General features: G+C 69.9%; 190 protein-coding genes, 1 tRNA gene, 1 other RNA gene, 1 pseudogene and 1 riboswitch (1 of these 194 cut by a window edge). Of the genes and pseudogenes, 95 read left to right on the forward strand and 98 right to left on the reverse strand.

Annotation, left to right across the window (positions count from 1 at the left end; translation table 11 throughout):
• From fliG to METY_RS07400, 5 genes are all read left to right on the forward strand, one after another.
• Window positions 1-659: the 3' portion of a flagellar motor switch protein FliG gene (gene fliG, locus METY_RS07380; RefSeq protein WP_103120745.1), read on the forward strand. Its footprint begins 382 nt before the window's first position; only the last 659 of its 1,041 coding nucleotides appear in the window; its start codon lies off the left edge, out of view; it ends in the stop codon at window positions 657-659.
• A complete protein-coding gene (locus tag METY_RS07385) occupies window positions 649-1,350 on the forward strand; it encodes a FliH/SctL family protein (RefSeq protein WP_103120746.1) in 702 nt (233 codons plus the stop codon). The genes fliG and METY_RS07385 overlap by 11 nt, the downstream gene beginning before the upstream one ends.
• Window positions 1,347-1,694: a flagellar motor switch protein FliN gene (gene fliN / locus METY_RS07390; RefSeq protein ID WP_103120747.1), complete on the forward strand. Its 348-nt coding sequence runs from the start codon at window positions 1,347-1,349 to the stop codon at window positions 1,692-1,694. The genes METY_RS07385 and fliN overlap by 4 nt, the downstream gene beginning before the upstream one ends.
• A gap of 14 nt (window positions 1,695-1,708) precedes the next feature.
• A complete protein-coding gene (gene flbD / locus METY_RS07395) occupies window positions 1,709-3,070 on the forward strand; it encodes a sigma-54-dependent transcriptional regulator FlbD (RefSeq protein ID WP_103120748.1) in 1,362 nt (453 codons plus the stop codon).
• 123 nt (window positions 3,071-3,193) lie between these two features.
• The gene (locus METY_RS07400) at window positions 3,194-3,814 is read left to right on the forward strand and encodes a DUF1345 domain-containing protein (RefSeq protein WP_103120749.1); all 621 of its coding nucleotides are present in this window, start codon (window positions 3,194-3,196) and stop codon (window positions 3,812-3,814) included.
• A 3-nt stretch (window positions 3,815-3,817) separates the two neighbouring features.
• Here the strand turns inward: METY_RS07400 and METY_RS07405 are convergent, their stop codons facing one another.
• Window positions 3,818-5,164: a globin-coupled sensor protein gene (locus METY_RS07405; RefSeq protein WP_103120750.1), complete on the reverse strand. Its 1,347-nt coding sequence runs from the start codon at window positions 5,162-5,164 to the stop codon at window positions 3,818-3,820.
• A gap of 162 nt (window positions 5,165-5,326) precedes the next feature.
• On the opposite strand from METY_RS07405, the gene flhA reads away from it, so the two are divergent.
• On the forward strand, window positions 5,327-7,495 hold the full coding sequence (gene flhA, locus METY_RS07410) for a flagellar biosynthesis protein FlhA (RefSeq protein WP_103120751.1): 2,169 nt from the start codon (window positions 5,327-5,329) through the stop codon (window positions 7,493-7,495).
• 82 nt (window positions 7,496-7,577) lie between these two features.
• Here the strand turns inward: flhA and METY_RS07415 are convergent, their stop codons facing one another.
• The 3 genes from METY_RS07415 to METY_RS07425 all read right to left on the reverse strand — a co-directional run bounded on the left by METY_RS07415 (window position 7,578) and on the right by METY_RS07425 (window position 9,783).
• On the reverse strand, window positions 7,578-7,880 hold the full coding sequence (locus tag METY_RS07415; protein WP_103120752.1) for a hypothetical protein: 303 nt from the start codon (window positions 7,878-7,880) through the stop codon (window positions 7,578-7,580).
• Between the two features lie 154 nt (window positions 7,881-8,034).
• Complete coding sequence (locus METY_RS07420) at window positions 8,035-8,733, reverse strand: YoaK family protein (RefSeq protein WP_103120753.1); 699 nt, start codon at window positions 8,731-8,733, stop codon at window positions 8,035-8,037.
• Window positions 8,734-8,781: 48 nt separating this feature from the next.
• The gene (locus METY_RS07425) at window positions 8,782-9,783 is read right to left on the reverse strand and encodes an MBL fold metallo-hydrolase (protein ID WP_103120754.1); all 1,002 of its coding nucleotides are present in this window, start codon (window positions 9,781-9,783) and stop codon (window positions 8,782-8,784) included.
• A 67-nt stretch (window positions 9,784-9,850) separates the two neighbouring features.
• On the opposite strand from METY_RS07425, the gene METY_RS07430 reads away from it, so the two are divergent.
• From METY_RS07430 to METY_RS21760, 4 genes are all read left to right on the forward strand, one after another.
• Window positions 9,851-10,630 (forward strand): helix-turn-helix transcriptional regulator, encoded by a 780-nt coding sequence (locus METY_RS07430; RefSeq protein ID WP_103120755.1) that lies wholly within the window; start codon window positions 9,851-9,853, stop codon window positions 10,628-10,630.
• A gap of 32 nt (window positions 10,631-10,662) precedes the next feature.
• Window positions 10,663-11,262, forward strand: a complete 600-nt coding sequence (locus METY_RS07435; protein ID WP_103120756.1) for a GNAT family N-acetyltransferase — start codon at window positions 10,663-10,665, stop codon at window positions 11,260-11,262.
• A 230-nt stretch (window positions 11,263-11,492) separates the two neighbouring features.
• Window positions 11,493-12,464 carry a LysR family transcriptional regulator gene (locus METY_RS07440; RefSeq protein ID WP_103120757.1) on the forward strand — a complete coding sequence of 324 codons (972 nt, stop codon included), beginning with the start codon at window positions 11,493-11,495 and terminating at the stop codon, window positions 12,462-12,464.
• A gap of 96 nt (window positions 12,465-12,560) precedes the next feature.
• Complete coding sequence (locus METY_RS21760; protein ID WP_444849075.1) at window positions 12,561-13,556, forward strand: transglycosylase SLT domain-containing protein; 996 nt, start codon at window positions 12,561-12,563, stop codon at window positions 13,554-13,556.
• Between the two features lie 13 nt (window positions 13,557-13,569).
• Here the strand turns inward: METY_RS21760 and METY_RS07450 are convergent, their stop codons facing one another.
• A complete protein-coding gene (locus METY_RS07450) occupies window positions 13,570-13,998 on the reverse strand; it encodes an organic hydroperoxide resistance protein (protein ID WP_103120758.1) in 429 nt (142 codons plus the stop codon).
• Between the two features lie 161 nt (window positions 13,999-14,159).
• Here METY_RS07450 and METY_RS07455 point away from each other — a divergent pair, with 161 nt between their 5' ends.
• Entirely contained in the window at window positions 14,160-14,597 is a 438-nt protein-coding gene (locus tag METY_RS07455; protein ID WP_103120759.1) for a MarR family winged helix-turn-helix transcriptional regulator, read from the forward strand.
• 11 nt (window positions 14,598-14,608) lie between these two features.
• On the opposite strand, the gene fliJ is transcribed toward METY_RS07455, so the two are convergent.
• Complete coding sequence (gene fliJ / locus METY_RS07460; protein WP_103120913.1) at window positions 14,609-15,025, reverse strand: flagellar export protein FliJ; 417 nt, start codon at window positions 15,023-15,025, stop codon at window positions 14,609-14,611.
• Between the two features lie 30 nt (window positions 15,026-15,055).
• Window positions 15,056-16,375, reverse strand: coding sequence for a flagellar protein export ATPase FliI (gene fliI / locus METY_RS07465; RefSeq protein ID WP_103120760.1), 1,320 nt, complete (start codon window positions 16,373-16,375; stop codon window positions 15,056-15,058).
• A 377-nt stretch (window positions 16,376-16,752) separates the two neighbouring features.
• Between fliI and ctrA the strand changes: the two genes are divergently transcribed.
• On the forward strand, window positions 16,753-17,454 hold the full coding sequence (ctrA, locus tag METY_RS07470; RefSeq protein WP_020184289.1) for a response regulator transcription factor CtrA: 702 nt from the start codon (window positions 16,753-16,755) through the stop codon (window positions 17,452-17,454).
• A gap of 201 nt (window positions 17,455-17,655) precedes the next feature.
• Here the strand turns inward: ctrA and METY_RS07475 are convergent, their stop codons facing one another.
• From METY_RS07475 to METY_RS07500, 6 genes are all read right to left on the reverse strand, one after another.
• Window positions 17,656-18,579 (reverse strand): CheR family methyltransferase, encoded by a 924-nt coding sequence (locus METY_RS07475; RefSeq protein WP_103120761.1) that lies wholly within the window; start codon window positions 18,577-18,579, stop codon window positions 17,656-17,658.
• Complete coding sequence (locus tag METY_RS07480; RefSeq protein WP_103120762.1) at window positions 18,576-19,739, reverse strand: protein-glutamate methylesterase/protein-glutamine glutaminase; 1,164 nt, start codon at window positions 19,737-19,739, stop codon at window positions 18,576-18,578. Before METY_RS07480 ends, METY_RS07475 begins: the two co-directional genes overlap by 4 nt.
• 27 nt (window positions 19,740-19,766) lie before the next feature.
• Window positions 19,767-20,132, reverse strand: a complete 366-nt coding sequence (locus tag METY_RS07485) for a response regulator (RefSeq protein WP_020184286.1) — start codon at window positions 20,130-20,132, stop codon at window positions 19,767-19,769.
• A 22-nt stretch (window positions 20,133-20,154) separates the two neighbouring features.
• Window positions 20,155-20,613, reverse strand: a complete 459-nt coding sequence (locus tag METY_RS07490; protein WP_103120763.1) for a chemotaxis protein CheW — start codon at window positions 20,611-20,613, stop codon at window positions 20,155-20,157.
• On the reverse strand, window positions 20,610-23,255 hold the full coding sequence (locus METY_RS07495; protein WP_103120764.1) for a hybrid sensor histidine kinase/response regulator: 2,646 nt from the start codon (window positions 23,253-23,255) through the stop codon (window positions 20,610-20,612). The genes METY_RS07490 and METY_RS07495 overlap by 4 nt, the downstream gene beginning before the upstream one ends.
• A 114-nt stretch (window positions 23,256-23,369) precedes the next feature.
• On the reverse strand, window positions 23,370-24,302 hold the full coding sequence (locus tag METY_RS07500; protein WP_103120765.1) for a DMT family transporter: 933 nt from the start codon (window positions 24,300-24,302) through the stop codon (window positions 23,370-23,372).
• Between the two features lie 167 nt (window positions 24,303-24,469).
• Here METY_RS07500 and dmeF point away from each other — a divergent pair, with 167 nt between their 5' ends.
• The gene (gene dmeF, locus METY_RS07505; RefSeq protein WP_103120766.1) at window positions 24,470-25,489 is read left to right on the forward strand and encodes a CDF family Co(II)/Ni(II) efflux transporter DmeF; all 1,020 of its coding nucleotides are present in this window, start codon (window positions 24,470-24,472) and stop codon (window positions 25,487-25,489) included.
• A 4-nt stretch (window positions 25,490-25,493) separates the two neighbouring features.
• Here dmeF and METY_RS07510 read toward each other — a convergent pair whose 3' ends face one another.
• From METY_RS07510 to METY_RS07525, 4 genes are all read right to left on the reverse strand, one after another.
• Window positions 25,494-26,864, reverse strand: coding sequence for a glutamate--cysteine ligase (locus tag METY_RS07510; protein ID WP_103120767.1), 1,371 nt, complete (start codon window positions 26,862-26,864; stop codon window positions 25,494-25,496).
• Between the two features lie 67 nt (window positions 26,865-26,931).
• Entirely contained in the window at window positions 26,932-27,636 is a 705-nt protein-coding gene (locus METY_RS07515) for a L,D-transpeptidase (protein ID WP_103120768.1), read from the reverse strand.
• A gap of 113 nt (window positions 27,637-27,749) precedes the next feature.
• Window positions 27,750-28,496 (reverse strand): L,D-transpeptidase, encoded by a 747-nt coding sequence (locus METY_RS07520; RefSeq protein WP_244593561.1) that lies wholly within the window; start codon window positions 28,494-28,496, stop codon window positions 27,750-27,752.
• A gap of 278 nt (window positions 28,497-28,774) precedes the next feature.
• A complete protein-coding gene (locus METY_RS07525; RefSeq protein WP_103120769.1) occupies window positions 28,775-29,518 on the reverse strand; it encodes a 16S rRNA (uracil(1498)-N(3))-methyltransferase in 744 nt (247 codons plus the stop codon).
• Window positions 29,519-29,661: 143 nt separating this feature from the next.
• Between METY_RS07525 and ubiA the strand changes: the two genes are divergently transcribed.
• The 5 genes from ubiA (at window position 29,662) to METY_RS21205 (ending at window position 33,224) form a co-directional block, all read left to right on the forward strand.
• Window positions 29,662-30,600: a 4-hydroxybenzoate octaprenyltransferase gene (gene ubiA, locus METY_RS07530; RefSeq protein ID WP_103120915.1), complete on the forward strand. Its 939-nt coding sequence runs from the start codon at window positions 29,662-29,664 to the stop codon at window positions 30,598-30,600.
• 10 nt (window positions 30,601-30,610) lie between these two features.
• Window positions 30,611-30,745: a hypothetical protein gene (locus METY_RS21585; RefSeq protein ID WP_255400841.1), complete on the forward strand. Its 135-nt coding sequence runs from the start codon at window positions 30,611-30,613 to the stop codon at window positions 30,743-30,745.
• Window positions 30,746-30,796: 51 nt separating this feature from the next.
• Window positions 30,797-31,471 carry a cation transporter gene (locus METY_RS07535; protein WP_103120770.1) on the forward strand — a complete coding sequence of 225 codons (675 nt, stop codon included), beginning with the start codon at window positions 30,797-30,799 and terminating at the stop codon, window positions 31,469-31,471.
• 175 nt (window positions 31,472-31,646) lie between these two features.
• Window positions 31,647-32,981 carry an ammonium transporter gene (locus METY_RS07540; protein ID WP_103120771.1) on the forward strand — a complete coding sequence of 445 codons (1,335 nt, stop codon included), beginning with the start codon at window positions 31,647-31,649 and terminating at the stop codon, window positions 32,979-32,981.
• A 69-nt stretch (window positions 32,982-33,050) separates the two neighbouring features.
• Complete coding sequence (locus tag METY_RS21205; protein WP_200819620.1) at window positions 33,051-33,224, forward strand: hypothetical protein; 174 nt, start codon at window positions 33,051-33,053, stop codon at window positions 33,222-33,224.
• 137 nt (window positions 33,225-33,361) lie between these two features.
• Here the strand turns inward: METY_RS21205 and METY_RS07545 are convergent, their stop codons facing one another.
• Entirely contained in the window at window positions 33,362-33,946 is a 585-nt protein-coding gene (locus METY_RS07545) for a DUF6101 family protein (RefSeq protein ID WP_103120772.1), read from the reverse strand.
• Between the two features lie 290 nt (window positions 33,947-34,236).
• Between METY_RS07545 and METY_RS07550 the strand changes: the two genes are divergently transcribed.
• Genes METY_RS07550 through lpxK form a run of 5 tightly spaced genes read left to right on the forward strand, consistent with a single transcriptional unit; the run spans window position 34,237 to window position 38,458 of the window.
• The gene (locus tag METY_RS07550) at window positions 34,237-35,064 is read left to right on the forward strand and encodes a 3'(2'),5'-bisphosphate nucleotidase CysQ (protein WP_103120773.1); all 828 of its coding nucleotides are present in this window, start codon (window positions 34,237-34,239) and stop codon (window positions 35,062-35,064) included.
• Window positions 35,061-35,300, forward strand: coding sequence for a DUF4170 domain-containing protein (locus METY_RS07555; RefSeq protein WP_103120774.1), 240 nt, complete (start codon window positions 35,061-35,063; stop codon window positions 35,298-35,300). Before METY_RS07550 ends, METY_RS07555 begins: the two co-directional genes overlap by 4 nt.
• A gap of 43 nt (window positions 35,301-35,343) precedes the next feature.
• The gene (locus METY_RS07560) at window positions 35,344-36,093 is read left to right on the forward strand and encodes a lysophospholipid acyltransferase family protein (protein ID WP_103120775.1); all 750 of its coding nucleotides are present in this window, start codon (window positions 35,344-35,346) and stop codon (window positions 36,091-36,093) included.
• 29 nt (window positions 36,094-36,122) lie between these two features.
• Window positions 36,123-37,421: a 3-deoxy-D-manno-octulosonic acid transferase gene (locus METY_RS07565; protein WP_244593563.1), complete on the forward strand. Its 1,299-nt coding sequence runs from the start codon at window positions 36,123-36,125 to the stop codon at window positions 37,419-37,421.
• Entirely contained in the window at window positions 37,421-38,458 is a 1,038-nt protein-coding gene (gene lpxK / locus METY_RS07570) for a tetraacyldisaccharide 4'-kinase (RefSeq protein ID WP_103120777.1), read from the forward strand. Before METY_RS07565 ends, lpxK begins: the two co-directional genes overlap by 1 nt.
• Window positions 38,459-38,582: 124 nt before the next feature.
• Here the strand turns inward: lpxK and METY_RS07575 are convergent, their stop codons facing one another.
• From METY_RS07575 to METY_RS07585, 3 genes are all read right to left on the reverse strand, one after another.
• Window positions 38,583-38,795: a DUF2093 domain-containing protein gene (locus METY_RS07575; RefSeq protein WP_103120778.1), complete on the reverse strand. Its 213-nt coding sequence runs from the start codon at window positions 38,793-38,795 to the stop codon at window positions 38,583-38,585.
• A 72-nt stretch (window positions 38,796-38,867) separates the two neighbouring features.
• Entirely contained in the window at window positions 38,868-39,518 is a 651-nt protein-coding gene (locus tag METY_RS07580; protein ID WP_103120779.1) for a protein phosphatase CheZ, read from the reverse strand.
• A 2-nt stretch (window positions 39,519-39,520) separates the two neighbouring features.
• A complete protein-coding gene (locus tag METY_RS07585) occupies window positions 39,521-39,904 on the reverse strand; it encodes a response regulator (protein ID WP_020184262.1) in 384 nt (127 codons plus the stop codon).
• A gap of 244 nt (window positions 39,905-40,148) precedes the next feature.
• Here METY_RS07585 and METY_RS07590 point away from each other — a divergent pair, with 244 nt between their 5' ends.
• The 3 genes from METY_RS07590 to METY_RS07600 all read left to right on the forward strand — a co-directional run bounded on the left by METY_RS07590 (window position 40,149) and on the right by METY_RS07600 (window position 42,892).
• The gene (locus tag METY_RS07590; protein ID WP_103120780.1) at window positions 40,149-40,634 is read left to right on the forward strand and encodes a MaoC family dehydratase; all 486 of its coding nucleotides are present in this window, start codon (window positions 40,149-40,151) and stop codon (window positions 40,632-40,634) included.
• A 211-nt stretch (window positions 40,635-40,845) separates the two neighbouring features.
• Window positions 40,846-41,868, forward strand: coding sequence for a flagellar motor protein MotA (locus METY_RS07595; protein ID WP_103120916.1), 1,023 nt, complete (start codon window positions 40,846-40,848; stop codon window positions 41,866-41,868).
• A 1-nt stretch (window position 41,869) separates the two neighbouring features.
• Entirely contained in the window at window positions 41,870-42,892 is a 1,023-nt protein-coding gene (locus tag METY_RS07600) for a peptidoglycan -binding protein (protein ID WP_103120781.1), read from the forward strand.
• A 151-nt stretch (window positions 42,893-43,043) separates the two neighbouring features.
• On the opposite strand, the gene METY_RS07605 is transcribed toward METY_RS07600, so the two are convergent.
• The gene (locus tag METY_RS07605; RefSeq protein ID WP_103120782.1) at window positions 43,044-43,466 is read right to left on the reverse strand and encodes a GNAT family N-acetyltransferase; all 423 of its coding nucleotides are present in this window, start codon (window positions 43,464-43,466) and stop codon (window positions 43,044-43,046) included.
• Window positions 43,463-45,301, reverse strand: a complete 1,839-nt coding sequence (locus METY_RS07610; RefSeq protein ID WP_103120783.1) for an ABC transporter transmembrane domain-containing protein — start codon at window positions 45,299-45,301, stop codon at window positions 43,463-43,465. Before METY_RS07610 ends, METY_RS07605 begins: the two co-directional genes overlap by 4 nt.
• Before the next feature lie 212 nt (window positions 45,302-45,513).
• On the opposite strand from METY_RS07610, the gene rpmE reads away from it, so the two are divergent.
• Together rpmE and mbfA are read left to right on the forward strand one after the other, a co-directional pair.
• On the forward strand, window positions 45,514-45,747 hold the full coding sequence (gene rpmE / locus METY_RS07615) for a 50S ribosomal protein L31 (protein WP_020184256.1): 234 nt from the start codon (window positions 45,514-45,516) through the stop codon (window positions 45,745-45,747).
• Between the two features lie 133 nt (window positions 45,748-45,880).
• Window positions 45,881-46,858, forward strand: a complete 978-nt coding sequence (gene mbfA / locus METY_RS07620; protein WP_103120784.1) for an iron exporter MbfA — start codon at window positions 45,881-45,883, stop codon at window positions 46,856-46,858.
• A gap of 26 nt (window positions 46,859-46,884) precedes the next feature.
• Here mbfA and rcdA read toward each other — a convergent pair whose 3' ends face one another.
• Window positions 46,885-47,406 (reverse strand): protease adaptor protein RcdA, encoded by a 522-nt coding sequence (gene rcdA / locus METY_RS07625; protein ID WP_103120785.1) that lies wholly within the window; start codon window positions 47,404-47,406, stop codon window positions 46,885-46,887.
• A 324-nt stretch (window positions 47,407-47,730) separates the two neighbouring features.
• Window positions 47,731-47,928 (reverse strand): DUF1192 domain-containing protein, encoded by a 198-nt coding sequence (locus tag METY_RS07635; RefSeq protein WP_103120787.1) that lies wholly within the window; start codon window positions 47,926-47,928, stop codon window positions 47,731-47,733.
• 169 nt (window positions 47,929-48,097) lie between these two features.
• Between METY_RS07635 and METY_RS07640 the strand changes: the two genes are divergently transcribed.
• The 4 genes from METY_RS07640 (at window position 48,098) to METY_RS21055 (ending at window position 50,990) form a co-directional block, all read left to right on the forward strand.
• On the forward strand, window positions 48,098-48,352 hold the full coding sequence (locus tag METY_RS07640) for a hypothetical protein (RefSeq protein ID WP_103120788.1): 255 nt from the start codon (window positions 48,098-48,100) through the stop codon (window positions 48,350-48,352).
• A 132-nt stretch (window positions 48,353-48,484) separates the two neighbouring features.
• Entirely contained in the window at window positions 48,485-49,180 is a 696-nt protein-coding gene (locus METY_RS07645) for a DUF1013 domain-containing protein (protein ID WP_103120789.1), read from the forward strand.
• Window positions 49,181-49,413: 233 nt separating this feature from the next.
• Window positions 49,414-50,844 carry a hypothetical protein gene (locus METY_RS07650; RefSeq protein ID WP_146035684.1) on the forward strand — a complete coding sequence of 477 codons (1,431 nt, stop codon included), beginning with the start codon at window positions 49,414-49,416 and terminating at the stop codon, window positions 50,842-50,844.
• Window positions 50,835-50,990: a hypothetical protein gene (locus METY_RS21055; protein WP_160147325.1), complete on the forward strand. Its 156-nt coding sequence runs from the start codon at window positions 50,835-50,837 to the stop codon at window positions 50,988-50,990. The genes METY_RS07650 and METY_RS21055 overlap by 10 nt, the downstream gene beginning before the upstream one ends.
• Before the next feature lie 9 nt (window positions 50,991-50,999).
• Here METY_RS21055 and METY_RS07655 read toward each other — a convergent pair whose 3' ends face one another.
• A complete protein-coding gene (locus METY_RS07655; protein WP_103120791.1) occupies window positions 51,000-52,892 on the reverse strand; it encodes a propionyl-CoA synthetase in 1,893 nt (630 codons plus the stop codon).
• Window positions 52,893-53,152: 260 nt separating this feature from the next.
• On the opposite strand from METY_RS07655, the gene METY_RS07660 reads away from it, so the two are divergent.
• Complete coding sequence (locus METY_RS07660) at window positions 53,153-53,947, forward strand: EAL domain-containing protein (RefSeq protein ID WP_444849076.1); 795 nt, start codon at window positions 53,153-53,155, stop codon at window positions 53,945-53,947.
• A 281-nt stretch (window positions 53,948-54,228) separates the two neighbouring features.
• A complete protein-coding gene (locus METY_RS07665) occupies window positions 54,229-55,065 on the forward strand; it encodes a DUF1206 domain-containing protein (RefSeq protein WP_103120792.1) in 837 nt (278 codons plus the stop codon).
• Here the strand turns inward: METY_RS07665 and METY_RS07670 are convergent, their stop codons facing one another.
• On the reverse strand, window positions 55,066-55,977 hold the full coding sequence (locus METY_RS07670; RefSeq protein ID WP_103120793.1) for an MBL fold metallo-hydrolase: 912 nt from the start codon (window positions 55,975-55,977) through the stop codon (window positions 55,066-55,068).
• Window positions 55,978-56,072: 95 nt separating this feature from the next.
• On the opposite strand from METY_RS07670, the gene METY_RS07675 reads away from it, so the two are divergent.
• The 6 genes from METY_RS07675 (at window position 56,073) to METY_RS07700 (ending at window position 61,927) form a co-directional block, all read left to right on the forward strand.
• Window positions 56,073-56,147, forward strand: a tRNA-Gln gene (locus METY_RS07675).
• 171 nt (window positions 56,148-56,318) lie between these two features.
• Window positions 56,319-56,517: riboswitch (cobalamin riboswitch) on the forward strand.
• Window positions 56,518-56,636: 119 nt separating this feature from the next.
• A complete protein-coding gene (locus METY_RS07680) occupies window positions 56,637-58,664 on the forward strand; it encodes a TonB-dependent receptor plug domain-containing protein (RefSeq protein ID WP_103120794.1) in 2,028 nt (675 codons plus the stop codon).
• Between the two features lie 60 nt (window positions 58,665-58,724).
• Window positions 58,725-59,321: a DUF7676 family protein gene (locus tag METY_RS07685; RefSeq protein ID WP_103120795.1), complete on the forward strand. Its 597-nt coding sequence runs from the start codon at window positions 58,725-58,727 to the stop codon at window positions 59,319-59,321.
• A complete protein-coding gene (locus tag METY_RS07690; protein ID WP_103120796.1) occupies window positions 59,314-60,150 on the forward strand; it encodes an ABC transporter substrate-binding protein in 837 nt (278 codons plus the stop codon). The genes METY_RS07685 and METY_RS07690 overlap by 8 nt, the downstream gene beginning before the upstream one ends.
• Complete coding sequence (locus tag METY_RS07695; protein ID WP_444849077.1) at window positions 60,147-61,145, forward strand: FecCD family ABC transporter permease; 999 nt, start codon at window positions 60,147-60,149, stop codon at window positions 61,143-61,145. Before METY_RS07690 ends, METY_RS07695 begins: the two co-directional genes overlap by 4 nt.
• Entirely contained in the window at window positions 61,145-61,927 is a 783-nt protein-coding gene (locus METY_RS07700) for an ABC transporter ATP-binding protein (protein WP_103120797.1), read from the forward strand. The genes METY_RS07695 and METY_RS07700 overlap by 1 nt, the downstream gene beginning before the upstream one ends.
• A 68-nt stretch (window positions 61,928-61,995) precedes the next feature.
• Here the strand turns inward: METY_RS07700 and METY_RS07705 are convergent, their stop codons facing one another.
• Entirely contained in the window at window positions 61,996-63,078 is a 1,083-nt protein-coding gene (locus tag METY_RS07705) for an endo-1,4-beta-xylanase (protein WP_103120798.1), read from the reverse strand.
• On the opposite strand from METY_RS07705, the gene METY_RS07710 reads away from it, so the two are divergent.
• Genes METY_RS07710 through METY_RS07720 form a run of 3 tightly spaced genes read left to right on the forward strand, consistent with a single transcriptional unit; the run spans window position 63,072 to window position 65,828 of the window.
• Window positions 63,072-65,051, forward strand: a complete 1,980-nt coding sequence (locus METY_RS07710) for a PP2C family protein-serine/threonine phosphatase (RefSeq protein ID WP_146035685.1) — start codon at window positions 63,072-63,074, stop codon at window positions 65,049-65,051. The genes METY_RS07705 and METY_RS07710 overlap by 7 nt on opposite strands.
• A complete protein-coding gene (locus METY_RS07715) occupies window positions 65,048-65,386 on the forward strand; it encodes an STAS domain-containing protein (protein WP_103120800.1) in 339 nt (112 codons plus the stop codon). The genes METY_RS07710 and METY_RS07715 overlap by 4 nt, the downstream gene beginning before the upstream one ends.
• A gap of 4 nt (window positions 65,387-65,390) precedes the next feature.
• Window positions 65,391-65,828 (forward strand): ATP-binding protein, encoded by a 438-nt coding sequence (locus tag METY_RS07720; protein ID WP_103120801.1) that lies wholly within the window; start codon window positions 65,391-65,393, stop codon window positions 65,826-65,828.
• A gap of 28 nt (window positions 65,829-65,856) precedes the next feature.
• Here the strand turns inward: METY_RS07720 and METY_RS07725 are convergent, their stop codons facing one another.
• On the reverse strand, window positions 65,857-66,321 hold the full coding sequence (locus METY_RS07725) for a hypothetical protein (protein ID WP_103120802.1): 465 nt from the start codon (window positions 66,319-66,321) through the stop codon (window positions 65,857-65,859).
• A complete protein-coding gene (locus tag METY_RS07730; RefSeq protein WP_200819621.1) occupies window positions 66,318-67,982 on the reverse strand; it encodes a glycosyltransferase family 2 protein in 1,665 nt (554 codons plus the stop codon). Before METY_RS07730 ends, METY_RS07725 begins: the two co-directional genes overlap by 4 nt.
• 360 nt (window positions 67,983-68,342) lie before the next feature.
• Here METY_RS07730 and METY_RS07735 point away from each other — a divergent pair, with 360 nt between their 5' ends.
• On the forward strand, window positions 68,343-71,033 hold the full coding sequence (locus METY_RS07735) for a tetratricopeptide repeat protein (protein WP_103120804.1): 2,691 nt from the start codon (window positions 68,343-68,345) through the stop codon (window positions 71,031-71,033).
• Between the two features lie 30 nt (window positions 71,034-71,063).
• Here the strand turns inward: METY_RS07735 and chrA are convergent, their stop codons facing one another.
• The 16 genes from chrA to METY_RS07815 all read right to left on the reverse strand — a co-directional run bounded on the left by chrA (window position 71,064) and on the right by METY_RS07815 (window position 93,109).
• Window positions 71,064-72,470, reverse strand: coding sequence for a chromate efflux transporter (chrA, locus tag METY_RS07740; RefSeq protein ID WP_103120805.1), 1,407 nt, complete (start codon window positions 72,468-72,470; stop codon window positions 71,064-71,066).
• 10 nt (window positions 72,471-72,480) lie between these two features.
• A complete protein-coding gene (locus METY_RS07745; RefSeq protein WP_103120806.1) occupies window positions 72,481-73,299 on the reverse strand; it encodes a chromate resistance protein ChrB domain-containing protein in 819 nt (272 codons plus the stop codon).
• A gap of 192 nt (window positions 73,300-73,491) precedes the next feature.
• The gene (locus tag METY_RS07750) at window positions 73,492-73,689 is read right to left on the reverse strand and encodes a hypothetical protein (protein ID WP_103120807.1); all 198 of its coding nucleotides are present in this window, start codon (window positions 73,687-73,689) and stop codon (window positions 73,492-73,494) included.
• Window positions 73,690-73,780: 91 nt separating this feature from the next.
• Window positions 73,781-74,998 (reverse strand): YbfB/YjiJ family MFS transporter, encoded by a 1,218-nt coding sequence (locus METY_RS07755; protein WP_244593564.1) that lies wholly within the window; start codon window positions 74,996-74,998, stop codon window positions 73,781-73,783.
• Between the two features lie 198 nt (window positions 74,999-75,196).
• On the reverse strand, window positions 75,197-75,883 hold the full coding sequence (locus tag METY_RS07760) for a response regulator (protein ID WP_103120809.1): 687 nt from the start codon (window positions 75,881-75,883) through the stop codon (window positions 75,197-75,199).
• Window positions 75,883-78,570, reverse strand: a complete 2,688-nt coding sequence (locus METY_RS07765; RefSeq protein ID WP_103120810.1) for a sensor histidine kinase — start codon at window positions 78,568-78,570, stop codon at window positions 75,883-75,885. Before METY_RS07765 ends, METY_RS07760 begins: the two co-directional genes overlap by 1 nt.
• Window positions 78,571-78,605: 35 nt before the next feature.
• Window positions 78,606-79,181 carry a potassium-transporting ATPase subunit KdpC gene (kdpC, locus tag METY_RS07770; protein WP_103120811.1) on the reverse strand — a complete coding sequence of 192 codons (576 nt, stop codon included), beginning with the start codon at window positions 79,179-79,181 and terminating at the stop codon, window positions 78,606-78,608.
• Between the two features lie 152 nt (window positions 79,182-79,333).
• The gene (gene kdpB, locus METY_RS07775) at window positions 79,334-81,370 is read right to left on the reverse strand and encodes a potassium-transporting ATPase subunit KdpB (protein ID WP_103120812.1); all 2,037 of its coding nucleotides are present in this window, start codon (window positions 81,368-81,370) and stop codon (window positions 79,334-79,336) included.
• A 436-nt stretch (window positions 81,371-81,806) separates the two neighbouring features.
• The gene (locus METY_RS07780) at window positions 81,807-83,462 is read right to left on the reverse strand and encodes a Na/Pi cotransporter family protein (RefSeq protein ID WP_103120813.1); all 1,656 of its coding nucleotides are present in this window, start codon (window positions 83,460-83,462) and stop codon (window positions 81,807-81,809) included.
• A 148-nt stretch (window positions 83,463-83,610) separates the two neighbouring features.
• Window positions 83,611-84,981, reverse strand: a complete 1,371-nt coding sequence (gene pbfA / locus METY_RS07785; RefSeq protein WP_103120919.1) for a (R)-1-hydroxy-2-aminoethylphosphonate ammonia-lyase — start codon at window positions 84,979-84,981, stop codon at window positions 83,611-83,613.
• 16 nt (window positions 84,982-84,997) lie between these two features.
• Window positions 84,998-86,713, reverse strand: a complete 1,716-nt coding sequence (locus tag METY_RS07790; RefSeq protein ID WP_103120814.1) for a putative 2-aminoethylphosphonate ABC transporter permease subunit — start codon at window positions 86,711-86,713, stop codon at window positions 84,998-85,000.
• Window positions 86,710-87,810: a putative 2-aminoethylphosphonate ABC transporter ATP-binding protein gene (locus METY_RS07795; protein WP_103120815.1), complete on the reverse strand. Its 1,101-nt coding sequence runs from the start codon at window positions 87,808-87,810 to the stop codon at window positions 86,710-86,712. The genes METY_RS07790 and METY_RS07795 overlap by 4 nt, the downstream gene beginning before the upstream one ends.
• A gap of 182 nt (window positions 87,811-87,992) precedes the next feature.
• The gene (locus METY_RS07800) at window positions 87,993-89,012 is read right to left on the reverse strand and encodes a putative 2-aminoethylphosphonate ABC transporter substrate-binding protein (RefSeq protein ID WP_244593565.1); all 1,020 of its coding nucleotides are present in this window, start codon (window positions 89,010-89,012) and stop codon (window positions 87,993-87,995) included.
• A gap of 122 nt (window positions 89,013-89,134) precedes the next feature.
• The gene (gene phnY, locus METY_RS07805; RefSeq protein WP_444849079.1) at window positions 89,135-90,589 is read right to left on the reverse strand and encodes a phosphonoacetaldehyde dehydrogenase; all 1,455 of its coding nucleotides are present in this window, start codon (window positions 90,587-90,589) and stop codon (window positions 89,135-89,137) included.
• The gene (gene phnA, locus METY_RS07810) at window positions 90,589-91,839 is read right to left on the reverse strand and encodes a phosphonoacetate hydrolase (RefSeq protein WP_444849078.1); all 1,251 of its coding nucleotides are present in this window, start codon (window positions 91,837-91,839) and stop codon (window positions 90,589-90,591) included. The genes phnY and phnA overlap by 1 nt, the downstream gene beginning before the upstream one ends.
• A 127-nt stretch (window positions 91,840-91,966) precedes the next feature.
• On the reverse strand, window positions 91,967-93,109 hold the full coding sequence (locus METY_RS07815) for a 2-aminoethylphosphonate--pyruvate transaminase (protein ID WP_103120817.1): 1,143 nt from the start codon (window positions 93,107-93,109) through the stop codon (window positions 91,967-91,969).
• 109 nt (window positions 93,110-93,218) lie between these two features.
• Here METY_RS07815 and METY_RS07820 point away from each other — a divergent pair, with 109 nt between their 5' ends.
• Window positions 93,219-94,094 (forward strand): LysR substrate-binding domain-containing protein, encoded by an 876-nt coding sequence (locus METY_RS07820; RefSeq protein ID WP_160147326.1) that lies wholly within the window; start codon window positions 93,219-93,221, stop codon window positions 94,092-94,094.
• Between the two features lies 1 nt (window position 94,095).
• Here METY_RS07820 and METY_RS07825 read toward each other — a convergent pair whose 3' ends face one another.
• On the reverse strand, window positions 94,096-94,704 hold the full coding sequence (locus METY_RS07825) for a TetR/AcrR family transcriptional regulator (protein ID WP_244593566.1): 609 nt from the start codon (window positions 94,702-94,704) through the stop codon (window positions 94,096-94,098).
• Between the two features lie 94 nt (window positions 94,705-94,798).
• On the opposite strand from METY_RS07825, the gene METY_RS07830 reads away from it, so the two are divergent.
• Window positions 94,799-95,629 (forward strand): oxidoreductase, encoded by an 831-nt coding sequence (locus tag METY_RS07830; RefSeq protein WP_103120820.1) that lies wholly within the window; start codon window positions 94,799-94,801, stop codon window positions 95,627-95,629.
• Between the two features lies 1 nt (window position 95,630).
• On the opposite strand, the gene METY_RS07835 is transcribed toward METY_RS07830, so the two are convergent.
• From METY_RS07835 to METY_RS07850, 4 genes are all read right to left on the reverse strand, one after another.
• The gene (locus METY_RS07835; RefSeq protein ID WP_103120922.1) at window positions 95,631-96,476 is read right to left on the reverse strand and encodes an EamA family transporter; all 846 of its coding nucleotides are present in this window, start codon (window positions 96,474-96,476) and stop codon (window positions 95,631-95,633) included.
• 175 nt (window positions 96,477-96,651) lie between these two features.
• Window positions 96,652-99,126: a GcvT family protein gene (locus METY_RS07840; protein WP_103120821.1), complete on the reverse strand. Its 2,475-nt coding sequence runs from the start codon at window positions 99,124-99,126 to the stop codon at window positions 96,652-96,654.
• 76 nt (window positions 99,127-99,202) lie between these two features.
• Window positions 99,203-99,979: a DeoR/GlpR family DNA-binding transcription regulator gene (locus METY_RS07845; protein WP_103120822.1), complete on the reverse strand. Its 777-nt coding sequence runs from the start codon at window positions 99,977-99,979 to the stop codon at window positions 99,203-99,205.
• 80 nt (window positions 99,980-100,059) lie between these two features.
• Complete coding sequence (locus tag METY_RS07850; RefSeq protein WP_103120823.1) at window positions 100,060-101,010, reverse strand: GlxA family transcriptional regulator; 951 nt, start codon at window positions 101,008-101,010, stop codon at window positions 100,060-100,062.
• Between the two features lie 89 nt (window positions 101,011-101,099).
• Between METY_RS07850 and METY_RS07855 the strand changes: the two genes are divergently transcribed.
• The 5 genes from METY_RS07855 to METY_RS07875 all read left to right on the forward strand — a co-directional run bounded on the left by METY_RS07855 (window position 101,100) and on the right by METY_RS07875 (window position 106,995).
• Window positions 101,100-101,915: an SDR family NAD(P)-dependent oxidoreductase gene (locus tag METY_RS07855; protein ID WP_103120824.1), complete on the forward strand. Its 816-nt coding sequence runs from the start codon at window positions 101,100-101,102 to the stop codon at window positions 101,913-101,915.
• Between the two features lie 10 nt (window positions 101,916-101,925).
• Window positions 101,926-102,372, forward strand: coding sequence for a (2Fe-2S)-binding protein (locus METY_RS07860; protein ID WP_103120825.1), 447 nt, complete (start codon window positions 101,926-101,928; stop codon window positions 102,370-102,372).
• Between the two features lie 13 nt (window positions 102,373-102,385).
• The gene (locus tag METY_RS07865; RefSeq protein ID WP_103120826.1) at window positions 102,386-104,638 is read left to right on the forward strand and encodes a xanthine dehydrogenase family protein molybdopterin-binding subunit; all 2,253 of its coding nucleotides are present in this window, start codon (window positions 102,386-102,388) and stop codon (window positions 104,636-104,638) included.
• Window positions 104,635-106,059, forward strand: a complete 1,425-nt coding sequence (locus METY_RS07870; RefSeq protein WP_103120827.1) for an MATE family efflux transporter — start codon at window positions 104,635-104,637, stop codon at window positions 106,057-106,059. Before METY_RS07865 ends, METY_RS07870 begins: the two co-directional genes overlap by 4 nt.
• Window positions 106,060-106,176: 117 nt before the next feature.
• The gene (locus tag METY_RS07875; protein ID WP_103120828.1) at window positions 106,177-106,995 is read left to right on the forward strand and encodes a transglutaminase-like domain-containing protein; all 819 of its coding nucleotides are present in this window, start codon (window positions 106,177-106,179) and stop codon (window positions 106,993-106,995) included.
• Between the two features lie 24 nt (window positions 106,996-107,019).
• On the opposite strand, the gene METY_RS07880 is transcribed toward METY_RS07875, so the two are convergent.
• From METY_RS07880 to METY_RS07890, 3 genes are read right to left on the reverse strand one after another with little or no spacing between them, the layout of a single operon-like run.
• A complete protein-coding gene (locus tag METY_RS07880; protein ID WP_103120829.1) occupies window positions 107,020-108,405 on the reverse strand; it encodes a flagellar biosynthesis protein FlgA in 1,386 nt (461 codons plus the stop codon).
• Window positions 108,402-109,355, reverse strand: coding sequence for an amidohydrolase family protein (locus tag METY_RS07885; RefSeq protein WP_103120830.1), 954 nt, complete (start codon window positions 109,353-109,355; stop codon window positions 108,402-108,404). Before METY_RS07885 ends, METY_RS07880 begins: the two co-directional genes overlap by 4 nt.
• On the reverse strand, window positions 109,352-110,650 hold the full coding sequence (locus METY_RS07890; RefSeq protein WP_103120831.1) for an MFS transporter: 1,299 nt from the start codon (window positions 110,648-110,650) through the stop codon (window positions 109,352-109,354). Before METY_RS07890 ends, METY_RS07885 begins: the two co-directional genes overlap by 4 nt.
• Window positions 110,651-110,807: 157 nt before the next feature.
• Between METY_RS07890 and METY_RS07895 the strand changes: the two genes are divergently transcribed.
• Window positions 110,808-111,527, forward strand: coding sequence for a GntR family transcriptional regulator (locus METY_RS07895; RefSeq protein WP_103120832.1), 720 nt, complete (start codon window positions 110,808-110,810; stop codon window positions 111,525-111,527).
• Between the two features lie 48 nt (window positions 111,528-111,575).
• Here the strand turns inward: METY_RS07895 and xth are convergent, their stop codons facing one another.
• On the reverse strand, window positions 111,576-112,409 hold the full coding sequence (xth, locus tag METY_RS07900; RefSeq protein WP_103120833.1) for an exodeoxyribonuclease III: 834 nt from the start codon (window positions 112,407-112,409) through the stop codon (window positions 111,576-111,578).
• A gap of 143 nt (window positions 112,410-112,552) precedes the next feature.
• Entirely contained in the window at window positions 112,553-114,550 is a 1,998-nt protein-coding gene (locus METY_RS07905; RefSeq protein ID WP_103120834.1) for a calcium-binding protein, read from the reverse strand.
• 346 nt (window positions 114,551-114,896) lie between these two features.
• Between METY_RS07905 and METY_RS07910 the strand changes: the two genes are divergently transcribed.
• Window positions 114,897-116,162, forward strand: a complete 1,266-nt coding sequence (locus METY_RS07910; RefSeq protein ID WP_103120923.1) for a sensor histidine kinase — start codon at window positions 114,897-114,899, stop codon at window positions 116,160-116,162.
• On the opposite strand, the gene METY_RS07915 is transcribed toward METY_RS07910, so the two are convergent.
• The 3 genes from METY_RS07915 to METY_RS07925 all read right to left on the reverse strand — a co-directional run bounded on the left by METY_RS07915 (window position 116,159) and on the right by METY_RS07925 (window position 118,794).
• A complete protein-coding gene (locus METY_RS07915; protein ID WP_103120835.1) occupies window positions 116,159-116,569 on the reverse strand; it encodes a response regulator in 411 nt (136 codons plus the stop codon). The two genes, METY_RS07910 and METY_RS07915, sit on opposite strands and share 4 nt — an antisense overlap.
• A gap of 223 nt (window positions 116,570-116,792) precedes the next feature.
• The gene (locus METY_RS07920; RefSeq protein ID WP_103120836.1) at window positions 116,793-117,839 is read right to left on the reverse strand and encodes a ketopantoate reductase family protein; all 1,047 of its coding nucleotides are present in this window, start codon (window positions 117,837-117,839) and stop codon (window positions 116,793-116,795) included.
• Between the two features lie 304 nt (window positions 117,840-118,143).
• Window positions 118,144-118,794 (reverse strand): hypothetical protein, encoded by a 651-nt coding sequence (locus tag METY_RS07925; RefSeq protein WP_103120837.1) that lies wholly within the window; start codon window positions 118,792-118,794, stop codon window positions 118,144-118,146.
• 216 nt (window positions 118,795-119,010) lie between these two features.
• Between METY_RS07925 and METY_RS07930 the strand changes: the two genes are divergently transcribed.
• Genes METY_RS07930 through METY_RS07940 form a run of 3 tightly spaced genes read left to right on the forward strand, consistent with a single transcriptional unit; the run spans window position 119,011 to window position 121,333 of the window.
• A complete protein-coding gene (locus tag METY_RS07930) occupies window positions 119,011-119,742 on the forward strand; it encodes a response regulator (protein ID WP_103120838.1) in 732 nt (243 codons plus the stop codon).
• Window positions 119,739-121,031 (forward strand): ATP-binding protein, encoded by a 1,293-nt coding sequence (locus METY_RS07935; RefSeq protein WP_103120839.1) that lies wholly within the window; start codon window positions 119,739-119,741, stop codon window positions 121,029-121,031. Before METY_RS07930 ends, METY_RS07935 begins: the two co-directional genes overlap by 4 nt.
• Complete coding sequence (locus METY_RS07940) at window positions 121,028-121,333, forward strand: hypothetical protein (protein ID WP_103120840.1); 306 nt, start codon at window positions 121,028-121,030, stop codon at window positions 121,331-121,333. Before METY_RS07935 ends, METY_RS07940 begins: the two co-directional genes overlap by 4 nt.
• A gap of 4 nt (window positions 121,334-121,337) precedes the next feature.
• Here METY_RS07940 and METY_RS07945 read toward each other — a convergent pair whose 3' ends face one another.
• Complete coding sequence (locus tag METY_RS07945) at window positions 121,338-121,838, reverse strand: GNAT family N-acetyltransferase (RefSeq protein WP_103120841.1); 501 nt, start codon at window positions 121,836-121,838, stop codon at window positions 121,338-121,340.
• 249 nt (window positions 121,839-122,087) lie between these two features.
• On the opposite strand from METY_RS07945, the gene METY_RS07950 reads away from it, so the two are divergent.
• Entirely contained in the window at window positions 122,088-123,068 is a 981-nt protein-coding gene (locus METY_RS07950; RefSeq protein WP_103120842.1) for a glutathione S-transferase family protein, read from the forward strand.
• An 11-nt stretch (window positions 123,069-123,079) separates the two neighbouring features.
• Here the strand turns inward: METY_RS07950 and METY_RS07955 are convergent, their stop codons facing one another.
• A complete protein-coding gene (locus METY_RS07955; protein ID WP_103120924.1) occupies window positions 123,080-123,541 on the reverse strand; it encodes an NUDIX domain-containing protein in 462 nt (153 codons plus the stop codon).
• Window positions 123,542-123,715: 174 nt separating this feature from the next.
• On the opposite strand from METY_RS07955, the gene METY_RS21590 reads away from it, so the two are divergent.
• Window positions 123,716-123,841, forward strand: coding sequence for a hypothetical protein (locus METY_RS21590; RefSeq protein ID WP_255400842.1), 126 nt, complete (start codon window positions 123,716-123,718; stop codon window positions 123,839-123,841).
• A gap of 122 nt (window positions 123,842-123,963) precedes the next feature.
• Complete coding sequence (locus tag METY_RS07960) at window positions 123,964-124,845, forward strand: metallophosphoesterase family protein (RefSeq protein WP_103120843.1); 882 nt, start codon at window positions 123,964-123,966, stop codon at window positions 124,843-124,845.
• Window positions 124,846-124,852: 7 nt separating this feature from the next.
• On the opposite strand, the gene METY_RS07965 is transcribed toward METY_RS07960, so the two are convergent.
• The 7 genes from METY_RS07965 to METY_RS07995 all read right to left on the reverse strand — a co-directional run bounded on the left by METY_RS07965 (window position 124,853) and on the right by METY_RS07995 (window position 135,140).
• Entirely contained in the window at window positions 124,853-125,494 is a 642-nt protein-coding gene (locus tag METY_RS07965; RefSeq protein WP_103120844.1) for a hypothetical protein, read from the reverse strand.
• Window positions 125,495-125,563: 69 nt separating this feature from the next.
• On the reverse strand, window positions 125,564-129,037 hold the full coding sequence (gene pyc / locus METY_RS07970; protein ID WP_103120845.1) for a pyruvate carboxylase: 3,474 nt from the start codon (window positions 129,035-129,037) through the stop codon (window positions 125,564-125,566).
• Window positions 129,038-129,200: 163 nt separating this feature from the next.
• A complete protein-coding gene (locus tag METY_RS07975; RefSeq protein WP_103120846.1) occupies window positions 129,201-130,442 on the reverse strand; it encodes an OpgC family protein in 1,242 nt (413 codons plus the stop codon).
• Between the two features lie 173 nt (window positions 130,443-130,615).
• The gene (locus METY_RS07980; RefSeq protein WP_200819623.1) at window positions 130,616-131,803 is read right to left on the reverse strand and encodes a fumarylacetoacetate hydrolase family protein; all 1,188 of its coding nucleotides are present in this window, start codon (window positions 131,801-131,803) and stop codon (window positions 130,616-130,618) included.
• 64 nt (window positions 131,804-131,867) lie between these two features.
• Complete coding sequence (locus METY_RS07985; protein WP_103120926.1) at window positions 131,868-133,259, reverse strand: MFS transporter; 1,392 nt, start codon at window positions 133,257-133,259, stop codon at window positions 131,868-131,870.
• 56 nt (window positions 133,260-133,315) lie between these two features.
• Window positions 133,316-134,311, reverse strand: coding sequence for a UDP-glucose 4-epimerase GalE (galE, locus tag METY_RS07990; protein WP_103120847.1), 996 nt, complete (start codon window positions 134,309-134,311; stop codon window positions 133,316-133,318).
• 100 nt (window positions 134,312-134,411) lie between these two features.
• A complete protein-coding gene (locus METY_RS07995) occupies window positions 134,412-135,140 on the reverse strand; it encodes a Crp/Fnr family transcriptional regulator (protein ID WP_103120848.1) in 729 nt (242 codons plus the stop codon).
• Between the two features lie 274 nt (window positions 135,141-135,414).
• Here METY_RS07995 and METY_RS08000 point away from each other — a divergent pair, with 274 nt between their 5' ends.
• The 8 genes from METY_RS08000 (at window position 135,415) to METY_RS08035 (ending at window position 142,445) form a co-directional block, all read left to right on the forward strand.
• Window positions 135,415-136,209, forward strand: coding sequence for a response regulator (locus tag METY_RS08000; protein ID WP_103120849.1), 795 nt, complete (start codon window positions 135,415-135,417; stop codon window positions 136,207-136,209).
• A 175-nt stretch (window positions 136,210-136,384) separates the two neighbouring features.
• The gene (locus METY_RS08005) at window positions 136,385-136,894 is read left to right on the forward strand and encodes a Dps family protein (RefSeq protein ID WP_103120850.1); all 510 of its coding nucleotides are present in this window, start codon (window positions 136,385-136,387) and stop codon (window positions 136,892-136,894) included.
• Between the two features lie 37 nt (window positions 136,895-136,931).
• Window positions 136,932-137,279 carry a hypothetical protein gene (locus tag METY_RS08010; protein WP_146035687.1) on the forward strand — a complete coding sequence of 116 codons (348 nt, stop codon included), beginning with the start codon at window positions 136,932-136,934 and terminating at the stop codon, window positions 137,277-137,279.
• A 161-nt stretch (window positions 137,280-137,440) separates the two neighbouring features.
• Window positions 137,441-137,644: a NepR family anti-sigma factor gene (locus METY_RS08015; RefSeq protein ID WP_020186372.1), complete on the forward strand. Its 204-nt coding sequence runs from the start codon at window positions 137,441-137,443 to the stop codon at window positions 137,642-137,644.
• Window positions 137,641-138,204, forward strand: coding sequence for a sigma-70 family RNA polymerase sigma factor (locus METY_RS08020; protein WP_103120852.1), 564 nt, complete (start codon window positions 137,641-137,643; stop codon window positions 138,202-138,204). The genes METY_RS08015 and METY_RS08020 overlap by 4 nt, the downstream gene beginning before the upstream one ends.
• Window positions 138,205-138,255: 51 nt before the next feature.
• Complete coding sequence (locus METY_RS08025; protein WP_244593567.1) at window positions 138,256-139,611, forward strand: histidine kinase dimerization/phosphoacceptor domain -containing protein; 1,356 nt, start codon at window positions 138,256-138,258, stop codon at window positions 139,609-139,611.
• Between the two features lie 41 nt (window positions 139,612-139,652).
• Window positions 139,653-141,464 carry an ABC-F family ATP-binding cassette domain-containing protein gene (locus METY_RS08030; RefSeq protein WP_103120854.1) on the forward strand — a complete coding sequence of 604 codons (1,812 nt, stop codon included), beginning with the start codon at window positions 139,653-139,655 and terminating at the stop codon, window positions 141,462-141,464.
• A gap of 129 nt (window positions 141,465-141,593) precedes the next feature.
• Window positions 141,594-142,445, forward strand: a complete 852-nt coding sequence (locus METY_RS08035) for a TrmH family RNA methyltransferase (protein ID WP_103120855.1) — start codon at window positions 141,594-141,596, stop codon at window positions 142,443-142,445.
• A gap of 557 nt (window positions 142,446-143,002) precedes the next feature.
• On the opposite strand, the gene recQ is transcribed toward METY_RS08035, so the two are convergent.
• From recQ to tolQ, 10 genes are all read right to left on the reverse strand, one after another.
• Complete coding sequence (gene recQ, locus METY_RS08040; RefSeq protein WP_103120856.1) at window positions 143,003-144,844, reverse strand: DNA helicase RecQ; 1,842 nt, start codon at window positions 144,842-144,844, stop codon at window positions 143,003-143,005.
• A 128-nt stretch (window positions 144,845-144,972) separates the two neighbouring features.
• Entirely contained in the window at window positions 144,973-145,467 is a 495-nt protein-coding gene (locus METY_RS08045; RefSeq protein WP_103120857.1) for a copper chaperone PCu(A)C, read from the reverse strand.
• Between the two features lie 62 nt (window positions 145,468-145,529).
• Window positions 145,530-145,895: a hypothetical protein gene (locus METY_RS08050; RefSeq protein WP_103120858.1), complete on the reverse strand. Its 366-nt coding sequence runs from the start codon at window positions 145,893-145,895 to the stop codon at window positions 145,530-145,532.
• A 9-nt stretch (window positions 145,896-145,904) separates the two neighbouring features.
• The gene (gene tilS / locus METY_RS08055) at window positions 145,905-146,930 is read right to left on the reverse strand and encodes a tRNA lysidine(34) synthetase TilS (RefSeq protein ID WP_103120859.1); all 1,026 of its coding nucleotides are present in this window, start codon (window positions 146,928-146,930) and stop codon (window positions 145,905-145,907) included.
• Window positions 146,931-147,014: 84 nt separating this feature from the next.
• Window positions 147,015-148,082 (reverse strand): tol-pal system protein YbgF, encoded by a 1,068-nt coding sequence (ybgF, locus tag METY_RS08060; protein ID WP_103120927.1) that lies wholly within the window; start codon window positions 148,080-148,082, stop codon window positions 147,015-147,017.
• A 123-nt stretch (window positions 148,083-148,205) separates the two neighbouring features.
• Window positions 148,206-148,721, reverse strand: a complete 516-nt coding sequence (gene pal / locus METY_RS08065; protein WP_103120860.1) for a peptidoglycan-associated lipoprotein Pal — start codon at window positions 148,719-148,721, stop codon at window positions 148,206-148,208.
• 384 nt (window positions 148,722-149,105) lie between these two features.
• Window positions 149,106-150,425 (reverse strand): Tol-Pal system beta propeller repeat protein TolB, encoded by a 1,320-nt coding sequence (gene tolB, locus METY_RS08070; RefSeq protein ID WP_103120861.1) that lies wholly within the window; start codon window positions 150,423-150,425, stop codon window positions 149,106-149,108.
• A gap of 153 nt (window positions 150,426-150,578) precedes the next feature.
• The gene (tolA, locus tag METY_RS08075; protein WP_103120862.1) at window positions 150,579-151,886 is read right to left on the reverse strand and encodes a cell envelope integrity protein TolA; all 1,308 of its coding nucleotides are present in this window, start codon (window positions 151,884-151,886) and stop codon (window positions 150,579-150,581) included.
• A 9-nt stretch (window positions 151,887-151,895) separates the two neighbouring features.
• Window positions 151,896-152,345 carry a protein TolR gene (gene tolR, locus METY_RS08080; RefSeq protein WP_020186386.1) on the reverse strand — a complete coding sequence of 150 codons (450 nt, stop codon included), beginning with the start codon at window positions 152,343-152,345 and terminating at the stop codon, window positions 151,896-151,898.
• Between the two features lie 27 nt (window positions 152,346-152,372).
• A complete protein-coding gene (gene tolQ / locus METY_RS08085; protein WP_103120863.1) occupies window positions 152,373-153,050 on the reverse strand; it encodes a protein TolQ in 678 nt (225 codons plus the stop codon).
• A gap of 259 nt (window positions 153,051-153,309) precedes the next feature.
• Here tolQ and METY_RS08090 point away from each other — a divergent pair, with 259 nt between their 5' ends.
• Both METY_RS08090 and METY_RS08095 read left to right on the forward strand, forming a co-directional pair.
• Entirely contained in the window at window positions 153,310-154,047 is a 738-nt protein-coding gene (locus METY_RS08090; protein WP_103120864.1) for a trypsin-like serine protease, read from the forward strand.
• A gap of 154 nt (window positions 154,048-154,201) precedes the next feature.
• Window positions 154,202-154,984: a S1 family peptidase gene (locus METY_RS08095; RefSeq protein WP_103120865.1), complete on the forward strand. Its 783-nt coding sequence runs from the start codon at window positions 154,202-154,204 to the stop codon at window positions 154,982-154,984.
• A 13-nt stretch (window positions 154,985-154,997) separates the two neighbouring features.
• Here the strand turns inward: METY_RS08095 and ybgC are convergent, their stop codons facing one another.
• Together ybgC and ruvB are read right to left on the reverse strand one after the other, a co-directional pair.
• Window positions 154,998-155,438, reverse strand: coding sequence for a tol-pal system-associated acyl-CoA thioesterase (gene ybgC / locus METY_RS08100; RefSeq protein ID WP_103120866.1), 441 nt, complete (start codon window positions 155,436-155,438; stop codon window positions 154,998-155,000).
• Window positions 155,435-156,481 (reverse strand): Holliday junction branch migration DNA helicase RuvB, encoded by a 1,047-nt coding sequence (gene ruvB, locus METY_RS08105; RefSeq protein ID WP_103120867.1) that lies wholly within the window; start codon window positions 156,479-156,481, stop codon window positions 155,435-155,437. Before ruvB ends, ybgC begins: the two co-directional genes overlap by 4 nt.
• Window positions 156,482-156,573: 92 nt before the next feature.
• Here ruvB and METY_RS08110 point away from each other — a divergent pair, with 92 nt between their 5' ends.
• On the forward strand, window positions 156,574-157,161 hold the full coding sequence (locus tag METY_RS08110) for a Uma2 family endonuclease (RefSeq protein WP_103120868.1): 588 nt from the start codon (window positions 156,574-156,576) through the stop codon (window positions 157,159-157,161).
• Between the two features lie 4 nt (window positions 157,162-157,165).
• Here METY_RS08110 and ruvA read toward each other — a convergent pair whose 3' ends face one another.
• From ruvA to METY_RS08130, 4 genes are all read right to left on the reverse strand, one after another.
• Complete coding sequence (gene ruvA / locus METY_RS08115; RefSeq protein WP_103120869.1) at window positions 157,166-157,783, reverse strand: Holliday junction branch migration protein RuvA; 618 nt, start codon at window positions 157,781-157,783, stop codon at window positions 157,166-157,168.
• Window positions 157,780-158,301: a crossover junction endodeoxyribonuclease RuvC gene (ruvC, locus tag METY_RS08120; RefSeq protein ID WP_103120870.1), complete on the reverse strand. Its 522-nt coding sequence runs from the start codon at window positions 158,299-158,301 to the stop codon at window positions 157,780-157,782. Before ruvC ends, ruvA begins: the two co-directional genes overlap by 4 nt.
• A 111-nt stretch (window positions 158,302-158,412) precedes the next feature.
• On the reverse strand, window positions 158,413-158,628 hold the full coding sequence (locus METY_RS08125; protein ID WP_103120871.1) for a hypothetical protein: 216 nt from the start codon (window positions 158,626-158,628) through the stop codon (window positions 158,413-158,415).
• Window positions 158,629-158,742: 114 nt separating this feature from the next.
• Complete coding sequence (locus METY_RS08130) at window positions 158,743-160,002, reverse strand: Hsp70 family protein (protein ID WP_103120872.1); 1,260 nt, start codon at window positions 160,000-160,002, stop codon at window positions 158,743-158,745.
• A 199-nt stretch (window positions 160,003-160,201) separates the two neighbouring features.
• Here METY_RS08130 and METY_RS08135 point away from each other — a divergent pair, with 199 nt between their 5' ends.
• The gene (locus METY_RS08135; RefSeq protein ID WP_103120873.1) at window positions 160,202-160,519 is read left to right on the forward strand and encodes a hypothetical protein; all 318 of its coding nucleotides are present in this window, start codon (window positions 160,202-160,204) and stop codon (window positions 160,517-160,519) included.
• A gap of 31 nt (window positions 160,520-160,550) precedes the next feature.
• Here METY_RS08135 and METY_RS08140 read toward each other — a convergent pair whose 3' ends face one another.
• The 7 genes from METY_RS08140 to METY_RS08160 form a co-directional block, all read right to left on the reverse strand.
• Window positions 160,551-161,297, reverse strand: a complete 747-nt coding sequence (locus METY_RS08140; protein ID WP_103120874.1) for a YebC/PmpR family DNA-binding transcriptional regulator — start codon at window positions 161,295-161,297, stop codon at window positions 160,551-160,553.
• Window positions 161,298-161,431: 134 nt separating this feature from the next.
• Complete coding sequence (locus METY_RS08145) at window positions 161,432-162,253, reverse strand: TIGR00282 family metallophosphoesterase (RefSeq protein ID WP_103120875.1); 822 nt, start codon at window positions 162,251-162,253, stop codon at window positions 161,432-161,434.
• Between the two features lie 108 nt (window positions 162,254-162,361).
• On the reverse strand, window positions 162,362-162,487 hold the full coding sequence (locus METY_RS21595; protein ID WP_255400843.1) for a hypothetical protein: 126 nt from the start codon (window positions 162,485-162,487) through the stop codon (window positions 162,362-162,364).
• Window positions 162,488-162,577: 90 nt separating this feature from the next.
• On the reverse strand, window positions 162,578-163,171 hold the full coding sequence (locus METY_RS08150) for a 5-formyltetrahydrofolate cyclo-ligase (protein ID WP_103120876.1): 594 nt from the start codon (window positions 163,169-163,171) through the stop codon (window positions 162,578-162,580).
• Between the two features lie 13 nt (window positions 163,172-163,184).
• Window positions 163,185-163,343, reverse strand: a non-coding RNA gene (gene ssrS / locus METY_RS21765) — 6S RNA.
• A gap of 133 nt (window positions 163,344-163,476) precedes the next feature.
• Window positions 163,477-163,848 (reverse strand): cell division protein ZapA, encoded by a 372-nt coding sequence (locus METY_RS08155; protein ID WP_103120877.1) that lies wholly within the window; start codon window positions 163,846-163,848, stop codon window positions 163,477-163,479.
• A 5-nt stretch (window positions 163,849-163,853) separates the two neighbouring features.
• On the reverse strand, window positions 163,854-164,126 hold the full coding sequence (locus METY_RS08160) for a DUF4164 family protein (protein WP_103120878.1): 273 nt from the start codon (window positions 164,124-164,126) through the stop codon (window positions 163,854-163,856).
• A 344-nt stretch (window positions 164,127-164,470) separates the two neighbouring features.
• Between METY_RS08160 and tkt the strand changes: the two genes are divergently transcribed.
• The 18 genes and pseudogenes from tkt to METY_RS21385 form a co-directional block, all read left to right on the forward strand.
• Window positions 164,471-166,459, forward strand: coding sequence for a transketolase (gene tkt, locus METY_RS08165; protein ID WP_103120879.1), 1,989 nt, complete (start codon window positions 164,471-164,473; stop codon window positions 166,457-166,459).
• 177 nt (window positions 166,460-166,636) lie between these two features.
• Entirely contained in the window at window positions 166,637-167,647 is a 1,011-nt protein-coding gene (gene gap, locus METY_RS08170) for a type I glyceraldehyde-3-phosphate dehydrogenase (protein WP_103120880.1), read from the forward strand.
• Window positions 167,648-167,813: 166 nt separating this feature from the next.
• Window positions 167,814-169,013, forward strand: a complete 1,200-nt coding sequence (locus tag METY_RS08175) for a phosphoglycerate kinase (protein WP_103120881.1) — start codon at window positions 167,814-167,816, stop codon at window positions 169,011-169,013.
• Between the two features lie 52 nt (window positions 169,014-169,065).
• Window positions 169,066-170,031, forward strand: coding sequence for a class I fructose-bisphosphate aldolase (locus METY_RS08180; RefSeq protein WP_103120882.1), 966 nt, complete (start codon window positions 169,066-169,068; stop codon window positions 170,029-170,031).
• Window positions 170,032-170,231: 200 nt separating this feature from the next.
• A complete protein-coding gene (locus METY_RS08185) occupies window positions 170,232-170,873 on the forward strand; it encodes a thiamine phosphate synthase (protein WP_103120883.1) in 642 nt (213 codons plus the stop codon).
• A gap of 116 nt (window positions 170,874-170,989) precedes the next feature.
• Window positions 170,990-171,985 (forward strand): tetratricopeptide repeat protein, encoded by a 996-nt coding sequence (locus tag METY_RS08190; RefSeq protein WP_244593569.1) that lies wholly within the window; start codon window positions 170,990-170,992, stop codon window positions 171,983-171,985.
• Window positions 171,986-172,072: 87 nt separating this feature from the next.
• Window positions 172,073-172,636 carry an elongation factor P gene (gene efp / locus METY_RS08195; RefSeq protein ID WP_103120884.1) on the forward strand — a complete coding sequence of 188 codons (564 nt, stop codon included), beginning with the start codon at window positions 172,073-172,075 and terminating at the stop codon, window positions 172,634-172,636.
• Window positions 172,637-172,796: 160 nt separating this feature from the next.
• Window positions 172,797-173,375 (forward strand): NADPH-dependent FMN reductase, encoded by a 579-nt coding sequence (locus tag METY_RS08200; protein ID WP_103120885.1) that lies wholly within the window; start codon window positions 172,797-172,799, stop codon window positions 173,373-173,375.
• A 54-nt stretch (window positions 173,376-173,429) separates the two neighbouring features.
• Complete coding sequence (locus METY_RS08205) at window positions 173,430-174,215, forward strand: inositol monophosphatase family protein (protein ID WP_103120886.1); 786 nt, start codon at window positions 173,430-173,432, stop codon at window positions 174,213-174,215.
• Window positions 174,216-174,229: 14 nt separating this feature from the next.
• The gene (locus tag METY_RS08210; protein ID WP_103120887.1) at window positions 174,230-175,198 is read left to right on the forward strand and encodes a bifunctional riboflavin kinase/FAD synthetase; all 969 of its coding nucleotides are present in this window, start codon (window positions 174,230-174,232) and stop codon (window positions 175,196-175,198) included.
• Window positions 175,199-175,609: 411 nt separating this feature from the next.
• The gene (ileS, locus tag METY_RS08215) at window positions 175,610-178,537 is read left to right on the forward strand and encodes an isoleucine--tRNA ligase (RefSeq protein WP_103120888.1); all 2,928 of its coding nucleotides are present in this window, start codon (window positions 175,610-175,612) and stop codon (window positions 178,535-178,537) included.
• 132 nt (window positions 178,538-178,669) lie between these two features.
• Window positions 178,670-179,167 carry a signal peptidase II gene (gene lspA / locus METY_RS08220; protein ID WP_103120889.1) on the forward strand — a complete coding sequence of 166 codons (498 nt, stop codon included), beginning with the start codon at window positions 178,670-178,672 and terminating at the stop codon, window positions 179,165-179,167.
• Window positions 179,168-179,222: 55 nt separating this feature from the next.
• Entirely contained in the window at window positions 179,223-179,876 is a 654-nt protein-coding gene (locus METY_RS08225; protein WP_103120890.1) for a hypothetical protein, read from the forward strand.
• Between the two features lie 286 nt (window positions 179,877-180,162).
• The gene (locus tag METY_RS08230) at window positions 180,163-181,554 is read left to right on the forward strand and encodes a M16 family metallopeptidase (protein WP_103120891.1); all 1,392 of its coding nucleotides are present in this window, start codon (window positions 180,163-180,165) and stop codon (window positions 181,552-181,554) included.
• Between the two features lie 59 nt (window positions 181,555-181,613).
• Window positions 181,614-182,957, forward strand: a complete 1,344-nt coding sequence (locus METY_RS08235) for a M16 family metallopeptidase (protein ID WP_103120892.1) — start codon at window positions 181,614-181,616, stop codon at window positions 182,955-182,957.
• Window positions 182,958-183,030: 73 nt separating this feature from the next.
• Entirely contained in the window at window positions 183,031-184,833 is a 1,803-nt protein-coding gene (mutL, locus tag METY_RS08240) for a DNA mismatch repair endonuclease MutL (RefSeq protein ID WP_103120893.1), read from the forward strand.
• A 107-nt stretch (window positions 184,834-184,940) separates the two neighbouring features.
• Window positions 184,941-185,552, forward strand: coding sequence for a hypothetical protein (locus tag METY_RS08245; protein WP_103120894.1), 612 nt, complete (start codon window positions 184,941-184,943; stop codon window positions 185,550-185,552).
• An 878-nt stretch (window positions 185,553-186,430) separates the two neighbouring features.
• Window positions 186,431-186,907 (forward strand): annotated as a pseudogene (locus METY_RS21385) (GGDEF domain-containing protein); the annotation flags it as partial.
• Between the two features lie 44 nt (window positions 186,908-186,951).
• Here the strand turns inward: METY_RS21385 and rsmD are convergent.
• Together rsmD and METY_RS08260 are read right to left on the reverse strand one after the other, a co-directional pair.
• Window positions 186,952-187,512: a 16S rRNA (guanine(966)-N(2))-methyltransferase RsmD gene (gene rsmD / locus METY_RS08255; protein ID WP_103120896.1), complete on the reverse strand. Its 561-nt coding sequence runs from the start codon at window positions 187,510-187,512 to the stop codon at window positions 186,952-186,954.
• On the reverse strand, window positions 187,493-189,601 hold the full coding sequence (locus tag METY_RS08260) for a pseudouridine synthase (RefSeq protein WP_103120897.1): 2,109 nt from the start codon (window positions 189,599-189,601) through the stop codon (window positions 187,493-187,495). The genes rsmD and METY_RS08260 overlap by 20 nt, the downstream gene beginning before the upstream one ends.
• 121 nt (window positions 189,602-189,722) lie before the next feature.
• Here METY_RS08260 and METY_RS08265 point away from each other — a divergent pair, with 121 nt between their 5' ends.
• The 3 genes from METY_RS08265 to METY_RS08275 all read left to right on the forward strand — a co-directional run bounded on the left by METY_RS08265 (window position 189,723) and on the right by METY_RS08275 (window position 190,781).
• On the forward strand, window positions 189,723-190,169 hold the full coding sequence (locus tag METY_RS08265) for a nucleoside deaminase (protein ID WP_103120898.1): 447 nt from the start codon (window positions 189,723-189,725) through the stop codon (window positions 190,167-190,169).
• A gap of 73 nt (window positions 190,170-190,242) precedes the next feature.
• Window positions 190,243-190,401: a YqaE/Pmp3 family membrane protein gene (locus tag METY_RS08270; RefSeq protein ID WP_103120899.1), complete on the forward strand. Its 159-nt coding sequence runs from the start codon at window positions 190,243-190,245 to the stop codon at window positions 190,399-190,401.
• A complete protein-coding gene (locus METY_RS08275) occupies window positions 190,398-190,781 on the forward strand; it encodes a DUF4112 domain-containing protein (RefSeq protein ID WP_103120900.1) in 384 nt (127 codons plus the stop codon). The genes METY_RS08270 and METY_RS08275 overlap by 4 nt, the downstream gene beginning before the upstream one ends.
• A 30-nt stretch (window positions 190,782-190,811) precedes the next feature.
• On the opposite strand, the gene METY_RS08280 is transcribed toward METY_RS08275, so the two are convergent.
• From METY_RS08280 to xseA, 3 genes are all read right to left on the reverse strand, one after another.
• Window positions 190,812-191,648 (reverse strand): patatin-like phospholipase family protein, encoded by an 837-nt coding sequence (locus METY_RS08280; protein WP_103120901.1) that lies wholly within the window; start codon window positions 191,646-191,648, stop codon window positions 190,812-190,814.
• Complete coding sequence (locus METY_RS08285) at window positions 191,645-192,559, reverse strand: alpha/beta fold hydrolase (protein WP_103120902.1); 915 nt, start codon at window positions 192,557-192,559, stop codon at window positions 191,645-191,647. The genes METY_RS08280 and METY_RS08285 overlap by 4 nt, the downstream gene beginning before the upstream one ends.
• Before the next feature lie 65 nt (window positions 192,560-192,624).
• Window positions 192,625-194,088 carry an exodeoxyribonuclease VII large subunit gene (xseA, locus tag METY_RS08290; RefSeq protein WP_103120903.1) on the reverse strand — a complete coding sequence of 488 codons (1,464 nt, stop codon included), beginning with the start codon at window positions 194,086-194,088 and terminating at the stop codon, window positions 192,625-192,627.
• Between the two features lie 244 nt (window positions 194,089-194,332).
• On the opposite strand from xseA, the gene METY_RS08295 reads away from it, so the two are divergent.
• From METY_RS08295 to METY_RS08305, 3 genes are all read left to right on the forward strand, one after another.
• Complete coding sequence (locus tag METY_RS08295) at window positions 194,333-194,695, forward strand: cupredoxin domain-containing protein (RefSeq protein WP_103120904.1); 363 nt, start codon at window positions 194,333-194,335, stop codon at window positions 194,693-194,695.
• Between the two features lie 97 nt (window positions 194,696-194,792).
• Window positions 194,793-196,073, forward strand: coding sequence for a phosphoribosylamine--glycine ligase (gene purD / locus METY_RS08300; RefSeq protein WP_103120905.1), 1,281 nt, complete (start codon window positions 194,793-194,795; stop codon window positions 196,071-196,073).
• A 329-nt stretch (window positions 196,074-196,402) separates the two neighbouring features.
• Window positions 196,403-197,797, forward strand: a complete 1,395-nt coding sequence (locus tag METY_RS08305) for a calcium-binding protein (RefSeq protein ID WP_103120906.1) — start codon at window positions 196,403-196,405, stop codon at window positions 197,795-197,797.
• Window positions 197,798-197,876: 79 nt separating this feature from the next.
• Here METY_RS08305 and METY_RS08310 read toward each other — a convergent pair whose 3' ends face one another.
• Window positions 197,877-198,746: a TIGR01459 family HAD-type hydrolase gene (locus METY_RS08310; RefSeq protein ID WP_103120907.1), complete on the reverse strand. Its 870-nt coding sequence runs from the start codon at window positions 198,744-198,746 to the stop codon at window positions 197,877-197,879.
• A 31-nt stretch (window positions 198,747-198,777) separates the two neighbouring features.
• Window positions 198,778-199,746 (reverse strand): EAL domain-containing protein (locus METY_RS08315; protein ID WP_146035688.1); only part of this gene is annotated, 969 nt, incomplete at its 5' end.

Here is a 199,746-nt window from a genome sequence, read left to right on the forward strand (position 1 = left end):
CGGTGCTCGCGAACTACCTCAAGAACGAGTATCCGCAGACCGTCGCCGTGGTGCTGTCGAAGATCCGCGCCGAACAGGCCGGCCGCGTGCTGTCGATCCTGCCGGAAGACTTTGCGCTCGACGTGGTCAAGCGCATGCTCGCCATGGAGAACGTGCAGAAGGACATCCTCGAGCGCGTCGAGCAGACGCTCCGCGCCGAGCTGATGTCGAACCTGTCCCAGACCTCGCGGCGCGACCCGCACGAGCAGGTCGCCGAGATCTTCAACTCCTTCGACCGGCAGACCGAGACGCGCTTCCTGACGAAGCTCGACGAGGAGGCGAAGGAGAGCGCCGACCGCATCAAGCAGCTGATGTTCACCTTCGACGACCTCGCAAAGCTGAACGCCGCCGGCGTCCAGACCCTGCTGCGCGACGCCCCCCGGGACAAGCTCGCCGTCGCGCTCAAGGGCGCGAGCCAGACCATGCGCGACTTTTTCATGGGGAACATGTCGAGCCGGGCCGCGAAGATGATGTCGGACGACATGGAGGCGCTCGGCCCCGTGCGCCTGAAGGACGTCGACGAGGCCCAGGCGATCCTGGTCGGCGTCGCCAAGGATCTGGCGGCCTCGGGCGAGATCGTGATCTCGAAGAACAAGGAGGAGGACGACTTTGTCTACTGACCTCCCCTCCCCGCGCGAGGACGGGCGCCCGCGACCCGCGCGCTTCCTGTTCGACCAGGACTTCGGCGCGCCGGCGGTCCCGAAAGCGCCGGCCGCCCCCCAAGGACCTGCGATGGTCTCCCTGGAGGACCACGAAGCCGCGCTCAAGAAGGCCGAGACGTCGGCGTTCCGCCGCGGCGAGGCCGAGGGCCGCAAGGCCGCCCGCGACGCCGACTCCGCCCGCCTGACGGCCGCCGTGGAGAGTCTCGGCGCGCGGCTTGCGGAAGCCCTGGCTCAAGCGGACTCGCGCGCCGCCGCCGCCGAGCGCGACGGCGTCGCGCTCGCGCTCGCCCTCGCCCGGAAGATCGCGGGCGCCGCCGTGGCCCGCGCGCCGATGGCCGAGATCGAAGCCGCCGCCGAGGCATGCTTCCTCGAGTTGCGCCAGGCGCCCCACGTCGCCGTGCGCGTCACGCCCGACGTCGTCGAGCCGGTGCGCGAGCAGCTTGCGTCCATGGCCCATGAGCGCGGCTTCGCCGGCCGCTTGATCGTTCTCGGCGACCCCGACGTCGCCAAGGGCGACGTGCGTCTGGAGTGGGCGGACGGCGGCGTCGTGCGCGACTCCGAGGCGGTCGCCCGAGCGATCGACGACGCGATCGCGCAGCACTTCGCCGCCGAAGGCGGCGCCGACGACATCGAAGGAGCGACGCCATGAGCGCCGGCAAGGACATCCCGCTGCCCGAGCTCGACAACGACGTCGACTTCTCGACGCCGGCCAAGCGCAAGGACGACGAGTCGCACGAGACCCGGGGCGCCGCAGATCTCGAGGCGGTGTTCGACGTCCCGGTGTCGGTCTCGGCGGTGCTCGGGCGTGCGCGGATCGACGTCGGCTCGATGCTGCGGCTGAAGCCCGGCGCCGTGCTGGAGCTCGACCGCAAGGTCGGCGAGGCGATCGACATCTTCGTCAACGACCGCCTGGTCGCCCGCGGCGAGGTCGTGCTCGTCGACGAGCGGCTCGGCGTGACCATGACCGAAATCATCAAGCCCGACCGGACCTGAGCGGAGGACACGCCATGCGCCTCACCATCGTCGGCCACCTGAAGGGCCAGCTCACCGCCGCCACGCGGATCGCCATGAACCGCGGCGCCGCCGTCACCCACGCCGAGAGCGTGGACCAGGCGATGCGGACGCTGCGCGCCGGCCGCGGCGCCGACCTGATCATGGTCGACGTCGCGCTCGACGTGCGCGACCTGATGACCCAGCTCGAGGCCGAGCGCTTCCACGTGCCGGTGGTGGCCTGCGGCGTCGACAACGACGCCGGCGCCGCCGTCGCCGCGATCCGGGCAGGCGCGAAGGAGTACATCCCCCTCCCCCCCGATCCGGAACTGATCGCGGCGGTGCTCGCGGCGGTCTCGGACGACAGCCGCGACTTCGTGTTCCGCGACCCTGCGATGATCGCGGTCGTCCAGCTCGCGACCCAGATCGCCGCCTCCTCGGCGAGCGTGCTGATCGCCGGCGAAAGCGGATCGGGCAAGGAGATGCTCGCCCGCCACCTTCACCAGAAGTCGCCCCGCGCCGGCAAGGCCTTCGTCTCGGTCAACTGCGCCGCGATCCCGGAGCAGCTGCTCGAGAGCGAGCTGTTCGGCCACGAGAAGGGGGCCTTCACCGGCGCCACCGCGCGCCGCATCGGCAAGTTCGAGGAGGCTTCGGGCGGGACGCTGCTGCTGGACGAGATCTCCGAGATGGACATCCGGCTCCAGGCCAAGCTCCTTCGCGCGCTGCAGGAGCGGGTGATCGATCGCGTCGGCGGCTCGAAGCCGGTGCCGGTCGACATCCGCGTCATCGCGACCTCGAACCGCAACCTCGCCGACGAGGTGCGCCGGGGAACGTTCCGCGAGGACCTGCTTTACCGCCTGAACGTCGTCACGCTCAAAATTCCGCCGCTGCGGGAGCGTCCGGCGGACGTCGCGGCGCTCGCGACGCACTTCGCCAAGAAATACGCCGCGGCGAACGGCTTGCCGCTGCGGCCGATCTCGACGGACGCGCGGGCGAGCCTGATGCGCTCGCGCTTCCCCGGCAACGTGCGCGAGCTCGAGAACACCATCCACCGCGCGGTGCTGCTCGCGACCGGGCCGGAGATCGGCGCCGAAGCGATCTTGAGCCCCGACGGCGCGCCGGCGCCCGGCCGCGAGACCGGCCTCGCCGCGCGCGCGCTGGAGACGGCGGAGAGCGTGACCCGCGGCTTCGTCGGCCGCACCGTGGCGGACGTGGAGCGCGAGCTCATCATCGACACGCTCGGCCACACCCAGGGCAACCGCACCCACGCCGCCAACATCCTCGGCATCTCGATCCGGACCCTGCGCAACAAGCTGAACCAGTACGACGACGAGGGCTTCGCCATCCCGCCGCCCCAGGGCGGCGTCGCGGCGGCGTAAGAGGCTCGGACAAGGCGCCGGCGACCCGCGCCACATCCCGGCCTGGGGTCCAGCGGCGACTAGCGACATCCGGCCCGCCCGCGCCATCTTGGCCCTTGAGCGACGCGGGCGGAGACGGCGGACATGACAGGCTGGCGCGGACACGGACTGCGGATAGGGACGGCCACCGCGGTCGGGCTCGTCGTCGGCCTGCCCGCGGCGCTGTTCGCGCCGCCGACGATCGCGACCGCGCTTGGCTGGGACGCGGGCGCGCTCGCCTACGCCGTCGGCGCCTGGCTGCGGCTTCGGGCGGTTCCCGCGGAGACCTTCAAGGCCTGGTCCGCCGAGGAGGACGAGGGCCGGGCCACGATCACGCTGATCCTGACCGCGGCGTCAGCCGTCAGCGTACTCTCGATCTTCGCCATGGTGACCGACAAGAGCTCGGCCGCGGTGCTGGCCCTCGCCGCCGTCACCATCCTCTGCTCGTGGGGACTGGTGCACACCGTCTTCGCCGTTCACTACGCCCACGCCTGCTACGCCGCCGGACCCGACGCGCCGGCGATCGACTTCCCCGGCGACGAGCCTCCTGTGTTCGACGACTTCGCCTATTACGCCTTCGTCGTCGGCATGACCTTTCAGGTCTCGGACTGCGCGACCCGCTCGACCGCGATGCGACGGCTGACTCTGGTCCACGGGGTCGTGTCCTTCGTCTTCAACACCGTCATCATCGCGATCAGCGTCGGGGTCGCGTCAGGGATGCTCTGAGCCTCAGGCGGCGCGCACCTGCGCGAAGAACCGCTTCACGGTGCCGTCGATCTCCTCGACCTTCAGCTTCAGGTCGCCAGACAGCCCGTAGACGTCGGTCGAGGCGGCGGCGGTCTCCCCGTTCGCCTGCTTCACCACGGCGATGGCGCCCACCACCTCGTCGGAGTTGCCGGCCGCGCGCTGGGCGCTCATGGCGATCTCCTGGGTCGCCGCTTCCTGCTGCTGCACGGCCGCGGAGATCGAGCCCGCGATCGTCGCGACCTCGGCGATCGTCGCGAGGATCGAGGCGATGTCGTCGACCGAGGTGCGGGTCGAGGCCTGCACGGCCGCGATCTGCGTGGTGATCTCGTCGGTCGCTTCGGCGGTCTGGCGGGCGAGCTCCTTGACCTCCGATGCGACCACCGCGAAGCCGCGCCCCGCCTCGCCCGCGCGCGCCGCCTCGATGGTGGCGTTCAACGCGAGCAGATTGGTCTGGGCTGCGATGCTGGAAATCATCCCGACGACCGAGCCGATGCGCTCCGTGGTGTCGGCCAGGCTCGAGATCGTGCGGTTCGTGCGCTCAACCTCGGTCGACGCCTGCTGCGCGGTGAGGAAGGAGCGCTTGGCCTGCTCGCCGATGTCGCGGATCGAGGTCGCAAGCTCCTCGGTGGCGGCGGCGGAGGCGCGCACCACCTCGGAGGTGCCGGTCGCGGCCGCCGCCATCGCGTCGGCGCGGTCGTCTGTCGCGGCCGCCGCGGCCTCGAGCGTGGAGGCGGTCTCGCTCATCCGGGTCGAGGCCTGCCCCATGCTGTCGAGCGACGCCGCCATGACCGCGTCGAAGCCGTTGATCGCGGTCTCGATGGCGGCGTTCTTCGCCGCGAGATCGCCCATGATTTTGTCCTGGTAGACCGAGATCGCGAGCTCCATGTCGAGCATCACCGCCTTCGAGACGGCGCGCGCGAGCCGCATCGCCTTCGGCCCCGAAAACCGGTGGGTTTCGCCGAGGATCTGGAACAGACGGTCCTGCACGAAGGCGTAGCCGCCGATGTACCAGCGCGGCTCCAGCCCGATGCGGACGTGCGCCATGCCGATCCGGCGGACGCTGTCGAAGTAGCCGGCGTCGAAGGCGCCCGAGAACAGGCGCTCCCAGTGCCCGCCCTGCGCCGACTTCAGCCGGGGCTCGTTGCCCCGGACCCGCGCCGCGAGCTCCGGCTGGCTGGAGAGATGGGCGTAAAACCCGTCCAGGATCGATCCGAGGTGCGGCTGGACCACCGTCCAGGCGGCGCGCAGCCGCTGCTTCGCCTCCTCGTCGATCTGGAGAAATAAAAGATGCGAGGACGCGTCGCCCGACGCGCCGGCGTGATTGGTCATGATCTTCCCCCGAAGTCTGAAGGCGATGCTCCGGGAACTGCGTTAACCACGGGTTACCCCGGGGCATGCTCGCCGGGGCATGCGCACCCCCGCGTTAACCTCTCGTCAACCATACGGCCGGCATTTTCTGCCGAGCGGAATGCGAGAGTTGCGGGGCGAGGCATGTCGGACGTGACGGTGTCGGCGGATCGGGGAACACCCCCGGCCGCCGTCGGAAACGGCTTCGCCCTGCCCCCAAGCCTTTCGAAAGCTTGGGGATTCCTGCGCACTGGAGACATGGGGCTCGCCCTCGGCGTCCTGGTCATCCTGTGCGTGCTGATCGTCCCGCTGCCGCCGCTGATCCTCGACCTGCTCCTCGCGGTCTCGATCATCCTGTCCGTATTGATCCTGATGACAGCGCTGTTCATCGAGAAACCGCTCGAATTCTCGGCGTTTCCAACGATTCTCCTGGTCGCCACCATGCTTCGGCTGGCGCTCAACCTCGCCTCGACGCGGCTGATCCTCGGACACGGCCACGAGGGCACGGACGCCGCCGGCCACGTCATCGAAGCCTTCGGCAACTTCGTGATGGGCGGCAACTTCGTCATCGGGATCATCGTGTTCGCGATCCTGATCATCGTGAATTTCGTCGTCATCACAAAGGGTTCGGGCCGTATCGCCGAGGTCGCCGCGCGCTTCACCCTCGACGCCATGCCCGGCAAGCAGATGGCGATCGACGCGGATCTGTCCGCCGGCCTGATCGACGAGGCGACCGCGAAGGTCCGCCGCAAGGAGCTCGAAGACGAATCGACCTTCTTCGGCGCCATGGACGGCGCATCGAAGTTCGTGCGCGGCGACGCGATCGCGGCCCTGCTGATCACCTTCATCAACGTCATCGGCGGCATCATCATCGGCGTCGGCCAGAACGGCCTTGGGTTCGCGGACGCCGCGCACTCCTACACGCTGCTGTCGGTCGGCGACGGCCTCGTCAGCCAGATCCCCGCGCTCATCGTCTCGACCGCGGCCGGCATGCTCGTCTCCAAGGCCGGCGTCTCGGGCTCCGCCGACCGCGCGCTAGTGAAGCAGCTCTCCGGCTATCCGAAGGCGCTCGGCATCGCCGCAGCGGTCATGGCGGTCATGGCGCTGCTGCCGGGCATTCCGCTGATCCCCTTCATGGCCCTCGCCGGAGGCGCCGGATGGCTGGCCCATCGCGCCTCGAAGAGCAACGCCCTCGAGGAGCTGAAGCGCATCGCGACGATCGCGAACGAGGGCAAGCCGGGCTCGGCGGCGGGCTCCGCGGCCGGCGCCGAGGAGGAGCCGGTCTCGGCCGCGCTCAAGATGGACGAAGTGAAGATCGAGCTCGGCTTCGCCCTGCTGCCGATGGTCGAGTCCAAGGACGGCGCGCCCGACAAGCTTACCGAGCAGATCAAGGCGTTGCGGCGCTCGATCGCCGGTGAGATGGGCTTCCTGATGCCGCAGGTGCGCCTGCTCGACAACATGCAGCTCCAGCCCAACGCCTATTCCGTGAAGGTGAAGGAGGTCGAGGCCGGGACCGGCTCCGTTTATCCCAGCCAGTTCATGGTGATGGACCCGAACGGCCGCCAGGTGAGCCTGCCGGGCGTACATACGGTGGAGCCCACCTTCGGGCTGCCCGCGACCTGGGTGGACGCCTCGCTCCGTGAGGAGGCGACCATCCTCGGCTACACCGTGGTCGACGCCACCACGGTGCTCTCTACCCACCTCAACGAGATCATCAAGGGCAACATGCCGGACCTGCTGTCCTATGGCGAGGTCAGTAAGCTCCTGAAGGATCTTCCAAAGGAGCAGGGCAAGCTGGTCGACGACATCGTGCCGAGCCTGATCTCGACAACGGGCATCCAGCGCGTGCTGCAGTTGCTGCTGAACGAGCGGGTCTCGATCCGAGATCTCGGAACCATTCTCGAGGGCATCGCCGAAGCCGTGTCCTTCACCCGTGCCCCGGCGCAGATCGTGGAGCACGTGCGCATGCGGCTCGGGCGCCAGCTCTGCGCGCAGCACCAATCGTATGGAGGCTACGTGCCCCTCGTCACGCTGTCGCCCGCCTGGGAGCAGGCCTTCGCGGAATCGATCGTCGGCACGGGCGAAGAGAAGACGCTCGCGATGGCGCCCTCGAAGCTGCAAGAGTTCATCGGCCTGGTGCGCGATCGGTTCGAGGAGGCCGCCAAGCTTGGCGAGTCGCCCGTCCTCCTGACCTCGGCCGCGGTGCGGCCGTTCGTGCGCTCGATCGTCGAGCGCTTCCGCAACCAGACCTCGGTGATGTCGCAGAACGAGATCCACCCGCGGGCGCGGCTGAAGACTATCGCCAGCATCTGAGCGTCAGGGGCGGCGGAAAAATAAAACGGCGGCGCGTCCAGAGACGCGCCGCCGCTTTCAGTTCGACCTTAAGCGCTGAGGCTTACGAGCCCGGCTTCGTCGCAAGAGCGTCGACGGTCACGACCGGAACGGCGCGCCAGGAGGCGTTGGCCGCCGTCAGCAGGCCGCGGCTGTCGCGCCGGACGTCCGCGCCGCTGGTGGCGACGCCGTCGGCGGCGAGGTGCATGGCGCCCACGGTGCCGGGGCTCTGGACCGCCGCGGCGTTGGCCGCGCTCGCGCGGACCGGCGCCTTGGGAGCGTCAACCGTCGAGGACAGCTCGCCGGCGAAGGCGGAGGTGGAGATGAGGGTCGCCAGAACAGCGGCGACGGAGGCGATGCGGGTCATGGCTTGCGTCCTGATCACTGTGTCGGCGGGACCAACCCCGCCGTCTCTGGAGCGCAATATGCGGTGCACCGCAGCATGAAACAAACCGTTTGCATTCATATCGATTATCGATGGCAATAATTATCCATTCGACCAAAGGCTAAACGCTGTCGCTCTACGCCTTTGCTGGCGCGGACTGGGCCGCCGTCGCGCTTTCACCCGCAAATCCGATGGTCAGGAGCGCCACGAGGGGCGGCGGCACGAAGCACCAGATGGGCGCCGCGACATAGACCAGCGCGCCGGCCCCGCAGCCGAGCGCGAACGCAAGGAGGCTGAGGCTCATGGGGCCGAGCCGCTTCTTTGCGGCGGCGCGGGCCTCGGGGCGGATCGGACGCATCAGGTCGCCGATGTCGACCATGACCTGCGTCGTGGTGCCGGTCATGATGGTGGACGGCGGCAAGCTCGCGAGCCGCACGCGGTGCACCGCGTTCTGGATCGCCATCGCGGCAACCAGCGCGCCCCCAGTCGCAAGCGCGGGCCAGGCGTCGCCGTCCGGGAAGGGACCAAGCCGCGCGGCGAGCGCCGCCGCGCCGGCAAGCAGAAGCGCCTGCAGCGCGAGCATGACCCGCGTCACCGGCCATCCGCGCCGCTCCAACCCGATCCCGGCGAGCCGGGCGACCAGCACCACCACGCAGAACAAGGGCAGCGCGAGCAGCTTCGCGAGCACCCCGGTCGCGCCCATCGCGACGGCCGCGCCAAGGGTGACGAAGTTGCCGGTCACATGCGTCGTGAACAGGCCGTGCAGCGCGAGGAACCCCGCGGCGTCCACGTAGCCGGCGTTGAAGCTAAGGAGAACCAAGAGGACGTAGCGCATGGCGCGATCAGGCGACGTCCTCGCCGTCCCGTCAACCGCTCGGCGTTATCACTCGGCGAACTGGTAGGTGACGGGAAGCCAGCGGTACGCCGTCCCCGCCCGTTCGACGAAGCCGAGCGACGGGAACGAGGTGTGGTAGCCGAGCACGGGCAGTTTCTCCGTCGCCGCCATGTCGTAGACCCGCGCCCGGGTCGTCTTGCCTTGCTCCTTGTCCATGTCGAACAGGGCGCTCCACTCCGGATGAACAAGCGAAGCGACCTCGTGGTGGGCGCAGTCGCCCCAGACGAGAATGCGTTTGCCGCCGCTTTCGAGATGGTAGGCGAGGTGGCCGGGGGTGTGGCCGTGGGTCGGGATCGCGGTGACCCCGCGGACCACGTCCTCGCCGGGCTTGAGGAAAGTAGTGCGCGCGGCGAGCGGCGGCAGCGTCTTGCGGAACAGCTGCGCCGACTTCCGCTCGTTGCCGCCTTCCGGCGCCTTCAGGCGGTCGTCCTTGGTCCAGAAATCATATTCGAGCGCGCCGACGACATAGCGCGCCTTCGGAAACGTCGCCTCGCCGCCCTCCATGAGCCCGCCGATGTGGTCCACGTGGCAGTGCGTCAGCGCGACCACGTCAATGTCGTCCGGTGCGAAACCGGCCGCCTTCAGATTCTCCACCAGACGCCCTCCGGCGGGACGGGGAATGAAGCCTTCGGAGCCGTTGCCCGCGTCGATCAGGACCAGTTCGCGGCCGGTGTTGACGACGGTCGGGCTGAAGCCCGGCTGGAACCGGCTTGCCGGCAGGAGGTTGGCGCGCATCAGCGCCTCGACTTCCTCCCGCGGGCGATCCTCGCCCACGATCGGCCAGGGGCCGTCCACCATAGCGGCGCCGTCGGAGACGACCGTGATCTCGAACTCGCCAAGTCGGAAGCGACGGAACGAGGGCTCGCTCGATCCGAGACGCGGCGAGGCCGCCTCCGCCGGCGCGGCGCGCAGCAGGGCGGGCATGGCGAGGAGGCCGCCGGTCGCCCTAAGGGCGCGGCGGCGCGTGATGCCTTCGACTGGCTTGAACATGGCGCGGCTCGGTTGGATGGTGATTGCGGACAAGGCCGAGTGATACGGCTGTCGGGAGGACGCGCGCTTGTACGAACCTGCTGCGGGTCCGCCTTCAGGCGGCGGGCTCGGGCCGCTGTGGCGGCTCGACGCCGGGCGGACGCTGTTCGTCGGGCCTCTGGTCTACAACGCTCCCCACCAGCACGGCGCGCCGGTGTTCCTGTCGAGCCTCGGCGGGACTTTCGGCCTGCGCCTGAAGGGCGGCGACTGGCTGGCCTGCGGCTCCGCCATGGTGCCCGCCGGGCTCAGCCACGAACTGCGGCTCGACGGGGAGCCGGTGATGGTGCTCTACGCCGAGCCGGACGCCGGCGGCCCGACCGCCCTCGCCCGCCTCGTGACGAACGCCGAGGAGCGGGACGGCGCCATCGTCGGGCGCTCGACGGCAACGTCGCTCGCGCGCGCGCTTTACGAGCGCCCCGACAGCGCCGCTTGGGCGGCGGAGGCGCTCGACGATCTGCTGGGCTTTGGCCGCAGCCACGCCCGCCGCGAAGTCGATCCGCGCGTCACCGCGGCCGTCGTCGCGCTCGCCGCGGAAGAGCCGCCCACGCTGAGCGCGGTCGCCCGCTCGGCCCGGCTGTCGCCGTCGCGGCTTCAACATCTCTTCAAGGCGGAGATCGGCGTCCCGCTTCGCCGCTATCGGAGCTGGACGCGCATGCGGCGGGCGATCGCCGAGATCGTGACGGGCGCGAACTTCACGACCGCGGCCCATGCGGCCGGCTTCGCCGACCAAGCCCACTTCGCCCACGACTTCCGCGCGACGTTCGGGGCTCCGGCCTCCGTCAGCCTGACGAGGCCGCGTGGCTCTTGACGCCCAGGGCGCCGGCGTCCAAGGCGAGCGTCATGAACGCGCTCACGAACGGCCTCTACGACATCCCTTTCGGTCGGCTTCCCGCGATCGTCACCTACCTCGAACGGACCGCCCCCGTCGCCGAGCCGCCGGCGCCGCTGCCGGCGGGAGTGGCGATCTCGGCGGTCGAACGGCCCCGCGCGGACTGGTATCGCGCCATCTACCGCCGGGTGGGCGACGACTGGCTGTGGTCGGACCGCCTTCGGCTCACGGACGCGGCGCTGCAGGACCTTCTCGACCAGCCGGAGCGCCGGCTGCTGCTTGTCACGCGCGGGGAAGAGGAGATCGGCTTCGCCGAGCTCGAGCCGCCGTCGGAGGCTTCGGTCGAGATCGTCTATTTCGGCCTGGTCAAAGAGGCCGCAGGCGCTGGGCTTGGTCGGGCGTTGATGCGAGCGGCGCTCGTCGCGGCGTTCCGGCCCGGCGTCGACCGCGTCTGGCTCCACACCTGCAACCACGACGACCCGGGCGCCCTCGCCTTCTACGATCGCATGGGGTTTCGCGCCTACGCGCAGAAGATCGAAATCGGCGACGACCCGCGGCTGACGGGCTTGATCCCCCGCCATGCCGCGCCGCACGTGCCGCTTCACGGCTGAGCCTCATCATTCGCCGACTGCCGCGGTGAACCGCTCCCGGCGCCCTTGCGTATGTCTGCGGTCTCGCGTTTTCGCGCGGGGCGGGTCGACGGCCGACAAGGCCGTCTTGACGGCGGGCGTCCCGTCTGCCCCCGGCGGGGCGTCCGTTTCTTCCCATCCGGCGTCATGGCGAACCGGCCGCCGCTGCCCTATGGTCGCGGCGTCGTGACGCCAGCCGATCGGGACCGCCGTTGAGCCTCGACCACGTCAATCTGTCCAAGCTGGACCTGAACCTCCTCGTGGCGTTCGATGCGCTCATGACGGAGCGCAGCGTCACGCGGGCCGCGGCGCGCGTCGGCTTGGGCCAGTCCGCGATGAGCCACGCGCTCGCGCGGCTGCGCGCCATGTTCGGCGACGAGCTCCTGACGCGCGGCCCCGACGGCATGCGGCCGACGCCGCGCGCGACCGCGCTGATCCTGCCGGTCCGAGGCGCCCTCGCGCAGATCGCCGAACTGACGCTGCGGGACGACGCCTTCGATCCCGCGACGTCGGACCGCACCTTCGTCATCGGGATGCCGGACAGCACCGAGGTGTTGCTCGTTCCGGCCCTCATGGCGCATCTGCAGAAGACCGCGCCCGGGGTGAAGCTGCTGTTGCGGTCGATCGACCGGCTTCGCATCCTCCAGGACGTCGACGACGGTCGGATCGAGCTCGGGATCGGGCTGTTCGACGAAGGGCAGACCCACCATAAGCGGCGGCTGCTCCACAAGGAGAGCTATCTCTGCATCTTCAACGCCGCGCTCGTCGGCGTGGAGCCGCCGATCACGATCGAGGATTACGTCCGCCTGCCCCACGTGCTCACCAGTCTCGTCGAGAGCGCCCACGGCGTGGTGGACGACGCTCTTGCGAAGATCGGTCGCGCGCGCACGATCGCGTTGACCTCGCCGCGGTTCACGGCGGTGCCCTTCGTGGTGAAGCAGGCGCCCGTCATCGCGACCATGCATGCCAAGGTCGCGCGCTTCTTCGCCGAGGCGCTCGAGCTCGCCGTCAGCCCTGCGCCGGTGATCCTGCCGGATGTGCAGATATCGATGCTGTGGCACTCGTCGTTCGACCGGGATCCAGGCCATCTGTGGCTTCGGAGCACGGTCCGGAAGCTTATGGACGTCCATCCCCCCAGCCTCAATTTGTGGCTCAACCGCGAGGACGATTTCCTAAGTGTCTGAGCTGCCTTTGAATATGGCGTAAATTTGGACGAGTCACGGTTCGGCCGCATTTCGACGTCACCAAAGACGCTTCTGCGACGGCGTGGGGACAGGAATGTGAAATCGGCTTTTGCGGGACTGGCGCTCGTCGCCCTGTGCGCGCCAAGCGCGATCGCCGCCGAGCGCGCCGCGCCTGTCGCCTTCGATGCGATGATCGCGCGCCACGCCGCGGCGAACGGCGTTCCCGAGGAGCTCGTACGCCGGGTCGTGGTCCGCGAAAGCAGGTACAATCCCGCCGCCTACAACCGCGGCCATTACGGCTTGATGCAGATCAAGCACCAGACGGCCAAGGCGATGGGCTATCACGGCTCGCCCCAAGGGCTGCTGGACGCCGAGACGAACCTGACCTACGGCGTCCGCTATCTCGCCGGCGCGTACAAGGTGGCCCGCGGCGACCACAACCGCGCGGTCCGCTTCTACGCCAGCGGCTACTACTACGACGCCAAGCGCCAGGGACTGCTCGCCCAGATCGGCCTCGGCCGAAACGCGAAGCCGTTCCCGACCGTCGCTTCGGCCGCGCCGAGCGCGCCTGCCGCCCCGACGCGCGTGATCGCGACCAACGCCCAGCCCGTCCTCGCCGCCATGACGCCGGTCTCCGCCCCGCCCGCTGCGACGCAGTCGACCGCGCCCGCTCGGCCGCAGACGGACGGCGCGGCCGTCAACGCCCGCATCGCCGCAGCGGGAGACGCAGTCGGCGGCTTCGGCCGGGTGGCGTCGGCCGCTCCCGTGGCTCCTGTGCGGGACGCTCAGGCCTTCGCCGAAGCCCGCGCCTTGGGCGCTCCCGCCGCGTTGGTGGAGATGCGCGGCCCTTCGCGGCCCATGCCGGCCGCCATACCGCTTCCGCCCGTCGGCCGACCCGGCGCCGCGGCGGCCACGGCCGCCGACGCGCCCGCGAAGGCCGGCGCAGCTCCTGTTCTGCAGACGGCCGCTCTGGCGCAGCCGGGGGTGCCTCTCCCGCCGATGCGGGAGCCCTCGATCGCCACCGGTTCGGTTGACCCCGCCCCAGCGGCCGCAGCGCGGCCGGAGCCGCGCCGCTACCGCGGGCCGAAGTAAGCCGCCGCTCGCCTCAGACCTTCACCGTCAGCTTCACGTCGAGATTGCCGCGGGTCGCCTCAGAATAGGGGCAGACCACGTGCGCCTTCTGGACGAGATCTTCCGCGACGGCGTGATCGAGACCCGGCAGTGCGATCTCCAGCGCGACCTCGATGCCAAACCCCTTGCCATCGTCGCGCGGGCCGAAGCCTACGGTCGACGTCACGGTCGCGTCCGCAGGGACAGCCACTTTCTCACGTCCGCCGACAAAGCGCACCGCGCCGAGGAAGCAAGCGGCGTAGCCGACCGCGAAAAGCTGCTCGGGATTGGTGCCCTCCCCGCCCGCGCCGCCCATCTGCTTGGGCGTGATGAGCGTGACGGCCAGATTGCCGTCGAGCGTCGCGGACTTGCCTTCGCGGCCGCCGCCGGTGGCCTGGGCCTGCGTAGAATAGATCGTCTTCATGTCTCGCTCCTCTGGCTGACGCCGGCTCGCCTCGAATTGCCGACCATTTTTATATCGCACACGATCTAATCGTTGGCGATATGTCTTTCGGTCGTAGCTGGCCTGCAGAATTAGCGCAATTAAATCGTGCGCGATTGATCGACGCGCGCCATGTTGGAGCGATGACCACGGTCCCGCTCGACCTCGACGCTTTCGTCTGTTTCGCGATCTACTCCGCGAACGGCGCGTTCAACCGCGCCTACAAGCCGGCGCTCGACGCTATCGGCCTGACCTATCCGCAGTATGTGACGATGGTCGCGCTGTGGGCGAAGGACGACGTCACCGTCGGCGAGCTTGGCGATCGGCTGTTCCTGGAGTCGAACACGCTGACGCCGCTGTTGAAACGTCTGGAGGGCGCGGGCTTCGTCACGCGCCGACGCGACCCGGCGGACGAGCGGCAGGTGCGCATTCAGCTGACGGAGGCGGGGCGCGCGCTGAAGGAGCGCGCCAAAGAGGTCCCGCAGACCATCGCAGGCGCGTTCGGGGCGACGAACCCGGAGGACGTCGCGCGGCTCCGCGCGGAAATCGCGCGGCTCAGGGACGCGTTGAACGAGCTCTGAAGCGCCTGAGGTCAGCCGGCGCGGAGTTCGCTGCGGCCCAGGCCGATGCGGTCCATCTCGGCCTGATCGCGGGCGGCCTCGGCGAGGCGCTCCCGCACGCCGTCGCGCTCTTCGAGGATCTCGATCTTCTTGAGCTCCTCGAAGGCCTCCGCCAGCGCGGCCTTCGCGTCGGCGAGCTGCCCCCGGAGTTCGTCGGCGGAACGCGCGAGATTGTCGCGGCGCACCTTCGCGGCCTTGGCGTAGGTCGGATAGGCGTAGTGGGCGACGTCGTGGATGCCCGCCTTGTCCTGCTCCGCAAGGATTTCGCGATCGAGATCGGCGGCCATGCGCTCGAATTCGGCGATCATGGTCTCGATCTGAGCCACCTGCCGACGTTTGTCGTCGACCTGGAAGCGCTTGAGTTTCAGCAGGGTGTCTCTGGACTTCATGTCAGCCATGAACGCACACGCGGGTTAGCGTCAGGTTTCCGAAACGCCTAAGATCGAAGCGAGTTGAGCGTAGCCTTCTCCGAGACGCGTTGCTTCTTCCTTACCCTGACCCAAAAAGCGTTCGATCGGCCCGTTTAGAGCGATGGCTTCGTCCACCTCGGGGCTCGAACCGGGACGATAGGCCCCAAGACGGATCAGTTCCTCCATGTCGGCGTAGGTCGCCATCGTCCGGCGCGCTTTCGAGATCAGCGGCCGGCGCTCTTCGGGGGTGGATTTCGGCATGGTCCGCGACACGGACTTCAGGATGTTGATCGCAGGGTACCGTCCCCGTTCCGCGATCGATCGCTCCATCACGATGTGCCCGTCGAGAATGCCGCGCACGGCGTCGGCGACCGGCTCGTTGTGATCGTCGCCGTCGACCAGCACCGTGAAGATGCCGGTGACCGTTCCGGCGCCCACGCCCGGCCCCGCCCGCTCCAGCAGGCGCGGCAGTTCGGCGAACACGGTGGGCGTGTAGCCCTTAGCCGTCGGAGGCTCGCCTGTGGAGAGGCCGATCTCACGCTGCGCCATGGCGAAGCGCGTGACCGAATCCATCATGCAGAGCACCGAGGCGCCCTCGTCCCTGAAGGCCTCGGCCAGCGCGAGCGTGAGGTAGGCGGCCTGCCGGCGCTTGAGAGCGGGCTCGTCGGAGGTCGCGACCACGACCACGGAGCGAGCGAGGCCCGCCTCCCCGAGATCGTCCTGAAGGAACTCCTGCACCTCGCGGCCGCGTTCGCCGACGAGGCCGATCACGGCCACGTCGCAAGCGGTGTTTCGGGCGAGCATGGCGAGCAGCACCGACTTGCCGACGCCCGAGCCGGCGAAGATGCCGATGCGCTGGCCTGCGCAGCAGGTCACGAAGGTGTTGAGCGCGCGGACGCCGAGATCGAGCGGCGCGCCGAGACGCTTTCGGGCGTGGGCCGGCGGCGGCGATCGGCGGAAGGGATAGAGCAGCGGTCCCTCTTTCGGCGGCCCCTTGCCGTCGATCGGGTCGCCCATGGCGTCGACCACCCGGCCAAGCCAGGCGCGGCTCGGCCGCACGCCGGGCTCCGCCGCGCCGACGATCGCCCGGCATCCGCGACGCACCCCCTCAAGCGGCGCGAAGGGCATCAGCAAGGCGCGATCGCCCTGGAAGCCCACGACCTCGCACGGCGTCTCGCGCCCGCCCGCGGTTTCGATCGAAACACGGCCTCCGATCGCCATGGCGCCAAGCGGCCCGGCGACCTCGACCAACAGGCCCCGAACGCCGACGACGCGGCCGTAGACCTCGCGGTCCGGCACCGCCTCGACCGCCTCCACGAGCCCCCGCATTCGCCCGTCTCCAAACATTCCTAGCGAATCATGACCGCCGACGCCCAACCGTAACGCTTCGTTTACCGCCACGCCCAATCATGGCCCCAACGCTTAAGACGCGAGAAACCGTAACGGCCGCTCGAATGTTCGAGTCGGAAGAGTCGGTTAGCCTCGTTTCTTAAGTCTGAAACTGAACTCTCTTCGCCAATTTTTTCTCAGGAATCTGAGCAATTTAAGGCGATCCACGAGAGTTTTGAGAACGAGCTTGCGGCGCAGAATCACCATCTGTTAACTATTAGTCGTTAAGCTTGAATCGGACTGGGAAACGATCGGTTCACCGTGCCGGGCGCCGGGTACTCCGGGGCAGGCCATGCGGGCATCGGTGGAGGAGTCGCATGCGCGTTCTTCTGATTGAAGACGATAGCGCCACGGCGCAGAGCATCGAATTGATGCTCAAGTCAGAGAACTTTAACGTCTACACGACGGAGCTTGGCGAAGAAGGTATCGACCTCGGCAAGCTCTACGATTACGACATCATTCTTCTCGACCTGAACCTGCCCGACATGTCGGGATATGAGGTTCTCCGGGCGCTCCGGGTCGCGAAGATCAAGACGCCGATCCTGATCCTTTCCGGCCTCGCCGGGATCGAGGACAAGGTCCGCGGCCTTGGCGTCGGCGCCGACGACTACATGACCAAGCCCTTCCACAAGGACGAAATGGTCGCGCGCATCCACGCGATCGTCCGTCGCTCGAAGGGGCACGCCCAGTCCGTCATCACGACCGGGGATCTCATCGTCAACCTCGACACCAAAACGGTCGAAGTCGGCGGCGCCCGGGTCCATCTGACGGGCAAGGAGTACCAGATGCTGGAGCTCTTGAGCCTGCGTAAGGGCTCGACGCTCACCAAGGAGATGTTCCTCAACCATCTCTACGGCGGCATGGACGAGCCGGAGCTGAAGATCATCGACGTCTTCATCTGCAAGCTCCGGAAGAAGCTCGCGAACGCCACCAACGGCAAGAACTACATCGAGACGGTTTGGGGCCGCGGCTACGTGCTGCGCGAGCCCAACGAAGACGAAGCCCGCGCGATCGCATGACGCCCCTGACTTGATCTTAGATCCGTCGAAAGCCCCGCGCCGAAAGCGCGGGGCTTTCCGCGTTTCGGGACAAGCAAGCGGCCTGGGCTCAGGTTGTTCGCCCGACGCCGACGATGCGCCCAAGGTCCCACGAAACGACAGCGCATGAAAAAGCCCGCGCGAAGCGGGCTTTGACGTGCGCGCGGAGCGTTCAGCCGGGCCTCATCGCCGGAACGCGGCGATCTTGGACTGCAGCGAGGCGGCTGGCGGCGTCGCCGGCGTCGCGCCCTGCGCGGGCGCTCCAAAGGCCGGCCGCGCTTCGCCGGCGGCGGGAGCGTCCGTCCGCATGAACAGGCCGCGATGGTTCGGATGGCTTCGCACGGGCGCGGTGACGCCCATGACCGTTTCGGCCGCGCCCAGCACAAGATAGCCGTCCTTGGGCATCTGCTTCGCGATTCGGCGGACCACGTCGCCTTTGGTCGCTTCGTCGAAATAGATCAGCACGTTGCGGCAGAACACGACGTCGAACACGCCCAGAGGCGAGAAATCGCGCAGCAGGTTCAGGGTGCGGAACTGGATCCGGTTCCGCAGCTTCGGCGAGATGCGCCACTGGTCGCCTTCCTGCGTGAAGTGCTCGACCAGCATCCGCACGGGAAGCCCGCGCTGCACCTCGAACTGCGTGAAAAGGCCGTTGCGGGCGCGCTCGAGGATGTCGGAGGCGAGGTCGGTTGCGACGATCTCGACCGTCCAGCCCGCAAGCTGGGCCGCCTTCTGCTCGAGCAGCATGGCGAGCGAGTACGGCTCCTGGCCGGTCGAGCACGCCGCGCACCAGATCCGGATCTTCCGCTGCGCCGCGCGGGCGGCGATCAGCTGCGGCAGCACCACGTCGGTGAACTGGGTGAAGGGAGTGCCGTCGCGGAAGAAAAACGATTCGTTGGTCGTCATCGCCTCGACGACGGACTGGGCGAGAGCGGTGTCTCCGCCGCGCATCAGCTTGCCGATGAGCTCGCCGATCGACGCTATGCCTGCCTTCCGAGCGACCGGCCCAAGGCGGCTGTCGACGAGGTAGCGCTTGTCCTCCCCGATGATGAGACCGGAGCGCTCTTTCAGGAAGCGGGCGAGGAAGGCGAGATCGGCCGGCGTCACGCGCGGTCTCCTGATAGCAGGCGAACGATCTTGGGACCGATCTGGGGCAGAGGAAGCACCGCCGAGCAGCACCCGGTGGCGGCGGCGGCGCCGGGCATTCCCCAGACGACGCTGGTGGCTTCGTCCTGGGCCATCACGGACCCGCCGGCGGCCGAGATCGTCCGCACGCCGGCCGCGCCGTCGGCGCCCATGCCGGTGAGCACGACCGCGAGAAGCGACGAGCCGTAGGCCTTGCTGGCGCTGCGGAACATCGGCTCGACCGACGGCTTGCAGAAGTTTTCCGGCGGGCCGTTGTCGATGGAGGCATGCAGCGCCGCGCCTGACGGGACGACGGAGAAGTGCTTTCCGCCGGGCGCCACGTAGATCACGCCGCGCTCGATCGGCTCGCCATGGGCGGCTTCGCGGGCCGGGCGACCGGAGACCGCGCCGAGATGCTCCGCGAGCGCCGCCGTGAACGTCGCCGGCATATGTTGGGTGATGAGGACCGGCACCCGCGAGAGCGCCTCGACGCCGATCGCCTTCAGCACCGCGGCGAGCGCCGTCGGACCGCCGGTGGAGGAGCCGATCGCGAGCGCGCGCACTGGCGCGGAAGAGAACGGCTTCAGAGCGATGCCGGGCGCGGCGGCGCCGGGCGGCGTCGGTCCTGGCCGCAGGAATCGGCCGCTTGCGGCCTGGGCGATGGTGTGGAGCGCGGCCGCGCGGGGGTCGGCCGCGCGCGGCGTCGACCGCCGGCGGGCGATCTCGCCCAGCACCTTGATCTTCGCTACGAGGTCGCGGCGGTAGTCGTCCTGCGCGATCGCGGCGCCCGGCTTCGCCAGGAAGTCCGCCGCGCCGAGCGCGAGGCAGCGCAGCGAGACGTCGGCGTTGCGGCGCGTCAGCGTCGACGCCATCACGATGGCAAGGTCCGGCTTCGCCTTCAGCATCAGCGGCAGCGCCGTGAGCCCGTCCATGTCTGGCATCTCGATGTCGAGCACCACGACGTGCGGCGCCGCGGTGGCCAGTTCGGCAAGCGCCGAACGCCCGGTCCGGCAGGACGCCACGACCTCGAAGCCCGGCTGTTCGCCGAGCCAGCGCGTCACGAGTCCGCGGACCACCGCGCTGTCGTCGACGATCATGACGCGCACCTTCTCGGCGGGCGCGACGGCGGCGGCGGTCATCATGCTGGGCCTGCTATGCTGGGCGCTGGTTCAGAGCAGGCCGACTTCGGCGAACTTTGAGCCGATGATGTCCTTGTCGAACGGCTTCATGACGTACTCGTCAGCCCCCGCGCGGAGCGCCCGGGTTATGTAGGAAACGTCGTTCTCGGTGGTGCAGAACACGACCTTCGGAGCGTCCCCGCCCGGCAGCGAGCGCAGCTCGACCAGAAACTCGTAGCCGTCCATGACGGGCATGTTCCAATCGAGCAGGATGCCGTCCGGCATCGCCTGTTTGCAGAGCGCGAGCGCGCTCTGGCCGTTCTCGGCCTCGGAGATTTTGAGGTCGAAGCCTTCGAGGATCCGCCGGGCGACCTTACGGATCACGCTCGAGTCGTCGACGACGAGGCAGTGTTTCATGGGATCGTGTCCTGCAGTTGGCTCAGGCGGCCAGCGCCGAGATGGACGGTTCGAGCGCGTGGTCGACGTCGAGGATCAGGAGCAGGCCGCCGTCGAGGCGGTGGACGCCTTCGGCGACGCTCGCCCAGCGCGGGTCGAGGGTCACCGGCTTGGTCTCGCGCTTGGCTTCGGCGAGCGGCATCACGTCGCCGACGCGGTCGACGATCAGCGCCAGCGCCTCGCCCTTGTGCTCGATGCCGACCGCCATCGCCTTCGACAGATCCGCGCACGGCGGCAGGCCGAGGCGGGTGCGCATGTCGATCGCGGTCACGATGCGTCCGCGCAGGTTGAGTACGCCGGCGACCTCGGGCGGCGACAGCGGCACCGTCGTCAGCTTCTCCAGCGTGAACACCTCGCGGACGCGACCGATCTCGATGCCGAAGATCTGGTCGGCGATCGACACCGTGACGTAGGTGGTGGCGTCATCCATGGCGGCGCTCACGCGGCGATCCTCCAGCGGGGAGCAAGGGTTTCGAGAACGGCGAGCAGCGTCGGCCGGTCGAATTTGGACACGCACTCGCTGAAGCCGGCGGCGGCCGCCTTCTCGTATTCGGCGGCGGAGCCGGTCGAGGTCAGCGCCAGCATCGGCGCGTGGGCGGCGTGGGGCTCGGCTCGGAGGGCCGCAGCCAAGGCGAAGCCGTCCATCTCCGGCATGTCGAGATCCGCAATCACGGCGTCGAAGCTACGGCCTCGCTGCACGAGCGCGAGAGCGTCCGCGCCGCTTCCCGCCGCGGCGACGCGGTAGCCGGCCGCCGAGAGCACCGGCGTCAGCATGTTCAGGAAGAACGCGCTGTCGTCGACCAGCAGAACGCTCGGCTGGGCGTTGCGCTCATGCGGACGCTCCTTGCGGGTCATCCAATCGTCGAAGGCGAGAGTGAGGTAGTGCGCGATGTCGATGATCTCGGTCGCCTTGCCCGCCAGCACCGAGGTGCCGAGGATGCCGGGCACGATCGACGCCGCGCTGATTTCGACCGCCTGCTCGACGATGTCGAGGATCTCGTCGACCATGAGGCCGACCGAACGGTCCTCGTCGGTGAAGACCAGCAGCGCCTGCTGGCCCTCCCCCGACATCATTCCGTCGCCGACCGGGATGAGCGGCATCAGGCCGCCGCGGTACTGCACGATCGGCCGTCCGTCGGTGACTTCGATGGTGGAGGCGTCGATCATCTCGAGGCGCGTCACGAGGGCGAGCGGCACCGCCTTGGGCGCCATCCCGCCGGCCCGGAACAGCAGCAGCGACATGACGAGGTCCTGGTCGACCACGGCCGCGGGCTCCTTCGCCTGCATGCTCTCGTGGGCGTCCGCTGGGCCGACCGCCGAGGCGAGGCCGTTCGGGTCGAGGATCAGGATCACCGACCCGTCCCCGAGGATGGTGGTGCCCGAGAACAGGCCGATGTGGTTCAGCCGCGAAGCCATCGGCTTGACCACGATCTCCTCGGTGTGAAGCACGTCGTCGACCACGATGCCGAAGACGTTCTCGCCCACCTGCGAGATCACGACGAAGGCGTCGTCGGCGGTCTCCTCGGAAGCCGCCGCGAGGCCGAGCAGGCCGCGCAGGCGCACGAGCGGCAGCAGGCGGTCGCGCAGGCGCAGCAGCGAGGCGTCGCCGATCCGCTCGATGCGATGTTCGCTGCCGGGGCGGGCGCGCACCAGCTCGGTGACCGCGACCTGCGGGATCGCGAAGGTCTCGCCGGCGGAGGTCACCATCAGCGCGGAGACGATGGCGAGGGTAAGCGGGATGCGGATGATGACCGCGGAGCCCTTGCCCTGGGTCGAGCGCAGGTCGACCGCGCCGCCGATCAGCTCGATGTTGGAGCGCACCACGTCCATGCCGACGCCGCGGCCGGAGACGCTGGTGATCGCCGCAGCGGTCGAAAAGCCCGGCGCGAAGATGAAGCGGTGGATCTGCGCGTCCGACATCTTCTCGACGTCGGCCTCGGTCGCGAGGCCGTTCGCGACGGCCTTCTTGCGGATGCGATCGGTGTCGAGGCCGCGGCCGTCGTCGCCGATCTCCACGATGATGTGGCCGCCCTGATGGTAGGCCGCGAGCTTGATCGTGCCCGTCTCGGGCTTGCCTGCGGCCAGACGCTCCGCGGGCGTCTCGAGCCCATGGTCCGCGCAGTTGCGCACCATGTGGGTGAGCGGGTCCTTGATGAGGTCCAGCACCTGCCGGTCGAGTTCGGTCTCCGCGCCTTCGGTCACGAGCTCGATCTTCTTGCCGAGATCGGCGGAGAGGTCGCGCACGATGCGCGGCATGGCGCGCCAGGCCGCGCCGATCGGCTGCATCCGGGTCTTCATCACCCCTTCCTGCAGCTGGGCGGTGACGTGGCTCAGGCGCTGCAGCGACGCGCCGAAGTCCTTCTCGCCGTGCCGGCGGACGATGTCGGTGAGCTGGTTGCGGGTGAGCACCAGCTCCGAGACCATGGTCATCAGGCGGTCGAGGGTGTCGACGCCGACGCGGATCGTCTGGCCGGCGAGCGCGCTCTCGGCGCGGGCGTCGTCGCCGCCGCCGTCGATTGCCTTCAGGACCGGCGCAGTCTTGGCCGGCGCTTCGGCGACCGGCGCAGGCGCAGGCGCCGGAGCGGGCTTGGCGGCCAACTCGGGGCCAGGGGTTTCGCGGAAGGCGCGCTCCAGCTCGTCAAGCGACACCTCGCCGACGCGCAGCTCGCGGCCGAGCGTGGGATCGATCTTGGGCGCGGGAGGGTTCGCGGCCTCGACCGCCTTCCGCTCCAGCTCGAGTATGATGTCGTGGTCGTCGCCGCTCGGCTCGGCGCCGGTGCGCTCGAGATCGGCCAGGATCTCCTTGATCCGATCGATCGCGGCGAGGATCAGCGTGACGGCGTCCGGGGTCGGCATGGCGCCGTTCCGGAACTCGCCCATCAGCGTCTCGGCGGCGTGGGCGAGCGCTTCAAGGCGGGACAGTCCGAGGAAACCGCAGGTGCCCTTAACCGTGTGCACCAGCCGGAAGATGTTTCCGAGAATGCTGGCGTTGGTCGGCTCCTGTTCGAAACGAACAAGCTCGACGTCGACGAAATCAAGGTTTTCTGCAGTTTCGGTCAGAAAGTCGCGCAGCAGCTCGTCCATTCACCCCTCCCCCGGAGACGCAACGAACAGGCGCTTCTCGGTACATAGAAGAGTGTCCTGCAAAAAGCATAACGGATGGTTGCGGGTTGCGCTCCCGTTAGAGTAATCGCCCGATTAAGTTCGGCGACGCGCGAGCCCAAGCACGACCACGTTTCCAACCGCCACGAGCGCGACGCCGACGAGGGCGGACGCGGTCCAGGCGTAGCTCTCGAACACGCTGGAGATCGCGAGCGCGACCACCGGGAACAGCACCGTCGCGAACCCGGCGCGGGCGGGGCCGATTCGCTTGAGCAACGCCAGATAGGCCAGGAAGGCCGCGACCGACGAGCCGGCGGCGAGCCATAGCAGCGACAGCCCGTAGGACCAGGTCGGCTCGAAATCGAACGCAGCGCCGGACGCCAGCGCCGCCGTCAGCAGCCAGAGCGTCCCGTAGATCATGCCCCAGGCCGTCGCCGCGAGATCCGGGACCTCGCGCTGGATCACGCTCGAGATCATGTTGCCGAGGCAGAAGCAGAGCGTGCCGGCGACGCACAACGCGAGTCCGCCGAGGGCGGCGGCCCCGAATCCGGCCGACGCGATCTGCGGCAGATAGAGCAAGCCGACGCCCGCCACGCCCAGCGCCGCCCCCACGAGCACCCGGATCTCGATGGCCCGTCGGAAGAACAGCGCGCCGAGCGCGAGGTTGATCGGCGAGGCGAGCGCGAACACCACCGCGAGCAGGCCCGAGGGGACGTGAGCGCCGGCGTGGTAGAACAGCAGGAAGTTGGTGGAGTACATCAGCAGGCCCGCGAGCGCGAACCTGGCGTGCGTCCGCAGCGGAAGTCGCAACGGCTCCCGTCGCGCCACCGCGATTGCGAGGCAGAGCAGCGCGGACAGCCCGAAGCGCCAGACCAGCGAGACGACGGGCGCCACGACGCCGAGCTGGTGATGGAGCGCGATCCAGCTCGTCCCCCAAACGGTGACGAGCACCACATAGAGACCAAGGTCCGTACGTCCGAGCGCGCTCGGGGCGGTCGGCGTAGCCGTCTGGGCGGTGACTCTCGACATGCGCGTCCGTTCGGCGGAGGTCGCTGAGCGTTCCGGTTAGACCGGAACGCGGCGCCGCGACAGCGCGGATCCGTGATGTTCGCCATCGCAATGCGTGATGGCCCGCTTGACGGAGCGGAGCGTCAGGCCGACCTCCCACGAACGCCGCACGCGGAAGGAGAGCCGTCATGCACGTCGCCGAGAACGGCCGTATCGCTGCGGTCCATGTTCACGAGCATCGCTTCCTCGGTCAGGACCATGCGCGCAACGAGCGCCGAACCCTCACGGTGGTCGCGGTCACCGCGACCATGATGGTGGTCGAGATCGTCGCCGGCTGGGCCTACGGATCGATGGCCCTGACCGCCGACGGCTGGCACATGGCGACCCACGCAGGCGCGATCGGTGTGGCGGCCCTCGCCTACCGCTTTGCGTCGACGCACGCGACCGACCCACGGTTCGCCTTCGGAGCGGGAAAGGTCGGCGATCTCGCGGGCTTCGCGAGCGCTATCATCCTCGGCGTCGTCGCCCTCGGGATCGGCTACGAGTCGCTGCTCCGCCTGGCCTCGCCCCAGCCCGTCGCCTATCTCGAGGCGAGCGTGGTGGCGGCAGTCGGGCTCGCCGTGAACGTGATCTGCGCGCTGCTGCTCGGCCATGGCCACGATCACGGCCACAGCCATCACCATGACCATGGCCATCACCATGACCATGGCCACCGCCATGACCACCGCGATCGGGAGCACGGGCACGGGCACTCGCACAGCGGGCACGCCGACCACAACATGCGCGGCGCCTATCTGCATGTGCTGGCGGACGCGCTCACCTCGGTGCTCGCGATCGCGGGTCTGATCGCCGGCTGGAGTTTCGGCTGGAGCTGGGTCGATCCCGCGATCGGCGTCGTCGGCGCCGTGGTGATCGCCGTCTGGTCGATCGGGCTTGCGCGCGATAGCGGGCGGGTGCTGCTGGACGCGACCTCGAACGACGATCTGGCGGAAGCGATCCGCAAACGGCTCGAAACCGGAGACGTCCGGGTGTCGGACCTCCACATCTGGCGGGTGGGACCAGGCCACATGGCGGCGATCGTCGCGGTGGTGACGCACCGCTCTGAAGAGCCGGCGGCCTACAAGGCCCGCCTCGCGGACCTCGCGGCGCTGAGCCACGTGACCGTCGAGGTGAACCTGTGCCGCGACCATCCGAGGGTCGCGGCGTGAGGCGTCAGTAGGCGAACTCGGCGAACACCGGATCGACGCGACCGCCCCACGACCCGTGGAACTTCGCGAGCAGCGCCTCGGCGAGGGTGGCCTCGTCCTCCACGACCCGCAGTAGCGGCGCGAGGTGGATGCGCTCGTCGTCGCCGAACAGGTTCACCTTCGCCCGTCGGGCAAGCCCGGCGTCGGCCAGCGCCAGCACGTCGCGGGCGACCTCCAGCACGGACCGGTTGCGGATCCGCGCCTTCAGCCCCTCGCGGGGCACGTCGTCGCGCAGGCTCTGCCGCTCCTCGGCGGTCCAATGCTTCACGAGCTCCCAGGCCGCGTCGAGGCTCTGCTCGTCGTAAAGCAGGCCGACCCAGAACGACGGCAGCGCGCAGATGCGGCCGGTCGGTCCGGAGTCCGCGCCGCGCATCTCGAGGTAGCGCTTCAGCCGCACCTCGGGGAAAATCGTGCTCAGGTGGTTCGCCCAGTCCGCCACGGTCGCGCGCTCGCCCGGGAGCTGCGGGAGCTGTCCCGCCAGCAGGTCGCGGAAGGAGGCGCCGGCCACGTCGTGGTAGTGGTCGCCGCGTTTCACGAAATACATCGGCACGTCGAGCGCGTAGTCGACGTAGCGCTCGAAGCCCATGCCAGGGTCGAAGGCCCAGGGGAGCATGCCGGCGCGGCTGTTGTCGGTGTCGCGCCAGATCTCGGAGCGGGCCGAGACGAAGCCGTTGGGCCTGCCCTCGGTGAAGGGCGAGTTCGCGAACAGCGCGGTCGCGATCGGCTGCAGCGCAAGGCTCACCCGGAGCTTGTGGACCATGTCGGCTTCGCTGGAGAAGTCGAGGTTCACCTGCACCGTCGAGGTCCGGTACATCATGTCGAGGCCGCGTGAGCCGACCTTCGGCATGTAGCGGGTCATGATGTCGTAGCGGCCCTTGGGCATGACCGGCGTCTCGGCCAGCGTCCACTTCGGACTCATGCCGAGGCCAAGGAAGCCGAGGCCCAGCGGCTCCGCCACCTGCCTGACCTGCGCGAGATGCGCGTGAAGCTCCGAACAGGTCTGGTGGATGGTTTCGAGCGGCGCGCCGGACAGCTCGAACTGCCCGCCCGGCTCCAGGCTGATGGCGCCGCCGCCGGTGACATCGAACAGGCCGATGATGCGGCCGTCCTCCATGATCGGCTCCCAGCCGAGCAGGAGCTGCATGCCTTCGAGCAGCGCGCGGATCCCGTCGGGACCTTCATAGGGAACAGGCGAAAGATCCGCGCGGCGGAACGGGAACTTCTCGTGCTCGGTGCCGATCCGGAAGCTTTCGACGGGCTTGGAGCCCGCCTCGAACCACGCGACGAGTTCGTCCCGCGACGTGATGAAGGTCGGATCGATCTGGTCGCGTGCCATGGGCGGCTTTCAGCGGAGGAAGGCCGCAGACAGGTAAGGGGTCACGGTTCGGGCGTAAAGGCCGGCGTCAGGAGACGCCGAGCGTGCGGCTCGCCGGAAGCACGACGACCTGCGTGCCGGTCGGGACCCGCTCGTAGAGGTCGATGATGTCCTGGTTCAGCATGCGCACGCAGCCCGACGACATGGCCCGGCCGATCGAGCGCGGCGCGTTGGTCCCGTGGATCCGGTACATGGTGTCACGGCCGCCCTGGTAGAGGTAGAGCGCGCGCGCGCCGAGCGGGTTGTCGAGGCCGCCTGGCATGCCGCCGGCCCAGCGCGAATTGAGTTCGGGGTCGCGCGAGATCATGTCGGACGTCGGCGTCCAGGTCGGCCACACGCCCTTACGCTTGATGGTGGCGCGACCGTTCCACTCCATACCCTGCTTTCCGACGCCGACGCCGTAACGCATGGCGCGGCCGTTCGGGAGCACGAGATAGAGCAGGCGCGCTTCGGGGTCGACGACGATCGTGCCCGGCGCTTCGCCGGTGGGATCGGAGATGTTTCGCCGCAGAACGGCCGGATGCAGCATGCGCCAGTTGATCGCCGGCAGCGGGAACTTCTCGTCGGGCTTCGCGCCGTAGACCTCGTCGTAGTTCGCGCCCTCAGGATCGATGAACGCGCGCACGTCGCTGAGCGGGTTGCTGGCGCAGGCCGCGAGCCCCAGCGGCAGCAGAGCGACGAAGCCGCGGCGAGTCAGCTGTCCGGGCGCGGCGAGAACGTCGTTACGCGACATGGCATGCGGTCCGATCGTGAGGCAGGTCGACGCCTTCCGCCGAAAGCGACGCCCTGAGCGGGGGAGAATTCAGACGACGCGACGCGCGGAGCCGGGATCCGCGCGCCGGGAGATCAGGAGCGGACCACGACCTTGGTGCCGAGCGGCACGCGGGAGTAGAGGTCGATCACGTCCTGGTTGAGCATGCGGATGCAGCCCGAGGAGACGGCCTTGCCGATCGAATAGGGTTCGATCGTGCCGTGGATGCGGAACAGCGTGTCCTTGTCGCCCTGCCAGAGCGCCATGGACCGGGCGCCGAGCGGGTTGCCGGGGCCGCCCGGCATGCCGTCCTTGTAGGGACGGGCGTGCGGATCACGCGCCACCATCTCTGCCGGCGGATGCCAGTCGGGCCACTCGAGCTTGCGGCGGATGTAGGCCTGGCCGTTCCAGGCGAAGCCCTCGCGGCCGACGCCGACGCCGTAGCGGATCGCCGTGCCGTCGTCCTGGACGAGGTAGAGGAACCGGGCGTGCGGATCGATCACGATCGTGCCCGGGCCTTCGCCCGTGTCGTTCGGAACGGTCTGCTTCAGGAACTTCTGGTCGATCCGGTTGAGGCTCACCGGCTTCACCGGGAACGGCTCGTCGGTGACGCCGTTCGCGCCGTAGCGCGTCTCGTTCGACGGACCGGAGCCGAAGTTGGGCAGCGGCGACATCGTCACCGGCGCGACGGGCGCCGGGGTCGCCGCGAACGGCATCGGCTCGACGGCCGGAAGCGGACGCGACTGGGCGCAGGCGGCGAGCGCAAGCGGCAAGAAGGCGAGCGCTCCGCGCCGTGTCCAGCGCGCGGCCGCAGCCGGGGTCGATTTAGAAGCAGTGGACATGGGCGGGGTTCTTCGCGCGACTCAAAGCTGACCATGCCGTCGCAAGCCGACGGCTCCATGACGCCTATACGCCCGTCTACGCACGGACGGCATGCCGAGTTCGCGACCCAGCCGCGATGGCGCCGCACTGCGGCTTTTCGGCAACGCGGTCCGCGCCGCCGATAGCCGCCCGCTGGGACGCGAAGTGAACTCTCGACGACTATGGTTAACGCGAGGTCAACAGCGGGTAGCGCTGGGGCGACAGGCCGCAGCCCTCGTCGCAGCCATAGTAGAGGCGACTATCCCCGCCCGTCCCCCGCCGCGGCCTGCACCAGCGCAAGCGCGGCGACCGCCGCGGTGTCGGCGCGCAAAATCCGCGGCCCGAGCGAGATCCGGATGGTCGCCGCATGCCGGACGAGCCGCTCCCGCTCCACGGGATCGAAGCCGCCCTCGGGGCCGATCAAAACGGCGAGCGGTCGTCCCGCGTGAGGGACCAGCGCCGCGACCGGATCGGCGATCTCCGCCGCCTCGTCGCAGAACACCAGCGTCCGGCCGGCGTCCCAGCCGTCGAGCAGCGGATCGAAGCCGACGGGGTCGTCGATCGCGGGGACGGAGAGCACGCCGCACTGCTCCGCAGCCTCGATCACGTTGGCGCGCATGCGCTCCAGATTGACCCGGCGGGCCTCGGTGCGGCGGGTGATCACCGGGGTGAGCCGCCCCGCCCCCATCTCCACCGCTTTCTGCACCATGTAGTCGAGCCGGGCGTGCTTCAGCGGGGCGAACAGGTAGACGAGGTCGTTCGCGGGCGTCTGGGGGCGCAGCAGCCGTTCGCAGGCGACCGTGACGCGCTTCTTCTCGGCCGCCGCGACCCGCCCGCCCCATTCGCCGTCGCGGCCGTTGAACAGCAGCAGCCCGTCGCCCGCCGCCATCCGCAGGACGTTGCGGAGGTAGTTCGCCTGGGCGGACTCGAGCGCGACCTCGGCGCCCTCGGCGAGATCCGCCTCGACATGGAGCCGCGTGGTGGAGAAATCATAGTCGGCCATGGGCGTCGCTGCGTTCCGCGGACTGGCGCGCTCGGCCGGCGCGCGGGGGAAGCGCCGTTCTGGCGCGACAGCTCTTCACCTTCAAGCCGCTTCGGCTTCAAGCGGCTTGACCGAACCGCGCCGATGTCGTGACGCTTCTCGCCATGATCGATCGGACCTCATCCGGCGCCGTCGCCGACGCCGCCGCCGCGAACTGGGTGGACACGACCGCGCCCGCGAGCTGGCGCCCATTCCTGCGGCTCGCGCGGGCCGATCGGCCGATCGGGGCCTGGCTGCTGTTCTGGCCCTGCGCCTGGTCGGTCGGGCTCGCGGCCTCCGCCGCCGGCTGGAGCGCGTCGAACCTCCTGCACCTCGCGCTGTTCGCCGTCGGCTCCGTGGCCATGCGCGGCGCCGGCTGCACCTACAACGACCTCGTCGACCGCGACATCGACGCCAAGGTCGCCCGCACCCGCTCCCGCCCGCTGCCGTCGGGCCAGGTGACGGCCAAGGGCGCCGCGCTGTTCCTCGCGGCCCAGCTCCTCGTCGGCCTGCTGGTCCTGATCGCGCTGCCGCCGTTCGCGATCTTCGTCGGCGTGTGCTCGGTGCTGCCGGTCGCGCTCTATCCCTTCATGAAGCGCGTCACCTGGTGGCCGCAGGCGATGCTGGGCGTCTGCTTCGGCTGGGGCGCGCTGATGGGCTGGGCCGCCGCCTTTGAAAGCCTCGGCGCGGCGCCGCTGCTGCTGCACGGGGCGGCCTTCCTCTGGATCATCGGCTACGACACGATCTACGCCCACCAGGACAAGGAGGACGACGCTCTCGTCGGCGTCGGCTCGACAGCCCTGCTGTTCGGCGACCGCACCCGGCCCATCCTCGCCGCCCTCTACGCCGGCGCGGCCGCGCTTCTGGCCTTCGCCGTCCACGCCGCGGGCGGCGGGCCGGTCGCCTACCTCGGCGTCGCGGCCTTCGCCGCGCACTGCGGCTGGCAGGTGAAGGCGCTCGACATCTCCGACCCGACGCTGTGCCTGAAAATCTTCAAGTCGAACCGCGAAGCCGGCGCCCTAATCTTCCTGGGGCTTCTGGTCGACGCCCTGCTCCGGACGTAAGGACCCGCGCATGACCGATCCCGCCGTGAAGGACCCCCTCCCCCCGGAGCACAAGCGCTTCGTGCTGCGGCAGGCCGGCCTGCGCCTGTGGATCGCGGTCGCGGTCGTCGTCGCGCTTGGCGTCTGGCTGTTCACCCGTCTCTGAAAGGCCGCGGCGTTCTAGCGTAACGTCGGCTCCCTTCGGTACGGTCGCGGCATGAGCTGCTGCAGCCATTGCCCCTCGCCCGACGCCGGTTCCGGCGGACCCGCGCAGCGCCGCGTCCTCTGGGCGGCGCTCGCGATCAACGCCGCCATGTTCGTGGTCGAAGTCGCGGCCGGGCTCGCGGCGGGATCCGCCTCACTGCAGGCCGACGCGCTCGACTTCCTGGGGGACGCGGCGAACTACGGCGTGAGCCTCGCCGTCGTCGGCCTCGCGATCGGCCTCCGCGCCCGCGCCGCTCAGCTCAAGGGCGTCACAATGGCCGCCTTCGGGCTGTGGGTCATGGGCGCCGCGGCGTGGCACGGGCTTCACGGCACGCTGCCCGCCGCCGGGACGATGGGCGTCGTCGGCGCGCTCGCGCTCGCCGCGAACGCCGCCTCCTTCGCCCTGCTCTGGGCCTATCGCGACGGCGACGCCAACATGCGGTCCGCCTGGATCTGCACCCGCAACGACGTGGTCGGCAACGTCGCGGTGATGCTCGCGGCTCTCGGCGTGTTCGGCACGGGAACGGGATGGCCCGACGTCATCGTCGCCGGGGTCATGGCTTCGCTTGCGCTGCAGGGGGCTCTGGTCGTCCTGCGCCAAGCGAACGCCGAACTCCGCGCCGCGAAGCGCGATCTGTCGACCAGGCCCCGCCGGTCCGGTCGCCTGGAGTACCGGCCGAAAGCCTGACGCGTCGCGCTCGCTGTCCCGCAGCGCGCGCCCAGCCGTACGCCTCGAGCCGTCGAAGCGCTGGATCAGCCTCACCGTTTCTTGATCTTGCCGAACGTCCGTCTGGCACGACCGCTGCGTCTGGAGCCTCGGCCGCCATCCGGCGGCGCGCGACCTGTCCAATTGGGGGCCAGACATGGAAAACGCCGCACTGCTTGCGAAAATTGAGGCGCTGGAGGCCTCCGTGGCCTTGACCAAGACGGTCAACGCCGAGGTGTTCTACTGGTGGTGCACCGCGCTTATGATCGCCATCCACGCAGGCTTTCTCGCCTACGAGATGGGCGCCTCGCGGGCGAAGAACGCGCTGGCCTCGGGCCTGAAGAACCTTCTGGCCTTCGCCTTCCTGGTTCCGACCTTCTACTTCTTCGGCTGGTGGATCTATCTGGCGTTCCCCACGGGCTTCACCGTGTCCGACGCAGCCTCGGGCGGCGTCGTCTGGGGCGAGTCCATGGGCCCGAACCTCGGCGACAACGCGTCCGGCATCTTCTGGGCCGCCTTCACGCTGTTCGCCGCGACCACCGCCTCCATCATGTCGGGCGCCGTGATCGAGCGGATCCGCATGTCGGCCTTCACCATCCTCGCCATCCTGCTGGGCGGCTTCGTCTGGATTCTGGGCGCCTCGTGGGGCTGGCACCCGCAGGGCTGGCTCACGACGAGCTGGGGCCTGCACGACATCGGCGCCGCCGGCTGCGTCCACATGATCGCGGGCTTCTTCACCCTCGGCGTGCTGATCAACCTCGGGCCGCGGCTCGGCCGCTTCAACGCCGACGGCACGGTCAACCACATCGCCGGCCACAACATGCCGATGTCGCTCATCGGCCTGATGATCATCGTGATGGGCTTCTTCGGCTTCCTCGGCGGCTGCATCATCTACAACGGCGGCACGTGGATGACGATCTACAACACGCCGACCACGCTCTCCGCCTTCGCCTTCAACACCCTCATGGGCGTCGCCGGCGGCATGATCGGCTCGTACCTCGTGACCCGTGATCCGTTCTGGATGATGTCCGGCGCGCTGATCGGGGTGATCTCCACCGCCCCCGGCCTCGACGTCTACTACCCCGCCCTCGCCTTCCTGATCAGCTTCGTCGGCGGCTGCGTCATCCCGAAGCTCGCGGACATGCTGCTCGTGCGCTTCAAGATCGACGACGCCGTGGGCGCGGTCGCCGTCCACGGCTTCGGCGGCGTCTGGGGCCTGCTCGCCGCGGGCCTCTTCGCGTCCGGCTACCCCAACGTCGAAGGCCCGGCGGTCTCATTCGGCGGTCAGCTCGGCAGCGTGGCGGTGTTCGCGATCCTCGGTTTCGTGCCCGGCTTCGCGGCGTCCTATGTGCTGAAGATGGTCGGCCTGCTCCGCACCGACCCCAAGGTCGAGCTCGCCGGCCTCGACATCTCGGAAGTGCCGGTCAAGGCCTATCCGGAAGCCTCCACCATCCCGGCCTTCGCCGGCGAGGCGCTGAGCCCCGCCGAGTGACGTCCCGATCCCGCACGCGGGCGGTCCGCCCGCGCGCCCGTCCCATTCATCGTTCGAGGAGATTAAGCGATGAACTCCGCTCCGATCACCACCTGGGAAGGGGCCAAGGCCTACTTCACCTTCGCTGACCAGCCAGGCGTGCTGATGTTCATCAGCGCGCTGGCGCTCGCCGTCTGCGTCGGCGCCATCGCCGCAATGATCCGTCACGAGAACGCCTGCGTGCGGAAGGCCAACGGCGCCTGAAAGGGGCGACCGCGTCTCGAACGAAAAGCGGCGGAACGCATCGCGTGCCGCCGCTTTTCCCAGAATCGAACGCGACGGCGGCGGCTCCCCTCCCGCAGGCGGAGGGAGACCTTGCTGTCATCCAAGGACGCAGTCCCTCAGTTCCGCGCGATGATCTCGCGTTCGCCGCGGAGCACCGGCGTTGAGGCCGTGAGCTTGCCCGTCCGGCGCTTCACCAGAAAGCGCGGGCGGCGGCCGGCGAGAAGGCTGTGGCGTCGACGCGGGCGCGGGCGGCCGACTTCGACCAGCCCGAGCAGTTTCGCCGGCGTCGAGCGGCGGCCGTCGAGTTCCTCGACCAGCAGCGGCAGCTTGAGCGCCCGCCCCCAGCTCTTCCATTCGGCCAATCCGTCGCCGCCGGGCGCGCTCTCGTGGAGCGGCACGTCCAGCGCGCGGTCGCGATGGGCGAGGACCACCTCGACCCGGTCGCACTCCGGCTTCTCGCCCGGCGCGACGCGCACGGCGACGCCGGAGAAACAATTGAGGGGCACCGCGATCCGCATCGATACGCTCCGAACCATCCTGTCCACCACGACGCGCCCGGCTTCGAGCGTCACGCGCCGTTCGCCCCCATCCGCCGCGGCGTCAGGCGCCGCGAAACGGACAGGAAGCGCGAAGGGATCGAGCCGGTCGGCCGACCCCGTTCCGACGCGCGTCTGCGCGCCGGCCTCGGTTTGACGTCCCACTGTTCAGTCTCCCTGAAGGCTCATTTGTTCGAGCTCTTCGTCTGTTACTGACGATGACTTGGGAGCGACCCACAGCGGCTTAACGGAGCTGGTGAATCCTTTCTCACCCTGTCGCCATGCTGAAGAGGAGCTTTCGGGAAAGGGTAAGCGCGGGCTAAACGGAAAGGCGCGAATGCGACCGGGGCCTGCGACCGCCCGCGGACTTGCGCGCGGGCCATCATCCCGACACTTTGCGGGGGCGCTTAAGGCCCCTCCCCGATCCGCCCCCGTTCATAAGGCGTCCCCCGACCGTGCAGTCCTCCGCCGCGCCGATCGATCTCGAACGCCTCGCCGGCCGTCTCGCCGAGGTGGTCACGGCCGCCGGAGCGATCGCGGCGGCGTTGTTCGCCAAGGGCGGCGCGCAGAAATGGACCAAGGCCGACGACAGCCCGGTCACCGAGGCCGATCTCGCCGTCGACCGATACCTGGCCGAATGGCTGCCGCCGCTCGCGCCCGGCTCCGGGTGGCTCTCCGAGGAGACCGCCGACACCCCTGATCGCCTTGGCCGCCGCCATGTCTGGGTCGTCGACCCCATCGACGGCACCCGCGCCTTCGTGGACGGCGTGCCGGAATGGGTGGTCTCGGTCGCTCTCGTCGAAGACGGCAAGCCGATCGCCGGGATCGTCCACAACCCCGTCAAGAACGTCACCCACGCGGCGATCCGCGGCGGCGGCGCGACGCTGAACGGGCGTCCGCTCGGCGTGGCCGACGCGGCCTCTCTCGACGGCGCGCGCGTCGGCGGGACGAAGTCGCTGATCGCCCCGCTGCGCCCGCGCGGCGTCAAGGAGGGAGCCTGGATCTACGCGCTCGCGAACCGGTTGGTGAAGGTCGCCGACGGCGCGCTGGACGCGGCCCTCGCCCGCCCCGCCGCCCACGACTGGGACATCGCGGCCGCCCACCTGATCCTCGAGGAGGCCGGCGCGAAGCTCACCGACTTCGACGGCGCGCTGCCCTCCTACAACCGCGAAACCACCCGGCACGGGGCGCTCGTCGCCGCCGCGCCGGAGCGACACGGCGTGCTGCTCGCCGCGATCGCGAACGACCCGACCCTCACCGCCGCCAAGGAATGGAAACGATGACCGAAGCCGTGCAGCCCAAGCAGCTCCTTCACCTCGTGTTCGGCGGCGAGCTTGAGGACGTGTCCGGCGTCAAGTTCCACGACCTGTCGAAGCTCGACATCGTCGGCGTGTTCCCGGACTACGAGAGCGCCCGGGCCGCCTGGAAGGCGAAGGCGCAGGCCACCGTCGACGACGCGCACATGCGCTACTTCGTCGTGCATCTCCACAGGCTGCTGGAGCCGGACGCGCCGAAGTAGGCGAAGACGGCCGGCGCCCTCCCCCGATGCCGACGTCGCCGCCATGCTGAAGTCGCTGGGACGCTCCGCCGCGGCGCAAGGAGCGGCGGGCCGTCTGCTCGCGAGCTACATCCGGCTGGTGCGCGCCACCAACCGCTGGACCTTCGAACCCGCCGACTTCCAGGACCGGCTCGTCCCTCACCTTCCCGCAATCGTCGCGCTCTGGCACGGGCAGCACCTCATGGTGCCCGCCATGAAGCGCGACGACATGCCGGCCCGCACGCTCGCCTCCCGCCATGTCGACGGCGGGATCAACGCCATCGCCTGCGCGGCCTTCGGCATTGGCGCTGTGCGCGGCTCCGGCGGCGAAGGCCGCAAGGCGCTCAAGCGCGGCGGCGCGCGGGCGCTGCGCGAGATGCTTGAGGCGCTGAAGGCCGGCGACAGCATGGTGTTCACCGCCGACGTGCCGAAGGTCGCAGGCGTCGCGGGCGAAGGCGTGGCGCTGCTCGGCAAGCTCTCGGGGCGGCCGATCTTCCCCTTCGCGGTCGCGACCAGCCGGTCGAAGATGCTCGCAACCTGGGACCGGGCCGAGATCAATCTTCCGTTCGGCCGCGGCGCCGTTGTGCTGGGCGAGCCGATCCATGTGGCGCCCGACGCGGACGCCGAGGCGCTGGAGACCGCGCGGCGGGCCGTCGGCGCGGGCCTCGACCGGGCCCACGCGCGGGCCTACGCTCTCGTGGGACGCCGCTGGGGACGGTCGCAGGCCGGCCCTGAGGCGGACACAAACGGCGCCCCAGTCTGTCCGCCGAGATGACCGACGTCCTTCCGTCCCGGCAGCGTTCCATGGCTCACCGCATCCGCGTCACCGCTCCGCTCGCGCTGTACCGCGAGGGCCTCAAGGTCGCGCGGCCGTTCGCAGGCGCGCTGCTCCGCCGCCGGGCCGGCGCGGGCAAGGAAAGCGTCGAGCGGCTCGGCGAGCGGCGCGGGCTCGCCGGCGTCGCGCGGCCGGACGGTCCGCTCGTGTGGTTGCACGGGGCGAGCGTCGGCGAGTTGATCTCGCTGCTGCCGCTGGTCGAAAGCCTGACGCGGCGCGGCTTCTGGGCGCTGGTCACGACCGGCACGGTGACCTCGGCGGCGGTGGCGGCGGAGCGGCTGCCGGAAGGCGCCATCCACCAGTTTCTGCCGCTCGACGTGCCCGCCTACGCCGACCGCTTCCTCGACCACTGGAAGCCCGATCTCGTGCTGATCGCGGAGAGCGAGCTCTGGCCGAACCTGCTCCGCCGCGCTCGCCGGCTCGGCGCGCCGATCGGCCTCGTCAACGCACGGATGTCAGAGCGCTCGTTCGCGCGCTGGCGGCGGGCCCCCCGGACCATCGGCGCGCTGCTCGGGCATTTCGATCTCTGCCTCGCCCAGTCCGCCGGCGACGCCGCCCGCTTCGCCGAGCTCGGCGCGCGCCACGTGGTCGACGTCGGCAACCTGAAGTTCGATTCGCCCCCGCCGCCGGCCGATCCGGCGACGCTGACCGCGCTCGTCCGCCTCGTCCGCGGGCGCCCGGTGTTCGTGGCGGCGAGCACCCATCCCGGTGAGGACGCAGCCGTCGCGCGCGCCCACGCCGTGGCCCGGGTGCGCGCGCCGGATCTGCTGACGATCCTCGCCCCGCGCCATCCCGCGGCGGGCGCCCCGGCGGTCGACGCCGCCAGCCTGCAGGGGATCGTGGCGCAGACCCGATCCTCCGGCGCCGAACCCGACCGCGAGACCGAGTTCTACGTCGCCGACACCATCGGCGAGCTCGGCCTGTTCTACCGGGTCGCCGACGTGGTCTTCATGGGCGGGTCGCTCGCGCCCCACGGCGGGCAGAACCCGATCGAGCCCGCCAAGCTCGGCGACCCTGTCCTGCACGGACCCCACGTGCGCAACTTCGCGGACATCTACGCCGCGCTCGGCGCGGCCCGCGGCGCGGCGGAAATCGACGGCCCCGACGCCCTGGGGGCCGCGGCGGGCGACCTGCTCTCCGATCCGCTCGCGCGCGCGGCCATGGGCGCGGCGGCCGAGTCGGCCTGCGCCCGGCTCGGCGGCGCGCTGAACCGCACGCTCCAGGCGATCGAGCCCTATCTCATCCAGCTGCGCCTCGGCGTGGGCTGATGCGCGCGCCCGGTTTCTGGTGGCGGGAGCCGGGCCTCGCCGCGGCGGTTCTCGCCCCGCTGGACGCGGTCTACGGCGCTGTCGCGGCGCGGCGCATGGGGCGGACGGGCGCGACCGTTCCCGCGCCCGTCGTCTGCGTCGGAAACTTCGTCGCCGGCGGCGCCGGTAAGACCCCGACCGCGATCTTCCTCGCGGAGCGCCTCGCAGCCGCCGGGGAGCGCCCCTTCCTGCTCTCACGCGGCTATGGCGGGAGCCTCCACGGCCCCGTGTTGGTCGACGGACGGACGCACCACGCCTCGGAGGTCGGCGACGAGCCTCTGCTGCTCGCCGCGGCGGCCCCGACAGTCGTCGCGCGGGACCGGCCCGCCGGGGCCCGCTTCGCCGCCGATCGCGGCGCCGGGGTGATCATCCTGGACGACGGCCTGCAGAATTCTGCGCTCGCGAAGACCGTCACGCTCGCCGTCGTCGACGGCGCCCGCGGCGTGGGCAACAGCCGCTGCCTGCCGGCCGGCCCGCTGCGCGCGCCGCTGGCGGCGCAGTTCGCCCGCACGGACAGGGTCCTCGTCATAGGCCCCGGCGCGCCAGGGGCGGCGCTGGCTGTCGAGGCTCGCCGCTACGGCCTCTCCGTCCACCACGGCGCTTTGGTCCCCGACCCGCAGGACGCCGAACGTCTCCGCGGACGGCGGGTGATCGCGGTCGCGGGGCTCGGCCGGCCGGAGAAGTTGCGCGATACGCTCGAGGCGATCGGCGCGCGCGTGGAACGCCTCGTGTCGCTCGGCGACCACGCCCTTCCCACCGCGACGCAGGCGCGCGCCATAGCGGACGCGGCCCGCGCCGCCGACGCGCTGGTCCTCACCACGGAGAAGGACTTCGTGAAATGGCGTGAGCGTCGGCCGGAGCTGGCGGAGATCGCGGTCGCCCTGCCGGTCCGGCTGGTCGTCGAGGACGAGGAACGCCTGCTTGCAGGTCTTCGCGCCGCGATCGCAGGGGGGCGCGGAAGCGGCGCAGCGGTTTCTACGGAACGTTCGGGGTCGTAAGAGACGGAAGGAAACCCGCGCTCATGTCCCGGACCTGATCCGAGACACGACCGCGATACTGTCGATCGCAGCGCCTGCGAAGGCGCGCGCCGTCCGACGTCCACACTTCAAACGATCAGGGGGGTCAGCCCTTGCCCAGCTCCCGCGCGAGCGCCTCGCCGGCGCCGGCGTAGGCCTCCTGGCGGGCGACGCTCCAGTAGCGCAGCTCGTCCAGGGCGATCTTCGCGCCCGTGACCGCGCACAGCACATAGGCGCCGGGCTTCAGCACGCGAAAATCGGCGTCGAGGTAGCGGACCTCGGCTTCGCCGGACGACGGCGGGCGTTCGTAGCGGTTCATCGGAATCCCCGGCTCAGGGTGCAGCCGGGGATATAGGCGAGGCGGAGCCGCCGGGCAATTGGCGGCGAAGCCTCAGCCGCGCATCAAGGCGTCGATGTCGTCCTGGGCGATCGCGACATTGGCGTCCTGCGGCCCATGGAGCAGCAGTTCGCGGGCGCGCCTTTCGCGGTCGGTCTCGGGCCCGGCCTGATCGTCGCCCTCGGTCTTCACCGCGGCGGCGAAGCGGCCGACGCGCTGCTCGATGTTCTCCAGCGTCTCGATCACGCGGGCGATGCGCTGGCCGGTGAGGTCCTGGAACGAGCAGGCCTCGAAGATCTCCATGACCTTCTCGTTCACGATCGCCTTGAAGGTCGCCTCGTCCTCGCCTTCGGCGCTCATCATCGCCTCGGCGCATTCCATGATCGTGTTGGTCGCCTGCTCGGTCGCGGTCACGATCGCGCCGAGATGCTCCCCCGCGGTCGCGATCCTGCCCGACTTGAGCTCGCCGGCCCGCAGGGCCGCGATCTCGTCGCGCATGCGGGTGATGTAGTCCGCGATGTCGCGTAATTCGCGGTAGATCGAACGATCGATCGAGGCGAAGAACGCCTGCATCGAATCGGCGGTGATCTCGGCGAGAGACACCACGTCGCTGAAAGAGGCCTCGCTGGCGCTCTTGGCGTCGACGTAGGCTCTCACACGGTCGAAAGGTTCGGTCAGAGCGCGATCAACGCGTCTTGCGGGCATGCTTATTCTCCAAACACCGCGTCAATCTTCGCCTTCAAGGTCTGGGCGTTGAACGGCTTCACGATGTAGTTGTTAACGCCGGCCTTCTTGGCCGCGATCACGTTTTCGGTCTTCGATTCCGCGGTGACCATGATGAACGGCGTCCGGTTGAGCTTATCGTCCGCGCGAACCTCGCGCAGAAGCTCGATGCCGGTCATGGGCTCCATGTTCCAGTCGGAGATCACCAGGCCGTAGCGCTTGTCGCGCATCTTGCCGAGCGCTTCCGACCCGTCGGCCGCCTCGTCCACGTCTTCGAAGCCGATCTGCTTCAGAAGATTGCGAATGATGCGGAGCATCGTCTTGTAGTCGTCGACGATGAGCACCGGCATCGTGTGGTCGATGGCCATCCGAAAAATCCTTTTTCCAGAGGGGCGTCGTCCTGAGCCCCTTAAGCGACGTCCGCGGTCGGCGCGGCCAATCGCGCCTGAGAGACCGATGGTGGGGCACGCTGGTTGATTTTCGGTTTAGCTGCGCCGCGATGATTGCAGCCGTTCCGTCATCCGAAAGGCGCGTTGCACCGCAGCGAGGCGAGCCGCACAGTGCCGGCCGCTCGGGGTCCCGGGCCTTATTTCAACGAGCGACCGTGACGCCATGACCGCCGTGCTGCAGCCCAGGGACGCTTCGCCCGCCGAGCCGGTCGCCCAGATCGCGTTCGAGGATCTCGTGATCGGCCAGACCGCCGAGATCCGCCACGAGGTCTCGGAGGACGGCGTCAAGACCTTCGCGGCGCTGACCGGCGACACCAACCCGATCCATCTGTCGGAAGCCTACGCCGCCAACACCCGCTTCGGGGGCCGCATCGCCCACGGGCTTTACACCGCGAGCCTGATTTCGGCGGTGCTCGGCACCCGCCTTCCCGGGCCCGGCGCGGTCTATCTCTCGCAGACCATCAAGTTCCGCGCGCCCGTGCGCATCGGCGACGAGGTGGTCGCGCAGGTCGAGATCACCGCGCTCGATCCCGGCCGCCAGCGGGCGACCTTCTTCTGCACCTGCTCGGTGGGCGACAAGGTGGTTCTGGACGGCGAAGCCCAGGTGATGGTGCCGAGCCGCGACGAGATCGACGCCGAACTGGCGTAAAGCTTCCCACCTGCCCTCCTCCCGCCGGAGAGGGAACTGCGGCCTCGCGGCCTGTCCCGAGCCAAGGACTCTCGTGCAGCCGAGGCGGCCGTTCATCGCCGCTTCGTCGTGGGCAAAATCCGTCGCAATTGAGCTTTCCGCGCCCTTTCTCCGGGCGAGGAAGCGTGATGTAACGGTCGGGCCCGAACGCACGCGAACCTGCGGTTTGTCGATGTCCCTGACCGAACTCGACCCTTACAAGCTGTCCTCGCCGCGGGTGTTCCTGCTGCGCATGGTGATCTTTCTCGCGCTGGTCGGCTTCGTCGGCCTGATCCTGCACGAACAGATCGCCCGCGCCTTCCTCGCCAACGCGGGCCTCAACGCGCTGATCTTCGCGGTGCTGGTGATCGGCATCCTGCTCGCCTTCCGGCAGGTGGTGCGGCTGTTCCCCGAGGTGCGCTGGGTTAACGCCTTCCGCATGTCGGATCCGGGCCTCGCGCTGCGCGAGCAGCCGAAGCTGCTGGCCCCGATGGCCTCGCTGCTGGGCGACCGCTTCGGCCATGCCCCGATCGGGACGACGCTGATGCGCTCGATCCTCGATTCGATCGGCACGCGGCTCGACGAGGCGCGCGAAATCGGCCGCTACCTCACCGGCCTGCTGGTGTTCCTCGGCCTGCTCGGCACCTTCTGGGGCCTGCTCGAAACCGTCGGCTCGATCTCCGGCGTAATCTCCTCGCTCGGGGGCGGCGGCACGCAGGACACCACGGTGCTGTTCGAGGAGCTGAAGAACGGACTTGCCGGGCCGCTCGCCGGCATGGGCACCTCCTTCTCCGCCTCGCTGTTCGGCCTCGCCGGCTCGCTGGTGCTCGGCTTCCTCGACCTGCAGGCCGGCCAGGCGCAGAACCGCTTTCACAACGAGCTCGAGGATTGGTTGGCGGCCGCGGTCGCCGCGAACGACGCCGGCGCCTCCGACGCGCCAGTCGTGACCAACGCCGGCGTCGCCCCTCAGGCGCTCGCCTCCCCGGACGTGGCCGCGGCGCTGGAGCGGCTGGGCAAGACGATCTCCGAACAGAGCTCCGGCAAGGCTGCGGCCCAGGCGACCGCCCATCTCGCGGAGGGCATCCAGGGTCTCGTCAAGCACATGCGCTCGGAGCAGCAGTTGATCCGCGACTGGGTGGAGGCGCAGGCGCGCCAGCAGGAGGCCATCCGCGGCCTGCTGGAGAAGCTCGCGAACGAGAACGAGCGGGCGTCGTGAGATGGCGCTGAGCTCGCGCCGGCGCTACCAGCCGGTCGACTACTGGCCGGGCTTCGTCGACGCGCTGTCGACCCTGCTGCTCGTCATCATCTTCCTGCTGACCGTGTTCATGGTCGCGCAGTTCCTGCTCGGTCGCGAGGTTTCGGGCAAGGACACGGCGCTGCAGCGCCTCAACGCGCAGATCGCGGAGCTGACGGATCTGCTGGCGCTCGAGCGGTCGAGCGTCCGCTCCGCCAAGGACGACATCTCCTCGCTGACCGCGAGCCTGCAGGCGGTCCAGAGCGAGCGCGACCGGCTGAAGGCGGCGGCCGAGGCGGGCGCGAGCCGGGCCGACGCCGCCGGCGGCCAGGCCGCCGCGCTGCAGGGCCAGCTCGATCGCGAGCGCGACCTCTCGGCCCGCGCACAGAGCCAGATCGAGCTGCTGAACCAGCAGATCGCGGCGCTGCGCCGCCAGATGGCCGCGCTCGAGGACGCGCTGAACGCCTCCGAGACCCGCGACCGCGAGAGCCAGGCCAAGCTCGCCGATCTCGGCTCCCGGCTGAACGTGGCCCTCGCCCAGCGCGTGCAGGAGCTCAACCGCTACCGCTCCGACTTCTTCGGGCGGCTGCGCCAGATCCTCGCCGACCGGCCGGACGTGCGGGTGGTGGGCGACCGGTTCGTGTTCCAGTCCGAGGTGCTGTTCGACGTCGGCCAGGGCTTGCTCAGCGAAGCCGCGAAGCCGGAGCTCGACAAGATCGCCCAGGCGCTGGTGCAGCTGAACGGCGAAATCCCGTCCGACATCAACTGGGTCATGCGCGTCGACGGCCACACCGACATCCGCCCGACCCGCGGCGCCTTCCCCTCGAACTGGGCGCTCTCCGCGGCCCGCGCCATCGCCGTCGTGGAGTACCTCGTTTCGAAGGGCGTCCCGCCCCAGCGCCTGCTCGCCGCCGGCTTCGGCGAGTTCCAGCCGCTGGACACGGCCCAGACCGAAGACGCCTACCGCCGCAACCGCCGGATCGAACTCAAGCTGACGGAGCGGTGAGGGCCTGAGGGCGTAGCCTTCGCCGGGCGCGGAATCTCTGGAAACACTGCGTCGTCCTCCGGCTTGACCGGAGGACCTACCGCCGACCGTGAGATCGACGCCTGACCTGGATGGTCTGGTCAAGCTGGACCATGACGTCACCAGCGGCCGCTTAGAACGTCTTCCTGAGGAAGAACCGCTCGCGGCCGCGCGGGTGGCCGGGGATCGAGCCGAAGACCTCGAAGCCGAGCTTTTCGTAGAAGCCGCGGGCCTGGAAGTCGAAGGTGTCGAGCCAGATCCCGGCGCAGCCGCGCGCGCGGGCCTCGGTCTCGGCCTGCGCCAGAACCGCCGCGCCCAGCCCCTGGCCGCGCAGGGCCTCGGGGATCACCAGCAATTCAACGTAGAGCCAGTCGAAGCTGGTGCGGCCCCAGAGGCCGCCGAGGGTCTCGGCCGTAGCCGGATCGCGCAGCAGAACCGCGAGCGGTCGGGCGCCGGAGGGGCCGACGGCCGCCTCGTTGTAGGCGATCAGCTCGCGCAGGATCACCTCGCGGTCGAACGGCGCGCCTGCGTCGGTGACGACGACGTCCGGCGTCATCCCGCGACGGCGCGACGGGCGTTGGCGTCCGCGTCCATCTGGCCGAACTGCAGGTCGGCGAGGCGGGCGTAGAGCCCGCGGCGGGCGACCAGCTCGGCGTGAGTCCCATCCTCCACCACGCGACCGCCGTCGAGCACGAGGATGCGGTCGGCGGCGAGCACAGTGGCGAGGCGATGGGCGATGACCAGCGTGGTGCGGTCCTTGCGGCTCGCGGCGAGCGCCTCCTGCACCAGCGTCTCGCTTTCGCTGTCGAGCGCCGAGGTCGCCTCGTCCAGCAGCAGCAGCGCGGCGTCCTTGAGGAAGGCGCGGGCGAGCGCGACCCGCTGGCGCTGGCCGCCGGAAAGCGTCACGCCACGCTCGCCGAGCGGCGTGTCGTAGCCCTGCGGCAGCGCGGCGAGAAAGCGATCCGCCCCCGCGAGCCGCGCCGCCTGCTCGACCTCGGCGTCGGTCGCGCCGGCCCGGCCGAGCCGGATGTTCTCGCGCGCCGACAGCGCGAACACGACCGGATCCTGCGGCACGAGCGCGATGCGGGCGCGGAGGTCCGCGAGGTCGGCGTCGCGCAGGTCGACGCCGTCGAGCGTGACGCGGCCGGCGAGCGGGTCGTAGAAGCGCAGCGCCAGATGGAACAGGGTGCTCTTGCCGGCGCCCGAGGGGCCGACGATCGCCAGCGTTTCGCCCGGGCGGGCGGCGAAGGAGACGCCGTCGAGCACGCCGCCGCCCTCGGCCCCGGCGCCGTAGGCGAAGCGCACGGACTCGAAGGCGAGCGCCCCGCGCGCCGGCTGCGGCAGCGCCTTGGGCGCCGCCGGGTTGGCGATGCCGGGCGGCGTCGCGAGGATCTCGCCGAGCCGCTCCGCGGATCCGGCCGCCTGAGAAATTTCGCCCCAGACGTTGGAGAGCTCTCCGATCGCGCCCGCCGCGAACACGGCGTAGAGGACGAACTGCCCGAGCGTGCCCGGCGACATCGCGCCGGAGAGCACGTCGGTCGCGCCGTACCACAGCACGCCGACCACGCTCGCGAAGATCAGAAAGATCGCGATGGCGGTCAGGATGGCCCGCGCCGTGATGGAGGACTGGGCGGCGGCGTAGGCCTCCTCCACCGCGAAGGAGAAGCGGCCGGCGACGCGGGCCTCGGCGTTGAAGGCCTGGACGGTGCGCATGGCGCCGACCGCCTCGCCGGCGACCGCCGACGCGTCGGCCAGCGTGTCCTGCGCCGCGCGGGAACGGCGGCGGACGGAGCGGCCGAAGGCCACCAGCGGCAGCACGATCAGGGGAATGGCGCCGAGCACCAGGGCGGAGAGCTTCGGGCTCGTCACCACCATCATCGCGGCCGCGCCGAGGAACAGGAACAGGTTGCGCAGCGCGACGGACGCCGAGGCCCCGAAGGCCGCCTTGATCTGCGTGGTGTCGGCCGTCAGCCGCGACACGATCTCGCCCGAGCGGGCGCTGTCGTAGAACGACGGCGACAGCTTCGTCAGATGGGCGAAGACCGCCGAGCGCAGATCCGCCACCACGCGCTCGCCGAGCGTCGTCACGAACCAGTAGCGGGAGGCGCTCGCGAGCGCGAGCACGCCGACCACGATCAGCATGGTGCCGAAGTACTGGTCGACCATGCCGGGATGGTCGTTCGAGAAACCGAAATCGATCAGCCGCCGCACCGCGACGGGAATGGCAAGCGTCGCCGCCGAGGCCGCGACCAGCGCGACGAAGGCGCCGGCGATGCGGCCCTTGTGACGGAGCGCGAAGGGGCTGAGCGCCGCGAGAGGCCTGAGGGAGCGGGACCGCGCTGCGGGCGCCGACGCCTCCCCGACGTCAGCTGAGCGAGATCGACGCGCCATGACGGACCTTCTTTGGGATCGTTCCAGACGACATGGCCGAGGGTTATGCCGTTTCTTGGGGTTCGGCGCCAACCCCACCTTGGCGCGGCGCAATCGCACGGCCGCGGTTGTTCCCGGCCGCGTCTTGGGTTATAGGCTGCCGCCTTACGAGATCACCCGCTTCCGACGAGGCGCCTTTCGAGCGCGCCCGAGCAGCTGAACAGAGACGCGTCATGAAGGCCGACATCCACCCCGACTACCACGCGATCAAGGTCCTGATGACCGACGGGACCGAGTACGAGACCCGTTCGACCTACGGCAAGTCCGGCGACACGCTGCAGCTCGACATCGACCCCCGGACCCATCCGGCGTGGACCGGCGGCTCGGCGCAGCTGACCGACCGCGGCGGCCGCCTGTCGCGCTTCAACAAGCGCTTCGCCAACTTCGGCATCTCGAAGACCAACTGATTCGCCCGTTCAGGGCCCTAAAAAACCCCGGCCGCGCCCCGCGCGGCCGGGGTTTTTGTTTGCGCCGCCCCTGACGCTTGATCGGCCGCCTCCGCGCCCCTAGTTTAGAAGAAATCTAAACAAGGAATGCCGCATGTTGTCCCTGTTGGGCGGTCGGAGGCGCTTCGACGACCTTTCCGAGCGCGAGATGCTCGCGCTGGCGATCTCCTCGGAAGAGGACGACGCGCGCATCTATGCCGACTACGCCGCGCGGCTCGACGCCGACTATCCCGCCTCGGCGACCGTCTTCCGGGGCATGGCGGAGGAGGAGGACCGCCACCGCCGCCGCCTCCTCGACCTGTTCGCCCGGCGGTTTGGCCCGCATGTGCCCCTGATCCGCCGCGAGCACGTCGCGGGCTATTACGCCCGCCGCCCGACGTGGCTCGTCGACCAGCTCGGCATCGAGCGCATCCGCGCCGAGGCGGAGCGCATGGAGGAGGACGCGGCGCGGTTCTACGAACTGGCCGCCAAGCGCACCAGCGACGCCGACACGCGGAAGCTGCTCGGCGACCTCGCCCAACAGGAGCGCGGCCATCAGGCGACCGCCGATCATCTGGCGGACGCCAATCTCGGCTCGGACGCCCAGGCCACGGAGGCCGACACCGCGCGCCGGAAGCTGATCCTGACCTGGGTTCAGCCCGGCCTCGCCGGCCTGATGGACGGTTCGGTCTCGACGCTCGCGCCGATCTTCGCCACCGCCTTCGCCACCCAGAACTCCCACACGACGCTGCTTGTGGGCCTCGCCGCCGCCATCGGCGCCGGCATCTCGATGGGCTTCACGGAAGCCGCGCACGACGACGGGGTGATTTCGGGCCGGGGGTCGCCGCTGAAGCGTGGCCTCGCCTCCGGCGTTATGACAGCCGTCGGCGGGCTGGGCCACGCCCTGCCCTACCTGATCGGAGATTTCTGGACGGCGACCGCGATCGCGGCGCTGGTGGTCGTCGTGGAGCTGTGGGCGATCGCCTGGATCCAGAACCGCTTCATGGAGACGCCGATGATGCGGGCGATCGTGCAGGTGGTGGTCGGCGGCGCGCTGGTGTTCGCGGCCGGGGTGTTGATCGGGGGCGCCTGAGGCGCCGCCGCGCTCAGCCTCAGCCTCTAACCGCCGAACGCCTGGCGCAGCCGCTCCATCTGCCCGTGCAGCGGGTGCGGGGCCTGCTCGGCGGCCTCCCCCGGCGAGGCGAGCTGACGGTCGAGCAGCTGAACCCGCTCCTGCAGACGGGAGGTGCGGTCCACGAGATCGCGCAGGCGTTCCGGCAGGCGCGCCAGCACGTCGTCCGGCAGCGTGGAGCCGATCGGCGACAACCGCACCTTCTGCTTTTCCTCGCGCGCCTGATCGTAGGACATCTCGCCCTCGTTGACCGCGCGCTGCACGAGCAGCCAGGAGGCGATCTGCATCAGGCGGGTGGTGAGGCGCATGCTCTCGGTGGCGTAGGCGATCGACTCGGTCCGCCCGAGCTCCCGCGACTCGCCCCGGCCCTCGCCGTCGAGATAGGCGGCCGTCTCCTCGACGAGGCCCATGCCTTCCCGGAACAGGGACATGAAGGAGGCGGAGCCGACCAGACGCATGCCGAAGGACACGGCGCCGGCCTCGGCATCGGAACGCTCACGGTCGATCATTTCGCACCCTCTCTCAAACGCCCGCCGACAGGCTAAGGGCATACCGCCCATAGCTCGCAGCATCAACGCGGAGCGGTCCGCAAATCGTGGACCAGACGGCCTGTTGTCCCTCGCCATCTTGCCGGAGAGGTTAACGGAACATGGCGCGAAAAAAAGGCCGCCAATACGGCGGCCTGAAAGTGTGATGACAGGGAGGCGTCAAACAGAGTGGACAGGAACCACTCGCAATCCAGAAAACTGGACGCAGCCATCAATGAACGAGGAAGGTTAACCGACGGTTAAGCGAGGCAGGGCCTTGGAAATTCAACCGTACGGCGAGGCCGTTCAGCGCCGGAACAGCTGGTCCGCGGCGCTCCGCTGCGCGGTCTTGGCGGCGATCTCGGCTTCGATCCGCGCGATCTCGGCCTGAAGCGCGGCGATCCGCAGCCGTAGCTCGTCGATCGACACCGGCCCGAGGTCCTGCCCGATCACGTGGGGCGACCGCGGCCGCGCCGCGGCGCCGTCGTCGTCGAAAAGAGACATCCAGACCTCCCTCGGTTCGTCTCAGATCGGCACGGCGTGCCGCGGAGGGACACAGGTAAGCAGTTGCACGAAGGTGCAAACGCTCGTTAAACGGGCTATCCGCTCGAGTTAAGCGGCCGAACATCACTTAGCAGCCGCCCGCGAGGCGGTCCACGCGAGGGAGCCGGGCATGACGCCGCTGGAGCAGTGCTTTTCGATCTGCTGCGCGCTGGCGCGTTCGGGCCACGCCGCGGCCATCGGTATTGGCCAGACCGAAATTCGACGCATGCTCAACAGCATAGACGACTGCGCCTACACGCGCGCCCGCGCGCTCGAGAGCCTGGCCTTCGATCTCGCGGTGGCGGTGGAGGCGAACGACGTGGCGACCGCGCTGGACCGCGAGATCGCCGCGCAGCTCCGCGGCCTCGGCGCCGCCGCAATCTGAACTCCCGACGATCCGCAAGACGCGTTGCTTGCGTCCTCGCGACGGCTTATACACGGCGAAACCCCCGTCATCGAGAACTCGATCAGGGCTCCGCCGCGCCCCGGCGGCCGGAGCGAGAGGAGCATTGCACCCATGTCAAACGCGCCGCTGATGCCGAAGGCCACGGCTGTCTGGCTTGTCGAGAACACCTCGCTGTCGTTTTCCCAGATCGCCGACTTCTGCAAGCTGCATGAGCTCGAGGTAAAGGCGGTCGCCGACGGCGAGGCCGCGCAGGGCATCAAGGGCCAGGACCCGATCACCTCCGGCCAGTTGACCCGCGAAGAGATCGAGCGCGCCCAGAAGAACCCGAACCACCAGCTGCAGCTCGCGGTCTCCAAGGTCCGCCTGCCGCCGGTGAAGCCGCGCAAGGGCCCGCGCTACACGCCGGTCTCCCGCCGCCAGGACCGCCCGAACGCCATTCTCTGGCTCGTGCGCAACCATCCCGAGCTGAAGGACAGCCAGATCATGCGTCTCGTCGGCACGACGAAGACCACGATCGCGGCGATCCGCGACCGGACGCACTGGAACGCGCAGAACCTGACGCCGGCCGATCCCGTGACGCTCGGCCTCTGTTCGCAGATCGACCTCGACTTTGAGGTGGCGAAGGCCGCCAAGGCGAACCCGGACGCGGTGCTGCGCAAGGAGGAAGAGCCGGAGACCCTGCTCTCCGCCGAGATCACCACCGCCGAAGACGCGCCCGAGCGGGAGCTCGACGTCGAGAGCGTTTTCGCCAAGCTCAAGCAGCTCAAGCGCGACGACGCCGACGAGGACGACGACGACCGTCGCTGAAAAAACGGATCCCGGCGGCGCTCCGCCGCCCACTCTCGCGTTCCGATGAAGGCCGCGCATCCCATGAAGGGGTGCGCGGCCTTCGGCTTTTCAGGCCCAGCCGGAAGGCGCGGCGACGACGCCGGGCGCAACCTGAAAAACAACTACTATCGATTATACAACCTATGGTACAGTTGATCCGTCGCTCACGCGCGCGGGGGTGCAGGCGTCAGTCGACTTTGGGGGACGAAATCGTGGGCGCAACTTCGGAAAAGCTTAGAGGATCGGTGGTCGGCGTGGTCGGCGTCTGCATATTCGTCGGCTTCGCCGCTTTGCTTGGGCTGGCGGCCTTTTGGAGCCTGGAGTCGAATACGCCGCTGATCTTCCCGATCTGCGCGAGCCTGTTCCTGGCTGTCATTACTCCGATGACCGTGATCGCAGTCCGGCATCAGGTCCGGCTGTCACGTATCAAGCTGATCGACGTCTTCGCAAAGACCTTCGGGCTGAGCACCAAGCCGCCGCTCCCTCTGCACGGCGGGGCAGCTCCGGACCTGAACGATCCGAAGACCGTCGTCTCCTTCGAGTTCGTAAAGGGGAAATACTACGTCGACCTCGACTTGAAGAGCGAAGACCCGAGGCTGGAGGACCTGCCGCGGTTTCCGATGATGCTGCACGCGGATTGGATGCTGCTGCTCTGCGCGCTGCCGTTCATGGGCCTTTCAGCGTTCGGGGTGTTCGTCCTGTTCGCTCCAGCAGCGGACATTCTAAACTCTGGAGGCTCCGTAAGCGCATGGCTTTGGCCAAGCATGCTGGCGCTCGGCGGCCTCCCGAGCGCGGCCGTCGCGGACGCCGCGGCCGCTGCTGCGCAGCACGTTAACGTGCTCACGGTGGCGGCCGTAGCTTTCGCGGGCGCCTATTTCTACTGCCTTCGCCTGCTATTGCGCGCGGTGGCGTCGTTCGACCTGTCGCCGGTCACCTTTCTTCGCGCTTTCGCGCACATGGTGATGGCGACGACGCTCGCGGTGGTGATCTATCGCGTGTTTCCATCCGCAGAAGGCGTAACCGCGACGGCCAAGGAATATTACCAGGCGCTCTCCGGCGTGACGGTCGTCCCTGCGACGACCGTCACGGACTCCGGCGGCGGCGTAAAGTCGTTCTGGCTCATCCTCTCCTTCGCGCTCGGCTTCGTTCCCGAGGCCGCGATCCAATACGTGCTGCAGAAGGCGGGATTTCGCTTCAAGGCGCGCTACGACGAGGTCGAGACCCACGCCGGGACGATCCCGGTCACGATCCTCGACGGCGTCGACTCGCCGACCGCCTTTCGGCTCGAGGAATCCAATGTCTTCGAGGTGCAGAACCTCGCCACGCTCAATCCGATTATGCTGCACGTCGAGTCCCCGTTCGGCATCTACCAGACGATCGACTGGGTCGCTCAGGCGCAGCTTTGCACGGTGGTCGGGCCGGAGCGCTTCTTCGCCCTGAAGATGCTCAACATCCGGACGATCTTCGATCTCGAGCGCGCGGTGCTGTCTGACGAAAGCACGAGCGAGGTGCAGATCGCCGTGGGCGCGATTCTGACCTCCCCCTGCGACCGCGACCGCGCCTGCCTCGCCGCCTTCGGCCTGCCGCCAGGGCCAACTCAGCCTCATGGACGATCCCGTCAGTGGAGCATTTCGTGGAGCTGATCGTCGACGACCTGCACGTGCACCGGCTGCGGCAGATCTGGATCCTTATCGCCAAGCAGCTCGGCGAAGACCACGAGCACTTCAAGTACACGCGGCGAAAGCGGGCGACCGGGGCTCCGGCCGCAGCGGACCAGATCGCTGCGTAATCGCCTGCCTCACGTCCGGCCCGCCAGCGCCGCGCCGATCTCGTCGAGCGTCGTCGGGTCCTCGATCGTCGCCGGCATGGTCCAGTCCTCGCCGTCGGCGATCTTCTGGATCGTTCCGCGCAGGATCTTCCCCGAGCGCGTCTTGGGGAGGCGCTGGACGGTGAGCGCGGTCTTGAAGGCCGCCACCGGGCCGATGCGGTCGCGCACCAGCGCCACGATCTCGCGCTCAATGTCCGCGAAGGGCCGCGAGACTCCGGCCTTCAGCACCACGAAGCCGGTGGGCGACTGGCCCTTGAGCGCGTCCGCCACGCCGACGACGGCGCATTCCGCGACGTCGGGGTGGCCCGCGATCACCTCTTCCATGCCGCCGGTCGAGAGCCGGTGGCCGGCGACGTTGATGATGTCGTCGGTGCGGGCCATGAAGAAGACGTAGCCGTCCTCGTCGATGAAGCCGGCGTCCGAGGTCTGGTAATAGCCGGGGAAGCCCTCGAGATAGGCCGAGCGGAAGCGGTCGTCGGCGTTCCACAGCGTCGGCAGGCAGCCGGGCGGCAGCGGCAGCTTGATCACGATGTTGCCGAGCGCCCCCGGCGCCGCCTCATGGCCGGCGTCGTCCAGCACCTTCACGTCATAGCCGGGCATCGGCACGGTCGGCGAGCCGTGCTTCACGGGCAAGGGCTCGATCCCGAGCGGGTTGCCGACGATCGCCCAGCCGGTCTCGGTCTGCCAGCAATGGTCGATCACGGGAACCTTCAGCAGGTCCTCCGCCCACTGCACCGTCGGCGGGTCCGCCCGCTCGCCCGCGAGGAACAGCGCGCGGAAGCCGCCGAGGTCGTGCCGGCGGAACAGCTCGCCTCCGGAGTCCTCCTTCTTGATGGCGCGCAGCGCGGTGGGCGCGGTGAACAGCGCGACCGCCTTGTGCTCGGCGATCACTCGCCAGAAGGCGCCGGCGTCGGGCGTGCCGACCGGCTTGCCCTCGTAGAGGATCGTGGTGGCGCCGTGGAGCAGCGGACCGTAGATGATGTACGAGTGCCCGACGACCCAGCCGATGTCGGACGCGCACCAGAACACCTCGCCGGGCGCGATCCCGTAAAGCCCCTTCATGGTCCAAGCGAGGGCTACGAGGTAGCCGCCGGTGTCGCGCACCACGCCCTTCGGCGTACCCGTCGTGCCGGACGTGTAGAGGATGTAGAGCGGATCCGTGGCCTTCATGCGGGCGCATGGGGTCGTGCGGCCCTCGGCCGCGGCGACGAGGCTCGCCCAGTCGTGGTCGCGGCCGTCGGTCATCTCAGCGTCGAATTGCAGGCGCTGCAGCAGGATGACCGCCTCGGGGGCATGCGCCGCTCCCGCCAGCGCCGCGTCGAGCAGGGGCTTGTAAGGCACGATCCGCGTCGGCTCGACCCCGCAGGAGGCCGTCAGCACCACCTTGGGGGTGGCGTCGTCGATCCGCTTGGCGAGTTCGTTCGCTGCGAAGCCGCCGAACACCACGGAGTGGATCGCGCCGAGCCGCGCGCAAGCGTAGGTCGCGATCACGGCCTCCGGGATCATCGGCATGTAGACGACGACCCGGTCGCCCGGTCCGACCCCGAAATCCTGCAGCACGGCGGCGAAGCGTGAGACCTCGGCCAGAAGCTCGGCGTAGGAATAGGCGCGTTTGGCGCCGGTGACGGGGCTGTCGTAGATCAGCGCCGCCTGCTCGCCTCGACCCGCGGCCACATGCCGGTCAAGCGCGTTGTGGCAGGCGTTGACGACCCCGTCCGGGAACCAGCGGCCGTAAACGCCGAGAGCAGGATCGAAGGCGCGGGTCGGACGCTCGAACCAGTCGATCGCCTCCGCCGCGGCGAGCCAGAAAGCTTCGCGGTCGTCGAGCGAGGCGGCGTAGAGCTCGCGGTACGATGCCGACATTGGTGTTCCCTCCCATCGACGCGGCGCTTGGCGGCCGCTTGCGCTGTCCTCAAGAGTTATCCGTTTCCCAGCGCTCCCGCCACGCGTCCGCACGCCAGGCCGGAGCGGACGCAAGCACTCTCCAACCCGCGGATCGTGGACCCCAGCGTTCCGGACGCCGATCGCCGGGGATGCGCGGTCCACCGGGAATTTTTCCTAACCAAAACGTAACATTCTACCTTCAGACTTGGGGTGCGTACCCGTCGAAGTCTGGAGATCGTATGCGCGCCGGCCACGAGTCCCATGATCTGTTGCTGTCAGCCGGCTGTCTGGGATGCAGCACGCCGTTTCCCCGCGCCATCACCATGGCGTTCCAGCCCATCGTGGACGTGACCAACGGTTCGATCTTCGCGTTCGAGGCGCTCGTCCGCGGCGTCGACGGCGCGGGCGCCGGCGCGGTGCTGGCGGACGTGACGCCGGACAACAGGTTCGCCTTCGACCAGCTCTGCCGCCGGACCGCGGTGGAGCTCGCGGCCAGGCTTCGGATCGAGGCGCGGCTGTCGATCAATTTCATGCCGAACGCCGTCTATCAGCCCGAGATCTGCCTCGGCACGACGCTCGCCGCCGCCAAGCGGCACGATTTCCCGGTCGAGCGCATCATGTTTGAGGTGACCGAAGGCGAGCGCGTCGACGACCGCGCTCACTTGACCCGCATCATGGCGGAGTACCGCCGTCAGGGCATGGTGACGGCGATCGACGATTTCGGCGCCGGCCATTCCGGTCTGAACCTGCTCGCCGAGTTCCAGCCTGACGTGATCAAGCTGGACATGGACCTGATCCGCGGCATCGATCTCAGCCGCGCCCGACAGGCGATCGTCGCGAGCGTCGCCCGGCTGGCGGAGACGCTCGGAATCGCCGTCGTCGCCGAAGGCGTCGAGACGGAGGCGGAGCTCGCCGTGGTCAGGACCATCGGCATCCGGCTGGTGCAGGGCTATCTGCTGGCGAAGCCCGGGTTCGAACGCCTTCCCGAGGTCCGGTTGCCGGCGCCCGCGCCGAGCGCGAAAAACGCCGCCTAAACGAGCGGAGGGGCCGTCCCCTCGCAGGACGACCCCTCCCATCTCCAATCGCGGTCGAGAGACCCGCGACCACCCGAACGTCAGGCGCGATACCCAGCCGAAGCCAGAATCGAGGTCGCGGCGCTCTCCGAGCGCTGATCAAGACGATGAGACACCGGATCACCTCCTTTCGGTTGTTAACGACAGGGCAAAGGATGGGGACGGATCTGAGTCGCCGCAAGGCTTAAGATCCTTTTCTGAGAGATCCTTGAAGACGGCCCGCCGCGCCCGATGATCGGGTGATGACGCAGACGCCCACTCGCCGCCTGGAACTCCTCGCCCGCATCGGCTTCGCCGCACGGGGCGTCGTGTACTGTCTCGTGGGGGGGCTTGCGGCCCTCGCCGCCTTCGGCGCCGGCGGCGGCGTGGGCGGCGGCAAAAGCGCCCTGCGCAGCGTGCTGGAGCAGCCCTTCGGCGCCGTCCTGCTGCTGGCGATCGGCGCCGGCCTCGTCTGCTTCGCGGCCTGGCGCGTGATCGGCGCGGCGTTCGACGCCGACGGTCGCGGCCGTTCCGCCAAGGCGCGCGCCACCCGCGCGCTGCAGGCGATCAGCGGCGTGGTCTATCTCGGGCTTGCGGCGACCGCCGCCAACCTCGCGCTCGGCCGCGGCGGCGGCGGGGCGGAGGATCAGATGGCGCAGGACTGGACGGAATGGCTGATGGCGCAGCCGGCCGGGGCCTGGCTTGTTGGCGCGATCGGCTTCGGACTCGTCGGCGGCGGGTTCGGCTACGGCTGGAAGGCCTGGAAGGGCGACGTGATGCGGCGGCTCGCCCCGCCGCCGGGCGCGACCGACTGGGTGCGCCACGTCGGCCGCGCCGGCTACGCCGCCCGCGCGCTGACCTTCGTGATCATCGGCGGCTTCGTGGTGACGGCGGCGCTGCACGCCGACAGCGACGAGGTGCGCGGCCTCGGCGGAGCGCTGCAGGCGCTGCGGGCCCAGCCCTACGGTTGGGCGCTGCTGTTCGTGACCGCAGCCGGCTTGTTCGCGTTCGGCTTCTTCGGCCTGGTGCAGGCCCGCTACCGCCGGATCGACGCGCCGGACCTCGCCGACGCCAAGGAGCTGCTCGCCCGGCGAGCCTGATCACGGCGCGCGATAGAGACCGTTGAGAGTAGGCGGGCCGTCGGTCACGGCCTCGGCGCGCGCGACGAGATCTTCGAGATGGGCGAAGACCGACAGACCCGCGGCGAAGACGAGCTTCGGATCGAGCCCGCGGTACAGCTCCTCGACCAGCTGTGGGATGGTGCGCGGCCCTTCCGCCAGCCGCAGGCGGATCGCGGCCTCCCGCATCAGCCGGTGGCCGAGCAACTGGCGCGAGAACCGCCGCGCGTCTTGTAGCGCGGGACCATGTCCGGGCAGGTAGAGCTCCTCCGGCCGCTCGATCAGTTTGCGGAGCGAAGCGACGTAAGCGCCCATGGCGCCGTCGGGAGGCGCCACGATGGAGGTCGACCAGGCCATCACATGGTCGCCGGAGAACAGCAGCGCGCTCTCGGGGAAGGCGAAGGCGAGGTGGTTCGCGGTGTGGCCGGGCGTCTCGACCGCGACCAGGGACCAGCCGGGCCCCGTGACGCCCTCCCCCTCAGCGAGCTCGTGATCCGGCGCGTAGGATCCGTCGACGCCCGCCTCCAGTCCCCGCGCCTCGCCGGCGTGGAGCGCGCGGAACGCGCGGTGCGGCCCGGCCCCCACGACGGGCGCGCCGGTCGCGGCCTTCAGCGCCGGGACGCCGGCGGAGTGGTCGCGATGGCTGTGGGTCACGACGATCGCCTCGACGGTCTCGCCGTCGAGCGCCGCGAGCAGCGCCGCCGTGTGAGCCGGGTCGTCCGGCCCTGGATCGATCACGGCGACGCGGCCGCGGCCGACGAGGTAGGTGGCGGTGCCCGTGAAGGTGAAGGCGGAGGGATTCGGCGCGATCACCCGGCGCACGAGCGGCGCGGCTTCGCGCACCGCGCCGGCGGGCGCATCGGTCGAGCGGTCGAACGTCAGATCGTCGCTCATGCAGCTCCTCCGCGATGCCCGGCGGCGCTGACGCCGGTTGCAGACCGCGCGCGCCCCGGCTATCCATCGCCCACTCCGGCGCTTAACGCGGCCGGTGGGGCGTCGCCAAGCGGTAAGGCAGGGGATTTTGATTCCCCCATGCGGAGGTTCGAATCCTCCCGCCCCAGCCAGTTCCTTCAAGTGATTGATTTTAGACCTCTTTCGTCTTCGCGCCTTTACATCCGCGGCAGCGCCCCCGGATGTGCGGCGGGGACGTCGTGCCTTCGCGGTCCGCGGCGCTTTGCGCAGATGGCCTGCGCGGGGACGCGGAGATGGCTCGTTGACTCCCGCCACATTTCCGCCATAGCGTCCGCCGCGACGGTTCCCCTCGGGGATCAAAAGGGAACGCGGTGCGGGTCGCACGACCTCATGCCGCGGCAGCCCCCGCTACTGTAAGCGGCGAGCGACTTTGTCATCGGCCACTGGACTTACGGTCTGGGAAGGCGACGGAGCAAGCTACGACCCGCGAGCCAGGAGACCTGCCGTCAGCCGTGTGGTCACACGCGAACGCGTCGGGCGGGGTGCACCGATGGTGGGCGAACCGACGACGCGCGTGATGGGCGTCGGCGGGGAGGCTTCGAGTTCGCGGTGACGTGCCACTCGTCCCGCTTGGGGTCTCGATGTCCAACCTCTCCTTCCGCTCACAGGGCGCGTGCGCGCGCCTTGCCGCCTCCGCGGCCATCTCCGCCTGCCTGATCTCCAACGCCTTGGCCCAGACTGAGCCGGCCGACGACGACACGGAGCTCGATCCAATCTCGGTCCTCGGCAACCGGGTCGAGGGTCCCAGCGCGGCGATCGGCAGCGCCGTCTCCTCGATCTCCGGCGAGGAGCTGGAGCAGCGCCAGATCCGCGTCGTGTCCGACGTGCTGCGCGAACTGCCCGGCGTCGCCGTCAACCGCACAGGGCCGGTCGGCGCCCTCACCCAGCTCCGCATCCGCGGCTCGGAGGGCAACCAGACGCTCGTCATCGTCGACGGCATCCGCATGAACGACCCTGGCACGAGCGCGGAGTTCGACTTCGCGAACCTGCTCAACCTCGAGGTCGAGCGCGTCGACGTGCTGCGCGGTCCGCAGAGCGCGCTCTACGGCTCCGACGCCATCGGCGGCGTCATCAACATCGTGACGCGCAAGGGCGAGCCAGGGCCGACCCGCTTCCGCGCCACCCTCGAGGGCGGCTCGTTCGGCGCCGCGACGGGCACGGCCTCCGTCTCGGGCGGGACGGAAGCGTTCGATGTCCTTGTCGCCGGCCAGGCGTTTCGCATCAGCGGCGTTTCAACCGCGAAGCGGTTCGCCCTCGCGCCGACCTCATCGCTCGACCGCGACGGCTATACGAGCGGGACCGGGCTCGCGAAGGTCTCGGTGCGGCCGACCGAGAACCTCGAATTCACGGGAGTGGCCCGCTACGCCGAGTTCGACGCCGATCGAGATGGTTTCGGCGCCGCGTCGGACGGCTACCCCTTCGCCGCCTCGATCGACAGTCGGGACACCGAGAGGGGCAAGCAGTTCTTCGGCCGCGCGCAGGTCAAGGCCACCCTGCTCGACGGCGCGTGGGATCACGTGGTCGGCATGTCCTACACCAACCAGGACCGCCGCAGCTTCGACGGGACGGACCTCAAGACCTACGCCTCGCTCGGCGAGATGACGCGGTTCGACTACCAGACCAACTTCCGCTTCCAGACCGAAGGCTTGGTTCCGGCGAGCCACGTGCTGACCTTCGGCGCCGACCACACCCGCGACGCGGTCAAAAGCTTCACCGCGTCCCCCTTCCCGGCCGACGCCCCGAACCCTCTCCGCAAGCACATCGACAACGCCGGCCTCGTCGGCCAGTACCAGATCGGCGTCTTCGAGACGCTGTTCGTCACCGCCAGCGTCCGCCAGGACTTCAACGACCGCTTCGACGAGGCGACGACCTACCGGCTGGCGAGCGCCTACACCTTCGATCGGACGAAGACCAAGATCCGGACCTCGTGGGGCACGGGCGTCAAGAACCCGACGACCTTCGAGCTCTTCGGCTTCTCCGGCAACTTCATCCCGAACGGCGATCTCAAGCCCGAACGCGGCGACGGCTGGGACGTGGGCTTCGACCAGCCGTTCTGGAACGGTCGGATCCTCCTCGACGCAACCTACTTCCAGCAGCGCGTGAGGGATCTGATCTCGAGCGAGACGGTCGCGGACCCGGCCGACCCCACCGGCTTCGTCAACCGGCCGATCAACCTCGCCGGAACGTCGAAGATCCAAGGCGTGGAGCTTGGCCTGACCGTCAAGCCGATCGACGGCCTGACGCTCCGCGGCGCCTACACCTTCACCGACGGCGAGGATGCCACGGGCGCGACGCTGGTGCGCCGACCGCGGCACATCGCGAGCTTCAACGCGAACTACGCCTTCCTCGAGGGCCGCGCGAACGTCAATCTCGGGATCGTCCGCAACGGGCGCCAACGCGACTTCGCTTACGACGCCGCGACCTACGCGCGGACCAGCGTGCCGCTGAAGGCCTACACGCTGGTCAACCTCGCGGCGTCCTACAAGATTCACCCGAACGCGGAAGTCTACGGCCGGGTGGAGAACCTCTTCGACAAGAAGTACGAGGAGGTCCTCACCTACAACACGCCCGGCCGCGCCGCCTACGGCGGCCTCAAGGTCTCGTTCTGACGACGCCGGCCGCCGGCTCGTGGTCGGCGGCCGCCCTTCTCCAAGATCGAAGGTGACGCAATGACTGTTGAGACTGTTTCCCGGCGCGAGCCGACCGAGGTCATCCGCGACGCAGACGGCGCGGTCCGGCGCGAGATCTGGGCGCTCGAGGCTGAGCAGCCGACGCTCGAGGCGTTCCTGCGCGACGTGTTCGAGAACCATTGGGCCGGCGTGCGCTTCGGCCCGCTGATCGAGGGCGCGGCCTACGAATGGCGCTGCCCGAGCGCGCCGGACAAGATCGGTCTTATGGACGGCTACCTCACCGTCATGTTCGGCCATGGCGGCCATTTCCACCTGTGCATCGGCGAGAACCGCGGCTCAGAGCGCTTTCCCGTGGCGCCGGAGCTGACGCGTCGACGAAAACCCTCGAAGGCGCAGCTGTTCCGCGGGCGCGGACCTGACGGCAAGCCGGTGACCTGGGGCTTCGAAATGTGGAATGGGTCGGGTGAGCCCATGATCTCGATCTTCTTCGCCAACCCCTTCATCGAGGACGACGACAGCCTCTCAAAGACGCCCGACTTTTCGCGGCTGGCCACATGGCGGGCGATCTCGAAGCGCTGGCTCGGCCGCGATCCGGAGGCGCTCGACGAGGAGGGACGCGGCTTCGCCCATGGCTGACCGACGGCATTTGGCCCTCCTCGCCGCGTTTCTCACGGGCGTCTGGCCGGGATCGCCTTCGGCGGCCGCGCCTGCGCGCGTGGTCTCGATCAACCTCTGCACCGACGAACTGCTGGTCCGCCTCGCCGATCCCGCGCAGGTCGCCTCGGTGACCTGGCTGTCGACAGTGTCGGCGGGCTCGAACGTCGCAGACCTCGTCCGGGGCGCGCCGCAGAACCGCGGCCTCGCGGAGGAGGTCGTGGCGGCGAGGCCCGATCTCGTGCTCGCGGGCCGCTACACCGCGCGCGCCGCGGTCTCGGTGCTGAAGCGCATCGGCGTGCCGGTGGTCGAGGCGGACGCGCCGCGGACGCTCGACCAGGTGAAGACCGAGATCCGCCGCGTCGCCGACGCGGTCGGCCATTCCGACCGCGGCGAGGCGATGATCGCGGAGCTCGAGCGTCGGCTGGCGCGCCCGGCGCCGGTCCGCGAGCGGAGTTTGCGCGCCGCGGTGCTCCGCCCGAACGGCTTCACCGCCGGTCCCGGATCTCTCAGCGACGAGCTGATGCGGCGCGCCGGTCTCGTCAACGTCGCGGCCGAGCTGAAGCTCGACAACTACGGCCAGCTTCCGCTCGAGACGATCCTCCTGGCGGGCGTCGACCTGCTGATCGTCGACGGCGACCGGCCCGGCCCGCCGGCCCTCGCGACGGAGGTCCTGAGCCACCCGATCCTCGCGAAGCTCGGCGATCGGGTTCGCGTCGTGAAGATCCCGCCGAAACTCTGGACCTGCTACGGGCCCAGCATCGCCGACGCCTACGACATTCTGGTCGACGCGGCCGGGAGCGCGCCGTGAGCGAAGCTCCGCCCTACGGGGCGCTCGTCGGCGCTCTCATGGCGCTGGTGGTCGCGGCCTTCGTCGCTTCGGTGACGGTCGGCTACGCCGCTGTCGATGTGGGCGGCGCGGTGGCCGACATCTTTGCGGGACGCTCCTCGCTGGGGGCGCTGGTGCTGACCGAGCTGCGGCTGCCGCGGGCGATCATGGGGACGCTAGTCGGCTTCAGCCTCGGTTTGGCGGGCGCAGCGATGCAGGGCCTGCTCCGCAATCCTCTGGCGGACGCGGGCGTGATCGGCGTCTCGGGCGCGGCCGCCTTCGGCGCGGTGATGGCGTTCTACTCCGGCGTCTCGGCCACATTCGCCCTAGCGTTGCCGATCGGCGGCATTCTGGGCGCGGGCCTCGCGGTCGCGCTGCTCTACGCGCTTGCCGGCCGCGGCTCCGCGACCATGACGCTGATCCTCGCGGGCGTGGCCATCAACAGCCTCGCCGGCGCCCTGACGGCGCTCGCCCTCAACCTCTCGCTGAACCCCTACGCCGCCATGGAGGTGATGTTCTGGCTGATGGGATCGCTCGCGGACCGCAGCCTGAGCCATGTGCAGCTGGCCGCGCCGCTGCTTGTCGTCGGATGGCTGATGATCCTCGCCTCCGGTCCCGCCCTCGATGCGCTGACGCTCGGCGAGGACACCGCCGCAAGCCTCGGCTTCGACCTGGGCCGGGTGCGTCTGCTGCTCATCTGCGGCACGGCGCTCGCCGTCGGCGCGTCGGTCGCCGTCACCGGCGCGATCGGCTTCGTCGGGCTTGTCATCCCGCATCTGCTGCGTCCCCTCGTCGGCGGCAGGCCCGGTCGACTGCTGCTCGTCTCCGGTCTCGGCGGCGCGGCTCTCGTGCTTGGCGCGGACATCGGCGTCCGGCTGGTCGGCGTGCGTCCGGAGCTCAAGCTCGGCGTCGTGACGGCGCTGATCGGCGCGCCCTTCTTCCTGGTCCTGCTCTGGCGGCTGCGGCGGGAGGCGTGATGGAGATCAGGGTCGAAAACCTCACGGTCCGCCTCGGCGGCGTTCCGCGCGTCGATCGGGTTTCTCTGGCGCTGCGGCCGGGCCAACTGGTTGGCCTGATCGGCCCGAACGGGGCGGGCAAGACCACCCTGTTCCGCGCGCTCGCGGGCCTCCGGGAGCCGGACGAGGGCGCAGTCGTCTACGACGGCCGACCTCTCTCCGAGATTGGCAGGAGGGCGGTGGCGAAGCGCCTTGCCTACCTCGAGCAGTCTTCGGAGGCGCACTGGCCGCTGCGCGCCGACCACGTCGTCGCGCTCGGCCGCCTGCCGCACCGCCGCTTCGGGCGCGCGGCCCTGCCCGGCGACGCCGAGGCGGTGGACCGCGCGCTCCGCGCCGCCGACGCCGAAGCGTTTCGTGACCGGCCGATGCGCGCGCTCTCCGGCGGCGAACGCGCGCGCGTTCTCCTCGCCCGAGCTTTCGCGGTCGAGGCCGAATGGCTCCTCGCCGACGAACCCGTCGCGGCGCTCGACCCTTCGCATCAACTCGGCGTGATGGAGCGCCTCGCCGAGACGGCGCGCGGCGGCATGGGCGTCATTGTCGTCCTCCACGACCTCACGCTCGCGAGCCGCTTCTGCGACCGCCTCGTGCTGATGGCGCAGGGCCGGGTGATCGGCGACGGCTCCCCGGAGGAGGTGCTGACCGACGCCGCGGCGGCGACGGCCTACGGCGTGACGCTCGCGCGCGCCGCGGTTGGCGAGGAGGCGCTGGTCGCGCCTTGGCGCCGGATCGGACGGCATCCGTAGGATCGCCGATGACCGACGGTGCCCGGCGCTCGGGGTCCGGCCCGGTGACGTCTCGGAACGTTCGGCGCCTATCCGCCAGACCCGGAGTCCGCGCCCCGGCGCGCGCGCGTCGCGAGGCCGCGCGCCAGCGCTCGCCATGAAGCCTTGCGGCGGCCACTTGCGTCGAGGGGCAAGCCGCGGGGGGCGCGGCGGTTTTCCCTGTCGTTGAGCCAGGACTTGGCGTCCGAGACGCCCCACGTGACCACGCCGATCAGGTCGCCCTCAGCGGCGACCGTTTCGACGACGTCGGCGTAAACGTCCGCCACGGCCCGATCGACCACGGCCCTGTCGCCCCTGACGACCGCTCCGTCGACGTCGAGCTCCGTTATCATGACCTTCAGCGCCATGGCCCGAACCTCCCCCAGGAATTCGCGGAACTCCGCGTTCGCCGACGGTCGATCGGACGCGGAGAGATGGCACTGCAGGCCGAGGCACCCTACGGGAGCGCCGCTCCCCACCAGACTTTCAAGCAGACGGAGGACGGAGCGTCGCTTCGCCTGCGCCGCCGGCCCTTCGTACTCGAGCCCCATCTCGTTAAGCACAAGCAGCGCAGTTTGATCGATCTCCGCAATCGTTCCGAAAGCCTCGGCCACGTAGCCTGGACCCAGCGCCGCCAGGAACGCTGATCGGCGCAACCCGTCGGATCGGCCGTCCGCCGGCTCGACCGCTTCGTTGACGACGTCCCAGGAGTGAATTCGACCGGCGTAGCGTTCCGCCATCGCGATCAGGTGCGAACGAGCGGCCTTGGCGAAATCCTTGGCCTCGGCGCCGTCCAACCAGCGAGGGGTGGACAAATGCCACCAAGGCGTGTGGCCGCGGAATGCCATTCCATGGGACCAGGCGAAATCCAGCAGCCGATCGGTCGCTCCGAAACGGCGCTCGCCCTGAGCAGGCTCGATCGCGTCCCACTTCATCTCGAACTCCGGCGTGATGGCGCCGCACTCGCGCACGAGCGCCGCGCGCAGAACCTCGTCTTGGAGGTCGGCGTTGGATGCGGCCGCGCCGTAGATCAGGCCAGCCTGAGCGGCGGCCGAGGCGAGAGATGTGGAAGGCGCCAGCGGAGGTCGCTTTCGCAGTCGATCGGAACGGGCGAGATTATCAGCCGATGACAATCCGGACGACCCTCCTGTTGCTCACCGGCGTGCTCGCTCTCGCGCTCATTGTGGCGGTCGGGGGCCAGCTCGTCGCGCAGGCCAACGCGCGCTTCGAGGCGCAGCGGCTTTACGCCCATGATGCGCTGAGAGGAAAGCTGACGCTCCTCGCCAGCCGTCTCGGGGAGGAACGCGGTCGCGCCTTCGTCATGCTGCGGAGCGCCTCCACGTCCGAGGAGTTCGTCGGACGCTGGCGCGCGGCGCGCGCGGAGGTCGACCGGGCGTTCGAGGCGGCCCTCGCCGAATCCGGCCAGCGGCAGGGTTTGCTGTCCCGCCCGGAAGCGATCCGCGCGACGCTCGCCGCGGCGGCCGACGTTCTGCACGCTCTCCGGGAGGACGTCGACGAAGCGCGGGGCGCTGGCGACGAGCCGCGCCGCCGGCGCCTCTCCAACCGATGGTTCGACACGGTCACGGACGTGATCGCCTCGATCGGGTCTCTGCGCCTCTCTCTTCTTCAGGACGCGCCGCTGCAGGACACCGCCCTCGCGACCGAATCGCGGCTGCGGCGGGCGCTGGGGCTTATGGGCGAGCACATGGGGCGCATCCGCGCTCGGCTCGCCGCCGCGGACGGGGCCGCCTCCGCCGCGGAGAGCAGAGCTCTCGACGAGGTCGTTCGCGATCTGGGCGCGGCGACGCTCGCCTTGGATCTGACCGACGAACGCCAGATCTCCGGACTTCGTCCCGGGGTGGCGGACGCCACGATCGCCGTACGGAAGGAGTTCGACGGCGTTTTCAAGCCGGCGGCGCTGGCCCTCCTCAACGCGCTTCGCGCGGGGGACAGGCGTCCAGTGACCGGCGAGAGCTGGTTCGAAGCGGCGACCCGCTCCATCGCCGTCGTCGACGACGCGCAGCGGACGCTGTTGCGCAGCTCCGAGGGACGGCTTCGGGATCTCGAGGCGGCGGGGCAGCGGCTGATGACGATGTGGGCGGGGCTGCTGATCGCGGGCCTGCTCGCAAGCGCCGGAGTCATGCTGATCGTGCGCCGTCGCGTCATCGAGCCTATCGAGGAGCTTTCGGCGGCCATGCTGCGGCTCGCCGAGAACGATCTCGACGTGAAGCTGCCGAGGCCCAAGCGACGCGACGAAATCGGGGCGATGCAGACGGCCTTTCGCACCTTCAAGGCGAACGCGATGCAGCGGCAGCGCCTCCAGCGCGAGCGCGACACGCTGAACGAGAGCCTGGCCCGCGCCTACGCCCAGCTGAGGCGCGACCTCGAGGCCGCGGCGGCGATCCAGGTGGCGCTGCTGCCTCCGAACGGCCGGCTCGGGCCTCTGCGGCACGTCGGCCTGTTCCGGCCATCAAGCGTAGTGGCCGGCGATTCCTACAACGTCATCCGGCGACCGAACGGCGCTGTGGCCTTTTTCCAGATCGACGTGGCGGGCCATGGCGCGCCGGCGGCGCTCGTCTCCGTCGCGTCGCAGAACGCCCTGGCTCAGGCCGCGCTGGGTCGCCACGGGGACGCGTCGCTTGCGGTCCTGGCTAAGGGCATCAACAGCGATTGGCCGGACGAACTGCCCTATTTCACCATGGTCTTTGGCGAGGTCGACCCGGTGAACGGCGAGGGTCGGCTCGTGCAGGCCGGTCATCCCGCGCCGCTGATCGTATCGCGCGACGGCAGTCGGCGCACGGTCGGAGAGGGCGGACTTCCCGTCGGGATGATCTCCGAGGCCGACTACGACGAGGCCACCTTCCGGCTCGAGGAGGGCGAGCGGCTCATCCTTTACTCCGACGGACTGACCGAGGCTGAGGACGCCCAGGGCCGGCCCTTCGACGAGCAGTTGCCGGCCTTGATCAGGAGGCACGCCAACGCGGACGCCGAGCAACTGCTCGAAGCGATCGACGAGGAGGTGCGCCGCTGGCGCGGCTCCGACGATCTCGACGACGATTTGACCGTGCTCGTGATCGAGCGCACGACCGACCGGGAGGTGGCATGACTCTGAACGACACCGCGCACGGGGACGTTCTCGTGGTTCACGTGGAGGATTCTCGCATCGACGCCGCAAGGGCGCCGGAATTCAAGACGGCGATGACCGAGCGCATCGACCGGGGGCACGTTCGCCTGGTGCTCGACCTGAGCAAGGTGGACTTCGTGGACAGCTCCGGGCTCGGCGCCATCGTCTCCTGCCTCAAGCGCATCGGGCCGCGAGGCAACCTCGCCGTGGCGGGCGCCAAGGGCGCCGTGGCGAAGCTCTTCGCTCTGACCCGCATGGATCGCGTGTTTCCGCTGCACGCAAGCGTCGACGACGCCCTGAAGAGCGTGGCGGGCTGACGCCATGCCGGGCGTGGTCCGCCTCTCCATCGACAGCGACCTCAATCAGGTCGAATTCATAGCGCGAGCGGTGCGGTCTCTCTGCGACAACCTGTTGGGGCGCGAAGATGCGGAAGCGGTCGAACTCGCGGTCGTCGAGGCCATGAACAACATCATCAAGCATGGCTATCAGGGACGGCGGGGCGAGGCTGTCGACGTAAACGTCACCCTCACCCGCTCAGAGGTCGAGGTCGAGGTCGTCGACCACGCCACCCCGATCCCGGAGCACATCGTGAAGGGCGGCGAGCCGCTGGCGTTCGACTTCGACGCGACCGACGTCGCCGGCCTTCCCGAGGGCGGCATGGGCCTTACCCTCATCCGCATGAGCATGGACGAGGTCGACTACGTCTCGCGCCCCGGCGAGAACCGGCTGCGGATGGTGAAACGCATCGCGGCGCGCTGAGGCGGGCGCGCAGGCTCGCCGTCAGCGCTCAGCGCTCGGCGCGAAGGTTCGCCGCTCCGATCAGCTTGCTCGCATGTTCGGGGAACGCCACCGCCGCCATGGCGCTGGCGGCCGCCGCTTGCGGGGTCTCCGCATTCTCCTTCCGCAGGGCCGCGACGGCCGCCTCGACCCGCGGCGCCGCGTCCTCGCGCCGGACGAAACCGGCCTCTACGGACGCCGACAGCGCCATCAGCAGGGCGGCCGCCGATCCCGGTTCCGACCGGGCGAAGGCGGCCTCGGCGCGCGCAGCGGCGGCGCGCAGCGGCTCTTCCAGCTCGGGCTGCGGCGGGCGGCCGGCGATCGCCTCCGCGCGCATCTCGGCCGCGGCGCGGGCGCGGGAGCGGGCGTCGAGATCGAGCGTCTCGAGCTGAACGATGGCGAGCATCGACACGACGAGCGCCACAAGAAAGACGATCTGCGAGCGCGCGCGCAGCAGGCCTTCGGGAATTCTCATCGCGCAACCTCCGCAGGCGCTTCAGGCGCCTGTTCTTCGTCCGGCCTCCAGTAGGCGGCGCGGATGATCGGCGTCATGGCGTAGACGTTGTTCAGGCCCCAGAGCGTATTGGCGATCATCGCCCCGAGGCTGTAGGCCTCGCGGCCGAGCGCATAGGCGAGCCAGCCCCAGGCGAGCCCCGCCAGGGTCACCACGGCGATCGCGATCTGCACCCGCACCAGCTGTGGATAGACGCCCTCTTGGCGGTCCTTCGGCGTTACGGGAAACGAGATCTTCTTGCCCCGCGCCACGGTCAGGAGCGCCTTCAGGTTGAGCGGGAACATGGCGAGGTACCAGGAGCGCCCCTTGTAGCTCGACACGCCCCACATCCCCAGCATCTGCGCCAGCTCGTTCAGGAACAGGAACGGCGCGATGTGGAGGAAGAAGTCGAGCGTGTAGCCGGAGACCGGCGCGACGCCGGTGAACAGGAAGATCACCGGCGCGGCGAGGAACACCACGTTCCAGAGCGGCGAAAGATAGGAATAGAACGTCGCGGCGTACATCGCCCGCTGCGCGAGCGTCAGGCCGCCGCGGCGGAACAGCGGGTTGTCGTGGAACAGGATGTCGAGGGTGCCGCCGGCGTATTTGAAGCGCTGGATCGTCCAGCTCAGCAGATCGTTGGGCGACAGCATGTGGGACTGGACCACCGGGTGCAGCACCGACTTCCAGCCCCGCTCGCGGTCGGAATGGAGGACCAGCGAGGTGTAGATGTCCTCCGAGACGTGGAACTTGTACGGCGTGAACTCCTCGGCGAGCGCGCCCTGCCAGCGCAGGCTCGACATCACGCTCTCGTCGAGCGCCGCCTCGCCGGTGAGCCGCAGGGCCGCGCGCTCTTCGCTCGCCGCGGCGGCGGAGATCGTGTCGGACCACTGACGCAACGCCGCCTCCATGATCGCCTCCCGGCGATGGATCGACCCGGCCCCACAGCAGAAGCTGGCGTTGGCCCAATTCCGGCGCCGCTGGATGTAGTCGAAGAACAGCTGCGGATCGTTTGCGAACGGATCCTCGCCGATGCGGACGGGGCCAAAAATGTCTTCGAAGGCTCGCCCGACGCCGGCGCCGGGCCGGCCGAACCAGCGCCCGAGCGCGCGCTCGAGCGACCTGCCCGGCGGGATGTCCGAGAACCATTGCGGCGTCTGGACCCACGCCATCTTCGGGTCGCGGAAATAGCCCATCGTCTGCTCGAGCATCGTCGGAAACGGCCGGGTGTCGGCGTCGCAGATGACCACGAAATCGCCCCAGGTCGCCGACAGCGCGTTTCGGAGGTTGCCCGCCTTGAAGCCGACGTTGTCGGAGCGGGTGAGGTAGTTCACGCCCTCCTCGCGCGCCACCTGCTCCATCGCAGGCCGCTTGCCGTCGTCCAGCACATGGATCCGGATGACGATCGGGTGCGGATAGTCGAGCTGTTTGGCGTCCTGCAATCCGAGGCGGACCAGTTCCGGGTCCTCGCTGTAGGTGGCGAAGAAGACGTCGACCTCGATCGGCCGGTCCTCCACGGGTTCGTCGGGCGCCGAGACGTCCTGAAGCCGCGCGGGGGGCGCGCCGGGCTCGACGCTGCGATCCGTCCAGAGGTTCACGGTGAACAGGATCAGGCCGACGAAAGCCGCCGTTTCCGCGACCACCAGGGGCAGCGAGAGCCAAAGCGCGTCAAAGTTGATCGAATAAAGCCACCGCCACCCAATGTACCAGACGCCAAACGTGAGGCTCGCGACCGCACAGAATTGCCATAGGAGCTGGTGAAGCGGCGATAGTTCGCTCGGTCTCCAAGGAGTCCTCGTCTCAAATCGGGACATGTAGCGCATGTATCGTGAGCATCCCCCGCACCGCGGCCCGAAGCCGCCATGAGACTGGCGATTCCCAACTTCTCTACTTTGCCTCATGATGCAAATCAGAATATCAGCGAATGATCAGCAATCAGTTGCGGCGCATCCGTGAATCGGGCTCGATGGGCCAGGCGGCGCTCAGGGGGACAGAGCCGGTCCATGACGCTTGGGGTTGCGGGACTGCGGAAAGCGCTCGTCGCGTCGACGACGGCGCTCGCCGTCACCCTCGCCGGGGCCGGCGGCGTGCTAGTCGCGCGCGCGCAGACGGAGGCGCCGGCTGACAGCGTGGACGCCCTCGTCGCGCGCGCCCGCGCGGCCGCGAACGGGGCTCGTCATGCGGAGGCGGCCGACCTGTTCCGCCAGGCGATGGCGCGCGACCCAGGCCGGCGCGGCGCATTGCTCAGAGAGTTCGCCGACCAGATCGCCTATGGCGGAGATCCCAAACAGGCGGTGGCGCTCTACCGCGAGGCGCAAGGCGCGGGGCTGCAGCCGACCGAGCTCGCGGTGGTCGAGCGGCATCTCGCGGCCGCGCTGACCTGGGCGGGGTCCTTCGCCGAATCCGCCGACGTCTGGGAAAAGATCCTTGCGACCACGCCCGGCGACGTGGAGGCGAAACGCGGCCTCGGCGACGCCCTCATCGCCGGCGGCCGCGCGGCGGCGAACGCCGGCGCAAACAAGGAGGCCGCCGCGCTGTTCGCCCGCGCCATCGAGCGCAGCCCGGACCGCAGGCCCGAGATCGCCCGCGAATTCGCGGACCAGACCGCTTACGCCGGGCAGCCGGACGTGGCGGTCGGGCTGTACCGCGACGCGCTCGCCCGCTCTGATCTGTCGCCCGCGGACCGGGCGCGAGCGGAACGCGGCCTCGCCTTCGCCCGGCTCTGGAGCGGCCGTTTTACCGAAGCGATCGCGGACTGGGAGCGGCTCGCGAGGGCGACGCCGCAGGATCGGGAGGCGAGCGGCGCGCTGGCCGACGCGCTCGTCGGCGCCGCCCGGAAAGCCGCCGGCGACGGCCGGAACGCCGAAGCGGCGATCTTCTTCCGGCGCGCGCAGAGCGCGGCGCCCGAACGCCGCCTCGCGCTGCTGCGCGAATACGCCGACCAGATCGCCTATGCCGGCCGGCCGGCGGAGGCCATTCCGTTCTACCGCGAGGCGATGGCGTCGCGATCGCTGCCGGCCGACGACCGCAAGCGCGCCGCCCGGGGCCTCGCCTTCGCCCTGCTCTGGGCGAACCGCTTCGACGAGGCGACCGGAGCGCTCGAGCGGCTGATCGCGTCCGGAGAGCGCGACGCGGCGACGCGCACGGCGCTTGTCGACGCGGTGGTCGGGGCGGCGCGGGCGGCGGCGGGGCGCGCCGACAACGCCGGCGCGGCCCGACGCTTCGCCAAGGCTATCCGCCTCGCGCCCGGCCGGCGCCGCGCGCTCATCCGCGAATACGCCGACCAGCTGCTCTACGCCGGCCGCCAGCGGGAGGCCGAGGTCGAGTATCGCGTCATGCTGCGCTACGCCGACCTCGACGGCGAGGAGCGGCGTGCGGCGCGGCTGGGCCTCGCCCGCTCGTTGGCGTGGCGCGGCGAGCACGAGGCCGCCGTGCCCGCTTATGGCGACCTTCTGGCCGAGCGCCCCGACGACGTCGACGGAAGGGTCGGCCGCGGCGAGTCCCTGAACACGCTCCGCCGCCACCGAGAAGCCCTGGTCGACTTCGACCGGGCGCTTCGCGTCTCCCCCGGCCTCGAAAGGGCGCTGCGCGGCGCCGGCCAGGCCGAGACGTCCCTCGGCCGGCATCGGGCGGCGCTCGCACGGGTGGAGCCGCTGCTGGACCGACCAGACGTCGAGCGCGACACGCTCGTGCTCGCGGCTTATGCGCGCCGCGCCATGGGGCGCCCGGACATCGCCGTTCCGCTCGCGCAGCGGACGCTCGCGCGGCATCCCGAGGCGGCCGCGGCGCAGAAGCTGCTCGATGAGATCCAGGCCGCCGCCCGTCCGATGACGCTGCCCGAGGTGCGCTACATCAAGCAGGAAGACGGTCTTCGCATCCGGTCCGCCAGCGTGGCGCACACCCACTTCTTCGATTACGGCCTCGCCGAGCTTACGCCGCAGGCGTCGGTCACCCGCTACTGGGGCCACCCGTTTCCCAAGGTGGACATCTATTCGACGGGCGTCTCCGGCCGGCGGCGCGTCAACGACAAGTTCGAGGTCGACGGACTGCTTCGGCTCAACGTGCGGGACGAGCGCCCGGGGCAGCACGTCTCGCTGAACTATGTCGCAACCGCGAGCCTCCTGCCGGACGACGCCTGGCGGCTCTCGCTGCGCGCGTCCCGGATGGATCTCGACGACCCTCGCTCGATCGTCGCCGGCATCCAGACCAACGAGTTCGGCGCGCTCGTGGACTACACGCCGAGCTACGACGTCCGTGTCTGGGCGAGGAGCTTCTACACGCATTATGACGACGGCAACGAGCGGGTCTGGGGCCAGGTGACCGCGCAGACGCGCCTGATCGAGTCCACCTCCGACGTCTGGTTCGGCGTACGCGGCACCGCCTTCGATTTCGCCGAAGAGCTGGACCACGGCTACTGGAATCCGAACCGATACGCCTCGGCCGAGGCGACGGCGCAGCTCTACGGGCCGCTGTTCGGCAAGCTGCGGTACGATCTCCAGGGCGCCGCCGGCTACGAGGCGAGCGACCCGGACGGATCGCGCCCCATCTGGTCGGCGTCGCTTCGGCTGAGCTACGAGGTCGATCCCGCGGTCACGCTGTCGGCCTATGCGGCCCATCAGGTGAGCTCCGCGAACTCCACCGGCGACGGCTTCACGCGCTCGACCTTCGGGGGCGAGGCCAAGATCCGATGGTGAGGGCAGGCTTCGCTTAGGTGCGTGCGTCGGTCAGCTTGGGAGGTAGGAGAGCGCCACTCCCGCGGCCGCGCAGGCAAGGAGCGTCGGGATCATGCCGATCTTGAAGCGCAGCATCGCGACCATCGCGGCGGCCGCGAGCAGCGCCGCCCGCCAGTCGATCGATGCGAGGACGGGCAGATCCGGGCCGAAGCCGGTCGGCCGCACCTCCCGGAAGACGACGTGGAGCGCGAACCAGAGCGCGAGGTTCATGATGACGCCGACGACCGCCGCGGTGATCGCGGTCATGGCCGCCGACAGCCGGACGTTGGACCGCAGCGCCTCGACGTAGGGCGCGCCGAGGAAGATCCAGAAGAAGCACGGCGCGAAGGTCACCCAGGTCGTCACCAGGGCGCCGAGGCAGCCCGCGAGCATCGGGTCGAGGGCCCCGGGGGCGCGGTAGGCGGCGAGGAAGCCGACGAACTGCACCACCATGATCAGCGGGCCGGGCGTGGTCTCGGCGAGTCCGAGCCCGTCGACCATCTCGCCGGGGCGCAGCCAGCCGAAGGTGTCGACCGCGGCCTGCGCCACATAGGCGAGCACCGCATAGGCGCCGCCGAAGGTCACCACCGCCATCGAGCTGAAGAAGGCGCCGACGTGGGTCCAGACGCTGTCCGGTCCCGTCACAGCCCAGAGCAGCGCCACCGGCCCGAGCCAGATCGGCAGCCACACGGCGATCACCCGAAGCGCCTGCCCCGAGCTGGGCTCGGCGTGGCGAAGTTCGCCGCGGGCGAACATCTCGTCGATGATCCCAATCGTGGGCGGCGCCGACTGCGATCCGTGGCCGCCGCCCTTGAATAGCTCGGGCGCCCGCCTCGCCCCGATCCAGCCGAACAGGCCGGCGGCCAGGATGATGATCGGGAACGGGATTCTCAGCAGGAAGATGCCGATGAAAGCCGCCGCCGCGACGCCGACCATGACGCGGTTCTTGAGCGCCCGGCGGCCGATCCGGATCACGGCCTCGACCACCACCGCGAGCACCGCCGCCTTCACGCCGAAGAACACGGCGTCGACCAGCGGCGCCTCCCGCCATACGGCGTAGACGACGCTGAGCGCCAGCATCACCAGCGCGCCGGGCAGCACGAACAGCATCCCGGCGATCACGCCGCCAAGCGTGCGGTGCATCAGCCAGCCGATGTAGGTCGCGAGCTGCTGGGCCTCGGGGCCGGGCAGCAGCATGCAGTAGTTGAGCGCGTGCAGGAACCGCTCCTCGCCGATCCAGCGGCGGTCCTCCACCAGCTCCTTGTGCATCAGCGCGATCTGCCCGGCGGGTCCGCCGAAGCTGAGCAGCCCGATCTTCGCCCAGACGCGGAACGCCTCGCCGCGCGTTGGGACAAGCGGGGGCGCCGCCGACGTCCCGGAGGGGGAGACGGCGGTTTCCGGGATGGTCGACACGGTCATCGTCCCGTCCTCACGCGGTTTTCGGGCCGGACGGCCAGTTGTGTGTCTCCTCGACGGCGTCCCGACACCAGCGGAAGAAGGCGTCGTAGAGCGGCATCCCGGCCTCGAGCTGCTCCAGGTCGTCGCGGTACATCCGCGACAGGCCGAGGGAGGCTGCGAGGAAGCCCGCGGCCTGGGGCGCGAGATCGAGCCGGGCGGTGTCGGCCGCGCGCACGATCGTGGCGAGCCGGTCCAGCGCCGGAGAGCCCAGTCCGAACTCCTCGATCATCGCGTCGAAGGTGCAGCGCTCGCCGCGGTGGCTCCAGAACACGCCATCGACGTCGAACGGCGTCGCGCCGAAGCGCTCGGCCACGCCGCCGACTTCCGAGGCGGCGACGAACAGGAACACGGCGCGCGAATCGACGAAGCGTCGGATGAGCCACGGACAGGCGATGCGGTCGACCTTCGGCCGCGCGCGGGTGACCCAGACGGTCCGGCCCTGCGCGTCCGCAACTGGGAGGCTGGTCGTTCGCAGCATCAGGCCGCCGGCCTCGCGCCAGGCTTCGAAGCCGCCCTCGAGGGTCTCGGCCGCGACGCCGGCGTGCCGCAGCCAGGCGGCCGCGCCCTCGCTGAGCTTGGCGCCGCGCTGGCAGGCGACGACGACCCGCCGGCCGCCGAGAGTGCCGCCCCACTCGACGACCTCGAGCGCGTCGCGTCTGATTGCGCCTGGGATGAGCCGCGGGTCGAGAGCGAAGTCGTCGTCGGTCCGCACGTCGACGATGATCGGCGCGGACGGCGTTCCGACCAGTCGGGACAACTGGGGCGGCGTGATTTGCGTGTTGGAAGGCATGAGCGTCCGTTCCCGTGTCGGGATCGTGGACGCGAACCTTGGGCCGAGGCCTCACGGGGTCGTCGCGGATAAACCCCTTGGCGCGAGGGTAAACATCACGCGGCGGGGTCCGTCAACTTGTCGAGCATGCTGCGCAGGGTCCGCCGCTCCATGTCGGCCCGGAGCACCGCGGCGAGACTCGCTCGGTTCCAGTTACGGTCTGACCGACGGCGCCTTTTCTTTCGGGTCGTTCTTCACGTCGCTGGACCGGTTCGAGACGAACAGCATGACGCTGACGGCCGCGACTACCAAAATGATGAACACGGCGAGCGACTTGCCGCGGCTCGGCCGCAGTCCCTCGCTAGGAACGCGATTTTGATCGCGGTGGGACGGCCTCAGGTCATCGGACATGGCTGATCTCCGACTGGCCAACGGCGCGCAACCCCTGAGGTTCCGCCGCAATCGCCGCGAAGCCGCTCCCGCGGCGGCCGGCCGCCGCACCTCAGACGCGCGTTCCTGGATCTGCGGACGGACGGCCCTCGCGCCACAGCCACAGCGCGGTAATCGCAAGCAGCAGCGCGGCGATCGCGCCGCTCACGCTCAGAGCGTCCCAGCCCGCGAAGCGACCGGCGCCGATAGCGCGCACCAGCAATGGACCCCCGATCTGTCCAACGGCGAAAGCCGATGTCATCCGAGCGAGCAGCGGCGTCGGATTGTCGGGCCGCGCCGCGCGCGCGAGCTGCAAGCCGGCCATGGTCGCGACCATGAAGGAGCTGCCGACGAGAACGGCCGAAGCCGCGACCGCCCACAGCGCCGGGACCATCACCGGCAGGGCGGCGCCGAGCGCCATGGCGGCCTGCGCCAGCGCCCAAAGGCGCCGCCGCGAGACGCTCGGCAGGCTGCGCGAAACGACGGCGACCGACAAAGCGGCGGTCAAGCCGAAGAGAGGCCACGTCAGCCCGAACACCAAAGGGTCGGGGGCGAGTTCGCGCGCCATGGCCGGGAGAAAGGTGGCAGGCAGGATGTAGCCGAATCCGAAGGTCCCGTAGCAGATCACCAGGGCCCATTGTCCGCCCCTCCTCCCTGGGGCGCCCGCCGCGGCAGCCTCGGGACTCGACCTCTCCGCGCGGGGAGAGCTCTGTCCGCGCGAGAGCGCCCAGACCAGAAGCGCTCCGGCGCTGGCGACCAGCCCGAGCTCGGCCCAGAGCCAGTGCGCCGGCTGGCGCCCGCCGAGCCACGCCAGCACGCCGGCGAAGGCGACGCCGAGGCCGACGCCGGTGTAGATCCAGGAGCCCAACCGCCCGGCCCGAAGCCGGGCGAGTTCCGCCAGGCACCAGCTGCTCGCGCAGACCAGCGACCAGGCGCTGAAGACGCCCGCCGCCCCCCGCAGCAGGGCGCCGTAGAGGGCGCTCGGCATCGCCCCGACCTCCGCCATCGCCAGGGTCGTAAGCGCCACGCCGCCCAAGCTGAGGATCAGCCCGCGCCTTGGGTCGCGGCTGAACCAAGAGGCCGTCAGAGCGCCGATGAGATAGCCGGCGTAATTCGCCGCCGCCCATTCGACGCCCTCCACGGCGTCGAGGGCGCCGTCGCGTATCATCAGGGGCATCAGAGGGGTGAAGGCGAAACGGCCGATCCCCATGGCGACGGCGAGCGCGACGAGTCCGCTGCCGACGATCGACCAGGTCGAAGGGCTGGGCGCGGCCGGGCGGGGATGCGTCATGCTCATTCGAGCCTCAGCGAGGCTGCTGTCTGACATCGGCGCCTCTGAGCCTTCGGGGCGTACATGGGAGCGTGCGCGAACCCCTGACACGCTTTCGCGCGCAGCTGAACCGATCTTGAAGGCGGGGAGAAATGACGCCAGCGCGTGGCCGGACGCGTCTCAGCGAGACAGCGGATCGGGCGCGCCGCTTTCCGAGGATCATCCCGACAGCCGATAGCCGACGCCCGGCTCCGTCAGCACCAGCGACGGGCGGGCGGGATCGGCTTCGAGCTTCACGCGCAGCTGGCGGATGAACACCCGCAGGGAGGTCTGGTCGCCGTCGTCCTGGCCCCAGACGGCGCGGAACAGATGCCGGTGGGTCAAGACCTTGCCGGCGTGGACGATCAGCTCCCGCAGGATGGCGAACTCCTTGGGGCTGAGCTTCACCTCCGCGCCATCGCGGGTCACCAGATGGCGCGACAGGTCGACCGTCAGCGGCCCCGCGCTGAACACCGGCTCCGCGCCACGGCCGGCGAGCCGGTGGCGAAGGGCCGCTCGCATGCGGGCCATCAGCTCGTCGGTCCCGAAGGGCTTCGTCACGTAGTCGTCGGCGCCGAGATCGAGCGCCGCGACCTTGGCGGCCTCGTCGCCGCGGCTCGACAGCACGACGATCGGGACCGGACTTTTGGCGCGGATCTCACGGATGACGTCGAGCCCGTCCATGTCCGGGAGACCGAGATCGAGCAGCACCAGCTCAGGCGAGACGTGGCGCATCAGGCGCAGCGCTTCGGCCGCGGTCTCGGCTTCGAAGGTCTTGTAGTCGTTGACCGACAGCGTCGCCTTCAGGAAGCGCCTGATCGGCGCCTCGTCGTCGACGATCAGGACGGTGATCGCGCTGGACGCCATCAGGACGGTCTCCGGGTTCCGGCGGGCGCGTCCGCCTTCAGGCGCAGGACGAAGCGCGCCCCGCGGCCGGACGGGGCGGCGCTTGCTTCCGCCGAGCCGCCCTGCGCTTCGAGAAAGCCCTTGGCGATCGCGAGGCCGAGGCCCGCGCCCGGCGTTTTGCGGTCGCCGGCGGCCGAGCGGTAGAAGCGGTCGAAGACATGCGGCAGATCCTGGGGCGCGATTCCCGGCCCGTCGTCGGTGACGCTCATCACGACGTCGCTTCCGTCTTTCGCGCCGCGAATGTCGATCCGGGCGCGGGGCGGCGTGTGCTTGCCCGCGTTCTCCAGAATGTTCATCAGCGCATGCTCGAACAGCACGGGGTCGCCCAAGGCCACCAGCGGCTCGTCGGGAAAGTCGAGGGTCACGAGGCGGCCCCCGAGCGCCGCGCCGGCGCGGCGGAGCGCTACGCCCGCCATGTCCTCGACGTCGAGCGGCTCCAGCTTCACGGCCATGCCGCCGGCGTCAAGCCGGACCACGTCCAGCAGGTTCGCCACGAAGCGGTTGAGCCGCTCAGTCTCGGTCTGGGCGCTCGCCAGCATGTCGTCCCGCGTGGCGTCGTCGTAGCGGCTTCCGAAGCTCCGGAGGCTGGTGATCACCCCCATGATGGTGGCGAGCGGCGTCTTCAGGTCATGGCTGACGGAGGTCAGCAGCGCCCCGCGCAGCCGTTCGGTCTCGGCCTCGAGCCGCGCCCGGTCGACGTCGACGCCGAGGCGCACCCGCTCGAGCGCCACCGCGGTCTGATCGGCCAGGGCGTCGAGCAGGCGGCGCTCGACCGGCGTCAGCACCGGACCTTCGGCGCGGCGCGCCACGCCGACCACGCCGAGGCGTCCGCGGCTGGTCCTGAGCGGCAGGAACAGCCGGGTCGCGCCGGGAAGCGTGGGAGCGCCGCGACCCGTGGGCTCATCGTGCTCGTAGGCCCAGGTGGCGGCGGCGAGCTCGGCCCTGTCGAGCGCGTCCTCGGGCGGATAGGCCCCGCCGATCGCGAGCCCTCCGGGCTGCGCAGTGAGCAGCACGACGTCGGCCTTCAGCATGAGCGCGACCTGGTGGGCGGCCGCCCACAGCAGGTCGTCCTCGGTTCCGACCGCGGCGAGCTTGCGCGAGAAGGCGTAGAGCTCGGCGGTGACCCGCGCCTGGGTCCGCGCCGCGATGGTCTGCGCCCGCGCGCGCGCCGCGACCGAACTCGCGAGCAGCGCGGTCAGCGAGAAGAACACAAGCGCGACGACGTTCTCGGGATCTTCGACGGTCAGCGAATAGCGCGGATCGAGGAAGAGGAAATTGTAGGCGACGGCCGACATGACGGAGGCGGCAAGCGACGGCGCCAAGCCATAGCGGACCGCGACCAGAAGCACGGGCGGCACAAAGATCAAGGATATGTTGGGCAGGTCGATCGCGAGATCGATCGCCAGGCCGACGCCGCCAGCAAGCGCCACGGCCGCCGCAGCGAGCCCATAGGCCGCGCCGCCCGCCCCGCGCTTTGCCGCCCGCGTCGCGACCGTCTTCGGCGGCGCCGTCTCCTTGTCGCCCGAGATCACCTGCACCGCGATCGGGCCCGCGCGGTCGATCAGGCCCGCGACCACGGACCCGCGCGTCAGAGCGAACCAGGCGGAGCGCTTGGCTTTGCCGACGACGATCGTCGTGACGTTCCGGCTTCGCGCGAAATCCAGGAGCTCGTCCGCGACGTCGGCGCCGCCCGGCAGCATCAGCGCTTCCGCCCCGAGCGCCTCGGCCAGGCGCAGCGTGTCCGCCACCCGGTCGCGCTCGACCTCGGACATGCGCGCATGCCGAGCGGTCTCGATCGCCACGCAGTGCCAAGGGGCGCGGGCGCGGTCCGCAAGACGCTTTCCGGCGCGCACCAGCGCCGCCGCGCCCGGCCGCTCGTCGATCGCGACGAGCACGCGCTCGCTCGCGGGCCAAGGCCCGTCGATCGCGTTCGCCGCCATGTACTCGCGCATGTCGCTGTCGACGCGCTCGGCGGTGCGGCGGAGCGCGAGCTCACGAAGCGCCGTCAGGTTGCCCGGCTGGAAGAAATGCCGGACGGCGCGCTCCGCCTGCTCGCGGACATAGACCTTGCCGGCCGCCAGCCGCTTTCGCAGCGCGTCGGGCGTGACGTCGATGACCTCGACCTCGTCCGCAAGATCGAACAGCCGGTCGGGAACGGTTTCACGCACCCGCACACGGGTGATGCGCGCCACGACGTCGTTCAGGCTTTCGAGGTGCTGGACGTTCAGCGTCGTCAGCACGTCGATCCCCGCCGCGAGCAGCTCTTCGACGTCCTGATGGCGCTTCGGATGCCGCGAGCCGGGGGCGTTGGCGTGCGCCAGTTCGTCGACGAGGACCAGCGCCGGCGCGCGCTTCAGCACCGCGTCCACGTCCATGTCCTGAAGCGTCCGGCCGCGATACGCGACCTCGCGCGGCGGCAGCGCTTCGAGACCTTCGACCAGCGCCAGCGTCTCGGCGCGCCCGTGGGTCTCGATCACGCCGATCACGACGTCGACGCCCTCGCGCTTGGCCGCGTGGGCGGCGGTCAGCATCTCGTAGGTCTTGCCGACCCCGGGGGCCGCGCCGAAGAAGATCTTCAGCCGCCCACGCTCGCCGCGGCGCGCTGCGGCGAGGAAGCGTTCCGGGGCGGGGCGGGCGTCTGCGGCCATTCCGGCAGGTTATACGCCGCGATCGCGTTGAAGCGTCATGGCTTCGGGAGCGCGTCCAGCGCCATGTTGAGCGCCAGCACGTTCACCCGCGGCTCGCCGATCCATCCAAGCAGCCGCGGCTCGATGGCTCTCTCCACCAGCGCCCGGACGTCGGCTTCCGGCAGGCCGCGCTCGCGCGCGACGCGGGCCGTCTGCGCGAACGCCGAGGCGGGCGTGATGTCGGGGTCGAGGCCGGAGCCCGACGCGGTGACGAGATCCGCCGGGATCGCGCCTGCAATCCCGTTCTCCGCCCGCGCCTTCTGGACGTCGCCCGCGATCCGTTCGGCGAGCGCCTTCGAGGTCGGACCGAGGTTGGAGCCCGAGGATGAGGCCGCGTCGTAGCCGGCCGTTCCGGCCGCGGAAGGGCGGCCGTGGAAATAGCGAGGGCTTGCGAACGCCTGGCCGATGAGACGGGAGCCGACGATCGCCCCGTCCTTTTCGATCATCGAACCGTTGGCGGCGGAGGGGGCGACGGTCTGGGCGATCCCGGTGATCGCGAGGGGGTACGCGATCCCGGTGACAAGCGTGAACAGCGCCAGAAGGACGACGGCGGGGCGGAGATGGGCGAGCATGGCGGTGGATCCGGATGCAGGTTGAAGCTCGTCATTCCCCGGCTTGTCCGGGGAATCCACCGTCGGCGTGGAGCGCCTGCGTCAGACGACGGCGTGAGCGGATGACTGGATCCCCCGGACAAGCCGGGGGATGACGAAACGCCTCCAGGGCGTCAGGCGAGGCCGAGCGCCGAGACGCCCATGTCGATCAGCTTGATGCCGAGGAAGGGCGCGATCAGGCCGCCTAGGCCATAGACGAGCAGGTTTCGCCGCAGCAGCGCCGCGGCGCTCGACGGCGTGTAGCGGACGCCCCGCAGCGCGAGCGGCACCAGCGCCACGATGATCAGCGCGTTGAAGATGATCGCCGAGAGGATCGCGCTTTCAGGCGAGGCGAGCCCCATGACGTTGAGCGCGGCCAGCGACGGATAGAGCGCCACGAACATCGCGGGCAGGATCGCGAAGTACTTCGCGACGTCGTTCGCGATCGAGAAGGTTGTGAGCGCGCCGCGGGTCATCAGCAGCTGCTTCCCGATGCCGACGATCTCGATGAGCTTGGTGGGGTCCGAGTCGAGATCGACCATGTTGCCGGCCTCGCGGGCCGCGACTGTGCCGGTCTGCATCGCCACCCCGACGTCGGCCTGGGCGAGCGCTGGCGCGTCGTTCGTGCCGTCGCCGCACATGGCGACGAGCTTTCCGCCGGCCTGCTCCTTCCGGATCAGCGCGAGCTTCATCTCGGGCGTCGCCTCGGCGAGGAAGTCGTCGACGCCGGCTTCCGCCGCGATCGCCGCCGCGGTCATCGGGTTGTCGCCCGTGATCATGACAGTGCGGATGCCCATCGCCCGAAGCTCCGCGAAGCGTTCGCGGATGCCGCCTTTGACGATGTCCTTGAGATGGACGACGCCGAGCGCCTGCGCGTCGCGCGCCACGACCAGCGGCGTGCCGCCGGCCTTGGCGACGCGCTCGACGATCTCGCCGAGCTCCGCGGGGATCGTTCCGCCGAGCCGCGTTACGTGGGCGATGACCGCGTCGGCCGCGCCTTTGCGGATCTTCGAGGAGCCCATGTCCACGCCGCTCATACGGGTCTGAGCGGTGAAGGGGATGAAGGTCGCCTCCAGCGGGCCCATCTCGCGCCCCCTCAGGCCGTGCGCCTCCTTGGCCAGAACCACGATCGAACGCCCCTCGGGCGTCTCGTCCGAGAGGCTGGCGAGCTGCGCGGCGTCCGCGAGTTCGCTTGGGCGGACTCCCGGCAGGGGCAAAAACTCCGCCGCCTGGCGGTTGCCGAGCGTGATGGTGCCGGTCTTGTCGAGCAGCAGAACGTCGACGTCGCCGGACGCCTCGACGGCGCGGCCGGACATCGCCAGCACGTTGAAGCGCACGAGCCGGTTCATGCCCGCGATGCCGATCGCCGAGAGCAGGCCGCCGATCGTGGTGGGGATGAGGGTCACGAACAGCGCGACCAGAACGATCACCGGAACCACGCCCCCGGCGTAGGAGGCGAAGGCTGGGATGGTCGCGACCGCCAGAACGAAGATCAGGCTGAGGCCCGCGAGCAGGATGGTGAGGGCGATCTCGTTCGGAGTCTTGGCCCTTTCGGCGCCCTCGACCAGCGCGATCATGCGGTCGAGGAAGCTCGAGCCGCTCGCCGCGGTGATGCGCACCTTGATGCGGTCGGACAGCACCTTGGTGCCGCCCGTCACGGCCGATCGGTCGCCGCCGGATTCGCGGATCACCGGCGCGCTTTCGCCGGTGATCGCGCTTTCGTCCACGGTCGCCACGCCCTCGATCACCTCGCCGTCGCCGGGAATGAGATCGCCGGGCTCGACCAGCACCACGTCGCCGACCTTCAGCGCGGCCGCGGCGATCTCCTCGTGCCGGGCGCCATCGCCGAGAAGGCGTTTCGCCATGGTGTCCGACCGCGTCCGCCGCAGCGCGTCGGCCTGCGCCTTGCCCCGGCCTTCGGCGATCGCTTCCGAGAAGGTCGCGAAGTAGACGGTCAGCCAAAGCCAGAAAGCGAGCTGTCCGGAGAAGGCGGCGCTTACGCCCGAGGCCAGGTCTCGCAGGAAAAGCACGGCGGCGACCGTCGCCGCGATCTCGACCGCGAACATCACGGGATTGCGGATCATCTGGCGCGGGTCGAGCTTGCGCGCCGCGGAGGCGAGCGCGGGCGCGATCAACGCGGCGTCGAACAGGGAGCGGGGGCGTGCGTGCATGGTTTGGGCTCGGGATGGCGCCGCCGCCTTCACGCCTCTGACGCGGTCCGCGATTGGGACGCGCTGGGCTCGAGAACGGAACGGCGAAAGTCAGGATGTTCCGCAACGCTGCGGAGCGCCGCGTCAGAAGCTGTTGGGCGACGGTGGCGCGGCGACGAAGGAGGCGTCGGCGTCTCGAAGGGAGGGCGCAGTCGAGGTCATGGCGTCCAAGGTCATGGCGTCACAGCCGCTCGCACGCGATCGCATAGGCTGCGAGCGCCCAGAAGGCGCCTACGCCGCCCACGAGCATCAAGAGATCCATCATGTCCCTGCTCCGCAACGGCCGGTCGCCGCGTCAGGAACCTGGCGCCGAGGAGCGTTGGGATGGGAGACGGGGCGTGTCCGTCGAGCGTTAAAGCTGCGTTGGGAGGCGACGTCCGCCGTCAGGGCGCGCCGGTCAGGACCGCCCCGGCGCCAGCCGGCTCGCGCGGAGCTGGCCGTCGCTCTCGAGCAGGCCGTGGACGGTGGCGGCGATGTGCGCCTCGATGCGCTTCAGGTCGCGGGTGATGTCGAGCTGCAGCGCGCTGGTCTCGATCTGGTCGGAGCGGCCGGACCGCATCTCTGCGAAATGGCGCTCCGTGGCCTCGCGCTCCAGCTCGCGGAACTGCTCCTTCTCCGCGACGAGCCGCCGGGCGGCCTGGTGATCGCCCGACATGAACACCGCGACCGCGAGGCGGAGGTGCTCGCACAGCCGGGCGTGCATGGCGTCGATGCGCTGGATCGCGGCCGGCGGCAGCAGGCGTCTGTCGCGGATGCGCTGCGCGGCCATCTCCATCAGGTTCTTGTCGACGATGTCGCCGATGTGCTCGAGGTTGATCGCGAGCGCGAGCGTGGCGAAGACCCTTTGGGTCTCCTTGTCGCTCAGCCGGTCGTGGTCGATCGCGCCGATGTAGAGCTGGATCTTGTCGTAGAGCGTGTCGAGCACGTCGTCGGTGCGGCTGACGTTAAGCACGCGGCCGATGTCGTCATGGGCGAAGGCGCCCTGCGATCCCTTCAGCATGCGCTCCACCACGTCCGCCATATGCAGCACCTCGCGCGCGGCGTTGGCGAGCGCGACCGAGGGCGTCGAAAGCGCGGCTTCGTCGAGGTAGAGCGGCGCCGCCGGGTCGCCTTCCGTCGGCCGGTCGGGCAGAACGCGCTTGAGAAGCGCCGCGAGCTGCGGCAGCAGGCCGATGAACAGCGCGGCGGTGGCGAGGTTGAAGGCGAGATGGCCGAGCGCCGCGAGCCGCGCGGGATCGGCGTCGACGAGCGACAGCGCTTGCGCGATCGGGCCCAGGAACGGCAGCGCGAGCGCGCAGCCGACAAGGCGGTTTGCGAGGTTGCCGAGCGGCGCCCGAAGCTTCGCCGGCGCGCCGCCCATGGCGTCGATCAGCGGGTTCAGCGCGCTGCCGAGGTTGCAGCCGAGCACCATTGCGAGCGCCGCCTCGGTCGAGATCACGCCCGCGCCCGCGAGCGACATCACGAACAGCATGGCCGCGACCGAGGAGTGAGCCGCCCAGCTCAAGGCGGCGGCCAGCAGCACCGTGATCAGCGGCTCCTCGGTCAGCGCGCCGAGCAGCATGCGGAGCGTGCCCGAGGCCTCGATCGGCCGCATGGTCTCCACCAGCAGATGCAGCGCGAGCAGCATCAGGCCGAGGCCGATCGCGGTCTGCGCCAGGTCGCGGACGAGGCTGGACCGTCCCCGGCGATAGACCGCGACGCCGATGAAGAGCAGCAGCGGGAAGACATAGGAGACGTCGAAGGACGCGACCTGCACGATCAGCGTGGTGCCGACGTTCGCGCCCAGCATCATGGCGAGCGCGGGAGCGAGCTCCACGGCCCCCGCCCCGCTGAACGAGGCGATCATCAGCGCGGTCGCGGTCGACGACTGCAGCAGGGCCGTGACGCCGACCCCCGCCAGGAAGGCGCGGCCGCGGTTGCGCAGGGCCTCGCCCAGCATGTGACGGAGGTCGCTGCCGAAGGCGCGCTGCACGCCGCTGCTGACCACGTGCACGCCCCACAGCAGGAGCGCGACCTCGCCCAGCAGTTCGATCAGAACGTGGGTGGCGGACATCAGACGAAGCCCGTCGATGAAACCGCGTCATGCCCGGCGAAGCCGGGTATCCACGACTTGGGCGTGGGGCGCGTGGCGGCCAAGTCGTGGATACCCGTGCGAAGGCGCGCGGCTCCCCTCTGCGACGGCCGGGCCACGCTCGCGCGCGTCACCGCCCCCGCGCCCCCAGCGCGCCGTCGATCGCCGTCTCCAGGCGGTCGAGCGCGAGCGCCATCTCGTCGCGCGTCAGCGTCAGCGGCGGCGTCAGGGTGATGACGTTGCCCATCGTCGTCTTGAACGACAGGCCGAGGTCCAGCGCGCGGTACATGATGTCCTCCGCAAGCACCCCGTCAGGGTCGGACCCGCCAGTCTTCACCATCTCGACGCCCAGCAGAAGCCCCCTTCCCCGCACGTCGCCCATGACCTCGCGGCGGCTGCTCATGTCTTTCAGGCGCTCCAGCGCGTAGGCGCCGACGGACGCGGCGTTCTCGACCAGCCCTTCGTCCTCGATGATCTCGATCGTCGTCAGCGCGGCGCGCGCGGTGACCGGATTCTTCTCGTGGGTGTAATGGCCGAAGGCCCAATCCTGCGCGACGTCGAGCTCGGGCCGGGCGATCAGCGCCGCGATCGGCAGGATGCCGCCCCCGAGCGCCTTGCCGGTCACCAGGATGTCGGGCGCGACGCCGTCGTGCTCGCAGGAGAACATCCGGCCGGTCTTGCCGAGTCCGGTCGGGATCTCGTCGAAGATCAGCAGCACGCCGTGGCGGTCGCAGATCCCACGCACCTCGGCCCAAAAGCCGGGCGGCGCGACGTAGGGCACCGCGCGGGTGGGCTCGGCCACGAGCGCCGCAACGTCGCTGTCGCGCGAGAGCACGTAGTCGATCATCCGGGCGCAGGCCGCCCCGCTCGCCTCCGGCGTCGTGGTCCCATAGGGGCAGCGATAGCCGCCGAAGGGCGCGACCTGCAGCGCGCCGGCGACCAGCGGCGCGGCGGGGCCGGAGCGGAACAGCATCTCGCCGGACATGGCGCCGGCCCCGACGCCCGCGCCGTGGAAGGCGTCCCAGAACGACAGCGTCTTGAACCGGCCGGTCGCGATCCGCGCCATCTTCACCGCCAGCTCGATCGCGTCGGAGCCGCCGGTGGTAAACAGCACCTTCGAAAGCGTCCCCGGCGTGATCGACGCGAGCTTCTCCGCGAGCAGCGCCGCCGGCTCGCAGGCGTAGCGGCGTGGAGCGAAGGGCAGCGCGTCCATCTGGTCGGCGATCGCCTTCTTCAGGCGCGGGTGGCCGTAGCCGATGTGGTGGACGTTGTTGCCGTGGAAATCCATGTAGCGCCGGCCGGCGACGTCCTCGATCCAGATCCCCTCCGCCTTGGCGATGGCGTTGAGGCAGGGCGTCGACACCGACTGCCGGAGAAACGCGCGTTCGTCGCGGGCGAGCAGAGCCCGGGTCGGCCCATCGAGCGCGCCGGCCTGCCAGGCGGCGCGCCGGTCGGTCAGGTTGGTGTCGCTTTCGGACTGGGCGACGAGGCGGGGCTTCATGCTCATTCCCTGGCGTTTAGCGGACGCGCCAGCGCTGCAGCCGGCCGAAGACCAGCGCGTTGAGCGCCACGTGCAGCAGCTTCACGCCGATCGCGGTCGCCATGATCACCGTGCCCATGGCGGCGGCGGAGGCGACGGCGCCGGCCTCGTCCATGTGAACGATCGCGATCGAGGCGAGCTTGGTGCTGGAGCCGTAGAGGAAGATCACGGCGGAGACCGTCGTCATGGCGTTGACGAAGAGGTAGACGGCGATGTCGAGGATCGCCGGCATGCAGATCGGCGCGGTGACGCGGGAGAAGGTCCGCCAGAACGGAACCTTGAGCGAGGCGGAGACCGCCTCGAACTCGCGGTCGATCTGCTTGAGGCTCGTCAGCGCCGTGATGTGCGCGACGGTGTAGTAGTGCGCGACCGTGTTGATCACCATCACGATCAGCGTGCCGTAGAGCACGTTCAGCGGGTTCCAGCTGGCGTTGAAGAAGAACACGTAGCCGAGGCCAAGCACCAGGCCCGGCACCGCCATCGGCAGCATGGCGAGGAAGTGCGCGAATCCCCGAAGGCGCGGGAACACGATCAGCTTCTCGATGAGATAGGCCCCGACGAAGACGAAGGCCGTGCCGATGACCGCGGTGAGACCGGCGAGCTTCAGAGAGTTGACGTAGCCCTCCCAGCCGGTGGGCTCGACGTTGGCGAAGTCGTAGTTGTTGAGCGTCAGCGAGAGGTTGTACGGCCAGTAGCGCACGAACGAGCCCCAGACCGCGACGCCGTAGGTGGCGACGATGGCGCTCCCGACCAGCGCCGTGAAAACGAACAGCGACCAGTCGCGCTGCCGGTCGCGTTTCGGGAAGTACGGCGTCGCGCGCGCCGAGAGCAGCGCGGTCTGCCGCTTCTGGGCGCGGCGGTCCACGAAGAAGGCCGCCACCGCCGGGATCAGCAACACGAGGCCGACCACCGCGCCCATGGGGAAGTTCTGCTGGCCGACGACCTGGCGGTAGGCGTCGGTCGCGAGCACGTCGAACTGGCCGCCGATCACCTTCGGGACGCCGAAATCCGTGATGACGAGGGTGAAGACCACGAAGGCCGCGCTGACGAGGCCGTAGCGGGCGCCCGGCAGGGTGATGGTCCAGAAGATGCGGCGCCGGGTCGTGCCGAGCGCGTCCGCGGCCTCACGAAGACGCCCGTCGGCCAGCGACAGCGCGGTGGTGAGGATCAGCAGCGCGTGGGGGAAGCTGTAGAGCGCCTCCGCCGCCACGATGCCGACCGGCCCGTAGAGCGAGGCGCCCATCATCCAGGACTTGAGAATGCCCTGGTTGCCGAACACGTAGATCAGCGCGAGAGCGGCCATCAGCGACGGCGCGAAGATCGGGAGCAGCGCCGCGGCCGCGAACAGGCCCTTCAGCGGCATGCGGCTGCGCGTCAGCGCATAGGCGTAGACGAAGGCGAGCGGGATCACGATCGCGGTCGCGAGCCCCGCCACCATGACGCTGTTCGCCAGCGAGGCGACCAGCGTCGGCGAACGGACGTAGGCCGCGAAGTTCGCGAGGCCGACGAACTGGCCGTCGACGTTCTGCACGCTCTTCGACAGCAGCGTCCACAGCGGCAGCGCGATGATGAGGACGAGGACGAGGCAGACGACCGTGATCAGCGCGCCCGCGACCTGGGCCTCGCCGAGGCCTGCGCGGCGGAACCCCATGGCCGGCGCCGCCGCGGGCGCAGAGGTTGCGAGTTCGCTCACGAGGCCGCCGCGGCGAACACGCGCAGCGCCTCCGGCGGAAAGGCGACCGGGCGGACGTCGCCCGTCGCGACCCCGAGGTCGCGCATGGCGTTGGCGGAGATGTCGGCCGCGATGACCGGCGCGCCGGGCTCGACCGGCGCGAGCTGCGCGCGGCAGAAGGCGCCGAGGAACGCGAGGTCGCCGACCCGGGCGTCGAACCGGTTCGCGGCGTCGGCCGCGACGGCGCGGGTCTGGACCGCCTCTGGCCGCAGCGCGAGCTTCACCTTCGAGCCGACCGGCGCCCCGGCGTCCTCCGCCACGATGAAGTCGAGCGCGCCGACCTTCACGCTGCGGGGGCCGGTGACGATCGCGTCGAGGAACGTCATGTGGCCCACGAAGTCGGCGACGAAGGCGGTCGCGGGACGGCGGTAGATCTCCTCAGGCGTCCCCACCTGCTCGATCACGCCGTGGTTCATCACCACGATGCGGTCCGCCATGGCGAGCGCCTCCTCCTGGTCGTGGGTCACCATGATCGTGGTGACGCCCAGCCGCTGCTGCAGCGCCCGCATCTCGTCCCGCAGCCGCACGCGCACCTTGGCGTCGAGCGCCGACAGCGGCTCGTCGAGCAGCAGCAGGCCGGGCGAGGTCGCGAGTGCGCGGGCGAGCGCCACCCGCTGCTGCTGGCCGCCGGAGAGCTGGCCGGGGAACTTCGCCCCCTGCTCGGCCAGGCCGACCAGCGCGAGCAGCTCCGCGACGCGCGCGTCGATCTCCCGCCGCGGCCGGGAGCGGTTGACGAGGCCGTAGCCGACGTTCTTCGCGACCGTCAGGTTAGGAAACAGCGCGTAGGACTGGAACACGATGCCGAAGTCGCGCTCGGACGGCGGCGCCTTCGAGACGTCGCGCCCGCCGATGTGGATCGTCCCCTCATCCTGCGGGTCGAGGCCGGCGATCGCCCGCAGCAGCGTGGTCTTTCCGCAGCCCGACGGTCCAAGGAAGCAGACGAACTCGCCGCGCGAGACGTCGAGATCGACGTCCTTCAGCGCCCGGAACCCGCCGAAGCTCTTACCTAGCCCTCGCACGCGGAGGAAAGAGCTGGCGATCGTATCGGCTACGGTCATGGCGTCGGGCTCCTGCTCAGCGCTGACGGAGACGAACTGCGTGCTTCGAGACGCCTCGCGGCGCGAGGCTCCTCAGTATGAGGAGGTTTCGACGAACGCCGAAGCGCCTCATGGCTCGAGGAGGCCCGAAGGGCCGTCTCGAAGCACGCACCGCGCGCGGAGACAGCCCTTCGGCAATTGGCTCATTTCTTCGGCGCGGCCTTGGACTCGTAGCGCTTCGACCATTCGGCCAGCACGCGTTCGCGGTTGTCCGCCATCCACGACAGATCGTTCTTGATCATCGCCTGCTCGGCGCCGGCGGGGTAGTTCGCCGGGATGTTCTCGACGCCGGGATAGGCGACGATCGCGTAGGTCTTGGAGAACAGCGCGTTGGCTTCCTTGGTCGCGACCCAGTCCGCGATCTTCTTCGCCACGTCGAGGTTCTTCGCGCCCTTGACGATGGCGCTCGCCTCCATCTCCCAGCCGACGCCCTCCTTCGGCAGGATGACCTCGATCGGGGCGCCCTTGGTCTTCTCGGAAGCCCCGCGCATGTCGAGCGCGAGGCCGATCACGCGCTCGCCGCGCGCGGCCTGCACGCAGGGGGCGGAGCCGGAATGCAGATAGGCGGCGATGTTCTCATGGAGCCCGTCCATGAACTTCCACCCCTCCTCCTCGCCCATGCTCTGCAGCCAGCCGGCGACCATGAGGTAGCCGGTGCCGGACGAGGCCGGATGCGGCATCACGATCTTGCCCTTGAACTCGGGCTTGAGCAGGTCCTTCCACGAGGCGGGCGCCGCCGCGCCGCCGGCCTCCGCCGTGTTGAAGCAGATCGCGCCGAGGAAGGCGTCCATGCCCGTCCAGGCGTAAGGCTCCTTGGGATCGCGGAAAATTTCCTTGAGCTGGTCGGCCCCGGCCGGCTTGTAGGCCTCCAGCAGACCGGCCTTCTCGAACATCAGCAGGCTCGACGCCGCGAGGCCGACCACCATGTCCGCCCGCGGGTTGTCCTTTTCCGCGAGGAAGCGCGCAGTGATGACGCCGGTGGAGTCGCGCACCCAGGCGACCTCCGCCTCGGGAACGGCGGCCTCGATCGACTGCTTGAACGGCCCGAGCTGATCGTTCTCCAGCGCGGTGTAGATCGTCACCTTCGTCTTGTCGGCGAACGCGGCGCCCGGCGCCGTCAAAGCAAAAATGGCGGCAGCGCCGGCCAAGATCCAAGTCTTCACCGCTGTATCCCCGTCAATGCGCCGCGACAGCGGCTGTTTTCGATTGCGTTTACGCCGATATTTTATTCAACCTTTGTTGCAGTTATCTGACAAGATTTCTTTTTATTCACCGGCGCCCAAACTTACGCCGTCCAAGGCATCGACCAGGTACGGACGTTTGTGAAGCTCTTCATGGCCTCGACCACGCCCTCTTTGTAACCGAGGCCGGAATCCTTGATCCCGCCGAACGGCGACATCTCGATGCGATAGCCCGGGACCTCCCAGACGTTGACCGTGCCGACCTCGAGCTCCGCCACGAAGCGCGAGACGTAGTCGAGGCGATTGGTGCAGACGCCCGACGACAGGCCGTATTCGGTGGAGTTCGAGATGCGGATGACCTCCGCGATGTCGTTCGGGCAGCGCACGATCGGGATCACCGGTCCGAAGGTCTCCTCGTGCACCAGTTCGCAGTCGTACGGCACATGGTCGACGACGGTCGGGGCGAACAGCGCGCCTCGGCGGGGCGCCCCGTGCAGAACCTCGGCGCCCTTGGCGACCGCGTCGTTCACGCGGCCCTCGAACTGGATCGCCGAGCGTTCGTTGATCACCGTGCCGACGTCGGTCGCAGGATCCATCGGATCGCCGCACTTCAGCTTCTTCGCCTTCTCGACGACGAGCTTGGAGAATTCGTCGGCGACGCTCTCGACGACCAGAATGCGCTTCACGGCGGTGCAGCGCTGGCCGGAATTCTTGGTGGCGCCGGTGACGGCGAGCTCCGCCGCCTTGTCGAGATCGGCGTCCTCCATCACGATCAGAGGATCGTTGCCGCCGAGCTCCAGCACGATGCGCTTGTAGCCCGCCGTCTTGGCGATGTGCTTGCCCACCCGCACCGAGCCCGTGAAGGTCACGAGGTCGGCGTCGGGGTCGGTGATCATGGCGTCGCCCATCGTCGACGGGTTGCCGGTGACGACGGACAGCATCTCCGGCGGCAGGCCCGCCTCGTAGAGCACGTCCGCGAGCGCGAGCGCGGTCAGCGGCGTCAGTTCGGTGGGCTTCAGCACCAGCCGGTTGTTGGTGGCGATCGCGGGCGCGAGCTTGTGGCTCACCATGTTGAGCGGGTGGTTGAACGGCGTGATCGCCGAGATCACCCCCAGCAGCGGCAGCCGCGTCGTGAAGATCTTGCGCGCTTTTCCGTTCGGCGAGATGTCGCAGGAATAGATTTCGCCGTCGTCCTTGATGGTGAGCTGGGCCGCGAACGACCAGACGTCGTAGGCCCGACTCGCCTCATAGAGCGAGTCCTTCCAGCAGAGGCCCGCCTCGGCGGTGATCAGCCGGGCGAACTCCTCCTTGCGGTCCCGCAGCAGCTCCGCCGTCTTCTGCAGGATCTGCTGGCGCTCGTAACGGGTGAGCGTCGGCTTGAAGGCCTTGGCCTTGGCGAAGGCTTCTCGGACGTGTTCGGCGCGGGCGGCGGGAACCGTGCCGACCACCGAATTGTCGTAGGGGTTCTTCACCTCGACGATGTCGTCGGTCTGGACGAGACGTCCCGCGATCCGCATCGATTCCTTGCGGAAGGGCGGCTTGACGTTGGCGTTCATGATCAGCGCACCAGGTTGAGCGCGACGTCGAAGACGTCGAAGTTTCGGAGCGTCCGGCCGGCGGGAACCTCGATCGCGCGGTTCGCGATCATCGGCACGGTCTGTTCGGTCAGGCCGCCGTGGCTGCGCAGCGGCTCGGTGAGGCCGGAAAGATCGTGCTTGGCGGCGGACGTGCCGAGCACCTTGTGGCGGTCGCAGAGCACGACGACGTCCCCGATGCGGTCCGCCGGAAGCTCGAAGCGCCGGCACGCCTCTTCGGCCGAGATCGCGACCGTCACGCCGGGGGTGGCCTTCGCGACCTCGATGACGGCGTCCGCTTTGTCCGCGTCGACATAGACGGTGGCGAAGGAGCCCAGCGCGCCGTGGTGCGCGACATAGGGGTCGGTGATCGGCAAAATCACGCGCGTGGTCCCGGCGCCGAGCCGCTGGTCCAGGATCTCCTGCAGATAGATCACGTCGGGCTCGCCGTTCGGGAGATGCTTGTCGTTCATGCCGTGATCGGCGGTCATCACGAGCGTGCAGCCGGCGGCGTCGAGCTGCCCGACGTATCCATCGAACATGGCGTAGAAGCTGTTCGCGACCTCGGACCCCGGCGCCGCCTTGTGCTGCACGTAGTCGGTGGTCGAGAGGTACATCACATCAGGCCGGAAGCCGTTCAGCAGCTTTACGCCCGCGGCGAAGACGAACTCCGAAAGGTCTGCGGAATAGACCTCCGGAAGCGGCTTTCCGACGAACTCCAGGACGTTCTCGACGCCGTTCTCGGCGAAGTTCGCCCTGTCCGCCTTCTCCGACGAGAACGCAATCGCCGTGCCGGACGCGAAGTCGAGGCCCTTGCCGAGCAGCGTGCGCAGCTTGTCCTTGGCGGTCACCATCGCGACCTTGAAGCCGGCCTTCTGGAACTCCGCCAGGATGGTCGGCGCGCGGAGAAACCGCGCGTCGTTCATCATCACTTCGACGCCCGCCTCGCGGTCGTAGAAGAAGTTGCCGGCGATGCCGTGCACGGCCGGCGGGCGGCCCGTGATGATCGAGAGGTTGTTGGGGTTGGTGAAGCTTGGAATCACCGAGAGCGCGGTGGTGTTCGCCCCGGTCCGCATCAGCCGGTCGAGGTTCGGCGCGAGGCCGGCGGCGATCGCCTCCTCGATGTAGCCCGGCTCCGACCCGTCGATGCAGATCACGACGACCGGCTTCTCGGGCCGCCGGTAGCTCCGGCCGTTGACGACCACGTCCGCGCCGACGCTCACGTGCATGTTCATGGGACCAAACCTCTCGATCTCGTCATCCCGGTCGGCTGAGGGCCGAGCCGGGATCGTGCGCTGGATGGACGCTCTTTCGGATCACGATCCGGATCGGCCTCCCGGCCGTCCGGAACGACGGCAGGGCTCAGGCCGCCGACTTCAGGCCGACGCCCATGTCCTTCAGCACCTCGGACACCACGCCGACGAAGGCCTTCATGTCCTTCGCGTGCAGGTCGCCGATGCAGCCGATGCGGAAACTGTCGGCCACCGTCAGCTTGCCGGGGTAGATCACATAGCCGCGGTCCTTCAGCGCGTCGTAGAAGCGCTGAAACGCGAAGGCCGGGTCCTTGGGCATGTGAAAGGTCACGATGATCGGGGCCTGCCGCGCCTCGGGCAGCAGCGTCTCGAAGCCAAGCGCCCGCATGCCGTCGATCAGGATGCGGGCGTTGTCGGCGTAACGCTCGCCGCGCCCGGCCACGCCGCCCTCGGCCCAGAACTCCTTGAGCGCCTCATGAAACGCGACGATGACGTGGATCGGCGGCGTGAAGCGGTACTGGCCGGTCGTCGAGATCGCCTGGTGCTGGTCATGGAGATCGAGCACCAGCGTGGTGGCGTTGCCCTTGGTCTCCGCCAGCGCCGTCTTTCGGGCGAGCACGAAGCCCAATCCCGGAACGCCCTGGATGCACTTGTTCGAGGAGGCCGCGACCGCGTCGAAGGCGAGATCGCGGGCGTCGAGCGGCAGCGCCCCGAAGGCGCTCATGGCGTCGATCAGCAGGCGGCGGCCGTGCCGGGCGACCAGCGCCGCGATCGCCTCCACCGGGTTGCGGATGCCGCTCGTGGTCTCGCAGTGGACGGCGAAGACATGGGTGATCGTGGGGTCGGCCTCGAGAATCCGCTCGATCTCCGCGAGGTCCGGGGGCGTGTCCTCGGGCGTCTCAAGCATCACGTTGGCGCGGCCGGCGACGTCGAGGATCTTCTTGGCGCGCAGGCCGTAGGCGCCGTTCACCAGCACCAAGATCTTGCCGGAGCGGGGCACGAAGGTCGTCAGCATCGCCTCGACCGCGAAGGTGCCGGAGCCCTGCATCGGAACGGTCACGAACTCCGCCTCGCCGTGGATGATCTTCGGCAGGCCGTCGAGAACCGCCTTATTGATCGCGATGAAGGTTGCGTCGCGCGAGCCCCAGTCGTGGACCATGACCGCCTTGACGGCCTTGGAGGTCGTCAGCGGGCCGGGCGTCAGCAGCAGCGGGTCGCCGGTTTCGGATCGGGCGATGGAGGCGGAGGCCATAAGCGTCTCGTCCAGCTCGTCGTTGATGACGAGAGCGAGGCTAGCCGCTCGGTCTCGAATAGGTCCAATATGGAGTTTGCATCGCACCTATAGACGGGATCTATGCGAAATGGCGATCAGTTCGTCGGGCCTCGCCGCCTTCCACGCGGTCGCCCAGGCCGAGAGCTTCACCAAGGCGGCCCGCGCCCGAAACGTCAGCCAGCCGACCCTGTCCGCCCAGGTGCGCGCGCTGGAGGAAGCCTACGGCGTCCGCCTGTTCGACCGCGTCGGGCGCAGCGTGAAGCTGACGCCGCTGGGGCAGAGCCTGTTCGTCATCACCGCGCGCCTGTTCGCCGCCGAGGACGAGGCCGAGGCGCTGCTCGCGGGCGTCCGCACGCTGTCCCGCGGGCATCTCCGGATCGCGGCCGACAGCGCCGCCCATGTGATGCCGGCGCTCGGCCGCATCCGCGAGCGGCACCCCGGCCTCACCTTCTCGCTCTCCATCGGCAACTCGTCCGACGTGCTGAGCCAGCTGATCGACTACGCCGCCGACGTGGCGGTGACGGCCAAGCAGACCTCCGACCCGCGCATCCGCAGCGTGCGGCTGAGCGCGGACCGCCTCGTGGGCTTCGTCCGCGCCGACCACGCCTTCGCGGGCCGGCCGTCCGTTCCGATCGAGGCCTTCGTCGGACAGGACGTGGTTTTGCGCGAGCGGGGCTCCGTGACCCGCGAGGTGTTCGAGCTGCGGCTGGCGGAGGCCGGCGTGCGGCCCGGCCATCTGCTCGAGGTGCAAACCCGCGAGGCGGTGCGCGACGCGGTCGCCACCGGCTTCGGGATCGGCGTGATCTTCGGCGCCGAGTTCCGCGACGGCGAAGGTCTCGCCCGCATCGAGATCACCGGCGCGGACCTCGCCGTCGCCGAATACGCCGTGTGCCTGGAGGAGCGCCGCCGGATCCCGTTGGTGCGCAGCTTCATGGAGGCGGTGCAACAGATGGACGAGCGCTGAGTCACGGATCGGAGGCGCCGGACGCAGCTTCGAGAAGCGCCAGAAGCTCGCGCCGGCCGTCGCGCTCGACGAACCCGAGAAGCACGGCCGCCGCCGCGGCGCGGGCGCGTCGTGTCAGTTCGGCGGCCGGAATTTCGCCCGCCGTCCAGAACGACAGCACGCCGCGGAAGGCGACGGCGAGCTGATCCGGGAGCGCGGCGATCGCAACAAGCCTCGTCCCGGCGGCCAGCCCGGCGCCTGCGCCAAGCGCCTCGGTCCAATAGGCGCTCGAATTCGAAGACACTCCGCCCGGCTCGGCGCCCGGCGAGCCGATCGCCGCCATCACGGCGCGGTTCACATCCGGCGCGCCGAGCATGACCTCGACGGCGACATCGACCGCGACGAGAACGCGCCCGCCCGCGTCGTCAGGAAGCGCGGCCGTCGCGAGACGCTGGCTCATCGCGTCGATGCGGCGCGCCGACAGCGCGAGCATGATCGCGGCCTTGCTTCCAAACTGGTTGAAGGGCGTCGCGAAACTCACGCCGGCCTCCTCCGCGAGGTCTCGCATCGAGAACGCCGCGGCGCCGCGCCCGAGGAGGCGCTCGGCGGCGTCCAGGACGCGCTCGCGCATGGCCGGCTTCGGCCGCTCCGTTCGAGGCTTGTCTTGAACCATGGAGATTTATATCTTGATATAAATCATAGGTCGATCGCCAAGCGAGGTTTCCATGGCCAGATCAAAAACCTTTCTCATCACCGGCGTCAGCTCCGGCCTCGGCAAGGCCTTCGCCGCAGCCGCTCTCGCCGACGATCATCGCGTCATCGGCGTCGTCCGTCGACACGAGGATGCGGCGCGCTTCGGCGCATCCGACCGCGCGTTTCCGCTCGTGCTGGACGTGACGGACTACGCCGCGGTCCCGGCGGCGGTCCGCGCGGCCGAGCGTGAGGCCGGTCCGATCGACGTGCTGGTCAACAACGCCGGCTACGGCCACGAAGGCGCTTTAGAGGAGTCCTCGATCGACGATCTGCAGCGGCAGTTCGCCGCCAACGTCTTCGGACCGGTCGCGATGATGAAGGCCGTCCTCCCCGGCATGCGCGAGCGGCGGAGCGGCCACATCATCAACGTCACGTCGATGGGCGGTTTCGTCGGCGTGCCCGGCGTCAGCTTCTATTGCGGCAGCAAGTTCGCGCTCGAGGGCATCTCGGAGTCTCTCGGCAAGGAGCTGGCGCCGTTCGGCGTAAAGGTGACCGCGCTCGCGCCCGGGCAGTTCCGCACGGATTGGGCGGGCCGCTCGATGGATCGCACCGCCCGCAGCATCGACGACTACGACATGGTCATGGACCCGCTTCGCGCGGCGCGCCGGGCGAAAAGCGGGAACCAGCCGGGCGATCCCGACAAGGCGGCGCAGGCGCTGCTTCGGCTGGTCGAGGCCGACAACCCGCCCTCGCGCCTGTTCCTGGGCGAGGACGCGCTCGGCCTGGTCGCGCAGAAGCTCGAACAGCTGAAGGCGGAGATGACGGAATGGGACGCCGTTTCGCGCTCAACGAATTTCGCCTGAGCTAGCCCATCCGCATCAGCGCCAGCGCGCCGACGATCATCACGGCCGAGATCGCGCGGCCCCATTGCGGCGGCTCCTTGAGCAGGACCACCGCGATCAGGGCCGCGAACAGCACGCTCGACTCCCGCACCGCCGCCACCAGCGGGATCGCGGCCACCGTCATCGCCCAGATCGCGATCCAATAGGAGCCGAGCGACATCGCCCCGCCCGCGAGGCCCTGCAGCAGGTACGGCCGCATGGGCGCGAGGCCCGAAAGGCCGCGCCGCCAGAGCGCGAACAGCAGGAGCGGGAAAGCGTCGATCACGAACAGCGTCGCGGAATAGGCGTGCGGATCGCCCGAAACTCGCGCCCCGACGCCGTCGACCAGCGTGTAGCCGCAGATCATGAGCGCGGTCAGCCCCGCGTAGCCGAGCGCGACAGGATCGAACGCCGCGCCCTTCCGGCGGCCGAGGACCGAGATCATCATCACGCCGCCGCCGAGCGTCGCGACGCCCGCGATCTGCAGCGGGGAGAGACTCTCGCCCAGCAGCAGCAGGCTCGCGGTGACGGTGAGCAGCGGCGCGCCCCCGCGGGCGATCGGGTAGACCTGGCTCATGTCGGCCCGCTCGTAGGCCTTGGTCAGCGCGATGTAGTAGCCGAGGTGCAGCGCGATCGAGCCCAGCAGCCACGGCCAGGCTTCGAGCTTCGGAACGCCGAGGAACGGCCAGACCGGCAGAGCCACGAGCCCGGCGCCCGCGGTGACCAGCGTCATCGCGAGGAAGGGCTCGATCCGGAGCTTGAGAAACGCATTCCAGCCGGCATGCATGGCGGCCGCGGCCAGCACGGCGAAGAAGACGTGGAGCTCCATCAGGCGGCCCAAGCGATGAAGGAGGAGGCGCGCGTGCGCGGGCACGACGGCGCGCTTGATCCAAACCCGTCGGGCTTAGGATGCCCCGGAGAGGCCGGGGCATGACGAGCTTTATCCTGCCAAGGTCGCGGGTCTGGGTCCCGACCCGAGGCCGGGACAAGAAGGACGGCGCGTCTCATCCCGTGCGCCTCAGAACCTCGGGCGTGGAGGTCTCAACGCCTTGCGGACCGAGGAACGGCGTCAGGCTCGCCCGCACCGGCAGCCTCTCCCCGCCGGCGTCGATCGCCAGCCGCACCGCGTCCAGCGCGCCCTGGTCCGGCGCGCGGGCGGCGTCGATCCAGGCAAGCGCGACCACGCCGCCAAGCGTCGCGCCATAGGCGGCGGAGGTGACCTCGCCGACGGCGACGTCGTCCGCCAGCAGAAGCTCGCCGCCCCAGGCCATCTGCGCGCCCGGCTCCGGGCCAAGCAGCGAGACGAGGCGCCTCGTCGGCGCAGGCCCTGCCCGAGCGGCGAGCACCGCGTCGCGACCGATGAAGTCGCCCTTGGCGAGGTCGATCACGCAACCGAGGTCGCAGGCGTCGGGCGTGAGGTCCGGCGACGTCTCGCGGCTCCACGCACGGAACCCTTTCTCGATGCGCAGCGCGTCGAGGGCGTAGTAACCGGCGTCGCGCAGGCCGAAGGCTGAGCCCGCGGCGGTCAGCGCGTCATAGACGCCCGCTGCGAACTCGGTCGCGACATAAAGCTCATAGCCGAGCTCGCCGGCGTAGGAGCGGCGGGCGGCGAGCGCGGTCGCGAAGCCGACCGCGATCTCGCGCACGGCGTTGGGAGGAAACGCCGCGTCGTCGAGGGCGGCGTCGGTCAGCGTCGCCAGCAGGTCGCGCGAGCGCGGGCCCATGAGGCCCAGCACGGCGTAGGCCGAGGTGACGTCGGTCAGCGTCGCCCGCGCGTCGCCAAGATGGCGGCGGATCCAGTCGGCGTCGCGCACCGGCTGTCCGGAGCCGGCGACGATCAGGAACGCCTCGGGGCCGAGCCGCGCGACGGTCACCTCGGCTTCGATCCCCCCGCGGACATTCAGCATCGGCGTATAGGCGCTGTCGCCGACGGCGAGCGCCATGTCGGCCGCGCACAGACGCTGCAGCGCGGCCTCGGCGTCGGGGCCTTCCAGCCGCAGCTTGGCGAAGGAGGTCATGTCGAACAGCGCCACCGCCTCGCGCGCCGCCCGCTGCTCCGAAGCGCAGGCCTCAAGCCAGGCGGGCCTCCCAAAGCCATAGGCGATCGCCCGGTCGTGGGGGCCAGTCGCGAAGTAATTCGCGCGCTCCCATCCCATCTTGGAGCCGAACACCGCGCCTTTCGCCTTCAGCCGCTCGTAGACCGGCGAGATGCGGAACGGCCGCGCCGTGACGAGCTCTCGGTTCGGCCAAGGCATGGCGTAGTGCAGACCGAGCGTCTCCTTCACGCGCTCCTTCAGCCAGGCCGGGTTGGCGTTGAAGGCGGCGAAGCGGCGGATGTCGACCGGCCAGAGGTCCTGCGTCGGCTCGCCCGCGACGATCCATTCCGCGAGCGCCCGTCCCCCTCCTCCCGCGGAGGCGATGCCGGCGGAGTTGAAGCCGGCGGCCACGAACAGCCCACGGACTTCCGACGTCTCGCCCAGCAGGAAGTTGTTGTCCGGCGTGAAGCTCTCGGGGCCGTTGACGGTGGTCCGGATCGCGGCGGTCTCGAGCGCCGGCACGCGCGTCAGCGCGTTCTCCATCAGGATCTCGAACTGATCGTGGTCGTCCGGCAGCAACTGGAACTCGAAGTCGTCCGGGATCCCGCCCATGCCCCACGGCTTGGCGTCCGGCTCGAAGCCGCCCATCACCAGGCCGCCGACCTCCTCTTTGAAGTAGATGAAGCCGTCGGGGTCGCGCATGACGGGCAGGTCGGGATGCACGCCCTCGATGCGCTCGGTGACGAGGTAGAAGTGTTCGGCCGAGTGCAGCGGGATCGAGACGCCGCACATCTTGCCAAACTGGCGCGACCACTGCCCGGCGCAGATCACGGCCGTCTCGCACGCGATCTCGCCCCGGGAGGTCGCGACGCCGCGAATGCGGCCTTTGGCGATGGCGACACCGGTCACCCGCGTCTTCTCGAAGATCCGGGCCCCGCCGGTCCGCGCGCCGCGGGCCAGCGCCTGGGTGAGGTCGGTCGGGTTGGCCTTGCCGTCGCCCGGCAGCCAGACGCCGCCGACGAGGTCGTCGGTGCGCATGACCGGCCACTTTTCGCCGGCCTCGGCGGGCGTGAGCTCGTGGATCTCGACTCCCTGCGCCCGGGCCGAGGCGATGGTGCGGCGGAGCTGGGTCATGCGCTCCGCCGTGCGGGCGACCGACACCGAGCCGCATTGCTTCCAGCCCGTGCCGAGCCCTGTCTCGGCCTCGAGCCGCGCGTAGAGCTCGGTGGAGTAGCGGATCAATCGGGTCATGCTGGCCTGCGACCGCAGCTGCCCCACGAGCCCCGCCGCATGCCAGGTCGTCCCGCTCGACAGGCGCCCCTGCTCCAGCACCACGACGTCGCGATGCCCGAGCTGCGTCAGGTGGTACGCGAGAGAGCAGCCCACGATGCCGCCGCCGATGACGACGACCTGGGCCTGAGTGGGAAAGCTCGGTTCGGTCATGGCGCGGCCTCCAGCGAGAGCCGAACCCTAGCTGCAGAAAATCCCAAATCCAATCATAAAATCACAAAATCTCACATTATGCGGATTTGGCGACGATGCAGGGTATCTGCTGCGCGGCCAGCGACGCCTTCATTTGCCGCGGCGGGGGCGTGTCGACGATCACCCCCGACGGCGCGCGAGTCCACGTGATGCGCGCCGGGCCGGCGCGGCCGAATTTGCCATGGTCGGCGATGAGATAGCTCTGCCGCGCGACGTCGATCATAACCGACCGCGTCTCGGCGGCGAGGCGCGAGAACACCGTGACGTCGCCTTCCATGGTGATCCCGCCCACGCCGACGAACACAAGGTCGACGCGGTGCCTGGCCAGCGCAGCGATGACGTCCACACCGACCGTCGCGCCGTCGTCCGGATCGACCTCTCCGCCTAGCACTGTGACCTTAAGGCCGGCGCGGCTCAGCAGCAGAGCGTCCACCAGCGAGGTCGCGCAGACCGAGACGTCCTTCGGCGGCGACGCGGCGAGCGCGACCGCCACCGCATGGGTGGTCGCGCCCGAATCGAGCAGCACCACCATCCCCGGCTCGACCAGCGCGGCGGCGGCCCGACCGATCGCGGTCTTGCCGGCGGCGTTCTCGCGGACCCGCTCGGCGTAGGGCGGCTCCCCGACGCCCCGCTTGAGCGCGCCCCCGTGGACCACGTCGAGACGGCCCTGCGCCGCCAGCGTCTTGAGATCGCGCCGGATCGTCTCGCGCGACACGCCGAAGCTCTCCGCGAGCGCCTCGACGCTGACGGAGCGCTCCGCGTCGACCCGCTCGAGAATGTCGTAGAGCCGCTTGGCGGCGATGGGGCGGGGCATGAAGGAACGCTCTCCGAACGGAGCCGGCAGTGTGCGGACGGACCCCACCGGTGGCAACACGGCCGGCCCGCAGTCGAGCGTCACGCAGGGACCGGCAGGCTCCTGGCGGCGCGCCGCAGCGCCTGGGGCGGCTGGCCGTAGGCGCGCAGAAAGGCGCGCCGCATGCGGTCGGGATCGACGAAGCCCGCCTCCTGCGCAATCGCCTCGTTCGACAAGCGTCCCGCCTCCAGCATCTGGCGCGCGGCCTCGACCCGCAGCGTCTCGACCGCCTTGGCGGGCGACTGCCCCGTCTCCGACCGGAATGCGCGGCTGAACTGCCGGGGGCTGAGCCTCGCCACCTCCGCGAGCCGCTCGACGGACAGATCGAGGGCGATGTTCTCGCGCGCGAAGGCCAGCGCCGTCTGGATCCGGTCGGAGGCGGGCTTCAGGTCCAGCATCGCGGAAAACTGCGACTGCCCCCCGGCGCGCAGGTGATAGACCACGAGCCGCTTGGCGATGGTGCGGGCGAGCGCCTCGCCGACGTCGGCCGCGACGAGCGCGAGCGCGAGGTCTATGCACGCGGTCATGCCCGCCGAGGTCCAGACGCCGCGGTCCTCGATGAAGATCCTATCCTCCTCGACCTTCACCTTCGGGTAGCGGCGCTGCAGGTCGCGGGCGCGCGCCCAGTGCGTGGTCGCCCGCCGCCCGTCGAGCAAGCCGGCCTCCGCGAGAAAGAACGCCCCCGTGCAGATCGACGCCGTGCGGCGCGATGCGGCGGTCGCCTCCTTCAGGAAGGCGATCAGGCCCGGCGTGCCCGGGCGATCGCCAAGGCCGCCGGTCATGATGACGGTGTCGAAGCCGGGCGCGCGGAACGGCCGGCTGTCCACGCCGGCGCCGAACGAGCTTGGCGTCAGGCCGCCCGTCTCCGACAGCATCTCGATGGCGTAGACCGCTTCGCCGAGCGCGTCGTTCGCGAGTTCGAACACCGTTCCCACGGCGAGATCGAGCGCCTGAAAGCCCGGAAAGATGATCAGCCCGACAGTGCGCGTCATGTCTCGAAAAGCCGGATAAATGACATTTGAGACATAGCGCTACGCGTCTAGCCTCCGCTCGTCAAACCGGTTTCGACGAGGGTAAGCACATGGCGAACACCGCCACCAGAGGAACGGCGCTTGTGACGGGAGCGTCCTCCGGCATCGGCGCGGTCTATGCGGACCGCCTGGCGAAGCGAGGCTACGACCTCGTCGTCGTCGCCCGCGACGCCACGCGCCTCGCGGCGCTCGCCGATCGGCTGGTCGCCGAGACCGGCGTGACGGTCGAGCCGCTCAGGGCAGATCTCAACGTGCAAGCCGATCTCGCCGCGGTGGAGCGCCGCCTACGGGACGACGCGAGCATCGCGCTGCTGGTCAACAACGCCGGTGTCGCCGCGCTCACGCCGGTGATCCAAACCGACGTCGAGCGCCTCGACGCGATGGTGCGGCTGAACGTGGTCGCCGCCACCCGCCTCGCGGCGGTCGCCGGCTCCGCCTTCGCCGCCCGCGGCGCGGGCTCCATCATCAACATCGCATCGGTCGTCGCCCTCGCCCCGGAATTGCTGAACGGCGTCTACAGCGCCTCGAAGGCCTACGTGCTTGCCCTCACCCAGGCCATGAGCCACGAGCTCGCCTCGTCCGGCGTCCGGCTGCAGGCGGTGCTGCCGGGCGTCACCGCCACCGAGATCTGGGAACGGGCCGGACATGGGCTGGAGAACCTTCCGGCCGAGATGGTGATGGGCGTCGACGAGATGGTGGACGCGGCGCTCGCCGGCTTCGATCAGGGCGAACTGGTCACCATCCCGGCCTTGCCGGACCTCGGCCAGTGGGAGACGTTGGAGGCCGCCCGCAAGGCGCTCGGGCCCAACCTGTCCCGCAACCACGCCGCCGACCGCTACCGGTCGGGCCTGACAGTCGCGGCGTAAGGAGGCCGCCATGTACGACGTCGACGTCAACGGCAAGGTTCTCAAAGCCGACGCCGAGCCCGGCACGCCGCTGCTCTGGGTGCTCCGCGACACCCTTGGGATGATCGGGACGAAATACGGTTGCGGGATCGCCCAGTGCGGGGCCTGCACCGTGTTGATCGACGGGCAGGCGACACGGTCGTGCCAGTTCCCGATCGAAGCGGTCGAGCAGTCGAAGATCACGACCATCGAGGCGATCACCGAGGACGAGGTCGGCCGCAAGGTCGTGGAGGCCTGGGTCGCCGCGCAGGTTCCGCAATGCGGCTATTGCCAGTCCGGCCAGGTGATGGCCGCGACGGCTCTGTTGAAGGAGACGCCCAAGCCGACGGACGCCGACATCAGCGACGCGATGAGCAACCTCTGCCGCTGCGGCACCTACAACGCGATCGCCGCCGCCGTGCGGCAAGCCGCGGCCTGAGGAGGCGACGCCGATGAACGCTCACTCGCCTTTCGATCTCGACGCCGCCACGCTGGTGCCCACGCCGGACGGCGTCGCCAACCTCTCCCGGCGCCGCTTCCTCGGCGTCGCGGCGGGCGCGCTGGTGCTCGGCGTCGCGCTGCCGACGGGCAAGGCCAGGGCGCAGGCCGAGGGGGCCGGAGCGATCGCGCCGAAGCCCGGCACTCGCGTGCCGGCCTTCCTCGAGATCCGCGCCGACGGCACGGTGAAGCTGCTCAGCCCCTTCATCGAGGGCGGCCAGGGCATCAACACCGCGCTGGCGCAGATCGTGGGCGAGGAGCTCGACGTGAACCCCGCGCGCTTCGTGGTGGAGTGCGCGCCTCCGGGCCCCGACTACGCCCTGGTCAACGGCCTCCGGCTCACCGGCGGCAGCTTCTCGACGCGATCGAGCTACGGCGCGATGCGCCGGCTCGGCGCGACGGCGCGCGAGATGCTGATCCGGGCCGCCGCCGCCAAGCTCAAGGTTCAGGACGGCGAACTCACGACCGAGGACGGCAAGGTGGTCCACGCCGCCTCTGGCCGCTCGATCGGCTACGGAGACCTCGCGGGCGAGGCGCTGCTGCTGCAGCCGAAGGACGACGTTCCGCTCCGCGAGCCCAAGACCTTCCGCTACATCCGCCAGCCGGTCGCCAGACTTGACGTGCGCGACAAGTCCACCGGGCGGGCGATCTACGCCATCGACCAGAAGGTCGAGGGGATGCTCTACGCCGCCGTCCAGCACGCGGCCGTGTTAGGGACCGAGCCGAAGGCGCTTCTCAACGAAGCCGACGTCAAGGCGATGCCCGGGGTGCATTCGGTCCACCGGCTGCCCGGCGCGATCGCTGTGGCGGCCGACACCTGGTGGCGCGCCCGCAAGGCCGTGGAAGCGCTGAAGGCTGATTGGTCGGCGCCAGCGGCGCAGGGCGTCGACACCGTCTCGGCCGAGTTCTCCTCGGAGACCATGCTCGCGGCCCTGAAGGCGTCGGCGGAGCCGGGGCTGCCGTCCGAGACCGAGGGTGACGCCGACGCGGCCTTCGCCAAGGCCGCGAAGATCATCGAGGCCGACTACGACGCGCCCTATCTCGCGCACGCCCAGCTCGAGCCCCCCTCCAGCATCGCCCGCTTCAACGCGGACGGAACGCTCGACCTCTGGGTCCCGAACCAGATGCCCGAACTGTTCCAGATGATCGCGGGACAGACCGCGGGCCTGACGCCGGACAAGGTGAAGATTCATTCGCCGCTGCTCGGCGGCTTCTTCGGCCGACACTTCATGTACGGCCCCGCGAACCCCTTCCCGCAGGCGATCCTGCTTGCGAAGGCGACCGGCCGGCCGGTGAAGGTGCTGTGGTCCCGGGAGGAGGAGTTCCTCAACGACGCCGTCCGGCCGCTGAGCTTCAGCCGCTTCCGCGCCGCGCTCGACGGCGCCGGAAACCCGACCGCGCTCGAAGTCCGCACCGTCGGCGAGGGCCCGATCGGCCGCTGGTTCGGATCGATCTTCAAGGCGCCGGTGGATTCATCCGCCGTCGAGGGCATCGTCGAGAAGCCTTACGCCATCCCGAACCGGAAGATGGCCTTCGCCAAGCTGCCTCACCCCGTCACCATCGCGTTTTGGCGGTCCGTCGGGCATTCGATGAACGACTTCTTCTACGAGAGCTTCCTCGACGAGATCGCGGACGCCGGAAACAAGGACCCCTATGCGTTCCGCCTTGCCCTGCTGAAGGACAAGCCGCGCCATCTCACTTTGCTGAAGGCCGTCGCCGACCTGTCCGGCGGCTGGACCCGCGGTCCTTACGAGGTCGACGGGGTGAAGCGCGCCCGCGGCGTCGCCATGGCCTCGCCGTTCGGATCGGAGACCGCGACCATCGCGGAGGCCTCGATCGAAGACGGCGCGGCGCGCGTCCACCGGCTGTGGATCGCGATCGACCCCGGCTCGATCGTGAACCCCGCGATCGTCAAGGCGCAGGTCGAGTCCGCCGCGGCGCTCGGCCTCTCCTCGGCCCTGTTCGAGCAGGTCGTCTACAAGGACGGCGTCCGCCAGGATCGGAACTACGACAGCTACAAGATCCTCGCGCGCGACCACATGCCCGAGGTTCATGTCGCGATTGTCGAGAGCGGCGCGCCCATGGGCGGCATCGGGGAGCCGGGCCTTCCCGGCGTGCCGCCCGCGGTCGCGAACGCGCTGGCGGCGCTGACCGGCGAGCGCATCCGCAGCCTGCCGATCGCGAAGGCGAAGCTGTCCGGGGCATGAGCACGGCGGCGGTTCCGGCGCCGACGCCGGCCTCGCTTGCGCTCGACCCGCGGACGCTGGCGCTCCTGAACGACCCGGTCGCGCCGCTGATCCTGCGGATGGCGTGGCCGAACCTCGCGGTCATGCTGCTGCAGGCCTCGACCGGCCTGATCGAGACCTACTGGGTCGGGCGGCTCGGGCCGGACGCGCTCGCCGGCATGGCGCTGGTGTTCCCGCCCTTCATGCTGATGCAGATGCTGTCCGTCGGCGCCATGGGCGGCGGCGTGTCGTCCGCCGTGGCGCGGGCGCTCGGCGCCGGACGCCGTGAGGACGCCGACAAGGTCGTGTCGCACGGCGTCGCGCTGTTCGCCGGCCTCGGCCTCGCCTTCTCCGCGCTGATGCTCGCGTTCGGCGAGCCGTTCTACCGTCTGTCGGGCGCGGAAGGCGGCGCGCTCGAGGCGGCGCTCGCCTACTCGAACGTTGTGTTCGCCGGCACCGTGCTGCTTTGGGTCATGAACGCGCTCGCGAGCGCCCTGCGCGGCACTGGCGACATGCTGGTTCCGGCCGGCGTCGTCTGCTTCGGCGTCGTCCTGATCGTGCCGCTCTCGCCGCTGCTGATCTATGGGTTCGGCCCCCTCCCCGGACTCGGCGTCGCCGGCGGCGGCTGGGCGATCGTGACGTTCAACGCCCTCGGCTGCGGCTTCCTGCTGTGGTACGCGCGCTCTGGCCGGAGCGTGGTGCGCCTCACATGGTCGCCGCTCGAATGGCGCCACATGGCCGAGATCCTGAAGGTGGGGGCGCTCGCCTCGCTGACCTCGATCCAGACCAATCTGATCTTCATCGTGGTCACCGCTCTGGTCGGCCACGCCGCGGGAGCCGCTGCGCTCGCGGGCTACGGCACCGGCGCGCGGCTCGAATACCTGCTGATCCCGCTCGCCTTCGGCTTCGGCGCGCCGCTGGTGCCGCTGGTCGGCACGAACGTCGGGGCGGGCGCGATCGAGCGCGCGAAGCGCATCGCCTTCACGGGCGCGGCGCTCGCCTTCGTCACCGCGGAGCTCATCGGCGTCGCGGCGGCGCTCGTCCCCGCGGCCTGGCTTAGCCTGTTCAGCGCCGACGCCGCGATGATCGACGCCGGCGCGGCCTATCTCCGCATCGCCGGTCCGGCCTACGGCTTCTTCGCCTTCGGCATGGCGCTCTATTTCGCGGCGCAGGGCGCGGGGCGGCTCGGCAAGCCGCTCGCCGTCACGCTCGTCCGCACGCTGCTCGCGATCGGCGGCGCGGCTCTCGCCTTCGTCTGGGCCGCTCCGCTCTGGACGATGTTCGCGGCGGTGTCGCTCGCGCTTGTCGTCTACGGCGTCGCGATGGGCCTTCTGACCATTGGCGCGGACTGGGACGCGGCCCGCCAGGGCGGACTCGTCCGCCCCGGATCGAGCGGGCGCTGACAGCGCAGAAATGAGCCAGCCTCAGGGCGGCAATCTCTGCTAACATGGAGGGACGCGGACACATTCGCCCCGACGGCAGCATTTCGTCAGCGCCCCCTCCTCGATCGAAAGCGCATTATGCTGATCCGCTACGGCTATGAGATCAATTTGCACTGTCAGGCGCCGACGCCCATGGTCTGCCTGCTCTCAGTGCACGACGACCGCGCGGCCGACGTGCGGGCGCCTGAGAGGGTCTTCACGACCCCGATCATCCCGACCACCACCTACCGCGACATGTTCGGAAACCGCTGCCGGCGGTTCGTGGCGCCGGCCGGCGATTTCACGCTTTGGGGCGATGCGACGATCGAGGACAGCGGCCTGCCGGACGAGGCGGTCTTCGACGCCGCGGAATGGCCGGTCGCCGACCTGCCGGACGAGACGCTGGTCTACCTCATGGGCAGCCGCTACTGCGAGACGGACGAACTGAGCCAGGCCGCCTGGGATCTGTTCGGACATGTCACGCCGGGCTGGGGCCGGGTGCAGGCGGTGTGCGACTTCGTCAACAAGCACATCGCGTTCGACTACCAGCAGGCGCGCTCGACCCGCACGGCGCTCGGCGCCTTCAAGGAGCGCGTCGGCGTGTGCCGCGACTACGCGCATCTCGCCGTCGCGCTCTGCCGCTGCCTGAACATCCCGGCCCGCTACGTCAATGGGCACCTCGGCGACATCGGCGTGCCGGTGGTGGATCCCATGGACTTCAGCGCATGGATCGAGGTCTATCTCGGCGGCGCCTGGCGGACGTTCGATCCGCGCAACAACATCCCCCGCATCGGACGCATCGTCGTCGCCCGCGGCCGCGACGCCGCGGACGTCCCGCTGATCAACTCGTTCGGCCCGCACACCCTGACCTCGTTCAAGGTGTGGACCTACGAAGTCGATCAGGCGCCGATCTACTGAGCGGCGCCCCGCGCCCGGTCAGATCTAAGCCCCGAAGAACCGCTCGTCCTGCCGGCGCCGCATCACGTAGAGCGGCGCCGTCTCGTCCAGCTCCAGGTCGCCGAGCGTCACCGAAGCGCCTGCGGGCAAATCGCGCCGCAGGCGGCGTCCCGCGATGAGGTAGTACGGCGCGGGGCGTTCGGACGCGAGGGGCGCGGCGTCGATCAGTTCGGGGCCCACGCCGTCGATGGTGTGATGATGGCCTTCCGCCTCAAGCAGCGTTCCCTTGGGGAGCGGCTTCGTCGTCCGGCCGACCAGGTCGACCACTGGCGTCGGCGTCCCGCCGACGGAGACGCCGTTCACCACCGCGTCGAGGAGGCTGATCGGCGCCTCGACGCCGAGCAGGTGGCGCGGCAGCCAGAGCATCGCGGCGTCTCCGCCGCGGCTCATGGTGTGGCCCTTGGCCGCCAGGATCGCCCAGGTCTCGGCGTCCTCGCACCGCACGACCACGAACACGCCGCCGGCGAAGGAAATCTCGCCGGGTGCCCGCAGACAGTTGAAGACGTCGAGCCGGCGTCCGCCCGACAGCAGGCCGCCGCGCGCCTGCTCCTCGAACACGGTGGCCACCTCCTGGATGCGGGCGATCGGCACATGGAACGGCGCGACGTCGGGCTTGAGCCCCGTGGCGTTCGCGACCACCGCCATCTCGCAGAGGTCGGGCACCGCCCGCTGCGGCAGCGCCGCGGCGCCCGCCGCCCGTTCGGCGACGACCTCCGCGACGGGGCGGTCGCCGAGGTCCCACGCCGCGCCGAAGCCCGGCGCGTGCGCGACGCGGTCCTCGCTCGTCAGTCGCTCGGTCGCGGGGTCGAACACGAAGTCGTACTCGCTCGCCTTGCCGGCGGAGATGATCGGCAGCCCGAGCGTCTCCGCCCAGGTGACGAGCCCGATCAGCAGGGCGGGCTGGTCGCCGTCGACCGGCGTGCAGACCAGGCCGCGGTCCGCCGCCACGGCGGCGAGGTAGGCGCCGACGACGGAGTCCGTCTCCTTGGTGACGAGCGCCACGTGCTTGCCGGCCTCGAGGCTCGCCAGCGCGTGGACGGCGCCGGCCTCGGGATGGCCGCTCGCCTCCACCACGATGTCGACGGGCAGGCCCAGCGCGACGTCGAGATCCCCCGCGGCGACGAGGCGCCCCGCCTCCCACGCGGCCGCCGCCTCCGCGCGGCTCTCGCAGAGGGCGATCGCGCCCTCGTCCGCCCCCGTGGCGCGGAACGCCTCCGCGGCGCGCGCGGCCGTGACGTCGATCGCCACGCGCACGCTCATCAGCTTCATGCGCCCGCCCTGGGCCAGCAGCGAGCGCCCGAAGGCGCCGGCGCCGACGAGGGCGACCTCGATCGGGCGCTCGGCCCGCGCAAAACGACGGTGGCTGTTCATGAGGCTTTCGCAAGTCCGGATGCGTCGACGGCGGCGAACCGCGGGCGGTAGATCCGCGCCGCCGCGTCATGGAACATCTCGCGCTGGTCGGCGGCGCTCCAGGGCGCGGCGATCGCGCGGAACCCTTCGAAGATCTCGCGATAGCTCGCGAGCATGCCGTCGACCGGAAAGTTCGACCCGAACATCGTGCGCTCGGGACCGAACAGTTTCAGGATCGTCGTCACGACCTCGGCGTTGTCGTCGACCGTCCAGGGCCGGCTGGCGATGCAAAGGCCGGAGATCTTGACCACAACGTTGGGCTGGGCCGCGAGCGCCGCCATCCCCTCGGTCCAGCCGTCGAGCGTGGTCCGCGCGCGGTCGCCCGGCACGCCCGCATGATTCACGATCAGCGTCGTGTCGGGGAAGTCGCGGGCGAGCTCCGCGGCCTCCGCGAGGTTCCACCACGGCGTCTGCAGGTCGAAGTGCAGGCCGTTCCGCGCAAGCAGGGCGTAGCCCGCCCGCCAGCGTTCGTCCGACATGGTCGTTCGGCGGCCTTGCGCGACCTCGGCCGGCGAGTTCGCGCCGACCGGCTTGTGGCGCACGCTGCGCACCAGCGGAAACGCGGCCTGCGCCGCGAGGACCTCCGCGACGTCGTCGCGGTCGAGCCAGGCCTGGGCCACCATCGCGTTCGGCAGGCCGTGGGCCTCCGCGATCTTGTGGACATAGGTCGTCTCGCCGATCGGATCGGCCGGGCTCCACTCCGCCTCGACATAGACCGTCGCGACGATGTTGACGCCTTCCGCGTCGCGGCGGAGGTCGTCCGGCAGATAGTCCCGCTTGATGGCGCTGTAGTCGCCGTAGCGGTGGGGCACGATCAGGTCGCCCGAGAGCCAGGGGTAGTCGTTTTTCTTCGGCTCCCAGACGTGGTGGTGGGCGTCGATGATCGGTCCATCGTAAAGGCGCGCGCTCATGCCCGCGCCTCCGCCAGCGCCGGCTGCAGCCCGTGCGGCCGGAAATCGATGACCAGCGAGCCGACGAGGTAGACCAGCGCGCAGAAGGCGAAGTAGGCGATGACCGCGTCGAAGCCGCCGGTCCACTGCACCAGGAGGCCGATCAGCAGAGGGGCCGCGATGCCGCTCGAGGTGCCGGCGAAGTTCATGACGCCGCCGATCAGTCCGATGCGCTCCTTCGGGGCGAGCATGGCGGGAATCGTCCAGTACAGGCTGCCGAAGAAGTGGAACATCACGGTGACCGCGAGCAGGGCGACCGCGCTGACCGGGTCAGTCACGTAGGGCAGCGCGAGCAGACCCGCGAGCGCGACCGATCCCGAAGCGCCGAATAGGATCTTGAACGCCACGTCGCGCGGCAGGCGCTTCTGCAGCCAGTCGGCCAGCGTGCCGGAGACGATCGCGCCGAGCGCGCCGGCCGAGAAGATCGCGAAGGTCGCGTAGCCCATCCCCTTCAGGTCGAAGCCGCGGGCGGCCGACAGGTAGTTCGGACCCCAGGTGACGAGGCCAAAGAAGATCATCGTCCAGCCGATCCGGCCGCAGATCATCGCGACGAAGGTGCGGCGGGACATGTGGCGCTCTTCGTCCGCGGCCCCGACGAGAGCCGCGTTCTTGGCCGCGATCGCCGCGAGCTCGGCCTCGTTCACGTCCGGATGCTGCTCGGGGCGGTTGCGGATCTGCCAGATGACGAAGGCGCCGACGACCAGCGTGAGCACGCCGACCGTGAGGAAGGCCAGACGCCAGGAGCCGAAGAAGACGATGAGGGCGGAGAGCAGCAGGCCGCCGAAGGCGGAGCCGAGCGGCGCGCCGGAATCGATCAGCGTGATCGCCCGGGAGCGCTCGCCCGCGGGCATCCAGGCCGCGACCAGCTTGCTCGCCGTGGGCATATAGGGCGCTTCGAAAACGCCGAGGCCGATGCGGGCGAGCATCATGGTGACGCCGCCGGTCGCGGCGGCGGCGAGGCACTGAAACGAGCCCCAGAGCGCGGTCGCCCATCCCAGCACCTTGCGGCCGCCCCAGCGGTCCGCGGCCCAGCCGCCCGGGATCTGGAATCCGCAGTAGGTCCAGAAGAACGACGACAGGATCAGCCCCTGCATCGCGGGGGAGAGGTCGAACTCCTTGCCGATCACAGGCAGGCCCACGGACAAGGCGATGCGGTCGATGCAGTTGATCGTGTAAAGCACGAACATCAATGCGACGACGCGCCAACGCACGTTCGTCGGACGGGCTGCGCCCGCCGTGGAGACAGTGGAAGCCATGTTGTACCCTCCCCAGCGGCCCCCTCGGTTCAGTGTGGGAGGCCATTTTGGTATACCAAAACTGACCCAATGCGGCGGCCACGTCAACGCCTGGTCATGACTTGTTCGAAATTGAGGCCTGTAAGCGTGATTCCCATGCCGCATTTTTGGTATACCAATGGCTGACACGCTGACACCGATGGGCGTGACGGAGGCCGCGCCCGCGGGATCGCCGCTCGCGGCGCAGGTGGTCGAGCGGCTGCGGGACCTGATCGTCACGGAGGAGCTGCCGCCGGGCGCTCCGCTGCGCGAGCGGGCGTTGGCCGAGCGTCTTGGGGTCTCGCGCACCCCGCTCAGAGACGCGCTGAAGGCCCTTGCGGCGGAGGGGCTCGTTACGATCGAGCCGAAACGCGGCGCGGTGGTCGCTCCCTTCTCGGAGGCGGCGGTCGCGGAGAAGCTCGACGTGCTTGCCGCGCTCGAGGGTTTCGCGGGCGAGCGCGCGGCGGAGGAGGCGACGGAAGCCGAAATCGCCGAAGTGCGGGCGCTGCACCACGATCTGCTGGCCGCCTTCGAGCGCCGCGACCGCGCCGCCTACTTCCACCTCAACCAGGCGATCCACCGCGCGCTGGTCGCGGCGGCGCGGAACGCCACGCTGACGGCGCTGCACGCCCAGCTGAACAGCCAACTCTACGCCTACCGCTGGCGCGGCAGCGCGGACCTGACGCTCTGGACGACGGCGATCGCGGAGCACGCGCAGTTGGTCGATCTGCTCTCTCGACGCGACGCGGCCGGGCTGTCCGCCGCCCTGCGCGCGCATGTGGGCAGCACATGGCGGCAGCTCCGGCGCAAAGGGGACGCAGGCGCACCCGCTCCGGTAGGAGAGAGCGTCGACGGCTGAAGCGCCGCGTCCGGACCGATCCTTCGCCGTGATGGACGCCACACTCCGTCATGGGTTCGTCGGAATCCGCCTGGACGCGCGGGGCTTTCGCGTCCGCTTCGCCTTGCCCGGCGGCGCCAGCCTGATCCAGGCCGGCGCATGGTCGCTCGTGTGCTCCCAACCGCGCACCTCGCGATCGACTCCGGCCTCCGTCAGCCGACCCGCGACCGCGGGGCTGAGAAGCAGATGGTCGAGCCGCAGCCCGGCGTTCCGACCCCAAGCGTTCCGGAAATAGTCCCAGAACGTGTAGATGCGCTCGTCCGGATGAAGCGCGCGGACGGCGTCGAGCCAGCCCTGCTCGATCAGCGCCCGGAACGCGCCGCGGACCTCCGGCCGGAACAGCGCGTCGTCGGTCCAGCGCTCGGGCTTGTAGACGTCGAGCTCGGTCGGCATGACGTTGAAGTCGCCCACGAGCGCCATCGGGACGTCGGCGGCGATCATCTCGGCGGCGTGGACCCTGAGGCGCTCGAACCATCTGAGCTTGTAGTCGAACTTGGGGCCCGGCGCGGGATTGCCGTTGGGCAGGTAGAGGCAGCCGATCAGGACTCCTTGCACGGCCGCCTCGATGTAGCGGCTCTGTTCGTCGTCGGGGTCGCCCGGCAACGCTCCGCGGGTCTCGATGGGATCGGCGCCGCGGGCCAGGATGGCGACGCCGTTCCAGCTTCTCTGGCCCCTCCAGACCGCGCCGTAGCCCGCCGAGACGATCTCGCGGATCGGGAACTTGGCCTGCGGCGCCTTTAATTCCTGAAGGCAGACGACATCGGGCTCCGCCTCCTTCAGCCACTGCAGCAGGACGGCCAGACGGCCGTTCACGCCGTTGACGTTGAACGTCGCGATCTTCATCCGCCGCCTTAACCCGCGCTGCGCACCCAGCGCGAGATAGGCCCCGGCCGGTCGCCGGCGAGCCTCGCGGCGCCGAGCTGAACGGCCGAAAGACCCGCTCGCGCGAGCGGGTCTTTCGAGCTCCAGGCGGCCCGCCTTGCCTCTTACGCCACCAGGAAGTCGGCGGCGGAGAGCGAGGGCGCCGAGCTCAGCGTCGCGAACAGCAGCGCCGCCGAGCCTCCGACGCCGTCGGCGTCGTAGAACAGGGAGCCGGTGCTCGCGTCGTAGAGGATGTGATCGTCCGCATCGAGCGCGGCCGAGCCGAGGACGAACGAGCCGGCGTCGAGCGCGCCCACTCCGAGCGCCGTGAAGACCTTCGAGCTCAGCTCGATCGAATCCTCGCCCGAGGTGAAATCGGAGATCACCGCGGCGCTCTTCCGCACGTCGACGGTGAAGACGAAGGTGTCCTCGCCGGCCCCGCCGGTGACGGTCTTCGCCCCGGCGAAAGCGTCGAGACGGTTGTCGCCGTCGGAGCCAATTAGGTTGCGGACGTAGCGGTTCGCCGTGAGATCCGCGTCGGAGCCGTCCGCGGCGATCAGGGTTTCGATCGCGACGCGGGCCCCGAGCTTGAAGTCGGCGGAGGCGACGATCGTGTCCGCGCCCTCGCCTGCCGCTTCGATCACCGTGTCGCGCGAGTTGTCGACATAGTAGGTGTCGTCGCCCAGGCCGCCGCTCAAGGTGTCCGCGCCCTGCCCGCCGTCGAGCGTGTCGGCGCCGGCGCCGCCCTCGACCACGTCCGCGAAGGCGCTGCCGACGTAGACGTCGTCGCCGTCGCTGCCGATGAAGTGCTGCGGGCGGCTGGCGAGGAGATCCTCGAAGACCGAAGCGTCGCCCGCGCGCGCCGCGGCGTGCAGCAGGTGGACGGGGTTCGAGGACCCGGCGCCGGGAGCGACGTCGAAGCCGAGGCCCGTGATCTTCAGCGCCTCGTAGAGATTCTGGATCAGGCCGGCGGAGCCGACGCCTTCCGTGCCGGTGGTGTCTGCGGTCCAGGCCCCAAACGTGAGGCTGTCGAGGGCGCCGGTGATCCCGTGGCCGTACTGGGAGCCATGGTGGATGAAGTCGTAGGCGAGCTCCTCCCCGCCGAACACAAGGCGCGCGTCGGTCGCGACGCCGCCTTCCGTGTACTGGTACGCGAGCTGGTCGCCGTTCATGTAGTAGGTGCCGCCGAAGGCCTGGTCCGGCGTGCCGCCATAGAACTTGTAGGCCGCGCCGGTGGCGACGCCTGCGAAGAAGTCGGCGAGGAAGGTCGTCATGTCGACGCCGGTCGACGCGCCGCTTGCGTCCAGCGTCAGCATCCCACCGGCCGCGATCGTCGAGGCGTCGAGCGTGCCGTCGGCGAATTCGAGCTGCTCGACGTCGACGAGCTGGTCGGCGCCGTCCGAGGTCGCGCCGGCGCGCAGGTCCACGACGTGCAGCACGCCCGCCAGGTCGCGCGTGATCGCGTAGTCCGCCCGGTCGCCGCTGTAGACCGCCGTGTCGACCCCGCGGCTGCCGTAGATCTTGTCGTCGCCCCCGCCGCCGGTGATGCGGTCGTCGCCCGCGTTGCTCCGGATGACGTCGTTGAACGCCGTGCCGACATAGACGTCGTTCCCCCGCGATCCAAGGAAGGTCTGCGCCTCGGAGTCGAGCGCGTCCGCATAGGTGTCGAAGCGCGCCTGGTCGCCGGAGGAGCCGTACATGTGGGCGAGCGCGAAGTTGTGCACCGCCCCGGTCGCCTCGATCCCGACCGCTTCGGCGTTGTCCGCCGGAACCGGGTTGCTCAGGTCGAGGCCGGTGATCGTCAGGGCGACGTTTCCGCCGGTGAAGTAGCCGTTCGCGTCATAGGAGCCCTCGCCGATCGTGCCGTACTCGATCGTGTTGATCGTGCCCGCCACGGTGTGCGTCCCGAACGCGTATTCGACCTGGCCATGCGCCAGCACGTACTTCGACGTCGCCTCGGTCCCGTAACCGATGAACATCTCTTCGCCGGAGAAGGCGCTGCTGTTGTCGAACACCGGGAAGCCGGAGCCGGTGGCGTCGGCGACGAACTGACCCCGGACGTAAGCTTCGAAGTCGATGCCCGTGGCGTCGAAGACCGCCGACTTGGCGTTGATCGTAATCATGACAGCTCCTGAAAAGGCGGATGTGCCGTATCGTCCAGATGAAAAGCGCGATCAGATCGTGCGGAGCCGCCGCCGGACCTGCTGCGCCTTGGGCGTGCGGCGTCCGGTCATGGAAGCTGTGCCCTAAAAAACGAGCGAGATCGGCGGATGCGAACCTTCGGTCGCTCGGATCGAACGGCTCGCGAGGATGGCGTCAGACCCTCGCGATCGATCGGCCTCGTTCCGCTGGCGAAGCGGCGCCTAAGTGTGGTTACTGGGCGGAAGACTGCAGCCTATGCGGCCGTTCTTGGAAGAGCGGGCGTCCTTCCCAGCCGCGCCGCGGCTTCGGGCCCACGAGAACGCGCCAATGCATGACAACCGCACGACCGCTCCGGCCGTTGCTCCGGAAGAGGGCGGCGGGGCCGCGGAAGAACTGGCCCACCGGCTCCGGCAGCAACAGCTGACGGCCGAGTATGGGCATTTCGCGCTGCGGACGTTGGACACCGCGGCGCTGCTGCAGGAGGCGACGCGGGCCTGCGCCCTGGGTCTTCACAGTGAGCTGTGCAAGGCGATGGAGTTCCTGCCCGAGGAGCAGCAGTTCGTCGTGAGGGCGGGCGTCGGCTGGAAACCGGGGGTCGTGGGCCACGCCCGCCTTCGGGCCGATGCTGAGAGTCCGACCGGCTACGCCTTCCGCACCGGCGAACCGGTCATATCGAACGATCTGGAAGCGGAAACGCGGTTTCGCACGCCGCAACTCCTGCTCGAGCATGGCGTCAAGCGGGCGATCAACGTCGTCGTCCAGGGCGAGGGCAAGCGGTTCGGCGTCCTCGAAGTCGACAGCCCGACGGAAGGGCGCTTCAACGAAGCCGACGTCGCCTTCATGCAGGGTTTCGCGAACCTGCTGGGCGTGGCGATCGAGCGGCAGCAGTTCGAAGCGGCTTTGATCGCGAGCGAGGCGCGGGCCCAGGCCGGCGAGGCCAAGCTGGAGCGGGCGCTGGCGCATCAGGAGGTGCTGACGCGGGAGATCAGCCACCGGGTCAAGAACAGTCTGGCGATCGTCGGCAGCCTTTTGGCCCTGCAAGGACGGATGTCGACAAGCTGCGATCTGAAACAGGCTCTCGCCGACGCGCAGGCGCGCGTCCACACCATCGCCCAGGTGCACGACAGGCTGTGGCGCACGGACGAGGTGGAGACGATCAGTCTCGCCGGTTTCATGGGAGACCTCTGCGATCAGATGCGGTCGGCCGCGGTTCCCACGCTCACGCTGACCTACGACTTCGCGGCTGTCACCTTGCCCACCGATCGTGCGGTGCCGTTAGCGTTGCTCGTCAACGAACTGGTCACGAACGCTTTCAAATACGCCTGCCCCACAGGGACGGAAGAGGTCCGAATCGCCGTCAAGCCGTCGTCGGCGGGCCTGCTGCGGCTCGAGGTCCAGGATCAGGGGCCGGGTTTGCCCTTCGCCTTCGACGCCCAGACGTCGGCGAGCCTGGGCATGAAGCTGATCGCCAGCCTCTCGAAGCAACTCGGCGGGCGCCCGGAGTGGCGAAGCTCCGACGCCGGAGCGCATTTTGCGCTCGATTTTCCGATCGAGGACGCGCCGCGCGAAGACGAGCGACCGGAGTCCGTCTAGTTCTCGTCGAGGAAGGACAACTCCGCCCGCGACGCCACAGGCGACGGCGGCGAGGTCAGCACGTCCTTGATCGCCGCTCGGATCACCGAGGGGTAGTAGGGCTTTTCGATGAAGCGGCCGTCGTCCGGCAGATCCTCGTTGCGCACGACGTGATGCGCAGACGCGACGATCAGCTTGACGTGCGGCCAGCGCCGATGGACGACCTCGGCAAGCGCGATCCCGTCCATCGTCCCCGGCATGTGAACGTCGGTGAACAGGAGCGTCACGTCGGGCGTGCGCTCCAGCAGGGCGATGGCGGCGGCGGCGTTTGCGGCGGAATGAACCTTCAGTCCGGCGTCCTGGATCATGTCGACCGCAGCCATTCGGATCAGCGGCTCATCCTCGACGACCAACACCGTCATGTTCATCGCGCGCCTCCTCCGTCCAAAAAGGAGGCAACGCAGGTCCGGACCAAAGGTTTCCCGAAGGTCGCCGCCCGCTGATCGGCGCCCGGCGGCGCACGGACAGCGCCGAAGCGCGAGGTTCGACAGCCGCTCTCCACAGCCGCCCACGGCGCTCAGGCCGCCGTTGAAAAGGCAGCGGGGCCGCAGCTCCGGCGGAGCGGCGGCCCGGGGTCAGGTCCGGCGCGGCTTAGACGATGCTCTCGTTCAGCCGCCCGTCGACGGTCCGGACGGTCTCGTCGATCGCAGCGTTCGGCATGCCGAGTTGATGCGAGACCAGCTTAACCAGCAGGTCCACCCGTTCGATGAACGGCGCGCCGCTCGCCACCGCCCGGGCCGCGGACGAGGGCTTCAGCAGGCTCTCCGCCGCCTTGGCGTACTTCTCGAACGGCACCTGGTCCTGGGCGTCGGCGCCGAGACGCCGAGCGACCGCGTCGACATGCTCGTAGATCGAGCGCGAGACATCGATGTCGCCGTGCACCGCCTCACGGATCGACTGGGGCGCGCCCTCGGGCGTGACGCAACGGTAGTTGCCGGTGAGCAGCATCGACCACTTGGCCAGCGGCACGAACAGCGAGTCGAACACCTTGAGCTTCACCGGCACGTCCTTGCCGTCGAGCGTCACGGCGTCGATGTCCGCCTCCAGCTCACGAAGCAGGGCGTTGTGCGCCTCGTCCTCGAAGGTCGCGGCCTTGAAGTTGGTGGGCAGGCCGACGTGCAGCACGTTGGCGCCCTCTTCCGGGGGCCGGAAAGCCTGCGGATCCGGCGAGCAGAGCGACATCAGACCCGGCTCGAAGCGCTCCCAGACCTGGGCGTTGGTGAAGGCCTCTTCGAGGTCCATCCCAGCGAGCGCCGGAATCCGCTTGAGGTAGGGCAGCGGCGGCATGTTCATGATCGACAGGCAGGGCAGCTTCGCCTCCGCGATCTTGATCATCAGCACGCGGATCGTGTGGTTGGCGTACTGCGGCTCCTGCATGGCGAGGCCGACCAGATCGTAGCGCGAGACGTCGACGTCCTGAGGCGTCGTGGCGTCCAGCTTTCCCGGCAAGTCGCGCGAAAAGATCGCGCGGTGGTCCGGCTCGTCACGGAGCTTGATGCGCACCTCGGTGCCTTCGTTGTTGATGAGGTCCGCGGTCTTTCGCCGGCACACCAGCGTGACGTTGTGCCCGGCCATCAACAACTTCGTCGCGAGCAACGAGCCGTAAGACGCTCCAAGAATTAGAATGTTGCGCGCCACGATCCCACTCCCGACATTTATGCGACAAATCTCGGTCCTCCCTATCGTAAGGGGTTGAGGGGAACAATGAGACAGCGCCCCGCACCCCCGTCATACTTTCGAGGCGCCCGCGGTTGCGCGCTGAGAGCGCGACCCTTCTGTCGCCGCCTGCGGCCGCACCGTCGGTCAGACCGGAGCGTCCGGCTCGGGGGGCGCCTCGGCGGGAGTGGAGCGCCCCAAACGCGACGGAGCCGACGACCCCGGACGGGGGACGTCGGCTTCGAAGTTGAGCGGGCGCTTTGAGACGCCCGCTCGGGAGACCCGGTCAGCGGGGGGACGATGGACCGGGCTCCGCTCCCCCCAGGCCTTCGCGCGGGCCTGCGGGAAACTCATGCGGCGCCAGGCCGGGCGGAGGAGGCGGCGGCGGCCCCATCACCCTCGCCGCGCGAACCAGCTGCTCCGGCGTCAGCTGGCTGCGCAGCGCAGCGACCGCCGTCTTGAGGGCCGTTCCTGCCTTGCCGCGCTCTTCGGCATGGACGGCCAAAGCCTCCGCCAGCGCGAACGGATCGGTCACCAGATCCTTCGAGGGCGGAGGCGGCGGCGCGAGCACGGACTGCAGCGCGTCGGCGTAGTTCCGCCACGCGTCGAGTTGTGCGGCGCGGATGCCGATCGCGGTCTCCTCGGCGCTCAGGCGGCCCGCAAGGCCAAGGGGGCCCATCGGACCGAAAGGTCCCTGCGGGCGTCCGAACGAGCCGGGCGGCGGGCCGCGCCGTCCCGGCGGGGGAAGCTCGGCGTCGGGGCTCATGACGCGAGGCGGCGGACGTCCTTCCGCGTCGAGCTGCGCGACCTTCATCTCGTGGACGGAGGTCTGATCCTTGGGCGCCTCGATGACCGGGGCGCTAGACGCCACGGCCACCGCCGCGAACGTGGCGAGGCCGGCGGATGCGCCGAGAAGAATGGAACTGAGCGTTTTCAACCGAACGCTCCTCTGCTGCTGATGTCGAACGCCGTCACCATCGACGTCGACGGTTTCACGCAGAGGTCGGAGCATAATAATACATGTCTTGTTTGTTATAAACTGTGTCTCATCGTTGCTTAGGCGCGGCCGGCAACGTTCAGTTACGCAAAATCTGGCGCCGCATGTCCGCGGCGGGCTAGCGATCCTCCAGGACGATCATCAAGACGGACGACCATGGCCGACGCCGCCACGCACATCCTTGTCGTCGATGACGACGAGGAAATCCGGAAGCTCCTCAGCCGCTATCTGCTGACGCAGGGCTTTCGGGTCTCAACCGCCTCCGACGGCAAGGAGCTAAAAGAGCGGCTCGGGGCGGGCCGCATCGACCTCATCGTGCTGGACGTGCTCCTGCCCGACGGTTCCGGCATCGACCTGTGCCGCGATCTGCGCAGGACCTCGACGGTCCCCGTGATCCTCCTCACCGCGCTGAAGGAGGACGTCGACCGCATCATCGGGCTTGAGATCGGCGCCGACGATTACATCGGCAAGCCGTTCAACCCGCGGGAGCTCGTCGCCCGCATCCGCGCGGTCCTGCGTCGCACGACCGAGCGTTCCGCTCCCGGGACCACGATCCGCGGCAAGGTGTTCCGCTTCGCCGACTTCGTCGTCGACAAGGATGCGCGACGCGTCGCCGGTTCCGAAGATGTCGAAATCCCGCTCACGGCCGCCGAGTTCGATCTGCTGATCGCGTTTCTGGAACGGCCGGGCCGCGTGCTGTCGCGCGAGCAGCTTCTGGACATCACCCAGGGCCGCGGCGCCGGCCCGTTCGACCGTTCGATCGACGTGCTCGTCAGCCGGGTGCGGCGCAAGCTCGGCGACGGCGGCACGTTCCAGATCCTCAAGACGCTTCGCAACGGCGGCTACCAGCTGACGGCCCGGGTTGAGACGGACGGCGCCGACGCATGAGGGGCCTCGGCATCCGCATCGCGGCGCTGCTGACGATCGCGATCGTCGTCGTGATCGCGCTCGTGACGCTTCTCGCCGTGCAGCTGCTTGGCCCTCCAGGGGGCCCGATGGGCGGCGGCTATCGGGCGTTCGACCGCCTCGCTCTGGCGAGCGCCCTCCTGTTCGACGCTTCGCCGAGCGAGGCCGATCGACTGGCCGCCGTCCACGGGCTGCAGATCGCCGCCGGGCCGCCCGAAGGCCGGGAGCTGCGCCAGGAAAGCGACGCCGCCTCCGCTCTTCTCGCCCGGCGCGGCGTCGAAACCGCGGTCGTGATCATCAAGGCGAAGGACGGGCCGCCGCTGTCGGCCGTCAAGCTGCGGGACGGCCGGTGGCTCACCTCCGCCGAAACGCCTCATGGCGGTCCTCCCCCCAGGGACTGGATCGTGTTCGCGCTCTGGCTGCTGCTGATCGCCACGGGGACCGGCGGCGTCGTCATGTTCGCGGTGCTGCGGGTCACCCAGCCGCTGCGGATGCTGGAACGCGCCGCCGCGGCGGTCGGCCCGGACGGAGAGCTCACTCCCCTGCCCGAGCGCGGACCGCCCGAAGTCCGCGCCGCGGCGCAGGCGATCAACCGCCTGTCATCGGGACTGCGGAACGCTATGGAGAGCCGCATGCGGCTGGTGGCGGCGGCGGGGCACGACCTCCGAACGCCGATGACCCGCATGCGGCTCCGCACCGAGTTCATCCCCGAGAGCGAGGACCGCGACCGGTGGCTCGCCGATCTGGCCGAATTGGACCGGATCGCCGACAGCGCCATCCGTCTCGTGCGCGAGGAAGTCGATCCCGACGCCCGGCATCCTGCGCGGATCGACGCGCTGATGGACGACATCGTCGCGGAACTCGCGGAGATCGGGCTCGACGTGCGGATGACCCGCGCCTCGCCGGCCGTCTCCGACGTCCGTCCCCACGCCATGAAGCGCGCGCTCCGCAATCTCGTCGTCAACGCCGCGACCCACGGGCAGGCCGCCGCGGTCGCCGTGACGGTGACCTCGCAGTCGGTTATCGTCGCGATCGAGGACTCGGGGCCGGGCATCCCGGACGCATTGCTCGAACGGGTCTTCGAACCGTTCTTCCGCGTAGATCCAGCGCGCAAAGCGCCGACGCCGGGCGCAGGGCTCGGCATGGCGATCGCCCGCGAGATCATTCGTCGCAACTCCGGGGAGCTCGCGGTGACGAACCGGCCAGCCGGCGGACTCGTTCAGGTCGTCACGCTGCCGTTGTGGCGCGCATCCGAAGAGGCGATCGCATGATCCGCTGCCCTGCCCTGTTCCGGCTGCTGCTCTGCCTGCTGTGCCTCGTCGCGCCGCTCCGCGCGCCCGCCCACGCCGGCCTCGCCGCGGCCCCTGCCCTGGTCTCGCTCATGGCGGCCGAGGAGAAGAAGGACGACGGTTGCCGCCAGGGCGAGCGGACCAAGGCTTTCGGCTGGATGCTGGTGAGCTACGGAATTGACACGCTGAAGTATGTGGTCGGGCTGTTTCTGATCCCGATCGGCTTGCTGCTTGTCTGCATCGGCGCCGTGATCGCGCTCGCGGAAGCCGCAGCCTGCGGCTGAAACGTCAGGCCGCGCGGCGCGCTTCGCCCGCGACTCCGTCCGCGGCGCCCTCGATGAGGGCCCGCCACAGCACCCGCCGCGGATCGACAGGCCCCGGAAGCGAGACCCGGCCGGCCGGAACCCGCGTGAAGCCGACCCGGGCGTAATAGGGCTCGTCGCCGACGAGCATCACCAGGCGGTGGCACTTGGCCGTGGCCGCGTCGAGCGACGCGTTCAGCAGCGCCAGGCCGATCCCTTTGCTGCGGAAGGCGGGGTCCACCACCAGCGGCCCCAGCAGCAGCGCGTCGCAGCCGCCGATCAGGATCGGCGTCATCCGGTTCGACCCCACCAGGAACGTCCCGACGCGGGCGACGAAGGAGAGGTCGCGCGCCGGCGCCACGCCCTCGCGCAGCCGATAGGCCGAACGGGCGAAGCGGCCGGGGCCGAAGGCCCGCTCCTGCAGATAGTCGATGGCCGCCTCGTCGGACGGCTGCTCGTGGAGGAGCGCGAGGGGAAGCGAAGTCATGGAACGCTCGGACGGTGAGGGAGGCGATCGACCGGCCGGGCGCTCCCCGGCGGTCAGGCGTACGGACGGGTCGCGCTTGAAGCGGCGCGGCGAACGATCCGTCGTCGGGAGGTGGGCCTGAGGTCGAGCGTCATGACGGCCGAGCGCGTAGCACGCCGCGCGCGCGCACGCAAAGCCCGGCGCCGCCGCACGCCCGTCAACCAGGATGTCGCCCTATGTTAACCCGAGCGTTCGTTCAGGGAGGATCGCATGGGGTTGCTTGTCGACGGCGTCTGGCGGGACCAGTGGTACGACACGTCGTCCTCCGGCGGACGGTTCGAGCGGCAGGCCGCGAGCTTCCGCAACTGGATCACGCCCGACGGCGCCCCCGGCCCGAGCGGCGAAGGCGGCTTCAAGGCGGAGGCGGGGCGCTACCGGCTCTATGTCTCGCTGGCCTGCCCCTGGGCGCACCGCACGCTGATCGTCCGCAAGCTCAAGAGGCTCGAGGGCCTGATACCCGTGGCGGTGGTCGATCCTCGGATGGGCGAGGAAGGCTGGGTCTTCGGCGACTTCCCGGGCTCGACGCCGGACGAGCGCAACGGCGCCCGGCGGCTGTCCGACATCTACCTCAAGGCCGCGCCCGGCGTGACCACGCGCGTCACCGTGCCGGTCCTCTGGGACGACGAGCGGTCGACGATCGTCTCGAACGAGAGCGCGGAGATCATCCGCATGTTCAACTCGGCCTTTGACGGGCTGACCGGCGACACGACCGATCTCTACCCCGAGCCGCTCCGCGCCGAGATCGACGCCCTGAACGCGCGGGTCTACGACCGCGTCAACAACGGCGTCTACAAGGCAGGGTTCGCGACCACGCAGGAGGCCTACGATGAGGCGTTCGAGGCGCTGTTCGCCGAGCTCGACGCGCTGGACGCGCGCCTCGCCGACCGGCGGTACCTGCTCGGATCCGCGGCGACGGAGGCGGACTGGCGGCTGTTCACCACGCTTGTCCGGTTCGATCCCGTCTATGTCGGCCACTTCAAGTGCAACCGTCGCCGGATCGCGGACTACGCCAACCTGTCCGGCTATCTGCGCGATCTCTACCAGACGCCGGGCGTCGCCGAGACCGTGAACCTCGCGCACATCAAGACGCACTATTACTGGTCGCACACGACCATCAACCCGACTCGGGTGATCCCCCTCGGTCCCGCGCTCGATTATGGCGCGCCGCATGACCGCGCCGCGCTCGGCTAGCGCCCGCCCCCTCACCAGCGGCCGGCGCCCGCGCCGGCGCCGACGATTTCGAGCAGCCGTCGCCGGGTCGCCGGCGTGACGTCCTCGGGCAGGTCGTCGACCCGACACCACCGCCGCTCCGCGATCTCGCGGTTCGGCGGCGGCTCGGGCCCGATCCGAACCGCCCGCGTGACGAAGGTCGCGACGTGATCACGGCCTCCAAAGCCCGGATTGAAATGCAGCCCATGGAGTACGACGTCGTCGCCGGCGACGACCCCGGTCTCCTCGACGAGTTCGCGGATCGCCGCCTCATGCGCGCTCTCGCCGGGGTCCACGGCGCCTCCCGGAAGGTGCCAGCCCGGCGCATAGCCGTGACGCACGAGCAACACGCGCCCCTCCGCGTCGAAGGCTGCGACCCGCACGCCGAGCGTCATGGCGCGCCGCATCCGCCCGTAACGCGCGACCAAGTAGCTGAGAACACGGGATTTCAGCATGGAGATCAACCCGCTCCTTCTGTCCGATCAGGACGCCGCAGGCCCCATGGCGAATCCGCATATCGGCCAACCTCGGGCAAGACTGGTGAAAATCGAGGCGGAATGCCTATTTGGACTGCAGGAGATCGAAGGACGCCCCAACGGCGGCGCGTCTCTCCGCAAACGAGGCTTATGATGTTCTGGCTGTTTTCGTTCCGTCGCGGCGCTGAGAGGCGGACGGCGGACTTTGTATGGCGTCCGTCGCTGCGCGCGCCCAACGGCCGCGCGATCGCCGCGCTGATGACCTTCTCGGGCAACTGAGACACCGGTCTCGCGCACTCAGTCCCGTTGAGCGCCGGCCATGCGGAACGCATGCGCCGGCGTCGTCGTTTTTGGGGCGCGCGTGATGCGCATGTGATAGCGAAGCGGCTATAAGGGCGTCCGTGACCGTCATCGCCCACCTTTCCGATCCGCATCTCGGCCCCCTCCCCCGCTTCACCGTCTTCGAGCTCATGTCGAAGCGCGGTCTTGGCGCGATCAACTGGTTCCGCCGCCGGCGACGCTGGCACGACATGGCGGTGCTCGACCAGATCGTCGCCGACGTCATCGACGAGGCGCCGGACGCGGTCGCGGTCACCGGCGATCTCACGAACCTCGGCCTCGAGTCCGAATTCCTGCCGGCTGCGGCCTTCCTCGGACGCTTCGGCCCGCCGGAGAAGGTCGCGGCGATTCCCGGCAACCACGACGCCTATGTCCGCCGCGTGGCGAGCGCGCCCGCGCGCGTCTGGGGCGCGCACATGTCGAGCGACGACGGCGCGTCCGGCTTCCCCTATGTCCGCCGCCATGGGCTGGTGGCGTTGATCGGCCTCTCCTCCGCCGTCGCCACGATGCCGCTGGCGGCGACCGGCGAGGTCGGCCAACGCCAGCGCGACGCCCTTGGCCCGCTTCTGCGCAGCCTCAAGGCCGAGGGCCTGTTCCGCATCGTGCTCGTCCATCATCCCGTCGCCGAAGACGGCACCCCTTGGATGCGGCGCCTGCGCGACAAGGAAGAGCTGCGCGCCGTGCTCGCGGCGGAGGGCGCCGAACTCGTCCTCCATGGGCACAATCACGAGCCCGCGCGCCAGTCGGTGGCGGGGGCGGACGGTGAGATTCCCGTGATCGCGGTGCCGTCCTGCTCCGCGGGGCCGTTCAGCCACGAGCCGCCCGCGGCCTACAATCTCTATGTCGTCTCCGGGGAACCCGGCGCGTGGCGCTGCGAGGCGATCACCCGCGGGCTGAAGCCCGACGGGACGATTGGCGAGACCGACCGCTTCACGGTGGCCTGACGCCGGTTCAGATGAACCAGGGCATCAGACCCTTGGCGGCCGCAGCGATGACGGCGATGACCAACGCCGCCCCGAAGGCGCCGCCGACCCCGAAGGCGAACAGCACCGCGAGCGCGCGCGCCCAGACCGGCGACGGCCGTTTCGGAACCGGCGTCGGAGCGAGCGCCGGAGCCGGCGGCTCCACGACGGCCGGGCCGGCGTCGTCGAACACGTCGTCCGCGAGCAGGCGCTCGCGTTCGACGAGGCGGCGCGCGACGTAGGACGTCACAGCGTCGACGATCGGCTGGATCTCGGCGCTTTCGGCGATCGCCGCGCGCCCATGCCGCCCGTCGCGCAGGAAGCGGTAGGTCTTCCGATCGCGGGCCATCTCCACGAAGGCGACCATGTCGACGAAGAGCCGCGGCCGCTCGCCGGGCACGAGGCCGATGTCGAAGATGTCGACCTCGGGGGGAAGGTCGGCGAAGACCGGCGCCAGCGCGTCGCGCAGCGCCTCCAGTCGGCCGAGCTCCGCGTGCTTGAGGCCGATCACCACGTCGGTCCGTTCCACCGCCTCGACCCGAGCGCGCCTCAGCGCCTCTCGCAGCGGCGGCACGCCGCCGCGCGGGGCGCCGTTCGCGGCGGGAAGATCTTGGGGACGCTCGTCACGCATGGCCTCACGATAGCAAGCCGCGAGCGCGCCGCGAAGCGCGGCGAACCCGGATGCGCACAGGCGCTCGCGTCATTCTTCGATCACCATGAGCAGATCCTTGGCGTCCACCGGGGAGCCTGGCGTCACCAGCACCTCTTTGACGCTCCCTCCGCGCTCCGCGTGGATCGAGGTCTCCATCTTCATCGCCTCGATCGAGAGCAGCACGTCGCCCTGCGCGATCTTCTGGCCGGTCTTGACCGAAACGGTGGAGATGATCCCCGGCATCGGCGCGGCGACATGGGCGGGGTTGCCATCCTCCGCCTTGCGCCGCGCCTCGCGCACGTTGGCGGCGAACCGGTTCGGCACCTTGATGATGCGCGGCTGACCGTTCAGTTCGAAGAAGACCTTCACCTGGCCCTCCTCGTCCGTCTCGCCGACGCCGAGGTTGCGGATCATCAGCGTCTTGCCGCGCTCGATCTGGACCGCCAGTTCGTCGCCGGCGGCGAGGCCATAGAAATAGACCGGCGTCGGCAGCGCGGAGACGGGACCGTACTTCTTCTCGGCCAGCGCATAGTCCACGAAAACCTTGGGGTACATCAGGTAGGACGCGAGCTCGAAGCCGGAAACCTCGCGCTCGATCTTCGCCTCGACCTCGGCCTTCGCGGCGTCGAGGTCGGTCGGCGGCATCAGAGCCCCGGCTCGACCCTCGATGGGCTCTTCGCCCTTCAGCACCTTCCGCTGGATGCCCTCAGGGAAGCCGCCGGGCGGCTGGCTGAGCTCGCCCTTCATCAGCTGGACCACGCTCTCCGGGAACGAGACGTCGACCGCCGGGTCCTCAACCTCGGCGCGGGTGAGCCCGGCCGAGACCATGGTCAGCGCCATGTCGCCAACGACCTTGGAGGTCGGGGTGACCTTGATGATGTCGCCGAACATGTCGTTGACGTCGCGATAGGTCCGGGCGACCTCCGTCCAGCGGCTCTCGAGTCCCATGGAGCGCGCCTGCTCCTTGAGGTTGGTGAACTGCCCGCCCGGCATCTCGTGGAGATAGACCTCGGACGCCGGCGCCAGCAGGTCGTTCTCGAAGGCGGCGTACTGCGCGCGCGCCGCCTCCCAATAGAGCGAGATCGCCCGGATCGCGTCGAGGTCGAGCCCGCTGTCGCGCTCCGAGCCCTTCAGGGCGGCGACCACCGAGCCGAGGCACGGCTGCGAGGTCATGCCGGAGAAAGCGTCCATGGCGGCGTCCACCGCGTCGACGCCGGCGTCGATCGCCGCGAGCAGCGTCGCCCCGGCGATGCCGGAGGTGTCGTGGGTGTGGAGATGGAGCGGAAGACCGGTCTCCTCCCTCAGCGTCTTGACCAGAAGCCGGGCCGCGGCGGGCTTCAAAAGGCCCGCCATGTCCTTGAGGCACAGCACATGGGCGCCGGCCGCCTCGAGCTGCTTGGCGAGGTCGACATAGTACTTGAGGTCGTACTTGGCCCGCGACGGATCCAGGACGTCGCCGGTGTAGCAGATCGCGGCCTCGCAGATCTTTCCGGCCTCGCTCACGGCGTCCATGGTGACGCGCATGTTGTCGATCCAGTTCAGGCAGTCGAACACCCGAAACAGATCGACGCCGCCGTTCGCGGCCTGGCCGATGAAGTAGGCCACCGCGTTGTCCGGATAGTTGGCGTAGCCGACGCCGTTCGAGCCCCGAACCAGGCACTGCAGCAGCAGGTTTGGCGCCGCCTCCCGGATTTTGGCGAGGCGCTCCCATGGATCCTCGGTGAGGAAACGCATCGCGACGTCGAAGGTCGCCCCGCCCCAGCACTCGAGGCTGAGCAGTTCGGGGAGGCCATGCGCGTAGGACGACGCGGAGGCCGCGATGTCGAAGGTGCGGACGCGGGTCGCGAGCAGCGACTGGTGCGCGTCGCGCATCGTGGTGTCGGTGAACAGCACGCGGCTTTGCGCGCGCATCCACTCGCCGAACTTCTTCGGCCCGAGCTTTTCGAGCAGCTGGCGCGAACCGGAGGACGGCCGCCCGTCGCCGAAGACCGGCGGCGTCGGAACCGGCGCGCCCGCCTTGGGCCTTGCCCGGCCCTTGGCCTCCGGATGGCCGTTGACGGTGACGTCCGCGACGTAGGTCAGCAGCTTCGTCGCCCGGTCCTGCCGCTTTTCAAAGGCGAACAACGCCGGCGTTTCGTCGATGAAGCGGGTAATGGTCTGGCCGGCGAGGAAGGTCGGGTGCCGGACCACGTTCTCCAGAAAGGCGAGGTTCGTTGCGACGCCGCGGATGCGGTACTCGCTGATGGCGCGCTGCATGCGCAGGCACGCCTCCTCGGCCGTGGGCGCCCAGGCCGTCACCTTCTCCAGCATCGGATCGTAGAACCGGGTGATGACCGCGCCGGAATAGGCGGTGCCGCCGTCGATGCGGATGCCGAAGCCCATGGCGCCGCGGTAGGCGGTGATGCGGCCATAGTCCGGAATGAAGTTGTCTTCGGGGTTCTCGGTGGTGATCCGGCACTGCAGCGCATGGCCGTTGAGGCGGATGTCGTCCTGCGACGGCACGCCGGACTCCGGCGTCCCAATCGTTTCGCCCTCGATCACCTTGATCTGCGCCTTCACGATGTCGACCCCGGTGACGACCTCAGTCACCGTGTGCTCGACCTGGATGCGCGGGTTGACCTCGATGAAGTAGAACTCCCCGGTGTCGGCGTTCATCAGGAACTCGACCGTGCCGGCGCCGAGGTAGTTGGTGGCGCGGGCGATCTTGAGCCCGCTCTCGCACAGCGCCGCCCGGGTCGCGGCGTCGAGGTAGGGCGCCGGCGCCCGCTCGACGACCTTCTGATTGCGGCGCTGCACCGAGCAGTCGCGCTCGAACAGGTGCACCGTGTTGCCGTGCCGGTCGCCCAGAACCTGCACCTCGACGTGGCGGGCGCGCTCGACGAGTTTTTCGAGATAGACTTCGTCCTTGCCGAACGCAGCCTTGGCCTCGCGCTTGGCGTTGGTGACCTCGTTGATCAGCTTCGACATCTCGCGGATGACGCGCATGCCGCGTCCGCCGCCGCCCCAGGAGGCCTTCAGCATCACCGGCAGGCCGATCTCTTCGGCCGCCTTGCGGATGGCGTCCGGATCGTCGGGCAGCGGCGCGGTCGCGGGCATCACCGGCACGCCGACGCTTTCCGCCAGATTGCGCGCCGCGACCTTGTTGCCGAGTGAGCGCATCGTGTCCGGCGACGGACCGATGAAGAGGATTTTGGCCTCCGCGCAGGCCTCGGCGAACTCCGGGCTCTCGGACAGAAAGCCGTAGCCCGGATGGATGGCGTCCACGCCGGCCTCGGTCGCGACGCGTATCACCTCAGGGATCGAAAGGTAGGCTTCGAGCGGCCCCATCCCGCGGCCGACCTGATAGGCCTCATCGGACTTGAAGCGGTGGAGCGAGAGCTTGTCCTCCTCCGCATAGATCGCGACGGTGCGGATGCCGAGCTCCGCCGCGGCGCGGAACACGCGGATCGCGATCTCGGAGCGGTTGGCGACGAGGAGCTTTCGGATCTTGCGGGGCGGCACGACGAGCGCAGGGGCGTTCATTGAGACGTTCGACCTCCGGATCGTGACGAAAGGCGGCCGAGGCGGCCGGCGGAGCGAAATCGGATCGCAGGCGACGGGCGAACGCGAGAGATCCCCGCCTCGCCCCCATCGTTGAAGGCGAGGTTATACGAACGTTTGACGGGATAAAGAGCCGAGCCGCGGTTCAGATGCGGCCGGGCGACGGCGGGGCGTTGGCTGGAACGACCGGAGCGCCCTCGCGCGGTTGCGGCGACGGCGCGCCGGCCGCCGCGCGGACGGGCGTCACGCGCTTAGTCGTCCGCAGCTCCTCGGAGATGTAGGCGAGTGCCACGAGGATAAGAGCGCCCAGCAGCGAGAACGTCACCTGCGTGACGACGCCATGGCCGAACCAGTCGAACACGCCGTGGCTCATCGCCGCGAACACCGTCGAGATCACGAACAGCGGCAGGCTCTTGCGCCCGATCAGCACCATGGAGCGGCCGAGCAGCGTCTCGCCCAGGCGGCTCTCCTTGCGGATGAACAGCGCGGCGAGGTGAGCCATGGCGAGAAAGTGGGCGAGCCGCACCGGCGAGGCGTTCGCCTTGTCGGCGATGTCGGTGATGAAGCGGAGCGGCCTCCACTCGTAGAGGCCGAGCGTCGCCCAGGGCGCGGCGGCGATGAAGGCAACGATGACGATGGTGAGCGACAGCGCGATCGCCGCCGGCGCCGCCATGACGTTCCGGAACCAGGGCTCCTCGCGCGCGAGGAAGATCGCGAAACCCGCTAGGAATACCGCCTGCCACGCGAAGGGATTGAAGGTCCAGAGCCGCGTGTCGGGGTAGGACGACAGTGTCGCGCCGGAGACCTGCGCCCAGGTCCAGACGCCGACGGCGAAGGCCGCGTAGAAGTACCACCGGTCCCGGAACAGCCAGAACAGGACCCCGACCATGATCGTGAGCAGGATGTAGAGCGGAAGGATGTCCAGCAGCGGCGGGAGGTAGCCGAGCATCGCGAGCTTCGGCAGCACCGTTTCGGTCGCGACGAGGAACGGGCGCACGAACAGGTCCCGCTCCATGATGCTGGAGCCTGCGTATTCCCGGTACAGCACGGCGAGCGTCGCGATTACCACGAAGGCCGCGATGTGGTGGAGATACAGGGTGAACGCGCGCTGGAAACCGTAGGGGATCGCCATGATCGGGCGGTCCAGGAACTTCCCCACGAACATGCTCGCCATCGCGAAGCCGGACAGGAAGACGAAGAGCTCGGCGGAGTCCGACACGCCGTAGTTCTTCGTCGTGAGCCAGCTCATGACGTTGTTGACGCTGTGGTTCCAGAAAATGAAGACGATCGCGAGCCCGCGCCAGAAGTCGAGCCTCCAGTCTCGCGACGAGACGGGAGCTCCCGCCGGATGCTTCGCAGCCTGCGTCGTCGCACCGCCATCCGCCAAGACGCCATCCTCGCTGGTTTGAGACGACGTTCGCGCCGCTAGCGCCAAGCCGCGCGACGAATCACGCTCGGCCGACGCACCGAATCGTATAATCGGACCCAAACGTCGCGAGTGTGGCGAAAGTTTCCGCCGCGCTTGCGCCTATGGACGCGGTCGGAGTGACCGCCGCGAGATCAGAGCAACCCGCGCGCCGCGAGGTTCCGCATAAGATGACCGGCCCCGAAGCTCCAGCGTTCGGCGTCGGGGCAGCGGACCACCCGGTTCACGAGCGCGCCGAGCGTCGGCGTCGCGATGGTGACCACATCGCCGACCTTGTGGGTGAAGCCCTCGCCCGGCGTGTCACGATCCTCGATCGGCGCGAACATGGTTCCGAGGTAGAGAACGAAGCCGTCGGGGTACTGGTGGTTCCGCCCGATGGTCTGGCCGACGAGATCCTCCGGATCGCGCGCGATTTGCTCCATGTGGCTCACGCCGCCAAGTTTGAAGCCGTCCTCGCCGACGACCTCGAGCGTCACCGCCGCTTTGCGCACGTCGTCCAGCGTGAAGCCTTCGTCGAACAGGCGGATAAAGGGACCGACGGAGGCGGAGGCCGTGTTGTCCTTGGCCTTGCTCAGCAGCAACGCCGAACGGCCTTCAACGTCCCGCAGGTTGACGTCGTTTCCGAGGGTCGCGCCGACGATGCGTCCCGCGCTCGAGACGACGACCACCATCTCCGGCTCGGGGTTGTTCCAGGTCGAGATCGGATGAATGCCGACGTCGGAGCCTGATCCCACGCTCGCCATCGCCTGGGTCTTGGTGAAGACCTCGGCGTCCGGCCCGATGCCGACCTCGAGATACTGCGACCAGAGGCCCTTCCCGACCAGCACGCGCTTAAGCGCCGCGGCCTCCTCCGACCCCGGCTTCAGCGCGGCGAGATCCGCCCCGATGGTCGTCGCGATCTCGGCGCGGAACGACGCGGCCTTCTCGGGCGCGCCTTTGGCCTGCTCCTCGACGACGCGCTCGAGCGTCGAGATCGGAAAGGTGACGCCCGCGGCCTTCACCGCCTGCAGGTCGATGGGCGACAGCAGCCAGGGCTTCGTCGCGTCCCGACCGTCGGGCGGCGTGTTCGCGAGGATGTCGGCGAGCGCGCCGATGTCGTCGCCCTCGGCCGCGGCCAGTTCGCCCGCGGGATCGGCCGCCTCGCAGAGGTCCCGGGAAGTGGCGAAGGCGGCGCTTACGTCCAGCACGCGGTCGTTTCGGATCGTGACCACGCTCGGACCGCTTACATCCGGCCGCCAGACCCGGCCCGCAAGGACCGCCTTCGCACGATCGGAGGGCAGAGTGGTTTCAACGACGAGATTGACCGGCACAGGGCGCTCCATTGTTCGGAGACTATACAATTGTTCGCAGACGTTTTGCCGCAACTCGTCGTCTTCGGCAACGGCGTCACGCGGCTTTCGAGAGTGGATCGGCGATGTCCTCCAGCGATTTCCCCTCGGCGTCGATCCCCCACACCAGGGCGGCGGCGCCCGCGCCGATCATGAGCGACGCCGCTCCGGCGTATCCGAGGAAGATCGGCCAAGGCTGGCCGCCGCCGATCAGCACGCCGAAGACGTAGGGGGCGACGACCCCGCCAAGGCCGGTGCCGATGGCGTAGAACGCCGCGATCGCCAGAGCGCGCACCTCGAGGGGAAAGGCTTCGCTGGCCGTGAGATAGGCCGAACTCGCCGCGGCCGAGGCGAAGAAGAAGATCACGCACCAGGCGAGCGTTTGCGTGACCGCCGTCAGCGCACCTTCCGCGAACAGCCACCCTGTGGCCAGCAGCAGAACACCGGACGCGACATAGGTCAGGCAGATCATCTTCCGTCGCCCGACCGTGTCGAACAAGGGCCCTAGGACCAGGGGACCGATGACGTTGCCGAAGGCGAAGGGCACGAGATAGAGCCCCACGTGAGCGGCCTCGACCGCGTAGAACTTCGTCAGGATCAGCCCGTAGGTGAAGAACACGGCGTTGTAGAGAAACGCCTGCGCGATCATCAGCGCGAGCACCAGCGCCGATCGGCCGCGATAGGCGCCGAAGATCGCGCGGAAGATGAGTCGGAACCCGAAGGTGCGGGCGGGATGGATCCGCAGCGATCCTCGCGCCGGCGGCAGGGTCTCGCCCGTTTCGGCCTCGATGCGCCGCTCGATGTCGGCGACGACCGCCTCGCCCTCTTCGATCCGGTCGTGGCACGCGAGCCAACGCGGACTCTCCGGCACAAGCCGGCGGGTGAACAGGATGAGCAGGCCGAGAACGGCGCCCAGACCGAAGCCGAGCCGCCAGCCGAGATCGACCGGGAACCAGCCGGAGTCGAGCAGCACGACGCTCGCCAGCGCCCCGACGCCTGCGCCGGCCCAGAAGCTGCCGTTGATGATGATCGCGATCCGGCCGCGCAGCCGCGCCGGCATAAGTTCATCGATTGCGGAGTTGATCGCGGCGTATTCGCCGCCGATCCCGATCCCGGTGATCAGCCGGAACAGCGCAAGGCTCCAGAAGTCCCATGCGAAGGCCGAGAACAGCACGCCGACGATGTAGACGCCAAGCGTCGTGAAGAAGATCAGCCTGCGGCCGAACCGGTCGGTCAGCCACCCGAAACCCAGCGCGCCCCCAACCGCGCCGATCAGATAGGCCGAGGCGAGAGCGCCGATGTCCGCATCGCTCAGGGCGAGCGTTCCCGGGTCCTGCAGACGCGGCGCGAGCGCCCCGACGATGGTCACCTCGAGCCCGTCCAGGACCCAGGTGACGCCTAGGGCGAGCACTATCAGGAGATGGAGCCGCGACCAGGGCAGCCGGTCCATCCGCGCGGGAATGTCGATCTCGACGGCCTCGCGGCCTCCGAGCGCGGCGTTGGGGCTCAAGCCTGACCGGCGCCGCGCTCCGCCACCTGGCGCTCCCAGGCCAGCGCGTGGCCGACAATCGCGTCGAGGTCGTCGTGGCGAGGCCGCCAGCCCACGGTTTCGCGGATGCGGGTCGGGTTCGCCACCAGCGACGCCGGGTCGCCGTCCCGACGCGGGGAGACATGCACGGGGAAATCTACGCCGGCGCAGCGCTTCACGGCGTCGATCACCTCGAGCACGGACGCGCCCCTGCCATAGCCGCAGTTCGCCACGAAGCTTTCGCCGCCCGCTTCGAGGTGATCGAGCGCCAGGAGATGGGCATGCGCGAGGTCGCTGACATGGATGTAGTCGCGCACGCAGGTGCCGTCCGGCGTCGGATAGTCGTCGCCGTAACATTCGAGGTGGTTGCGTCCGCCGAGCGCCGCCTGGGCGGCCACCTTGATCAGATGCGTCGCGCGTGGGCTCGACTGGCCAGCCCGGCCGTCAGGATCGGCGCCCGCCACGTTGAAATAGCGCAACGCGGCATAGGAGAGGCCGTAGGCGCGCGACATGTCGGCCAGCATGCGCTCGGTCATGAGCTTCGAGGCGCCGTAGGGCGAAATCGGATCCAACGGGTTGTCTTCGGTGAGCGGCTCGTCCGACCCCTCGCCATAGACGGCCGCGGTCGAGGAGAACACGACGCGCTTGACGCCGCCGGCGACTGCGGCGGCCAGCAGCGCGCGGGAGCGAACGGTGTTGTTGAGGTAGTAGTCGAGGGGGTCGCGCACCGAATCCGGCACCACGATTGATCCCGCGAAATGGACGATGGCGTCCACCTCATGCTCCGCGATCGTCTCCGCGACGAGCCGCTCGTCGCCCACGCACCCCTTCACGAACGGCACGGTCTCAGGCACGGCCCGCCGGAAGCCCGTGGATAGATCATCGAGCACGACGACGCTGCGTCCGGCGTCCTTGAGGGCGAGCACCATATGGCTGCCGATGTAGCCGGCGCCGCCTGTCACAAGAACAGCCATCAATCCCTCCTTCGACGTTTGTGGACGATCTCAGGAGGGTTCATCTCGGCGCGGAGTCCGCCTCTTCAAGTGGTCGAGAGCTAATAATCCCGGCCAGAAGCTACAGGATCGGACGTGGCGAAAGCTCCTTCTCGAAGTGCTGCGCAAACCGCGCCATCGCGCGCGGATTGTCGATCGTGAGCTTGCCGTCGGCCAGAGTGAAGAAGCCCTGGCTTTTCAGACGCGCCATGGTCTTGTTGGTGTGCACCAGAGACAGCCCCAGAGCGTCCGCCACATGCTGCTGCGTTAATGGGAACTCCAGCGCGCGGTCCTCGACCAGGCCCAGCGCGTCCGCCCGCTTGAACAGGCCCGCGAAGAGCGAGGCGATGCGTTCGGCCGCGCTGCGACGGCCGACGGTCAGAAGGTTTTCGTCGAGAATCGCTTCAGACTGCGCCGCGAGCCAGGTCAGGTCATACGCGAAGGCCGGCATCCGCTCGAAGATGCTCCAGAGCTTCCGGCGGGGGATAAGGCAGAGTTCCACGTCGGTCAGGGCGATCGCGCCGTAAAGCGCCTTCTCGAACAACGAGGCCTGCAGACCCAGCAGGTCGCCTGGAAGCGCGATGCTCAGGATCTGGCGCCGCCCGTCCGGCAGCTCCTTGTACCGAAAGGCCCATCCCGAAAAGAGGGTGTAGAGTTCGGCGCCGTTCTGCTCGGGATGGATGATGTCCGCCCCGGCCGGCAAGCGAAGATGCTCGGATTTTAGCGTTTCCAGAAAAGCCACTTCGTCGTCGGTCTTTGGACGGAAGGCATTCCTCTTGCGCAAAGGGCACTGGGAGCAGCGCACGAACATGGTCACGCTCGGGAAAATACGTAGGGGGCCCGCGGTCTGCGGCAGCTGTAGAGACCCCAATCAATGCCGCCCCGCTATGTGAAAACACACATTGTCCGCAGCCGATAGGGGATAAATTCCACCCGACTCCACGCGCCCCTGCGAAGATCGTCCTGCCGCTCGGTCGTTGACATCCGCGCTCAGGGCTTGCTCATTCCAGTCGCCGCGCCATTTCGCTGCCACAGCGCTTCACCGCGTTCCTGCACCGACACCGCTTGTCCGGATTATCCTCGTCATGGCTCTTGCCGACACGATCGCACCCCACCTGCCGTTTCTCCGCCGTTACGCTCGCGCGCTGACAGGGCGGCAAGACAGCGGCGACGCCTATGTCGCGGCCGTTCTCAAGGCTCTCATCGCCGACCCCCGGATTTTCCCGGCCGACACCGATCCGCGCGTCGGCCTCTACGCCATCTTCTCACGCATATGGTCGTCGGTGGCGCTGAACGTCGAGACGGGGCTGGAGGCGGCGCAGGCCGAGCGGACGATAGAGGCGCTGACGCCGCGTTCGCGTCAGGTGTTTCTGCTCGTGTCGGTCGAAGGCTTTTCCCCGGCTGAAGCGGGTCAGATCCTCGGCCTCTCGCATAGCGAGATCAACACGGCGATCGACGATGCCGGCCGCGAGATCGCCGAGCAGGTGGCGACGGACGTGCTCATCATCGAGGACGAGCCGATCATCTCCATGGATCTCGCCAAATTGGTCGAGGACCTCGGCCACCGCGTGGTGGGCACGGCGCGCACCCACACCGAAGCGGTGGCTATGGCCGCGAAGACGAATCCGGGGCTTGTGTTGGCCGACATCCAGCTGGCGGACGGCAGTTCCGGCCTGGAGGCCGTTCAGGAGATGCTCCCGAAGCTCGAGGTTCCTGTGATCTTCATCACCGCCTACCCCGAGCGCTTGCTGAGCGGCACGCGGCCCGAGCCGGTGTTCTTGGTCACCAAGCCTTTCCAAGCCTCCACGGTGAAGGCGATCGTCAGCCAAGCGCTGTTCTTCGGCGCTCGCGCGCGCAACCCCGACCACGCGCCGGCCTGAACACCGAACGCGCGCAAAACGACCACGGGCCGGATCGTCGATCCGGCCCGTGGTCGTTTGAGAAGCCCCACGCGCCCAACTCCCTGAAACTTTCCTGTCATCTCCGCGTTATCGAACCGACGACGCCATAGAGCCCAAGCAACGGGCCGGCGGGGCGGCAGGCCGGGAGGCGAAGATGGCGGAAGCGGCGGTGCTCAAGGTAGCTGCCTCGAGCGATGAAAAGGTGCGGACGGGCCTGAGCGACGCCGATCGGAAGGTCATCGCGGAGACGCTGACCGACCTGACGGTTCAGACCTACCGTCTGCTGCTCCGATCCCAGGTCGTGCACTGGAACGTCACGGGCCCGCTCTTCCAGCCGATCCACGCTCTCACCCAGCAGCATTATCGTGACCTGTTCGCCGCGATCGATCAGATGGCGGAGCGCATCCGCGCGCTCGGCCACGTGATGCCGACCGGGAAGGCGACCTCGGGGTTGGACCGGGCGCTGTCGCTAGGTTCGCGGATGACTGCGCATGCAATGATCGAGGAACTGGCGGAAGACCACGAGAGCCTCGCGCGCGTCGTTCGCGAAGGAGCCGCCGAGGCCGAGGATCGTCAGGATTTCGTGACCCACGACCTGCTTACGGCGCGGCTCGCGTTTCATGAGAAGGCCGTCTGGATGCTGCGCGCGATCGCAGCGAACTAGCATCTGCGCCTCCGAACCCAAATAAGAGGACACGATCATGGCTTACCTGACCCACAGTCCATATCGTGCGTATCCCGTTTTCGCCCGTCGTGATCACTCTGCGGAGAACAACCGGCGGATCGCGCGGTGCTTGATCGCCGCGCTGGGCGTCTCGGCTGCGGTCTTTGCCCTGTCGTCGGGCGGCTTCGGCACTGAACAGATTTCGGCAGTTTCGAAGGGAGACCGTCTGGTCGCCGCGGGCGTCGGACCTACATCGGGGCTGACGGCGTCCGGCGCGAAGGTTACGGCCGCCGTTCGGGAGGACAACCGGGCGGAGCGTGTGACAACGGTCAGCAAGGGCGAGGTCGCCGGCCTGAGCGAGGGATCGCCGTTCGCCGCGCGCTGAAAGGCAAAGGCGTAAGCCGCGGAATTGGTGGAATTCCGAGAACTTTAGCGTTAGCGGAACGGCAAGCGTTCGACGTCAAGCTTGGTCGTTGCGTTCGGGGGCGTGCGCTGGAACGGCGCGGAACGTGAAGGCGGGCTTCGCGTTCGCATGAAGGTGATTTGATGACTCAGCGGAAGGCGGACGACACCAAGCTCGATACGGATGTGCAGTCGCACATCGGGCGGCAGCTCAGAGCGGGGTACGTCGACATTCTCAACCAGCCTGTGCCGGACCGTTTCCTGGAACTGTTGGCGGAGCTCGACGCCAAACAGGTCGATCCTCCCGCCGACGATACAGACGACGCGCGTCAGAACGGTGCGCGATGAGCGAGCCGCAGCCGCGGGCGCCGCGTGACGAACTTCTGATCCACATTCCCAGCCTGCGCGCTTTCGCGGTTTCGCTGTCCGGTCAGATCGACCGGGCCGACGACCTGGTTCAGGAGACGCTGGTAAAAGCCTGGCGCAACCTCGGCAGCTACACCGAGGGCACCAACATGCGCGCCTGGCTCTTCACGATCCTCCGGAATGTCTACATCTCGGACATCCGGCGACGGAAACGCGAGGTGCAGGACACCGACGGCGTGTTCGCCGAGAGCGTCGCCGTCGCGCCTGCTCAGAACGGCCACATGGATCTTGTGGACTTCCGGAAGGCGCTCGATGGGCTTCCGGAGGAGCAGCGGGAAGCTCTGGTGCTGATCGGCGCCGCCGAATTTTCCTACGAGGAGGCCGCTGAGATCGCGGGCTGCGCCGTGGGAACCGTCAAAAGCCGCGTCAATCGCGCCCGAAACGCATTGGCGCGCAAGCTCAATCTCGACGTCAGCGAGATCGGGCTCGAGCCCGCCCTTCGCGCGGCTCTCGGGCCTCAAGATCGGTCTGGCGCTGCTTGACCTCGCTCTGTTAAGGCCGCTCGACGCTCGTTCGCCGGTCCGGTGACCCCCGTGTTGAAGACCCTGCGCAGCCGTATCGCGCTCCTCCTGATCGCGGCCAATCTTCCGGTGATCCTTCTCGCCGTGTGGATCGGCGTGCGCGACTTCCGCGAGGCCGATCTGGTCGACCGCGACCGGCTGGTGCAGGCGGCGAACCTGGTGGCCGCTCGCGCCAAGGGGCTCGCCGGCGAGAACCGGCTCGACGAGGCTGCGCGGCGGGCCGTGTTCCAGGACGGCGATTCCCGTGCGATGATCGCCGCCGCTATCCTCGACCGAGATGGTGAAGTTCTCGCGGAGGACTCGCCGGCCTCGTTCGGCGCGGCGTGGCTGCCTCCGGACGGAGCTCCTCGCGAGACGCTCGCCAGCGACTCCCGGATCCGAAAGGCGCGGGGGGCGGACGGACGTCCCTACCGCTATGCGCTCACTCCGGTGCCTGGAAGCGAGGCTGTGGCGATCGCCGCCGCGCCGTTCGACTTCATGGGACGACGCCAGACGCAGTGGCTCCTGCTGGCGCTCGGCATTCCAGCGCTGATGAGTCTGCTCTGCGTCGGCCTCGTCCTGTTCGGCATCGAGCGATTCGTGCTCAAGTGGCTCCGCGCGCTTCGCGTCACAGCCGAAACGAGCCAGGGCGACCGCATGGACGTGCGCGCCGTCGACTTCGAGAAGGCGCCGCTGGAGATCGCGCGCCTCGGCGAGGCGCTTGACGGCATGTCGGGGCGCATCGAGGAACGGTCGAGGGCGTTGAAGACGGCGCTCGACGAGCGCGATCGGCTATTGCGTGAGCTTCATCACAGGGTGAAGAACAATTTCCAGATGATCGCCAGCCTTCTCGCGCTGCAGCGGCAGGAAGCTCCGCAGTCCCTGTCGGCGGTGCTGCGCGCGCCTGAGGATCGCGTACGCGCGATGGCGGCAGCCTACAAGGCGTCCTACGCCAGCGGCGAGATCGGCCACGTCGAGGTCGGCGAACTGATCCGGGACGTGGCGCTGCAGGCCCGCGACGCCGTGGGCGAACGTCGCTTCGAGGTGAAGATCCTGACCCCCGGCCCGGTCGGCGAAGTCGATCTCGACCGCGCTGTGCCGCTGTCGCTCCTCGTGATGGAGCTGCTGAGCGCAGCGGCTGCGGCCGGGGGCGACGCGACGCTCTCGATCGTCCCCCGCCCGGGCCGGCGCCTCGCGCTGATCATCGAATCCCAGAACCAAAATTGGCTGCCGACGACCGGCCTGCCGCTGCGTCTGATCCGCGCCTACACAGAGCAGATCGGCAGCGCGGTCGGCGAATGGGACCAAGGCCGCGTGGAGTTCGAAGTCGCGCTGGCCTCCGAAGAGCCGAAGATCGGAATGGCGCGCTCCCAGACCGAGAAACGCTGACGCCCTTGCAGCCGCGGCCCCCGTGGGCCTAATTGCGGCCCATGGCTCCTCCCCTTCTTCTGCTCAAAGATGTCCGCCTCACCTTCGGCGGTCGCCCGCTGCTCGACGGAGCCGAGATCTCGGTCTCGGCCGGCGAGCGCCTCGGCCTCGTCGGCCGCAACGGCTCGGGAAAATCCACCCTGCTGAAGATCGCGGCCGGCTTGGTCGAGGCCGACGGCGGCTCCCGTTTCGTGCAGCCCGGCGCGACGATCCGCTACCTGCCGCAGGAACCCGACCTCTCGGGCTTCGCGACGACGCGCGCCTATGTCGAGGCGGGGCTTGCGCCTGGCGACGACGAGCATCGCGCGGCGTACCTGCTGATGGCCCTCGGCCTCACCGGCGACGAGGCGCCCGCCACGCTGTCGGGGGGCGAAGCGCGCCGCGCCGCGCTCGCCCGCACGCTCGCGCCCGAGCCGGACATCCTGCTGCTGGACGAGCCCACCAACCATCTCGACCTGCCCGCGATCGAATGGCTCGAGGCCGAGTTGAAGTCGTCGCGCTCGGCGCTGGTGCTGATCAGCCACGACCGCCGCTTCCTCGAGAACCTCACCCGCGCGACGCTCTGGCTCGACCGCGGCCGCACCCGCAAGCTCGAGAAGGGGTTCGGCGCCTTCGAGGCCTGGCGCGACGAGCAGCTTGCGCAGGAGGAGTTGGAGCGCCACAAGCTCGACCGTCAAATCGAGCGCGAAAAGGACTGGCTCCGCTATGGCGTCACCGCCCGGCGCAAGCGCAACATGGGCCGGCTGCGGGCGCTCGACGATCTCCGCGAGAAGCGGCGCACGCAGCGCAAAGCGCAAGGGTCCGTCCAGCTCACCGTGACCGAAGGCGCGAGCTCCGGCGCCCTCGTCGTCGAGGCGAAGAGCGTCTCCAAGGCCTATGACGGCCGCTCCATCGTGGCGGATTTCTCCACCCGCATCGCCCGCGGCGACCGCATCGGCCTCGTGGGCGCGAACGGCGCGGGCAAGACGACCCTGCTCAATCTGCTGACCGGCGTGCTCGCCCCCGATGAGGGCGTGATCCGGATCGGCGCCAACGTCGAGATCGCGACCCTCGACCAGAAGCGCGCCAGCCTCGACCCCTCGACCACGCTGCGCGAGGCGCTGACCCATGGCCGCGGCGACACGGTGGAGGTCGGCGGCCAGACCAAGCACGTCGTGTCCTACATGAAGGACTTCCTGTTCGGCCCGGAACAGGCGGGCTCGCCGCTCTCGGCTCTCTCCGGCGGAGAACGCGGCCGGCTGCTCCTCGCCCGCGCGCTCGCGCAGCCGTCGAACCTCCTGGTGCTGGACGAGCCGACCAACGATCTCGACCTCGAGACGCTGGACCTGCTCCAGGAGATGATCGGGGAGTATCCAGGCACGGTGATCCTCGTCAGCCACGACCGCGACTTCCTCGACCGCACCGTCGACGCCGTCATCGCCTCCGAAGGCGGCGGCCGCTGGCAGGAGTACGCCGGCGGCTACGCCGACATGATCGCCCAGCGCGGCCGTGGGGTGGACGCGCGCGGGCCGGCGGCCACGCCCGCATCCGAGAAGCCGAAGGCGACGGCCTCTCCCGCCGCGGCGCCGGCCGCGCGCAAGAAGCTCTCGTTCAAGGACCAGCACGCCCTCGAAACGCTGCCGAAGCGCATCGAGAAGCTGGAGGCCGACATCGCGAAGCTCGCCGCGAAGCTCGCCGACCCGCAGCTCTACGCCAAGGATCCGAAAGCCTTCGCCAAGACCAGCGACGACCTCGCGAAGGCCGAGGCCGAAAAGGCTGCGTCCGAGGAGCGCTGGCTCGAGCTCGAGATGATGCGCGAGGAGCTGGCGGGCTGAGGCCTTCGCCGTTGTCCTCGGGATTGACCGGAGGACCCATCATCGGGGTCGAACCCGGCCGCGCATGGCTGGTGGCGGCCAGATCGGACCATGACGGCATGACAGTTCGCCGGTCCAGGAACGCGCAGAATGCCGCTAATCCCCATCCACGATCCTGACGACCCGCGCGTCGCCCCCTACCGGGCGGTGCGCGAGCGCGACGTGGTGGGGCGCGGCGAGCGCTTCGTCGCCGAGGGCGAGGTGGTGCTGAGGCTGCTGATCGAAGGCGGCCGCGGGGTTCACTCCGCGCACGTTCCCGAAAGCCTGCTGATCGCGGAGAACCGGGTCGACGGGATCGGCGAGCTTCTCGCGAGACTGCCGCCGGAGATCCCCGTCTACGCCGCCGGGCAGGCCGTGATGGACGCCATCGTCGGCTTCCACATCCACCGCGGCGTGCTCGCCATCGCCCGCCGCGCCGCGCCCGAGACCGCCGCCGCCCTGCTCGCCCGGCTGCCTGAAAGGGCGCTGGTCGTCGCCCTCGTCGGCGTCGCAAACCACGACAATGTCGGCGGCATCTTCCGCAACGCCGCGGCCTTCGGCGCCGACGCCGTGCTGCTGGACGAAACGAGCTGCGACCCGCTCTACCGGAAGGCGATCCGCGTGTCGGTCGGCGCGAGCCTGATCCTGCCCTTCGCCCGCGGCGGTTCGGGCAAGGATCTGCTCGACGCTCTGGCGGCCGCAAGCTTTCGCGCGTTGGCGCTCAGCCCCGCGGGAGCGCACGACATCGGCGCCGTGCCGCGCGCGCCGCGCACGGCGCTGATCCTCGGGGCTGAGGGGCCGGGTCTCCCCGTCGACCTCATGGCGCGGACGACGACCGCGCGCGTGCCGATGGCGGCCGGCTTCGACAGCCTGAACGTGGCGACCACGAGCGGGATCGCGCTCTACGCGCTATCGAAGAACGGCGCGACGTGTCCCAATCCTGTTTTGACCCGTGAGCCATGATCAAGAAGATCCTGCTTTCGAGCCTCTTCACATGTTGGATGATTGCGGCATCTCACTCAACGCCGAGTGAATCTCACGCTCCAACTCGGAAGCTGCGGGGATCATGTGTTTTTATCTATCTTGGACCCCCTTCACCATTGCCATGCTCGCTTCTGCAAAAATATGAAAATCAAAATTACTGGTACTTATCATTCGAGTCGGACGAGTTTGAAGTCACGTTCGGCCCTATGCCAGTGGGCTCTAAGCCGGACACTACCGGCCTAGTCTCTTACACCCTTTCCCATGTTCGCGTTCGCCGAAAGGGCGAGAGCCAGATCGAACATGAGGCGCCTGGAAGATGCGATATCTACCCGATCAACAAGCCCCTTCGCGTCGTTGCATGCTCGGCATTCGCAAAAGAGCGCGACTTTCATGGGCAGGCTATGGCCACCGAAGACCCTAGACCAGCGGGGGATCGGTCTAGATAATCACCCGCTGGCCTGATTGCCGCATTCTTCGAAACTCTGACGTGGCAGAGAGAGCCTGCACGCGATCGGTCAAGCCGACTGGCCCGCTCCTCACCCCGCCGTCAGCACCTTCAGGAACATGTCGCCGAACGCGTCGAGCTTCGCCTCGCCGACGCCCTTGACCTTGGCGAGCGCCTGCGGCGTCCGCGGCTTGGTGGCGGCCATCTCCACCAATGTGCGGTCGGAGAAGATGACGTAGGCGGGGACGGCTCGCGCAATCGCGAGCTCGCGGCGCAGCGCCTTGAGGCGGCCAAGCAGCTCGCCGTCCACGCCGTCGAAGCCTGCGCTTTCGGCCACCATCCGACGGCGCTCGCGCTTCTTCTCCTTGGGCTTGGCGATCATCACCGTCTCGGCGCCGTCGAGGATGCGGCCGCCCTTGGGACTTAGTTGCAGGCCGCCATAAGCGCCCGCCTCCACCTTAAGCGCGCCCAGCGCCACGAGCTGTCGCACGATGCCGCGCCACTCCGCCGCCGGCCGGTCAGCGCCCTTGCCGAAGCCCGGCAGCCGGTCGTGACCGCGCGCCTCCACCGTCTCGGACATGTGGCCGACCGCGAGCGCCACGATGTGCGCTGCGCCGAAGCGCTCGCCCGTGGCCGCGACGAGGCCCAGCAGCAACCGCGCCTCGCGCGTGCCGTCGATCACGTCAGGCGGATCGAGGCAGGTGTCGCAGTTGCCGCACGGGCCGGTGGTCTCGCCGAAATAGGCGAGCAGAGTCTGCCGCCGGCACGAGGTGGTCTCGCAAAAGCCCACGAGGGCGTCGAGGCGGCGCGCCTCGACGCGTTTGCGCTCGTCGTCGCTGTCCTGCTCGTCGATGAAACGCCGGCGGGTGCGCACGTCCTCGAGGCCATAGAACATCAGGGCTTCGGCGGGCGCGCCGTCGCGGCCTGCGCGGCCGATCTCCTGGTAGTAGGCCTCGAGCGACCCCGGAATGTCGCCATGGACGACGTAGCGCACGTCGGACTTGTCGATGCCCATGCCGAAGGCGACGGTCGCGACCATCACCACGCCCGGCTCGGCCAGAAAGGCCTCCTGCGCCGCCGAGCGTTCGGAGGCCTCCATGCCGGCGTGGTAGGCGAGCGCGTTGACGCCGGACTTCCTCAGGTTCGCCGCGGTCTCCTCGACCTTTTTGCGGGACAGCCGGTAGACGACGCCGCTCAGACCCGGACGCGCGGTGACGTAGCGCTCGATCGCCGTTCCGACATCGCGCTTGTCGGCTACGGAGATCGCGATGTTCGGCCGGTCGAAGCCGGACACAAAGGAGTCCGCCTGCCCCGCGAACAGCTTCTCGATGATGTCGGCGCGGGTGGCGTCGTCGGCGGTCGCGGTCAGCGCCACGATCCGGGCGCCGGGGAGCGCGTCCCTCAGGCGGCCGAGCGTGAGATACTCCGAACGGAAGCTGTGGCCCCACTGCGAGATGCAGTGCGCCTCGTCGATCGCCACCAGAGACACGGGGAGACGCCCGAGCGCGCCGAGCATGCGCTCTGTCATCAGCCGCTCGGGCGCCATGTAAACGATCTTCGCCTCGCCCGAGGCGACCCGCCGCCACGAGGCGATGTTCTCGTCACGCGATTTTGCGGAGTGGATCGCCTCCGCGCAGACGCCGTCGAGGCGCAGCCCCGCCACCTGGTCGTCCATCAACGCGATCAGCGGCGAGACGACGACCGCGAGCCCGCCGGAGACCAGCGCCGGCACCTGATAGCACAGCGATTTGCCCGCGCCGGTCGGCATGACGGCCAGCACGTCGCGCCCCGCAAGCAGAGCGTCGATCACCCGCTCCTGGCCGGGACGGAACTCGTCGAAGCCGAAGGCCGTCTTGAGCACGCGCCGTTTCTCCGCCTCGAGCGCAGGCTCGAGCGCGACGGACGGCGGGAACGTCAGGGCGGCGGAGGACACCGGCCATCTCTAGCGGATTCGGTGGCGCTTGCGCGGATCGAAAGCCGATTGTCTTTGGAAAACCCGGCGCGACGGAGCGGACGCGCGGCCGAGCGGAGGACGATGGCGTGGAAGCGCCCCCGACGCGGTCAGTGCCCCATGTGCGTCTCGGCGCCCTTCGGCTCGCCGGCCGGACGGTAGCCCACGGCCTCGACCGCGAACTCGACGTCGACCGGTCCCGCCTTCTCGAACGTCAACGTGGCCTTCAGCTTCTCGCCCTGTTTGAAGGGCTGCTTGAGGCCGACGAACATGATGTGCTTGCCGCCCGGGGCGAACTCCAGCTTGCCGCCGGCGGGCGCCTCGGCCCCGTTCGCGAGCGGACGCATCTTGGCCACGCCCTCTTCGGTGAGGCTCTCGTGCAGTTCGGTCTTGTCCGCGAAGCTTGCGGCGACGGAAACGAGGCGGTCGGCCTCCTTGCCGGTGTTGGTCACGACCAGGAAACCGCCGCCGACCTTGGCGCCCGGCGCCGTGGCGCGGACCCAGGGGTGGGCGATTTCCAGCGCGCCGGCCTTGTACTCGTGGGCGGACGCGGCGGCGGCCATGAGGCCGAGGGCGGCGACGGCGCCGATGATGGTGCGGATCATGATCTCGTGCTCCGGGCGGAGGGGCCTGACGCCTCGGCTCCGCGGGATGAAAGGGGTTTTGCTCAGGCGGGACGCGGCGACGCCGGCGGCCCGCGGGCCAAGCCCATCCGCCGCGTCGCGCCGGAAAGCAGACCCGCCGCTATGATCTTGGAGCCGCCCATACGCGTGATCGCCAGCGCGCCCACGGCGGGCGACGCGGCCTCGAGGACGGCGGCGAGCGGAAGACGGCAAAGATCGTCGCAGGCGCACAGCGCCCCCGGAGCCTCGGTCGGCGCAGGGGCCGCTCCGCAAAGCGCGGTCAGGCCGTCGACGCTCGCCATCCGCCCGGCGTGGGCGCTGGCCGCGGCCGACGCCACGACGCCCTCGACCGCCAGCAGATAGGCGGCGACGAGCGCGAGCGCGCGGAAGAGGCGGCTGACCCGGATCATGCGTCAGTCTTAGCGGCGCTTCGCCTGCGGCGCCACGTCCCTGCGAGGCGGCGCCGCCGTGACGACGATCGGGCCGTCCGCGCTCCAGGCCACCCGCGCGCCGGCGAGGGTCGCGGCCCCGGAGGCGGTCGCAAGCGTCCGCTCGAACAGGCGCTCGAGCCGGTCGAGCCGGACGCGGGTCTTTCCCAGCGCGGCCACCGCGCGGCCAAGCAGTCTGAGGCGGATCTCGGCGGGCAAAGCCGCCGCCTCGGGAGCGATCGCCGCGCGGCCGGGGGCGAGACTGAGATGGGCCTCCGCCGCCTGGCGCTCGGCCGCCAAGAGCGCGTCCTCGGCGCGGGCGGCGCGGCGGGCGAAGACGCCGAGGCGCTCCGCCGTCAGGCCCTCGTCCTCCAGAACCGCGCGGCCGGCGCGCAGGCGAGCGCGGCAGAAGGCGGGGTCCGCGTTCATGGCGTCCTCGGACCAGCCCCAGCCGCGCGCCCGCAGCGTCGCGACCAGCCGGGCCTTGGGCACGCCGAGCAGCGGCCGCAGATGGACCAGCCGCCCCCTCAAGCTCTTGAGCCGCATGGCCGCGAGCCCGGCCGGCCCGCTGCCGGCGGCGAGCCGCATCAGCACCGTCTCGGCCTGGTCGTCGAGCGTGTGGGCGGTGGCGAGAGCCTCGGCGCCGATCGCGACGGCGTGCGCGGCGAGCGCGGCGTAGCGGGCGTCCCGCGCCGCCTCCTCGATCCGCGCGCCGGGGCGAGGCAAAGGCGCCTCGAGCCGGGCGTGCGGCAGGCCGAGCGAGGCGGCGGTCCGGGCGACGGCCGCAGCTTCGGCGGCGGATTCGGGACGAAGAGAGTGGTCGACGGTGGCGACGGACAGCCGGGTCCCGCTCCGCCTCGCGGCCCAGTCCGCCGCGAGCGCGAGCAACGCCATCGAGTCCGCGCCGCCGGACACCGCGATCAACACGAGGTTAACACCGGCGAACGCAGGGGTTAACACTGCCTCGATCTCGCCCGCGCCAAGAGGCGCGGCTTCGCCGCAGCGGCCGTCGAGCACGAAAATCGTCTCCTCGCGCGTGGTCGGCGCCAGCCTAGGCGCTCGAACGGCGCGGCGTAAGCCCTGCGGCGGGCCCGCTCGAGGTCAGCAGGAGATGCGCTTCAGCTCGCGGTCGGTCTGCGGCTTGATGCGGGCGTACTTCCGGCCGGCCTCGGCGATGGTCGCGCAGGCTTCGTCCTTCTTGCCCATGCCGTTCAGCGACATCCCAAGCTTCATCATGCTCTCGGGCGCCTTGGCGGACTGCGGCGCGTCGACGTAGATCTTGTAGAAGCTGTCGGCGGCGTCGGTGTACTTCTTGCGCTGGTAGAGGCTCTCGCCCAGCCAGTACTGCGCTTCGGGGGCGCGCGGGTCCTTGGGATAGGCGCGCAGGAAGTCGCGGAAGGTCGAATCCGCCAGTTCGTAGTCGCGGCGCTGGATGAAGCCGACCCCCATGTCGAACTGGTCGCGCGGATCGCCGGTGCCGACCGACATGCCGCCGCCGCCGCTCTGAGGGACGGCCCCGGTCGGGCCGACGGCCGCGCTCTGGCGGGCGCCTGGCGGGCGGATGCTCATCGGCGCGTTCGGGTCGTCGCCGGGACCGCCCTCGTCGATCAGACCGCCGATGGTGTCGCCGGGACTGCGGGGCGAGCCGAGGTTCGAGGGCGCGGCGCCGGGGCCGGGGCCGGTGGGACGCCCCGCCGGCGGAGCGCCGAGGTCGCCGACCGTCGCGCCGCCTCCGGCCGCAGGACCGGCGTCGCCCCGCTTGCCGGGCTTCGCGCCGCCGCCCTTGCCGCTCTCGAGGTCCTGAAGTCGGAAGTCGACGTCGCCCTGGAAGCGCTTCAGCGCCTCGTCATTGCGCTTGGTCTGGAACTGAATCTCGTCCAGCCGCCCGTTCAGCTGCCGCATCTGGTTCTCGAGCCGGTCGAGCCGGACCGCGATGTCGGCGAGCGAGGACGACTGCGCCGGCTGCACCGGCGAGGAATAGGCCGGGCGCTCCTCACGCCCGACGCCGAAGAAGGCGAGCTTGGTCTCGAGACCCTCCACACGGGTCTCCAGCCAGGACGGCGCGGGCTCGGAGCCGGCCTCCATCGCCGCAGCGGCGATGGGCGCGCACGTCAGGACAGCGCCGAGCGCCAGGCGTCGGACGAGCGATGAGCGCGCGGCTTTGAACATGGGTGCGACGAATCCGAGCTGATAGAGCAACGATTTCACGCGGTTAAGCGTCCAGTTCGGCCGAATTAGGGCCGGGTCCGGCGGCGGGCGGCCGAAGCCGCGAGCCGCCGGACCCGAAGTCGATCACATTCCGGCGCCGCCCTGCAGCACAGTAACCGCGCGGCGGTTCTGCGACCAGCAGGAGATGTCGTCGCACACCGCGACCGGCCGCTCTTTGCCGTAGGACGTGGTGCGGACGCGACCGCCGCCGACGCCGCGGGCCGAGAGGTAGTCGCGGGTGACCTGAGCGCGCCGCGCGCCAAGCGCGAAGTTGTACTCGCGGGTGCCGCGCTCGTCCGCGTGGCCTTCGATCAGGATGCCGTAGCGCGGATAGCGCGACAGCCACTGGGCCTGCTTGTCGAGCGTCGAACGCGCGGTGCTGGTGAGCTCCGTCGAGTCGGTCTCGAAGAAGACGCGGTCGCCGACGTTCACGACGAAGTCCTGCTGGCTGCCGGGAGGGCCGCCGCGGCCGCCGGCGCCGTAGCCGCCCGCCCCGTTCATGCCGTCCATGCCGTCGCCGGCGCCCTTTTTCGCGCAGGCTGCCAGAAGCAGCGTCGCGCAGATCGCGGCCGCGAGCTTCCCGCCCTGGCCGATACGCATGGCACGCAACATCCCCGATGACTCCTTATGGCTTTCGGTTGCCGCAACCATAGCCCTCTCCAGTTAACCGAAGGTTCCGTTAGGCTTAAACGTTCGTTACTGGACCCTGCGCGGCCGATCGTGTCGGCGCGATGGCCGCGTAGGCCGCGGCCGCGTTTTCAGTCCGTCTGAGTCTTTGAAGACACAGGCACCTGCTTGCGCCGCAGGAGGACGCCTCTCGAAAATTGAGCGGCACTTAGACTCTGAAACCGGCTCTGCCAGCCGTTTGGAGATGCGGCCGAGCGTTCTGCACGGCCGTCACGCTCCGGATAAACCGGGGCATGACTGGCGGGAGCACGGGCTTCAGCGCCCCTTCTCCCGCAAAAGGAGAAGGGGACCGTCGCCTCAGTTCAGCGGGGGCGACCAGGCGGGGTCGGAGGCGAAGCCGGGGGTGGGCACGACCTGCTCGTTCCGGCCGGTGACGTCGATCGAGTAGATCTTCGGCCCGCCGCCCTGCTCGCGGAAGAACATCAGCACGCGGCCGTTGGGCGCCCAGGTCGGGCCTTCGTTGTGGAAGCCTTCGGTGAGGATGCGCTCGCCGGAGCCGTCCGGGCGCATCACGCCGATCGCGAACTTGCCGCCGGACTGCTTGGTGAAGGCGATCAGGTCGCCGCGCGGCGACCAGACCGGGGTCGAGTAGCGGCCCTCGCCGAAGGAGATGCGCTGAGCGCCGCCGCCGCCGGCGCTCATGACGTAGATCTGCTGATTGCCGCCGCGATCGCTCTCGAACACGATCCGCGCGCCGTCCGGCGAGTAGGACGGCGAGGTGTCGATCGCGCCGCTGTCGGTCAGCCGCGTCGTGGCGCGCGAGCGGAGGTCCATGGCGTAGAGGTTGGAGTCGCCGCCCTGCTGGAGGCTCATGATCACTTTCTGCCCGTCGGGAGAGAAGCGCGGCGAGAAGGTCATGCCGGGGAAGTTGCCCACGACCTCGCGCTGGCCGGTCTCGATGTTCAGCAGGTAGACGCGCGGCTCCGCGCGGCCGAACGCCATGTAGGTGATTTCCTGGCTCGTCGGGCTGAAGCGCGGGGTCAGCACCAACTCGTCGCCGCCGGTGATGTAGCGGGAGTTGAAGCCGTCCTGGTCCATGATAGCGAGACGCTTGACGCGGCGGTCCTTCGGGCCGCTCTCGTCGACGTAGACGACGCGAGTGTCGAAGTAGCCCTTCTCGCCCGTCAGCTTCTCATAGACCATGTCGGCGATCAGGTGCGCCACGCGGCGCCAGTTCTTGTCGGTGAAGAACTGCTGGCCGTCGAGCTGGTTGCCCGCGAACACGTCCCACAGCCGGAACTCGGTCCGCACGCGGCCGTCGCCCTGCCGCACGACGCGGCCCGTCACCAGCGCCTGGGCGTTGATGATGCGCCAGTCGCCGAAGCGGGGCGCCGCGTCGGTGTTGGTGATCTTCTCGATGAAAGCCTTGTGGTCGATCGGCGCGAACAGCCCCGAGCGCTTGAGGTCCGCCTCGACGACGCTCGCGATGTTGCGGGCCATCTCGGCGTCCGCCCCCTGCCCCAGGAACTCGGGGATCGCGATCGGCATGGGCTGAACGTTGCCCTGGTTGATGTCGATGTTGACCTGCGCGCGCGCGGCCGGGGCCATCGCCGCGAGCCCGATCAGGGTGGCGATGACGGCCAGGGCGCGGAGGAGCTGAGCAAGTGAAAGCGACATGAGGACTATCCGTTTCGGGCGGCCGGGGCGGCCGGCGGAGACAGGACGAAGAGGATCGGCGGAGCCGGGGCTACGCGCACGCTCGGGCGGAAGGCGCGCCCCGAAGGGCGCCGTTCTGAGAAGCGATCAGCTGGGCGAGCGAGACGAAAACGCTCATCCGCCGGCCATGTCGCGCGGGTCGAAATTGATCGTGACCTGCTTCCAGTAGTCGTATCCGGAGGCCGGCAGCTTCAAAGGGGCGCAGCGCTGCACGGCGCGCGTGGCGGCGCTGGCGGCGGCGCGGAACGCCGGATTCGAGGACGAGTTGACCACCGTCGGCCCGTCGTTGAGCGAGCCGTCGGCGTTCAGCGTGAACTGCACGCGCACCACGAGCGACTCCGAGCCGGACGCGCCGATCGGCGGGCTCCAGCACTGCATGACCTGTTCGCGCACCGCGTTGTCGATGCCCGTGCGCTCCGACAGCGACAGCTTGCTCGCCGTGCCGCGCGCCGTGCCGGCGGTGGTCTCCGGCGCCGCGTCGCGCGCGGCGGCGGCCTTCCGGCCGGGATCGCGCACGTCCTTCAGCGCGCTGTCGCTGGAGGAGGCCTTGTTGCCGAGCAGGCTCGCGATCTTGGCCGGGTCGAACTTGCGCTCGGCGGCCTTGGCGGCTTTTTCGGCCTCCGCCTTCTCCTTCGCGGCCTTCTCGGCCTTGGCGAGTTTTTCGGCTTCCGCCTTGGCGAGCTTTTCCGCCTCCGCCTTCGCAGCCTTCTCCGCCTCGGCCTTGGCTTTGGCGAGCTTGTCCGCCTTTTCCTTCGCGGCCTTCTCGGCGGCCGCCTGTTCGGCGGCGGCCTTTTCCTGCGCCGCCTTCTCCTGGGCCGCCTTCTCTGCGGCGGCGGCCTTTTCGGCCGCGGCCTTGGCGCGCAGCTCGGCCTCGGCGGCCTCCGCCAACTTCTCGGCCTTCTCGGCGGCGGCCTTTTCCTGCGCCGCCTTCTGAGCCGCCTGAGCGGCTTTCTCCTGGGCGGCCTTGGCCTGAGCGGCCTTGTCGACCTCCGCCTTGGCGGCGGCCTGTTCGGCGGCGGCCTTCTCCTGCGCCGCCTTTTCGGCCTTCTCCGCCTTGGCGGCCTTCTCCGCCGCGAGCTTCGCGGGGTCCGGCTCCGGCTTGGGCGGCGCCTCGGCTTGCGGCGGCGTGGGCGGCGCCGGCGGCGGGGGCGCCTTCACGTCTTCCTTGGCGATGGGCGTGTCGTCGTCGACCGGCTCGGACTCGGCCTCCGCGACCTGCTCGGCCTTCTGCTTGGGCGCGTCGACCTTCTTCGAGGTCTTCGAGCCCTTGGTCATGGCGTCGAATTCCTGCGGGGTCAGAATCTCGACCGGAAGCGCCTCGGTCGGCCCGACGTCGAAGGGCTTCGCGACGCCAAAGTTCCAGATCCCCCACGCGAGGACCAGGGCGTGCGCCGCCGAAGAGGTGACGAGGCCGGCACGCATGGCGTCAGATCAGCTCCCCTGCTCCAGCTCGGTGACGAGCGCGACCCGGCGGAAGCCCGCCCCGGACAGCGTGCCCATCACCTTCATCACTTGCCCGTAATTCACGTTGCGGTCGCCCCGAACGTAGATCCGCTCCTCATAGCCGGAGTTCGTGATGGCAATGAGGCGCGGCGCGAGGTCTTCGACCGCGACCGGTGTCTCCTGAAGGAAGACCTCGCCCTTGGTGTTCACGGTGATCGTCAGCGGCTCCTTCTCCTCGTTCAGAGGATTGGCCGAGGTCTGCGGCAGGTCGATCGGCACCCCGACGGTGAGCAGCGGCGCCGAGACCATGAAGATGATCATCAGCACCAGCATCACGTCGACCATCGGGGTCACGTTGATCTCGGACATGACGGCGCTGCGCCGGCGGCGTCTCGCCCCGTGCGCGCCGCCTCCGCCGCCGCCGCCGCTCATGCCCATGAGATCGCTCCCGCGCGGCTCATCGCGTCAGCCCCGCTCGTCGAGCTGGCGCGACAGGATGGCGGAGAATTCGTCGGCGAAGCCCTCCATGCGGCTCGCCTGGCGCGTCACCTGGCTGGAGAACTTATTATAGAAAATGACCGCGGGGATGGCGGCGACCAGGCCGATCGCTGTGGCGAACAGCGCTTCGGCGATGCCGGGGGCGACGACCGCGAGCGAGGTGTTCTTGGAGGCGGCGATCGACTGGAACGAGGTCATGATGCCCCAGACCGTGCCGAACAGGCCGATGAAGGGGCCGGCCGAGCCGACGGTGGCGAGCACCAGGAGCTTGGATTCCAGCCGCTCGACCTCGCGGGAGATGGTGACGTCCAGCACCTTGTCGATGCGCTGCTGGAGGCCTGCGACCGAACGGCCGCCGCTCTCGTAGGAGCGCTTCCACTCCCGCATCGCCGCCACGAACAGCGCGGCCATCGAGGTGTTCGGGCGGTTCGAGAGCGAGCGGTAGAGCTCCTCGAGGCTCTGGCCGGACCAGAAGATCTTCTCGAAGCGGTCCATGTTGCGCTTGGTGCGCGAGAACAGCAGCTGCTTGTCGATGACGATCGCCCAGCACCACACCGACGACGCGAGCAGTCCGAGCATCACGAACTTCACGACGAAGTGGGCCTGCAGGAATAGGCCCCACAGCGACATGTCTGGCGTAGGCATCGTCCGGTCGTCTCCACGCTCCGGTGTGGCGGGCGTCGCGTTTCGCTGCGCGGGCGGCTCGAAAGAAGCCGGCCGCGCCGGGGCATCCACGGGACGTCGGGCTCGGAGCGTCCGCGCTAGTCGCGCGCTAATGTGTTGAAACTGCGACCCGGACCCGCTTCCCCACGTCGTTAATGACTTGTCAGGGTTAATGACGCGTTACCAAACCCGGCTGTGGCGCTTGCGCCGCAGCATCGCGCCGCGCACGAGGTCGTCTCCCATGTTCCGTCCCTTCGTCGCCGCTCTCCTCGTTGCCCTCCCGGCGATCCCGGCCCGCGCGGCCGACGACGGCCTCGGCGCGGCGACAGTCGCCGTGCAAGCGATCGCGCCCACCTCGGACGGGCGCGCGCGGGTCTCGGAATGCACCGGCGCGTTGATCGCGCCCGACCTCGTGCTGACCGCCGGCCATTGCCTGGATGGGATCGCGGCCCCCTCCCAGGTGGCGGCCTTCGCCTATGAGGGCGACCGGCCGAAGGCCCCGCCGCTGCGCGTCGCGCGGTTCGCGCGGCATCCCGACCATGTCGTCGGCTGGCGCGAGCGGGCCGGCGATCCCTCCACGCGCCGGAGCGAGATCGCCGCCGATCTCGCTCTGCTGAAGCTCGCGGCGCCGGCGTCCGCGCGGCCGCTCGCGCTCGCGACCGCCGGCGGACCGTCGCTCACGGCCGGAACCGGCCGCGATGGGCCCGGCGCCGACGCGCGCTCGGGCCGGCTCAAGCTCACGCCGGCGACCGAGGTGCGCTTCGCGACCGGCGAGGGCCCGCGCATCGCCTTCGCGAGCCTCGCGCGCGCCGCCTGCCGCGGCGACTCCGGCGGGCCCGTAGCGGCGCGCGACGGCGCGGTCTGGGGCGTGGTCGCGGCGATCCTGAAGGCGCGCGGCGGCTGCGGGGCGCGGATCGTCGTCACTCCGGTGGACCCCGCCTCCGACGGCTTCCGCCGTATGCGGGCCGCGCTCGACTGAGCGCTACATCAGGTTGTCGCCCGACGGACACAGGCGCGGGATCGAAACGCCGGCGCCCCCGGCGTGAACGGACGTTTGGGATTCGACGTGCCATGGTGCGCCGAGACCACGACCGCAGACCCGCCCCCGGCGGCGCCGATCCGGATTTTCGTACATGCGTTCCATCCTGTTTCGCGCCTCCGCCGCCATCGCCTTCGCGGGGCTGCTGGCGACCCCGGCGGCGGCGCTCTCCGGCGGCTCGCCCGCGCCCGCCGGCGACCGCCTCACCCGGGCGACGGTGTTCATCACCAGCCTGACGCCGACCGCCCGTAACCGCGCGCAGGTCGCGAACTGCACCGGCGTGCTGATCGAGCGCGACCTGGTGCTGACCGCCGGCCATTGCCTCGCCGACCTCGGCGGCCCGAGCGTCGTGGTGGCTCAGTTCTTCGACCGCTCGAACCGCATCGCCGAGACGATCGAGGTCGCGGCCGGCGCGATGCATCCGGACTTCGCCGGCCGGGGCGACGCGGAGAACCCGCGTCCGGACCTCCTTGGCGCCGATCTCGCGATCCTGAAGCTCGCGACGCCCGCGCCGAAGGGCCGCCGGCCGATCGCGCTCGCGAAGCGGCCCGTCGAAGCCTCGAAGCTCAAGTCGATCCTGGCGGGCGCCGGCCTGCGCACGCCGGCCGACGAAGCCTCCGCCGGTCAGCTGCGGTTTGCTCGAGTGAACGCCGAGGTGGTGACGGACGGCCCGACCGCCGTCGCCCTCGGCACGACCGGCGGCGCGGTCTGCCGCGGCGATTCCGGCGGGCCGGTGATCAGCTCCGGCGGTCTCTGGGGCGTCGTGATCGCGATCGTCCGTCGCAAGAACCTGTGCAACTCGACGATCTTCATGGCGGTGGTCAACCCGGAGTCGCGCGGCTTCCGCAACATGCTGGCGCGCGCGCGGCGGGGCTGACCCGCGGCCGGCTCTACTCCGTCCGCGCCATCTCCTTGCGCATGCGCTCCGGCATCCGCACCGGCCGGCCGTCCCGCACGTAAGCGCAGACGGCGAGGCCGGTGACCAGCGTCTCGCCGTCCCGCGTCACCGACTGGCTGAGGGTCAGCGACGCCTGCTTCACCTCGTGGACCCAAGTGGTGATGGCGATGACGTCGTCCATCCGGGCCGGCCGCAGGTAGTCGATTGTCATCCGGCGCACGACGAAGCCTTCGCGCACGGTTTCCCACAGCTTGCGGTGGTCGAACCCGATCGCCCGCAGGATCTCGGTGCGGCCGCGCTCCATGTAGCGCAGGTAGTTGGCGTGGTAGACGGCGCCGGAGAAGTCGGTGTCCTCGTAGTAGATGCGCAGCGTCAGCACGTGACGCACGCCTTCGAGGCGCCCGCTGACGCCGTCGTCGAGATTCGCGATCATCCGTCCTCGCCGAGGTCGAACAGCGGCGCCTGGGAGGTGGAGCTCGGGACGCTCAGCCCCAGGTGCCGGAAGGCGTGGGCGGTGAGCATGCGCCCCCGCGGCGTCCGCTGGATGAAGCCCTGCTGGATGAGGTAGGGCTCGATGATCTCCTCCACCGCGTCGCGCGGCTCCGACAGGGCGGCGGCGATGGTCTCCACCCCGACGGGGCCGCCGTTGTAGTGGGTCGCGATCATCGAGAGATAGCGCCGGTCCATGGCGTCGAGGCCCAGGTCGTCCACGTCGAGCAATTTTAGAGCCCGGTCGGCGCTCTCGCGCGAGACCTCCGCGTCGCCCGACACCGCGGCGAAGTCGCGCACCCGGCGCAGAAGCCGCCCGGCGATACGTGGCGTGCCGCGCGACCGGCGTGCGACCTCGCGCGCCGCCTCCGGCCGCATCGGCAGGCCCAGCACCCGGGCGCCGCGCCGCACGATCAGCTCCAGCTCGTCGACTTCGTAGAAGTTCAGTCGGATTGGGATGCCGAAGCGGTCGCGCAGCGGCGTGGTGAGCAGACCTGCGCGGGTCGTCGCGCCGACGAGCGTGAACTTCGACAGGTCGATCCGCACCGAACGCGCCGCCGGGCCCTCGCCGATGATCAGATCGAGCTGGAAGTCCTCCATCGCGGGGTAGAGGATCTCCTCCACCGCCGGATTGAGGCGATGGATCTCGTCGATGAAGAGCACGTCGCGCTCTTCCAGATTGGTCAGCAGCGCCGCGAGGTCGCCGGCCTTGGCGATCACCGGCCCCGAGGTCGCGCGGAAGCCGACGCCGAGCTCGCGCGCGACGATCTGGGCAAGCGTGGTCTTGCCCAGTCCAGGGGGACCCGCGAACAGCACATGGTCCAGCGCCTCGCCGCGCGCCTTCGCGGCTTGGATGAACACCGAGAGGTTCTCGCGGGCCTGCCGCTGGCCGGTGAAGTCGGCGAGCGTCTGCGGCCGGATTGACGCCTCGAGGTCGAGATCGTCATCGCGCAGATGCGGATCGCGGACAGGGCTTTGGGCGGTCATCGCAGCGCAGCGAAGGCGTTTGTGTCGGTCACACCGAACGTCTCGCACGTCGATTGCGACCGCGCTACATTTGGCGCGGACCGGAGAGCCCCATGAGCCGCGCGACAGCCGACTACGACTACATGTCGTTCGACGACTTCGAGGAGTTCCTTGCGGACAAGCCGAAGAACGAGCGCTGGGAGCTGATCGGCGGTCGTGTCGTCAAGATGATGGTGGGCGCGCGCTGGGAGCATAACTACATCATCCAAAACCTCGCCTCCGGCATTCGGGAGCGCCTGCGGGCTGCAGGCTCGCCATGCCGGACGCTCACGGAGACGTTCTACCTCAAGGAGCGCGAGCTCAACGCCTCGCTGCTTCCGGACGTGCTTGTGCATTGCGGGCCGCTCCCGCCCGGCGCTACGTCGGTCCAGAGCCCGGTCGTGCTGGTCGAGGTGATGTCGAACGGCACCGAAGCGCGCGATCGCATGGCGAAGTGGCATGTGTACCAGCGCCTTCCCTCGCTCATGCATTACGTGCTCGTCGTGCAGGATCGCGCTCATATCGAAACCCTTGATCGGATCGGCGGCGTGTGGCGCGGCCTTCAGGTCATCGACGGCCTCGACGCAATCCTCCCGCTTCCCGGCATCGGCGTCGAGGTGCCGCTGGCCGACATCTACCGCGACGTTCTCGACCCCGCTTGACCCCTCACTTCGCTAGCTCCTTCAGCCCGGCCCGGATCAATTGCTCCGTGGTCGCGCCGTCGCCCGCGGCCTTCATGGCGGCGGCGATGGCGCCGCTCGCCTGCGGGGCCGCGTAGCCGAGATTGACGAGAGCGGAGACGGCGTCGCGCACGGGCTGGGGTCCCCTCGCCTCCGCAATTTCGCCGGCGAAGCGGGCGACGCCCGGGTCGACGTCGGCGAACAGCGGCGCGCGGTCCTTCAGCTCGGCCGCGATGCGCATGGCGACCTTGGGTCCGACGCCGGGCGCGCGGGCGATCGCCGCCTTGTCCTGCAGGGCGATCGCCGTCGCGAGATCAGACGCGTCCATCACCGACAGCACGCCGAGGGCGACCTTCGTGCCGACGCCCTGCACCGTGTTCAGCAGCCGGAACCACTCGCGCTCGAGATCGGCCATGAAGCCGAACAGCTGGATGCGGTCCTCGCGCACATGGGTTTCGATCGACAGCCGCGCGATCTCGCCGGCCTTCGGCAGCCGCTGCAACGTGCGGGCGGAGCAGTGCACGACATAGCCGACGCCGCCGACGTCGAGGATGACCCAGTCGGGTCCGACGGAGTCGACCTTGCCGGTGAGCTTGCCGATCATGCGCTCATCCTCGTCGCCGCCGCGAGGCGGGCGCGAGCGCCCCGGTGCTGGGCGTGGCAGATCGCGACGGCCAGCGCGTCCGCCGCGTCGGCGCCCTTGTAGGTCGCCTTCGGCAGCAGAATGGCGACCATGGCCTGGATCTGCCGCTTCTCCGCGTGGCCGGCGCCGACGACGGTCTTCTTCACGAGGTTCGGCGCGTACTCCGCGACCGCGAGGCCCGCGAGCGCCGGGACCAGCATCGCGACGCCGCGCGCCTGCCCGAGCTTCAGCGTGGCCATCGGGTTGTTGTTGACGAAGGTTTCCTCCACCGCCGCCTCGTGGGGGGCGTGTTCCGCCAGAACCTTGGACAGCCCGTCGTGCAGCGCCGCCAGCCGGTCGGCGAGGTCGCGGCCGTCGTCAGGCGTGATTACGCCGGCGGCGACGAACGACAGCCGGGACCCTTCCGCGACGATGACCCCCCAGCCGGTGCGGCGGAGGCCCGGGTCGACGCCGAGGATGCGAATCGGTTCGAGGCTCATGACGACCGATGTAACGGCCGAAGGTTTACGGAACACAAGCAGAACGTGCCGCGAGCGCGGAAACTGCGATGGCGGGCTTAGACCTAATTGCCCAAGGGGCCGGTGAACCTCTCACGAGATGGGAACCACCACCAGCTGCTGAACGCCGTCCCCAAAGGTGTGCAAGCGCGACGCGACGACGCTGCCGGGTGGGAACGTCCACAGCTCGTCATCCGGCATAGGCCCGAGCACCAGATGGGTCCCGTCGCTGAGTGGTCTGACCGCGACCGGCCGCCAAACGTCCACGCCCTCTTTCAGCAACGGCATGAGCAGGGTTGTGGGCGTCATCGCGCAGTACCCATCATTTCTCAGACGCTACAGCGTCTCTGCCGCCCCGCATCATCTTGAACGCCGCGCGAAACTCATGCTTCGCTCACCCGTCGTCTTGCGGGGGTTTAAAGATCACGCCGCCGCCTTCGCTCCGTAGCGGCGGGCGGCCTCGATGGTGAGGCCTGCGCCGACGGCGCCGAAGACGTCGCCCTCCACCACCCGGACCCCCGGCAGGCCGCCGAGGATCGCCGCGCGCACGTGCGGCACGCGGGTGGAGCCGCCGGTCAGGAACACGGCGTCGATGTCGCCGGCCCTGACGCCCGCCTTCGCGAGGCAGCTCGCCACGCAGGCCGTGATCTTCTCCGACTGGCGCCGGGTGTGCTCGACGAAGCCGTCGCGCGTCAGCTCCGCCGACAGACCCCTCTCGACCACGTCCAGCCGAACGGTCGCGCGCTCGACCTCGGAGAGCGCGATCTTGCCCGCCTCGACGTCGGCCGCGAGGCCATGGCCGGCCTCGGCTTCGATCACGGTCAGCAGCCGGTCCAGCAATTGGGGCTTCGCCGCCTCGCGCCGGACCTCGCGGATCTGCCGCGCGGCGCGGCCGTCATAGAGCTTGTTGATGCTCGACCAGGTGGCGAGGTCGTGGAAGTAGGTCGAGGGAACCTCGAGCTCCCTGCGCTTCATGGGCGAGCCGAGGCCGAGCAGCGGCATCACCGCGCCGAGGCTCAAGCGGCGGTCGAAGTCCACGCCGCCCACCCGCACGCCGTCGTTGGCGAGGATGTCCGAGCCGCGCTCGGCGCGGCGATGGCGGTCGGGCGAGAGCCGGATGACCGAGAAGTCCGACGTGCCGCCGCCGATGTCGGCGATCAGCGCCAGCTCCTCGCGGGCGACCTCGCGCTCATAGTCGAGCGCGGCCGCCACCGGCTCGAACTGGAACGACACCTCCTTGAAGCCGACCGACAGCGCGATCTCGCGCAGCGTCGCCTCGGCGCGGGCGTCGCCCTCATCGTCGCCGTCGACGAAGTGCACGGGGCGGCCATGCACGACGGCGTCGAGCGCGCGGCCCGAGGCCGTCTCCGCGCGGCGCTTCACGATGGCGAGGTAGCGCGCCACGACGTCGCGGAACTTCACGCGCTCGCGGCCGATCACGGTCGCCTCGTCGATCAGCGCAGTGCCGAGCACGGACTTGAGGCTGCGCATCAGCCGGCCCGGTTCGCCGGCCAGATAGGCGGCGAGCGCCGCCCGGCCGACGCGGGATTCGCCGGACGGCGCGAAGAAGATCGCGCTCGGGATCGTCGGCTCGTCGCATTCGAGCGACGCAAGCCGGGCCTGCGCCCCCGCGAGGCCGAGCGTGGTGTTGGACGTGCCGAAATCGAGGCCGCAGGCGGTCATGGAATGCGCCGGTGCTGGGACGGGGGCGCGTCTTCTAACCGCGTCGGGCGCCGGCGTCCATGACGTGGGAGCGGGGGAGATACGCCCTTCAAAGTGTGAGCCGCCCCGCCGGGGTCGCTCCCCACAGTCATCACGACATCGGTCGAGATTTGAAGGGGCCGGCTCGATCCGCCATTATCTCCCCGACGGCGGAGAACGCATGGACGAGATGTTGGCCGGAGCGGCGACGATCACGCGACAGGGGCTTCGCGCCCTGGCGCGGATGTTGGCGTTCATCGTCCTCGACGTCGCCATGGAGATCGTCTTCTACCACACGACCCGGCTGTTTCTGGCCGTGTTCACACTCGGGCGCGTCACGGTTCAGCCGCTCGACCAGCGAACGCGCCGCGAGGGGCCTCCGGCCGGGCGGATCCAAATCGGAGCCGAGCTCGCCATGGTCATAGGTTTGGCCATCTGGAGCGGGGGACTGATCTGTTTCACTCTGTGGGGCGGCGGCTCGACCGACGGCGTCGCGTAGCCGCGGCGCCCTCGGATTAAGACGCCGCCCCTCAGCCGCCGATCTTCGCCATGATCTCGTCGGAGATCTCGTAGTTTCCGAACACGTTCTGGACGTCGTCGTCGTCGTCGAAGGCGTCGAGCAGCTTGAGCAGCGAGGCGGCCTTCTCCTCGTCGAGCGGCGTGGTGGTGGTGGGGCGCCACACGACCTTGGTGCTCTCCGCCTCGCCGAGCGCCGCCTCGAGCGCCTTCGAGACCTCGTTCAGGTCCTCGAAGGCGCAGGTGACGACATGGTTCTCGGCGTCGGACTCCACGTCCTCGGCGCCCGCCTCGATCGCGGCCTCGAGCACGGCGTCGGCGGTGCCCGCCTTGGCCGGATAGACGATCTCGCCCACGCGGTTGAACATGAAGCCCACCGAGCCGGTTTCGCCCAGGGCGCCGCCGGCCTTGGTGAAGTAGGAGCGGACCGCCGAGGCGGTGCGGTTGCGGTTGTCGGTCAGCGCCTCGACGATGACGGCGACGCCGCCAGGGCCGTAGCCCTCGTAGCGGACCTCGTCGTAGTTCTCGCCGTCGGCGCCCGAGGCCTTCTTGATGGCCCGCTCGATGTTGTCCTTCGGCATGGACTGGGCCTTGGCGGCCTGGACCGCGAGGCGCAGCCGCGCGTTCATGTTGGGGTCGGGCAGGCCGGCCTTCGCCGCGACCGTGATCTCGCGGGCGAGCTTCGAGAACAGCTTCGCCCGGACCGCGTCCTGGCGGCCCTTGCGGTGCATGATGTTCTTGAACTGGGAATGACCGGCCATGGTCCGCTCCGACGTCGTCTTCTTATTAGGGGGCGCGTCCGGTCGCCGATGTTTCAGGCGCGCGCGGCGGATCGCGTCCGGCGATTGAGGTGCGCGGCGTTATAAGACCACGTTTTTGGGAAGGAAAGGCCGGCTCACTCCCAGAAGGCCGGCCGGGCTTCGCTCAGCGCGCCCCCGATGCGCACCGGCGCGATCCGGGAGGCGAGACCGCGTCCGTCGACCTCGACGGCGAGGCCGGAGAGCGTCCCCTCGCCTTCCGCCGGCTCGAACCGGCCGGAGGGAAGCTTGCGCAGGAAGCGCTGGATCGGCTCGTCCTTCTTCATGCCGAGCACGCTGTCGTAGTCGCCGCACATGCCGGCGTCGGACATGTAGGCCGTGCCGCCCGCGAGGATGCGGTGGTCGGACGTCGGCGTGTGGGTGTGGGTGCCCACGACGAGCGTGGCTCGGCCGTCGAGGAAATGGCCGAAGGCCTGCTTCTCGCTGGTGGCCTCGGCGTGGAAGTCGACCACCGCGGCGTCCGCGACCTCGCCCAGCGGACAGGCCTCGAGCTCGGCGTCGATCGCGCGGAAGGGATCGTCGAGCGACGTCCCCATGAAGACGTTGCCCATGACGTTGACCACAAGCACGCGAGCGCCATTGCACGCCTCGATCAGCTGCGCGCCGCGTCCGGGCGTGCCCTTGGGGAAGTTGACCGGCCGCACCAGCCGGTCCGCCCGCTCGGCAAAGACCAGCGCCTCGCGCTGGTCGAAGGCGTGGTTGCCGAGGGTGACGGCGTCGCAGCCGGCGTCGAGCAGGTCGTTGTAGATCGCCTCGGTGATCCCGAAGCCGCCCGCGGCGTTCTCGCCGTTGATCACGACGAAATCGAGCGCCCAGCGCTCGCGCAAGGCCGGCAACCGTTCGGCCACCGCGTTGCGCCCGGCGCGACCAACCACGTCGCCGAGAAAGAGAAGCCGCATGCGGGAACCTCGGATGGGGTGGCGCGCGCGCCGGCCTCAGGACCGACGCGCTTCACTATCCGAGCTTGGGGGCGTCGTCACCGCAGGAATCCGCGGCGCAGGCCGTGATCAGCGGGCGATCGCCTGGCCGGTGGCGGTGACGTCGCGCTTCGCGCCGCGGACGGTGTTCGCGCAGGCGGCCATCGAAACGGAGAATGCGATGAGGACGGTGAAAGCGACCAGACGACGCGCCATGTGGCGAACTCCCGAAAAGATCAGCCGGCATCAGATTCTCCGGCGCGCTGTGAACGCACGAACCAGCGCCTTGGTTTCGCCATGGGATCGCTAAATCGGCGCCGCGTAGCCGCGCTCCGTCAGGAGGCCGTCCAGACGCTGGTCGTAGGCGTCTGTCGGCACGCGCTCCACCTCCTGCGCGGCGAAGGCGAGCCCGACCGCGGTGGTCGGCCGCGCGGCCCTCAGCTTCTCCAGCGTGCGGTCGTAGAAGCCGCCGCCATAGCCGAGGCGGAAGCCGCGGGCGTCGAACGCGGCGAGCGGGGCGAACAGCAGATCGGGCTCCACTTCCTCGGCGGCCTCGCCCGGCTCCAGAAGGCCGAAGCGGCGGGTCTCGAGCGGCTCGCCCGGCGCCCAGGCCCGGAACACGAGCGGCGCCTCCCTGCGCGCGATCACGGGAAGGCAGAGGGAGACGCCCATGGCGTGGAGCCGCGCCATCAGCGGCGCCGTTTCGATCTCGCCGCGGATCGCGACGAACACGGACACGCGCCGCGGCCGCAGACGGCTCACGAGTTCGGCCCCACTCACGGCGACGGCCTCCGCCGCCCGCCCGCGCGCGTCGGGCGGGAGCGCGGCCCGGCGCGCGAGCGTTTGGGCCCGAAGCGCCGCCTTAAGGGCGGCGGGGTCGGTGATCGTCGTCTGTGTCATGCAAGGCGAGAAGCGCGGAGCCGCAGAGGCCGTTGGATGTAAGATCCCGGGACACCTACAAAGTAGGTGGGCGCCGTTGTGACCAAGACCACGGTCGAGACCAGTGACAGCTCCCGTTCGGAATCGTAAGGGCCCGGGGATTCAAGTCTCCTGACGCACCCCGCAGCACCGCATGACCAATGTAGGCGAGCCGAGGCAAAAGCGCCAGTGCCCTCAGTGCGGCGGCAGGCCGAGCGACGCGCGGAGTCGTTGATCGGAATCAGATCAGCGACCGCAGACACTGAGCGAGCCGTATTCGCAGCGCCCTACTCCCGCCGCACGCCGTCCGACAGTTCCTCGGCCAGCCGCTCCAGCCGCTCCGCGGCGGCGGCGATTTCGTTGGCGACGTCGGCGTGACGGCCGTCCAGGGCGGCGCCGGCGTCCGCATGGGCGGCCTTGAGGGCGGCGATCTCGGCTTCGAGCGCGGCCTGGCGCTTCTTGGCCTCGCTCAGTTCGTCCGCCACCATGATAGCGGTCATGATCGAGAGGCGGACGTCGCCGACCTCCCCAAACGTGCCGCGCAGGTTGGAGAACCGGCCGTCGACTTCGCGGCCGAGAGCGAGCAGGTGCTCCTCCTCGCCCTCCCCGCAGGCCATGCGGTAGTCGCGCCCGCCGATCGTGACCTTGACCTGCGCCACCGCGATCAGCCCTCCGTCTCGGCGAGCGCGGCGCGCACCGCCTCGATCGCCGCGTCGATGCGCGTCGCGAGTTCGCGGTCGCCCTCCTCCGCGGCCTCGGCGCGCTGCGCGGCCTGATCGAGCAGCTCCGCGAGGCGCAGACGGTCGTCGGCGAAGGCGCCGAGCTCCTCTTCGCGGGCGCGGGCGGCGTCCGCCGCGTCGAGCGCCCGGCCGACCGCCGCCTCAGCCGCGTCGAGGGCGGCGTCGAGACGTTTCAGCGCGGCGTCCAGCTCGCTCACCTCTAGCTCCCCCGGCGTCGGTCGCGACCAAACGCGAAAGCGTCGATCAGGCAAGACCTTGCCTGTCCGACTTTAAGAGCCGCGTCAAAGTTGCGTCAATCGCGCGCGCCCCGGCGTCCACGGCTTTCGCGGAAACCACGCCGGACGCCGCGTATTGACATGTTTGGGCGCCCCTTTAAACGTCCGGGCGCCCTCGGCGTCCGCCGCAGTTTCGAGGGCGTTGGCGTCTCCCCCCAGGCGCTCGCCCGACGACCGCGCGGCGGGTCGACCCGTCTTTCGTAGGGATCGCTTCGTCCGGCGAAACGTTCTCCGCGAGACAGAACTCAAGGATCGGATCTCCCACGATGACCGACGCGATCGACACCCGCCGGCTGGCGAACGCCATCCGCGCCCTTTCCATGGACGCGGTCGAGAAGGCGAACTCCGGCCATCCCGGCATGCCGATGGGCATGGCGGACGTGGCGACCGTGCTGTTCACCAAGATCCTGAAGTTCGACGCCGCCGACCCGCACTGGTTCGACCGCGACCGGTTCGTGCTCTCCGCCGGCCACGGCTCGATGCTGCTCTATTCGCTCCTGCATCTCACCGGCTCGAAGGAGATGACGATCGAGGAGCTGAAGCGCTTCCGGCAGGTCGGCTCGCGCACGCCGGGTCATCCCGAGCGCGGCCACACCGAGGGCATCGAGACCACGACCGGCCCGCTCGGCGCCGGCATCTCCAACGCCGTCGGCCTCGCGCTGGCCGAGCGCATCCTCGCCGCCCAGTACCCGACGCTGACCGATCACCGCACCTTCGCGATCTGTTCGGACGGCGACCTGATGGAGGGCATCAGCCAGGAGGCGATCGCGATCGCCGGCCATTACAAGCTGAGCAAGCTTGTCTTCCTCTACGACGACAACGGCATCTCGATCGACGGCGAGACCTCGCTGTCCGACTCGGTCGACCAGCTCGCCCGCTTCGAGGCCTGCGGCTGGAACGCGGTCCGCATCGACGGCCATGACGCCGAGGCGATCGAAGCCGCGATCAAGGCGACCGAGGGGGCGGACAAGCCGACGCTCATCGCCTGCAAGACCACGATCGGCTTCGGTGCGCCCAACAAGGGCGGCACCGAAAAGGTCCATGGCTCGCCGCTCGGCGCGGACGAGATCGCCGCCGCCCGCAAGGAGCTCGGCTGGGAGTATCCGCCCTTCGTGATCCCGGACGACGTCAAGCAGGCCTGGGAGAAGGCCGGCTCGCGCGGCGCCGGCCTCCGCGCCGACTGGGAGAAGCGTCTCGCGGCGCTCGGCGCCGAGGAAAAGGCCGAGTTCCTGCGGCGCCAGCGCGCCGAGCTTCCCGCTGGCTTCGCGCAGGCGATGGCCGACTACAAGGCGAAGCTCTACGCCGAGCCCAAGGAGATGGCGACGCGCAAGGCCGGCGAGGCTGCGCTGGCCGTCGTATCGCAGGCCCTGCCGGAGCTGGTCTCCGGCTCCGCGGACCTCACGCCGTCGAACAACACCTTCACCAAGAACATGACGGTGGTCTCCCCCGGGTCCTACGGCGGCACCTTCGTGCACTGGGGCATCCGCGAACACGGCATGGCGGGCGCCATCAACGGCATGGCGATCCACGGCGGACTGCTGCCGGTGGGCTCGACCTTCCTCGTGTTCTCCGACTACTGCCGCCCGCCGCTGCGCCTCGCCGCGCTGATGAAGCTGCGCGTGATCCAGGTGTTCACCCACGACTCGATCGGCGTCGGCGAAGACGGCCCGACCCATCAGCCCGTCGAGCACCTTGCGAGCCTTCGCGCGATCCCGAACCTCAACGTGTTCCGCCCGATGGACACGATCGAGACGGCGGAGGCCTGGGAGCTGGCGGTCTCGAGCCTCGAGCGCCCCAGCCTGCTGGTGCTCACGCGCCAGAACCTGCCGCAGCTCCGGCTCGAAGATAAGGGCAACCTGACCGCCAAGGGCGGCTACGAGCTCGCCGCCGCCGAGGGCGCGGCCAAGGTCAGCCTGTTCGCGACCGGCTCGGAGGTCAGCCTCGCGATGGAGGCCAAGGCCAAGCTCGACGCGGCGGGCCTGCCGACCCGCGTGGTGTCGATCCCCTGCTTCGAGCTGTTCTTCGACCAGCCCGGCGCCTATCGCGCCGAAGTGATCGGCACGGCGCCGGTCAAGATCGCGATCGAGGCCGCGATCAGGCAGGGCTGGGACGCGATCGTCGGCTCCGACGGCGGCTTCGTCGGCATGTCGAGCTTCGGCGAGAGCGGCCCGTACAAGGAAGTCTACGCGCACTTCGGCATCACGACCGAAGCGGTCGTGGCGCTCGCCAACGCGATGGCCGAGGCCGCCGCATAATCACGGGCGTGAATGGCGGCCTACGCCAAAACTCATGCGCATTTTTTCCCGCGAGGCCCCATATAGGGCCCCGCGGCGGCCCGCGGTCCTTACGGATCGCTGGCCTGCATCGATAGGGACGACAGTCGGGGCGTCGGGCGGCGAAGCGCGGCGCGACAGGGAAGGGAAGACACGACAATGGCGGTGAAGGTCGCGATCAACGGCTTCGGGCGCATCGGACGGCTCGTGCTCCGGGCAATCGTCGAGTCCGGGCGCAAGGACATCCAGGTGGTCGCGATCAACGACCTAGGGCCGGTGGAGACCAACGCGCACCTGCTGCGCTATGACTCGGTCCATGGCCGCTTCCCGGCCGAGGTGACCGTCCACGGCGACGTCATCACCGTCGCGGGCCACGGCGACATCAAGGCGACCGCGATCCGCAACCCGGCCGAGCTGCCGCACGCCGAGCTCGGCGTCGACATCGCGCTCGAGTGCACGGGTCTGTTCACGGCGAAGGACAAGGCGGCCGCGCATCTGCAGGCCGGCGCGAAGCGCGTCATCGTCTCGGCTCCCGGCGACGGCGTCGACCTCACGGTCGTGTTCGGCGTCAACGAGGACAAGCTGACGAAGGACCACCTGATCGTCTCGAACGCCTCCTGCACCACGAACTGCCTGGCGCCCGTCGCCAAGGTGCTGAACGACGCGATCGGCATCGACCACGGGTTCATGACGACGATCCATTCCTACACGGGCGACCAACCGACGCTCGACACCATGCACAAGGACCTCTACCGCGCCCGCGCGGCGGCCCTCAGCATGATCCCGACCTCGACCGGCGCCGCGAAGGCCGTCGGCCTCGTGCTGCCGGAGCTCAAGGGCAAGCTCGACGGCGTGTCGATCCGCGTGCCGACCCCGAACGTGTCGGTCATCGACTTCAAGTTCGTCGCCAAGCGCCCGACCACCGTGCAGGAGGTCAACGACGCGGTGAAGGCCGCGGCGGCCGGCAAGCTCAAGGGCATCCTCGATGTGGTCGACGCGCCGCTGGTGTCGTCGGACTTCAACCACAACCCGCACTCGTCGAGCTTCGCCCTCGACCAGACCAAGGTCCTCGAAGGCACCTTCGTGCGCGTGCTGAGCTGGTACGACAACGAGTGGGGCTTCTCGTCCCGCATGTCGGACACGGCCGTCGCGATCGCGAAGTTCCTCTGAGGCCTGACGCGGCCGAAGCGCGGAACCGCGCAGCGCGTGTGCCGGCCTTGAGCCGAGACCCGAGCCGCGAGATTTGAACGTGCGTGACGGCGCCTGAGGGGACATCAGGCGCCGTTTTCTGGGTTCCGGCGCAAGACCGGGACATGTGGTGGGGGACGTAAGCCTGATGACCGACTTCAAGACTCTCGACGACGTCGACGTCGCGGGCAAGCGCGTGCTTGTGCGCGTCGACCTGAACGTCCCCATGGACGGCGACCGCGTCACCGACGACACGCGGCTGCGGGCCATCCAGCCGACCCTGAACGAACTGGCCCAGAAGGGCGCCAAGACCGTTCTGCTCGCCCATTTTGGCCGGCCGAAGGGCAAGCGGGACGAGGCTCAGTCGCTGAAGGTCGTGATCCCGGCGCTCGAGAAAGCGCTGATGCAGGACGTCGGCTTCGTGGACGACTGCGTCGGGGAGGCCGCGGAAGCCGCCGTCGCCCGCATGACCCCCGGCGACGTGCTGCTCTTGGAGAACGTCCGCTTCCACGCCGGCGAGGAGAAGAACGACCCGGCCTTCGCCGCCGATCTCGCAAAGCTCGGCGACATCTACGTCAACGACGCCTTCTCCGCCGCGCACCGCGCGCACGCCTCGACCGAAGGGCTGGCGAAGCTGCTTCCGGCGTACGCCGGCCGATCCATGCAGGCCGAGCTCGACGCGCTGTCCAAGGCGCTCGGCAGCCCGGAGCGGCCGGTGGTCGCGGTCGTCGGCGGCGCCAAGGTCTCGACCAAGCTCGACCTGCTCGGCAACCTCGTCGCCAAGGTCGACCACCTCGTGATCGGCGGCGGCATGGCCAACACCTTCCTCGCGGCCGACGGCGTCGACGTCGGCAAGTCGTTGTGCGAGCGCGACCTGCTCGACACCGCGCGCGACATCAAGGCCAAGGCCGCCGCGGCGGGCTGCCGGATCGTGCTGGCGAGCGACGGACGGCTGTCGAAGGAGTTCAAGGCCCACGCCGAAAACCGCGTCGCCCCTGTCACCGACGTCGCCGCCGACGAGATGATCCTCGACATCGGGCCGGACGGCGTCGCGGAGGTGTCCGCCGTGCTGGAGGCGTCCAAGACGCTGGTGTGGAACGGCCCCTTCGGCGCCTTCGAGATCGCGCCCTTCGACGAAGGCACGGTCGCGGTCGCCCGGAAGGCGGCGGAGTTGACCGAGGAAGGCCGTCTTCTGTCCGTCGCCGGCGGCGGCGACACTGTGGCCGCCCTCAACCACGCGGGGGCCGCGGAGAGCTTCACCTATGTGTCGACGGCGGGCGGCGCCTTCCTCGAATGGCTCGAGGGCAAAGATCTGCCGGGCGTGAAGGCGCTCGCCGCGACAAAATAAGCGTTCTGTTCTATATCAAGCGCAACCTGCGAACCCGGACTTCGAGAGGCCCATGAACGCTCAGACCAAGATCACCCCCGCGACCCATTCGCTCATCACGCCGCGGGTCAAGGAAATCCTGTCCTGGTACGAGAGCGACAACCCGGGCACGAAGGCGAACCTCTACCGCCTGCTGATGACTGGCCGCCTCGCCGGCACCGGCAAGCTGGTGATCCTGCCCGTCGACCAGGGCTTCGAGCACGGCCCGGCGCGCTCCTTCGCGCCGAACCCTGCGGGCTATGACCCGCACTACCACTACCAGCTCGCGATCGACGCCGGCCTCAACGCCTACGCCGCGCCGCTCGGCATGCTGGAGGCGGGCGCCAACACCTTCGCCGGCCAGATCCCGACCATCCTCAAGATGAACAGCGCGAACTCGCTCTCGCGCCTCAACGAGGACGCCGACCAGGCCGTGACTGCGTCGGTCGCCGACGCCGTGCGCCTCGGCTGCTCGGCGATCGGCTTCACGATCTATCCCGGCTCCGACGCGGCCTACGACCAGTTCGAGGAGATCCGCGAGCTGTCGGCCGAAGCCAAGTCGGTCGGCCTCGCGGTGGTGGTGTGGTCCTACGCCCGCGGCGGCACGCTGACGAAGAAGGGCGAGACCGCCGCCGACGTCATCGCCTACGCCGCGCACATGGCGGCGCTTCTCGGCGCGCACATCATCAAGGTGAAGCCGCCGACGGACCACCTCGAGCTCGACGCCGCGAAGAAGGCCTACGAGAAGGCCAAGATTCCGGTCTCGACGCTCACCGAGCGCATCCAGGACGTAGTGAAGAGCTGCTTCGGCGGCCGCCGCATCGTCATCTTCTCGGGCGGCGAAACCAAGAACGACACCAACGCCCTGCTCTCCGAGATCAGCCAGATCGCGGCCGGCGGCGGCTTCGGCTCGATCATGGGCCGCAACGCCTTCCAGCGCCCGCGCGACGAGGCGATCGAGCTGCTCGGCAAGATCATCGACATCTACGCCAAGGCGTGATCGAAACCTGACGCCATCCCGGACGTCGCGGCGCGAGCCGCGGCGGTCCGGGATCGTCGTTTCGGGATGGCTTCCGTCCGTGCGACGATTACGGCTCCGCGCCCGAAGAGGCGCGGTCCGGGATGTCGGCGCCCCGCCCCGCTTTCGCCACGCTCGGGCGTGAGACAGCGTCCACGCCATTCCTCGTCCGTCCGAGCGCCATGACCATTCCCCACCGCACTCGCCTGATGCTCGTGACGCCGGAGCTCGCCGAGACCGAGGCCTTCGCGCCGGTCTTCGCTGCGGCGCTGGCGGCCGGCGACGTCGCCGCGGTCGTCATTCGGCTCGCCGCCGCCGACGACCGCACCCGCATCGCGCGCGCCAAGCCCCTGATCGCGACGGCCCAGGAGGCCGGAGCCGCGGCGCTGCTCGCCGGCGAGGGCGTCGAGGACATCATCGGCAAGGCTGGCGCGGACGGCGTTCATCTCGTGTCCGCGACGCTGCTGCCCGACATGGTCGAACGCTTCAGCCCCGAGAAGATCGTGGGCTTCGCAACTACGCGCTCCCGCGACGCCGCCATGGAGGCGGGCGAGGCCGGGGTGGACTATCTGCTGATCGGCCTCGACGGCGCGGAGCCTTGGGACGCCGACACCATCCGCGACCGCACGGAATGGTGGGCCGAGATCTTCGAGGTGCCCTGCGCCGGGTTCGCCGCCACGATCGACGACGTCGCGGCGATCGCCGCCGCCGGCGCCGAGTTCGTCGCGCTGGGCGACGCCGTGTGGCGCCACGAGGACGGGCCGGCGGCTGGCGTGGCGGCGGCCGGCGCGCAGATCTCGCTCGGCCGGGCCCCGACGCCGTGATCCCCCACGCCGCAGCCCTCGCGGCGCTGCTGGCGGCTTCACTCGGGGCCGTCGGGCCTGCGATCGCGCAGCAAAGACCGCGGGCTGGCGAACTCCCAGCCCCCGCCGAGCTTTCGGTGCCCAGCCTCCGTGACATGATGATCACCACGCCCACCCCCTCGGGCGTGCCGAACGCGCCTGAGGAGAAGAAGGCGCCGGAGCCGCCGGTCGACCCCAACGCCGATCTCGCCTACGGCGCGTTCCAGCGCGGCCATTACATCGCCGCCATGGCGGAGGCGCGCAAACGCGTCGAGGGACGCCGCCTCGACCCCGCCGCCATGACGCTGATCGGCAAGCTCTACGCCGACGGTCTCGGCGTCGGCCGCAACGAGGCCGAGGCCGCGCGCTGGTTCGAACGCGCCGCGGCGCTCGGCGACCGGGAGGCGATGTTCGCGCTCGGTCTCGCGCGGCTCCAGGGCGTCGGCGGCGAGAAGGATCCCAAGGAGGCCGCCGACTGGTTCGCGAAGGCGGGCGAGATCGGCCAGTCCGAAGCGCTCTACAACCTCGGCGTGATGCGCCTGCAGGGCGAAAACGGGCGACCCGACTTCAAGGGCGCCGCCGAGGCCTTCAAGGCCGCGAGCGAGGCGGGCCAAGCCGACGCGCAGTACGCCTACGCCGCGCTCCTGAAGGAGGGCAGCGGCGTCGACAAGAACGTCGAGGAGTCGGTGCTCTGGCTCGGCCGCGCCGCCGCGCAGGACCAGATCGCGGCGCTGGTCGAGTACGGCATCGCGCGCTTCAACGGCTCGGGCGTGGAGAAGGACGAGGCCGACGCCGCCCGGCTGTTCGAACGGGCGGCGGAGCGGGGCAACGCGATCGCCCAGAACCGATTGGCCCGGCTCTACGCTTACGGCCGCGGCGTCGGCCGGGACCCCGCCCGCGCGGCGGCGTGGCATCGTCTCGCCCGCGCTCAGGGCCTGAGCGACGCCTGGCTCGAAGGCTTCGTCCAGACGCTTTCGGAGGCCGACCGGGCTAAGGCCGACGAGCTGTCGAAGCGATGGGAGGCGAGGCTCGGTCCCCTCCCGGCGGCGGAAGCGGCGCTTGCGGGCTCCGGATCCCCCGCCCCCAAACCTTGACGGCGGGCGTCCGCGCGGGCAAACGAGCGCAACCTTTTGCAAACGCCGCGTCCTCTGCGCCGCGGCGCTCGTCCGGAAGACAGCCCCATGAAGATCAACGGCAACCAGATCACCCCCGGCATGGTGCTCGAGCACCAGGGCGGCCTCTGGGCCGCGGTGAAGACCAACGCCGTGAAGCCCGGCAAAGGCGGCGCCTTCAACCAGGTCGAGCTGAAGAACCTGATCGACGGCCGCAAGCTCAACGAGCGCTTCCGGGCCGACGAGACGGTCGAACGCGTCCGCCTCGAGCAGAAGGACTTCCAGTTCCTCTACGCCGAGGGCGACGATCTGGTGTTCATGGACACCAGCACCTACGAACAGATCACGCTGGCGAGCGACTTCGTCGGCGAGCGCGCGGCCTTCCTGCAGGACGGCATGCAGGTGACGGTGGAGATGCACGAGGAGCGTCCCATCGGCATCAAGCTGCCCGACCAGGTGACGCTCGAGATCGTCGAGGCCGATCCCGTGGTGAAGGGCCAGACCGCCGCCTCCTCCTACAAGCCGGCGAAGCTCGAGAACGGGCTGCGCGTGATGGTGCCGCCCTTCATCGGCTCCGGCGAGCGCATCGTGGTCGACACCAACGAGGTGACCTACCTGCGTCGGGCGGACTGAGACGACCAAGCTACGGTTTGCTTGGAACCACTACGTCATGCCCGGCCTTTTGACCGGGCATCAACGACTTTGCCGGCGCCAAGCCCGCTGTCCCAAGTCGTGGATGCCCGCGAGGACGCGGGCATGACGCCGGTGTTTCCGGACTCCCCAAGGAGCCATCATGCCGCTGACGCTTCCCGTTCTCTACGGCTCCGTTCGCACCGAGCGGCAGGGGATCGTGCTCGCCCGCTGGATCGCCGAGGCGCTGCGGGCGCGCGGGCATGACGCGCCTCTGATCGATCCGATGGAGCGGCGCCTGCCGCTGCTCGACCGGATGTACAAGGAATACAAGCCAGAGGAGGCACCGCCCGTGCTGCGGGAGCTCGCCGAGCTCTACGGGCAGGCCGACGGCTTCGTGCTCGTCACGGGCGAATACAACCACGGCGTTCCGCCGGCGCTGAAGAACCTGCTCGACCACTTCCTCGAGGAGTACTTCTGGCGGCCTTCGGCGATCGTCAGCTACTCGGCCGGCGGTTTCGGCGGCGTTCGGGCCGCCATGCAGCTGCGGGCGATCGTCGGCGAACTCGGCATGCCGTCGATCCCTTCGATCTACGCCGTCCCTAAGATCGGCCAGGCCTTCGACGACGCGGGCCGGCCGACGGACGCGAAAGTCGGGACGCGGTTCGACCGCTTCGCCCGAGAACTCGAATGGTACGCCGAAGCGCTGAAGACGAAGCGCGCGGGCGGCGTGCCGTACTGACCTGACCTTCCCAGCGCCCCCTTAGAGGGCGCCGACCTGAAAGCGAATGTCTCCATGGCCCGCTCGCCCGTCCTCAACGTCATGGTCCAGGCCGTCATGAAGGCCGGCCGCTCCATGCGCCGCGACTTCGGCGAGGTCGAGCAGCTGCAGGTCTCGGCGAAAGGTCCAGGCGACTTCGTCACCGCCGCCGACCGCAAGGCCGAGGACATGCTGCGCGCCGAGCTCCAGCGGGTCCGTCCGGGCTACAGCCTCGTGATGGAGGAGAGCGGCGTGATCGAGGGCACCGACCCCGACCACCGCTGGATCGTCGATCCGCTCGACGGCACCACCAACTTCCTGCACGGCATCCCGATCTTCGCGATCTCGGTGGCGCTGGAGCGCGCCGGCCAGCTGGTCGCAGGCGTCGTGTTCAACCCGATCACCGACGAGCTCTTCACCGCCGAGCGCGGCGGCGGCGCCTATCTCAACGACCATCGCCTGCGCGTCGCCGCCCGGCGCGACATCGTCGAGGCCGTGATCGGCTGCGGCGTGCCGCATCTCGGCCGGCCGAAGCACGACCTGTTCCGCGAGGAGCTGTCGCGCGTGCAAGGGCGGGTCTCGGGCGTTCGCCGCTTCGGCGCCGCCTCGCTCGACCTCGCCTATGTCGCCGCCGGCCGTCTCGACGGCTTCTGGGAGCGCGATCTCAAGTCCTGGGACATGGCGGCCGGCATCCTGCTCATCAAGGAAGCCGGGGGCTTCGTGACCGACGCCGCCGGCGGCGACGCGATGCTCACGAGCGGCTCGGTGGTCTGCGGCAACGAGCACATCCATCCCGAGCTGCTCAAGCTCGTGAAGGGCTGAGCGGCGGCGCGGCGATGACCGGCCGGACGACGGAGCCGCTGATCGACCCCGCGACGCTGCCCGATCGCCTGCGCGACGGCCACGTCGTGGTCGGCAACTTCGACGGGGTCCACCGCGGCCACGCCGCGGTGATCGCCCAGGCCGCCGAACCCGCTCACGCCGCAGGCCGCCCCGTGGTGGCGCTGACCTTCGAGCCCCACCCGCGCACCTTCTTCCAGCCGGACCGGCCGCTGTTCCGCCTGACGGACGCGCGCGAAAAGGCGCGGATGCTGGCGCGCGCCGGCGCCGACGCGACCGTCGTGCTGACCTTCGACGAGCGCCTGTCGCAGATCGAGGCGGAGGATTTCGTCGCCGACGTGCTGGCGCGCCGGCTCGGCGCCCACACCGTCGTCGTCGGCTGGGATTTCCATTTTGGCCGCGGCCGGCTGGGCTCGCCCGCCTTTCTCGCGGAAGCCGGGCCCCGGCACGGCATGTTCGTGGAGGTGGTGCCGCCCCACGGCGGCGCGACGCCGGTCTCCTCCAGCGCGATCCGCGACCTCCTGGCGGCCGGAGACCTCGTCGCCGCGAACCGCCTGCTCGGACGCCGCTGGACCGTTGAAACCGAAGTCGTCCACGGCGACAAGCGCGGCCGCGAGCTGGGCTTCCCGACCGCCAACCTCGTGCTGCCGCCGGAGACGCGGCTCGCCTACGGCATCTACGCCGTGCGGGCGCTGGTCGACGGCGCGGTCGTGAACGGCGTCGCGAGCTTCGGCAGCCGCCCGCAGTTCGACGACGGAGCGCCGCGGCTCGAGGTGTTCCTGCTCGACTTCGCCGGCGATCTCTACGGCAAGCGCCTGCGCGTCGAGCTCGTCGCCTGGCAGCGGGCCGAGGCGAAGTTCGAGAGCGTGGAGGCCCTGATCGCCCAGATGGAGCGCGATAAGGCCGAGGCCCGCCGACTTCTGGCGCTGCCGGAAGACCCGCTTGCGCCGAGCGCCCTGACGTGATGCGCCGTCGTTTCGGGCTTACTGGCCGTCATGCCCGGCGAAGCCGGGTATCCACGACTTGGTCGTAGCGCTCGACGCTCAAGTCGTGGATACCCGCGCGAAGGCGCGGGCATGACGGTGAGACCGGCCCTGACCAATTGCACGTCAGGCTCGCTAAGCTCACGTGCGACGTGAATGCGGGTTGCCCCTTCCCGCCCACCCTTCACTTGTCAGCAAGCCCGACCCTGCTACAAGGCGCGCAACCTCTCAACCGCCAAGCCTTGGATCCATGCGCCCGCGTCCGTCTCCGACGTTCCGAATTACCGGCCCGGCCTCCGCCTGAGCCGCGCAGCTCGCGCGTGGCTCACGCGACGGGCCGGGAGACGACACGCCGCCTGACCGACGCCTCACGAGACACCCGGACGCGCCCCAATGCCCTCCGACGTTACGCCCGCCGCCCGCGACTACTCTGAAACCCTGTACCTGCCGCAGACCGATTTCCCCATGCGCGCCGGGCTCCCCCAGAAGGAGCCGGAGCTGCTGAAGCGCTGGGAGCGGATCGGACTCTACGACAGGCTGCGCGCGTCCAGCGCCGGGCGGAAGAAGTACGTCCTGCACGACGGGCCGCCCTACGCCAACGGCCACCTGCACATCGGCCACGCGCTCAACAAGATCCTGAAGGACGTGGTGGTGCGCACCCGCCAGATGGCGGGCTTCGACTCGAACTACGTGCCGGGCTGGGACTGCCACGGCCTGCCGATCGAGTGGAAGGTCGAGGAGGGCTACCGCGCCAAGGGGCTGAACAAGGACGAGGTGCCGGTCATCGAGTTCCGCAGGGAGTGCCGGGAGTACGCGCAGAACTGGATCGGGATCCAGTCCGCGGAGTTCCAGCGCCTCGGCGTCACCGGCGACTGGAAGGACCCCTACACCACCATGAAGTTCTCGGCCGAGGCGCAGATCGCCCGCGAGATCATGACCTTCGCGAAGACCGGCCAGCTCTACCGCGGCTCGAAGCCGGTGATGTGGTCGGTGGTGGAGAAGACCGCGCTCGCCGAGGCCGAGATCGAGTACCAGGAGTTCACGAGCGACACGGTGTTCGTGGCGTTTCCGCTCGACGGGCTGGACGGCGCCTCCGTCGTCATCTGGACGACCACGCCGTGGACGCTGCCGGGCAACCGCGCCGTCGCCTACTCCCAGAAGATCGCCTACGGCCTCTATGAAGTGACCGAGGCCCCCGCGGACAACTGGGCCAAGGTCGGCGCGCGCTATCTGCTGGCGGACGCGCTCGCGGAAGGCGTGATCAAGGCCGCCAAGGTGACCGGCTTCTCCAAGGTCCGCTCGGTCTCGGCCGACGAGCTCCAGGGCCTGGTCGCCGCGCATCCACTGAAAGAGCACGGCTACGACTTCGCCGTTCCTCTGCTCCCTGGCGACCATGTCACCGACGACGCCGGCACGGGCTTCGTGCACACGGCGCCCGGCCACGGCCGCGAGGACTTCGAGCTCTGGATGGAGCATCGCTTCGATTTGGAGAAGCGCGGGATCAGCTCCAAGATCCCCTACACGGTCGACGCCGAGGGCTTCCTCACCAAGGATGCGCCGGGCTTCACCGGCCGCTCCGTCATCACCCATAAGGGCGACAAGGGCGACGCCAACCAGGCGGTGATCGACGCCCTGGTGGCGGCTGGCCGGCTGGTGGCGCGCGGCAAGCTGCGGCACCAGTACCCGCATTCCTGGCGCTCTAAGAAGCCGGTGATCTTCCGCAACACGCCGCAGTGGTTCATCCACATGGACCGCGACATCGCCGGCCCCGCGGACACGCTGCGTTCGCGGGCGCTCGCCGCGATCGAAGCGACGGCGTTCTATCCGCCGCAGGGCAAGAACCGCCTGCGCGGCATGATCGAAGGCCGGCCGGATTGGGTGGTCTCGCGCCAGCGCGCCTGGGGCGTGCCGATCACCGTGTTCGTGCACAAGGAGACCGGCGAGATCCTGCAGGACGAGCGGGTCGACGCCCGCATCGCCGAGGCCTTCGAGGCCGAAGGCGCCGACGCCTGGTTCGCCGACGACGGCTCGCGCTTCCTCGGAAACGACCACGCCCTGTCGGACTACGACAAGGTGCCGGACATCCTCGACGTCTGGTTCGATTCCGGCTCGACCCACGCCTATGTGCTGGACCGCCGGCCCGACCTCAGCCCGAAGCGCGTCGTCGACGGCGGCGAGGACCAGGTGCTCTATCTCGAGGGCTCCGACCAGCACCGCGGCTGGTTCCACTCCTCGCTGCTCGAAAGCTGCGGCACCCGCGGCCGCGCGCCTTACGACGCGCTGCTGACCCACGGCTTCGTGCTCGACGAGCAGGGCCGCAAGATGTCCAAGTCGCTCGGCAACATCGTCGCGCCGCAGAAGATCATCGAACAGTCCGGCGCCGACATCCTGCGCCTCTGGGTCGTGCTGTCGGACTACGCCGACGACCTGCGGATCGGGCAGGAGATCCTGAAGACCGCGACCGACGCCTATCGCAAGCTGCGCAACACGCTGCGCTGGATGCTCGGCGCGCTGGCGCATTTCCACGACGGCGACGTCGTCGCACACGCCGACATGCCGGAGCTGGAGCGCTACGTGCTGCACCGGCTGGCGGAGGTCGACACCGAGGTCGAGGCCGCCTACGAGGCCTTCGACTTCAAGCGCGGCTTCGCGAGCCTGTTCACCTTCCTGACCAACGACCTCTCGGCGTTCTACTTCGACGTCCGCAAGGACGCGCTCTACTGCGACCCGGCGTCGTCGGTGACCCGCCGCGCCTGCCTGACGGTGATTGACCGGGTGTTTCGCACGCTGGTCACGCGGCTCGCGCCGCTGCTGCCGTTCACGGCCGAGGAGACCTGGCTGTCGCGCTTCCCCAGCGAGGACGGCTCCGTCCATCTCGAGCTCTACGCCCTGGCCGACAACGCCTGGCGCGACGAGCCGCTCGCGGCGAAGTGGGAGAACGTCCGCAAGGTCCGACGCGTCGTCACCGGCGCGCTGGAGATCGAGCGCGCGGCCAAGCGCATCGGCTCGTCGCTCGAGGCGGCGCCGGTGGTGCACGTGACCGACCCGGAACTCGCTCTGGCGCTGAAGGGCGTCGACCTCGCCGAGGTCGCGATCACCAGCGCGATCCAAGTCGTCTCGGACGCGGCGCCCACCGACGCCTTCCGTCTGCCCGACGTTCCCGGCGTCGCGGTGGTCTTCGCGCGCGCCGAGGGCCGCAAATGCGCCCGCTCGTGGAAGGTGACGCCCGACGTCGGCGCCGATCCCGACTATCCCGACGTCACCCCGCGCGACGCCCAGGCTCTGCGCGAATGGGACGCCGCGCGGAGCCGCGCGGCGTGAGCGGATGTTCGTCATCCCGGAAGCCGAAGGCCGCGCCGGGATCGCTGAGAGACATCGGCGCATGATTCTGGTTGCGATCCCGGCTCTGCCAGGCTGCGCCGCTCCGGCCGGGACAACGGCGAGGGCCCACCCATGACCCTCGCCTCCCCCGCCCGCCGCGCCTACCTCGTCGCCCTCGTGGTCTTCGTGCTCGACCAAGCGCTGAAGCTCTGGGCGCTGTTCGTGTTCGACCTCGCCGCCAAGGGCCGCGTCGCCGTGGCGCCGCTGTTCGACCTCGTGCTCGTCTGGAACACCGGCGTCTCCTATGGCCTGCTGCAGCAGGACAGCGATTTTGGCCGCTGGGCGCTGGTCGCGCTCCACGTGGTCGCCTCGATCGCGATCACGATCTGGATAGCGCGCGAGAAGGACGCGCTGTCCGCCTGGGCGCTCGCGCTCATCCTCGGCGGGGCGGTCGGCAACGGGGTCGACCGCGTCGCCTACGGCGCCGTGGTCGATTACGCGCTGCTGCATTGGGGCGAGGTCACCTGGTACGTGTTCAACCTGGCCGACGCGGCCATCGTTGCGGGGGTCCTGCTGCTTCTGTATGGTGCGCTCCGCGGCTCGAAGGGCGCCACGGGGGTAAGCTCGTAGAGCGTCACGTCCTTTGGACGGGAGCCGCCCGGGTCTCGGCTGCAAGGACACGTCGATGAAGCGTCAGATCAAAGCCCTCGTCGCGCCGGTCGCGTTTGCGATCGCTGCGGTCGGCGCGGCTCATCCCGCCCAGGCGGCGGACGACATGGGCTCCAACCCCATCACCGAGCTGTTCGACGCGTTCGGCATGGGCGACAAGGAAAAGCCCGAGATCGACTACCGCGAGCGTCCGGCGCTGGTGCCGCCGCCGGCGGTTAGCCAGCTGCCCCCGCCGCAGGCGAAGGGCGCCGTCGCCCAGTCGACCGGCCAGTGGCCGCTCGACCCCGACGCCGAGCGACGCGCCCAGCGCAAGGCGCTCGCCGACGTGCCGCGCACCGAAGAGCGGGATTACCTGCTCGATCGCAATTCGCGCATCTCGCCGAGCGAACTGAACCGCAAGCGCACGGCAGAGCCGGACGCCGCGGGCGTCGCAGGCTACTCCTCGCCGACCTACGACAACACGATCGACCGGCTGAGCCCGAGCGAACTCAAGGCGCGCAAGACGCAGACCGCCGAGGCGGTTCCCGCCGGAACCGAGCCGAAGCGCGCCCGGCTGACCGATCCGCCCTCGGGCTACCGCACCCCGGCCTCGACCGCGCCCTATAAGGCGCCGGAGGCCGAGGCGTCCTGGTACAAGAAGATCAATCCGTTCTCGAGCGAGGGCCACTGAGGCTCTTGTCGTCCCGACGCAAAAAGGCCGGCCGCTCCCGCGCGCCGGCCTTTTTGTTACGGCGATTTAACCGCCTCATCGGGTCGTGACCTCGGCCTCCGCTCGTGGCGGATCGCCAGTTCGTCTATATATGCAAGCGACGCGCGCGCGTCGCCGCGCTCTCACGCGGCCAACTCGCGCGCCGGACGCCTAATCTTCCCGGCCGCTTCGCCCCACAAAGGACGCCGCCCGCCTGATGACCGGCCCACGCCCGTTCACCCGTTTCTTCGGAGGTTTCGCCGCACCCATGGCCGCCGCAACGCTCGTCGCCTCCCTCGCCGGGCTCCAGCCCTCCGCCGCCGCGGCGGATCCCGCCCGCGCGTCCGGGCCGGAGGTCTCGACCTTCGCGCTCCCCAACGGCCTCGAGGTGGTGGTGATCCCCGACCACCGGACTCCCGTCGTCACGCACATGGTCTGGTACAAGGTCGGCTCGGCGGACGAGCCCGCGGGCGTCTCCGGCATCGCGCACTTCCTCGAGCACCTGATGTTCAAGGGCACGGCGAAGCATCCCGCCGGCCAGTTCTCGAAGGTGGTCGCCGAACTCGGCGGCCAGGAGAACGCCTTCACGTCCTACGACTACACGGCCTATTTCCAGCGCGTCGCCAAGGAGCACCTCAAGGAGGTGATGTCCTTCGAGGCCGACCGCATGACCGGGCTGCAGCTCACCGACGAGGTGGTGAATCCGGAGCGCGACGTGATCCTCGAGGAACGCCGCTCGCGCGTCGACGGCGATCCTTCGTCTCAGCTGTCCGAGGCCGTCGCCGCGGCGCTGTTCGTGAACCACCCCTACGGCACGCCCATCATCGGCTGGGAGCATGAGATGGAGACGCTGTCCCGCGCGGACGCGATCGCCTTCTACGAGCGCTTCTACACGCCGAACAACGCCATCCTGGTGGTCGCGGGCGACGTGGAGCCGGCCGAGGTCAGGGCCATGGCCGGGGAGACCTACGGCAAGGCGCCCCGCCGCGCGGACTCCGGCGCGCGCAAGCGTCCGACCGAGCCCGAGCCGCGCGCGGCGCGCCGCGTCACGCTGTCCGATCCGCGGGTGACGCAGCCCTCGATCTCGAAGCAGTTCCTTGCGCCCTCCTACGAGACCGCGAAGGCCGACGAGGCCTATGCGCTCGATCTCCTGGCGCAGCTGCTCGGCGGCGGCCCCACCAGCCGCCTCTACAAGGCGCTCGTCGTGGAGAAGGGCGTCGCCGCCAACGCCGGCGCCTGGTACCAGGGCGACGCGCTCGACGACGGCCGCTTCGCGGTCTACGGCAGCCCGCGCGGCGGCGCCTCGCTTAAGGAGATCGAGGCCGCTCTCGACGAGGAGATCGCCAGGATCGTGGCCGAGGGCCCGACGCCTGAGGAGCTCGTCCGCGCCAAGACCCGACTCGTCGCGGACACGATCTACGCCCAGGACAACCAGGCGACTCTCGCCCGTATCTACGGCGCGTCCCTCGCCACCGGCGGCACGGTCGCCGAGGTGCAGGGCTGGCCCGACAAGATCCGCGCCGTGACCGCCGATCAGGTGCGGGACGCCGCGCGCGCCGTGCTGCAGCCGCGCCGCGCCGTCACCGGCGAGCTTCTGACCGCAAAGCCTGCCGCCGTTCCCGCCACCGCCGAGAAGGCGGCGCCGGGGGCGCGCCCGTGACGGGCGGCCTCCCCGCCCCTCGCCCGTCCCGCCGCCTGTCCGGAGTTTTCGCCGCCGTCATGACCGCCGCCGCCATCGCCCTGCCGACCGCCCCCGCCCGCGCCACCGACATCCAGCGGGTCAAAACGCCCGCGGGCGCGGAGGCCTGGCTCGTCGAGGAGAACACGGTCCCGGTGGTCGCCGTCGAGCTCGCCTTCAAGGGCGGCGCGGCGCAGGACCCCGCGGGCAAGGCCGGCCTCGCCCACCTGATGTCGGCGCTACTCGACGAGGGCGCGGGCGACCTCGATTCCGAGGCTTTTCAGCAGACGCTTGAAGACAAGGCGATCGAGCTCAACTTCTCCTCGAACCGCGACGGCGTGACCGCGAGCCTGCGCACGCTGCCCGAGAACATCGATGAGGCGTTCCGGCTGCTCGGCCTCGCGCTGGCCAAGCCGCGCTTCGAGACCGCGGACGTCGATCGCATGCGCGGCCAGCTGTCCGCGCAGATCCGCCGCGCCGCGCTCGATCCCGACGACATGGCCGGCCGCACCTTCTTCTCGGAGGCCTTCCCTGGCCATCCCTACGGCGTCCCCCCGCGCGGCACCATCGAGACCCTGGGCGCGATCAGCCGCGACGACCTCGTCGCCGGCCACGCGCGCCTGATCGCACGCGACAACGTCGCGATCGGCGTCGTCGGCGCGATCACGCCCGAACGCCTCGCCGGGCTGATCGACGGCGTGCTCTCCGGTCTCCCCGCGAAGGCCGGCCTCGTCCCGGTTCCGACCGTGCAGCCGGCGGGCGTCGGCCGCACCGAGGTGGTCGAGCTGGACGTGCCGCAGACCTCCATCATCTTCGGCCGCGCCGGGCCGCTGCGGAACGACGACGACTTCATCCCGGCCTATGTGGTCAACCACATCCTCGGCGGCGGGTCGTTCTCGTCGCGGCTGTTCACCGAGGTGCGCGAGAAGCGTGGCCTCGCCTACGGCGTCTACAGCTACCTCGCGCCCTACGACCATGCCGGCCTGGTGCTCGGCGGCGTCGCGACCCGGAACGACCGCGCCGGGCAGTCGGTGGACCTGATCCGCGCCGAGATCGCCCGGATCGCCAAGGAGGGGCCGACGGCGCAGGAGCTGGCCAGCGCCAAGAAGTACCTGATCGGCTCCTACGCGCTCCGCTTCGACACCTCGGCCAAGATCGCGAACCAGCTGGTCCAGCTGCAGCTCGACGACCTCGGCATCGACTACATCACCCGCCGCAACGCGCTGGTGGAGGCCGTCACGCCCGAGCAGGTCAAGACCGCCGCCGCGAAGCTGTTCGGGGACGGCTCGCTGCTGATCATCGCGGTCGGCAAGCCGCAGGGCCTCGGCGACGTCAACGTGCGCGCGCCGGAGGCCGCCCCCGCCACCCCCGGCGCTCCCGGCTGAGGGCGTCGCCCACCGCGCGCGGCGCCGCGGGCGATGCTAGACTGACGGCCCGACTCGCGAGCCGTCTCACCTGATGCCTGTCCGCCTCCTCACCGACACGGTCGCGAACCGGATCGCCGCCGGCGAGGTGGTCGAGCGTCCCGCCTCTGTGGTGAAGGAGCTCGCCGAGAACGCGCTCGACGCCGGCGCGCGGCGGATCGAGGTCGTGCTCGAGGGCGGCGGCGCCCGCCTCATCCGCGTCTCGGACGACGGCTGCGGCATGGACCGCGACGACCTCGTCCTTGCGGTCGAGCGTTTCGCCACGTCGAAGATCTCGAGCGACGACGACCTCGCCGGGGTCGTCACCATGGGCTTCCGCGGCGAGGCGCTGCCGTCGATCGGCGCCATCGCCCGGCTCGAGATCGCGACCCGCACGGCGCACGCGCCGCACGGCTGGCGGCTGACGGTCGAGGGCGGCGCGAAGGGCGAGGTCGAGCCCGCGGCGCTGCCGCACGGCACGCGCATCGAAGTCCGCGACCTCTTCTTCGCCACGCCCGCCCGCGCCAAGTTCCTGAAGTCGGAGCGCGCGGAGGCGCAGGCCGCGGCCGAGGTGGTGCGGCGGCTGGCGCTCGCCGCCCCCCAGGTCGACTTCACCCTGGTGCTGGCCGAGCGCACGCTGCGCTTTCCGGCCGTGGCGCCTGACGCCGCGGGCTTCGCGGAACGCCTTGCGCAGGTGCTCGGGGCCGAGGTGGCGGAGGCCGTCATCCCGATCGACAGCCTGCGCGAGAGCGCCCGCCTGCTGGGCCATGTCGGCCTCAGCCATCTGCACCGGGCGACCGCGGGCGCGATCTACCTCTCGGTCAACGGCCGCCCGGTCCGCGACCGCCTGCTCGTCGGCGCGCTCAAGGCCGCCTACCAGGACGTCATGCCGCGCGACCGCCATCCCGTGGCGGCGCTCGACGTGCGGGTCGGCCCCGGCGAGGTCGACGTCAACGTGCACCCCGCCAAGGCCGAGGTGCGCTTCCGTGATTCCGGCCTGATCCGGGCGCTGCTGGTCTCGACGGTGCGGGCGGCGCTCGCCTCCCACGGCCCGGCGCCTTACGCCGCCGGCGGCGCCGAGATCGCCCGCTTCGTCGCCCGCGCGCCTGCGCAGGCGCCCGCCTATCGGCCGAGCGCGACCGTCGCCCCGCGCTGGAGCCCGCCCGCCCGCGGCTACGGCGAAAGCGCGCAGGCGGCGTTCTCGGTCGACCTCGTCGACCTCCCGCCGCAGGCCGCGCCGCATGTGGCCGACGCCGCGCCAGACGGCGCCCGCGACCGCCCGCTGGGCGCCGCCAAGGCCCACCTCCACGACACCTACGTGCTGGCCGAGACCCGCGACGGGGTGGTGCTCGTCGACGCCCACGCCGCGCATGAGCGGCTCGTCTACGAGGAGCTGAAGCGGCTGCGCGCGACCTCGGGCGTGCCCCGGCAGGAGCTGCTGGTCCCCGACGTGGTCGACCTCGACCCGGCCGACGCCGAGCGCGTGCTGGCGCACGCGGAGACGCTGGCGACGCTCGGCCTCGGCGTCGAAGGCTTCGGCCCCGGCGCGCTCCTGGTGCGCGCGACGCCAGCCCCGCTTGGCCCCTGCGACGGCGCCGCCCTGCTCCGGGACGTGGCGGAGGCGCTCGCGGAAGGCGACGCCGAGGCCGCGCCGCTCGCCCGCAGGCTCGACCACATCCTCGCGACCGTCGCCTGCCACGGCTCGGTGCGCTCGGGCCGCAAGCTCAAACCCGACGAGATGAACGCGCTGCTGCGCGCGATCGAGGCCGAGCCCGCCGCCTCCACCTGCAACCACGGCCGACCGACCTTCGTGCGGCTCTCGACGGCCGACCTCGAAAAGCTGTTCGGGCGGCGCTGACGTACACGTGACGCCGGCCGGCTGCGGCGGGGGCTCGAGCCACGGTTGATCGACCGGGCGGCGGCGGCGAGCATCGACCTCCGCGATTCGCCCAGGAGACAGGCGCCATGCTTCAACAGACCGCCACCGATCTCGCGCTGCGGCTCGCCGCGGTCTACGCTCTGGTCGGCGTGTTCGTTGCGCTTACGCTCATCGTCGCGCTGACCATGGCGCGGATCGTGAAGACGCCGCGCGTCATGCGCACGGGCCTCTATGCGCTCTACCTCTTGTCGATCGTAGCCCTGGTTACGGCCTACGCCGCCGGCGCCCTGACGCCGCCCGGCGAGGCCGCGAGCCGCATCGCGGCGACCGCCGAAAGCGCGAAAGCCTTCGACGCCCGCAACGCCGCGATCACGCCGGGCGACGTCGCGCCCGCCGCCGCGACCTCGGCGGTTGTGGGGACCGTCTACATCCAGGCGCCCGACATGGACGCCCGCTTCGCCGCCGAGGACCTGTGGCGCGACCTTCGGGCCGCCGGCTTCCAGTCGCCCGGCATCGAGCTGGTCGCTGGGCGCGCGCCCACGACGCCGGAGGTGCGCTACTTCAACGACGCCGACCGGCCGCTCGCCGAGCAGGTGGCCGCGATTGCGGCGAAACGCGGCCTCGAGGGCTCAGTGGTCAAGACCATCGCGAACTACAAGGCTCCCCCCGGCCAGATGGAGTTCTGGTACCCGCGCTGAACCGGTTGCGAGAGACCGGCGCTCCCGAGAGCGGGGGCCTTGCCCGGGTCGAAGACGCTCTCCTGTTCTGCGCCAGAAGGCCACAGGCGCTTTCGCCCAGACGGATGCGTTCACCAAGCCGAACGAGGCCAGCGCAAAAGCGCGGGCCCATGGCGTCCTCGCCCACGTTTGCTGGTATACGTGATTTTTCATATGCCCAAGATCAGAGCCGTCACCGCTTGATGCGCCTCGACGTTCCAACGATGGTCGCCTGCTCGGCGGTGGTCCTCGCGCTGCTGGGCGCGTCCCTGCTGTTGTCCTGGGCCGGCTCCGGGCGACCAAAGCGGCTGTGGTGGTGGACCCTGCCGTTCCTGTTCGCCGTCGCGTCGGCGGCCCTATTGGTGGGCGACAGCTTCCTCGTCAGGGAGTGGCAGGAGCGGATCGCGGTCGCAGGGGTGATCCTTACCCACGGTTTCGCGTGGCAGGCCGCCCGCGCCTTCGACCAGCGTTCGAACGTCGTGGGAACGGCCCTGGCCGTCGCTCTCGGCTGGGTCAGCTTCGACGTGGCGGCGCAATCCCTTGGCCTGCCGGCCGTGGGCGGCGTGGCGCGCACGCTCTGCGTCGCGGCGTTGAACGGACTGATCGCGTGGGAGTTCTGGCGCGGGCGCGACGAGGCCCTGCCGTCGCGACGGCTTCTCGTGGCGCTGATGGGGTTCTTCGCCGGCTTGAGCGCGCTTCGCGCCCCGTTCGTTCCGTTCCTTCCCGCGCCGCTCGGCCTCGGCGCCCCCGAAGTCTGGGCCGTCGTCGCCTACAACGCCGCCGTGGTGGCGCAGGCCTCGGCGACCGTCGCGCTTGTCGTCGCCATGTCGCGGGAACGCGTGGCGCTCGCCAACTACGAGATGGCGCTGCGCGATCATCTGACCGGCGCGTTGAACCGGCGCGCCTTCGACCAGGAGCTGCTGTTGCTCGAGAACGAACGCTCCTCCGACGCCGTCGGCGTCGCGGCGCTGGTGTTCGACATCGACAACTTCAAGACGATCAACGATCGCTTTGGCCACGACGTCGGCGACGTCGTGATCGTGGAGGCGGCGGCGGCGGCGCAACGCTCGATCCGCGCGCGCGACGCGCTGTTTCGGATCGGCGGCGAGGAGTTCGTCTGCCTGCTGCCGGGCGCGACGCTGGCGCAGGCCGAGGCGGTCGCCGAAAGACTGCGGCGGTCGTTCGCCGAAACCCGGATCAGGGTGGGCGACCACGTCGTCCGCGCCACCCTGAGCGTCGGCGTGTCCTCGACCGAGCTCGACTGCGCGCATGTCGCCGAGATCGTGTCGTTCGCCGACGAGGCGATGTATCTGGCGAAAGACGCCGGGCGAAACCGCACGATCGTCTCCAATCGGCCGCGGATCCGGCGGAGCGATCCGCGTCAGGCGGCGCGCAGCAACGCGATACGCGTGTCGCCGTACGTGCGGGTCTCGAGCGGGTCGAACCCGGCCGGCGTCATCGCCTCTGCGTCCGTCGTCTCTTCCCAGACGATCAGCGCTCCGGGCGCCAGCCAGCCGCCCTCGCGGGCGGAGGACAAGGCGCGCTCCCCGAGCCCGCGCCCGTAGGGCGGATCCGCGAAGATCAGATCGAACGGAGCGGTCGCGCCGACCGGCCCCATGCGTGTGGCGTCGCGGCGCGCGATGCGCGTCTGCCCTCCCAGGCCGAGAGTCTCCACATTGGCGCGAAGGCAGGCGCGGGCCTCGGCCCCCTCGTCCACGAACAGCGCGAACCGCGCCCCGCGCGACAGCGCCTCGAAGCCGAGCGCTCCGGTGCCGGCGAAGAGGTCAAGCACGCGCGCGCCGTCGGCCGGATCGCCATAGGAGTGAGCCAGCACGTTGAACACGGCTTCGCGCAGGCGGTCCGTCGTGGGACGGATCGCGCGCGAGTCCGCGGCCGGCCCCTTCAGGGCGCGGCCCTTGAACTTACCCCCGACGATCCGCACCGCCCGGCCGTCCCCTGCCCCCGCCGCCGGCCGGCTTGCCGCCTCCCGGACCGCGCGGCTTGAAGCCGCCCGGCTTGCCGCCGGGGCGTCCGCCAGGCTTGCCCGACGATCCGCCCGGCTTGCTTCCAAAACCACCCGGCTTGCCGCTGGACCGGCCAACCGGCTTCCCGCCAGCGCCGGCGCCGCGCGGAGCGTCGCCGCGGGGCGGCCGGCCTCCCGACGGACGGTCGCCCTGAGGGCGTTCGCCGCGGGGCTTGTCGCCGTACGGCCGCTCGCCGTCGCGGCGCGGCGGACGATCGCCGTACGCCTTGCCGGCGCCCGACCGCTCGGTTCGGGGACGGTCGCCTTGAGAACGCGCGCCTTGGGGACGATCACCCTGCGGACGGTCGCTGCGAGGCCGCTCGCTCCGCGGGGCTTCTTCGGAGCGCCAACGCGGCTCCGAACGGCGCGCGCCCTCGGTGGTCGCCGCAGATCTGGGCCGGTCGCCGGAAGGCGCCCGCGCGGGACGGTCGCCAAAGCTCCGCGCCGGGCGCTCGCCACGGTCGGGACGGTCGCCGGACGGAGCGCGCGCGGGGCGATCCCCGAAGCTCCGCGCGGGGCGCTCGCCGCGGTCAGGACGATCCCCGGACGGCGCGCGCGCGGGACGGTCGCTGGAAGGGGCACGCGCGGGGCGATCCCCGAAGCTGCGCGAGGGGCGCTCGCCGCGGTCGGGTCGGTCACCAGAGGGCGCGCGCGCGGGACGATCGCCAAAGCTGCGCTGCGGACGGTCGCCGCGCTCGGGGCGGTCGCCGCGCGGGGGCCCGCGGCGCTCGCCGTCGGCCCGCGGTCCGCGGGGAGCGCGGGCTTCGTCGCCCTCGCGCGGCTTGAAGCTGCGGCCGGCGGGCTTGCCGTCGCGGGCTGCGGGCTTCGAGCCGGGACGCGGCGGCCGCGGGGCGCGGCCGGGCGCGCCGAAACGTTCGGCGGCCTCGGGGTCGGCCTTGCGGGCGCGGCGCGGCGCGGGGTCGTTCTCGGCGCGCGCGACGCGCTCCACCTTCACGGTGCGCCCGCGGCGGTCGGCGACGGCCGGGGCGCGCTTGGTGCGCGTCGGCCGCTCCTCGGTCTCGCCCTCGGCGAGGGTCGGCGGCGCCGGCACGTCCCGCGGGCGCGCCAGCGGGGCCTTGCGGCCGACGCGCTGGGACGGGTCCTTCAGGCGGCTCTGGTCGGCAGCGGCCCGCTTCTCCGGCGTCTTGCGCCCGGCGCCGCGGCCGCCGGTGACCACCGGCGCGTCCTCGCCATGGCTGACCGCTTCGGCCTCGAAATCGCAGCCTGCCTCGTCGATCAGGCGCTTGCCGAGCTGGTCCTGAAGCACGCGGGTCCGCACCTCCTCGACCGCGCCCTCGCCCAGATCGCCGAGCTGGAACGGACCGAAGGACACGCGGATCAGCCGGTTCACGGCGAGGCCGAGATGCTCGGCGACGCGCTTGACCTCGCGGTTCTTGCCCTCGCGGAGGCCGATCATCAGCCAGACGTTGTCGCTCTGCTGGCGCTCGATGACAGCTTCGATGCCGCCGTAGGCGAAGCCGTCGATGGTCACGCCGTCCTTCAGCGCGTCGAGCTTGTCCTGCGTGGTCCGGCCGAAGGCGCGCACGCGGTAGCGGCGCAGCCAGCCCGTCTCCGGCAGCTCCAGCACGCGGGCGAGGCCGCCGTCGTTGGTGAGCAGCAGCAGGCCTTCGGTGTTGATGTCGAGCCGGCCGATGGTGACCACCCGCGGCATCGCCGGCGGCAGAATCTCGAACACCGTCTCGCGGCCTTCGGGATCGTGGGTGGTCGTCACGTAGCCGCGGGGCTTGTGGTAGAGCCACAGCCGCGTGCGCTCGCGGGCCGGCAGCGGGCGGCCGTCGACGGTGACGGCGTCCTGCGCGGTGATGTTGCGGGCGGCGCTGTCGATGGTTCGGCCGTTGACCGCGACGCGGCCGGCCTCGATCCAGGCCTCGGCCTCGCGGCGGGAGCCGAGGCCGGCGCGCGCGATGACCTTCGCCACGCGCTCGCCCGGAGGGGGCGTCGCGGCGTCGTCGGGACTGGCGTCGGGGCGGTCGGTCGGGTCTGTCATGATCGCCGGGCGATAGCACGCGCAGGCGCGGTTTACGAGCGGTTATCGTCCGGTCGACAGCAGGCCTGCGCGGAGGCTACCTCTGTCCGCGGTCGAACCGCAGGAGACGTCCGTGACCCCGATGGAGCGCGCCCTGGCCGAGGCGCGGGCCGCCGCCGCCCGCGGCGAGGTGCCCGTGGGCGCCGTCGTGACCCGGGACGGCCGGGTGATCGCCGCCGCCGGCAACCTGACCCGAGCGCGCAACGACCCGACCGCTCACGCCGAGATCGTCGCGATCCGCTTGGCCTGCGAGGCGCTCGGCGCGGAGCGGCTGACCGGCTGCGACCTGCACGTGACGCTGGAGCCCTGCCCGATGTGCGCCGGCGCGATCTCCTTCGCCCGCATCCGCCGGCTGTACTTCGGCGCGGAGGATCCGAAGGGCGGCGCCGTCACCTCAGGCGTGCGGCTCTACCACCAGCCGACCTGTCACCACGCGCCGGAGGTCTACCCCGGCATCGCGGAGCGCGACGCGGCCGAGCTTCTCAGGGTCTTTTTTCAGGGCCTGCGCGATCCCATCTCCAAGGGGTGAACGAAACGCCGTCCGCGGCGTTACCGAGCCGGAGCCGTCGGCCGCCCCGACGCGAGACCCGAGGTGAGACCGCATGGACGTCGTCCGCATCCTGATCGCCATCCTGCTGCCGCCGCTCGGCGTGTTCCTGCAGGTCGGCATCGGCCTGCATTTCTGGCTGAACATCCTGCTGACGCTCTTCGGCTACATCCCGGGCATCATCCACGCCATCTGGGTCATCATCCGCAAATGACCGCCAAGGCCGCCACCGGCTTCGCCGGGCGCATGGAGCCGCCGGCGCGTCAGGCGTCGCTGGACGATCTCGACCGGCTCGCCGATCTGCTCGACACGCGCTGGCGCATCCCCGGCACCAACTGGCGCTTCGGGATCGACGCGCTCGCGAGCATCGTGCCGGTGGCGGGCGACCTGTCGACCGCCGTGGTCTCGGCCTACATGATCAAGCGCGCCCACGATCTCGGGGCGCCGAACCACATCCTGGCGCGCATGGTGGGCAACGTCGCGATCGACACCGTGGTGGGCAGCGTGCCGGTGATCGGAACGGTGTTCGACTTCGCCTTCAAGGCGAACCGCCGCAACATGGCGCTGCTGAAGAGGCACTTCGCCGGGCGTTGACGCGCGACGCCGCCACGGGCTTGGCCCATCTCAGCTCAACACGGCCTCGATCGCCCTTTTGGTCTCGCCCTTAGCCGCTTCGCTCGCGCGGAGCACGGCGGTCGTCTTCAGGAAATCCAGCAAGGTGATGGCCTCGACGTTGGGGCGGATCACTGCCTCCGGCGGCCGGCGCGCCAGCTTCCCCGCGACGATGGTCGTCTGCATGATCTGAAGCGATCCGAGCGTGGTCTCGAAGGCGTTCGGGACGCGGCCCTCGCTTGCGACGGGGCCTCCGGTGACGTCGACCGCGATCACCGCGTCGACATCGTCGAGCGCGTCGAAGGGCAGCGGGTTGGTCATGGCGCCGTCGATCAGCGTCCGGTCGTGATGCACGACCGGCCGGAACAGCCCGGGGATCGCGATCGACGCCGCGACGGCCGGCCGCAAGGGCCCTTCGTCGAAGCGGATCTCCGCGCGGCCAAAGAAGTCGGTCGCGATGGTGACGAAAGGGATCTGGAGCGCGTCGAAGGTCTCGGGAACGCCATCGGGCAGGAATTGCGCGAGCAGCAGTTCGGCGTCGACGAGGACCGGGTTCCGCGAACCGGCTCCGAAGAGATCGGTCAGCCGGCCGACCCGCGCCTTCATCAGCTTGGAGAGGACCGCGCCGCGGTCGCGCAGCATGGCGGCCGTGTGGGCGCGAAGCTCCTTGGCGGAGAGGCCCGCGGCGTAGGCGGCGCCGTAGATCGCGCCGATCGACACGCCCGCGATCGCAGAGGGGCGCAGGCCCAGCTCGTCGAAGGCCTCGAGCGCGTGCAGGTGCGCAAGGCCGCGGGCGCCGCCGCCTCCAAGCGCGAGGCCGATCCGGCGGCTTGGCCGACTGTCCGTCACACGAGATCTCCGAAGAAGGTCAAAAGCGCCTTGGCGGTCGCCTGCGGCGCCTCCTCCGGCAGGAAGTGGCCGCAGGCCAGCGCCTCTCCGCGCACGTCGTCGGCCCAGTCCCGCCAGACGTCGACCGGCCTGCCGCCGCCCTGGCCGGGAAAGCCCGTCTCGCCCCACAGCGCCAGAACGGGCGCCGCGATCCGCCGACCCGCCGCGCGGTCGGCCTCGTCGTGGGCGACGTCCAGCGTCGCGCCGGCGCGGTAGTCCGCGCAGGTCGCCGCCACCCGGCCGGGATCGGCGAAGAACGCGCGATAATGATTGAGCGCCTCGCAGCCGAAGGCGTCGAGCGTCTTCGCCGCGGTCCAGCTCGCGAGCGTCCATTCCAGGAAGTAGGTCGGGTCTGCGGCGATCAGCGTCTCGGGGAACGGCGCGGGCTGCGCGAGGAAGGCCCAATGATAGGCAGAGAGCGCCCGCGCGCGTCCGAATCCCGCCCACATCCGTTCGGTCGGCACGATGTCGAGCACGGCGAGCTTCGTGACGCGCTCGGGGTGGTCGAGCGCCAGGCGATAGCCGACGCGGCCGCCTCGGTCGTGGCCGGCGACGGCGAAGCGCTCGTGGCCCATCGCCCGCATCAGGTTCACGATGTCCTCGGCCATCACGCGCTTGGCGTAGGACTCCGGAGCGGGCGGCGGAACGGACGACCAGCCGTAACCCCGCAGGTCGGGCAGCACGACGGTGAAGCGCTCCGCGAGCAGGGGCGCGACCTTCCGCCAGCACACATGGGTCTGGGGGTAGCCGTGGAGCAGCAAAAGCGGCGGCCCCTCCCCGCCGACGCGCGCGAACAGGCGAACGTCGTCCGCGACGTCGATCCAGCGCGGCGCGAAGCCCGGAAACAGGTCGGCGAGCGCGGCCTTGGCCATCGTCCCATCCTCCAACATTCCAGCCTCCAGCTTAGCGGGTCGCACGCGCCGGCAGCCGCCCGCTTTCAGCCGAACAGGTCCGACTGCGGCGCGGGCGCGGGCTTGCGCGGTTTCGACTCCCTGCGCGCCGCGGGTTGCGCCTGCGGGGCCGCCGGCGGAGGCGGCGCGGCGCCCTCGCCTGCGGTCGCGGCGCGCTCGCCGTCCTGGAATTTGAGGCGCACCTGCTCACCGTCGCCCACCTCGGCGGCGCGGCGCAGCACATGGCCCTCGGCGTTCAGCACCAGCGCGTAGCCGCGCTCCAGCACGCCCTCGTGGCTGAGGCTGCGCACGAGCTTCCAGACGGAGGCCAGCCGGTCGCGCCGCTTGTCAGCGAGCGCCGTCGCCGCACGCTCCAGCCGGGCCGCGAGGCCGTCCGCCCGCTCGCGCCCGAGATGCACGCGCTGGGTCAGCGCCGCAGGCTGAAGCCGCGCGGAGGCGGCGGCGAAGCGGGCGCGGTGGCGGCCGGCGTTGGCGGCGAGCGCAGGACGCAGCCGCGCCGCGGCGTGGTCCAGCCGCTGGCGGGGGATCTGGATCAGCGTCTCAAGCGTCGGCAACGCCCGCGCGGCGGAGCGCAGCTCCGTCCGGCGCGCCTCCATGCCCCGCAGCGTCGCGGCGCGGAGCCGGGCGCCGCGTTCGGCGGTCGCAGCCAGCAGCTCCGCGCGCACCGGCGTCACCATTTCGGCCGCGGCGGTCGGCGTCGGCGCGCGCCGGTCGGAGACGTAGTCGATCAGCGTGGTGTCGGTCTCATGCCCAACGGCGGAGACCAGGGGGATGGCGCTCTCCGCCGCGGCGCGCACCACGATCTCCTCGTTGAAGCCCCAGAGGTCCTCAAGGCTGCCGCCGCCGCGGGCGACGATCAGCACGTCCGGGCGCGGGATCAAGCCGCCGGGCGCGAGCGCGTTGAAGCCGCGTATCGCGGCCGCAACCTCGGCGGCCGCGGTCTCGCCCTGCACCCGCACCGGCCACACGATCACGCGTCGCGGAAACCGGTCCGACACCCGGTGGAGAATGTCCCGGATCACCGCGCCGGTCGGCGAGGTGACGACGCCGATCACCTCCGGAAGGTAGGGGATCCGGCGCTTTCGCTCAGCCGCGAACAGGCCTTCCGCCTGGAATTTGCGCTTGCGCTCCTCCAGCAGCGCCATGAGCGCGCCGACGCCCGCGGGCTCCAGCGTGTCGATGACGATCTGGTAGGCGGACTTGCCGGGATAGGTCGTGAGGCGGCCGGTGGCGATCACCTCCATGCCCTCCTCCGGCTTGAACCGGAGCTTGCCGAACGACGCCCGCCAGACCACGGCGTCGATCTTCGCGCCCTCGTCCTTCAGCGCGAAATAGGCGTGGCCGGACGAATGCGGCCCTCGGTAGCCGGAGATCTCGCCGCGCACGCGGACGTAGCCGAAGGTGTCCTCAACCGTCCGCTTGAGCTGCTGGGACAGTTCGGAGACCGAGACCTCGAGGGCGTTGCTGGCGGCGGAGACGGACGGGGGCATGGGCCTCGGTGCGTTCGGAGCGGTCAAGAGCGTGCGCGACGTTAGCCGCGTTCGGCGTCCAAGGCGACGGCGACGGCGCAGGTCACGTCTGCGTCAGCCTGGCGAAACGTCCTTGCCCGACGTGCCGCCCCTTCTACCTGCCGGGATCGCACGCGGCGCGGCCCTTGGGCTTGCGCCGCGCGAGGACGGGGCCGCGCCGCGGCGGCCGCCGCCCGACAAGAGCATCCGCGGTGGAGGACATTTCATGCGCACGTTCCTGCTCGCCGCCGCCCTGTCCCTCGCCCTGCCCGCAGGCGCCGCCTTCGCCCAGGCCATCACCGTCGTCGACCAGGCGCCGGCCGACGCCGTCAAGGTGTCGATCGCCAACATGGCCTTCGCGACCGAGGAGGTGAAGGTGAAGAAGGGCGGCAGCGTCACCTGGACCAACGACGACGAGGTCGCCCACAACGTCCACTTCCGCAACGGCCCTGCCAAGGGCGACCCCAAGGCCCAGGGCAAGATGCTGAACAAGGGCGAGAGCTACACCGTGACCTTCGGCGAAGCCGGAACCTACGACTACATCTGCACGCCGCACCCGACGATGAAGGCCAAGGTCGTGGTCGAGTAAGGCCCGGGCGGAGGTCGGCCCCGCCGGCCGTGACCTCCGGGCCCGCCTCCGCTAGAAGGGCGTCGACCTCCCCCGTCGACGCCCCTGCGAGGCCCCTATGATCGTCCTTCTCCTCGGCTCCGGCGGACGCGAGCACGCGCTCGCCGCGACGCTCGCCAAGAGCCCGAAGCTCACGCGGCTGATCGCGGCGCCGGGCAACCCCGGCATCGCCCAGCACGCCGAGCTCCGCGACGTTCCCGTCGACGACCTCGACGGGATCGTCCGGCTCGCGACCACCGAGAAGGTCGACCTCGTCGTGGTCGGGCCCGAGGCGCCGCTGGTGGCCGGCGTCGTGGACCGGCTCGCGGAGGCGGGGATCAAGGCCTTCGGTCCCAGCGCCGCGGCCGCCCGGCTGGAAGGCTCCAAGGCGTTCACCAAGGAGCTCTGCGCCCGCCACGACATCCCGACGGCCGGCTTCAGGCGTTGCCGTTCGGGCGCCGAAGGCCACGCCGCGGTCGAGGTCTTCGGCGCGCCGGTCGTGATCAAGGCCGACGGCCTCGCCGCCGGCAAGGGCGTCACCGTCGCCATGACCCTCGAGGAGGCGCACGCCGCCGTCGACGACGTGTTCTCCGGCGGCTTCGGCGAGGCCGGCGCCGAAGCGGTCGTCGAGGAGTTCATGGCGGGCGAGGAGGCCAGCCTGTTCGCGCTGTGCGACGGGACGACGGCGCTCGTGTTCGGGGACGCGCAGGACCACAAGCGCGCCTACGACGGCGACGAAGGCCCGAACACCGGCGGCATGGGCGCCTATTCGCCGACGCCGGCGCTGAGCCACGCGCTGGCGGAAGACGCGATGGCGCGCATCGTCCGCCCGACCGTCGCCGCGCTTCAAGCCGACGGGACCCCGTTCGTGGGCTTCCTCTACGCCGGGCTGATGCTCACCTCCGACGGCCCGAAGCTCGTCGAGTACAACGTGCGCTTCGGCGACCCGGAGGCGCAGGTCGTGCTGCCGCGGCTCAAGGACGACCTGCTCGAGCTGCTTTTAGCCGCGGTCGAGGGCCGGCTCGCCGGCCTGACGCCCTCTTTCAAACCGGACACCGCGCTCGCCGTCGTCATGGCGGCGAAGGGCTATCCCGGCGACTACGCGAAGGGGTCGGAGATCCGCGGGATCGAGGCGGCCGGGAAGCGGCCGGGCGTTACCGTGTTTCACGCCGGGACGGCGCTGAAGGACGGCAAGCTGGTCTCGGCGGGCGGCCGCGTGCTCGCAGTGTCGGCGCTGGGCGCGGACGCGGCCGAGGCGCAGATGAACGCCTACGACGCGGTGGACCTCATCGACTGGCCGGACGGCTTTTGCCGCCGCGACATCGGCTGGCGCGCCGCCGCTCAGGCGGAAGAGGGCTGAGGCGAGGCGTTCGCCGGCGAGGAACCTGCCGCCGCGGCCGTCAAGCCCCGCGGCGGGTTTCGCTCCTGTTTTGGGCGGCTGAGGCGCTCCTGAAGCTGAACAGTGAACCGCGGGCTCGCTCTACAAGTGTACGACCGCCCGAATCGCAACTGTGAGGCGCCATCGGAGCAGATTTCGAATACAATAGGTTAAATTAAGATCGCATTATCCATCAAAATAATCCGATCTACCTGGTAGGTATCGCTACGCATAGGGCCGGAAGCTTCGCTTGAGCTATCAGCTCGCGTCGGCTCGGCGGGGGCTGATTCGGTAGATCTTGCGAGGCGGCCATGGCGCGACCCATCAACGACAATTTCGACAAGGCGATCGTCATCCGCGGCGATGGGTTCACCTATTCCGGGAACACGGCCGAAGCCACCAACCAGTATCCGGATGGAGAGCCCATCGGTTACGACGACCTCGTCTGGGACAGCAGCTATAGCAACTACGAGCTGGCGGACGATAAGAGCGTCTGGTTCACCTACACGGCTGAGGGCGAGGCCACCGTAGAATTTTCCGTGCTGAGCGCGTCGTTCAACACGCAGATGACGGTGTTCTACAATTACAATGGCCCGGGCGCGGTCAATAACGTCGGCGACCTGACCGCCGGCACGTCAAGCGTGTCGTTCGACACTTGGGCCGGGCAGCAGTTCTGGATTCGCCTCAGCGGCGATCTCGACCAGGGCGGCGACTACGTCTTCGCCCAGACCGCCGGCCCGGCCGGCGTTTCGACTGCGCTCTTCGGCACGTCTGGGCCTGACGTGATCGGGGTCCTCGGCGACGGCGCGCAGGAGATGATCGGTGATCTGGGCGACGACCTCTACTACGTCGACAGCGCGGACGACGTGATCACCGAGCTCGGCGGCGAAGGTTATGACGCGGTCTACACGACGGTCGACTATGCGCTGCCAGCGAATATCGAGAAGATCGTCGCAGTCGGCGCGACCGGCCTCACCCTCACCGGCAACGAACTCGACAACAAGCTCTTCGGCGCGAGCGGCGCCGACACGCTGCTGGGCGGCGCCGGCGACGACCGACTCGACGGCCGCGGCGGGATTGACCGCCTGGTCGGCGGCGAAGGTGACGACGTCTACGTCGTGAGCACGTACAAGGACGTCGTCGTCGAACTCGCCGACGAGGGCTACGACGTGGTCCTGTCTAAGGGCTCGTTCCAGCTGACGGACAACGTTGAGGAGCTCCGCCTCATCGGTCAGGCCGTCAAGGGCCTCGGCAACAACGGCGACAACAAGCTCGTCGGCAACGATCAGAACAACCTGCTTTCCGGCCTCGACGGGGTCGATCGGCTCTACGGCGGCGCCGGCGACGACACCCTCGCCGGCGGCGTGGGCAAAGACGTGCTGACGGGCGGGGCCGGCGCGGACGTCTTCGCCTTCACCGACGCTGGCGATGCGGGAGACGTCATCACGGACTTCGAGGCGGGCGTCGACCGCATCCAGATCGACCTCGCAGGCTTCGGCCTCGCGACCTTCGACGCGACGTCGTTCGAATCGAACGCCCGCGGGATCGCGACGTCCGGGGATGCGCGCTTCATCTACGCCGAGAGCAACGGCCGCCTGTTCTTCGACGCCGACGGCTCGGGATCCGGTCAGGCCGTGCTGCTCGTGACCCTGCGCGGCGCGCCGGAGCTCACCGCGGACGACGTCTCGGCGTTCTCCCTCGTCTGACCGCCGACGCGCTCAAAAGAAACGCCCCCTCGGCTCACACCGGGGTGGGCAGGCGCGGCCTCCCCGGCGGGAGGACAGATCACCACGTCAGCTTGGGCGTGACCGCGACCGGAGTGTCGCCGTTCTCGGCGAACAACGCCGCGAGTTTTTCCGGGTCCGGCGCGCCGGGGCCGAGCTCCTCGGCGTGGATGCCGTCCGCCACGAACAGGCAGTCGATCCCCGCCGCCGCGGCCCCCGCGAGATCGGTGCGCACGGCGTCGCCGATGGCGATGATGCGGGAGCGGTCGACCGTGCGTTTGCGAATGTCGGAGGCGACGGCGATCGCGGCGTCGTAGATCGGGGCGTAGGGCTTGCCGGCGTAGTGGGTCTCGCCGCCCATGTCGCGGTACATGTCGGCGATCGCTCCGGCGCACCAGATCAGGTCGTCGCCGATCTGCACCACCAAGTCGGGGTTGGCGCAGATCAGCGGCATCCCGCGATCCTTCAGCTCCTCGAGCAGCGGGCGGTAGTCCTCCGGCTCCTCGGTCCGGTCGTCGAACAGGCCGGTCACCACCGCAAGCGGCGCCTCCTCCACGCTCACGCGCTCGATGCGCTCGTCGCCGAACAGCGGCACGTCGCGCATCGGCCCGATGTGGTGGACGCGGGCGACGCCTCGCTCCGCCAGCATGTGGTGGGTGACGTCGCCCGAGGTGATCACCGCGTCCCAGGCGCTGCGCGGCACGCCGTAGCCGTCGAGGTGGTCGATCACCCACTCGCTGTCACGCGGCGCGTTGGAGATCAGCACCACCACGCCGCCCTGCGCGCGGAAGCGCGTCAGCGCGTCGCCGGCCTCCGCATGGGCGGCGACGCCGTTGTGCAGCACGCCCCAGACGTCGCACAGCGCGACGTCGTAGGCGGAGGCGAGCGGCGCGAACCGCGCGAAGACGGGAGAGTCGGAGATGTCGGTCATGAGGGCGCCCTAGAGCCGCGGCGGAACGCCGTCAAGCGCGGCGGGGAAAGGCATGAGGAGTGAACGCGCGGGTGACGCCGTCCGATCCCGTCTCGCCCGATTCTCCGCCCTCCCCGCGCACCGGCCGCGGCACGCCGAACAGAAAGCCCTGCGCCGCCTTCACGTCGAGGTCGAGCAGCTCCGGCGTGGTGCGCTCCTCCTCCACATGCGTCGCGATGAGGTCGACGCCGTCGCGGGCCAAAAGGTTGGGCAGGTCGGCGGGGTGCACAGGGAGGTTTCGCGCGGTGTCGGGATCGAGCAGCGTCGCAGCCGGAACCTTCACGAAGCGAACGCCGCGGGCGGCGAGATCGCGCCCGTCGAGCCGGAGGTTCGAGACCTGGTCGATGGAAAAACGCACGCCCTTCGCCGCCAGCGCGTCCCGGTTCTCTCGCTCGAGGGCGCCGAGACCGTCGAAGGCGGACTGGGACAGCTCCAGCACCAGCAGCCGCGCGAGCTCCGGCGAGCCGTCGATATAGGTCGCGACGTCGCGCGCGACCCGGTCGTCGGCGAGGGTCTCGGAGGCGATGTTGACGAAGATGCGCACGCCGCGCCCGCGCGCGTTGAGGCGGTGGGCGACGCGCGCGGCGCGCTCGATCGCGCGGCGGTCGATCTCGACCAGCCGGCCTTCCGCGGCCGCGGCCGGCAGGAACTCCTCCGGCAGCACCAGCCCGTCCGGCTCCCGCAGCCGGGAGAAGCCCTCGTAGTGCAGGATGCGGCGATTCGGCAGCGACACCACCGGCTGGAGGTAGAAGTCGACGCGGTCGTCCCGCAGCGCCAGCTCGACGCGCGCCGCGAGGCCGCGATCCGCCGCGCCGGCGTAGCCCTGGGTCTCGTCCTCGGCTTCCGCGGGGTCGAACGGATCGGGAGCCTGCGGCTTCGAAGGCGAAGCCGCGGCCTCGGCGCGGCGCGGTCGGCGCGGGGGCGCGGGCGGCGGCGGCGGGATCAGCGGGCGGGCCTCGGC

Origin of the sequence: Methylopila sp. Yamaguchi (assembly GCF_002897035.1) — a bacterium.
Lineage (GTDB): Bacteria > Pseudomonadota > Alphaproteobacteria > Rhizobiales > Methylopilaceae > Methylopila.

Bases quoted from the DNA above. Each gene is read 5' to 3' on its own strand.
- METY_RS07995 (WP_103120848.1), bottom strand. From the start codon at position 135,140: ATGTTCGTGCGCTGCTCCCAGTGCCCTTTGCGCAAGAGGAATGCCTTC.
- pyc (WP_103120845.1), bottom strand. From the start codon at position 129,037: ATGAACGCCCCTGCGCTCGTCGTGCCGCCCCGCAAGATCCGAAAGCTC.
- METY_RS08225 (WP_103120890.1), top strand. From the start codon at position 179,223: ATGAAGCGTCAGATCAAAGCCCTCGTCGCGCCGGTCGCGTTTGCGATC.
- METY_RS07680 (WP_103120794.1), top strand. From the start codon at position 56,637: ATGTCCAACCTCTCCTTCCGCTCACAGGGCGCGTGCGCGCGCCTTGCC.
- METY_RS07860 (WP_103120825.1), top strand. From the start codon at position 101,926: ATGTACGACGTCGACGTCAACGGCAAGGTTCTCAAAGCCGACGCCGAG.
- METY_RS21595 (WP_255400843.1), bottom strand. From the start codon at position 162,487: ATGGCGCGTCGTCTGGTCGCTTTCACCGTCCTCATCGCATTCTCCGTT.
- METY_RS07835 (WP_103120922.1), bottom strand. From the start codon at position 96,476: ATGGAGCTCCACGTCTTCTTCGCCGTGCTGGCCGCGGCCGCCATGCAT.
- METY_RS07500 (WP_103120765.1), bottom strand. From the start codon at position 24,302: ATGTCGAGAGTCACCGCCCAGACGGCTACGCCGACCGCCCCGAGCGCG.
- METY_RS08125 (WP_103120871.1), bottom strand. From the start codon at position 158,628: ATGACGCCCACAACCCTGCTCATGCCGTTGCTGAAAGAGGGCGTGGAC.
- METY_RS07455 (WP_103120759.1), top strand. From the start codon at position 14,160: ATGACCACGGTCCCGCTCGACCTCGACGCTTTCGTCTGTTTCGCGATC.
- METY_RS07595 (WP_103120916.1), top strand. From the start codon at position 40,846: ATGTCCCTGACCGAACTCGACCCTTACAAGCTGTCCTCGCCGCGGGTG.
- METY_RS07825 (WP_244593566.1), bottom strand. From the start codon at position 94,704: ATGCGCGAGCGCGTCCTGGACGCCGCCGAGCGCCTCCTCGGGCGCGGC.
- METY_RS07600 (WP_103120781.1), top strand. From the start codon at position 41,870: ATGGCGCTGAGCTCGCGCCGGCGCTACCAGCCGGTCGACTACTGGCCG.
- METY_RS07940 (WP_103120840.1), top strand. From the start codon at position 121,028: ATGATCCGCTGCCCTGCCCTGTTCCGGCTGCTGCTCTGCCTGCTGTGC.
- tolR (WP_020186386.1), bottom strand. From the start codon at position 152,345: ATGGGCATGAGCGGCGGCGGCGGCGGAGGCGGCGCGCACGGGGCGAGA.
- METY_RS07415 (WP_103120752.1), bottom strand. From the start codon at position 7,880: ATGACCCGCATCGCCTCCGTCGCCGCTGTTCTGGCGACCCTCATCTCC.
- METY_RS07495 (WP_103120764.1), bottom strand. From the start codon at position 23,255: ATGGACGAGCTGCTGCGCGACTTTCTGACCGAAACTGCAGAAAACCTT.
- ybgF (WP_103120927.1), bottom strand. From the start codon at position 148,082: ATGTTCAAAGCCGCGCGCTCATCGCTCGTCCGACGCCTGGCGCTCGGC.
- METY_RS07780 (WP_103120813.1), bottom strand. From the start codon at position 83,462: ATGTCCGCCACCCACGTTCTGATCGAACTGCTGGGCGAGGTCGCGCTC.
- METY_RS08015 (WP_020186372.1), top strand. From the start codon at position 137,441: ATGACTCAGCGGAAGGCGGACGACACCAAGCTCGATACGGATGTGCAG.
- METY_RS07950 (WP_103120842.1), top strand. From the start codon at position 122,088: ATGGGGTTGCTTGTCGACGGCGTCTGGCGGGACCAGTGGTACGACACG.
- METY_RS08095 (WP_103120865.1), top strand. From the start codon at position 154,202: ATGCGTTCCATCCTGTTTCGCGCCTCCGCCGCCATCGCCTTCGCGGGG.
- tolA (WP_103120862.1), bottom strand. From the start codon at position 151,886: ATGCGTGCCGGCCTCGTCACCTCTTCGGCGGCGCACGCCCTGGTCCTC.
- METY_RS07715 (WP_103120800.1), top strand. From the start codon at position 65,048: ATGACTCTGAACGACACCGCGCACGGGGACGTTCTCGTGGTTCACGTG.
- ybgC (WP_103120866.1), bottom strand. From the start codon at position 155,438: ATGATCGCGAATCTCGACGACGGCGTCAGCGGGCGCCTCGAAGGCGTG.
- METY_RS07420 (WP_103120753.1), bottom strand. From the start codon at position 8,733: ATGCGCTACGTCCTCTTGGTTCTCCTTAGCTTCAACGCCGGCTACGTG.
- ruvB (WP_103120867.1), bottom strand. From the start codon at position 156,481: ATGACCGCCCAAAGCCCTGTCCGCGATCCGCATCTGCGCGATGACGAT.
- METY_RS07910 (WP_103120923.1), top strand. From the start codon at position 114,897: ATGCATGACAACCGCACGACCGCTCCGGCCGTTGCTCCGGAAGAGGGC.
- tolB (WP_103120861.1), bottom strand. From the start codon at position 150,425: ATGTCGCTTTCACTTGCTCAGCTCCTCCGCGCCCTGGCCGTCATCGCC.
- METY_RS07935 (WP_103120839.1), top strand. From the start codon at position 119,739: ATGAGGGGCCTCGGCATCCGCATCGCGGCGCTGCTGACGATCGCGATC.
- METY_RS08000 (WP_103120849.1), top strand. From the start codon at position 135,415: ATGGCTCTTGCCGACACGATCGCACCCCACCTGCCGTTTCTCCGCCGT.
- METY_RS07605 (WP_103120782.1), bottom strand. From the start codon at position 43,466: ATGACGCCGGACGTCGTCGTCACCGACGCAGGCGCGCCGTTCGACCGC.
- METY_RS07700 (WP_103120797.1), top strand. From the start codon at position 61,145: ATGGAGATCAGGGTCGAAAACCTCACGGTCCGCCTCGGCGGCGTTCCG.
- rcdA (WP_103120785.1), bottom strand. From the start codon at position 47,406: ATGATCGACCGTGAGCGTTCCGATGCCGAGGCCGGCGCCGTGTCCTTC.
- METY_RS07480 (WP_103120762.1), bottom strand. From the start codon at position 19,739: ATGATGACCGCCGCCGCCGTCGCGCCCGCCGAGAAGGTGCGCGTCATG.
- lspA (WP_103120889.1), top strand. From the start codon at position 178,670: ATGACCCTCGCCTCCCCCGCCCGCCGCGCCTACCTCGTCGCCCTCGTG.
- METY_RS08245 (WP_103120894.1), top strand. From the start codon at position 184,941: ATGCTTCAACAGACCGCCACCGATCTCGCGCTGCGGCTCGCCGCGGTC.
- METY_RS21590 (WP_255400842.1), top strand. From the start codon at position 123,716: ATGTTCTGGCTGTTTTCGTTCCGTCGCGGCGCTGAGAGGCGGACGGCG.
- METY_RS07435 (WP_103120756.1), top strand. From the start codon at position 10,663: ATGAACGCGCTCACGAACGGCCTCTACGACATCCCTTTCGGTCGGCTT.
- ileS (WP_103120888.1), top strand. From the start codon at position 175,610: ATGCCCTCCGACGTTACGCCCGCCGCCCGCGACTACTCTGAAACCCTG.
- METY_RS08235 (WP_103120892.1), top strand. From the start codon at position 181,614: ATGACCGCCGCCGCCATCGCCCTGCCGACCGCCCCCGCCCGCGCCACC.
- METY_RS21205 (WP_200819620.1), top strand. From the start codon at position 33,051: ATGAACTCCGCTCCGATCACCACCTGGGAAGGGGCCAAGGCCTACTTC.
- METY_RS07525 (WP_103120769.1), bottom strand. From the start codon at position 29,518: ATGGCCGACTATGATTTCTCCACCACGCGGCTCCATGTCGAGGCGGAT.
- METY_RS07575 (WP_103120778.1), bottom strand. From the start codon at position 38,795: ATGAACCGCTACGAACGCCCGCCGTCGTCCGGCGAAGCCGAGGTCCGC.
- METY_RS07670 (WP_103120793.1), bottom strand. From the start codon at position 55,977: ATGAGCGACGATCTGACGTTCGACCGCTCGACCGATGCGCCCGCCGGC.
- METY_RS07655 (WP_103120791.1), bottom strand. From the start codon at position 52,892: ATGTCGGCATCGTACCGCGAGCTCTACGCCGCCTCGCTCGACGACCGC.
- METY_RS07915 (WP_103120835.1), bottom strand. From the start codon at position 116,569: ATGAACATGACGGTGTTGGTCGTCGAGGATGAGCCGCTGATCCGAATG.
- METY_RS07855 (WP_103120824.1), top strand. From the start codon at position 101,100: ATGGCGAACACCGCCACCAGAGGAACGGCGCTTGTGACGGGAGCGTCC.
- METY_RS08020 (WP_103120852.1), top strand. From the start codon at position 137,641: ATGAGCGAGCCGCAGCCGCGGGCGCCGCGTGACGAACTTCTGATCCAC.
- METY_RS07405 (WP_103120750.1), bottom strand. From the start codon at position 5,164: ATGACCAATCACGCCGGCGCGTCGGGCGACGCGTCCTCGCATCTTTTA.
- METY_RS07875 (WP_103120828.1), top strand. From the start codon at position 106,177: ATGCTGATCCGCTACGGCTATGAGATCAATTTGCACTGTCAGGCGCCG.
- ruvA (WP_103120869.1), bottom strand. From the start codon at position 157,783: ATGATCGGCAAGCTCACCGGCAAGGTCGACTCCGTCGGACCCGACTGG.
- METY_RS07795 (WP_103120815.1), bottom strand. From the start codon at position 87,810: ATGACCGTAGCCGATACGATCGCCAGCTCTTTCCTCCGCGTGCGAGGG.
- mutL (WP_103120893.1), top strand. From the start codon at position 183,031: ATGCCTGTCCGCCTCCTCACCGACACGGTCGCGAACCGGATCGCCGCC.
- METY_RS07540 (WP_103120771.1), top strand. From the start codon at position 31,647: ATGGAAAACGCCGCACTGCTTGCGAAAATTGAGGCGCTGGAGGCCTCC.
- METY_RS07665 (WP_103120792.1), top strand. From the start codon at position 54,229: ATGACGCAGACGCCCACTCGCCGCCTGGAACTCCTCGCCCGCATCGGC.
- METY_RS07880 (WP_103120829.1), bottom strand. From the start codon at position 108,405: ATGAACAGCCACCGTCGTTTTGCGCGGGCCGAGCGCCCGATCGAGGTC.
- METY_RS07515 (WP_103120768.1), bottom strand. From the start codon at position 27,636: ATGTCGCGTAACGACGTTCTCGCCGCGCCCGGACAGCTGACTCGCCGC.
- METY_RS07555 (WP_103120774.1), top strand. From the start codon at position 35,061: ATGACCGAAGCCGTGCAGCCCAAGCAGCTCCTTCACCTCGTGTTCGGC.
- METY_RS08275 (WP_103120900.1), top strand. From the start codon at position 190,398: ATGACCGCCAAGGCCGCCACCGGCTTCGCCGGGCGCATGGAGCCGCCG.
- METY_RS07745 (WP_103120806.1), bottom strand. From the start codon at position 73,299: ATGCCTTCCAACACGCAAATCACGCCGCCCCAGTTGTCCCGACTGGTC.
- METY_RS07720 (WP_103120801.1), top strand. From the start codon at position 65,391: ATGCCGGGCGTGGTCCGCCTCTCCATCGACAGCGACCTCAATCAGGTC.
- galE (WP_103120847.1), bottom strand. From the start codon at position 134,311: ATGGCTGTTCTTGTGACAGGCGGCGCCGGCTACATCGGCAGCCATATG.
- flhA (WP_103120751.1), top strand. From the start codon at position 5,327: ATGTCGGACGTGACGGTGTCGGCGGATCGGGGAACACCCCCGGCCGCC.
- gap (WP_103120880.1), top strand. From the start codon at position 166,637: ATGGCGGTGAAGGTCGCGATCAACGGCTTCGGGCGCATCGGACGGCTC.
- METY_RS07890 (WP_103120831.1), bottom strand. From the start codon at position 110,650: ATGGCTTCCACTGTCTCCACGGCGGGCGCAGCCCGTCCGACGAACGTG.
- ubiA (WP_103120915.1), top strand. From the start codon at position 29,662: ATGATCGATCGGACCTCATCCGGCGCCGTCGCCGACGCCGCCGCCGCG.
- METY_RS07815 (WP_103120817.1), bottom strand. From the start codon at position 93,109: ATGGCCTCCGCCTCCATCGCCCGATCCGAAACCGGCGACCCGCTGCTG.
- METY_RS07820 (WP_160147326.1), top strand. From the start codon at position 93,219: ATGGCGATCAGTTCGTCGGGCCTCGCCGCCTTCCACGCGGTCGCCCAG.
- ruvC (WP_103120870.1), bottom strand. From the start codon at position 158,301: ATGAGCCTCGAACCGATTCGCATCCTCGGCGTCGACCCGGGCCTCCGC.
- fliN (WP_103120747.1), top strand. From the start codon at position 1,347: ATGAGCGCCGGCAAGGACATCCCGCTGCCCGAGCTCGACAACGACGTC.
- pal (WP_103120860.1), bottom strand. From the start codon at position 148,721: ATGCGTATCGGCCAGGGCGGGAAGCTCGCGGCCGCGATCTGCGCGACG.
- METY_RS07400 (WP_103120749.1), top strand. From the start codon at position 3,194: ATGACAGGCTGGCGCGGACACGGACTGCGGATAGGGACGGCCACCGCG.
- phnA (WP_444849078.1), bottom strand. From the start codon at position 91,839: ATGAACATGCACGTGAGCGTCGGCGCGGACGTGGTCGTCAACGGCCGG.
- pbfA (WP_103120919.1), bottom strand. From the start codon at position 84,981: ATGAAGCCCCGCCTCGTCGCCCAGTCCGAAAGCGACACCAACCTGACC.
- METY_RS07635 (WP_103120787.1), bottom strand. From the start codon at position 47,928: ATGTCTCTTTTCGACGACGACGGCGCCGCGGCGCGGCCGCGGTCGCCC.
- METY_RS07560 (WP_103120775.1), top strand. From the start codon at position 35,344: ATGCTGAAGTCGCTGGGACGCTCCGCCGCGGCGCAAGGAGCGGCGGGC.
- METY_RS08305 (WP_103120906.1), top strand. From the start codon at position 196,403: ATGGCGCGACCCATCAACGACAATTTCGACAAGGCGATCGTCATCCGC.
- chrA (WP_103120805.1), bottom strand. From the start codon at position 72,470: ATGACCGTGTCGACCATCCCGGAAACCGCCGTCTCCCCCTCCGGGACG.
- METY_RS07450 (WP_103120758.1), bottom strand. From the start codon at position 13,998: ATGAAGACGATCTATTCTACGCAGGCCCAGGCCACCGGCGGCGGCCGC.
- METY_RS08140 (WP_103120874.1), bottom strand. From the start codon at position 161,297: ATGGCCGGTCATTCCCAGTTCAAGAACATCATGCACCGCAAGGGCCGC.
- fliJ (WP_103120913.1), bottom strand. From the start codon at position 15,025: ATGAAGTCCAGAGACACCCTGCTGAAACTCAAGCGCTTCCAGGTCGAC.
- lpxK (WP_103120777.1), top strand. From the start codon at position 37,421: ATGCGCGCGCCCGGTTTCTGGTGGCGGGAGCCGGGCCTCGCCGCGGCG.
- METY_RS08185 (WP_103120883.1), top strand. From the start codon at position 170,232: ATGACCATTCCCCACCGCACTCGCCTGATGCTCGTGACGCCGGAGCTC.
- METY_RS07985 (WP_103120926.1), bottom strand. From the start codon at position 133,259: ATGGACCGGCTGCCCTGGTCGCGGCTCCATCTCCTGATAGTGCTCGCC.
- mbfA (WP_103120784.1), top strand. From the start codon at position 45,881: ATGTTGTCCCTGTTGGGCGGTCGGAGGCGCTTCGACGACCTTTCCGAG.
- METY_RS07840 (WP_103120821.1), bottom strand. From the start codon at position 99,126: ATGACCGAACCGAGCTTTCCCACTCAGGCCCAGGTCGTCGTCATCGGC.
- METY_RS07930 (WP_103120838.1), top strand. From the start codon at position 119,011: ATGGCCGACGCCGCCACGCACATCCTTGTCGTCGATGACGACGAGGAA.
- flbD (WP_103120748.1), top strand. From the start codon at position 1,709: ATGCGCCTCACCATCGTCGGCCACCTGAAGGGCCAGCTCACCGCCGCC.
- METY_RS08110 (WP_103120868.1), top strand. From the start codon at position 156,574: ATGAGCCGCGCGACAGCCGACTACGACTACATGTCGTTCGACGACTTC.
- METY_RS08130 (WP_103120872.1), bottom strand. From the start codon at position 160,002: ATGACCGCCTGCGGCCTCGATTTCGGCACGTCCAACACCACGCTCGGC.
- METY_RS07830 (WP_103120820.1), top strand. From the start codon at position 94,799: ATGGCCAGATCAAAAACCTTTCTCATCACCGGCGTCAGCTCCGGCCTC.
- METY_RS07510 (WP_103120767.1), bottom strand. From the start codon at position 26,864: ATGGCACGCGACCAGATCGATCCGACCTTCATCACGTCGCGGGACGAA.
- xth (WP_103120833.1), bottom strand. From the start codon at position 112,409: ATGAAGATCGCGACGTTCAACGTCAACGGCGTGAACGGCCGTCTGGCC.
- METY_RS07585 (WP_020184262.1), bottom strand. From the start codon at position 39,904: ATGGCCATCGACCACACGATGCCGGTGCTCATCGTCGACGACTACAAG.
- tkt (WP_103120879.1), top strand. From the start codon at position 164,471: ATGACCGACGCGATCGACACCCGCCGGCTGGCGAACGCCATCCGCGCC.
- METY_RS08200 (WP_103120885.1), top strand. From the start codon at position 172,797: ATGCCGCTGACGCTTCCCGTTCTCTACGGCTCCGTTCGCACCGAGCGG.
- METY_RS07610 (WP_103120783.1), bottom strand. From the start codon at position 45,301: ATGGCGCGTCGATCTCGCTCAGCTGACGTCGGGGAGGCGTCGGCGCCC.
- METY_RS08030 (WP_103120854.1), top strand. From the start codon at position 139,653: ATGGCTCCTCCCCTTCTTCTGCTCAAAGATGTCCGCCTCACCTTCGGC.
- METY_RS08175 (WP_103120881.1), top strand. From the start codon at position 167,814: ATGACCGACTTCAAGACTCTCGACGACGTCGACGTCGCGGGCAAGCGC.
- METY_RS08265 (WP_103120898.1), top strand. From the start codon at position 189,723: ATGGAGCGCGCCCTGGCCGAGGCGCGGGCCGCCGCCGCCCGCGGCGAG.
- METY_RS07690 (WP_103120796.1), top strand. From the start codon at position 59,314: ATGGCTGACCGACGGCATTTGGCCCTCCTCGCCGCGTTTCTCACGGGC.
- METY_RS07750 (WP_103120807.1), bottom strand. From the start codon at position 73,689: ATGTCCGATGACCTGAGGCCGTCCCACCGCGATCAAAATCGCGTTCCT.
- METY_RS07580 (WP_103120779.1), bottom strand. From the start codon at position 39,518: ATGCCCGCAAGACGCGTTGATCGCGCTCTGACCGAACCTTTCGACCGT.
- METY_RS07645 (WP_103120789.1), top strand. From the start codon at position 48,485: ATGTCAAACGCGCCGCTGATGCCGAAGGCCACGGCTGTCTGGCTTGTC.
- kdpC (WP_103120811.1), bottom strand. From the start codon at position 79,181: ATGCTCGCCCATCTCCGCCCCGCCGTCGTCCTTCTGGCGCTGTTCACG.
- METY_RS07965 (WP_103120844.1), bottom strand. From the start codon at position 125,494: ATGCGTGACGAGCGTCCCCAAGATCTTCCCGCCGCGAACGGCGCCCCG.
- METY_RS08135 (WP_103120873.1), top strand. From the start codon at position 160,202: ATGGACGAGATGTTGGCCGGAGCGGCGACGATCACGCGACAGGGGCTT.
- METY_RS08285 (WP_103120902.1), bottom strand. From the start codon at position 192,559: ATGGCCAAGGCCGCGCTCGCCGACCTGTTTCCGGGCTTCGCGCCGCGC.
- tolQ (WP_103120863.1), bottom strand. From the start codon at position 153,050: ATGCCTACGCCAGACATGTCGCTGTGGGGCCTATTCCTGCAGGCCCAC.
- METY_RS08045 (WP_103120857.1), bottom strand. From the start codon at position 145,467: ATGATCCGCACCATCATCGGCGCCGTCGCCGCCCTCGGCCTCATGGCC.
- ctrA (WP_020184289.1), top strand. From the start codon at position 16,753: ATGCGCGTTCTTCTGATTGAAGACGATAGCGCCACGGCGCAGAGCATC.
- METY_RS07535 (WP_103120770.1), top strand. From the start codon at position 30,797: ATGAGCTGCTGCAGCCATTGCCCCTCGCCCGACGCCGGTTCCGGCGGA.
- METY_RS08010 (WP_146035687.1), top strand. From the start codon at position 136,932: ATGGCTTACCTGACCCACAGTCCATATCGTGCGTATCCCGTTTTCGCC.
- METY_RS07905 (WP_103120834.1), bottom strand. From the start codon at position 114,550: ATGATTACGATCAACGCCAAGTCGGCGGTCTTCGACGCCACGGGCATC.
- METY_RS21585 (WP_255400841.1), top strand. From the start codon at position 30,611: ATGACCGATCCCGCCGTGAAGGACCCCCTCCCCCCGGAGCACAAGCGC.
- METY_RS08035 (WP_103120855.1), top strand. From the start codon at position 141,594: ATGCCGCTAATCCCCATCCACGATCCTGACGACCCGCGCGTCGCCCCC.
- METY_RS08050 (WP_103120858.1), bottom strand. From the start codon at position 145,895: ATGATCCGGGTCAGCCGCCTCTTCCGCGCGCTCGCGCTCGTCGCCGCC.
- METY_RS07640 (WP_103120788.1), top strand. From the start codon at position 48,098: ATGACGCCGCTGGAGCAGTGCTTTTCGATCTGCTGCGCGCTGGCGCGT.
- dmeF (WP_103120766.1), top strand. From the start codon at position 24,470: ATGCACGTCGCCGAGAACGGCCGTATCGCTGCGGTCCATGTTCACGAG.
- METY_RS07980 (WP_200819623.1), bottom strand. From the start codon at position 131,803: ATGGAGCGCCCTGTGCCGGTCAATCTCGTCGTTGAAACCACTCTGCCC.
- METY_RS07725 (WP_103120802.1), bottom strand. From the start codon at position 66,321: ATGAGAATTCCCGAAGGCCTGCTGCGCGCGCGCTCGCAGATCGTCTTT.
- METY_RS07660 (WP_444849076.1), top strand. From the start codon at position 53,153: ATGCGCGCCGGCCACGAGTCCCATGATCTGTTGCTGTCAGCCGGCTGT.
- efp (WP_103120884.1), top strand. From the start codon at position 172,073: ATGAAGATCAACGGCAACCAGATCACCCCCGGCATGGTGCTCGAGCAC.
- METY_RS07735 (WP_103120804.1), top strand. From the start codon at position 68,343: ATGACGCTTGGGGTTGCGGGACTGCGGAAAGCGCTCGTCGCGTCGACG.
- METY_RS07685 (WP_103120795.1), top strand. From the start codon at position 58,725: ATGACTGTTGAGACTGTTTCCCGGCGCGAGCCGACCGAGGTCATCCGC.
- METY_RS08205 (WP_103120886.1), top strand. From the start codon at position 173,430: ATGGCCCGCTCGCCCGTCCTCAACGTCATGGTCCAGGCCGTCATGAAG.
- METY_RS08270 (WP_103120899.1), top strand. From the start codon at position 190,243: ATGGACGTCGTCCGCATCCTGATCGCCATCCTGCTGCCGCCGCTCGGC.
- METY_RS07870 (WP_103120827.1), top strand. From the start codon at position 104,635: ATGAGCACGGCGGCGGTTCCGGCGCCGACGCCGGCCTCGCTTGCGCTC.
- kdpB (WP_103120812.1), bottom strand. From the start codon at position 81,370: ATGCACGCACGCCCCCGCTCCCTGTTCGACGCCGCGTTGATCGCGCCC.
- purD (WP_103120905.1), top strand. From the start codon at position 194,793: ATGATCGTCCTTCTCCTCGGCTCCGGCGGACGCGAGCACGCGCTCGCC.
- METY_RS07425 (WP_103120754.1), bottom strand. From the start codon at position 9,783: ATGTTCAAGCCAGTCGAAGGCATCACGCGCCGCCGCGCCCTTAGGGCG.
- METY_RS07485 (WP_020184286.1), bottom strand. From the start codon at position 20,132: ATGAAACACTGCCTCGTCGTCGACGACTCGAGCGTGATCCGTAAGGTC.
- METY_RS08150 (WP_103120876.1), bottom strand. From the start codon at position 163,171: ATGACACAGACGACGATCACCGACCCCGCCGCCCTTAAGGCGGCGCTT.
- fliI (WP_103120760.1), bottom strand. From the start codon at position 16,375: ATGCGGGGGCTCGTGGAGGCGGTCGAGGCGGTGCCGGACCGCGAGGTC.
- METY_RS07710 (WP_146035685.1), top strand. From the start codon at position 63,072: ATGACAATCCGGACGACCCTCCTGTTGCTCACCGGCGTGCTCGCTCTC.
- METY_RS08230 (WP_103120891.1), top strand. From the start codon at position 180,163: ATGGCCGCCGCAACGCTCGTCGCCTCCCTCGCCGGGCTCCAGCCCTCC.
- METY_RS08260 (WP_103120897.1), bottom strand. From the start codon at position 189,601: ATGACAGACCCGACCGACCGCCCCGACGCCAGTCCCGACGACGCCGCG.
- METY_RS07760 (WP_103120809.1), bottom strand. From the start codon at position 75,883: ATGGCGTCCAGCGCGATCACCGTCCTGATCGTCGACGACGAGGCGCCG.
- METY_RS07865 (WP_103120826.1), top strand. From the start codon at position 102,386: ATGAACGCTCACTCGCCTTTCGATCTCGACGCCGCCACGCTGGTGCCC.
- METY_RS07850 (WP_103120823.1), bottom strand. From the start codon at position 101,010: ATGACGCGCACTGTCGGGCTGATCATCTTTCCGGGCTTTCAGGCGCTC.
- METY_RS08295 (WP_103120904.1), top strand. From the start codon at position 194,333: ATGCGCACGTTCCTGCTCGCCGCCGCCCTGTCCCTCGCCCTGCCCGCA.
- METY_RS07885 (WP_103120830.1), bottom strand. From the start codon at position 109,355: ATGAGCGCGCGCCTTTACGATGGACCGATCATCGACGCCCACCACCAC.
- METY_RS08005 (WP_103120850.1), top strand. From the start codon at position 136,385: ATGGCGGAAGCGGCGGTGCTCAAGGTAGCTGCCTCGAGCGATGAAAAG.
- METY_RS07520 (WP_244593561.1), bottom strand. From the start codon at position 28,496: ATGTCCACTGCTTCTAAATCGACCCCGGCTGCGGCCGCGCGCTGGACA.
- METY_RS07765 (WP_103120810.1), bottom strand. From the start codon at position 78,570: ATGGCCGCAGACGCCCGCCCCGCCCCGGAACGCTTCCTCGCCGCAGCG.
- METY_RS07565 (WP_244593563.1), top strand. From the start codon at position 36,123: ATGGCTCACCGCATCCGCGTCACCGCTCCGCTCGCGCTGTACCGCGAG.
- rpmE (WP_020184256.1), top strand. From the start codon at position 45,514: ATGAAGGCCGACATCCACCCCGACTACCACGCGATCAAGGTCCTGATG.
- METY_RS08180 (WP_103120882.1), top strand. From the start codon at position 169,066: ATGAACGCTCAGACCAAGATCACCCCCGCGACCCATTCGCTCATCACG.
- METY_RS07755 (WP_244593564.1), bottom strand. From the start codon at position 74,998: ATGACGCATCCCCGCCCGGCCGCGCCCAGCCCTTCGACCTGGTCGATC.
- METY_RS07845 (WP_103120822.1), bottom strand. From the start codon at position 99,979: ATGCCCCGCCCCATCGCCGCCAAGCGGCTCTACGACATTCTCGAGCGG.
- METY_RS07945 (WP_103120841.1), bottom strand. From the start codon at position 121,838: ATGACTTCGCTTCCCCTCGCGCTCCTCCACGAGCAGCCGTCCGACGAG.
- METY_RS07895 (WP_103120832.1), top strand. From the start codon at position 110,808: ATGGCTGACACGCTGACACCGATGGGCGTGACGGAGGCCGCGCCCGCG.
- xseA (WP_103120903.1), bottom strand. From the start codon at position 194,088: ATGCCCCCGTCCGTCTCCGCCGCCAGCAACGCCCTCGAGGTCTCGGTC.
- METY_RS07955 (WP_103120924.1), bottom strand. From the start codon at position 123,541: ATGCTGAAATCCCGTGTTCTCAGCTACTTGGTCGCGCGTTACGGGCGG.
- METY_RS08210 (WP_103120887.1), top strand. From the start codon at position 174,230: ATGACCGGCCGGACGACGGAGCCGCTGATCGACCCCGCGACGCTGCCC.
- METY_RS08090 (WP_103120864.1), top strand. From the start codon at position 153,310: ATGTTCCGTCCCTTCGTCGCCGCTCTCCTCGTTGCCCTCCCGGCGATC.
- METY_RS07590 (WP_103120780.1), top strand. From the start codon at position 40,149: ATGACCGCCGTGCTGCAGCCCAGGGACGCTTCGCCCGCCGAGCCGGTC.
- METY_RS08310 (WP_103120907.1), bottom strand. From the start codon at position 198,746: ATGACCGACATCTCCGACTCTCCCGTCTTCGCGCGGTTCGCGCCGCTC.
- METY_RS08145 (WP_103120875.1), bottom strand. From the start codon at position 162,253: ATGCGGCTTCTCTTTCTCGGCGACGTGGTTGGTCGCGCCGGGCGCAAC.